The 194,338-nt window shown below is 72.3% G+C and carries 173 protein-coding genes, 7 tRNA genes, 1 pseudogene and 1 riboswitch; of the genes and pseudogenes, 137 read left to right on the forward strand and 44 right to left on the reverse strand.

Annotated features, from left to right (window positions below):
* Positions 1-260: pseudogene (locus tag ACZ6A9_RS22905) on the reverse strand (hypothetical protein); the annotation flags it as partial.
* A gap of 226 nt (positions 261-486) precedes the next feature.
* Between ACZ6A9_RS22905 and ACZ6A9_RS22910 the strand changes: the two are divergent.
* The 5 genes from ACZ6A9_RS22910 to ACZ6A9_RS22930 all read left to right on the forward strand — a co-directional run bounded on the left by ACZ6A9_RS22910 (position 487) and on the right by ACZ6A9_RS22930 (position 6,565).
* Positions 487-1,680 (forward strand): argininosuccinate synthase, encoded by a 1,194-nt coding sequence (locus ACZ6A9_RS22910; RefSeq protein WP_030221794.1) that lies wholly within the window; start codon positions 487-489, stop codon positions 1,678-1,680.
* A gap of 96 nt (positions 1,681-1,776) precedes the next feature.
* Positions 1,777-3,210: an argininosuccinate lyase gene (gene argH / locus ACZ6A9_RS22915; RefSeq protein ID WP_468988183.1), complete on the forward strand. Its 1,434-nt coding sequence runs from the start codon at positions 1,777-1,779 to the stop codon at positions 3,208-3,210.
* Positions 3,211-3,399: 189 nt separating this feature from the next.
* Positions 3,400-4,371 (forward strand): aldo/keto reductase, encoded by a 972-nt coding sequence (locus ACZ6A9_RS22920; protein ID WP_468988186.1) that lies wholly within the window; start codon positions 3,400-3,402, stop codon positions 4,369-4,371.
* Between the two features lie 86 nt (positions 4,372-4,457).
* Positions 4,458-5,027 (forward strand): TetR/AcrR family transcriptional regulator, encoded by a 570-nt coding sequence (locus ACZ6A9_RS22925; RefSeq protein WP_468988188.1) that lies wholly within the window; start codon positions 4,458-4,460, stop codon positions 5,025-5,027.
* The gene (locus ACZ6A9_RS22930) at positions 5,024-6,565 is read left to right on the forward strand and encodes an MFS transporter (RefSeq protein ID WP_468988191.1); all 1,542 of its coding nucleotides are present in this window, start codon (positions 5,024-5,026) and stop codon (positions 6,563-6,565) included. The genes ACZ6A9_RS22925 and ACZ6A9_RS22930 overlap by 4 nt, the downstream gene beginning before the upstream one ends.
* Before the next feature lie 163 nt (positions 6,566-6,728).
* Here the strand turns inward: ACZ6A9_RS22930 and ACZ6A9_RS22935 are convergent, their stop codons facing one another.
* Positions 6,729-7,349: a lysophospholipid acyltransferase family protein gene (locus ACZ6A9_RS22935; protein WP_468988194.1), complete on the reverse strand. Its 621-nt coding sequence runs from the start codon at positions 7,347-7,349 to the stop codon at positions 6,729-6,731.
* Between the two features lie 465 nt (positions 7,350-7,814).
* On the opposite strand from ACZ6A9_RS22935, the gene ACZ6A9_RS22940 reads away from it, so the two are divergent.
* The 3 genes from ACZ6A9_RS22940 (at position 7,815) to ACZ6A9_RS22950 (ending at position 10,126) form a co-directional block, all read left to right on the forward strand.
* A complete protein-coding gene (locus ACZ6A9_RS22940) occupies positions 7,815-8,984 on the forward strand; it encodes a glycerophosphodiester phosphodiesterase (protein WP_468988197.1) in 1,170 nt (389 codons plus the stop codon).
* Between the two features lie 74 nt (positions 8,985-9,058).
* The gene (locus tag ACZ6A9_RS22945) at positions 9,059-9,571 is read left to right on the forward strand and encodes a sigma-70 family RNA polymerase sigma factor (RefSeq protein WP_468988199.1); all 513 of its coding nucleotides are present in this window, start codon (positions 9,059-9,061) and stop codon (positions 9,569-9,571) included.
* 57 nt (positions 9,572-9,628) lie between these two features.
* Complete coding sequence (locus tag ACZ6A9_RS22950; RefSeq protein WP_468988202.1) at positions 9,629-10,126, forward strand: GNAT family N-acetyltransferase; 498 nt, start codon at positions 9,629-9,631, stop codon at positions 10,124-10,126.
* On the opposite strand, the gene ACZ6A9_RS22955 is transcribed toward ACZ6A9_RS22950, so the two are convergent.
* Both ACZ6A9_RS22955 and ACZ6A9_RS22960 read right to left on the reverse strand, forming a co-directional pair.
* Positions 10,127-10,567 (reverse strand): hypothetical protein, encoded by a 441-nt coding sequence (locus tag ACZ6A9_RS22955; RefSeq protein ID WP_468988205.1) that lies wholly within the window; start codon positions 10,565-10,567, stop codon positions 10,127-10,129.
* 1 nt (position 10,568) lies between these two features.
* The gene (locus ACZ6A9_RS22960; protein ID WP_468988207.1) at positions 10,569-10,928 is read right to left on the reverse strand and encodes a hypothetical protein; all 360 of its coding nucleotides are present in this window, start codon (positions 10,926-10,928) and stop codon (positions 10,569-10,571) included.
* A gap of 144 nt (positions 10,929-11,072) precedes the next feature.
* Here ACZ6A9_RS22960 and ACZ6A9_RS22965 point away from each other — a divergent pair, with 144 nt between their 5' ends.
* The 9 genes from ACZ6A9_RS22965 to ACZ6A9_RS23005 all read left to right on the forward strand — a co-directional run bounded on the left by ACZ6A9_RS22965 (position 11,073) and on the right by ACZ6A9_RS23005 (position 23,189).
* Positions 11,073-11,723, forward strand: a complete 651-nt coding sequence (locus ACZ6A9_RS22965) for an HAD family hydrolase (protein WP_468988210.1) — start codon at positions 11,073-11,075, stop codon at positions 11,721-11,723.
* A 397-nt stretch (positions 11,724-12,120) separates the two neighbouring features.
* Positions 12,121-13,158 carry a methionine ABC transporter ATP-binding protein gene (locus ACZ6A9_RS22970; protein WP_468988212.1) on the forward strand — a complete coding sequence of 346 codons (1,038 nt, stop codon included), beginning with the start codon at positions 12,121-12,123 and terminating at the stop codon, positions 13,156-13,158.
* A complete protein-coding gene (locus ACZ6A9_RS22975; protein WP_468988215.1) occupies positions 13,155-13,892 on the forward strand; it encodes a methionine ABC transporter permease in 738 nt (245 codons plus the stop codon). Before ACZ6A9_RS22970 ends, ACZ6A9_RS22975 begins: the two co-directional genes overlap by 4 nt.
* A gap of 67 nt (positions 13,893-13,959) precedes the next feature.
* A complete protein-coding gene (locus ACZ6A9_RS22980) occupies positions 13,960-14,787 on the forward strand; it encodes a MetQ/NlpA family ABC transporter substrate-binding protein (protein ID WP_468988217.1) in 828 nt (275 codons plus the stop codon).
* A 132-nt stretch (positions 14,788-14,919) separates the two neighbouring features.
* A complete protein-coding gene (locus ACZ6A9_RS22985; RefSeq protein WP_468988220.1) occupies positions 14,920-15,558 on the forward strand; it encodes a GNAT family N-acetyltransferase in 639 nt (212 codons plus the stop codon).
* Between the two features lie 127 nt (positions 15,559-15,685).
* A complete protein-coding gene (gene cbiE, locus ACZ6A9_RS22990; RefSeq protein ID WP_468988222.1) occupies positions 15,686-16,897 on the forward strand; it encodes a precorrin-6y C5,15-methyltransferase (decarboxylating) subunit CbiE in 1,212 nt (403 codons plus the stop codon).
* Positions 16,898-17,267: 370 nt separating this feature from the next.
* Positions 17,268-20,945: a nicotinate-nucleotide--dimethylbenzimidazole phosphoribosyltransferase gene (cobT, locus tag ACZ6A9_RS22995; RefSeq protein WP_468988225.1), complete on the forward strand. Its 3,678-nt coding sequence runs from the start codon at positions 17,268-17,270 to the stop codon at positions 20,943-20,945.
* Between the two features lie 194 nt (positions 20,946-21,139).
* Entirely contained in the window at positions 21,140-22,372 is a 1,233-nt protein-coding gene (gene cobA, locus ACZ6A9_RS23000; RefSeq protein WP_468988228.1) for a uroporphyrinogen-III C-methyltransferase, read from the forward strand.
* Position 22,373: 1 nt separating this feature from the next.
* A complete protein-coding gene (locus ACZ6A9_RS23005; RefSeq protein WP_468988230.1) occupies positions 22,374-23,189 on the forward strand; it encodes a TrmH family RNA methyltransferase in 816 nt (271 codons plus the stop codon).
* 103 nt (positions 23,190-23,292) lie between these two features.
* Here ACZ6A9_RS23005 and ACZ6A9_RS23010 read toward each other — a convergent pair whose 3' ends face one another.
* Positions 23,293-24,573 carry a serine/threonine-protein kinase gene (locus ACZ6A9_RS23010; protein ID WP_468988233.1) on the reverse strand — a complete coding sequence of 427 codons (1,281 nt, stop codon included), beginning with the start codon at positions 24,571-24,573 and terminating at the stop codon, positions 23,293-23,295.
* Positions 24,574-24,767: 194 nt separating this feature from the next.
* On the opposite strand from ACZ6A9_RS23010, the gene ACZ6A9_RS23015 reads away from it, so the two are divergent.
* The 4 genes from ACZ6A9_RS23015 to ACZ6A9_RS23030 all read left to right on the forward strand — a co-directional run bounded on the left by ACZ6A9_RS23015 (position 24,768) and on the right by ACZ6A9_RS23030 (position 27,196).
* Positions 24,768-25,043 carry a hypothetical protein gene (locus tag ACZ6A9_RS23015; RefSeq protein WP_468988238.1) on the forward strand — a complete coding sequence of 92 codons (276 nt, stop codon included), beginning with the start codon at positions 24,768-24,770 and terminating at the stop codon, positions 25,041-25,043.
* Between the two features lie 197 nt (positions 25,044-25,240).
* Positions 25,241-25,420, forward strand: coding sequence for a hypothetical protein (locus ACZ6A9_RS23020; RefSeq protein WP_190100127.1), 180 nt, complete (start codon positions 25,241-25,243; stop codon positions 25,418-25,420).
* A 403-nt stretch (positions 25,421-25,823) separates the two neighbouring features.
* Positions 25,824-26,795 carry a phosphotransferase family protein gene (locus ACZ6A9_RS23025; RefSeq protein WP_468988242.1) on the forward strand — a complete coding sequence of 324 codons (972 nt, stop codon included), beginning with the start codon at positions 25,824-25,826 and terminating at the stop codon, positions 26,793-26,795.
* A gap of 101 nt (positions 26,796-26,896) precedes the next feature.
* Positions 26,897-27,196, forward strand: coding sequence for a TFIIB-type zinc ribbon-containing protein (locus tag ACZ6A9_RS23030; protein ID WP_468988248.1), 300 nt, complete (start codon positions 26,897-26,899; stop codon positions 27,194-27,196).
* A gap of 48 nt (positions 27,197-27,244) precedes the next feature.
* On the opposite strand, the gene ACZ6A9_RS23035 is transcribed toward ACZ6A9_RS23030, so the two are convergent.
* The 5 genes from ACZ6A9_RS23035 to ACZ6A9_RS23055 form a co-directional block, all read right to left on the reverse strand.
* Positions 27,245-27,316: transfer RNA gene (locus tag ACZ6A9_RS23035), tRNA-Val, on the reverse strand.
* A 43-nt stretch (positions 27,317-27,359) separates the two neighbouring features.
* A tRNA-Val gene (locus tag ACZ6A9_RS23040) sits at positions 27,360-27,431 on the reverse strand.
* Between the two features lie 20 nt (positions 27,432-27,451).
* Positions 27,452-27,523: transfer RNA gene (locus ACZ6A9_RS23045), tRNA-Val, on the reverse strand.
* A 1-nt stretch (position 27,524) separates the two neighbouring features.
* Positions 27,525-27,598 (reverse strand) — tRNA-Cys (locus ACZ6A9_RS23050).
* Between the two features lie 37 nt (positions 27,599-27,635).
* A tRNA-Gly gene (locus tag ACZ6A9_RS23055) sits at positions 27,636-27,708 on the reverse strand.
* A 177-nt stretch (positions 27,709-27,885) separates the two neighbouring features.
* Between ACZ6A9_RS23055 and ACZ6A9_RS23060 the strand changes: the two genes are divergently transcribed.
* The 3 genes from ACZ6A9_RS23060 (at position 27,886) to ACZ6A9_RS23070 (ending at position 30,691) form a co-directional block, all read left to right on the forward strand.
* Positions 27,886-28,938 carry a chorismate-binding protein gene (locus tag ACZ6A9_RS23060; RefSeq protein ID WP_468988251.1) on the forward strand — a complete coding sequence of 351 codons (1,053 nt, stop codon included), beginning with the start codon at positions 27,886-27,888 and terminating at the stop codon, positions 28,936-28,938.
* Positions 28,935-29,756: an aminotransferase class IV gene (locus ACZ6A9_RS23065; RefSeq protein ID WP_468988253.1), complete on the forward strand. Its 822-nt coding sequence runs from the start codon at positions 28,935-28,937 to the stop codon at positions 29,754-29,756. The genes ACZ6A9_RS23060 and ACZ6A9_RS23065 overlap by 4 nt, the downstream gene beginning before the upstream one ends.
* A 110-nt stretch (positions 29,757-29,866) precedes the next feature.
* Positions 29,867-30,691, forward strand: coding sequence for a GNAT family N-acetyltransferase (locus ACZ6A9_RS23070; RefSeq protein ID WP_468988256.1), 825 nt, complete (start codon positions 29,867-29,869; stop codon positions 30,689-30,691).
* Positions 30,692-30,713: 22 nt separating this feature from the next.
* Here the strand turns inward: ACZ6A9_RS23070 and ACZ6A9_RS23075 are convergent, their stop codons facing one another.
* Positions 30,714-31,232: a DsbA family protein gene (locus ACZ6A9_RS23075; protein WP_468988259.1), complete on the reverse strand. Its 519-nt coding sequence runs from the start codon at positions 31,230-31,232 to the stop codon at positions 30,714-30,716.
* Positions 31,233-31,427: 195 nt separating this feature from the next.
* Between ACZ6A9_RS23075 and ACZ6A9_RS23080 the strand changes: the two genes are divergently transcribed.
* The gene (locus tag ACZ6A9_RS23080) at positions 31,428-31,874 is read left to right on the forward strand and encodes a hypothetical protein (RefSeq protein WP_468988261.1); all 447 of its coding nucleotides are present in this window, start codon (positions 31,428-31,430) and stop codon (positions 31,872-31,874) included.
* Positions 31,875-32,004: 130 nt separating this feature from the next.
* Positions 32,005-32,178: a hypothetical protein gene (locus ACZ6A9_RS23085; RefSeq protein ID WP_156698612.1), complete on the forward strand. Its 174-nt coding sequence runs from the start codon at positions 32,005-32,007 to the stop codon at positions 32,176-32,178.
* A 68-nt stretch (positions 32,179-32,246) separates the two neighbouring features.
* Here the strand turns inward: ACZ6A9_RS23085 and ACZ6A9_RS23090 are convergent, their stop codons facing one another.
* The gene (locus ACZ6A9_RS23090) at positions 32,247-32,807 is read right to left on the reverse strand and encodes a CGNR zinc finger domain-containing protein (RefSeq protein WP_468988263.1); all 561 of its coding nucleotides are present in this window, start codon (positions 32,805-32,807) and stop codon (positions 32,247-32,249) included.
* 312 nt (positions 32,808-33,119) lie between these two features.
* A complete protein-coding gene (locus tag ACZ6A9_RS23095; protein ID WP_004002642.1) occupies positions 33,120-33,533 on the reverse strand; it encodes an SsgA family sporulation/cell division regulator in 414 nt (137 codons plus the stop codon).
* 191 nt (positions 33,534-33,724) lie between these two features.
* Between ACZ6A9_RS23095 and ACZ6A9_RS23100 the strand changes: the two genes are divergently transcribed.
* The 9 genes from ACZ6A9_RS23100 (at position 33,725) to ACZ6A9_RS23140 (ending at position 41,880) form a co-directional block, all read left to right on the forward strand.
* Positions 33,725-34,183, forward strand: coding sequence for a TIGR02611 family protein (locus ACZ6A9_RS23100; protein ID WP_228967758.1), 459 nt, complete (start codon positions 33,725-33,727; stop codon positions 34,181-34,183).
* 79 nt (positions 34,184-34,262) lie between these two features.
* A tRNA-Val gene (locus ACZ6A9_RS23105) sits at positions 34,263-34,334 on the forward strand.
* Between the two features lie 369 nt (positions 34,335-34,703).
* Positions 34,704-35,993, forward strand: coding sequence for an ABC transporter substrate-binding protein (locus ACZ6A9_RS23110; RefSeq protein WP_468988266.1), 1,290 nt, complete (start codon positions 34,704-34,706; stop codon positions 35,991-35,993).
* 14 nt (positions 35,994-36,007) lie between these two features.
* Positions 36,008-36,964, forward strand: coding sequence for a carbohydrate ABC transporter permease (locus ACZ6A9_RS23115; RefSeq protein WP_468988268.1), 957 nt, complete (start codon positions 36,008-36,010; stop codon positions 36,962-36,964).
* Complete coding sequence (locus ACZ6A9_RS23120) at positions 36,961-37,836, forward strand: carbohydrate ABC transporter permease (RefSeq protein WP_468988272.1); 876 nt, start codon at positions 36,961-36,963, stop codon at positions 37,834-37,836. Before ACZ6A9_RS23115 ends, ACZ6A9_RS23120 begins: the two co-directional genes overlap by 4 nt.
* A 10-nt stretch (positions 37,837-37,846) precedes the next feature.
* Positions 37,847-38,446, forward strand: a complete 600-nt coding sequence (locus tag ACZ6A9_RS23125) for a hypothetical protein (protein WP_468988275.1) — start codon at positions 37,847-37,849, stop codon at positions 38,444-38,446.
* 98 nt (positions 38,447-38,544) lie between these two features.
* Complete coding sequence (locus tag ACZ6A9_RS23130) at positions 38,545-41,283, forward strand: exo-rhamnogalacturonan lyase family protein (RefSeq protein WP_468988278.1); 2,739 nt, start codon at positions 38,545-38,547, stop codon at positions 41,281-41,283.
* Positions 41,284-41,319: 36 nt separating this feature from the next.
* Positions 41,320-41,769, forward strand: coding sequence for an SRPBCC family protein (locus ACZ6A9_RS23135; protein ID WP_468988280.1), 450 nt, complete (start codon positions 41,320-41,322; stop codon positions 41,767-41,769).
* Between the two features lie 39 nt (positions 41,770-41,808).
* A tRNA-Val gene (locus ACZ6A9_RS23140) sits at positions 41,809-41,880 on the forward strand.
* A 59-nt stretch (positions 41,881-41,939) separates the two neighbouring features.
* On the opposite strand, the gene ACZ6A9_RS23145 is transcribed toward ACZ6A9_RS23140, so the two are convergent.
* Positions 41,940-42,665: an exonuclease domain-containing protein gene (locus tag ACZ6A9_RS23145; RefSeq protein ID WP_468988283.1), complete on the reverse strand. Its 726-nt coding sequence runs from the start codon at positions 42,663-42,665 to the stop codon at positions 41,940-41,942.
* Positions 42,666-42,833: 168 nt separating this feature from the next.
* Between ACZ6A9_RS23145 and ACZ6A9_RS23150 the strand changes: the two genes are divergently transcribed.
* From ACZ6A9_RS23150 to ACZ6A9_RS23165, 4 genes are all read left to right on the forward strand, one after another.
* Positions 42,834-43,400: a DUF4365 domain-containing protein gene (locus tag ACZ6A9_RS23150; protein ID WP_468988286.1), complete on the forward strand. Its 567-nt coding sequence runs from the start codon at positions 42,834-42,836 to the stop codon at positions 43,398-43,400.
* Complete coding sequence (locus ACZ6A9_RS23155; RefSeq protein WP_468988289.1) at positions 43,397-44,623, forward strand: hypothetical protein; 1,227 nt, start codon at positions 43,397-43,399, stop codon at positions 44,621-44,623. The genes ACZ6A9_RS23150 and ACZ6A9_RS23155 overlap by 4 nt, the downstream gene beginning before the upstream one ends.
* 93 nt (positions 44,624-44,716) lie before the next feature.
* The gene (thrS, locus tag ACZ6A9_RS23160; protein WP_468988292.1) at positions 44,717-46,693 is read left to right on the forward strand and encodes a threonine--tRNA ligase; all 1,977 of its coding nucleotides are present in this window, start codon (positions 44,717-44,719) and stop codon (positions 46,691-46,693) included.
* A gap of 82 nt (positions 46,694-46,775) precedes the next feature.
* A complete protein-coding gene (locus tag ACZ6A9_RS23165) occupies positions 46,776-47,324 on the forward strand; it encodes an HIT family protein (protein ID WP_468988294.1) in 549 nt (182 codons plus the stop codon).
* Positions 47,325-47,441: 117 nt separating this feature from the next.
* Here ACZ6A9_RS23165 and ACZ6A9_RS23170 read toward each other — a convergent pair whose 3' ends face one another.
* Both ACZ6A9_RS23170 and ACZ6A9_RS23175 read right to left on the reverse strand, forming a co-directional pair.
* Positions 47,442-49,097, reverse strand: a complete 1,656-nt coding sequence (locus ACZ6A9_RS23170) for a hypothetical protein (RefSeq protein WP_468988296.1) — start codon at positions 49,095-49,097, stop codon at positions 47,442-47,444.
* 219 nt (positions 49,098-49,316) lie between these two features.
* Positions 49,317-51,515, reverse strand: coding sequence for an elongation factor G-like protein EF-G2 (locus ACZ6A9_RS23175; RefSeq protein WP_468988299.1), 2,199 nt, complete (start codon positions 51,513-51,515; stop codon positions 49,317-49,319).
* 291 nt (positions 51,516-51,806) lie between these two features.
* On the opposite strand from ACZ6A9_RS23175, the gene pgsA reads away from it, so the two are divergent.
* The 15 genes from pgsA to relA all read left to right on the forward strand — a co-directional run bounded on the left by pgsA (position 51,807) and on the right by relA (position 67,145).
* The gene (pgsA, locus tag ACZ6A9_RS23180; RefSeq protein ID WP_468988301.1) at positions 51,807-52,493 is read left to right on the forward strand and encodes a phosphatidylinositol phosphate synthase; all 687 of its coding nucleotides are present in this window, start codon (positions 51,807-51,809) and stop codon (positions 52,491-52,493) included.
* Positions 52,490-53,434: a phosphatidylinositol mannoside acyltransferase gene (locus ACZ6A9_RS23185; RefSeq protein WP_468988303.1), complete on the forward strand. Its 945-nt coding sequence runs from the start codon at positions 52,490-52,492 to the stop codon at positions 53,432-53,434. Before pgsA ends, ACZ6A9_RS23185 begins: the two co-directional genes overlap by 4 nt.
* Positions 53,431-54,594, forward strand: coding sequence for a glycosyltransferase family 4 protein (locus ACZ6A9_RS23190; protein ID WP_468988306.1), 1,164 nt, complete (start codon positions 53,431-53,433; stop codon positions 54,592-54,594). The genes ACZ6A9_RS23185 and ACZ6A9_RS23190 overlap by 4 nt, the downstream gene beginning before the upstream one ends.
* A gap of 159 nt (positions 54,595-54,753) precedes the next feature.
* Positions 54,754-55,296, forward strand: a complete 543-nt coding sequence (locus ACZ6A9_RS23195; protein WP_468988308.1) for a LemA family protein — start codon at positions 54,754-54,756, stop codon at positions 55,294-55,296.
* Between the two features lie 138 nt (positions 55,297-55,434).
* The gene (gene pdxS, locus ACZ6A9_RS23200; protein WP_468988310.1) at positions 55,435-56,346 is read left to right on the forward strand and encodes a pyridoxal 5'-phosphate synthase lyase subunit PdxS; all 912 of its coding nucleotides are present in this window, start codon (positions 55,435-55,437) and stop codon (positions 56,344-56,346) included.
* A gap of 7 nt (positions 56,347-56,353) precedes the next feature.
* On the forward strand, positions 56,354-56,962 hold the full coding sequence (pdxT, locus tag ACZ6A9_RS23205) for a pyridoxal 5'-phosphate synthase glutaminase subunit PdxT (RefSeq protein WP_468988313.1): 609 nt from the start codon (positions 56,354-56,356) through the stop codon (positions 56,960-56,962).
* Positions 56,963-57,010: 48 nt separating this feature from the next.
* Positions 57,011-57,763 carry a YebC/PmpR family DNA-binding transcriptional regulator gene (locus ACZ6A9_RS23210; RefSeq protein ID WP_468988316.1) on the forward strand — a complete coding sequence of 251 codons (753 nt, stop codon included), beginning with the start codon at positions 57,011-57,013 and terminating at the stop codon, positions 57,761-57,763.
* A gap of 107 nt (positions 57,764-57,870) precedes the next feature.
* Positions 57,871-58,455 (forward strand): crossover junction endodeoxyribonuclease RuvC, encoded by a 585-nt coding sequence (ruvC, locus tag ACZ6A9_RS23215; protein WP_468988667.1) that lies wholly within the window; start codon positions 57,871-57,873, stop codon positions 58,453-58,455.
* Complete coding sequence (gene ruvA, locus ACZ6A9_RS23220) at positions 58,452-59,057, forward strand: Holliday junction branch migration protein RuvA (RefSeq protein ID WP_468988319.1); 606 nt, start codon at positions 58,452-58,454, stop codon at positions 59,055-59,057. Before ruvC ends, ruvA begins: the two co-directional genes overlap by 4 nt.
* 25 nt (positions 59,058-59,082) lie before the next feature.
* Complete coding sequence (gene ruvB, locus ACZ6A9_RS23225) at positions 59,083-60,156, forward strand: Holliday junction branch migration DNA helicase RuvB (RefSeq protein WP_468988322.1); 1,074 nt, start codon at positions 59,083-59,085, stop codon at positions 60,154-60,156.
* A gap of 165 nt (positions 60,157-60,321) precedes the next feature.
* The gene (gene yajC / locus ACZ6A9_RS23230; protein WP_468988325.1) at positions 60,322-60,816 is read left to right on the forward strand and encodes a preprotein translocase subunit YajC; all 495 of its coding nucleotides are present in this window, start codon (positions 60,322-60,324) and stop codon (positions 60,814-60,816) included.
* 132 nt (positions 60,817-60,948) lie between these two features.
* Positions 60,949-62,724, forward strand: coding sequence for a protein translocase subunit SecD (gene secD, locus ACZ6A9_RS23235; protein ID WP_468988328.1), 1,776 nt, complete (start codon positions 60,949-60,951; stop codon positions 62,722-62,724).
* A 3-nt stretch (positions 62,725-62,727) separates the two neighbouring features.
* Complete coding sequence (secF, locus tag ACZ6A9_RS23240) at positions 62,728-63,843, forward strand: protein translocase subunit SecF (RefSeq protein WP_468988330.1); 1,116 nt, start codon at positions 62,728-62,730, stop codon at positions 63,841-63,843.
* Complete coding sequence (locus ACZ6A9_RS23245; protein ID WP_468988333.1) at positions 63,840-64,388, forward strand: adenine phosphoribosyltransferase; 549 nt, start codon at positions 63,840-63,842, stop codon at positions 64,386-64,388. The genes secF and ACZ6A9_RS23245 overlap by 4 nt, the downstream gene beginning before the upstream one ends.
* Positions 64,389-64,619: 231 nt before the next feature.
* Entirely contained in the window at positions 64,620-67,145 is a 2,526-nt protein-coding gene (gene relA, locus ACZ6A9_RS23250) for a GTP pyrophosphokinase (RefSeq protein ID WP_468988337.1), read from the forward strand.
* A 72-nt stretch (positions 67,146-67,217) separates the two neighbouring features.
* On the opposite strand, the gene ACZ6A9_RS23255 is transcribed toward relA, so the two are convergent.
* The gene (locus tag ACZ6A9_RS23255; protein WP_468988340.1) at positions 67,218-68,447 is read right to left on the reverse strand and encodes a DUF349 domain-containing protein; all 1,230 of its coding nucleotides are present in this window, start codon (positions 68,445-68,447) and stop codon (positions 67,218-67,220) included.
* 138 nt (positions 68,448-68,585) lie between these two features.
* Positions 68,586-69,407 (reverse strand): peptidylprolyl isomerase, encoded by an 822-nt coding sequence (locus ACZ6A9_RS23260; protein ID WP_468988344.1) that lies wholly within the window; start codon positions 69,405-69,407, stop codon positions 68,586-68,588.
* A 184-nt stretch (positions 69,408-69,591) separates the two neighbouring features.
* On the opposite strand from ACZ6A9_RS23260, the gene ACZ6A9_RS23265 reads away from it, so the two are divergent.
* From ACZ6A9_RS23265 to nusB, 19 genes are all read left to right on the forward strand, one after another.
* On the forward strand, positions 69,592-70,299 hold the full coding sequence (locus ACZ6A9_RS23265) for an MBL fold metallo-hydrolase (protein WP_468988347.1): 708 nt from the start codon (positions 69,592-69,594) through the stop codon (positions 70,297-70,299).
* Positions 70,300-70,311: 12 nt separating this feature from the next.
* Positions 70,312-71,574, forward strand: a complete 1,263-nt coding sequence (gene hisS, locus ACZ6A9_RS23270; RefSeq protein ID WP_468988352.1) for a histidine--tRNA ligase — start codon at positions 70,312-70,314, stop codon at positions 71,572-71,574.
* A gap of 281 nt (positions 71,575-71,855) precedes the next feature.
* Positions 71,856-72,524, forward strand: a complete 669-nt coding sequence (locus tag ACZ6A9_RS23275) for a vitamin K epoxide reductase family protein (RefSeq protein WP_468988355.1) — start codon at positions 71,856-71,858, stop codon at positions 72,522-72,524.
* A 42-nt stretch (positions 72,525-72,566) separates the two neighbouring features.
* On the forward strand, positions 72,567-73,922 hold the full coding sequence (locus tag ACZ6A9_RS23280) for a replication-associated recombination protein A (RefSeq protein ID WP_468988358.1): 1,356 nt from the start codon (positions 72,567-72,569) through the stop codon (positions 73,920-73,922).
* 298 nt (positions 73,923-74,220) lie between these two features.
* Positions 74,221-74,835, forward strand: a complete 615-nt coding sequence (rpsD, locus tag ACZ6A9_RS23285) for a 30S ribosomal protein S4 (RefSeq protein WP_189560244.1) — start codon at positions 74,221-74,223, stop codon at positions 74,833-74,835.
* A gap of 221 nt (positions 74,836-75,056) precedes the next feature.
* Positions 75,057-75,509, forward strand: a complete 453-nt coding sequence (locus ACZ6A9_RS23290) for a DUF948 domain-containing protein (RefSeq protein ID WP_468988361.1) — start codon at positions 75,057-75,059, stop codon at positions 75,507-75,509.
* 7 nt (positions 75,510-75,516) lie between these two features.
* On the forward strand, positions 75,517-75,888 hold the full coding sequence (locus ACZ6A9_RS23295; RefSeq protein WP_468988364.1) for a hypothetical protein: 372 nt from the start codon (positions 75,517-75,519) through the stop codon (positions 75,886-75,888).
* A complete protein-coding gene (gene alaS, locus ACZ6A9_RS23300; protein ID WP_468988367.1) occupies positions 75,888-78,557 on the forward strand; it encodes an alanine--tRNA ligase in 2,670 nt (889 codons plus the stop codon). Before ACZ6A9_RS23295 ends, alaS begins: the two co-directional genes overlap by 1 nt.
* Before the next feature lie 35 nt (positions 78,558-78,592).
* Entirely contained in the window at positions 78,593-79,057 is a 465-nt protein-coding gene (ruvX, locus tag ACZ6A9_RS23305) for a Holliday junction resolvase RuvX (protein WP_468988670.1), read from the forward strand.
* Positions 79,058-79,185: 128 nt separating this feature from the next.
* Positions 79,186-80,853, forward strand: coding sequence for an endolytic transglycosylase MltG (gene mltG, locus ACZ6A9_RS23310; protein WP_468988370.1), 1,668 nt, complete (start codon positions 79,186-79,188; stop codon positions 80,851-80,853).
* Positions 80,850-81,674 carry a shikimate dehydrogenase gene (locus ACZ6A9_RS23315; RefSeq protein WP_468988374.1) on the forward strand — a complete coding sequence of 275 codons (825 nt, stop codon included), beginning with the start codon at positions 80,850-80,852 and terminating at the stop codon, positions 81,672-81,674. The genes mltG and ACZ6A9_RS23315 overlap by 4 nt, the downstream gene beginning before the upstream one ends.
* A 53-nt stretch (positions 81,675-81,727) precedes the next feature.
* Complete coding sequence (locus ACZ6A9_RS23320) at positions 81,728-82,135, forward strand: hypothetical protein (protein WP_468988382.1); 408 nt, start codon at positions 81,728-81,730, stop codon at positions 82,133-82,135.
* A gap of 181 nt (positions 82,136-82,316) precedes the next feature.
* A complete protein-coding gene (aroC, locus tag ACZ6A9_RS23325) occupies positions 82,317-83,501 on the forward strand; it encodes a chorismate synthase (RefSeq protein ID WP_468988386.1) in 1,185 nt (394 codons plus the stop codon).
* The gene (locus ACZ6A9_RS23330) at positions 83,498-84,010 is read left to right on the forward strand and encodes a shikimate kinase (RefSeq protein WP_468988389.1); all 513 of its coding nucleotides are present in this window, start codon (positions 83,498-83,500) and stop codon (positions 84,008-84,010) included. Before aroC ends, ACZ6A9_RS23330 begins: the two co-directional genes overlap by 4 nt.
* Positions 84,007-85,101, forward strand: a complete 1,095-nt coding sequence (gene aroB, locus ACZ6A9_RS23335) for a 3-dehydroquinate synthase (RefSeq protein ID WP_468988393.1) — start codon at positions 84,007-84,009, stop codon at positions 85,099-85,101. The genes ACZ6A9_RS23330 and aroB overlap by 4 nt, the downstream gene beginning before the upstream one ends.
* 128 nt (positions 85,102-85,229) lie before the next feature.
* Complete coding sequence (locus ACZ6A9_RS23340) at positions 85,230-86,066, forward strand: Pro-rich N-terminal domain-containing protein (RefSeq protein ID WP_468988396.1); 837 nt, start codon at positions 85,230-85,232, stop codon at positions 86,064-86,066.
* 361 nt (positions 86,067-86,427) lie between these two features.
* Positions 86,428-87,534, forward strand: coding sequence for an aminopeptidase P family protein (locus ACZ6A9_RS23345; protein ID WP_468988400.1), 1,107 nt, complete (start codon positions 86,428-86,430; stop codon positions 87,532-87,534).
* A gap of 71 nt (positions 87,535-87,605) precedes the next feature.
* Positions 87,606-88,172 carry an elongation factor P gene (gene efp / locus ACZ6A9_RS23350; RefSeq protein WP_189560233.1) on the forward strand — a complete coding sequence of 189 codons (567 nt, stop codon included), beginning with the start codon at positions 87,606-87,608 and terminating at the stop codon, positions 88,170-88,172.
* Between the two features lie 2 nt (positions 88,173-88,174).
* Positions 88,175-88,603 (forward strand): transcription antitermination factor NusB, encoded by a 429-nt coding sequence (nusB, locus tag ACZ6A9_RS23355; protein WP_468988405.1) that lies wholly within the window; start codon positions 88,175-88,177, stop codon positions 88,601-88,603.
* Between the two features lie 138 nt (positions 88,604-88,741).
* Here the strand turns inward: nusB and bldD are convergent, their stop codons facing one another.
* Positions 88,742-89,242 carry a transcriptional regulator BldD gene (gene bldD, locus ACZ6A9_RS23360; protein WP_190100073.1) on the reverse strand — a complete coding sequence of 167 codons (501 nt, stop codon included), beginning with the start codon at positions 89,240-89,242 and terminating at the stop codon, positions 88,742-88,744.
* 264 nt (positions 89,243-89,506) lie between these two features.
* On the opposite strand from bldD, the gene pyrR reads away from it, so the two are divergent.
* The 14 genes from pyrR to ACZ6A9_RS23430 all read left to right on the forward strand — a co-directional run bounded on the left by pyrR (position 89,507) and on the right by ACZ6A9_RS23430 (position 106,295).
* The gene (gene pyrR, locus ACZ6A9_RS23365; RefSeq protein WP_468988409.1) at positions 89,507-90,100 is read left to right on the forward strand and encodes a bifunctional pyr operon transcriptional regulator/uracil phosphoribosyltransferase PyrR; all 594 of its coding nucleotides are present in this window, start codon (positions 89,507-89,509) and stop codon (positions 90,098-90,100) included.
* A 102-nt stretch (positions 90,101-90,202) separates the two neighbouring features.
* On the forward strand, positions 90,203-91,183 hold the full coding sequence (locus tag ACZ6A9_RS23370) for an aspartate carbamoyltransferase catalytic subunit (protein WP_468988412.1): 981 nt from the start codon (positions 90,203-90,205) through the stop codon (positions 91,181-91,183).
* 5 nt (positions 91,184-91,188) lie between these two features.
* Positions 91,189-92,475: a dihydroorotase gene (locus tag ACZ6A9_RS23375; RefSeq protein ID WP_468988415.1), complete on the forward strand. Its 1,287-nt coding sequence runs from the start codon at positions 91,189-91,191 to the stop codon at positions 92,473-92,475.
* Positions 92,472-93,032, forward strand: a complete 561-nt coding sequence (locus ACZ6A9_RS23380) for a PH-like domain-containing protein (protein ID WP_468988417.1) — start codon at positions 92,472-92,474, stop codon at positions 93,030-93,032. The genes ACZ6A9_RS23375 and ACZ6A9_RS23380 overlap by 4 nt, the downstream gene beginning before the upstream one ends.
* Positions 93,029-94,186, forward strand: a complete 1,158-nt coding sequence (gene carA, locus ACZ6A9_RS23385) for a glutamine-hydrolyzing carbamoyl-phosphate synthase small subunit (protein WP_468988421.1) — start codon at positions 93,029-93,031, stop codon at positions 94,184-94,186. Before ACZ6A9_RS23380 ends, carA begins: the two co-directional genes overlap by 4 nt.
* Positions 94,179-97,487: a carbamoyl-phosphate synthase large subunit gene (gene carB, locus ACZ6A9_RS23390; protein ID WP_468988423.1), complete on the forward strand. Its 3,309-nt coding sequence runs from the start codon at positions 94,179-94,181 to the stop codon at positions 97,485-97,487. Before carA ends, carB begins: the two co-directional genes overlap by 8 nt.
* A gap of 51 nt (positions 97,488-97,538) precedes the next feature.
* On the forward strand, positions 97,539-98,645 hold the full coding sequence (locus tag ACZ6A9_RS23395) for a quinone-dependent dihydroorotate dehydrogenase (protein WP_468988425.1): 1,107 nt from the start codon (positions 97,539-97,541) through the stop codon (positions 98,643-98,645).
* On the forward strand, positions 98,642-99,487 hold the full coding sequence (gene pyrF / locus ACZ6A9_RS23400) for an orotidine-5'-phosphate decarboxylase (protein ID WP_468988428.1): 846 nt from the start codon (positions 98,642-98,644) through the stop codon (positions 99,485-99,487). Before ACZ6A9_RS23395 ends, pyrF begins: the two co-directional genes overlap by 4 nt.
* A gap of 256 nt (positions 99,488-99,743) precedes the next feature.
* Complete coding sequence (locus tag ACZ6A9_RS23405; protein ID WP_003977346.1) at positions 99,744-100,067, forward strand: integration host factor; 324 nt, start codon at positions 99,744-99,746, stop codon at positions 100,065-100,067.
* A gap of 60 nt (positions 100,068-100,127) precedes the next feature.
* Positions 100,128-100,721 (forward strand): guanylate kinase, encoded by a 594-nt coding sequence (gene gmk, locus ACZ6A9_RS23410; protein WP_468988431.1) that lies wholly within the window; start codon positions 100,128-100,130, stop codon positions 100,719-100,721.
* A 62-nt stretch (positions 100,722-100,783) separates the two neighbouring features.
* Positions 100,784-101,056 (forward strand): DNA-directed RNA polymerase subunit omega, encoded by a 273-nt coding sequence (rpoZ, locus tag ACZ6A9_RS23415; RefSeq protein WP_004933985.1) that lies wholly within the window; start codon positions 100,784-100,786, stop codon positions 101,054-101,056.
* A 122-nt stretch (positions 101,057-101,178) separates the two neighbouring features.
* Complete coding sequence (gene coaBC, locus ACZ6A9_RS23420) at positions 101,179-102,381, forward strand: bifunctional phosphopantothenoylcysteine decarboxylase/phosphopantothenate--cysteine ligase CoaBC (protein WP_468988434.1); 1,203 nt, start codon at positions 101,179-101,181, stop codon at positions 102,379-102,381.
* A 238-nt stretch (positions 102,382-102,619) separates the two neighbouring features.
* Positions 102,620-103,828 carry a methionine adenosyltransferase gene (gene metK / locus ACZ6A9_RS23425; protein ID WP_228970010.1) on the forward strand — a complete coding sequence of 403 codons (1,209 nt, stop codon included), beginning with the start codon at positions 102,620-102,622 and terminating at the stop codon, positions 103,826-103,828.
* A gap of 319 nt (positions 103,829-104,147) precedes the next feature.
* Positions 104,148-106,295: a primosomal protein N' gene (locus tag ACZ6A9_RS23430; RefSeq protein WP_468988437.1), complete on the forward strand. Its 2,148-nt coding sequence runs from the start codon at positions 104,148-104,150 to the stop codon at positions 106,293-106,295.
* Positions 106,296-106,374: 79 nt separating this feature from the next.
* Here ACZ6A9_RS23430 and ACZ6A9_RS23435 read toward each other — a convergent pair whose 3' ends face one another.
* Positions 106,375-106,938, reverse strand: coding sequence for a hypothetical protein (locus ACZ6A9_RS23435; protein ID WP_468988438.1), 564 nt, complete (start codon positions 106,936-106,938; stop codon positions 106,375-106,377).
* Between the two features lie 325 nt (positions 106,939-107,263).
* On the opposite strand from ACZ6A9_RS23435, the gene fmt reads away from it, so the two are divergent.
* From fmt to ACZ6A9_RS23505, 14 genes are all read left to right on the forward strand, one after another.
* Positions 107,264-108,196 carry a methionyl-tRNA formyltransferase gene (gene fmt / locus ACZ6A9_RS23440; protein WP_468988440.1) on the forward strand — a complete coding sequence of 311 codons (933 nt, stop codon included), beginning with the start codon at positions 107,264-107,266 and terminating at the stop codon, positions 108,194-108,196.
* 67 nt (positions 108,197-108,263) lie between these two features.
* A complete protein-coding gene (locus ACZ6A9_RS23445; protein WP_468988443.1) occupies positions 108,264-109,682 on the forward strand; it encodes an RsmB/NOP family class I SAM-dependent RNA methyltransferase in 1,419 nt (472 codons plus the stop codon).
* A 283-nt stretch (positions 109,683-109,965) separates the two neighbouring features.
* A complete protein-coding gene (gene rpe, locus ACZ6A9_RS23450) occupies positions 109,966-110,652 on the forward strand; it encodes a ribulose-phosphate 3-epimerase (RefSeq protein WP_468988446.1) in 687 nt (228 codons plus the stop codon).
* A 78-nt stretch (positions 110,653-110,730) separates the two neighbouring features.
* On the forward strand, positions 110,731-111,774 hold the full coding sequence (locus ACZ6A9_RS23455; RefSeq protein ID WP_468988448.1) for a sugar-binding transcriptional regulator: 1,044 nt from the start codon (positions 110,731-110,733) through the stop codon (positions 111,772-111,774).
* Positions 111,775-111,814: 40 nt separating this feature from the next.
* Positions 111,815-112,201 carry a guanyl-specific ribonuclease gene (locus tag ACZ6A9_RS23460; protein ID WP_468988450.1) on the forward strand — a complete coding sequence of 129 codons (387 nt, stop codon included), beginning with the start codon at positions 111,815-111,817 and terminating at the stop codon, positions 112,199-112,201.
* Positions 112,198-112,551, forward strand: coding sequence for a barstar family protein (locus ACZ6A9_RS23465; RefSeq protein WP_468988453.1), 354 nt, complete (start codon positions 112,198-112,200; stop codon positions 112,549-112,551). The genes ACZ6A9_RS23460 and ACZ6A9_RS23465 overlap by 4 nt, the downstream gene beginning before the upstream one ends.
* 107 nt (positions 112,552-112,658) lie before the next feature.
* Positions 112,659-114,101 carry a GuaB1 family IMP dehydrogenase-related protein gene (locus tag ACZ6A9_RS23470; RefSeq protein WP_468988455.1) on the forward strand — a complete coding sequence of 481 codons (1,443 nt, stop codon included), beginning with the start codon at positions 112,659-112,661 and terminating at the stop codon, positions 114,099-114,101.
* A 251-nt stretch (positions 114,102-114,352) separates the two neighbouring features.
* The gene (locus ACZ6A9_RS23475) at positions 114,353-115,834 is read left to right on the forward strand and encodes an amino acid permease (protein WP_468988458.1); all 1,482 of its coding nucleotides are present in this window, start codon (positions 114,353-114,355) and stop codon (positions 115,832-115,834) included.
* 10 nt (positions 115,835-115,844) lie between these two features.
* Complete coding sequence (locus ACZ6A9_RS23480; RefSeq protein WP_468988460.1) at positions 115,845-116,297, forward strand: Lrp/AsnC family transcriptional regulator; 453 nt, start codon at positions 115,845-115,847, stop codon at positions 116,295-116,297.
* Positions 116,298-116,446: 149 nt separating this feature from the next.
* On the forward strand, positions 116,447-117,085 hold the full coding sequence (locus ACZ6A9_RS23485) for a hypothetical protein (RefSeq protein WP_468988461.1): 639 nt from the start codon (positions 116,447-116,449) through the stop codon (positions 117,083-117,085).
* 113 nt (positions 117,086-117,198) lie between these two features.
* Positions 117,199-119,265: a bifunctional polysaccharide deacetylase/glycosyltransferase family 2 protein gene (locus tag ACZ6A9_RS23490; RefSeq protein WP_468988464.1), complete on the forward strand. Its 2,067-nt coding sequence runs from the start codon at positions 117,199-117,201 to the stop codon at positions 119,263-119,265.
* 165 nt (positions 119,266-119,430) lie between these two features.
* Positions 119,431-120,633 (forward strand): MFS transporter, encoded by a 1,203-nt coding sequence (locus ACZ6A9_RS23495; RefSeq protein ID WP_468988466.1) that lies wholly within the window; start codon positions 119,431-119,433, stop codon positions 120,631-120,633.
* Between the two features lie 534 nt (positions 120,634-121,167).
* Positions 121,168-121,956, forward strand: coding sequence for a carbon-nitrogen hydrolase family protein (locus ACZ6A9_RS23500; RefSeq protein WP_468988468.1), 789 nt, complete (start codon positions 121,168-121,170; stop codon positions 121,954-121,956).
* Positions 121,957-122,006: 50 nt separating this feature from the next.
* The gene (locus ACZ6A9_RS23505) at positions 122,007-123,719 is read left to right on the forward strand and encodes a flavin monoamine oxidase family protein (RefSeq protein ID WP_468988471.1); all 1,713 of its coding nucleotides are present in this window, start codon (positions 122,007-122,009) and stop codon (positions 123,717-123,719) included.
* Here the strand turns inward: ACZ6A9_RS23505 and ACZ6A9_RS23510 are convergent.
* Complete coding sequence (locus ACZ6A9_RS23510; RefSeq protein ID WP_468988473.1) at positions 123,680-124,429, reverse strand: DUF5995 family protein; 750 nt, start codon at positions 124,427-124,429, stop codon at positions 123,680-123,682. The genes ACZ6A9_RS23505 and ACZ6A9_RS23510 overlap by 40 nt on opposite strands.
* 172 nt (positions 124,430-124,601) lie before the next feature.
* Here ACZ6A9_RS23510 and ACZ6A9_RS23515 point away from each other — a divergent pair, with 172 nt between their 5' ends.
* Positions 124,602-125,723, forward strand: coding sequence for a glycoside hydrolase family 6 protein (locus ACZ6A9_RS23515; protein ID WP_468988672.1), 1,122 nt, complete (start codon positions 124,602-124,604; stop codon positions 125,721-125,723).
* Here ACZ6A9_RS23515 and ACZ6A9_RS23520 read toward each other — a convergent pair.
* Positions 125,705-127,108 carry a uracil-xanthine permease family protein gene (locus ACZ6A9_RS23520; RefSeq protein ID WP_468988476.1) on the reverse strand — a complete coding sequence of 468 codons (1,404 nt, stop codon included), beginning with the start codon at positions 127,106-127,108 and terminating at the stop codon, positions 125,705-125,707. The genes ACZ6A9_RS23515 and ACZ6A9_RS23520 overlap by 19 nt on opposite strands.
* Positions 127,109-127,284: 176 nt before the next feature.
* Between ACZ6A9_RS23520 and ACZ6A9_RS23525 the strand changes: the two genes are divergently transcribed.
* On the forward strand, positions 127,285-127,743 hold the full coding sequence (locus ACZ6A9_RS23525; protein WP_468988479.1) for an acyl-CoA thioesterase: 459 nt from the start codon (positions 127,285-127,287) through the stop codon (positions 127,741-127,743).
* On the opposite strand, the gene ACZ6A9_RS23530 is transcribed toward ACZ6A9_RS23525, so the two are convergent.
* The gene (locus ACZ6A9_RS23530) at positions 127,703-128,908 is read right to left on the reverse strand and encodes an MFS transporter (protein WP_468988481.1); all 1,206 of its coding nucleotides are present in this window, start codon (positions 128,906-128,908) and stop codon (positions 127,703-127,705) included. The two genes, ACZ6A9_RS23525 and ACZ6A9_RS23530, sit on opposite strands and share 41 nt — an antisense overlap.
* 190 nt (positions 128,909-129,098) lie before the next feature.
* Here ACZ6A9_RS23530 and ACZ6A9_RS23535 point away from each other — a divergent pair, with 190 nt between their 5' ends.
* The gene (locus tag ACZ6A9_RS23535) at positions 129,099-130,280 is read left to right on the forward strand and encodes an ROK family transcriptional regulator (protein WP_468988484.1); all 1,182 of its coding nucleotides are present in this window, start codon (positions 129,099-129,101) and stop codon (positions 130,278-130,280) included.
* 188 nt (positions 130,281-130,468) lie between these two features.
* Here ACZ6A9_RS23535 and ACZ6A9_RS23540 read toward each other — a convergent pair whose 3' ends face one another.
* Together ACZ6A9_RS23540 and ACZ6A9_RS23545 are read right to left on the reverse strand one after the other, a co-directional pair.
* Positions 130,469-131,227: an SDR family oxidoreductase gene (locus ACZ6A9_RS23540; RefSeq protein WP_468988486.1), complete on the reverse strand. Its 759-nt coding sequence runs from the start codon at positions 131,225-131,227 to the stop codon at positions 130,469-130,471.
* Positions 131,228-131,435: 208 nt separating this feature from the next.
* The gene (locus tag ACZ6A9_RS23545) at positions 131,436-133,769 is read right to left on the reverse strand and encodes a chitinase C-terminal domain-containing protein (protein WP_468988489.1); all 2,334 of its coding nucleotides are present in this window, start codon (positions 133,767-133,769) and stop codon (positions 131,436-131,438) included.
* A gap of 223 nt (positions 133,770-133,992) precedes the next feature.
* A riboswitch (FMN riboswitch) is annotated at positions 133,993-134,123 on the forward strand.
* 141 nt (positions 134,124-134,264) lie between these two features.
* On the opposite strand from ACZ6A9_RS23545, the gene ACZ6A9_RS23550 reads away from it, so the two are divergent.
* The 9 genes from ACZ6A9_RS23550 to ACZ6A9_RS23590 all read left to right on the forward strand — a co-directional run bounded on the left by ACZ6A9_RS23550 (position 134,265) and on the right by ACZ6A9_RS23590 (position 141,786).
* The gene (locus ACZ6A9_RS23550) at positions 134,265-134,879 is read left to right on the forward strand and encodes a riboflavin synthase (RefSeq protein WP_468988491.1); all 615 of its coding nucleotides are present in this window, start codon (positions 134,265-134,267) and stop codon (positions 134,877-134,879) included.
* Positions 134,876-135,517 carry a nicotinamide mononucleotide transporter family protein gene (locus ACZ6A9_RS23555; protein WP_468988494.1) on the forward strand — a complete coding sequence of 214 codons (642 nt, stop codon included), beginning with the start codon at positions 134,876-134,878 and terminating at the stop codon, positions 135,515-135,517. Before ACZ6A9_RS23550 ends, ACZ6A9_RS23555 begins: the two co-directional genes overlap by 4 nt.
* Positions 135,514-136,884, forward strand: a complete 1,371-nt coding sequence (locus tag ACZ6A9_RS23560; protein WP_468988497.1) for a bifunctional 3,4-dihydroxy-2-butanone-4-phosphate synthase/GTP cyclohydrolase II — start codon at positions 135,514-135,516, stop codon at positions 136,882-136,884. The genes ACZ6A9_RS23555 and ACZ6A9_RS23560 overlap by 4 nt, the downstream gene beginning before the upstream one ends.
* A 17-nt stretch (positions 136,885-136,901) precedes the next feature.
* Complete coding sequence (ribH, locus tag ACZ6A9_RS23565) at positions 136,902-137,387, forward strand: 6,7-dimethyl-8-ribityllumazine synthase (protein WP_468988500.1); 486 nt, start codon at positions 136,902-136,904, stop codon at positions 137,385-137,387.
* Between the two features lie 34 nt (positions 137,388-137,421).
* Positions 137,422-137,694, forward strand: a complete 273-nt coding sequence (locus ACZ6A9_RS23570) for a phosphoribosyl-ATP diphosphatase (RefSeq protein ID WP_004990764.1) — start codon at positions 137,422-137,424, stop codon at positions 137,692-137,694.
* Between the two features lie 47 nt (positions 137,695-137,741).
* A complete protein-coding gene (gene hisG / locus ACZ6A9_RS23575; RefSeq protein ID WP_468988503.1) occupies positions 137,742-138,605 on the forward strand; it encodes an ATP phosphoribosyltransferase in 864 nt (287 codons plus the stop codon).
* A gap of 19 nt (positions 138,606-138,624) precedes the next feature.
* Positions 138,625-139,086: a PH domain-containing protein gene (locus ACZ6A9_RS23580; protein ID WP_468988505.1), complete on the forward strand. Its 462-nt coding sequence runs from the start codon at positions 138,625-138,627 to the stop codon at positions 139,084-139,086.
* A gap of 295 nt (positions 139,087-139,381) precedes the next feature.
* Positions 139,382-140,713, forward strand: a complete 1,332-nt coding sequence (locus tag ACZ6A9_RS23585; RefSeq protein WP_468988508.1) for a hemolysin family protein — start codon at positions 139,382-139,384, stop codon at positions 140,711-140,713.
* The gene (locus ACZ6A9_RS23590) at positions 140,710-141,786 is read left to right on the forward strand and encodes a hemolysin family protein (protein ID WP_468988511.1); all 1,077 of its coding nucleotides are present in this window, start codon (positions 140,710-140,712) and stop codon (positions 141,784-141,786) included. Before ACZ6A9_RS23585 ends, ACZ6A9_RS23590 begins: the two co-directional genes overlap by 4 nt.
* Before the next feature lie 105 nt (positions 141,787-141,891).
* Here the strand turns inward: ACZ6A9_RS23590 and ACZ6A9_RS23595 are convergent, their stop codons facing one another.
* Together ACZ6A9_RS23595 and ACZ6A9_RS23600 are read right to left on the reverse strand one after the other, a co-directional pair.
* Positions 141,892-143,751, reverse strand: a complete 1,860-nt coding sequence (locus tag ACZ6A9_RS23595; protein ID WP_468988513.1) for an AAA family ATPase — start codon at positions 143,749-143,751, stop codon at positions 141,892-141,894.
* A gap of 440 nt (positions 143,752-144,191) precedes the next feature.
* The gene (locus ACZ6A9_RS23600) at positions 144,192-144,800 is read right to left on the reverse strand and encodes a uridine kinase family protein (protein WP_468988676.1); all 609 of its coding nucleotides are present in this window, start codon (positions 144,798-144,800) and stop codon (positions 144,192-144,194) included.
* Between the two features lie 237 nt (positions 144,801-145,037).
* On the opposite strand from ACZ6A9_RS23600, the gene ACZ6A9_RS23605 reads away from it, so the two are divergent.
* From ACZ6A9_RS23605 to ACZ6A9_RS23620, 4 genes are all read left to right on the forward strand, one after another.
* Positions 145,038-146,411 carry a peptidase C39 family protein gene (locus ACZ6A9_RS23605; RefSeq protein WP_468988516.1) on the forward strand — a complete coding sequence of 458 codons (1,374 nt, stop codon included), beginning with the start codon at positions 145,038-145,040 and terminating at the stop codon, positions 146,409-146,411.
* A 141-nt stretch (positions 146,412-146,552) separates the two neighbouring features.
* Entirely contained in the window at positions 146,553-146,693 is a 141-nt protein-coding gene (locus tag ACZ6A9_RS23610) for an SCO1431 family membrane protein (protein WP_468988519.1), read from the forward strand.
* 77 nt (positions 146,694-146,770) lie between these two features.
* Positions 146,771-147,427 (forward strand): TetR/AcrR family transcriptional regulator, encoded by a 657-nt coding sequence (locus ACZ6A9_RS23615; RefSeq protein WP_468988522.1) that lies wholly within the window; start codon positions 146,771-146,773, stop codon positions 147,425-147,427.
* Positions 147,428-147,861: 434 nt separating this feature from the next.
* On the forward strand, positions 147,862-149,034 hold the full coding sequence (locus tag ACZ6A9_RS23620; RefSeq protein ID WP_468988525.1) for an acyl-CoA dehydrogenase family protein: 1,173 nt from the start codon (positions 147,862-147,864) through the stop codon (positions 149,032-149,034).
* Between the two features lie 160 nt (positions 149,035-149,194).
* Here ACZ6A9_RS23620 and ACZ6A9_RS23625 read toward each other — a convergent pair whose 3' ends face one another.
* Positions 149,195-149,629 (reverse strand): hypothetical protein, encoded by a 435-nt coding sequence (locus ACZ6A9_RS23625; protein ID WP_468988528.1) that lies wholly within the window; start codon positions 149,627-149,629, stop codon positions 149,195-149,197.
* 214 nt (positions 149,630-149,843) lie between these two features.
* Here ACZ6A9_RS23625 and ACZ6A9_RS23630 point away from each other — a divergent pair, with 214 nt between their 5' ends.
* The 4 genes from ACZ6A9_RS23630 to fxsA all read left to right on the forward strand — a co-directional run bounded on the left by ACZ6A9_RS23630 (position 149,844) and on the right by fxsA (position 154,097).
* Positions 149,844-150,284 carry an Lrp/AsnC family transcriptional regulator gene (locus ACZ6A9_RS23630; RefSeq protein ID WP_037936543.1) on the forward strand — a complete coding sequence of 147 codons (441 nt, stop codon included), beginning with the start codon at positions 149,844-149,846 and terminating at the stop codon, positions 150,282-150,284.
* A gap of 177 nt (positions 150,285-150,461) precedes the next feature.
* A complete protein-coding gene (locus ACZ6A9_RS23635) occupies positions 150,462-152,066 on the forward strand; it encodes an amidohydrolase (protein WP_468988530.1) in 1,605 nt (534 codons plus the stop codon).
* 548 nt (positions 152,067-152,614) lie between these two features.
* Complete coding sequence (locus ACZ6A9_RS23640; protein WP_468988532.1) at positions 152,615-153,442, forward strand: polyprenol monophosphomannose synthase; 828 nt, start codon at positions 152,615-152,617, stop codon at positions 153,440-153,442.
* A 70-nt stretch (positions 153,443-153,512) separates the two neighbouring features.
* The gene (gene fxsA, locus ACZ6A9_RS23645; RefSeq protein ID WP_468988535.1) at positions 153,513-154,097 is read left to right on the forward strand and encodes an FxsA family membrane protein; all 585 of its coding nucleotides are present in this window, start codon (positions 153,513-153,515) and stop codon (positions 154,095-154,097) included.
* A gap of 114 nt (positions 154,098-154,211) precedes the next feature.
* Here the strand turns inward: fxsA and ACZ6A9_RS23650 are convergent, their stop codons facing one another.
* From ACZ6A9_RS23650 to yczE, 4 genes are all read right to left on the reverse strand, one after another.
* Positions 154,212-154,586: an RNA polymerase-binding protein RbpA gene (locus ACZ6A9_RS23650; protein ID WP_003977404.1), complete on the reverse strand. Its 375-nt coding sequence runs from the start codon at positions 154,584-154,586 to the stop codon at positions 154,212-154,214.
* Positions 154,587-154,863: 277 nt separating this feature from the next.
* A complete protein-coding gene (locus tag ACZ6A9_RS23655) occupies positions 154,864-156,219 on the reverse strand; it encodes an MFS transporter (RefSeq protein WP_468988539.1) in 1,356 nt (451 codons plus the stop codon).
* A gap of 48 nt (positions 156,220-156,267) precedes the next feature.
* Positions 156,268-157,035: a glycerophosphodiester phosphodiesterase gene (locus tag ACZ6A9_RS23660; RefSeq protein ID WP_468988543.1), complete on the reverse strand. Its 768-nt coding sequence runs from the start codon at positions 157,033-157,035 to the stop codon at positions 156,268-156,270.
* Positions 157,032-157,697: a membrane protein YczE gene (gene yczE, locus ACZ6A9_RS23665; RefSeq protein ID WP_468988546.1), complete on the reverse strand. Its 666-nt coding sequence runs from the start codon at positions 157,695-157,697 to the stop codon at positions 157,032-157,034. The genes ACZ6A9_RS23660 and yczE overlap by 4 nt, the downstream gene beginning before the upstream one ends.
* A 99-nt stretch (positions 157,698-157,796) precedes the next feature.
* On the opposite strand from yczE, the gene ACZ6A9_RS23670 reads away from it, so the two are divergent.
* A complete protein-coding gene (locus ACZ6A9_RS23670) occupies positions 157,797-159,296 on the forward strand; it encodes an SCO1417 family PLP biosynthesis transcription factor (protein WP_468988548.1) in 1,500 nt (499 codons plus the stop codon).
* Positions 159,297-159,375: 79 nt separating this feature from the next.
* Here the strand turns inward: ACZ6A9_RS23670 and ACZ6A9_RS23675 are convergent, their stop codons facing one another.
* Together ACZ6A9_RS23675 and ACZ6A9_RS23680 are read right to left on the reverse strand one after the other, a co-directional pair.
* The gene (locus ACZ6A9_RS23675) at positions 159,376-161,100 is read right to left on the reverse strand and encodes a P-loop NTPase family protein (protein WP_468988552.1); all 1,725 of its coding nucleotides are present in this window, start codon (positions 161,098-161,100) and stop codon (positions 159,376-159,378) included.
* A 51-nt stretch (positions 161,101-161,151) separates the two neighbouring features.
* On the reverse strand, positions 161,152-161,346 hold the full coding sequence (locus ACZ6A9_RS23680; protein ID WP_030832645.1) for a hypothetical protein: 195 nt from the start codon (positions 161,344-161,346) through the stop codon (positions 161,152-161,154).
* A 263-nt stretch (positions 161,347-161,609) separates the two neighbouring features.
* Here ACZ6A9_RS23680 and ACZ6A9_RS23685 point away from each other — a divergent pair, with 263 nt between their 5' ends.
* Both ACZ6A9_RS23685 and ACZ6A9_RS23690 read left to right on the forward strand, forming a co-directional pair.
* Entirely contained in the window at positions 161,610-162,002 is a 393-nt protein-coding gene (locus ACZ6A9_RS23685) for an ankyrin repeat domain-containing protein (RefSeq protein WP_468988556.1), read from the forward strand.
* 300 nt (positions 162,003-162,302) lie between these two features.
* Positions 162,303-163,721 (forward strand): serine/threonine-protein kinase, encoded by a 1,419-nt coding sequence (locus tag ACZ6A9_RS23690; protein WP_468988559.1) that lies wholly within the window; start codon positions 162,303-162,305, stop codon positions 163,719-163,721.
* Positions 163,722-164,145: 424 nt separating this feature from the next.
* Here ACZ6A9_RS23690 and ACZ6A9_RS23695 read toward each other — a convergent pair whose 3' ends face one another.
* Genes ACZ6A9_RS23695 through ACZ6A9_RS23710 form a run of 4 tightly spaced genes read right to left on the reverse strand, consistent with a single transcriptional unit; the run spans position 164,146 to position 166,665 of the window.
* On the reverse strand, positions 164,146-165,015 hold the full coding sequence (locus ACZ6A9_RS23695; RefSeq protein ID WP_468988564.1) for a 5-oxoprolinase subunit C family protein: 870 nt from the start codon (positions 165,013-165,015) through the stop codon (positions 164,146-164,148).
* Positions 165,012-165,641, reverse strand: coding sequence for a 5-oxoprolinase subunit B family protein (locus ACZ6A9_RS23700; RefSeq protein ID WP_468988567.1), 630 nt, complete (start codon positions 165,639-165,641; stop codon positions 165,012-165,014). Before ACZ6A9_RS23700 ends, ACZ6A9_RS23695 begins: the two co-directional genes overlap by 4 nt.
* Positions 165,638-166,396 (reverse strand): LamB/YcsF family protein, encoded by a 759-nt coding sequence (locus ACZ6A9_RS23705; RefSeq protein WP_468988569.1) that lies wholly within the window; start codon positions 166,394-166,396, stop codon positions 165,638-165,640. The genes ACZ6A9_RS23700 and ACZ6A9_RS23705 overlap by 4 nt, the downstream gene beginning before the upstream one ends.
* Positions 166,397-166,434: 38 nt before the next feature.
* Positions 166,435-166,665, reverse strand: a complete 231-nt coding sequence (locus ACZ6A9_RS23710; RefSeq protein WP_468988574.1) for a hypothetical protein — start codon at positions 166,663-166,665, stop codon at positions 166,435-166,437.
* Positions 166,666-166,873: 208 nt separating this feature from the next.
* Between ACZ6A9_RS23710 and ACZ6A9_RS23715 the strand changes: the two genes are divergently transcribed.
* The 4 genes from ACZ6A9_RS23715 to ACZ6A9_RS23730 all read left to right on the forward strand — a co-directional run bounded on the left by ACZ6A9_RS23715 (position 166,874) and on the right by ACZ6A9_RS23730 (position 174,806).
* Entirely contained in the window at positions 166,874-167,578 is a 705-nt protein-coding gene (locus ACZ6A9_RS23715; RefSeq protein ID WP_468988577.1) for a GntR family transcriptional regulator, read from the forward strand.
* A gap of 104 nt (positions 167,579-167,682) precedes the next feature.
* The gene (locus ACZ6A9_RS23720) at positions 167,683-169,209 is read left to right on the forward strand and encodes a hypothetical protein (protein ID WP_468988580.1); all 1,527 of its coding nucleotides are present in this window, start codon (positions 167,683-167,685) and stop codon (positions 169,207-169,209) included.
* 49 nt (positions 169,210-169,258) lie between these two features.
* Positions 169,259-170,140 carry a hypothetical protein gene (locus ACZ6A9_RS23725; RefSeq protein WP_468988582.1) on the forward strand — a complete coding sequence of 294 codons (882 nt, stop codon included), beginning with the start codon at positions 169,259-169,261 and terminating at the stop codon, positions 170,138-170,140.
* Positions 170,141-170,174: 34 nt separating this feature from the next.
* A complete protein-coding gene (locus ACZ6A9_RS23730) occupies positions 170,175-174,806 on the forward strand; it encodes a hypothetical protein (protein ID WP_468988585.1) in 4,632 nt (1,543 codons plus the stop codon).
* 24 nt (positions 174,807-174,830) lie between these two features.
* On the opposite strand, the gene ACZ6A9_RS23735 is transcribed toward ACZ6A9_RS23730, so the two are convergent.
* Positions 174,831-175,628, reverse strand: a complete 798-nt coding sequence (locus ACZ6A9_RS23735) for an IclR family transcriptional regulator (protein WP_468988589.1) — start codon at positions 175,626-175,628, stop codon at positions 174,831-174,833.
* Positions 175,629-175,745: 117 nt separating this feature from the next.
* A complete protein-coding gene (locus ACZ6A9_RS23740; protein ID WP_468988592.1) occupies positions 175,746-176,345 on the reverse strand; it encodes a hypothetical protein in 600 nt (199 codons plus the stop codon).
* Positions 176,346-176,763: 418 nt separating this feature from the next.
* On the opposite strand from ACZ6A9_RS23740, the gene ACZ6A9_RS23745 reads away from it, so the two are divergent.
* From ACZ6A9_RS23745 to ACZ6A9_RS23775, 7 genes are all read left to right on the forward strand, one after another.
* Complete coding sequence (locus tag ACZ6A9_RS23745; protein ID WP_468988595.1) at positions 176,764-179,730, forward strand: nitrate- and nitrite sensing domain-containing protein; 2,967 nt, start codon at positions 176,764-176,766, stop codon at positions 179,728-179,730.
* Positions 179,727-180,161: a roadblock/LC7 domain-containing protein gene (locus tag ACZ6A9_RS23750; protein WP_468988598.1), complete on the forward strand. Its 435-nt coding sequence runs from the start codon at positions 179,727-179,729 to the stop codon at positions 180,159-180,161. The genes ACZ6A9_RS23745 and ACZ6A9_RS23750 overlap by 4 nt, the downstream gene beginning before the upstream one ends.
* Before the next feature lie 9 nt (positions 180,162-180,170).
* On the forward strand, positions 180,171-180,566 hold the full coding sequence (locus ACZ6A9_RS23755) for a DUF742 domain-containing protein (protein ID WP_468988601.1): 396 nt from the start codon (positions 180,171-180,173) through the stop codon (positions 180,564-180,566).
* A gap of 24 nt (positions 180,567-180,590) precedes the next feature.
* Entirely contained in the window at positions 180,591-184,259 is a 3,669-nt protein-coding gene (locus ACZ6A9_RS23760) for a hydantoinase B/oxoprolinase family protein (protein WP_468988604.1), read from the forward strand.
* Positions 184,240-184,842 (forward strand): GTP-binding protein, encoded by a 603-nt coding sequence (locus ACZ6A9_RS23765; RefSeq protein ID WP_468988609.1) that lies wholly within the window; start codon positions 184,240-184,242, stop codon positions 184,840-184,842. Before ACZ6A9_RS23760 ends, ACZ6A9_RS23765 begins: the two co-directional genes overlap by 20 nt.
* 162 nt (positions 184,843-185,004) lie before the next feature.
* Entirely contained in the window at positions 185,005-185,814 is an 810-nt protein-coding gene (locus ACZ6A9_RS23770; RefSeq protein WP_468988613.1) for a M15 family metallopeptidase, read from the forward strand.
* Positions 185,815-185,861: 47 nt separating this feature from the next.
* Entirely contained in the window at positions 185,862-186,398 is a 537-nt protein-coding gene (locus ACZ6A9_RS23775; RefSeq protein ID WP_468988616.1) for an NUDIX domain-containing protein, read from the forward strand.
* On the opposite strand, the gene ACZ6A9_RS23780 is transcribed toward ACZ6A9_RS23775, so the two are convergent.
* Positions 186,389-188,470, reverse strand: a complete 2,082-nt coding sequence (locus tag ACZ6A9_RS23780; RefSeq protein WP_468988619.1) for a glycoside hydrolase family 31 protein — start codon at positions 188,468-188,470, stop codon at positions 186,389-186,391. The genes ACZ6A9_RS23775 and ACZ6A9_RS23780 overlap by 10 nt on opposite strands.
* Before the next feature lie 211 nt (positions 188,471-188,681).
* Between ACZ6A9_RS23780 and ACZ6A9_RS23785 the strand changes: the two genes are divergently transcribed.
* Positions 188,682-190,649: an acetoacetate--CoA ligase gene (locus tag ACZ6A9_RS23785; RefSeq protein ID WP_468988622.1), complete on the forward strand. Its 1,968-nt coding sequence runs from the start codon at positions 188,682-188,684 to the stop codon at positions 190,647-190,649.
* A 108-nt stretch (positions 190,650-190,757) separates the two neighbouring features.
* A complete protein-coding gene (locus ACZ6A9_RS23790; RefSeq protein WP_468988625.1) occupies positions 190,758-191,651 on the forward strand; it encodes a hypothetical protein in 894 nt (297 codons plus the stop codon).
* A 66-nt stretch (positions 191,652-191,717) separates the two neighbouring features.
* Here ACZ6A9_RS23790 and ptsP read toward each other — a convergent pair whose 3' ends face one another.
* The 3 genes from ptsP to ACZ6A9_RS23805 all read right to left on the reverse strand — a co-directional run.
* Positions 191,718-193,388 carry a phosphoenolpyruvate--protein phosphotransferase gene (ptsP, locus tag ACZ6A9_RS23795; RefSeq protein WP_468988627.1) on the reverse strand — a complete coding sequence of 557 codons (1,671 nt, stop codon included), beginning with the start codon at positions 193,386-193,388 and terminating at the stop codon, positions 191,718-191,720.
* Positions 193,389-193,464: 76 nt separating this feature from the next.
* A complete protein-coding gene (locus ACZ6A9_RS23800; protein WP_468988630.1) occupies positions 193,465-193,914 on the reverse strand; it encodes a PTS sugar transporter subunit IIA in 450 nt (149 codons plus the stop codon).
* 223 nt (positions 193,915-194,137) lie between these two features.
* The coding region (locus ACZ6A9_RS23805) for a hypothetical protein (RefSeq protein WP_468988633.1) at positions 194,138-194,338 on the reverse strand (201 nt) is incomplete at its 5' end.

Consider the following 194,338-nt stretch of genomic DNA (forward strand, 5'->3'; position numbering starts at 1 on the left):
ATCTGCTGGTCGAGGTCGCCGAGGGTGCGGTCGACCTCGGCCTGCGCGGAGGCCGGGACCGCCGGGAGCCGCGGGGCGACGTCGGGGCAGGAGATCGTGCCCGGTCCCGCCAGTGTCCGGGCGTCCGCGCCGGCGCCGTCCCCGGACGACTCGCCGGCGAGGGCCGTGCCGGCGATCACCGCGCCGGTCAGCGCGACGGCGGCGGCACCGCCGATGAAGGCGACGCGGCGCTTGTTGTACTTCGGAAGAGCCCTGGACATGCGGATGCCTCACTCGGGGTCGGTGGTGTCTCGGGTGGTGCGGGGTGGAGCGACGCGGCGCCTGCGTCCGGGGAGGGATACGGGTAAGCGGTTTCGAGCGTTCAGACGCAGTCCGGATCGGGCCACCGCATGGCCGAAACACCGGCCCTCAGGACGACGGATTGACGAATCATGCGGACTCCTGCATACTCATGCATGTCAGCGAATGCACTGTAAGGAGAATCCCGTGACCGAGCGCGTCGTACTCGCCTATTCGGGCGGTCTGGACACCTCCGTCGCCATCGGCTGGATCGCCGAGGAGACGGGCGCCGAGGTCATCGCCGTTGCGGTCGACGTCGGCCAGGGCGGCGAGGACCTGGACGTCATCCGCAAGCGCGCGCTCGCCTGCGGTGCCGTCGAGGCCGAGGTCGCCGACGCCAAGGACGAATTCGCCGACGAGTACTGCCTCCCGGCGATCAAGGCCAACGCCCTCTACATGGACCGCTACCCGCTGGTCTCGGCGCTGTCCCGGCCGACGATCGTCAAGCACCTCGTCGCCGCCGCGCAGAAGCACGGCGCCACCACCGTCGCCCACGGCTGCACCGGCAAGGGCAACGACCAGGTCCGCTTCGAGGCCGGCATCGTCGCCCTCGCCCCCGACCTGAAGTGCATCGCCCCGGTTCGCGACTACGCCATGACCCGTGACAAGGCCATCGCCTTCTGCGAGGCCAAGGGCCTGCCGATCGCCACCACCAAGAAGTCCCCGTACTCCATCGACCAGAACGTCTTCGGACGCGCCGTCGAGACCGGCTTCCTCGAGGACATCTGGAACGCGCCGATCGAGGACGTCTACGAGTACACGCAGAACCCGGCCGTGGCGCGCGAGCCCGACGAGGTCGTCATCACCTTCAAGGAGGGTGTGCCGGTCGCCATCGACGGCAAGCCCGTCACCGTGCTCCAGGCGATCCAGCAGCTCAACGAGCGCGCCGGCGCCCAGGGCATCGGCCGGATCGACATGGTCGAGGACCGCCTCGTCGGCATCAAGTCCCGCGAGGTCTACGAGGCGCCCGGCGCGATCGCGCTGATCACCGCCCACCAGGAGCTGGAGAACGTCACCGTCGAGCGCGAGCTCGCCCGCTACAAGCGGCAGGTCGAGCAGCGCTGGGGCGAGCTGGTCTACGACGGCCAGTGGTTCTCCCCGCTCAAGCGCGCCCTGGACGGCTTCATCACCGAGGCCAACCAGCACGTCAACGGCGACATCCGGATGACCCTGCACGGCGGCCGCGCCGTCGTCACCGGCCGGCGCTCGGAGTCGTCGCTGTACGACTTCAACCTGGCCACCTACGACACGGGTGACACCTTCGACCAGGCGGCGGCGAAGGGCTTCATCGACATCTACAGCCTGTCGGCGAAGATCGCCGCCAAGCGCGACCTCGCCTGACCGGCCGACGGCCTCGCACGCACTAGCCTGACAGCCGCCTCCTCACGCGACCGTGGGGAGGCGGCGGCACATCCGGAACCCTCGAGGAGCACGCAAGTGAGCAGCAACAGCGGTGACGTACGGCTCTGGGGCGGCCGTTTCGCCGACGGTCCCGCCGAGGCCCTGGCGAAGCTGTCCGCGTCCGTCCACTTCGACTGGCGGCTCGCGCCCTACGACATCGCCGGCTCCCGGGCCCACGCCCGGGTGCTGCACACGGCGGGGCTGCTCACCGAGGACGAGCTGACCCGGATGATCGCCGGACTCGACGCGCTCGAGGCGGACGTCGCCGACGGCTCCTTCACCGGCACCATCGCCGACGAGGACGTCCACACCGCCCTGGAGCGCGGCCTGCTGGAGCGCCTCGGCCCCGACCTCGGCGGCAAGCTGCGCGCCGGACGGTCCCGAAACGACCAGGTCGCCACCCTCTTCCGGATGTACCTGCGCGACCACGCCCGGATCATCGGCGGTCTGATCGCCGACCTCCAGGACGCGCTGACCGGGCTCGCCGAAGCCCACCCGGACGTGGCGATGCCCGGCCGCACCCACCTCCAGCACGCCCAGCCGGTGCTCTTCGCCCACCACGTCCTCGCCCACGTCCAGTCCCTCTCCCGGGACGCCGAGCGGCTGCGCCAGTGGGACGAGCGCACCGCCGTCTCCCCGTACGGCTCCGGCGCCCTCGCGGGCTCCTCCCTCGGCCTGGACCCCGAAGCGGTCGCCAGGGACCTCGGGTTCGAGCACGGCAGCGCCGCCAACTCCATCGACGGCACGGCCTCCCGTGACTTCGTCGCGGAGTTCGCCTTCATCACCGCGATGATCGGGGTGAACGTCTCCCGGATCGCCGAGGAGGTCATCATCTGGAACACGAAGGAGTTCTCCTTCGTGACCCTGCACGACGCCTTCTCCACCGGCTCGTCGATCATGCCGCAGAAGAAGAACCCGGACATCGCCGAGCTGGCGCGCGGCAAGTCGGGCCGTCTCATCGGCAACCTGACCGGCCTGATGGCCACCCTCAAGGCGCTCCCGCTCGCGTACAACCGCGACCTCCAGGAGGACAAGGAGCCGGTCTTCGACTCCATCGACCAGCTGGAGATCCTGCTGCCCGCCTTCACCGGCATGATGGCCACCCTCACCGTGCACCGCGAGCGCATGGAGGAACTGGCTCCGGCCGGGTTCTCCCTGGCCACCGACATCGCAGAGTGGCTGGTCAAGCAGGGCGTGCCGTTCCGCGTGGCCCACGAGGTGGCCGGCGAGTGCGTCAAGGTCGCCGAGTCCGAGGGCAAGGAGCTGGACGAGCTGACCGACGAGCAGTTCGCCAAGATCTCCGCCCACCTCACTCCCGAGGTGCGGACCGTCCTCAACGTCCCGGGCGCCCTCGCCTCCCGCAACGGCCGCGGCGGCACCGCCCCGAGTGCCGTCGCCGTCCAGCTCGCGGACGTCAAGACCGACCTCGCAGCCCAGCACGCCTGGGCCGACGCCAAGCACCAGAACTGACCGCACACCCCTGAGGGCAGCTCCCCCAGGGGCGCGGACAACCGCGCGACCGGCCACGACGGCGCCGCACTCGCCGCGGCACGGCACGGCACGACCCGAGTTCCCGGGGCGCCCCAGTTGGCCGAGTGCAGCGGCACCGCAGGCTACGTTGGTCGGAACGCCGAACCGGACCGACCGACGGAGCCCGCGATGCCCTTCGCCCGACTGGCGACAGCGACCACCCCCACCTGCCACATCGGCCTCGGCCTCGCCGCAGTCGGCCGCCCCGGCTACATCAACCTCGGCCGGGACGACGACCTCGGGGACGACCGCGGCGTGGAGGCCCTGCGCACCCGCACCCACGAACTCCTCGACGCCGCCTACGCCCAGGGCGTGCGCTACTTCGACGCCGCCCGCTCCTACGGCCGCTCCGAGGAGTTCCTCGCCGGCTGGCTGAACGACCGCCCGGAAGCCGACGACGTCGTCATCGGCAGCAAGTGGGGCTACACCTACACCGCCGGCTGGTCCACCGACGCCGAACGGCACGAGGTCAAGGACCACTCCCTCGCCGCCTTCGAGCGTCAGCGCGCCGAGTCCGAGGAACTGCTCGGCGGCCGGCTCGACCTCTACCAGATCCACTCGGTGACACCCCAGAGCCCGGCCCTCACCGACAAGGAACTGCACGCCCGGCTGGCGGACGCGGCGGCCCAGGGGGTCACCGTCGGCTTCTCCACCAGCGGCCCCGCCCAGGCGGACGCGATCCGCGCCGCCCTCGCCGTCACCGTCGACGGCGAGCCCCTCTTCCGCACCGTGCAGTCCACCTACAACGCCCTGGAGACCTCGGCCGGGCCCGCGCTCGCGGAGGCGCACGAGGCGGGCCTCACCGTGATCGTCAAGGAGGGCATGGCCAACGGCCGGCTGGCCGCGCCGAACGCCCCCGAGGCGCTGCGGGCCGTCGCCGAGGAGACCGGCCTGGGCTGCGACGCCGTCGCCCTCGCGGTCGTCCTGCGTCAGCCGTGGGCCGGTGTCGTCCTCTCCGGCGCGGCGACCACCGGCCAACTCGCCTCCAATCTGCACGCCCCCGCCGTCGACCTCACCGACGACCACATGGACCGCCTCGCCGCCCTGGTCGAGCAGCCGGGCGCCTACTGGGAGCGGCGCGGGCAGCTGCCCTGGCACTGATCCACCACACCGTCGACATCCACCAGTGATGAGACGCATACGCCTTGGATGAGACGTCGCTGTCTCATCTGCGGTACTGTCGTCTCATGGCTGTCGACCGTGACCAGGTACTGCGCAGTGCCGCCACCCTGCTGACCCGCAGATCCACCGCGACCATGGACGACGTCGCGAAGGCCGCCGGGATCAGCCGCGCCACCCTGCACCGGCAGTTCGCCGGGCGCGACGCGCTGGTCCGGGCGCTGGAGGCGCTCTGCATCGCCGAGTGCGAGGCCGCTCTGGAGGCGGCCCGGCCCGACGAAGGGCCCGCCACCGACGCCGTACGGCGGCTGATCGCCGAGATCGAGCCCAACGCCCCGCTGATCGCCTTCCTCTACAGCGAGAACCAGCTCTTCGAGGGCGAGGAACAGAACGAGGGCTGGGCCAGGATCGACGAACGCGTCGCCGCCCTCTTCACCCGCGGGCAGGAGGGCGGGGAGTTCCGCATCGACCTCACCCCGGCCTGGCTCACCGAGGCGCTCTACGGGCTGCTCGCCTCGGCCGCCTGGGCGGTGGCCGAGGGCCGCGTCGCCCCCAAGGACTTCACCCACATGATTGCCGAGCTGCTGCTCGGCGGCGTGCTGCGCCAGGACGCTCCGGCGCCGAGGAAGCAATCATGACCAGCGCCCTACGTCCGGAGGCGGCGACCGAGGAGACCGAGCGCCCGGGCCGGTGGCTCGCCCTGTCCGTGCTGGTGCTCGCCGTGCTGCTGGTGGCCGTCGACGCGACCGTCCTCGGCCTGGCCACCCCCTACATCAGCGAGGACCTCGCCCCCACCGGCAGTCAGCTGCTGTGGATCGGTGACGTCTACTCGTTCGTCATCGCGGGTCTGCTCGTCTCGATGGGCAGCCTCGGCGACCGTATCGGCCGCAAGCGGATCCTGCTCTACGGCGCCACCGCGTTCGGCGTGATATCCGTGCTCAACGCCTACGCCCACACGCCCGAGACGATGATCCTCGCCCGGGCCCTGCTCGGCGTCGCCGGCGCCACCCTGATGCCGGCCACCCTCGCCCTGATCCGCAACCTCTTCCACGACCCCCGCGAACGCAGCCTCGCCATCGGCATCTGGGGCGCGACCGCCTCCGCGGGCACGGCCGTCGGGCCGGTCCTCGGCGGTTTCCTGCTCGAACACTTCTGGTGGGGCTCGGTCTTCCTGATCAACCTGCCCGTGATGGCCGTGCTCGTGGCCGTCGGCATCAAGCTGCTCCCCGAGTCGCGCACCGCGCACCCCGGCCCGTGGGACATGACCAGCGTGGTCCTGTCGCTCGTCGGCATGATCGGTGTCGTCTACGCGGTGAAGGAGACCGCCAGCCACGGCTTCACCTGGCCCGCGTCGGCCGCCGGACTGCTGGGCGCGGCCACCCTGTACGGCTTCGTCCGCAGGCAACTCACCCTGCCCGCACCGCTGCTGGACATGCGGCTGTTCCGGCACCGCGGCTTCAGCGGGGCCGTACTGGCCGACCTGCTGGCGATCTTCGGCCTGGCCGGGCTGGTGTTCTTCCTGTCGCAGTACCTGCAACTGGTCCAGGACCGACGCCCGTTCGAGGCCGGCCTCGCCGAACTCCCCGCCGCGATCGGGGCGGTCGCGGCCGGACTGGTCGCCGGCCGGGCCGCACGACGCTTCTCGGTGCGCTCCGTCGTCGCCGGGGGCCTTGCCGCCATCGGTCTGTCCCTGGCCGCCCTCACGGTGATCGGCCAGTCCACCGGATACCCGCTGCTCGGGGCGGCCCTGCTGGTCGTGGGGCTGGGAGCCGGCTTCTCCTTCACGGTGACCGCCGACGTGATCCTCTCCAGCGTGCCCAAGGAACAGGCGGGCGCCGCCTCCGCCGTCTCCGAGACGGCCTACGAACTCGGCGCGGCCCTCGGCATCGCCGTACTCGGCTCCGTCGTGACCGGCGTCTACCGCGACTTCACGGCCCCGGCCGGCACCCCGCCCGAGGCCCACGAGTCCCTGGGCGGCGCGGCGGAACTCGCCTCCCACCTGCCCCCCTCCCTCGCCGACCCCCTGCTGGACGCGGCCCGCCAGTCCTTCGTCGACGGCCTCACCCTGGCAGCGGGTACCGGAGCGACGGTCCTCCTGGCGGCGTCAGTGGCCGCATGGTTCATGCTGCGCGACCAACACCTCGCCACGAGCACAGATCTCGAATCCAGGCCCTGAACCCGCCCCGGAAGGGGCGCGGGGCACTGCGCGCCCCACCACGACGGCCCCGCACCCGAAAGACGACCCGACCCGCCCCGGAAGGGGCGCGGGGAACTGCGCGACCAGCCACGACGCTCGCGCACCCGAAGGGTGACCCCATCCGCCCCCGCCCAGCGCAGCGCTACGCGGCTTTCGCCTTGCTCGCGTACATGTCCACGTACTCCTGCCCCGACAGCCGCATCACCTCGGTCATGACCGAGTCGGTGACCGCGCGCAGCACATAGCGGTCCCGGTCCATGCCCTCGTAGCGGGAGAACTCCATCGCCTCACCGAAGCGGACCGTGACCTTGCCCGGGCGGGGCAGACCCGCCCCGCCCGGCTGGAGCTTGTCCGTGCCGATCATCGCGAAGGGCACCACCGGCGCGCCGGTCATCAGGGTGAGCCGGGCGATACCGGTACGGCCCCGGTACAGCCGGCCGTCGGGGGAGCGGGTGCCCTCCGGGTAGATGCCGAAGACGTTGCCCTCCTCCAGCACCCGGCGCCCGGTCATCAGCGCCGCGACCCCGCCCCGGCCGCCGTCGCGGTCGACCGGGATCATGCCGACGCCCGTGAAGAACCACGCCATCAGCCGGCCCTTGAACCCCTTGCCGGTCACGTACTCGTCCTTGCCGATGAAGAAGACCTGACGGTCGCAGACGATCGGCAGCACGATCGAGTCGATGAAGGTCAGATGGTTGCCCGCCAGGATCACCGGACCGTCGCCCGGGATGTTCTCCGCGCCCTCCACCTGTGGGCGGAACATCAGGCGCATGATCGGACCGAGCACTGCCTTGATGAGCGCGAAGCGGGACAACGGGCCCTCCGGTGGGAAGCGGACGTGGGTGAATGCCGTATGAGTCTGTGCAGGTGAGGACATTACTCGCGGCCCAGGGGGTTGCGCACATCGGGCCCATGTGTGTTCACCCGGGTCTTACTCACTCTTGACCCGGGTTCACCTGCGGTGGCCCGCCGTGGCCGACGCGAAACACGGCCGTCACGCTGTGACGGACGCCGCCCGGACCCGCACACGGCCGCGAGTGCCCCGGGTCGCCGGGCCCAAACGGACGAGCCGTCACATCCCCGCCGGAATACGACAGGTGTACGTCATCCGTATGAGGGCGTACGACACTCAACCTCACCCGTGTGTTCGGCCCGGGGTCTCCCGTCCGTCATCGACGCGCACCTACGATCGGCCCGCAGCGGACGAGCCGACACCAGGAGGACGCGCATGGCAACGCGGGAGTCGAACGAACAGGCGGGCGGAACCGGACGGCGGGCCCTCCTCGGCGCGGCGGTGCTCGGAGCCTCGGGATCGCTCCTGGCGACGGGTGGGACCGCGAGAGCCGCCGACGCCCGGCGTGGCGGCGGCCGGGGGCTGAAGGGCCTGCCCGTGCCGACGGTCATCGGCCACCGCGGCGCCAGCGGCTACCGGCCCGAGCACACTCTCGGTGCCTACCAGCTGGCCCTCGACATGGGCGCGGACGTCGTCGAGGCCGGCGACCTCGTCCCCACCAGGGACGGACACATCGTCTGCCGGCACGAACCGGAGATCGGCGGCACCACGGACGTCGCCGACCACCCCGAGTTCGCCGGCCGCCGTACCACCAAGACACTGGACGGCGTCCCCGTCACCGGCTGGTTCACCGAGGACTTCACGCTCGCCGAGCTGAAGCGGCTGCGCGCCGTCGAACGCATCCCCGCCAACCGCCCGCACAACACCCTCTACGACGGCCGCTGGGAGATCCCGACCTTCGAGGAGGTGCTGCGCTGGCAGGACGAGCAGACCCGCAAGCGCGGCAAGCAGGTCTGGATCTACCCCGAGACCAAGCACCCCACCTACTTCCGGGGGCTCGGCCTGGGGCTGGAGGAGCGCGTCGCGAAGATCCTGCGCCGGCACGGCAAGCACCGCAGGAACTCGCCCGTCATCCTGCAGTCGTTCGAGCCGACCGGCGTCCAGCGGCTCAGCAGGCTCGTGGACAACCCGCTCGTGGTCCTGCTGTCCGGTGCGAACAGCAGGCCCTGGGACTTCGTCGAGTCCGGCGACCCGCGCACCGTCGCCGACCTGATCACTCCCGAGGGCCTCGGGGAGATCGCCTCCTACGCCCAGGGCATCGGCCCCACCCTCGACCTGGTGATCCCGCGCGACGCGAACGGGGGGCTCACCCGGCCGACGACCCTGGTCCGCGACGCCCACCGGGCCGGACTGATCCTCCACCCCTACACCCTCCGCAACGAGAACCCCTTCCTGCCCGCGGACTTCCGCAGGGGCACCGACCCCGACGCCTACGGCGACGTGTTCGGCGCCTACCGCGCCTACTTCGCCACCGGGATCGACGGCGTCTTCACCGACCACCCCGACACCGGGCTGCTGGCGCGCGAGGACTTCGTCAACAACTGACCCGTACCGCCCGGAAAGGGTGATGTCGTGCCGCTCCGGGCAACCGTGTCCGGGGCGGCCGAGTCGTTGCCCGTATGACACACGAGCCGGTCGCGCCGCACGAGCTGGTCCTCTTCCTCCGCCCGCTGCTCAGCGCGGAGGCGTCCGCCGAGGCGTTCGGGTGCGGTGTCGAGGCGGGCGACCTGGAACAGGCGGTCTGGCTGCGCCTGATGGAACGCCTCGGCTCCGGCGGCCCGCCGCCCGACCCGCCGCTCTGGCTGCGCCGGGCCGTCCGCGCGGAGGCCCGCCGCACCCGCCGCACCGCCCGCAGGGAAACGGCGCTGACCGGCGAGGTCGCCGACGCGGGCCACCACGATCCCGAACGTCTCGCGCTGGCGGCCGCCCACCGCCGGGTCCTGCGGGACGCGGTGCGCAGGCTGCCCGGCCGCTGCCCCGGTCTGCTGGAGGCCCTGTTGTCCGCGCACGACCCGACCTACCGGGAAGTCTCAGGGGAGTTGGGTATCTCACAGGGCAGCCTCGGCCCGGAACGTTCCAGATGCCTGGGATGTCTGCGGCGTTTGCTCGCGCCGGAGGTTGCGGCGCGCTGAGGACGGGGATAGGAGTGGGGGACAACAGGTGATCAGGTGAGCGGGAGGCGTGCGCACATGGGCATGAGCGTGACCATCTCTGCGGCGGCCGAGCAGGACGCGGAGCAGATCTTCAGGTTGCAGTACCTGTGCTTCCAGAGCGAAGCGGCCCTCTACGGCAACTACCGCATCGACCCCCTGGTCCAGACCCTCGACTCGGTGCGCGAGGAGGTCGCGGCCGACTGCGTCGTTGTCGCCCGCCTCGGCGACGAGATCGTCGGCTCGGTGCACGGCAGGATCACCGACGACGGCGCCGCCGCGATCGGCAAGCTCTGCGTCCACCCCCGCCTCCAGGGGCACGGCATCGGCGCCCGTCTGCTGAGGGCGGCGGAGTCCGCACTCGCCGGCCAGCGCGGCGCCCGGACGTTCCGGCTGCACGCCGGACACCGCAGCGAGAGCAACCTGCGGCTGTACAGCAAGGTCGGCTACCAGCGGGTCGGAACGTCCGAGGGCAGGGACGGCGTACCGATGATCGTGCTGGAGAAGGACGCGGCAGCGTTCGCCACCACCGCCTGATCAGGCCCCGGCCCGCCGGGGCCGCGCGGTGCGCAGCCAGTACACGGCGGTCAGGGGCAGCAGCACCGGAATGAACAGGTAGCCCATCCCGTAGTCCGACCACACGGTCGCATCCGGGAAGGCGGACGGCTCCACCAGTGTCCAGGTGCCGACGGTCAGTACGCCCACCAGCTCGGCGGCGCAGCACACCAGCGCCGCCCTGCGGGCCGTCTCCCCGCCCCGCACCAGGGTGTACGTGATGAAGCCGTAGACGATCCCGGCCAGCGCCGACAGGGTGTAGGCGAGGGGCGCCCGGTCGAACTCGGTGGCGATCTGGTAGGCCGAACGCGACACGGCGCCGACGACCATCACCCCGTACAGCCAGACCAGCAGCAGCCCGGGCCCGCCGATCAGCCGCGTCCGGTGCGGCTCCTGCCGCGTCCTCTCCCGCGTCGCGGTCATGTCAGCCCCTCCAGATGTCAAAGAGCCGCACCTCGAGCACGGCCAGCACGACACCGCTCGCGGCGACCGTCAGCGACCCCCAGCGGGATCGCTCGCCCAGCGACAGGAAGCCGGCCGCGGGGACGCACGCGAACGAACCGAGCAGGTACGCCACGAAGATCGTCGTGCCCTGCCCCGGCTGCCGGCCCCGGGCCAGCAGCACGATCCCGACGACGAGCTGCACCAGGGCCAGCAGCGTGACCACGGCCATCCCGATGAAGTGCCAGTCCTTCGTCGGCTGATCACGGTAGGCGGCCCACCCGCACCAGGCGGCGAGCAGCAGGGCGGCGGCAGCGGTCGCCACCGTCAGGACGTCAAGCATGGCAGCGACTTTATTACGCCCGGGGACCCCGGCCGCGCCCGGCCCCGGGAGCGCCCCGGCGGGCGCCGTCCGCGCCCGGCCCGGACCTCCGCCCGGTACGGACCTCCGCCCGGTACGGTCCGCCGGGCCCGTAAGGTCGATGGCATGACCATCCATGCACAGGCCCTGCTGTTCGACAACGACGGAACCCTGGTTTCCTCCCTGCAGTCCGTGCAGCGCTGCTGGACCCGGTGGGCCGGGGAGTACGGCATCACCGCCGAGCAGTTCGCACGGGTCGAGCTGCACGGCAGGCCGGCCGCCGAGATAGCCGCCGACCTGCTGCCCGCCCACGTCGTCCCGGAGGCCGTCGCGCAAATCGAGGACCTGGAGGTGGAGGACGTGCCCAACGGCGGCGTGCACCTGCTCCCCGGCACGCGGGACCTCCTGGGCGCGCTGCCCGCCGAGCGCTGGGCCGTGGTCACCTCCGCCACCCGGCGCCTGGCCGAGGCCCGGCTCGACGCCGTCGGCATCCTGCCCAAGACCCTGATCGCCGCCGACGACATCACCCGCGGCAAGCCCGACCCCGAGCCCTACCTCCTCGCCGCCCGCACCCTCGGCGTCGACCCCTCGCGCTGCGTCGTCTTCGAGGACGCCCCGGCCGGGCTCCAGGCGGGGCGCGCCGCCGGCATGACCACCGTGGCCTTGGCCACAACCCACCAGGCCCACGAGCTGACCGCCGACCTCGTCGTCGAGGACCTCTCGGCCCTGTCCGCGCTGGTCACCGACGGGGGAGTGGAGATCGCCGTACGTCCCTGACGTGCGCGTACGACTGTCCACGGATGTCCACTATACGGACAGCCGTGTCCGGTAAGGAGCGAACCTCTGCTTTACTGGCCGCATGACCACGACGAGCGACCGCATCCCTGCGACCGAGGCGACCACCACGCCCGGTGCTCGTTGTATGTGTCCGTGCCGAATGCGCGCCTTCTAGAGGGCCCCCGCACCACCTGAGCCTCGCGCCCCGAAGCGAGAGCCGGCCCATGTCCGCGACCGTGCCCCGCACCCGCGGCTGAGCCACGCCCCCGCGCGTACGTCTCCCCGGCGGCCCGCTCCGCCGTGCCCCGTGACGTGCCGCCCCGGCTGCTTTCGACCCTGATTGCCTCGTGCCCGGTGCTCCCGAGCCGCCGCGCACTCGACAGTGACGGATACCCACGTGATCACCACCTCAGGCCTGACCAAGGTCTACCGCTCACGCGGTCGCGAGGTCACCGCCCTGGACGGCGTCGACCTGCACGTCCGCGAAGGCGAGGTCTACGGCGTCATCGGCCAGTCCGGCGCCGGCAAGTCCTCCCTCATCCGCTGCGTCAACCTCCTGGAGCGCCCCACCGCCGGCACCGTGACGGTGGCCGGCCAGGACCTCACCGCCCTCGCCGGGCGCGGCCCGCGCGCCGGCCGGGAACTGCGCCAGGCGCGCAGCCGGATCGGCATGGTCTTCCAGCACTTCAACCTGCTGTCCTCACGCACCGTGCAGGACAACGTCGAACTGCCCCTGGAGATCCTCGGGAAGTCGGGGAAGGAACGTTCCCGCAAGGCGCTGGAACTGCTCGACCTGGTCGGGCTCGCCGACAAGGCGAAGGCCTACCCGGCCCAGCTCTCCGGCGGCCAGAAGCAGCGTGTCGGCATCGCCCGCGCCCTCGCCGGCGACCCCAAGGTGCTGCTCTCCGACGAGGCCACCAGCGCCCTCGACCCGGAGACCACCCGCTCGATCCTCCAGCTCCTGCGCGACCTCAACCGCCGGCTCGGCCTCACCGTCCTGCTCATCACGCACGAGATGGACGTCGTGAAGCAGATCTGCGACTCGGCCGCCCTCATGGACCGGGGCCGCATCGTCGAGTCCGGCACGGTCGGCGACCTCCTCGCGACCCCCGGCTCCGAGCTGGCCTCCGCCCTCTTCCCGGTCGGCGGCGAGGCGTCCGGCGACGAGCGCACCGTCCTCGACGTCACCTTCCACGGCGACAGTGCGACCCAGCCGGTCATCTCCCAGCTCTCGCGCACCTACAACATCGACATATCGATCCTCGGCGCCGCGATCGACACCGTCGGCGGCCTCCAGGTCGGCCGGATGCGCATCGAACTGCCGGGCCGCTACGAGGACAACGTCGTACCGATCGGCTTCCTGCGCGAACAGGGCCTCCAGATCGACGTGCTGAACCGGGAAGAGCCCGCGCTGGTGAAGGAGGCGGCCAAGTGACCTGGTCCCAGATGCAGCCCCTGCTCGAACAGGCGTGTACCGAGACGCTGATCATGGTCGGCTGGTCCACCCTGATCGCCGTCGCCGGCGGTCTCCCACTCGGCATCCTGCTCGTCCTCACCGACCGGCACGGACTTCTGCAGAACACCGTGGTGAACAAGGTCATCGGGCAGATCGTCAACATCGGCCGCTCGATGCCGTTCATCATCCTCATGGTCGCCCTGACCAGCTTCACCCGCTGGGTCACCGGCACGTCCATCGGCAGCGAGGCGGCGATCGTGCCGCTCGCCATCAGCGGCATCCCGTTCTTCGCCCGCCTCGTGGAGACGGCCGTCCGCGAAGTGGACCACGGTCTCGTCGAGGCCGTGCAGGCCATGGGCGGCAACACCTGGACGATCGTCCGCAAGGTCCTCGTCCCCGAGGCGCTGCCCTCGCTGATCGCCAGCACCACCACCACGGTCATCGCCCTCATCGGATACTCCGCCATGGCCGGCGCCGTGGGCGGCGGCGGCCTCGGCGACTTCGCCGTCCGCTACGGCTACCAGCGCTTCGACAGCGAACTGATGTGGATCACCGTCGCGATCCTCGCCGTGGTCATCTCCGTCATCCAGTTCGCCGGCGACTTCGCCGCCCGTGCCCTGCACCGCCGGGGCGCCCGCTCCGGCCCGGCCCCGGGGCTGCGCCTCCTCAAGGCCAGGGAACCGGCCGCGGGCGACGTCGGCAAGGTCGCCTGACACCCCCTTCCCAGACTCCCCGTACTCCCCGCTACGGGGTCGCACCACCCAAGGAAAGGCACTTTTCGTGCGTAACACCGCCAAGATCGCCACCGCTGTCCTCGCCACCGGAGCCCTCACCCTCGGCCTCACCGCCTGCGGCGCCGACGAGGACGCCGCCTCCGACACCTCCGGCCCGCTGATCGTCGCCGCGAGCCCCGTGCCGCACGCCGAGATCCTGACCTTCGTCAAGGACAACCTCGCCGAGAAGGCCGGCCTCGACCTCGAGGTCAAGGAGTTCACCGACTACGTCACCCCGAACACCGCGACGGAGGACGGCTCGGTCGGTGCCAACTTCTTCCAGACCCAGCCCTACCTCGACGACTTCAACAAGAAGAACGGCACGCACATCGTGTCCGTCGTCGACGTGCACCTGGAGCCGCTCGGCCTCTACTCCAACAAGGTCGACAAGGCCGACGCGCTGAAGAACGGCGCGACCATCGCCATCCCCAACGACACCGTCAACGAGGGCCGCGCCCTGCAGCTGCTCGCCGCGAACGGTCTGATCACCCTCAAGGACGGCGTCGGCACCGCGGCGACCCCCGCGGACATCACCAAGAACCCCAAGGACCTCACGTTCAAGGAGCTGGAGGCGGCCCAGACGCCCCGCTCCCTCGAGGACGTGGACGCGGCGGTCGTCAACGGCAACTACGCCATCGAGGCCGACCTGAAGCCCGCCGAGGACGCCCTGGTCCTGGAAGCCGCCAAGGACAACCCGAACAACAACCTCCTCGCCGTCAAGGAGGGCCAGGAGGACGACCCGCGCGTGAAGAAGCTCGCCGAGCTCCTCACCTCCCCCGAGGTGAAGAAGTTCATCGAGGACAAGTACGCCGGTTCCGTGCTCGCGTCCTTCTGATCCGGCACACCCGCCACCCACGGGGGCCACTGCGCTGCGCGGAGTGGCCCCCGTGGTGCGCTCCGGTGCTTTCATGCTGCATGCTGGGCAGCTCAGCAGCACCCGACGGTCTCTCAGATTACGGAGCGGCGCATGACGAGCACCTTCCCCGACATCTCCATCAGCACGGAGCGGTTGGTGCTGCGTCCCCTCGACACGGACGACGTCCCCGCCCTCGCCGCGATGATGAACGACGAACAGGTCACCGCCTGGACCGACGCCCCCCATCCCTTCACCGAGGACAGCGCCCGCACCTGGATCACCGAGGAGGCCCCCGCCCTGCGCGCCTCCGGCCACGGACTCGACCTCGCCGTCACCGAGTTCCTCACCCAGCGCCTGGTCGGCGTCATCCGGCTCGGCGGGACCGACTGGCAGGTGCGGTCCACCGAGCTGTCCTACATCGTCGCCCCCTGGGCGCGCGGCGAGGGCTACGCCTCCGAAGCGGCCCTCGCCACCGCTCAGTGGCTCTTCGGTGACCAGAAACTCCAGCGCGTCGAGCTGCGCACCGCAGCCGACAACACCGCGGCCCAGCAGGTCGCGCAGAAGATCGGCTGCATCAGCGAGGGCGTGCTGCGCGGCGCCTGCATAGCCCGGGCCCGCACCGAGGACGGCGGGTGGAGCCAGGTGCGCACCGACTACATCGTCTGGAGTCTGCTGCCCGAGGACATCGAGGGCGCGGACGGACAACTGGCCGACAGCAGCGGCTTCTCCAGCTACCCGGACTGGAACTGACCCCCGCCCGCGTCCCCCCGCGAGCGGCACCCCCGCAGCGGTTCACGGCCGCACCGGGTAACCTCAGCAGACCGCCCCGAGGGCGGAACAGCCGACGACCTGCGCAGACCCCAGGAGACTGACGACGATGGCCGACCGGGTCACGGTGATCGGCTGGGACGGCTCGCCGCTGACCGCAGCGGCCCGCGCCGCGCTGGGCGCCGCCACCCTGGTGGCCGGAGCCGCCCACCACCTGGCACTCCCCGAGGTGCCCCCGGGTGCCGAACGCATGCGGCTCGGATCCGTCGACCTCGCCGCCCGGCGCATCGCCGCCCACCGCGGGACGGCCGTCGTCCTCGCCGACGGCGACCCCGGCTTCTTCGGCGTCGTACGGACCCTGCGCGCACCGGAGTTCGGCCTGGAGGTCGAAGTGGTGCCCGCCGTGTCCCCGGTCGCCGCCGCCTTCGCCCGTGCCGGAATGCCCTGGGACGACGCCCACGTGGTGGTCGCACACCCGCGCACCCTGCGCCGCGCGGTGAACGTGTGCCGGGCCCACACCAAGGTCGCGGTGCTCACCTCACCCGATGCCGGCCCCGCAGAACTGGGGCTGCTCATGGAGGGAGTGCACCGCACCTTCGTCATCTGCGAGGAACTGGGCACCTCGGGCGAACGGGTCAGCGTGGTCACCTCCGACAAGGCCGCCGACCACACCTGGCGCGACCCCAACGTGGTCATCGTCATCGGCGGACGGTCCGCCGCCGGCGACTTCGGCGGCTGGATCGCCGGACGCGACCCCTCGGCCGGCCCGCGCGGCTGGACGCTGCCCGCAGCGGAGTACGGCCGCGAACCGGGCGAGGGCGAGGGGGAACCCCTGCGTACCGCCCAACTGGCCCGCCTCGGACCGCGCCTCGGCGACCTCGTCTGGGACATCGGCTGCGGCAGCGGCGCCTTCGCCACCGACGCCGCCCGGGCCGGCGCCGCCGTCATCGCCGTCGACAGCGACCCGGACGCCTGCGCCCGCACCGACTCCACCGCCCGCCGGCTGGGGGTCCAGATCCAGATCGTCCACGGCACCGCGCCCCACGTACTGGAGGACCTGCCCGAGCCGGACGTCGTCCGGGTCGGGGGCGGGGGAGCGGCCGTGGTCTCCGCGGTGGCCGACCGCCGCCCGCAGCGGATCGTCGCGCACGCCGCGACCCGGGACGCGGCCGAACTCATCGGGCGGAGCCTGACGGAACACGGCTACCAGGTCGAGTGTGCGCTGCTGCAGTCCCTCCAACTCGACACCCGGGCCTGGACGGAGAAGGAGCGGAGCGTCGCGTTCCTGCTCAGCGGGGTGCTGCCCGCTCGCGGCAACTGATCCGATTGCCGTCCCCGTGATCGGATTGTCCTACCGCGCGGGGTAGGCTGGCCGATCGTTGTACCGCACCCGGACGTCCGGCGCTTCGTCGTTCAATGTCCGGAGAACGCGCCCGTTTTGGGGTGAGTCGTGGTACGGCAGGTAACCGGAGGGCGCGCAACGTGGCGCAGTCCACAGCGGAACCGTCGCCGATCAAGCTGACGCGACGGCCGTGCGGCCGCGACAATGCCAGTGAATGGCTTTGTCGCCTTTTTCGGGCAGGCCGTTCGTGCCGCTGAGGACGCACGCTCGTTCTTCAGTGTGGGGCGGTCGGTGCGCCGTTCCGGGTGAGCTGGTCGTAGGAGCACTAACCGATGGGCGAGGGGTACGCATGACCGACACCGGCCAGGTCCCGGGCGAGGGACTGCCGGAGAACGCAGGCATGGTGGAGCAGCCGGGCGTCCCCGCGCCCGACGCGTACACCTACCTCTCCGACAGTCCCGCCGAGGACGAAGACCTGCTGCTGCCCGGCGCCCAGGGCGCCTGGGGCAACGAGATCGCTCCGCCCGCGCCCGAACCGGTCGTCGAGACCGTGCACGAGCCCGGACCGCACGAGACGGCGGGCCGAGACAGCGGCGCGGTCGACCTCAGCGGCGTCCGGCTCCCCGACGCGGGCCGGCCGGGTACCGCGCCGTCCGTGCCGCGCCGTCCGCTGCACCTCGGCCCGCCCATCCCCGACGTCTCCGCGAGCCCGGTCCGCTCCCTCGCCGACCGCGGTCCCGCCGACGTCCCGGCCCGCCACCCCGGCCCGCCGACGCTCGGCCCCGAGTACCTCGACATCCCGCGCGCGCGGGAGGCGACGGCACCGCAGGCCGCCGCGCCCTGGGGCGCGCAGCCCGTGGTGGGCGCGGGGGCGCCGGCCGCGGAAACGGTTGTCCCGCAGCCGGAGCCGGCGGCCACGGCCGGCCCGGCCGAGGCACTCCACACCCGCGTCGCCACGGAGGCGGTCGCGGGACAGGATACGGAGGGCGCGGGCCTCCCCGTCGGCGCCGAGGCCGTGCAGGAGTACGTGCCGGTGGCCTCCGGGGCGCCGGCGGTTCCCGATGTCGCTGCGGTTCCCGACGTTGCCGCGGTTCCCGACGTGCCGACGGCTCCCGAGGTCCCGTCGGCTCCCGAGGTCCCGGGTACCGGGGACCCCGTGCAGGCCGTCGCCCCGGAACAGGGGCGCCCGGCCGAGCTGTCGGAGCCGGACCCGGTGAGCGTGCCGCCCTCGGCGGCCGCCGCTCCCGGTCACGCACAGACTCACGAGGTGCCGCAGCCCACCGAGGCCCCGGCCACGGACGCCCCGGCGCCGGAACCCGCGGCGGACACGGCGGACGCGGCGGAGCACCTCCGGGCGCCCCGGGCCGCGGAGCTCCCGGACGCGGTCGTCCTCCCGGCGCAGGCCGCCGGTGCCCTGACGGAGACCGCCCCGGCCGCCGAGGAGCCGACGGCCGTCGCGGTACCGTACGCCGAGACGCACGGGTCCGCCCCGGAGACTCACCCCGTGCAGGCGCAGGGCAGCGAGACGGCAGGGCCCGAGGCGTCCGGTACCGCGGTGGCGTCGGAGCCCGCCCCGGTGGCCGAGGAGCCGCACCCCGTCCCGGCAACGGACGCCGTCGGACCGGACCCGGCCCACGCCCTCCGGGCGCCGCAGACCGTCCAGGAACCGGCCGCCGAGGCCGTCGCAGCGCAGTACGACCAGGTCGCGGAGGCGCCGGCCCCCCAGGACGTACCGTCTGCGGAGACCCTCGCAGCGGTGCCCGGCGTCGAAAACCCCGCGCCCGTCGAGACGCCCGCCGTCGCACCGGACCCTGCCCCGTCCGTCGACGCCGTACCGGTCGCGGATCCCGGTACCCGGCAGCCGGCCGGGACGGACGGCGTCCCGGCCACTCCGGAGCCCGTCGGAGCCGCGCCCGAGGAGACGCCCGCCGAGACGCCCGTATCGCCCCGGTCCCCGGCCGCCGAGGTCTCGGAAGCGCCCCACGCTCCCGACGGGACGGTCGACGCCCCCACCGCACCGGCTGCGGCGGACCCGGTCCAGGGCCCCCGGCAGACGCCCGTGGCCCCCACCCTCCCCGAACCCGGGCCGGAGCAGCCCCAGGGCGGGTCCGGCCCCGTGGACGACGCCGTTCCCGCCCCGGCACCGCCGCAGGGCGTCACCGTCCCGGCCGCGGGACACGACGCGGCCGGTGCCGACGCCGTACCCTCCGCCCCCGACGCCGAAGTCGCCCAGGACCCGGACGACCTGGACACCCAGGGCGCCGGCGTGCAGCCCGAAGCGGCACAGACCGCCGGTCCGGCCGCCCCCGGCTACGACGACGCCGAGCGCGAGGCCGTGCTGAAGGTCATGCGCGAGCGGCGGGACATCCGCAACGGCTTCCGCAGCGACCCCATTCCGCACGAGGTGCTGCTGCGCGTCCTGGAGGCCGCCCACACCGCGCCCTCCGTCGGCCACTCGCAGCCCTGGGACTTCGTCGTCATCCGCTCCGAGGAGACCCGGCGCAGCATGCACGAACTGGCCATGCGCCAGCGCGACGCCTACGCCAAGTCCCTCCCCAAGGGCCGGGCCAAGCAGTTCAAGGCACTGAAGATCGAGGCCATCCTCGACACCCCGGTCAACATCGTCGTCACCGCCGACCCCACCCGAGGCGGCCGGCACACCCTGGGCCGCCACACCCAGCCGCAGATGGCGCCGTACTCGTCCGCGCTCGCCGTGGAGAACCTCTGGCTCGCCGCCCGCGCCGAGGGCCTCGGCGTCGGCTGGGTCAGCTTCTTCGACGAGCGCGAGATGGTCCGCGCGCTGGGGCTCCCCGAACACCTGGAGGTCGTGGCCTACCTGTGCGTCGGGTACGTCGACGAGTTCCCGGACGAGCCCGAGCTGGCACAGGCCGGCTGGTCCAAGCGCCGCCCCCTGTCCTGGGTCGTGCACGAGGAGACGTACGGGCGTCGCGCCCTGCCCGGAGAGGACCCCCACGACCTGCTTGCCGAGACCGTCGCGCAGATCCGCCCGCTGGACGCCAAGGCGCTCGGTGAGGCGTGGGAGCGCCAGAAGCGCATGACCAAGCCCGCCGGCGCCCTCGGCATGCTGGAGATCATCTCCGCCCAGCTGTCCGGCCTGTCCCGGCAGTGCCCGCCGCCCATCCCGGAGCCCGCGGCCGTCGCGATCTTCGCCGGTGACCACGGTGTGCACGCCCAGGGGGTCACCCCCTGGCCGCAGGAGGTCACCGCCCAGATGGTGGCCAACTTCCTCGGCGGGGGAGCGGTGTGCAACGCCTTCGCCACCCAGGTCGGTGCCGAGGTCTGCATCGTCGACGTGGGAGTCCTGGCCGACCTCCCGGCCACCCCCGGTCTGCTGCCGCGCAAGATCCGCGCCGGTACGTCCGACATGACCACCGGGCCCGCGATGACCCGCGAGGAGGCCAAGCAGGCCATCGAGGTCGGTATCGAGACCGCCCGCGACCTGGTGGCGGCCGGCAACAAGGCCCTGCTCACCGGTGAGATGGGCATCGCGAACACCACCGCGTCCGCCGCCCTCATCTCGGTCTTCACCGGCGTCGACCCGTCCGAGGTCACCGGCCGCGGCACCGGCATCAACGACGAGACCCTGGTCCGCAAGACCGACGTCGTGCGCCGCGCCCTCGAACTGCACCAGCCGGACCCGGCCGACCCGCTCGGTGTCCTGGCCGCCGTCGGCGGTTTCGAACACGCCGCCATGGTCGGTCTGCTCCTCGGCGGGGCGTCGCTGCGCACGCCGGTGATCCTGGACGGCGTCAGCGCCGGCGCCGCCGCCCTGGTGGCCCGGGCCATCGCTCCCGAGGTCCTGGCCGCCTGCATCGCCGGACACCGCAGCGCCGAGCCCGGTCACGTGGCCGCGCTCAACACACTGGGCCTGCGTCCCCTGGTCGACCTCGACCTCCGCCTCGGCGAGGGCACGGGCGCACTCCTGGCGCTCCCCCTGGTCCAGAGCACGGCCCGAGCCATGCACGAGGTGGCGACGTTCGATTCGGCCGGGGTGACCGAGAAGTAGGGCGAGAGCTTCCCGGGACCGCGGCACCGGGCGCCGTCGCGACCGGCCGGTGGTCGTGCCCACCCGGCACGACCACCGGCAGACGGCGCCCGGCGTACCCTGCCCACCCACCGGACACCAGACCCACCAGCGCCCGGGCCCCTTTAAAATCCGCACGTCAGGGCCACCGCACGCCGTAAGAGGAGCCGTCCCTCATGGCCGAACACCCCGCCTACCCCGTAGGCCTGCGCCTCACCGGCCGCCGGATCGTCGTCCTCGGCGGCGGCCAGGTCGCCCAGCGCCGCCTCCCCGCCCTGATCGCCGCCGGCGCAGACATCCACCTCGTGTCCCCGGAGGCCACCCCTTCCGTGGAGGCCATGGCGGACGCCGGCGAGATCACCTGGCACCGGCGGCCCTACGCCGAGGGCGACCTCGCGGCCGCCTGGTACGCCCTGATCGCCACCAGCGACACCGGGGCGAACACCCGGGCCTCCGCGGAGGCGGAAGCGCACCGCGTGTGGTGCGTCCGCGCGGACGACGCCGACGCGGCGACGGCGTGGACCCCGGCCACGGGCACCAGCGAGGGCGTCACGGTGGCCGTCCTCACGACGGAGGCACGCGACCGCGACCCCCGCCACACCGCCGCCGTCCGCGACGCCGTGGTCGAGGGCCTGCGCGACGGCACCCTCGTCGCGCCGCACCACCGCACCCGCACCCCCGGCGTCGCCCTCGTCGGCGGCGGCCCCGGCGACCCCGACCTGATCACCGTGCGCGGCCGTCGCCTGCTCGCCGAGGCCGACGTCGTCATCGCCGACCGGCTCGGCCCGCGCGACCTGCTCGCCGAACTCCCGCCGCACGTCGAGGTGATCGACGCGGCGAAGATCCCCTACGGCCGTTTCATGGCCCAGGAGGCCATCAACAACGCGCTGATCGAACACGCCAAGCAGGGCAAGTCGGTGGTCCGGCTCAAGGGCGGCGACCCCTACGTCTTCGGCCGGGGCATGGAAGAACTCCAGGCGCTCGCGGAGGCGGGCATCGCCTGCACCGTCGTGCCCGGCATCTCCAGCTCCATCTCCGTGCCCGGCGCAGCCGGCATTCCCGTCACCCACCGCGGTGTGGCGCACGAGTTCACCGTGGTCAGCGGCCATGTCGCGCCCGACGACGCACGCTCCCTCGTCGACTGGCCGTCGCTCGCCCGGCTGACCGGCACCCTCGTGGTCCTCATGGGCGTCGACAAGATCGGCCGGATCGCCGAGACCCTGGTCGCGCACGGCAGGTCCCCGGACACCCCCGTCGCCCTCGTCCAGGAGGGCACCACCGCCGCCCAGCGCCGCGTCGACGCCACCCTCGCCACCGTCGCCGAGACCGTCGTCGCGCAGCAGGTGAAGCCGCCGGCCGTCATCGTCATCGGCGACGTCGTCGGCGTGGGCCCGCACGAGGCGGCCTGACATGGCCGAACTCGTCACCGTCACCGATCCCGGCGACCCCCGGCTGCACGACTACACCGGCCTGACCGACGTCGAACTGCGCCGGCGGCGCGAACCCGCGGAGGGCCTGTTCATCGCCGAGGGCGAGAAGGTCATCCGGCGCGCCGGGGAAGCCGGCTACGCGATGCGGTCCATGCTGCTGTCGGCGAAGTGGGTCGACGTCATGCGGGACGTCATCGACCGGTTCGACGCCCCGGTGTACGTGGTGGACCCCGCGCTCGCCGAGGAGGTCACCGGCTACCACGTGCACCGCGGCGCGCTCGCCTCCATGCAGCGCCGGCCCCTGCCCGCGACGGCCGACGTGCTGCGCACCGCCCGGCGGGTCGTCGTCCTGGAGTCCGTCAACGACCACACCAACATCGGCGCGATCTTCCGGTCGGCCGCCGCCCTCGGCATGGACGCCGTCCTGCTCTCGCCGGACTGCGCCGACCCCCTGTACCGGCGCAGCGTGAAGGTGTCGATGGGGGCGGTCTTCTCCGTGCCGTACGCGCGGGTGGACACCTGGCCCCGCGGGCTGGAGACGGTGCGGGAGGCAGGGTTCCGGCTGCTCGCGCTCACTCCCGGCGAGAAGGCCAGGCCCCTGGACGACGTGGCCGCGCACCGGAGGGAACGGGTGGCGCTGATGCTCGGCGCGGAGGGCAGCGGCCTGTCCTCCCGGGCCCTCGCGGCCGCCGACGAGTGGGTCCGCATCCCGATGTCCCACGGCGTCAACTCCCTCAACGTGGGAGCCGCGGCCGCGGTCGCCTTCTACGCGGTGACCGCGGGGCGCCCGCAGTAGCCGGCTTCGAGACGCCCGCGGCGGCGCCCCACGTCGCCCGGGCTGCAGGCGGCCACGGCGCGTCCGCGCGAGCCGCCCGGGCGTTTCCGCCACGGCCGCCGTCTCACCCCGGACCCTGGCAGCCCTGCACCAGCGCGATGCCCAGCGCGACGGCCAGCGTCACCACGACGAACACGAACAGCCGCTGCCTGAGCAGCCGCGGATTGGCCGGCCGCAGGCCGGTCCCGGTCGTCCGGGGCCCCGGACGGCGCGCACCGGTACCGGACCGCGTGGTGTTCCGGGACGCGGGCGCGGGGCGCGATCCGCTCCGGGACGGCGCGCCCCCGCGCGGGTTGCTGTCCCGCGCGGACCCGCTCCGCGCGGCAGGCACGCCTCGGCTGCCCCGTACCGGGGAGGACCCGCTGTTCGCGGGCGCGGACCCGCGCCCGCGCGGCGGCGGGGTCCCCTGTCCGCCCTGTCTGCGCCGTGCCCGCTCCGGGTAGGTGTCCGCGAGGCGTCCCCCGGACCGGTCCGGCTCGGGGGTGCGCGGCGCGGGCGGACGGACGTCCGCCAGGCCCTGGGACTCCCGCGCGGCGATCTCCTTGAGCCGCAGCGACAGTTGGAGCGTGCTGGGCCGCTCGTCGGGGTTCTTCGCCAGGCAGGCGCGGACGAGCGGGGCCAGCGCGTCGGGGACGCCGTGCAGCTGGGCCTCCTCGTGCACCACGCGGTACAGCATCACCTCCGAACTGCCGTGCCCGAAGGGGGAGTCGCCCATCGACGCGTAGGCGAGGGTGGCGCCCAGCGAGAACACGTCCGTCGCCGGTGTGACGGCCGCCCCGCGCACCTGCTCCGGAGCGAGGAAGCCGGGCGAGCCGACCGCCGTGCCGACGTGGGTGAGCGTCGAGGCGCCCGTGGCCCAGGCGATGCCGAAGTCGATGATCCGCGGCCCCTTCGGGGACAGCAGGATGTTGGACGGCTTGAGGTCCCGGTGCACCACACCGGCCTCGTGCACGGCTACCAGGCCCTCCGAGAGGGCCGCGCCGACCGCCGCGACGTCGGCGGCCTGCAGCGGCCCCTCACCGGCGACCTTGTCGTGCAGCGAGGGGCCGGGCACGTACTGCGTGGCGAACCACGGCCGGTCCGCGTCCAGGTCGGCGGCCACCAGCCGGGCCGTGCAGCCGCCCCGGATGCGCCGGGCCGCCGACACCTCCCGCGCGAACCGCGAACGGAACTCCTGGTCCTCCGCCAGATCCGGCCGGATGACCTTCAGCGCGACCCGCTGCCCCTTCTTGTCGGAGCCCAGGTAGACCACGCCCATCCCACCCGCGCCGAGCCGTCGGTGGAGCCTGAAAGAGCCGACGACGCGCGGGTCCTCGCGCCTCAGGCGCATCATCGCCATGTTCATCCCCGCTGCCCGGTCCTGTGACGTGCCACAGCTTACGTTTCCCCGGCGGCCGGTGCGCAGAGGCCGCGCCCTCTCGAACCGATGGATTGTCAGTGCCGGGTGGGAGAATCGAAAGGTGGTCAGGGAGTGTGCGAACAGGCGGGTTCGCGCGCTGGGTGATCCCAACCACCTGACGGTGAAGGGGGATTGATCGCATGAAGGGTGACCGGGTGGAGATCGTCGTGGACGCCGGGGACACGACGCGCACGTACGAGGTGGTGGCGAGCAGGGCGGGACGCAGGGTGGAGACCGCGGTGCGCCGGGGGGTGGTCGAAGTGAGCGAAATCACCCGTACCGGGGCGGTCGTGCGTACGGCCCGGTTCATGGCGAACCGCGTGCTCGCACTGGTGGAACAACCGGTGCCGCGGGAGGACGGATCGGAGAAACGGGGTCAGAGCGGGCGGCCCTTCGGGGATGACCCTGAGACCTAGGACCTCGTCTCCACCCAGGGGAGTACGGGGCAGGTCGCGGCTCATCCTCCGGGAGGCCCGGCAATCGGTACGAGGGCATGACGTCCCCGAGGTCCCGGGCCCCTAGATTTGAGGTCAAGCGGCGGGTGCGGTACTCGTCCCCCGAGGTCAGACGCCCGCCGCTGCCAGAATCAACAGAAACGGCCAGGAGAGGGACCATGGCGTACACGGCACCGCGGACCGTCGTCCGCACGCGGGAACACGGCGAGGGCCGTCGTCACCCGCTGGTGGCGACGCTGATGGCCCTCCCCCTGGCGGTCCTGCTCCTCCTCGTCTTCGACGGGTGGGAGACGGTGGCCACACAGGCGTCGTCCGTGGGAGAGATGCTGGGGCGCTGAACGGCGACCCCAGGCCCGGAAGAGCGGTCCGGGCGGGGACATCCACCCATGAAACCCCGTGGGGACGGGGGTGCGGCGGACGGCAAAAATGCCGGCGCAGCTGGGGAGCTGCGCCGGCATTGCCCTGTCCCCACACCTTCTGAGCCCGCTGCGAGCACTCACCCCACCGAAGCACCACGACCGGCCACGACACCCGCCCCCGTCCACCCGCTTCCCGCCCTCCGCGGGCAGTCGTGCCGCTGGGGCGGCACGGGTGGGCGCGACGGCACCCCGCCCGCGCCGGGCTGCGCGAACACCCCCCGGCCCGCACCCACCCACCGGCACCTCACAAGCGCCGGGATGTGCAACCCCCACCAGGGAACCGCGCATTACCCCGGACCGCGACACCCCGTACCCTCACCGAGTGCCCCCGGACCTCCTCCCCGCGCTGACCGCACACGTCACGGCAACAGCCCACGCCCGCGACAACGACAGCAACAGCGACAGCAACGGTGTCAGCGACACAAAGCACCCCTGCCCCTGCCCCGCAGGAACCCTCACCGCCCGCGCCGACGACACCACCGTCGTCCACCACGCCGGCACCGTCGCCAAGGCCCACGCCCCCGGCACCGACCCCAGCCACCTCACCCCCCGCCTCACCGCCGCCGTCCACCTTCCCGGCATCCTCCTCCCCCCACTCGCCCCGACGCCCGTCGAACTGTGCGGACGGCTCGTCACCCACTGGCCGTACGGCACCCCCGTGGACCCGGACGATCCCGACGCCGCCCCCTGGGAGGCCGCAGCCACCCTCCTCGCCCTCCTCCACCGCACCCCGCCGCCCGCCCCCGTACCGCCCATGCGCGGCCCAGCGAAGGCCGCCCACGCCGTCGCCGCCCTCCGGGCCACCGCACCCGGCCACCCCGCCACCGCTCCGGTGCTGCACGCCTGGGCCACCCTCCCCGCCTGGGCCCGCGACGAGGCTTCGATGCCCGACTCGGCCACCCTCTGCCACGGCGACTTCCACCTCGGCCAGCTCATACGCCACCCGGGCCCCGGAGCCTCCTGGCTGCTGATCGACGTCGACGACCTCGGCACGGGCGTCCCGGCGTGGGACCTGGCCCGTCCTGCGGCCTGGTACGCCTGCGGACTGCTCGCCCCCGACGAGTGGCAGCGCTTCCTCACCGCCTACCGCGCGGCCCGCGGACCGGCCGTACCGCCGGACGGTGACCCCTGGACCGCGCTGGACGTCCCGGCGCGTGCCCTCACCGTGCAGACCGCCGCCCGCGCCGTGGCCAAGGCGGTCACGGCGGACCGGCCGCTCGACGAGGTGGAGCGGGCGCTGGTCGACGCCTGTGCCCGCATGGGCGCCGTCCGGCCCCCGTCCCCACCGGGTTGAGGGGAAGTTCCGCGACGTAGGGTGCAACCGACCCCCGCCCGGACGGAGTCTGTCCTGGCGATACGCGAAGAGGGAACGACCGGCGAGGAGTTGAACCGATCATGCAGTGTCCGAAGTGCCGTGCCCCGATGCACACCTACAACCGCAACGGTGTCCAGATCGAGCAGTGCACCGGGTGCCGAGGAATCTTCCTCGACTACGGCGAGCTGGAGTCGCTGACCCGGCTGGAGTCCCAGTGGGCCCAGCCCGCGCCTCCCGCCCCGCCGGCGGCCCCGGCCGCGCCTGCCGCGCCGCAGGCCTACCCCGCGGCCCCGCAGCCGCCCGCGTGGGGCGCGCCGCACGCCGGCCACTACGGCCACCGCCGGCACAAGAGCTTCGGCCACATGCTCTTCTCCAGCTGACGCACGCCGAAGCCCCCGGTCGTGTGACCGGGGGCTTCGGATGGTGTGTGGACGATACTGGGATTGAACCAGTGACCTCTTCCGTGTCAGGGAAGCGCTCTCCCGCTGAGCTAATCGTCCTCGGGGCCACGATCACTCCGCGGAGCGGATCATGGGCACTGCGTGCGCGATACTGGGATTGAACCAGTGACCTCTTCCGTGTCAGGGAAGCGCTCTCCCGCTGAGCTAATCGCGCGGGGGGATCCGGAGATCCAGTGGACGATACTGGGATTGAACCAGTGACCTCTTCCGTGTCAGGGAAGCGCTCTCCCGCTGAGCTAATCGTCCTTGGAGGTGGAGACGGGATTTGAACCCGTGTAGACGGCTTTGCAGGCCGTTGCCTCGCCTCTCGGCCACTCCACCAGGAGTGTAGGGGACCGGGATGACCCCTCTTCCTGCGAGCGGACGACGAGGTTCGAACTCGCGACCTCAACCTTGGCAAGGTTGCGCTCTACCAACTGAGCTACGTCCGCCTGTCGTTTCGGTCGGCTTGCGCTTCCCGGCGACGAAGTGAACTCTAGCGGATTCCGGGGCCAGCACAAAAACCCGTTTGTGCAGCGTGCTGCGCTGCGCCCGCTCGCGGACGTGCCCGGCGGCCCCCGACCGGCACGTCCACGGCACCGGAACCGGGCCCGCCATAGACTCGACACGTGCTCGACCTCCCACCTCTCGCCCGCTTCGGTGACCTCGTCGCCACCGGACTCGCCGACGTCACCGACGACCCCGCCGCCCTGGAGTCCACCGGCTTCTGGGCCGTCGCCGCCGACTTCGAGGGCCGTCTGACCTGCGCCCGTTTCCGTGAGGTCCGCGAGCAGCCGGTTCCCGCGCCGGTGCCGGGTGCCTGGCGGGGACCGGCCGCCGGTGACTGGACGTCCTCCCTCGACCGCGCCGGGTACACGGCGGCCGTCCGCCGCATCCGTGAGCACATAGCGGCCGGCGAGGTCTACCAGGCCAACCTCTGCCGCGTCCTGTCCGCGCCCGCGCCGTCCGACGCGGACGTGGACGCCCTCACCGCCCTGCTGGCCCGCGGTAACCCCGCGCCCTACGCCGGAACGTTTCGGCTGCCGGGGCACGGCGTGGAGATCGCCACCGCGTCGCCCGAGCTCTTCCTGCGCAGGGAGGACCGGACCGTGGAGTCCGGACCGATCAAGGGCACCGGGAGGACCGAGGCCGACCTGCTGGAGAAGGACTACGCCGAGAACGTCATGATCGTCGACCTGGTCCGCAACGACATCGGACAGGTCTGCGACCCCGGCACCGTGACGGTCCCCGACCTGTGCGCCGTCGAGAAGCACCCGGGCCTGGTCCACCTGGTCTCCACGGTGCGCGGCGAACTGCGCGCCGGTGCCGGCTGGCCGGAACTCCTGCCGGCCGCGTTCCCGCCCGGCTCCGTCACCGGCGCGCCCAAGTCGAGCGCCCTGCGGATCATCGAAGCGCTGGAGACCACGCCCCGCGGCCCCTACTGCGGCGGCATCGGCTGGGTGGACGCCGACCGCGGCACCGGCGTGCTGGCGGTGGGCATCCGCACCTTCTGGATCGACCGGGGGACGACCGGCGGTGCCGTGCTGCGTTTCGGCACCGGCGCCGGGATCACCTGGGGCTCCGACCCCGAGGGGGAGTGGCGGGAGACCGAGCTGAAGGCCTCCCGGCTGCTCACGGTAGCGTCGGGAACGTACGAGGTGAGTGAAGGGACCTGGACGTGAAGATCTGGCTCGACGGCGGGCTGCAGGACACGGAGTCCGCCCGCGTCTCCGTCTTCGACCACGGACTGACCGTGGGCGACGGCATCTTCGAGACCGTGAAGGCCGTGGACGGACGCCCGTTCGCGCTCACCCGGCATCTCGACCGGCTGACGCGGTCGGCCCGCGGACTCGGGCTGCCCGACCCCGACCTGGACGAGGTCCGCCGCGCCTGCGTGGCCGTCCTCGAGGCCAACCCCATGCCGCTCGGGCGACTGCGGCTCACCTACACCGGCGGCCACGGCCCGCTCGGTTCCGACCGCGGCGACCGCGGCCCGACCCTCGTCGTCGCCCTCGGCGAGACCACCCGCCGCCCCGACTCCACCGCGGTCATCACCGTCCCCTGGACCCGCAACGAGCGCGGCGCGCTCACCGGCCTGAAGACCACCTCGTACGCCGAGAACGTCGTCGCGCTCGCCCGCGCCCACGAACGGGGCGCCTCGGAGGCCCTGTTCGGCAACACCGTCGGGCAACTCTGCGAGGGCACCGGGTCGAACGTCTTCGTCGTGCTCGACGGCGAGCTGCACACCCCGCCGATCGCCTCCGGCTGCCTCGCCGGCATCACCCGGGCCCTCGCCGTCGAATGGACCGGCGCAAAGGAGACCGACCTGCCCCTGGACGTGCTGGAGCGCGCTGAGGAGATCTTCCTCACCTCCACCCTGCGCGACGTCCAGGCCGTGCACCGCGTCGACGACCGCGAACTGCCCGGTGCCCCCGGCCCGGTGACCGCCAAGGCGATGCGGATCTTCGACGAGCGCTCCGGGGCCGACCTCGACCCGTGACGGTCCGGACACGCGTCCGATCCGGGTGCGCACGAAAAGGAGGGGCGGGCCCGCAGGGCCTCCCCGGCCGAGGGTGGTGGCGGGAGACGGGCGGGGGTAGAACACCCGTGATGACCACCACCCTGCGGCCGGCCGAGCCGCTCCAGCAGAACACCGACGGCACGCGTTCGCGCCGCTACCAGGTGTGCGTGAACAGCCGTCCCGTCGGCGCCGTCCACCTCGGCACGCATCCCGTGTTCGGTGACGCCGTGGCCCGGATCATGAGCCTGGCCATCGAGGAACCGGACCGCCGGCGCGGCCGGGGCACCGTGGCCGCGCTGGCGGCGGAGGAAGTGGCCCGCGGCTGGGGCTGCCGGCGCATCGAGGCGACGGTCCCCGCCGGGTCCGCCACCGCCCTCGGGCTCGCGACGGCCCTCGGTTACGTCGTACGCAACCGGAACATGGAGAAGGGCCTCGGCGACACTCCGCCCGGCCTGCCGGAGGGCAGCGTCGCCCGGCCCATGACCGAGGCCGAATTCGGACCCTGGACGGCCAGGGGCCAGGAGGAGTACGCGCGGAACTGGACCGAGCGCGGGGTGCCCGAGGCCGAGGCGCGGGCCAAGGCGGCGAACGACAACGCCGCCCTCCTGCCCCGGGGCCGCACCACCGAGGGCATGCTCTTCAGCGTCCTGGAGCACCGGGGCACCCCCGTGGGCACCCTGTGGCTGGCGGTGAACGGGGAGCAGGCCTACGTCTTCGACGTCCGGACGGACGCCGCGCACCGCGGCCGGGGTCACGGACGCGCCCTCATGCTGCTCGCCGAGGCCCAGGCGGCCGCGGCCGGCCGGCGGGTCCTCGCACTCAACGTGTTCGCTGGCAACACACCGGCCGAGCGGCTCTACGACTCGCTCGGCTACGGCACGACCCGGTACTTCATGTACAAGACGCTGGTGTAGCGGCCGGGCCCGGCTGGTTCCGCTACCCGGCCAGCAGGCGGTCCGCGATCTCCTCGACGCGCTCGCGCAGCCCCTCCTGGCTCTTGCCTCCGTCGAGGCGCTCACCGCCGATGACATACGTCGGGGTGCCGGTCACCCCGATCGCCTTGCCCTCGGCCTGGTCGGCGTCGACGATCAGGATGTGGCGTCCGTCGATCAGCGCGGTGTCGAACTCCTCGGCGTCCAGACCGAGTTCCCCGGCGGCCTCGACGAGGAACGCCTCACCGCGGCGGTCCAGCTCCTCGACCCGCTCCAGCACGGCCTCGACGTACGCCCACCCCTTGCCCTGCTCCACAGCCTCCTCGGCGGCCTGGGCGGCGGCGAAGGAGTGCTTGTGCTTCTCCAGCGGGAAGTGCCGCAGGCGCACCTCCAGCCGGTCGCCGTAGCGGGCCCGCAGGGCACGGACGTCGTCGAGGGCGCTTCGGCAGTCCGGGCACTGCAGCTCGCACCAGACGTCGAGGACGGGGGTGGCGGAGGCAGGGACGGGGGAGGAGTCACTCATGGGCGACAGTCTTCCAGCCCGGCCGCGGACCTCCCAAGCCGGACCGTCCCGCCCCGGCCGGCATCGGGACCTGGGGAGGAGCCGACCCGGAGATGTCCCTGATGTCGGGCCGGAACATGGCCCCGCGGGGCCCGGCAGGTGCACGATGGAGGGGAACAGAGCACCACTGCGACCGCACGCCGCCTGGAGGACCGGATGATTGCCGAGACCGTCTGCTCCGCCGTCTCCGCGGCAGGCCTGGGGATCGCGGTGGTGACGGCCTACCGCAAGCGCTTCCTCGCCGCGGCCCGCATCGCCGCCTACTCGCTCGTGCCCGTCGCCCTGGTGATGACGGGCGTCGTCCAATGGCTGGCCGACACCGCCTTCAGCCCGACGGCCTGGGCGGGCTTCGGGCTGCTGGGACTGTCCTGGGTGCTGTTCGCGACCACCCGCACCGTGGAGCGCCGCCGTGGCGGCACCCGCAAGGAACGCAAGGCCGCCCGGGCCGCCGGGGCCTCGGACGCGGTCGCTCCCGGCGCATCGGCACCCGCGCTGGGGCAGAAATCCCGCCCGGCGGCCCAGCAGACGAAACAGGCGCCGGCGTCGCGGAGCGAGGACGACTTCAGCGACATCGAGGCCATCCTCAAGAAGCACGGCATCTGACGTCCGCGGACCGGCGGAACGTCACAGGGCGTCCCGGAACGCCCGGAAGTGATCACATACGGAATCGAAGATCGCGTATTCCGCGAGCCCACACGCTTCCCGTGAGTGTTGATCGCGTCGAGGGCTTCCGATGCGTCATCATCGCGGCGAGATGCTGGACACGACACAGAGCGATGCCGCGCCGCAGCAGGACGAGCCGCGTGGATGCCTCTTCGCCCTTTCCCAGCCACCGCTGATGATCTTCCTTGCGGTGATCGGGTGTCTGCTGCTCACGGCTGCCCTGCACGACCTGCTGTGGCTGTGAGCCGTACCCGCGGTACCCGACGTCACCCGTCGGGACCGCGTCGGCACGGCATCGACCCCGGGGCCGCCTCAGCGTGCCGCCTCCTTGCGGCGGGCCCGGTACGCGGCGACGTGGAGGCGGTTGCCGCAGGTGCGGCTGTCGCAGTAGCGGCGTGAGCGGTTGCGGGAGAGGTCGACGAAGGCGTGCCGGCAGTCCGGGGCCTCGCAGCGCCTCAGCCGTTCCTGCTCCCCGGCTACCACGAAGAACGCCAGCGCCATCCCGCAGTCGGCGGCGAGGTGGTCGGCCACGGAGGCGCCCGGCGCGAAGTAGTGCACGTGCCAGTCGTAGCCGTCGTGGTCGGTGAGCCGGGGGGTGGTGCCCGCGGCCGCGATCAGCTCGTTGATCATTCCGGCCGCGCTGCGGGCGTCGGGCGCCGCGAAGACCGCCGCGAACCGGGAGCGGAGCCTGCGCACCGCGGCCAGATCGGCCTCGCCGAGCACCCCGACCTCGCTGACCTCGTGTTCCCGGACGAAGACCTCGAGGGCCGCGACGTCCGGCAGCCCTTCCGCGGTCGCGTCGTCCTCCGGGGCGGAGTTCACCAGATCCACCACGGTGCCGAGCGCACACCGGGTGTCGTGGGTGATCAGCACGATTCGCTCCCTGGCCTGGGGACGGGCGGGCGCCCGCCGATGCTGGCCGATGGTAGTGGCTCCGGCGTGCCCCGTGCGTCCCCGCTCCGCACACGGCTTCGCATCAGCGCCACGATCCCCGCGGACGCTCCCGCCCGCACCGGGTCCCGTCCTCCACGCTGTGGAGCGTGCACGGCACAACGGCGCCGAGCCGCGGAGGACCGCGGCGTCGGCGCCGTTGAGTGTGAGCCGCGTGCGGCTTCCCGCAGGCGGCTGTCCGGGCCCGAGCCGTCACCCCGAGTCGACGGCGCCGGGCGGCCTGGTGAGCCTCGCCTAGCTTTCCGCCAGGATGTGCGAGAGCTCCTGGTCGAGGTCGAAGTGCCGGTGTTCCGTGCCGGGGGGCACGGCGGCGTCTGTGCGCTTCAGGAAGGACTCCAGGGCCCGTGCCGGGGCCTCGAGCAGGGCTTCCCCCTCCGGCGAGCTCAGGGCGATGCACACGACGCCCTGACCGTGACTGCGCGACGGCCAGACGCGGACGTCGCCGGTACCCGTGGGGCGGTGAAGTCCCTCGGCGAGGAGGTCGCGGGCGAACACCCACTCGACGGTTTCCTCGGCTCCGGTGTGGAAGGTGGCGTGCACGGCGTAGGGGTCGGCCGTGTCGTACCGCAGGCCTGCGGGGACAGGCAGGGAGGACTCGCTCGACACAACGAGGCGCAGGTGCAGCTCGCAGCTGACCGTGGTGTTCATAAGCGCCAGGGCCTTTCGCTCAGTGTGCGCTCGGGGATTCGCACGTCGGCGAAATCGACATGCCACCTACGGTGCCGTTGTAAACCCCTCTGAGTGTTTTGCGTGCGTTTACGTAGCTCTTCCGGCCGAGAGATCGTTCGCGCCGTGCACCCATTCCGGTGATGTGTTTCGCTCGGGTAGTGTTTGGCCGTATGAACACGGGGAGTAGCAGTTCCGTCGAGGCCACGGCGGCGGCTCACGGGGTGACGGTGGACGAGAGCGAGAGCCGGGACGAGCGGGCGCTCGGATCCAGGGCGCCGGAATTCGTCAAGGCGCGCCGCGCGCTGCACCTCAGCTGGCAGGTCGGCGTCTTCGTCGTCGGCCTCGCGGTCGTGGCGGCCGGTGCCGCGATGCTCGTGCTGCCCGGCCCGGGATGGGTCGTGATCTTCGGGGGCATGGCGATCTGGGCGACCGAGTTCGCGTGGGCCCAGCTGGTGCTGCGCTGGACCAAGCGCAAGGTCACCGAGGCGGCCCAGCGCGCCCTCGACCCCAAGGTGCGGCGCCGCAACATCATCCTGACCTCGGTCGGGCTGGTGGTCGCCGCCGCGGTGACCGGCTTCTACCTGTGGAAGTTCGGCCTCGTGATGCCCTGGAAGATCGAGAACCAGTGACCCCCGGCGAGGGCCGGGCCGGCCGGTCCCCGCTGGTCACGGGCACCCCCTGACATGGGGTAATGTTCTTCCTGCGTCCGGGCGATTAGCTCAGTGGGAGAGCGCTTCGTTCACACCGAAGAGGTCACTGGTTCGAACCCAGTATCGCCCACCGGATCATGGCACGGCCCGGCTCACTCATCGTGAGCCGGGCCGTCCTGTTTCCCGGGGCCCGTGTGTCCGTCCCGGTCCCGCCCGGCCGTTCCGCTTCCGGTCGCCTTCATCCAACCGTGACCTCGCCGTATGCCGGCCCCGGCCGGATCCCCGGCGTTCGACCCGTCGGCCGCAGGGCGCCCACCTGGGCATCTCCCGCCCCGCCGAGCCGTTCGTGCGGGGCCGTCACCCCCCTTCGCGGAACCGGAGGGCCCATGAATTCCTGTCCGAATCATTGACGTGTCCGTAGGCCCTCCGTACCTTGTGCCAGCAAGCGCTTACTTGAAACGATTCATGAGGCGGACGCGAACGTCGCGGGGAGGCTCATATGCAGCAGGGCAGGAATGTGGAGAGGCGGACCGTCCTCAAAGCGGCGGGCGCCTCGCTGGCCGTCGCGGGACTCGGCGCGACGGCGACCGCCTGCGGCGGCGGCAGCGGATCGGGCGACGGGACGGTGACGATCCGTTATGCGTGGTGGGGCGGGGAGCCGCGCACCATCGCCATCAAGAAGACGATCGCGCTCTTCGAGAAGAAGTTCCCGAAGATCAAGGTCAAGCCGGAATTCACCGACTACGAAGCGTTCTGGGAGAAGTTCCAGACCCAGGCCTCCGGAGGGAATCCGCCGGACGTATTCCAGAATGCCGTCGGATTCCTGCGCAAGTACGACAAGCGCGGTGTTCTGCTGGACCTCAAGACGCAGGCGGACGCCGGGAGTCTGAGCCTGGAGAACTTCCGCAACGGTGTCCTGGCGAACGGTCAGGTCGACGGCAAGCAGATCGCCGTCCCCGTGGGCGCCAACACGATGGCGCTCGTCATCGACCTCAAGGCCTTCGAGAAGGCCGGGGTGGAGGCGAGGTTCGGCTGGACCTGGGACGAGTACTTCGACGCGCTGCAGACGATCCAGGACAAGCTCAAGATCGCCGGCGACACGGGCTACTTCAGCATCATGTACCTGTACGACCTCTACCTCCGCCAGAACGGCAAGGCCTTTTTCACGGACACCGATCTCGGGTTCACCGAGAGCGATCTGACCGAGTGGTGGGAGGACGGCTACAAGAGGGTGAAGTCCGGACTCGTCGCCGACCCGAAAAAGGTCGAGCAGGCCAAGCCCAAGTCCGCGCTGTCGGCGGGCCTCGCGGCGTCCGAGTTCACCTGGGACAACTTCTCCATCCGCTACGAGGGGGAGGGCGAGTCGGACTACGGCCTCGCACCGATCCCCACCACGGACGGCAAGAACACCGGCCAGTACCTCGGATCCCTGATGCTGAGCGGTTTCTCCGGCACCAAGCACCCCAAGGAGGTCGCCCAGTTCATCGACTTCATGGTCCACGACCCCGAGGTCGGCGAGATCATGGGCTACGACCGCGGCCTCCTCGCCACCACCGAACAGTACGAGGCGTTCAAGCCCACCGACCCCAACAACAAGGGTGTCGCGGCCTATGAGGAAGAGGTCGCCGCGGCCGGCGTCCTCGGCAAGATCACCCCGCACCCGTCGGGCGCCGACGTCATCGAGGCCGCGTTCCTGCGCATCGGCGGCGAGGTCGCCCAGGGCAAGACCAAGCCGGCCGACGCCGCCAAGGCACTGTTCAGCGAGGCCAAGGCCGCGTTCGCCGGCTGAGGGGACGTACCACCATGACGCTCGTCAAGGAAGCGCCCGCGCGCCCGGCCGGGAAGCGGCCCGCCGCTCCCGCGGCCGGGCGGCGCGGCCGGCGCCGCGAGAATCTCGCCGGCTACCTCTTCATGTCGCCGTGGATCGCGGGGTTCCTGCTGCTCACGGCGGGGCCGATGATCGCGTCGCTGTACTACGCGTTCACCAGCTACAACCTGTTCACGCCGCCCCGGTGGATCGGGCTGGACAACTTCACGACGATGTTCCAGGACCCGCGCTGGCAGAAGTCGGTGGAGGTCACCCTCGAGTACGTCGTCGTCGCGACCCCCCTGAAACTGCTGCTCGCACTCGGCGTCGCGCTGCTCCTCGCGCAGAAACGGCGCGGACAGGGCCTGTACCGGGCCGCGTTCTACATGCCCTCGCTCATCGGCGCCAGCGTCTCCGTCGGCTTCGTGTGGCGGGCGCTGTTCTCCGACGACGCGGTCGTGGACCGCACCCAGAAGGTCTTCGGCTTCGACGTCGGCGGCTGGATCGGCAATCCGGACTACGTCATCTACTCCCTGGTGGCCCTGAGCATCTGGCAGTTCGGGGCCCCCATGGTCATCTTCCTGGCCGGCCTCAAGCAGGTCCCGCGGGAGCTGTACGAGGCCGCCGAGGTGGACGGGGCCGGTCCGCTGCGCCGGTTCTGGAACGTCACGCTGCCGATGATCTCCCCGGTGCTGTTCTTCAACGTGCTGCTGGAGTCCATCCACGCGTTCCAGGTGTTCGGCTCCGCCTACGTCGTCTCCGACACCCGGTGCGGACCGGCCGACGCCACGCTCGTCTACACCTGTTACCTCTACCAGAAGGGCTTCAAGGAGGCCCAGATGGGCTTCGCCTCCGCGATGGCCTGGACCCTGGTGATCGCGGTCGCGCTCGTCACGGCGGTCCTGTTCTGGTCGCAGAAGAAGTGGGTGCACTACGAGGAGGCCGCCAAGTGACCAGTGCCACCAGCTCCGCCCTGCCCGCCACGGGCGAGCGGCGGCGCCCCGGGTCGATCGCCTGGCACGTGGGCGCACTCGCCGTCCTCGCGGTCGTCCTCTACCCCGTGATCTGGGTGGTCGGCGCCTCGTTCAAACCGAGCAAGGACATCATCGCCAGCCTCGACCTGCTGCCGGCCAAGCCGGTCTGGGAGAACTTCTCCGGCCTCGCCGACGGCATCTCCGGCATCTCCATCAGCAGCTTCTTCTGGAACTCGCTGATGTACGCGGTCCTCGCCGTCGCCGGTGTCGTCCTGTCCAGCTCGCTCACCGCCTACGCCTTCGCCAAGATCCGGTTCGCCGGGCGGAACCTGCTCTTCACGCTGATGATCGGCACGCTGCTGCTGCCGTACCACGTCCTGCTCATCCCGCAGTACGTGCTCTTCCGCAACCTCGAGCTCACCGACACCCTGGTGCCGCTCGTCGCGGGCAGGTTCCTGGCCACGGAGGCCTTCTTCGTCTTCCTGATGGTGCAGTTCATGCGCGGCCTGCCCAGGGAACTGGACGAGGCGGCCAAGCTGGACGGCTGCGGGCACCTGCGCACCTACTGGTCGATCGTGCTGCCCCTGAGCCGGCCCGCGATCATCACCAGCGCGATCTTCACCTTCATCAACGCCTGGAACGACTTCATGGGGCCGCTGATCTACCTCAACACCCCCGAGAAGTACACCGTGTCGCTCGGACTGATGATGTTCCGCGACCAGGAGGGCATCTCCAACTACGGCAGCATGATCGCGATGTCGCTGGTGGCGCTGGTGCCGGTCATCGCCTTCTTCATGGCCTTCCAGCGCTACCTCATCGACGGTATGGCGACCTCCGGACTGAAGGGCTGAGGCGGTCGTCATGGCGCAAGCACGCGTGAAGGCGCGCACCTCGCGCAGGGCGTCCGTGTTCGGCGAACGCTTCGCGGTCTTCGCCGAATGCCTGCTGACCGGGGTGTGGATCGCCGTGGCCTGCCTCGGTGTCGTCACCTACCCCGCGGCCTTGGCCGCCGGTGCCCGGCACCTGCGGCGCCGTACCACCCACCAGGGCGGCGGCCTGCGGGAGTTCGCCCGGGACTTCCGTACGGCCCTGCGCGGCGGCTGGATCGTCGGGTTCGCCGGGTGGGCCGTGGCCGGTGCGGTGTGGGTGGACGTCCTCGCCGTCCGGGCCGGACTTCCCGGTGGGCCGTTCGCCGGCGCCGTCGGTGTCCTCGCGCTGCTCGGGGCCGCCGTGGCCCTGCTGCGGGCGGCCGCCGTCTGGGCGCCCGGCACTCCCTGGCGGGCGTCGCTCGCGGACGCCGGGCGGCGCACCGTGCTCGATCCCGCCGGGTCCTTCCTGGTCGTGTGCGGTCTGGCGGTCGTGGTCCTGTCCGCGGGATTCGTCCCGCCGCTGGCGGTCCCCGTCCTCGGAGCCGTCGCGGCTGCGGCTGTCGCCGTGGAGGAGCGGTACCGGCACCGCTGACGGACGGTGCCCCGCTCCGGAGGCCGGCGCTTCGGCGCCGCGCTACGTCTGTCATGCCCTTGACATCACCTTGCACCCCGCAACGGAAAGGAAAGGCCATGTCCCCCATCCCCCGCAGATCCCTGCTGAAGGCGGCCGCCGTCGCCGGAGCCGCCGCCCAGTTCAGCTGGGCCCTGGGAGCGCAGAACGCCGCAGCCGCGCCCCGCGCGGACACCACCGACGCCGACCCGGTCACCCTCGACTGGCTGGAGGACGGCGGCCTCGGCGCGGCCCCCGGCTCCACCGTCGGCGTGCCCTGGCCCAAGGGCGCCCACCAGGAGGGCCAGACCTTCGCGCTGACCGACGCCGACGGAAGGTCCGTCCCCGTCCAGTCCTGGCCGATCGCCTACTGGCCCGACGGCTCCCTCAAGTGGACCGCGCACGCCGTCGGTTCCGGATCCGGGAAGCTCACCCTGACCGCGGGGGCGCCCGCCGCGCCCCCCGAGAAGAAGGTCACCGTCGACGAACGCGGCGGCACCGTCGACGTCTCGACCGGCGTCATCACCGTCCGCATCGGCACGTCCGGCGCCACCCTCGTCAAGTCGGTCCGCCGCGGCTCCACCGAGATCGCCCGCGACGGCCGCCTCGTCCTCCTGCGCCAGCCCGAGTACGAGGACGGCGACCGGACCACCGTCAGGACCGAACGCTTCGACGGCACCGTCTCCGACGTCACCGTCGAGCAGGAAGGACCCGTCCGCGCGGTCGTCCGCATCGACGGAAAGCACCGCAAGGGCCGCCGCGACCTGCTGCCCTTCTCCATCCGCCTCTACTTCTACGCGGGCGCCGACTCCTTCCGCATGGTCCACACGATCACCTACGACGGGAAGCAGGAACCGGGCAGGGCGAGCGGCGACTTCGTCCGCGGACTCGGCGTCCGCTTCACCGTGCCCCTGCGCGACGAGTCCTACGACCGTCACATCCGCATCGGCGGCGAAGGCACCGGCCTGCTGCGCGAGGCCGTCAAGGGCATCACCGGACTGCGCCGCGACCCGGGCGCCGCCGTCCAGGCGGCCCAGTTCGCCGGCGAGAAACTCCCCGACCCCGCCACCTGGGACCAGCGGGTCACCACCCGCCTCCAGTACATCCCCGAGTGGGGCGACTACACCCTCTCCCAGCTCTCCGCCGACGGCTTCACCCTGCGCAAGCGCACCAAGAAGGGGCACGGCTGGATCGGCGCCGGCGGCGGCCGGCGCGCCTCCGGGTTCGGCTACGTCGGAGGAGCGAGCGGCGGACTCTCCTTCGGCCTGCGCGACTTCTGGGAGAAGTACCCCGCCCAGCTCGACATCCGCGACGCCCAGACCGACGCGGCCGAGGTCACCCTCTGGCTCTGGTCACCCGAGGCGCAGCCCATGGACCTGCGCTTCTACCACGACGGCATGGGCCAGGACACCTTCCCCGAACAGCTCGAAGGCCTCAACATCACCTACGAGGACTACGAACCCGGATTCGGCACCCCCTACGGCATCGCCCGTACCTCCGAACTCCTCTTCTGGGCCAACGACTCCACCCCGGCCGCCGAGACACTCGCCGAACAGGTCAAGGCCGTCCGCGTCCTCCCGCAACTCGCCGCCCCGCCGGAGCAGCTCATCCGCGCCGGCGTCTTCGGCAAGGGCCTGTACGCCGAACCCGACCGCTCCACACCGGCCAAGGCCAGGATCGAGGACCACCTCGACTTCCTCTTCACGTACTACAAGGACCAGGTGGAGCAGCGCCGCTGGTACGGCTTCTGGGACTACGGCGACATCATGCACACCTACGACACCGCCCGGCACCAGTGGCGCTACGACGTCGGCGGCTACGCCTGGGACAACTCCGAACTCTCACCCGACCTGTGGCTCTGGTACGCCTACCTGCGCTCCGGCCGCGCCGACATCTTCCGCTTCGCCGAGGCCATGACCCGCCACACCGGTGAGGTCGACGTCTACCACCTCGGCCAGTGGGCCGGCCTCGGCACCCGGCACGGCGTCCAGCACTACGCCGACAGCGCCAAACAGCAGCGCATCGCCAACACCACCTACCGGCGCTACTACTACTTCCTCACCGCCGACGAACGCGTCGGCGACCTCATGCACGCCTGCGTCGACTCCGACGAGACCTTCCTCGCCCTCGACCCCCTCCGCAAGATCCGCACTGAGCCCTACACGCCCGACCCGGGCGCCCTGTCGATCGGCTTCGGCACCGACTGGAGCGGACTGGTATCCGCCTGGCTCACCGAGTGGGAACGCAAGGGCCCCAAGTGGGAGAAGGCCAAGGCCCGCGTACTCTCCACCATGGAGACCATCGCCGCCCAGCCCAACGGCTTCGTCCAGGGCAGCGGCCTGTACGACCTCGACACCGGCAGGTTCGCCGTCGCCGGCACCCCCAGGGTCGAGGTCTCCCACCTCTCGGCCGTCTTCGGCCTGAACGAACTGTGCGCCGAACTCATCGACCTCGTCGACATGCCCGACTTCCACGAGGCGTACTACGACTACTGCCGCTACTTCAACGCGAGCAGGGCCGAACAGGCCGCCCGCTACGGCGCCCACTTCGGCAACCTCATCCTCTTCCAGGGCCACTCCCGCCTCGACGCCTACGCCGCCGTACGGACCGGCGACGAGAAGCTCGCTCAGCGGGCCTGGCAGAAGTTCTACGACTCCGACGGCTACAGGGAATCGGCTCCCTGGAAGACCGAGAAGGTGAGCGGGCCGACCACCCTGGTCGCGGGCAGCGAGGCCACCTGGGTCTCCACCAACGACACCGCCCTCTACGGCCTCGCCGCCATCGAGAACCTGGCACTGCTCGGGGACCGGATGCCGTAACCGCACATCCCGGGCGCGGGCGGGCACACTCCGTACATGGACTGGAACCATTACCGCTTCCGCAGTCTGTGGACCCTGTCCGCGCCCGCCGCGACGGTGTACGGCGCACTGGAACGGATCGAGGACTACCCCCTGTGGTGGCCCCAGGTGCGCGAGGTCACCCGTCTCGACGACACCAGCGGCATCGTCACCATCCGCTCCCTCCTGCCGTACGACCTGACCTCCACGGTGCGCGAGGGCCGGCGCGACCGGGAGACCGGCGTGCTGGAGGCGGGCCTGTCCGGCGACATCGACGGCTGGGCCCGCTGGACCGTGACCAGCCTGGGAGACCACGGCTGTCTCACCCACTACGAGCAGGAGGTCGACGTCCGCAAGCCACTGCTGCGCCTGCTCGCCGTACCCGCCCGGCCCGTCTTCCGCCTCAACCACGCGGCGATGATGCGGGCCGGCCGGCGCGGACTGGCCGCACACCTGCAAGCGGTTTGAAGGAAGCCCGCCCGGACCTGTATGGTTCAGTGCGTTCCCGGGCGATTAGCTCAGTGGGAGAGCGCTTCGTTCACACCGAAGAGGTCACTGGTTCGAACCCAGTATCGCCCACCGGGAGAAGCCGGTCCGTCCTCGACGGACCGGCTTCTTGCTGCCTCGCGGCACGTCCCTCACGCCGCAGCCGGCAGGCCCGGGCGCAGCGGCCAGGCCGGGTCGACGACCTCCTCCGTGCCGGTGCGCGCGAACCACGACTGCAGGCCCCGCGCCTGTGCCGCGTGCCACAGCGCCTGCAAGGTGTGCAGCTCACCGGGGGACAGCCGCTCCAGACGGGGCGCGAAACGACGCCCCACCGCCCGGGCGACCTCCAGGGCGGCCACCGCGTCCGCCGCCGCCTCGTGCGCCCCCTCCAGCGGCACCTCGTAGTACGCGCACAGGTCGCTCAAGGTGCGGCGCCCCTTGCGGTAGCGGTCCAGATGCTTGTCGAGCACCCACGGATCCAGCACCAGCAGCGGCGTCCGCTCGAACCACCGGCTCAGCGACGACGCCCGGTGCCGGCGCAACTCCCGGTCCAGCAGCGTCAGATCGAACGGCGCGTTCATCACCACCACCGGCCGGCCCACCCGCGCCTGCTCCGCCAGCGCCTGCGCCACCTCGTACATCACCGGTGCCGGCCAGCGGCCGTTGCGCTGGAGGTGCTCGTCGGTCAGCCCGTGCACCCGCGTCGCCCCGGCCGGCACCGGCACCCCCGGATTCACCAGCCAGCGCGTCACCCGGGGCCGGCTGCCCGGCGCGTCCTGGACGACGAGAGCGGCCGACACGATCCGGTCGGTCTCGACGTCCACACCCGTCGTCTCCGTGTCGAAAGCAGCCAACGGCCCTTCGTACCAGCTCGCCATACCCAACAACCCCTCGTCCACCATTGGCAGTTGACGCGAAGTCCACTGCCCGAAGCGGTGATACCCGGGCTGTTTGCGCCGTACGCCCGAAGGAGACAACAGGAGTGCGGGTCTTTGCAGTTCAGTGACCCGCACGGGGAAAAACACTGCTCTGGAAGGCTGTTGGCCATGGCCGTTGCGCAGCCCGAACGGGGCGGGCTGCTGCCCGAGCGCACGCCGGCCTCCCGCGGCACCCTCGCCACCACCGCCTGCATGGAAACCCTGCAGGTCGGCTATCTGCACGCCGTCGCCGCCGCCGCGGGCTGTTCGCTCTCCCAGCCCTTCCCGGACAACGGCATCGACTGGCACGTCAGCCACAGCGCCGCCGGACACACCGTCGACGACGAGGTCACCATCAAGGTGCAGCTGAAGGCGACCTACCAGATCACCCCCGACCCGCCCGGCCGCTTCTTCTCCTTCACGCTCGACAACGCCCACCTCGCCAAACTCGCCCGCACCCCGGTCGCCGTGCACAAGATCCTCGTCGTGATGATCGTGCCCCGCTCCCAGGACGACTGGCTGAGCGCCGGCCGCGACCGCCTCGACCTGCGGCACTGCTGCTACTGGACCAACCTCGCGGGACACCCGGTCACCGGCCGGCACCGCACCACCGTGCGGATCTCCACCTCACGCATCTTCGACGACCGGGCGCTGTGCGAGATCATGACGCGGGTCGGGACCGGAGGGACACCGTGACGCACCTCCCGACCGGGGAACCCCCGCGGCCCGCCCGCCCCCACCCCGCCTTCGACGGCCGCCCGCCCGAGCCCGCCGACACCGACCCCGCCGTGCTGACCGCCCTGCTCCACCGGCACGGCTGGCAGCGCCGCGGCGGCGTCCCCGGCCGCTACGGACGGTGGACCCCGCCCGGACCGGGCACCGGCACCAGTCTCCTGGTACCGGTGAGCCGCGCCTTCCCCGACAGCGAGGACCTGCTCGGCGAGGCACTGCAGGCCCTCTCACGCAGCGGCACCCCCCGCGCCCGCGAGATCCTGCTGGCCCTGGCCGTGCCGAGTGACGAGATCCACTGGTCGCGCGACACACCGGCCGGACCCGGCGGCGCCACGGCCTGGACGGCGGAGGAACAACTGCGTTCCGCCGCACGCCGGATCCTGCTCGCCGCAGCCCTCGCCACCCGCGCCCGCACCGGATACCACGGCGTCCGGCACCGGCGCACGGCCGCCGCCGCGCTGGACACCGTCCTGGTCGGGCCCGCGCGGGACGGACGCCGGCTCACCGCCTTCGCCCCCGTCACCACCGGCCGCTCCCTCGCCGTGTGCCTCCACCACGCCCTGCACGCCGTCCGCGAGGCCATCGACCACCGCCGCGCCACCGGCGGCATGGACGCCTTCGACACCGCCGTCGCGGCGGGCGCCAGCCAGGAACTCACCGAGGCCCTCGTCGCCCTGGTCCGCGGCACCGAGGGCGCCCGCGTCGGCATCGCCTGGGCGCCGGCGGCCGGAGTGCCCGGCGGCTGCGCGGCCGCCGCGGAACCCGTCGAGTTCTCACCCGGCGACCTGCCCGTCCTGCGCGAGGCCGGCCCGCGCTACCAGCGGGCGGAGCCGTCCGTCACCGTGCGGATCACCGGCACGGTCGTACGGATGCACCGGTCCGGACCCCGCGGCGACGGCGTGATCCGGCTGCGCGTGCTCGCCGGAGCCGAGATCGGTCAGGTCCGCGCCGTGCTCGGCGAGGAGGACTACCGCATCGCCGGACACGCCCACCTCGTCGGACTGCCGGTCCGCGTCCGGGGACGGCTGGAGAGCCGGGGCGGTTTCCGCCGGCTCACCGGCGCCCGCGACCTGGCGCCCGTGCAGGTCGCGGGCGCCGAACGGGACCGCCTGCTCAAGGCGCTCCAGGCGAACGCCGAGACCGCGGCCTCCTTCGGCGAGGCATGCGGCCCCGACGACGGGCGATGATTTCGCGGAGCACCCTCCCGGGTCGGTACGATCGCACCCATGCGTGCGCTCCGGTATGGCGCCGCGACCACAGCCTTCAGTCAGGAGAGACCGGTGTCAGACGTCCGTGTGATCATCCAACGCGATTCCGAGCGGGAAGAACGCGTGGTGACGACGGGCACCACGGCCGCCGAGCTCTTCGCCGGCGAGCGTACGGTCGTCGCCGCCCGCGTGGCCGGCGAGCTCAAGGACCTCGCCCACGAGGTCAGGGACGGCGAGACCGTCGAGGCGGTCGAGATCTCCTCCGAGGACGGTCTCGACATCCTGCGCCACTCCACCGCGCACGTCATGGCCCAGGCCGTGCAGGAGCTGTTCCCCGAGGCCAAGCTGGGCATCGGCCCGCCGGTGCGGGACGGTTTCTACTACGACTTCGACGTGGACAAGCCCTTCCACCCCGATGACCTCAAGGCCATCGAGAAGAAGATGCAGGAGATCCAGAAGCGCGGCCAGCGCTTCTCCCGCCGTGTCGTCACCGACGACGAGGCCCGCGAGGAGCTCGCCGGAGAGCCGTACAAGCTGGAGCTGATCGGCCTCAAGGGCTCCGCCTCGCACGACGACGGCGCGGACGTCGAGGTCGGCGCCGGCGAGCTGACGATCTACGACAACCTGGACGCCAAGACCGGCGAGCTGTGCTGGAAGGACCTCTGCCGCGGTCCCCACCTGCCCACCACCCGGTACATCCCCGCGTTCAAGCTGATGCGCAACGCGGCCGCCTACTGGCGCGGCAGCGAGAAGAACCCCATGCTCCAGCGCATCTACGGCACCGCCTGGCCGTCCAAGGACGAGTTGAAGGCGCACCTGGAGTTCCTCGCCGAGGCCGAGAAGCGCGACCACCGCAAGCTGGGCAGCGAGCTCGACCTGTTCTCCATCCCGGAGCAGATCGGTTCCGGCCTCGCCGTCTTCCACCCCAAGGGCGGCATCATCCGCCGCGTCATGGAGGACTACTCGCGCCGCCGCCACGAGGAGGAGGGCTACGAGTTCGTCTACACCCCGCACGCGACGAAGGGGAAGCTCTTCGAGACCTCGGGCCACCTGGACTGGTACGCCGACGGCATGTACCCGCCCATGCAGCTCGACGAGGGCGTGGACTACTACCTCAAGCCCATGAACTGCCCGATGCACAACCTGATCTTCGACGCGCGAGGCCGGTCCTACCGTGAACTGCCGCTGCGCCTCTTCGAGTTCGGGACCGTCTACCGGTACGAGAAGTCGGGCGTCGTGCACGGCCTGACCCGCGCCCGCGGCTTCACCCAGGACGACGCGCACATCTACTGCACCCGCGAGCAGATGTCGGAGGAGCTCGACAAGACGCTCACCTTCGTCCTGAACCTGCTGCGCGACTACGGTCTGACCGACTTCTACCTGGAGCTGTCCACCAAGGACCCGGAGAAGTTCGTCGGCTCCGACGAGGCGTGGGAAGAGGCCACCGCGACGCTGCGCCAGGTCGCGGAGAAGCAGGGCCTGCCCCTGGTCCCGGACCCGGGCGGCGCCGCCTTCTACGGCCCGAAGATCTCTGTCCAGGCCAAGGACGCCATCGGCCGTACCTGGCAGATGTCGACCATCCAGCTCGACTTCAACCTGCCGGAGCGCTTCGACCTGGAGTACACGGCAGCGGACGGTTCCAAGACCCGCCCGGTCATGATCCACCGCGCGCTGTTCGGCTCGATCGAGCGGTTCTTCGCGGTGCTGCTCGAGCACTACGCGGGCGCGTTCCCGGCCTGGCTGGCGCCGGTGCAGGCGATCGGCATCCCGATCGGCGACGCGCACGTCGAGTACCTGGAGAAGTTCGCGGACGCGGCCCGCAAGCAGGGGCTCCGCGTCGACGTCGACTCCTCCTCCGACCGCATGCAGAAGAAGATCCGCAACGCCCAGAAGCAGAAGGTGCCCTTCATGGTCATCGCGGGCGACGAGGACATGACCAACGGTGCGGTGTCCTTCCGCTACCGCGACGGCTCGCAGGAGAACGGCATCCCCGTCGACGAGGCCATCGCCAAGATCGCGAAGGTCGTCGAGGAGCGGGCGCAGGTCTGACCGCGGAACCGACCCCGAGGCCCCCGGGAGCGATCCCGGGGGCCTTTTCCGCGGTTCCCCGGTGACGCCATATGCTGCACACATGACGAGTGAGCCGGAGCAGCAGTGGGGAGTGGGCACGCAGGACGCGTTCCAGCGTCTGTGGACGCCCCACCGGATGGCCTACATCCAGGGCGAGAACAAGCCGACCGGCCCGGGCGCCGACGACGGCTGCCCCTTCTGCTCGATCCCGGCCAAGTCCGACGAGGACGGTCTGGTCCTCCGGCGCGGTGAGCTGGTGTACGCGGTGCTCAATCTCTACCCGTACACGGGCGGCCACCTGATGACGGTGCCCTACCGGCACGTCGCCGACTACACGGAGCTCACGGCCGAGGAGACCGCGGAGCTCGCCGGACTCACCAAGCAGGCGATGACCGCGCTGCGGACGGCGTCCGGCGCGCACGGGTTCAACATCGGCATGAACCAGGGCACGGTCGCCGGGGCGGGCATCGCCGCCCACCTGCACCAGCACGTCGTCCCGCGCTGGGGCGGCGACACCAACTTCATGCCCGTGGTCGGTCACACGAAGGTGCTGCCGCAGCTCCTCGGGGACACGAGGAAGATGCTCGCGGAGGCCTGGCCGAAGGGCTGATGCGGGCATCGACCAGCCCGGCCGGTGGTCGAGGACGAGGCCGTCCAGGCCGGGGGGGTCCGGGAGCGCAGCCCCCGGACCCCACCACGACCCCTGAACCGCCCCACCGCCGAAGGCCTACGCGTCGTACACGTCCGCCTTCTTCGGCGAAGGGTCCTGCACCGCCGTGCTGAGGAAGGACGACCGCGCGCCGAACTTCTCCGTGTCCACGCCGTTCTCCGCCAGCACCTTGATCGCCGCGGAGTGCACCGCCCGCAGCACCGGCGTCGCCGCGCGCAGCGCGTCGTCCGCCATGAAGCGGTGCCGCCAGGGCTTGTCCGCCCACGCGTGCCGCAGGCCGAACGGCTCCGGCAGACTGAGCTTGCCGCCCAGCCAGTACAGCAGCGGCGGATACCAGGTCAGCGGTGCCCGGGCGGCCAGGCGCACCACCTCGTCCGCGTCGACCAGCGGGAGCTTCACCTTCCGGGTCTCCCAGAACCTGATCGACTTCTGGACCTCCTTCTCCTTGGCCGCGGGCGCGCTGGTGAACAGGGAGTGCACCGGGCCCAGCGCGTGACCGGTCACCTCGATGCGCAGCGTCTCGTGGAGCACGGTCACGGTGATCAGCATGGTGAGCACCAGCTGGCCGTCCCACAGCGTCCACTGCACACCCAGGTAGTGCCGGTCACCGGCGCCGAACTGCTGCTTGTTGCAGATGTCCTGTATCGCGTGCGACTTGATCTGGTACGCCTCGACGTCCGTGCCCTCCGGGCGGGACACCGCCGTGGCGTTCTCCCCGATCGGCGTGACGATCCAGTGCCGTACCGACGGCTTGGGGAAGCCCCCGGTGTGCAGCGGGCCGCGCTCCAGCATCCGCAGCCGGTCGTGGATCGCCCTGACGACGTCCCAGCTGCGGAACGGGTTGATCTCCCGGCCGGCGTCGGCCGGCACCAGCTCCTCCGCGAGCTGCCAGCTGCCCCAGCGCGTGCCCATGCCGAGTATGCCCTTGGGGCCGGCGTAGAACACGGAGTTGGACTGCTGCTCGGCGCTGAGCCGGGCCAGCGACTGGCGCAGCTGCTCGGCCGCCGTCTCACCGGGGCTGGAGGGGACCGCCTCGGGCACCTTGGCGCCGACGCTGCTCCCGGAGAGCAGGCTGCTCCACCGATCGCGCAGGTCCCTCGCCGTGCGCTCGCAGATCCGCTTGGCCCAGAACCAGCCCACCACCGGGGCGACCACCGAGGCGCGCGCGTACCAGCCCCAGAACCCGTCGAACGGCATGCGCAGCAGGAACAGCACGGCGAGGCCGGCCACCGCGACCAGCAGGACGGTGGCGAGCGCGCCCGCCCGCTTGTCCTCGCGCCGCGCCATCGTCGTACGGATCTGGAAGACCAGCAGCCAGACGATCAGACCGGGCAGAAAGAGCAGCCCGCACAGGACCATCACGGCGCTCAGCCAGTTGTCCCGCTCGCGGCGGATGCGGTGCGCCGCCAGCGCGTGTTCGACCACGACCTGCGGCTGGGTGCCGAAGGACTGGATGAGTGGTGCGCGGCCGGATCCCAGCATGCGGTCGATGACCGCCCGGGAGAACGCCTCGCCCAGATTGGGCCGGAACAGCTTGACGCGGGGCTTGCCGACCTCCGACTTGTGCCACTCGTTGTTGGCCTTGAGTATCTCGTCGGCCTCGTTGTCCCGGTAGGCCGCCGAGGCCAGCGCGAACGTCGGCGTCTGTCCTTCGTCGCCGGTGCGCGGCACCTGCGGACCGAAGAAATCCGCGTAGCCGCTCTCCACGGTCATTCCCGCCCCCGATCGCCGCGACTGTCGTCTTGCGGCCTTCCCGACTTCCTTGCTCCGCACACCTGTTGATCAGGTCTTCAGCGTATCCGCAGCCGCGGACATCCGTGGGCGGACCGCGGGAACGGTCCACCGGTACGGAGTGAAGCATTCCCGGGCCGTCGCCGCACAGGCGGCGTGCGCGGGCGCCCGCCGGGTCGTCCGGCGAGCGCCCGGAGCGCGTCACGAGGCTTGGCGCGCCTCCTCCGTGACCCGTTCCGCGACCTGCGGCGGCATGGGTTCGTGCCGCGCGTACCGGCGGCTGAAGCGGGCGGTGCCGTGGGCGAGGGAGCGCAGGTCGACGGCGTAGCGGCCGATCTCGATCTCCGGGACCTCGGCCCTGATGAGGGTGCGCCCGCCGGCGGACTGCTCGGTGCCCAGCACCCGGCCGCGCCGGCCCGAGAGGTCGCTCATGACGGGGCCGACGTACTCGTCTCCGACCAGGACGCTCACCTCGGCCACCGGTTCCAGCAGGTGGATCCTGGCGTCGGAGGCGGCCTCGCGCAGCGCCAGCGCGCCCGCCGTCTGGAACGCGGCGTCGGAGGAGTCCACCGAGTGCGCCTTGCCGTCCAGCAGGGTCACCCGCACGTCGATGAGCGGATGTCCCGCGGCGACTCCCTTGACGGCCTGTGCCCGGACGCCCTTCTCGACCGAGGGGATGAACTGCCGGGGGACCGCGCCGCCGACCACCTTGTCCACGAACTCGATGCCCGAGCCGTTCGGCAGCGGCTCCACCTCGATCTCGCAGATGGCGAACTGTCCGTGCCCGCCCGACTGCTTGACGTGCCGGCCGCGCCCGGCGGCCCTGCCGCCGAAGGTCTCCCTGAGCGGCACCCGGTGCGGCACGACGTCGACCTGGACGCCGTAGCGGCTGCGCAGCCGCTCCAGGGCCACGTCGGCGTGCGCCTCACCCAGGCACCACAGCACCACCTGGTGGGTGTCCTGGTTCTGCTCCAGCCGCATCGTCGGGTCCTCTGCGACCAGCCGGGCCAGCCCCTGGGACAGTTTGTCCTCGTCCGGTTTGCTGTGCGCCTCGATGGCGAGCGGCAGCAGCGGATCGGGCATCTCCCAGGGCGCCATGAGCAGCGGGTCGTCCTTGGCGGACAGGGTGTCGCCGGTCTCCGCGCGGCTCAGTTTCGCCACGCACGCGAGGTCGCCGGCGATGACGTGCGACACGGGCCGCTGCTGCTTGCCGAAGGGGGTGGACAGAGTGCCGATCCGCTCGTCGACGTCATGGTCCTCGTGGCCCCGGTCGCCCAGCCCGTGCCCGGAGACGTGGACGGTCTGGTCGGCGCGGAGCGTGCCGGAGAAGACGCGGACCAGGGAGATCCGGCCGACGTAGGGGTCGGAGGACGTCTTCACGACCTCGGCGACCAGGGGAGCGTCCGGATCGCAGGGCTTCAGCTCGCGCGGCCTGCCGTCGACCGTGGTCACCTTCGGCGTGCCGTGCTCCAGCGGGGTCGGGAAGCCGCCGGTGATCAACTCCAGCAGCTCGACCGTGCCGAGTCCCTGGCGGGCGCCCTCGGCGGCGGGGGCGGCGGCCAGAACCGGGAAGAACACCCCTCGCGCCACGGCCCGTTCCAGGTCCTCGATCAGCGTCCTGACGTCGACCTGTTCACCGCCGAGGTAGCGGTCCATGAGGGTCTCGTCCTCGCTCTCGGCGATGATCCCCTCGATGAGCCGGCCGCGGGACTCCTCGATGAGGGGCACCTGCTCCTCGCCGGGCTCGGACTCCTTGCGCTCGCCGCCCGAGTAGTCGAACAGCTTCCGGGTGAGCAGGCCGATCAGACCGTGCACGGGCGCGTGCCCGTCGGGCCCCTCCGGCCCGCGCAGCGGCAGGTACAGCGGCAGCACGGCGTCGGGGTCGTCCCCGCCGAAGGCCTCCGCGCAGATGCGGGTCATCTCCTCGAAGTCCGCCCGGGCGGCCTCCAGGTGCGTGACGACGATGGCGCGCGGCATGCCGACCGCCGCGCACTCGTCCCACACCATGCGGGTCGAGCCGTCCACGCCGTCCGAGGCCGAGACGACGAAGAGGGCCGCGTCCGCCGCCCGCAGACCGGCCCTGAGGTCCCCGACGAAGTCGGCGTATCCGGGGGTGTCCAGCAGGTTGACCTTGATGCCGTCCCATTCGACCGGCACCAGGGAGAGCTGTACCGAGCGCTGCTGGCGGTGCTCGATGTCGTCGTAGTCGGAGACCGCGGTGCCGTCCTCCACGCGGCCCGCCCGGTTCACCGCCCCCGCGGTCAGCGCGAGGGCCTCCACCAGTGTCGTCTTGCCCGATCCGGAGTGGCCGACCAGCACCACATTCCGCACGGACGTGGGGTGGTCGGCCGCCCGTGCCCTGCCGGCGGCCCCGGGGTGTGCATGCGCCTTGTCGCCCATGATCCTGCCTCCCGTGCACGGTGAGGTCACTGTGGGCGCGGACCCGCGGAATCCGCGTGCGGTGCGGCTCCGGCGACGCCCGCGGTCATTCGAGCTTTCCACTCCCGCCACGGTGCGTCCATACGAAAGACACGATCCCGGCGTCCCCGCCCGCGGTCCACGGGGGTCCCGGTGCACGGGGTGTCGTCCCCGCCGCGGGGGTACGCCCGTCGCCCGCGCGTGCGCCTGGCTACGATTGGGCCCGCCGGTGGCCAGCGGGGCCGCACGGCCACACCGACCGTCGGGAAGGCCATGCTGAACAAGTACGCGCGTGCATTCTTCACGCGTGTCCTCACACCGTTCGCCGCGTTTCTCATCCGGCGGGGGGTCAGCCCGGACACGGTCACGCTCATCGGCACCGCCGGTGTGGTCGCGGGCGCGCTGGTCTTCTACCCCATGGGCGAGTTCTTCTGGGGCACGATCGTCATCACGCTGTTCGTGTTCTCCGACCTCGTCGACGGCAACATGGCCCGCCAGCTCGGCCGGTCCAGCCGCTGGGGCGCCTTTCTGGACTCCACCCTCGACCGGGTCGCGGACGGGGCCGTCTTCGGCGGTTTCGCCCTGTGGTACGCGGGAGACGGCGACAACAACGTCCTGTGCGCGGTGTCGATCTTCTGTCTGGCCAGCGGCCAGGTCGTGTCGTACACCAAGGCGCGCGGTGAGTCGATCGGACTGCCGGTCGCGGTCAACGGCCTGGTCGAGCGGGCCGAGCGGCTGGTGATCTCGCTGGTCGCGGCCGGCCTCGCCGGGCTGCACGCCTTCGGAGTCCCCGGCATCCAGTACCTGCTGCCCGTCGCCCTGTGGATCGTCGCCGTGGGCAGCCTGGTCACGCTGATCCAGCGGGTCGTCACCGTGCGCCGGGAGTCCGCCGAGGCGGAGGCGGCCGAGGCGCAGGAAGCAGAGGCGCAGCAGGCCCGGGGGAGCGAGGCCGCGAAGTGAGCGCCCAGGAGCGGCTCACCGACGCCCTGTACGGCGCCGGCTGGGGCACCGTCAAGAAACTTCCCGAGCCGGTCGCCGTGCGCCTGGGCAGGACCATCGCCGACGTCGCGTGGAAGCAGCGCGGCGAGGGCGTGCTGCGGCTGGAGAGCAACTACGCGCGCATCGTGCCGGACGCGGGACCGGAGCGGCTCGCGGAGCTGTCCCGCGCGGGCATGCGGTCGTACCTGCGCTACTGGATGGAGTCGTTCCGGCTGCCCGCCTGGAGTGCCGAACGGATCGCGGCCGGCGTCGAGGTCGAGGACCTCCACCACCTGACCGACGGCATGGCGGCGGGCAAGGGCGTCGTCCTCGCGCTGCCCCACCTCGCCAACTGGGACCTCGCCGGCGCCTGGGTCACCACGAAGCTCGGCATACCGTTCACCACCGTCGCCGAGCGGCTGAAGCCCGAGACGCTGTACGACCGGTTCGTCGCCTACCGCCAGGGCCTCGGCATGGAGGTGCTCCCGCACAGCGGCGGCTCCGCCTTCGGCACCCTGGCCCGGCGGCTGCGCGACGGCGGACTGGTCTGCCTGGTCGCCGACCGCGACCTGTCCTCCTCCGGCGTCGAGGTCGGCTTCTTCGGCGAGCGTGCCCGCATGCCGGCCGGGCCCGCCCTGCTGGCCCAGCACACCGGGGCCCGGCTGCTGCCGGCCACGCTCTGGTACGACGACTCACCGGTGATGCGGGGGCGGGTCCACCCCCCGGTCGGGGTGCCGGCGTCGGGTACGCGCGCCGAGAAGACGTCCGTCATGACACAGGCGCTGGCCGACGCCTTCGCCACGGGGATCGCCGACCATCCGGAGGACTGGCACATGCTCCAGCGCTTGTGGCTGAAGGACCTCGACCCCGCGCGGGGCCCCGCGACGGCCCCGGCGAAGGACCAGGAGGGGACCTCGTCGTGAGGATCGGCATCGTCTGCCCGTACTCCTGGGACGTGCCGGGTGGCGTCCAGTTCCACATCCGCGATCTGGCGGAGTACTTCATCCGCCTCGGTCATGAGGTGTCCGTCCTCGCCCCGGCCGACGACGACACCCCCCTGCCCCCGTACGTCGTCTCGGCGGGCCGCGCGGTTCCCGTGCCGTACAACGGCTCGGTGGCCCGGCTCAACTTCGGTTTCCTGTCGGCCGCACGGGTGCGGCGCTGGCTGCACGAGGGCGCCTTCGACGTCGTCCACATCCACGAGCCGACCTCGCCCTCGCTCGGTCTGCTGACCTGCTGGGCGGCCGAGGGGCCGATCGTCGCCACCTTCCACACGTCCAACCCGCGCTCCCGTGCGATGATCGCCGCGTACTCGATCCTGCAGGCCGCCCTGGAGAAGATCAGCGCGCGGATCGCGGTGAGCGAGTACGCCCGCCGCACCCTCGTCGAGCACCTGGGCGGCGACGCCGTGGTCATTCCCAACGGCGTCGACGTCGACTTCTTCGCCAAGGCCGAGCCCAGACCGGAGTGGCAGGGGGACACCATCGGCTTCATCGGCCGCATCGACGAGCCCCGCAAGGGCCTGCCGGTGCTGATGAGGGCCCTGCCGAAGATCCTCGCCGCCCGCCCGGGGACACGGCTGCTGGTCGCGGGCCGGGGCGACGAGGAGGAGGCGGTCGAGTCGCTGCCCGAGGAGCTTCGCCCGCGTGTGGAGTTCCTCGGCATGATCAGCGACGAGGACAAGGCCCGCCTCCTGCGCAGCGTCGACGTGTACGTGGCACCCAACACCGGCGGGGAGAGCTTCGGCATCGTCCTGGTCGAGGCGATGTCCGCGGGCGCGCCGGTGCTCGCCTCCGACCTCGACGCGTTCGCCCAGGTCCTCGACCGGGGAGCGGCGGGCGAGCTGTTCGCCAACGAGGACGCGGACGCGCTCGCCGAGGCCGCGCTGCGGCTCCTCGACGACCCCGGGCGCCGTGCTGAGCTGAGCGGGCGCGGCAGCGCCCACGTCCGCCGCTTCGACTGGTCGACGGTCGGCGCGGACATCCTGTCGGTCTACGAGACGGTGACGGCCGGCGCGGCCGCGGTCGCGGCGGACGACCGCGCGACGGGACTCAGGGCCCGGCTGGGCCTGGCCAGGGACTGAGCGAGGGCTCGCGCGGCCTGCCCGGAGGGTTGAGCGGGTGACGGCCCCGTGCCCGCGGCCCAGGGGATCCGGGCACGGGGCCGCAGCCCTCCGGGCCGAGGGGGACGGGGCGTGCCCCAGGGGCGGCGGCCGGCACCGGCGGTACTAGCCTTGCCGCCCGTGACCGCAACCCTCATCTGGATCCTTGTCGCCCTCGTCGCCATCGGCCTCTACCTGAGCTGGACGGCGGGCAGGCTGGACCGGCTGCACGCCCGTATCGACGCGGCCCGCGCCGCCCTCGACGCCCAGCTGCTGCGCCGCGCCTCCGTGGCCGGGGAGCTGGCCACCTCCGGAGTGCTCGACCCGGCCGCCTCGATCGTGCTGTACGAGGCCGCGCACGCCGCGCGGCAGGCGGTGGAGGAGCAGCGCGAGGTCGCCGAGAGCGAGCTGACCCAGGCGCTGCGCGCGGTGTTCGCGGACGCGCAGCAGGTGGACGCGGTCAGGGAGGTGCCCGGAGGGGAGGAGGCGGCCCTGGAGCTCGCCGAGGCGGTCCGCAGGGTGCCGATGGCCCGCCGCTTCCACAACGACGCCGTGCGCGCCGCCCGCGCCCTGCGCCGGCACCGCAAGGTGCGCTGGTTCCGGCTGGCCGGGCACGCGCCCTTCCCGATGGCCTTCGAGATGGACGACGAGCCCCCGGCCGCCCTGATCGAGCGGGCCGCATAACGGCCGAGTCCGCCCCGCGCCGGAGACCGCTTCACCCGAAAACGATCCACCGGCTTCCCATTGGCCCTTGCTGTGGCCTGCTCCGTTCACGTTTCCTCAGTGCTGCAGAAACCCCCTTCCCCCTCAGCGAGGTCATTCGTGTCCAGCACGCTCTCCGAAAACCAGGGTCCCGAGACCGGCACCGCCCGTGTGAAGCGAGGCATGGCCGAGCAGCTCAAGGGCGGCGTGATCATGGACGTCGTCACTCCGGAGCAGGCGAAGATCGCCGAGGACGCCGGAGCCGTCGCCGTCATGGCCCTGGAGCGGGTCCCGGCCGACATCCGCAAGGACGGCGGCGTGGCCCGCATGTCCGACCCGGACATGATCGAGGGCATCATCGACGCGGTGTCCATCCCCGTCATGGCCAAGTCCCGCATCGGCCACTTCGTCGAGGCCCAGGTGCTCCAGTCCCTCGGCGTGGACTACATCGACGAGTCCGAGGTCCTCACCCCGGCCGACGAGGTCAACCACTCCGACAAGTGGGCGTTCACCACCCCCTTCGTCTGCGGTGCCACCAACCTGGGCGAGGCCCTGCGCCGCATCGCCGAGGGCGCCGCGATGATCCGCTCCAAGGGCGAGGCCGGCACCGGCAACGTCGTCGAGGCCGTACGCCACCTGCGCCAGATCAAGAACGAGATCGCCCGCCTGCGCGGCTACGACAACAACGAGCTGTACGCCGCCGCCAAGGAACTGCGCGCCCCCTACGAGCTGGTCAAGGAGGTCGCCGAGCTGGGCAAGCTGCCCGTCGTGCTGTTCTCCGCCGGTGGTGTGGGCACCCCGGCCGACGCCGCGCTGATGCGCCAGCTCGGCGCCGAGGGCGTCTTCGTCGGCTCCGGCATCTTCAAGTCCGGTGACCCGGCCAAGCGTGCCGCCGCCATCGTCAAGGCGACCACCTTCTACGACGACCCGAAGATCATCGCGGACGCGTCCCGCAACCTCGGCGAGGCCATGGTCGGCATCAACTGCGACACCCTCCCCGAGACCGAGCGCTACGCCAACCGCGGCTGGTAGTCCCCTGATGAGCGACGCCCTTGTCATCGGCGTCCTGGCGCTCCAGGGCGACGTACGGGAGCACCTCACCGCCCTGGCCGCGGCCGACGCCGTGGCCAGGCCGGTCAGGCGCCCCGAGGAACTCGCCGAGGTCGACGGCCTGGTCATTCCCGGCGGCGAGTCGACCACGATCTCCAAGCTGGCCGTCCTGTTCGGCCTGATGGAACCCCTCCGCGCGCGCGTGCGCGACCGCATGCCGGTGTACGGCACCTGCGCGGGAATGATCATGCTCGCGGACAAGATCCTCGACCCCCGCTCGGGTCAGGAGACCGTCGGCGGCATCGACATGATCGTGCGCCGCAACGCCTTCGGACGGCAGAACGAGTCCTTCGAGGCCGCGGTCGACGTCAAGGGCGTCACCGGCGACCCCGTGGAGGGCGTCTTCATCCGCGCCCCCTGGGTGGAGTCCGTCGGCGCGGGGGCCGAGGTGCTCGCCGAACACGCCGGACACATCGTCGCGGTCCGCCAGGGCAACGCGCTGGCCACCTCGTTCCACCCGGAACTGACCGGGGACCACCGGGTGCACGCCCTCTTCGCCGACATGACGAGGGCGAAGCGGGCGGCCGAGTCCTTGTAGGATTCCTGCGTTCGTTGCAGAGATGGGTTACGCGAAGGAGACAGGCAGATGTCCGGCCACTCTAAATGGGCCACGACGAAGCACAAGAAGGCCGTGATCGATGCCAAGCGCGGCAAGCTCTTCGCGAAGCTGATCAAGAACATCGAGGTCGCCGCGCGCATGGGCGGCGTCGACCTGGACGGCAACCCCACACTCTACGACGCCGTCCAGAAGGCCAAGAAGCAGTCGGTGCCGAACAAGAACATCGACTCCGCCATCAAGCGCGGTGGCGGTCTCGAGGCCGGTGGCGCGGACTACGAGACGATCATGTACGAGGGCTACGGGCCCAACGGTGTCGCGGTGCTCATCGAGTGCCTCACCGACAACCGCAACCGCGCCGCCTCGGACGTGCGCGTCGCGATGACCCGCAACGGCGGCTCCATGGCCGACCCGGGCTCCGTGTCGTACCTGTTCCACCGCAAGGGCGTGGTGATCGTCCCCAAGGGCGAACTGACCGAGGACGACGTCCTCACCGCCGTCCTGGACGCCGGCGCCGAGGAGGTCAACGACCTCGGTGAGTCCTTCGAGGTGCTCAGCGAGGCCACCGACCTCGTCGCCGTGCGCACCGCCCTGCAGGACGCGGGGATCGACTACGACTCCGCCGAGGCCAACTTCGTCCCGACCATGCAGGTCGAGCTGGACGAGGAGGGCGCCAGGAAGATCTTCAAGCTCATCGACGCCCTGGAGGACAGCGACGACGTGCAGAACGTCTTCGCCAACTTCGACGTGAGCGACGAGATCATGGAGAAGGTCGACGCGTAACGCGTCCACTGCTCAGCGGGCCGGCGGGACACTTCCGCCGGCCCGTCGCTCTGTCAGTGGCACCCGATAGCCTGCACAAACAGGTGATCGAGGGAGAGGGCCGGCGCGTGCGCGTACTGGGGGTGGACCCGGGACTGACCCGGTGCGGTGTGGGCGTCGTCGAGGGCGTGGCGGGCAGACCGCTCACCATGCTCGGCGTGGGCGTCGTCCGCACTCCGGCGGACGCCGACCTCGGCCACCGCCTCGTCGCCGTCGAACAGGGCCTCGAACAGTGGCTGGACGAGCACCGGCCCGAGTTCGTCGCCGTGGAGCGCGTCTTCAGTCAGCACAACGTGCGCACCGTGATGGGCACCGCCCAGGCCAGCGCCGTGGCGATCCTGTGCGCCTCCCGCCGCGGCATCCCCGTCGCCCTGCACACGCCCAGCGAGGTCAAGGCCGCCGTCACCGGCTCGGGCCGCGCCGACAAGGCCCAGGTCGGCGCCATGGTCACCCGGCTGCTCCGGCTCGACGCCCCGCCGAAACCGGCCGACGCCGCCGACGCCCTCGCGCTCGCCATCTGCCACATCTGGCGCGCGCCCGCCCAGAACCGGCTCCAGCAGGCCGCCGCCCGGCATGCCGCCGGGACCGCCCGCCCGCCGGGGACGGCCCGCACCCCCCGCTCCCCGCACGCATCGAAAGGCCGTACGACATGATCGCCTTCGTCAGCGGCACGGTCGCCGCCCTCGCCCCCGACACCGCGGTGGTCGAGGTCGGCGGCGTGGGCATGGCCGTGCAGTGCACGCCCGACACGCTGTCCACGCTCCGCGTGGGCAAGCCCGCGAAGCTCGCCACCTCGCTCGTCGTGCGCGAGGACTCCCTGACCCTGTACGGCTTCGCGGACGAGGACGCACGCCAGGTCTTCGAGCTGCTCCAGACCGCCAGCGGCGTCGGCCCCCGGCTGGCCCAGGCGATGCTCGCCGTGCACGCCCCCGACGCCCTGCGCAGAGCCGTCTCCACCGGCGACGAGAAGGCGCTCACCGCCGTCCCCGGCATCGGCAAGAAGGGCGCCCAGAAGCTGCTCCTGGAACTCAAGGACCGCCTCGGCGCGCCGGTCGGCGCCCCCGCCGTCGGCGCGCAGGTCACCGCCGGCTGGCGCGACCAGCTCCACGCCGCCCTGATCGGCCTCGGTTACGCGACCCGCGAGGCCGACGAGGCCGTCTCCGCCGTCGCACCCCAGGCGGAGGCCGCCGGGGGGACCCCGCAGGTCGGGCAGCTGCTCAAGGCCGCCCTGCAGACGCTCAACCGCGCCCGATAGCCCGTACCGAGAGCCGAGGCAACACATGAACTGGGACGACACCACCGACACCGACGCCACCGGCGAGCGGCTGGTGGGCCCTGTCGCCGACCGCGAGGACCAGGCCGTCGAGGCCGCCCTGCGCCCCAAGGACCTCGGCGAGTTCATCGGCCAGGAGAAGGTCCGTGAGCAGCTCGACCTCGTCCTGCGTGCCGCCCGCGCACGCGGCGCCACCGCCGACCACGTGCTGCTCTCCGGTGCCCCCGGACTCGGCAAGACCACCCTCTCGATGATCATCGCCGCCGAGATGGAAGCCCCCATCCGCATCACCTCGGGCCCCGCCATCCAGCACGCCGGCGACCTCGCGGCGATCCTCTCCTCCCTCCAGGAGGGCGAGGTCCTCTTCCTCGACGAGATCCACCGGATGTCCCGGCCCGCCGAGGAGATGCTCTACATGGCGATGGAGGACTTCCGCGTCGACGTCATCGTCGGCAAGGGTCCCGGCGCCACCGCCATCCCCCTCGAACTGCCCCCCTTCACCCTGGTCGGCGCCACCACCCGGGCCGGCCTGCTGCCGCCCCCGCTGCGCGACCGCTTCGGCTTCACCGCCCACATGGAGTTCTACGAGCCCGCCGAGCTGGAGCGGGTCGTCCACCGCTCGGCGAGCCTGCTCGACGTGGAGATCGACGCCCACGGCGCCGCGGAGATCGCCGGCCGCTCCCGGGGCACGCCCCGGATCGCCAACCGGCTGCTGCGCCGTGTCCGGGACTACGCGCAGGTCAAGGCCGACGGCCTGATCACCCAGGACATCGCCGCGGCGGCCCTCGCCGTCTACGAGGTCGACGCCCGCGGCCTGGACCGGCTGGACCGGGCGGTGCTCGAGGCGCTGCTCAAGCTGTTCGGCGGCGGTCCGGTCGGCCTGTCCACGCTCGCTGTCGCGGTGGGGGAGGAGCGTGAGACGGTGGAAGAGGTGGCGGAGCCTTTCCTGGTGAGGGAGGGACTGCTCGCCCGCACCCCCCGCGGACGGGTCGCCACCCCGGCGGCATGGGCGCACCTCGGCCTCGCGCCGCCCCGCTCGCAGGCCCCGGGAAACGGACAAGGGGACCTGTTCGGGACGTGACGGCGAGCGCGTTGGCCCAGGCAGGAACCCGGGTGCCATGCTGAGCGTTGTTCCGTTGACGCGGACTGGCTTAGACTCCGCCGATGCCACCGTTGCCGGCGGCATCACATACCCCCAACCATCAGGCCGTTCACCAGCGCGGTCGTGTGAAGGAAGTTCCGACCCGTGAGTCTCCTGACCCTCCTCCCGTTCATTGTGCTCATCGGGGCCATGTTCCTGATGACCCGGTCGGCCAAGAAGAAGCAGCAGCAGGCCATCGACATGCGGAACCAGATGCAGCCCGGTTCCGGCGTCCGCACCATCGGGGGCATGTACGCCACGGTCAAGGAGGTCAGCGAGGACACGGTCCTCCTCGACGCCGGCCCGGGTGTGGAACTGCTGTTCGCGAAGAACTCGATCGGTGCCGTCCTGACCGACGAGGAGTACAACCGCATCGTCCACGGCATCGAGCACGACCTGCAGTCCGACGTCGTCCCCGACGACGCCTCCTCCCTCACCGAGACCGACGACTCCTCCGACGCTGCCGCCGCCTCCGACGACACGCCTGTCGACCTCGGCAAGAAGGACGCGGCCGACGAGCCGGCCGACGCCGACACCGCCGACGAGGCCAAGGCGGAAGCGCAGCCGAAGAAGTCCGACGGCGACTCCGACGCGAAGTAGTCATGTCCCGGGGTGCGCGGGTGCTGCCCGTGCGCGCCGGGACATGCCCAGCTCGCACGGAATCCCGACACCACGTCATGGCCGCCCGCACCCCGACCCGGAGCGAGGCGGTCCGAGAGGGAGTACGAGAAGGTGGCAGCACTCAAAAAGGGAAAGAACGCGAGCGCCACGAGTAAGCCGTGGCGCTCGCTGGCTCTGATCCTTATCGCCATCGTGGCGCTCACCGGGGGGATGTTCGCCTCCGGGCACACCACTCCGCGTCTCGGCATCGACCTGGCCGGTGGCACGAGCATCACCCTGGCAGCGGTCCCCGAGGCGGGCCAGGAGTCCGCGGTCAACAAGACCAACATGGACACCGCGGTCTCCATCATGGAGCGGCGTGTCAACGGTCTCGGTGTCTCCGAGGCCGAGGTCCAGACGCAGGGCACCCGCAACATCATCGTCAACATTCCCAAGGGCACGAACTCCAAGCAGGCCCGGGAACAGGTCGGCACCACCGCCAAGCTCTACTTCCGCCCCGTCGTCGCCACCGAGCTCGCCGGCGGCGGCGCCGCCCCGACGCCCAGCGCCACCGGCGACGCCGCGGAGCAGGACTCCGGCGAGGACAAGGCCACCGAGAAGGCGACCGACGGCTCGTCCCCGTCCGCCACCGGCAGCCCGTCGGCGAGCGCCACCACCCAGGGCCGCGCGGTCACCGACGCCCTGAAGGCCGACGAGACCCCCTCCGCGTCCCCGAGCGGCAAGGCCGGCGACAGCGCCGAGCCCGCCCCGTCCGCGCCCGGCGGCGCCTCCGGCGCCGACAGCAAGCTCCAGGCCCAGTACGCCGCGCTCGACTGCACCAAGGAGAGCGTCCGCGCCAAGGCCGGTGCCGGCGCCAAGGCCGCCGACTCCACCGTCGCCTGCGGCCAGAACTCCCAGGGCCAGTGGCAGAAGTACATCCTCGGCCCCGCCGCGGTCGACGGCACGGACGTCGACGAGGCCGACGCCGTCCTCAACACCCAGACCGGTGCCGGCTGGACCGTCACCATGAAGTTCAGCGACGGCGGCGCCAAGAAGTTCGCCGACATCACCGGGCAGCTCGCCCAGCAGCAGTCCCCGCAGAACCAGTTCGCCATCGTCCTGGACAACGAGGTCGTCTCCGACCCGTACGTGAGCCAGGCGCTGACCGGCGGCAACGCCGAGATCTCCGGCAACTTCAACCAGCAGTCGGCGCAGGAACTGGCCAACATGCTGTCCTACGGCGCCCTGCCCCTGACCTTCCGCGAGGACAGCGTCACCACCGTCACCGCCGCCCTCGGCGGTGAGCAGCTCGAGGCCGGCCTGATCGCCGGTGCGATCGGCCTCGCCCTGGTCGTGCTCTACCTGCTGGTCTACTACCGGGGCCTGTCCTTCATCGCCATCGCCTCCCTGCTGATCTCCGCGGCCCTCACCTACGTGATCATGTCGCTGCTCGGCCCGACCATCGGCTTCGCGCTGAACCTGCCGGCCGTGTGCGGTGCCATCGTCGCGATCGGCATCACGGCGGACTCGTTCATCGTGTTCTTCGAACGGGTCCGGGACGAGATCCGCGAGGGCCGCACGCTGCGCCCGTCCGTGGAGCGGGCCTGGCCGCGAGCCCGGCGCACCATCCTGGTCTCCGACTTCGTGTCGTTCCTCGCCGCCGCCGTGCTGTTCGTCGTCACCGTCGGCAAGGTCCAGGGCTTCGCCTTCACGCTCGGCCTGACCACGGTGCTCGACGTCGTGGTGGTGTTCTTCTTCACCAAGCCGCTGCTGACGCTGATGGCCCGCCGGAAGTTCTTCTCGAGCGGTCACAAGTGGTCCGGACTCGACCCGAAGGCGCTGGGTGCCAAACCACCGCTGCGCCGCACCCGCCGTCCCTCCGCCCCCGCCCTGACGAAGGAGGCGTGAGAGATGTCGAAACTCGGCACGCTGGGAGCCCGGCTCCACCACGGTGAGGTCGGCTACGACTTCGTCAAGAACCGCAAGATCTGGTACGGCGTCTCCATCCTGATCACCATCCTGGCCATCGCCGGCCTGGGGGTGCGCGGCCTGCACATGGGCATCGAGTTCCAGGGCGGAGCGGTCTTCACCACCCCGAAGAACATGAGTGTCTCCGTCGCCACGGCCGAGGAGTACGCGGAGGAGGCCTCCGGCCACGACGCCATCGTGCAGAAGCTCGGTGACGGCAGCCTGCGCATCCAGGTCGCGGGCATCGACACCAGCACCTCGGACAAGATCAAGGACACGCTCGCCGAGGACCTCGAGGTCAACGCCGAGCAGATCAACGCCGAACTGGTCGGGCCCAGCTGGGGCGAACAGATCGCCAACAAGGCGTGGCAGGGCCTCGCCATCTTCATGATCCTCGTGGTGATCTATCTGGCGATCGCCTTCGAGTGGCGCATGGCGGTCGCCGCGTTCGTCGCGCTGATCCACGACATCACGATCACCGTCGGCATCTACGCCCTCGTCGGCTTCGAGGTCACACCCGGCACGGTGATCGGTCTGCTGACCATCCTCGGCTACTCGCTGTACGACACGGTCGTCGTCTTCGACAGCCTCAAGGAACAGACCAAGGACATCACCAAGCAGACCCGCTGGACCTACAGCGAGATCGCCAACCGCTCCATCAACAGCACCCTGGTCCGCTCCATCAACACCACGGTGGTCGCGCTGCTGCCGGTGGCGGGCCTGCTGTTCATCGGCGGCGGTGTCCTCGGTGCCGGCATGCTCAACGACATCTCCCTGTCGCTGTTCGTCGGCCTCGCGGCCGGTGCGTACTCCTCGATCTTCATCGCGACGCCGCTCGTCGCCGACCTCAAGGAGCTCGAGCCGGGAATGAAGTCCCTCAGGAAGAGGGTCATGGCCAAGCGCGCCCAGGGCGCGGACCCGGCTGACCCGCAGATGGCCACGGTCGTCGCCGGGGACCACGGGGACGAAGCCGAGGACGCCACGCCGTCGGTCGTGGGACCGCGCGAGTCCGCCGCCCGCAACCGCGGCCGGGGCCGTCCTTCGGGGAGGCGCCGATGACCGAGATCACCGATGTCCCGGCTCTGCTGCTCAGCCGGATCCGGGACGTGGCGGACTACCCGGAGCCGGGCGTGATGTTCAAGGACATCACCCCGCTCCTGGCGGACCCCGAGGCGTTCTCCGCCCTCAGCGACGTCCTCGCGGGCATCGCCCGGAGCACCGGCGCCACCAAGATCGTCGGCCTGGAGGCCCGGGGCTTCATCCTCGGCGCCCCGGTGGCCGTCCGCGCGGGCCTGGGCTTCATCCCCGTGCGCAAGGCGGGCAAGCTCCCCGGAGCCACCCTCAGCCAGGCGTACGACCTGGAGTACGGATCCGCCGAGATCGAGATCCACGCCGAGGACCTGACCCGTGACGACCGCGTCCTGGTGATCGACGACGTCCTCGCCACCGGCGGTACCGCCGAGGCCTCGGTCCAGCTCGTCCGCAGGGCGGGCGCCGAGGTCGCGGGTCTCGCGGTCCTGATGGAGCTGACGTTCCTCGGCGGACGGCAGCGTCTCGAGGCCGCACTGGGCGGAGCCCCCCTGGAAGCACTCATCGCGGTGTGAGCCTCCGCACGAGAAGGGCGCCCCGGAACCCGTTCCGGGGCGCTTTCGCGTCACCTGACCCGGGCCGGTGCGCGGCACGCGGCGGACCCGGAGGAATCCGGTGTCCGTCCCGTGCGTTTCCCGGGTAGACGGTCCTCACACCGCTCCGAAGGCGATCCCGGAGCAGGGGATCGCTACCATGGGGTCTCCGGAGCCTGACCGGGTGACCCGGATCGCGCACGAGGAGTCCTCTTGCCAGACGAGGCCCAGCACCTGACCGCCGCCAAGCCCGAGTCCGCCTCGGCGGCCGCGGCGAAGCCCGCGCCGAGCGCGCCCCACGCGAAGAACGACGCGCGTGGGCCGGTCCAGCACGCCCAGTCCGCGCCCGTGGACAAGCCCGAGCAGACGCGCCCCAAGTCCCCGCCCGAGCGCTCCGCCGCGGTGGCCCGCCCCAACAGCGGCCAGCCCGCCCGCTCCGGATCCTCCAACCGCGTACGGGCCCGCCTCGCCCGGCTCGGCGTCCAGCGCGCCAACCCCTACAACCCGGTGCTGGAGCCGCTGCTGCGCATCGTCCGCAGCAACGACCCCAAGATCGAGAACGCGACGCTGCGCCAGATCGAGCGCGCCTACCAGGTCGCCGAGCGCTGGCACCGCGGCCAGAAGCGCAAGAGCGGCGACCCGTACATCACGCACCCGCTCGCGGTCACCACGATCCTCGCCGAGCTCGGCATGGACCCGGCCACGCTCATGGCCGGCCTGCTGCACGACACCGTGGAGGACACCGAGTACGGCCTGGAGGACCTCCGCCGCGACTTCGGTGACGTGGTCACCCTCCTCGTCGACGGCGTCACCAAGCTCGACAAGGTCAAGTTCGGCGAGGCCGCCCAGGCCGAGACCGTGCGCAAGATGGTCGTCGCCATGGCCAAGGACCCCCGCGTCCTGGTCATCAAGCTCGCCGACCGCCTGCACAACATGCGCACCATGCGCTACCTCAAGCGCGAGAAGCAGGAGAAGAAGGCGCGCGAGACCCTGGAGATCTACGCGCCGCTCGCCCACCGGCTGGGCATGAACACCATCAAGTGGGAGCTGGAGGACCTCGCCTTCGCGATCCTTTACCCCAAGATGTACGACGAGATCGTGCGCCTGGTCGCGGAGCGGGCGCCGAAGCGCGACGAGTACCTGGCCATCGTCACCGACGAGGTCCAGCAGGACCTGCGCGCGGCCCGCATCAAGGCGACCGTCACCGGCCGCCCCAAGCACTACTACAGCGTCTACCAGAAGATGATCGTCCGCGGCCGTGACTTCGCGGAGATCTACGACCTGGTGGGCATCCGCGTCCTCGTGGACACCGTCCGCGACTGCTACGCGGCCCTCGGCACCGTGCACGCGCGATGGAACCCGGTCCCCGGCCGGTTCAAGGACTACATCGCGATGCCCAAGTTCAACATGTACCAGTCGCTGCACACGACGGTCATCGGCCCCGGCGGCAAGCCCGTCGAGCTGCAGATCCGCACCTTCGACATGCACCGCCGCGCCGAGTACGGCATCGCCGCGCACTGGAAGTACAAGCAGGAGGCCGTCGCCGGTGCCTCCAAGGTCCGCACCGACGTGCCGAAGGGCTCCGGCAAGGACAAGGACGCCATCAACGACATGGCGTGGCTGCGGCAGCTCCTGGACTGGCAGAAGGAGACCGAGGACCCGGGCGAGTTCCTGGAGTCCCTGCGCTTCGACCTCTCCCGCAACGAGGTGTTCGTCTTCACCCCGAAGGGCGACGTCATAGCGCTGCCCGCCGGTGCCACCCCCGTGGACTTCGCCTACGCGGTCCACACCGAGGTCGGCCACCGCACCATAGGGGCACGGGTCAACGGCCGTCTCGTACCGCTGGAGTCCACCCTCGACAACGGCGACCTGGTGGAGGTCTTCACCTCCAAGGCGGCCGGCGCCGGCCCCTCCCGCGACTGGCTCGGCTTCGTCAAGTCCCCCCGTGCCCGCAACAAGATCCGCGCCTGGTTCTCCAAGGAGCGCCGCGACGAGGCCATCGAGCACGGCAAGGACTCCATCGTCCGCGCCATGCGCAAGCAGAACCTGCCCATCCAGCGCATCCTCACCGGGGACTCCCTGGTCACCCTCGCGCACGAGATGCGCTACTCGGACATCTCCGCCCTGTACGCGGCGATCGGCGAGGGCCACGTCTCCGCACAGAACATCGTGCAGAAGCTCGTCCAGGCCCTCGGCGGCGAGGAGGCGGCCACCGAGGAGATCGACGAGAGCGTCCCGCCGGCCCGCGGCCGCAGCCGCAAGCGCCGCGCCGGCTCCGACCCCGGCGTCATCGTCAAGGGCGTCGAGGACGTCTGGGTCAAGCTCGCCCGCTGCTGCACCCCGGTCCCCGGGGACCCCATCATCGGCTTCGTCACCCGCGGCAGCGGCGTCTCCGTGCACCGCAGCGACTGCGTCAACGTCGACTCGCTGTCCCGCGAGCCCGAGCGGATCCTCGAGGTCGAGTGGGCGCCCACCCAGTCCTCGGTGTTCCTGGTGGCCATCCAGGTCGAGGCCCTGGACCGCTCCCGGCTGCTGTCGGACGTGACCCGCGTCCTGTCCGACCAGCACGTCAACATCCTCTCCGCGGCCGTGCAGACCTCCCGTGACCGGGTCGCCACCTCCCGCTTCACCTTCGAGATGGGCGACCCCAAGCACCTCGGCCACGTCCTGAAGGCCGTACGCGGAGTGGAGGGCGTCTACGACGTCTACCGCGTCACCTCGGCCCGCAACCGCACGTAGGGGACACACGAGAAGGAGAGGGCTGCCGTACCTCGAAGTACGGCAGCCCCCTCCGTCGCGCGGGCGCGGGTCTCAGCCGCCGAACTCCTCAAGACCCTTCAGCGCCTGGTCCAGCAGGGCCTGGCGGCCCTCCAGCTCACGCTCGAGCTTCTCCGCCTTGGCGGTGTTGCCCTGCGCACGCGCCTGCTCGATCTGGCCCTTCAGCTTGTCCACGGCCGCCTGGAGCTGGCCGGTCAGACCCGCCGCACGCGCGCGTGCCTCCGGGTTCGTCCGGCGCCACTCGGCCTCCTCGGCCTCCTGCAGGGCCCGCTCCACGGTCTGCATCCGGCCCTCGACCTTCGGGCGGGCGTCCCGCGGCACGTGACCGATGGCCTCCCAGCGCTCGTTGATCGCACGGAACGCGGCCCGCGAGGCTTTCAGGTCGGTGATCGGCAGAAGCTTCTCCGCCTCCCCGGCCAGCTCCTCCTTGAGCTTGAGGTTCTCGGTCTGCTCCGCGTCCCGCTCGGCGAAGACCGAGCTGCGGGCGGCGAAGAAGACGTCCTGGGCGCCGCGGAAGCGGTTCCACAGGTCGTCCTCGTGCTCCCGCTGGGCACGGCCCGCGGCCTTCCACTCCGTCATCAGCTCGCGGTAGCGGGCGGCCGTCGGACCCCAGTCCGTCGAGTTCGACAGCGACTCGGCCTCGGCGACCAGCCGTTCCTTGGTCTTGCGGGCCTCCTCACGCTGCGCGTCCAGCTGCGCGAAGTGCTGCTTGCGCCGCTTGGAGAACGCCGACCGCGCGTGCGAGAACCGGTGCCACAGCTCGTCGTCGGACTTGCGGTCCAGCCGCGGCAGGCCCTTCCAGGTGTCCACCAGTGACCGCAGCCGCTCACCGGCCGCCCGCCACTGGTCGGACTGCGCCAGCTCCTCGGCCTCGGTGACCAGCGCCTCCTTCGCGTGGCGCGCCTCGTCGGACTGCCGGGCCCGCTGCGCCTTGCGCTCCTCACGACGCGCTTCCACCAGCTCCACGAGCTTGTCCAGCCGGGCCCTGAGGGCGTCCAGGTCACCGACCGCGTGATGGGCGTCGACCTGCTCGCGCAGGTGGCCGATCGCGGTCTGCGCGTCCTTGGACGACAGGTCGGTGGTCTTCACTCGCTTCTCGAGGAGGCCGATCTCGACAACCAGTCCCTCGTACTTGCGCTCGAAGTAGGCCAGCGCCTCCTCGGGGGAGCCTGCCTGCCAGGAACCGACGACCTGCTCACCGTCGGCCGTACGCACGTACACGGTCCCCGTCTCGTCGACGCGGCCCCACGGGTCGCTGCTCACAGCGCCTCCTCCACATGATGCCGTCGAAGGGGCCTACGCGCTCCCCCGGGCATCGTCCACAGTTTCGTCACGGCCAACATAGGCGACCGACGGGATGCCTGTCCGCATCCCGCGCGACCGAAATTACGCAGTTGGGGCTCAGGATTCGGTGACGGTCGCCTTGTCGATCACGACCGTCGCGTTGGGCGCCCCGTCACCGGCTCCGGTGTTCTCCCCGGCGCCCGCGATCTTCTTCAGCACCGCCATGCCACCCTCCGACACGGTGCCGAACGGTGTGTAGTTGGGCGGCAGCTGACTGTCCTGGTAGACCAGGAAGAACTGGCTGCCACCACTGTCCTTCTGCCCGGTGTTGGCCATCGCGACCGTGCCCGCCGGGTAGGTGTTGTCCTTCAGGCTCGCGTCCTTCAGGTTCTCGTCCGGGATCGTGTACCCGGGACCGCCGGTGCCGGTGCCCGTCGGGTCACCGCACTGCAGCACGTAGATGCCGTTGGTGGTGAGCCGGTGGCACCTGGTGTGGTCGAGGTAGCCCTTGTCCGCGAGGAAGGCGAAGGAGTTGACGGTGTGCGGCGCCGCCGACGCCTTCAGCGCCACGTCTATCGCCCCGCAGGTCGTGTCAAGCCTCATGGTGTACTTCGCCGACTTGTCGATGGACATCGCCGGCTCCTTCTTCCAGGTCTGTTTCCCGGCCTCGCCCTCCGCCGGCTTCTCGCACGGGTCCGGTGCCTTGCCCGTCGGCGCGGCGCTCGGCGTGACCTCGGAGTTCGCGCTGGTCTTGTCGTCGTCCTGCTCCAGCGCACCGGTCGCGTACAGCGCGCCGCTGCCCACGAGGACCACACCGAGCACGGCCGCGATCACCGAGTTGCGCGTCCGCGACTTGCGGCGCGCCTCCGTACGCCGCTGCTGCTGCCGCAAGAACTTCTCCCGGGCGAGCTGACGCCGCCGCTGTTCCTGGCTGACCACCGGGTTCTCTCCTCATGCGTCTCGTGTGCCGGCCGGTACGCGTGCGTGCGTGCGGTGAGCCGACCGCCTGCGTGTGCCCCGTACCGTATATGGGTTCGCTGGGGGATCGGCAGCGCCGGTAGGCTCTGACCACGGGCTGAGTCCCGTCGCAAGCCTCCCGTACCGACACAAACGAAGGACGATCGTGCTCATTGCCGGGTTCCCCGCCGGGGCCTGGGGGACGAACTGTTATCTCGTCGCCCCCGCCGCCGGTGAGGAGTGCGTGATCATCGACCCCGGCCACCAGGCCGCCGACGGCGTCGCGGAGGCGGTCCGCAAGCACCGGCTCAAGCCCGTCGCCGTCGTCCTCACCCACGGCCACATCGACCACGTCGCCTCCGTCGTCCCCGTGTGCGGGGCGCACGACGTCCCGGCCTGGATCCACCCCGAGGACCGCTACATGATGAGCGACCCCGAGAAGGGGATCGGCCGCGCCATCGGCATGCCGCTGATGGGCGAGCTGACCGTGGGGGAGCCGGACGACGTCAAGGAGCTCACCGACGGCGCGCGGCTGGAGCTGGCGGGCCTGGAGTTCTCCGTCGCGCACGCGCCGGGCCATACCAAGGGGTCGGTGACCTTCGCACTGCCCGAGGCGGCGGACATCCCGCCGGTCATGTTCTCGGGCGACCTGCTGTTCGCCGGCTCCATCGGACGCACCGACCTGCCCGGCGGTGACATGGCCGAGATGCTCGACTCGCTGGCCCGCGTGTGCCTGCCGCTCGACGACTCGACCGTGGTGCTGTCCGGCCACGGCCCCCAGACGACCATCGGCCAGGAGCGCGCCACCAACCCGTATCTGCGGCAGGTGGCCTCCGGCCAGGGAGCCGAGCCCGCTCCCCGACGAGGAATGTGACGAGAGACTTCCGTGAGCACCTTCAAGGCCCCCAAGGGCACCTACGACCTGATCCCGCCGGACAGCGCCACGTACCTCGCCGTCCGCGAGGCCATCGCGGCCCCGCTGCGGGGCTCGGGCTACGGCTACATCGAGACCCCCGGCTTCGAGAACGTCGAACTCTTCGCACGCGGTGTCGGTGAGTCCACCGACATCGTCACCAAGGAGATGTACGCCTTCGAGACCAAGGGCGGCGACCGGCTCGCCCTGCGCCCCGAGGGCACCGCCTCCGTGCTGCGCGCCGCCCTGGAGGCCAACCTGCACAAGGCGGGCAACCTCCCGGTCAAGCTCTGGTACTCGGGCTCCTACTACCGCTACGAGCGCCCCCAGAAGGGCCGTTACCGCCACTTCTCCCAGGTCGGCGCCGAGGCGATCGGCGCGGAGGACCCGGCCCTGGACGCCGAGCTGATCATCCTCGCCGACCAGGCGTACCGCTCGCTGGGCCTGAGGAACTTCCGCATCCTGCTCAACAGCCTCGGCGACCAGGAGTGCCGCCCGGTGTACCGGGCCGCGCTGCAGGACTTCCTGCGCGGCCTCGACCTCGACGAGGACACCCTGCGCCGTGCGGAGATCAACCCGCTGCGCGTCCTGGACGACAAGCGCGAGTCGGTGCAGAAGCAGCTCACCGGAGCGCCGCTCCTGCGCGACTACCTCTGCGACGGCTGCAAGGCGTACCACGAGGAGGTGCGCGAGCTGATCACGGCGGCGGGTGTCGTCTTCGAGGACGACGCCAAGCTGGTGCGCGGCCTGGACTACTACACGCGGACCACCTTCGAGTTCGTCCACGACGGCCTGGGCTCGCAGTCCGCGGTCGGCGGCGGCGGACGGTACGACGGCCTGTCCGAGATGATCGGCGGCCCCGCGCTGCCGTCCGTCGGCTGGGCCCTCGGCGTCGACCGCACGGTGCTGGCCCTTGAGGCGGAGGGCGTCCAGCTCGAACTTCCCGCGACCACCAGCGTGTTCGCCGTGCCGCTCGGCGAGGAGGCCCGCCGGGTGCTGTTCGCGAAGGTCACCGAACTGCGCAAGAACGGCGTGGCCGCGGACTTCGCCTACGGCGGCAAGGGTCTCAAGGCCGCGATGAAGGCCGCCAACCGCTCGGGCGCCCGCTACGCCCTGGTTCTCGGAGAACGCGACCTCGCCGAGGGCGTGGTGCAGCTCAAGGACATGGAGTCGGGCGAGCAGACGGCGGTCGGCGTGAACGAGATCGTGGCCGAACTGGAGTCGCGGCTCGGCTGACCGTGCGCGACGGGCGCCGGGTGCCCTCCGGGGCACCCGGCGCCCGTCGCGTGTGGTCACGCGGCACCGGCGCCCGTCGCGTCGGCCGCGTGGCACCCCGGCGGGTGATCCGGCGGGGAGCACCTGTACGACCCCCCGACGCGCGTCGGCCGAAACGCAACACTCCCGGGCGAAAGCCGGTATGCCCTTATGCACGCTCGACGGCGCGTCCACAGCCCCGTACGGCACAATGGCCCCCAGCCCGAAGCAGGTCCACACTCTCTAGTGACGGAATCGGCGTGATGAGCAAGACGACAGTCAGGGACGTCGACATGGAGCCCGAACCCTCCGCCTCGCCGGAGCGCCCCGCCTCCGCGCCCCGCACGGAAGGCGCGAGCCGGGCCCTGGCCCTGCTCCTGGTGATCACCGGCGCCGCCGGCGTGCTCGCCGCGTGGGTGATCACTCTCGACAAGTTCAAGCTGCTCGAGGCCAAGGTCAGGGGCGAGACGTTCGTCCCCGGGTGCAGCCTCAACCCCGTGGTCTCCTGCGGCAGCGTCATGGAGAGCGACCAGGCCTCCGTCTTCGGCTTCCCCAACCCGATGCTCGGCCTCGTCACCTACGGCATCGTGGTCTGCGTCGGCGTGAGCCTGCTGGCCCGGGCCCGCTTCCCGCGCTGGTACTGGCTCACCCTCAACGCGGGCATGCTCTTCGGCGTCGCCTTCTGCGCCTGGCTGATGTTCCAGTCGCTGTACCGGATCAACGCCCTGTGCCTGTGGTGCTGCCTGGCCTGGGTCGCCACGATCATCATGTTCTGGTACGTGACGTCGTTCAACGTCCGCCAGGGCTTCCTGCCCGCACCGGGCTGGCTGAAGGGCTTCTTCGGCGAGTTCACCTGGGTCCTGCCGGTCCTGCACATCGGCATCATCGGCATGCTGATCCTGACCCGCTGGTGGGAGTTCTGGACGAGCTGACCGCCCGCCCGGGCTGTCGGTGCGGTGCCTTAGGGTTTCAGCGTGGAGCCCGACCTGTTCACCGCCGCAGCAGAAGAACGCCAGGAGAAGGACCCGACCGGCAGCCCGCTGGCGGTCCGGATGCGCCCGCGCACCCTCGACGAGGTGGTGGGCCAGCAGCACCTGCTGAAGCCGGGCTCCCCCCTGCGCAGACTGGTCGGTGAAGGCGCCTCGGGCCCCGCGGGTCCCTCCTCGGTGATCCTCTGGGGCCCTCCCGGCACCGGCAAGACGACCCTGGCCTACGTCGTCTCCAAGGCCACCAACAAGCGCTTCGTGGAGCTGTCGGCGATCACCGCGGGCGTCAAGGAGGTCCGCGCGGTCATCGACGGCGCCCGCCGCGCCTCCGGCGGATACGGCCAGGAGACCGTCCTCTTCCTCGACGAGATCCACCGTTTCAGCAAGGCGCAGCAGGACTCCCTGCTCCCGGCCGTGGAGAACCGCTGGGTCACCCTGATCGCCGCCACCACCGAGAACCCCTACTTCTCGGTCATCTCGCCGCTGCTCTCCCGCTCCCTGCTGCTCACCCTCGAACCGCTCACCGACGCCGACATCCGGGACCTGCTCCAGCGGGCCCTCACCGACGAGCGGGGCCTCAAGAGCGCCCTCGCCCTCCCCGACGACACCGCGGACCACCTCCAGCGGATCGCGGGGGGTGACGCCCGGCGCGCGCTCACCGCCCTGGAGGCCGCAGCCGGCGCCGCCCTCGACAAGGGCGAGGCGGAGATCACCCTGGCCACCCTGGAGGAGACGGTCGACCGGGCGGCGGTGAAGTACGACCGGGACGGCGACCAGCACTACGACGTCGCCAGCGCCCTGATCAAATCCATCCGCGGCTCCGACGTGGATGCCGCCCTGCACTACCTGGCCCGCATGATCGAGGCCGGCGAGGACCCCCGCTTCATCGCCCGCCGGCTGATGATCTCCGCCAGCGAGGACATCGGCCTCGCCGACCCCACCGCCCTGCCCGTCGCGGTCGCCGCCGCCCAGGCCGTCGCCATGATCGGCTTCCCCGAGGCCGCGCTCACCCTCAGCCACGCCACCATCGCCCTCGCTCTCGCCCCCAAGTCCAACGCGGCGACCACCGCCATCGGCGCCGCCCTGGACGACGTGCGCAAGGGCCTTGCCGGGCCCGTGCCGTCGCACCTGCGGGACAGCCACTACAAGGGCGCGACGAAGCTGGGGCACGGAAAGGGCTACACCTTCCCGCACGACCTGCCCGAGGGGATCGCCGCCCAGCAGTACGCGCCGGACGCGCTGAAGGACCGGGAGTACTACGAGCCCACCCGGCACGGCGCGGAGGCCCGTTACGCGGACGCGGTGGAGTGGACCAGGAAGCACCTCGGTCGGAAGCGGCCCTGACCACCCTGTAGAATCGTGCGCAGTGCTGAGTCCCGTGTCCGGCTCCGGTCGGCGCCTCAGGCGGGACACCCAGCCGGATCTTCGATCCAGGAGCGTCGCGCACCGTCGTAGGTGTCGCGGGCAGCCCACCACCACCCGCACGTCAGGGGACCGGTCGGTGGGCCGTTCGTGTGCTGCACGTATGTGCCCAGACCAGGGGAGCGGCTGCCCACCAGGTCCCCCGGACCCGATGGGAATCCCCGGCTGCGGATGCGACCTCCCGTAACCCTGAGGCAGCCGAAGAGGAAAAGGAAAAGAAGTGGCGAACCAGTCCCGCCCCAAGGTCAAGAAGTCGCGTGCCCTCGGCATCGCGCTGACCCCGAAGGCCGTCAAGTACTTCGAGGCCCGCCCCTACCCGCCGGGTGAGCACGGCCGTGGCCGCAAGCAGAACTCGGACTACAAGGTCCGTCTGCTGGAGAAGCAGCGTCTGCGCGCGCAGTACGACCTCTCCGAGCGCCAGCTGGTCCGCGCCTACGAGCGCGCCTCCAAGACCTCGATGAAGACCGGCGAGGCCCTCGTCATCGAGCTCGAGCGCCGTCTCGACGCGCTGGTCCTGCGTTCGGGCATCGCCCGCACGATCTACCAGGCCCGCCAGATGGTCACGCACGGCCACATCCAGGTCAACGGCAAGAAGGTCGACAAGCCCTCCTTCCGTGTCCGCCCGGACGACGTCGTGCAGGTCCGTGAGCGCAGCAAGGAGAAGACCCTCTTCACGATCGCCCGTGAGGGTGGCTTCGCCCCCGACGGTGAGATCCCGCGCTACCTCCAGGTGAACCTCAAGGCCCTGGCGTTCCGCCTGGACCGTGAGCCGAACCGCAAGGAGATCCCGGTGATCTGCGACGAGCAGCTCGTCGTCGAGTACTACGCCCGCTGATCCCAGCAGGCACGCGGTATCCCGAGCCCGCCGTCTCCCCGCCCTCGTGGGCGGCAGGAGGCGGCGGGCTCGTCTTGGCCCGGGCCGGTCCGCGCCCGGCAGGCCCTCCGTGCGGCGACCCGGCCGGTGGCGCACCGTAATCCGGTACGGAGGGGCGTCATGGGCGCGATAGGCTCGGGTACACGAATTTCTCGATGTTCAGGCGCGTGACAAGGGAGCGGGTGCACACAGTGTCCGGTGGCGAGGTGGCCGGAATCCTGGTGGCCGTGTTCTGGGCGATCCTGGTCTCCTTCCTCGCCGTCGCGCTGGCGAGGCTGGCCCAGACGCTCCGGGCGACCACCAGGCTCGTGGCGGAGGTGACCGACCAGGCGGTCCCGCTGCTGGCGGACGCCTCCACGGCGGTGCGGTCCGCGCAGACCCAGATCGAGCGGGTCGACGCGATCGCCTCCGACGTCCAGGAGGTCACGTCCAACGCCTCCGCGCTGTCGACCACCGTGGCCTCCACCTTCGGCGGCCCGCTGGTCAAGGTCGCCGCCTTCGGCTACGGCGTACGCCGGGCCGTCAGCGGCCGCAAGGACGACGCCCCGGCCAGGGAGCCGAGGCGTTCCGTGATCGTGGGCCGCACCGTCCCGGGCGCGCGGCGTGACAAGCGGACCCGGGGAAAGAGGGACTGACCCAGCGATGTTCCGCCGAACGTTCTGGTTCACCAGCGGCGTCGCCGCCGGAGTGTGGGCCACCACCAAGGTCAACCGCAAGATCAAGCAGCTGACGCCCGAGCACCTCGCCGTCACCGCGGCGAACAAGGCGATCGAGGCAGGCGGCCGGCTCAGGGACCGCGCGGTCGACTTCGCGCACGAGGTCCGCGACAACATGGCCCGGCGCGAGGCCGAACTGAGCGACGCGCTCGGGCTCGACGCCCCCGTCGACCGCGAACTCCCCCCGCCCCGGGGCTACGCCGTCATCGAGAACCGCAACAGCCCCAAGTACGTCGAGGGCCCCGCGCACCAGTCGACGTACCCGACGTACCCGTACAACCGGAATGAGGACCACTGATGGAGTCGGCCGAGATCCGCCGCCGCTGGCTGAGCTTCTTCGAGGAGCGCGGGCACACCGTCGTCCCTTCGGCGTCGCTCATCGCGGACGACCCGACTCTGCTGCTCGTCCCGGCCGGCATGGTGCCCTTCAAGCCGTACTTCCTGGGCGAGGTCAAGCCGCCCTTCGAGCGCGCCACCAGCGTGCAGAAGTGCGTGCGCACGCCCGACATCGAAGAGGTCGGCAAGACCACCCGGCACGGCACCTTCTTCCAGATGTGCGGCAACTTCTCCTTCGGCGACTACTTCAAGGAAGGCGCCATCAAGCTCGCCTGGGAGCTGCTCACCGGCGCCCAGGACAAGGGCGGTTACGGCCTCGACCCCGAGCGCCTGTGGATCACCGTCTACCAGGACGACGACGAGGCCGAGCAGATCTGGCGCGACGTCGTCGGTGTGCCCGCCAAGCGCATCCAGCGCCTCGGCAAGAAGGACAACTTCTGGGACATGGGCGTCCCCGGCCCCTGCGGCCCCTGCTCCGAGATCAACTACGACCGCGGCCCCGAGTTCGGCGTCGAGGGCGGCCCCGCCGTCAACGACGAGCGGTACGTGGAGATCTGGAACCTCGTCTTCATGCAGTACGAGCGCGGCGAGGGTCCCGGCAAGGACTACCCGATCCTCGGCGACCTGCCGAGCAAGAACATCGACACCGGCCTCGGCCTCGAGCGGCTCGCCATGATTCTGCAGGGCGTGCAGAACATGTACGAGATCGACACCTCCATGGCCGTGATCGACAAGGCGACCGAGCTGACCGGCGTCCGCTACGGGGACGCCCAGGGCTCGGACGTCTCCCTGCGCGTGGTGACCGACCACATGCGCACCTCCGTGATGCTCATCGGTGACGGCGTCACCCCGGGCAACGAGGGCCGCGGCTACGTGCTGCGCCGCATCATGCGCCGCGCCATCCGCAACATGCGTCTGCTCGGCGCCACCGGCCCGGTGGTCAGGGACCTGATCGACGTCGTCATCCGCATGATGGGGCAGCAGTACCCGGAGCTGGTCACCGACCGCGAGCGGATCGAGAAGGTCGCCGTCGCCGAGGAGAACGCCTTCCTGAAGACGCTGAAGGCCGGCACCAACATCCTCGACACGGCCATCACCGACACCAAGTCCGCCGGCTCCACCGTGCTGCCCGGCGACAAGGCCTTCCTGCTCCACGACACGTGGGGCTTCCCGATCGACCTCACCCTGGAGATGGCCGCCGAGCAGGGGCTCTCCGTGGACGAGGACGGCTTCCGCCGCCTGATGAAGGAGCAGCGGGAGAAGGCCAAGGCCGACGCCCGGTCCAAGAAGACCGGCCACGCCGACCTCGGCGCCTACCGTGAGATCGCCGACCGCGCCGGGGCCACCGACTTCATCGGCTACACCGACACCGAGGGCGAGTCCACGGTCGTCGGCATCCTCGTCGACGGCGTCTCCTCGCCCGCCGCCACCGAGGGCGACGAGGTCGAGATCGTCCTCGACCGCACCCCCTTCTACGCCGAGGGCGGCGGCCAGATCGGCGACACCGGCCGGATCAGGGCCGACTCCGGCGCCGTCATCGAGATCCGCGACTGCCAGAAGCCGGTCCCCGGCGTCTACGTCCACAAGGGCGTCGTGCAGGTAGGCGAGATCACCGTCGGCGCCAAGGCCCACGCCTCGATCGACGACCGCCGGCGCAAGTCGATCGCCCGCGCCCACTCGGCCACCCACCTCACCCACCAGGCGCTGCGCGACGCCCTCGGCCCGACGGCCGCCCAGGCCGGCTCCGAGAACCAGCCCGGCCGCTTCCGCTTCGACTTCGGCTCCCCGTCCGCCGTACCGCAGACGGTCATGCTCGACGTCGAGCAGAAGATCAACGAGGTGCTCGCCCGCGACCTCGACGTGCGCGCCGACGTCATGGGCATCGACGAGGCCAAGAAGCAGGGCGCCATCGCCGAGTTCGGCGAGAAGTACGGCGAGCGCGTCCGCGTCGTCACCATCGGCGACTTCTCCAAGGAGCTGTGCGGCGGCACCCACGTGCACAACACCGCCCAGCTCGGACTGGTGAAGCTGCTCGGCGAGTCGTCCATCGGCTCCGGGGTGCGCCGCATCGAGGCCCTGGTCGGCGTGGACGCCTACACCTTCCTCGCCCGTGAGCACACGGTCGTCAACCAGCTCACCGAACTGCTCAAGGGCCGCTCCGAGGAGCTGCCGGAGAAGGTCTCCGCCATGCTCGGCAAGCTGAAGGACGCCGAGAAGGAGATCGAGAAGTTCCGCGCCGAGAAGGTCCTCCAGGCCGCCGCCGGCCTCGCCGAGTCCGCCAAGGACATCAAGGGCGTCGCGCTGGTCACCGGTCAGGTCCCGGACGGCACCGCCGCCGACGACCTGCGCAAGCTGGTCCTCGACGTGCGCGGCCGCATCCGGGGAGGCCGGGCCGCCGTCGTCGCCCTCTTCGCGGTCAGCAACGGCAAGCCCCTCACCGTCATCGCCACCAACGAGGCCGCCCGCGAGCGCGGTCTCAAGGCCGGTGACCTGGTCCGCGCCGCCGCCAAGACCCTCGGCGGCGGTGGCGGCGGCAAGCCGGACGTCGCCCAGGGCGGCGGCCAGAACCCGGCCGCCGTCGGCGAGGCCGTCGACGCCGTCGAGCGCCTCGTGGCGGACACCGCCAAGTGAACGGCCCCGCTCAGGAGCAGACGGACGGCCCGGCGATGCGCCGCGGCCGCCGTCTCGCGGTCGACGTCGGGGACGCCCGCATCGGGGTCGCCTCCTGCGACCCCGACGGCATCCTCGCCACCCCCGTCGAGACCGTCCCCGGCCGGGACGTCCCGGCCGCGCACCGCAGACTGAGGCAGCTCGTCGAGGAGTACGAGCCCATCGAGGTCGTCGTCGGCCTGCCCCGCTCCCTCAAGGGGGGCGAGGGCCCCGCCGCCGCGAAGGTCCGCGGCTTCGTCCTCGAACTGGCCCGCCTGATCGCGCCCGTTCCGGTGCGCCTCGTCGACGAACGCATGACGACGGTGACGGCCAGTCAGGGGCTGCGTGCCTCCGGCGTGAAGTCCAAGAAGGGCCGCTCCGTCATCGACCAGGCGGCCGCGGTGATCATCCTCCAGCAGGCACTGGAATCCGAACGGGTGTCAGGCAGACCACCCGGCGAGGGCGTCGAAGTGGTCATCTGATCGCGATACGGTAACGTTCCGCGCGATGCGGGCGGTGTTCGAACAGCCCGGCGCACAGAGAGGGACGGGACGGAAGCCGTGGTCTTCAGGTGGCCGGGCGACCGCCGCCTCGCGGCTCTAGGGGATCGATGACTGAGTATGGCCGGGGCCAAGGCTCCGAACCGTGGAGTCCGGACGACCCGTTGTACGGGGACGGCGGATGGGGAGGACAGCAGGCCCAGCAGGGTCAGCCGTCCCCTTACGGCGGCCAGCCGCAGCAGTATCCGCAGCAGCCGCAGACGCAGCAGTACGGCGACTGGGGCACCGGCGAGCAGCACGGCTACGGGCAGCGGCACGACCAGCAGGGCTACGGGCAGCAGCCGCAGTACCCCCAGTACGACCAGCAGTACGCCTCTCAGCAGCAGCCGCAGTACGACCAGAACGGCTGGCCCGCCGGCGCGCATCACCGGCAGGACCCCTACGCCGCCGACCCGGCGAACCCGTACGGGCAGCAGCCCGGGACCTACGGCGGGGACCAGAGCGACGACTACGGCACCCCCGACGCCTATCCGCCGCCCGAACCGCCCAACCGCCGCCGCACCGACCCCGAGCCGGACAGCGACTGGGACCCGGGTCCCGACCAGGGCGAGCACGCCTTCTTCGCAGGCGACGACGACCGCGACGACGAGCCGGCCGGCCGGCGCGGAAGCGGTGAGCGCCGCGGCGGCAAGGAGAGGAAACGACGCAGCGGTCTGGCCTGCCTCGTCGTGGTCGCGGTCTTCGGCGGCGGCCTGGCCGGTGTCGGCTACTTCGGCTACCAGTTCTACCAGGATCGTTTCGGCAGCCCCGAGGACTACGCGGGCGGCGGCAACGGCCAGGAGGTGACCGTCACGATCCCCAAGGGCTCGGGCGGCTACGCCATCGGCCAGGAACTGAAGAAGAACGGCGTCGTCAAGAGCGTCGACGCGTTCGTCGCGGCCCAGGCGTCCAACCCGCAGGGCAACACCATCCAGGACGGCGTGTACACGCTGCAGAAGGAGATGTCGGCCGCCAGCGCGGTGGAGCTGATGCTCAGCCCGAAGAGCCGCAACAACCTGATCATCGCCGAGGGCAAGCGCAACGCCGACATCTACAAGCTCATCGACGCGCGTCTCGGGGTGTCGCCGGGCACCACGGCCAAGGTGGCCAAGGAGGACTGGGAGAAGCTCGGCCTGCCCGAGTGGGCCCAGAACCACAAGGACGTCAACGACCCGCTGGAAGGATTCCTCTTCCCCTCCAGTTACGGTGTCTCCAAGGGACAGAAGCCCGAGGACGTCCTCAAGCGCATGGTGGCGCAGGCCGCCGAGGTGTACGACAAGCTGGGGGTCGAGGAGGAGGCCGCGAAGCTCGGGCTCGAGAACCCGTGGCAGCTTCTCACCGTCGCCAGCCTCGTCCAGGCCGAGGGCACCAGCCACAGCGACTTCCGCAAGATGGCCGAGGTCATCTACAACCGCCTCGAACCCGGCAACACCGAGACCAACGGCATGCTGGAGTTCGACTCCACGTACAACTACATCAAGAACCAGAGCAAGATCGACCTGACCCTCGCGGAACTCAGGAACTACGACAACCTGTACAACACGTACTTCTACAAGGGTCTGCCGCCCGGACCGATCAGCAATCCGGGCGAGGACGCGGTCAAGGGCGCGCTCGACCCGACGGACGACGGCTGGTTCTACTTCATCTCGCTCGACGGGAAGACCAGCAAGTTCACCAGGACCAACGCCGAACACGCGGAACTGGTCAAGGAGTTCAACAAATCCAGGCAGAGCGGATGACCCCGCGCCGCGCCGCCGTCCTCGGCTCCCCGATCGCCCACTCCCTCTCCCCGGTGCTGCACCGGGCCGCGTACGCGGAACTGGGGCTCGAGGGATGGACGTACGAGCGTTTCGAGGTGGACGAGGAGGCACTGCCCCGGTTCTTCGAGACGCTGGGCCCGCAGTGGGCCGGCCTGTCCCTGACCATGCCGCTGAAGCGGGCGGTCGTCCCGCTGCTCGACCGGATCAGCGCAACGGCCGCCTCGGTCGACGCGGTCAACACCGTCGTCCTCCACGAGGACGGCCGCAGGACCGGTGACAACACCGACATCCCCGGCATCGTCGCCGCCCTGCGCGAGCACGGCATCGACACGGTCGGGACCGCCGCCGTCCTCGGCGCCGGAGCCACCGCCTCCTCCGCGCTCGCCGCCCTCGCGCGGATCTGCACGGGTGAGGTGACCGTCCACGTCCGCAGCGAGGCCCGGGCGGCCGAGATGCGCCAGTGGGCCGAGCGGCTCGGCGTCCCGGTGCGCATCGCCGACTGGGAGGACGCCGAACAGGCCCTCCACGCGCCGCTGGTCGTCAGCACCACCCCGGCCGGTGTCACGGACGTGCTCGCCCGGGCCGTCCCGGAACGTCCGGGGGCCCTCTTCGACGTGCTCTACGACCCGTGGCCGACCGCCCTCGCCGCTCGCTGGTCCGCCTCCGGAGGTGCCGTGATCAGTGGGCTCGACCTGCTGGTGCACCAGGCGGTGCTGCAGGTGGAACAGATGACGGGGCGCTCGCCGGCCCCGCTGGACGCCATGCGAAAAGCGGGAGAACGGGCCCTCGCCGCCCGCTAAGATCCACTCCCGTGTTCCGCAGGGGGCGGGGCACGGGAGGGGGAGCGCGTTCCATGACCACAGGCATGCCGCTGGCATCGTGGAAATCCCAGATATTCGAAGCCGTGCTGGGCTTCCTGCCCGAATGGGCGCAGACCACGGGCCTGGCCCTGATCCTGCTCGCCGTCGTGGTGTCCTGGATCGTCAAGATCAGGAACAGGGCGGCGCGCCGCCGGGCGGCCGCCTCCGCACCGCCGGCCGCCACGGTGAACCGGAACGACCAGGGCCGCGGCGCCGACCACCTCGGCCCCTACGCACCGCAGCGGCAGCAGGGCAGCGGCGCCGACCATCTGGGCCCCTACGCCCCCCGGCCGGCGCAGCCCGCGTCCGGGCCGACGACACCGCCCACCCGGCAGCCGAGCGGTGCCGACTTCCTCGGCGCCTACGCGCCCCGGCGGGGACAGGGAGAGGGCACCGCCTGATCCCCCCGCCGCCCGGAGCGCGATCACGCCCGTCCGCCTGATGGACCGGCGGCCGGGTCCCCCGCCCGGACGTGGGAGGATCGGTGGTGGCGGACCGGGGCCGCGCACCCCGTCACGCCACAGCGGTACGCGAACGGTCGCGTACACACGGCATAGGGGCGCGAAGCACGGAGGAGCACCGTTGAGCAGGTTGCGCTGGCTGACCGCGGGGGAGTCCCACGGTCCCGCACTCGTCGCGACGCTGGAGGGTCTTCCCGCCGGCGTGCCGATCACCACGGACATGGTGGCGGACCACCTCGCGAGGCGGCGGCTGGGCTACGGTCGCGGTGCCCGGATGAAGTTCGAGCGTGACGAGGTCACCTTCCTCGGCGGCGTACGGCACGGCAAGACCCTCGGCTCCCCGGTCGCGGTCATGGTGGGCAACACCGAATGGCCGAAGTGGGAGCAGGTCATGGCGGCCGACCCGGTCGACCCCGAGATCCTGGCCGGCCTGGCGCGCAACGCCCCGCTGACCCGCCCCCGCCCCGGCCACGCCGATCTGGCCGGGATGCAGAAGTACGACTTCGACGAGGCCCGCCCGATCCTGGAGCGCGCCTCCGCCCGTGAGACCGCCGCCCGCGTGGCGCTGGGCGCGGTGGCCCGCTCGTACCTCAAGGAGACGGCCGGCATCGACATCGTCAGCCACGTCGTCGAACTGGCGTCGGCGAAGGCACCGTACGGCGTGTACCCGACGCCGGCGGACGTGGAGCGGCTGGACGCCGACCCGGTGCGCTGCCTGGACGCCGACGCCTCGGAGGCGATGGTCGCGGAGATCGACCAGGCCCACAAGGACGGCGACACCCTCGGCGGGGTCGTCGAGGTGCTGGCCTACGGCGTTCCCGTCGGTCTCGGCTCCCACGTCCACTGGGACCGCCGTCTCGACGCCCGCCTGGCCGCCGCCCTCATGGGCATCCAGGCCATCAAGGGCGTGGAGGTCGGCGACGGGTTCGACCTCGCCCGGGTACCCGGCTCGAAGGCGCACGACGAGATCCTCACCACCCCTGACGGCATCAGGCGCGCCTCCGGCCGCTCCGGCGGCACCGAGGGCGGACTGACCACCGGCGAACTGCTGCGCGTGCGCGCGGCGATGAAGCCGATCGCGACCGTGCCGCGCGCGCTGAGGACCGTCGACGTCGCCACCGGCGAGGAGGCGGCCGCCCATCACCAGCGCTCCGACGTCTGCGCCGTGCCGGCCGCCGGTATCGTCGCCGAGGCCATGGTCGCCCTGGTCCTCGCGGACGCCGTCGCGGAGAAGTTCGGCGGCGACAGCGTCACCGAGACCCGCCGCAACGTGACGTCGTACCTCGACAACCTGGCCATCCGATGAGTCCGCGGATCGTGCTCGTCGGCCCGATGGGCGTGGGCAAGTCCACCGTCGGCCGGCTGCTGGCCGAGCGCCTCGGCGTCGGCTACCGGGACACCGACGACGACATCGTCGCCGCCGAGAACCGGACCATCGCCGACATCTTCGTCGACGACGGCGAAGCGGCCTTCCGGGCCGTCGAGAAGCGCGCCGTGCGCTCGGCGCTCACCGAGCACGAGGGCGTCCTGGCCCTGGGCGGCGGCGCGGTCCTGGACGAGGACACCCGCACGCTGCTCGCCGCGCGGCGGGTCGTCTACCTCTCGATGGACGTCGAGGAGGCGGTCCGGCGCACCGGCCTGGGCGCCGCCCGGCCCCTGCTCGCGGTCAACCCGCGCAAGCAGTGGCGCGAGCTGATGGAGGCCCGAAGGCACCTCTACGAGGAGGTCGCCACGGCTGTCGTGCCCACGGACGGCCGTAGCCCCGAAGAGGTCGCCGAAGCCGCCCTGAACGCACTGGAGCTGAAGGAAGCATGAGCAACGAGGCAGTGACCCGGATCCACATCGCGGGCTCGGCGGGCACCGACCCCTACGAGGTGCTGGTGGGCCGTCAGCTCCTCGGTGAGCTCGGCGGGCTGGTCGGCGACCGGGCCAGGCGGGTCGCGGTCGTGCACCCCGAGGCGCTCGCCGAGACCGGCGACGCGCTCCGCGCGGACCTCGCGGACCAGGGCTACGAAGCGATCGCCATCCAGGTGCCGAACGCGGAGGAGGCCAAGACCGCCGAGGTCGCCGCCTACTGCTGGAAGGCGCTCGGCCAGTCCGGCTTCACCCGCACCGACGTCATCGTGGGGGTCGGCGGCGGCGCCACCACCGACCTGGCCGGGTTCGTCGCGGCGACCTGGCTGCGCGGAGTCCGCTGGATCGCCGTCCCGACCACGGTCCTGGCCATGGTCGACGCGGCCGTCGGCGGCAAGACCGGCATCAACACCGCGGAGGGCAAGAACCTCGTCGGGTCCTTCCACCCGCCCGCCGGCGTCCTGTGCGACCTGGCCGCACTGGACTCCCTCCCGGTCAACGACTACGTGTCCGGACTCGCCGAGGTGATCAAGGCGGGCTTCATCGCCGACCCGGGGATCCTCGACCTGATCGAGTCCGACCCCGAGGCCGCCCGCACCCCGGCGGGCCCGCACACCGCGGAACTCATCGAACGCTCGATCCGGGTCAAGGCCGACGTGGTCTCCTCCGACCTGAAGGAATCCGGGCTGCGCGAGATCCTGAACTACGGCCACACGCTCGGCCACGCCGTCGAGAAGAACGAGCGCTACCAGTGGCGCCACGGGGCGGCCGTGTCCGTCGGCATGCACTTCGCCGCCGAACTGGGCCGCCTCGCGGGCCGCCTCGACGACGCCACCGCCGACCGCCACCGCACGATCCTGAAGTCGGTGGGCCTGCCGCTGCACTACCGCTACGACCAGTGGCCCAAGCTGCTGGAGAACATGAAGGTCGACAAGAAGTCCCGCGGCGACATGCTGCGTTTCATCGTCCTCGACGGGCTCGCCCGGCCCACGGTGCTCGAAGCCCCCGACCCGGCCGTCCTGCTCGCCGCGTACGGCGAGGTGGGTCAGTAACCCGGGCACTCATCACCGCCCCCGGCCGTTCACACCACGACGGCAGGGGGCGGTACCGTTCGGTAGCACGCGGGGCACCACCCCCGCTGTCAGCGCCCCATTGCCTGTACGAGACGGAGTGGCACCGGATGCAGCACGCAGTGGGTTCTCCGCTGCCGCCGCCCCACCAGCCGGGGCACGGACCGGCCGTCGGCTGGTCACCGGCCGCACACCACCCGGGCCAGCACCCGGGACCCGCCCCCGTGCCCCCTCCGGCACCGGGCTATCCCGTGCCCGTGCCCCCCGCGGGCCCGCAGCACGCCTCGATGCCCCCGCCGCCGGACACCACCGGCCATGTGGCACTGCCACCCGGCGGCCCGGTCGCCATGCCCAGCCCCCCGCAGGCCCCCGCGGCGGCGGACCCGGCCGCTACGAGCATCGCGGTGCTGCTCATAGGGCCGGCGGGCGCCGGCAAGACGAGCGTGGCCAAGCACTGGGCGGACCACCGCAGGGTCCCGACCGCCCACATCAGTCTCGACGACGTACGCGAGTGGGTCCGCTCGGGTTTCGCCGACCCGCAGTCCGGGTGGAACGACAACTCCGAGGCGCAGTACCGCCTGGCCCGCCGCACCTGCGGCTTCGCCGCGCGCAACTTCCTGGCCAACGGCATCTCCTGCATCCTCGACGACGCGGTCTTCCCCGACCGTCCGGTCGTCGGCCTCGGCGGCTGGAAGCGCCACGTGGGCCCCGGCCTGCTGCCCGTCGTCCTCCTGCCCGGCCTGGACATCGTCCTGGAGCGCAACGCGGAGCGCACCGGCAATCGCCGCCTCAGCGACGAGGAGGTGGCCCGTATCCACGGCCGCATGGCCGGCTGGTACGGCTCGGGCCTGCCGATCATCGACAACTCTCAGCTGGACATACCGGAAACGGCCCGCGTCCTGGACGACGTCCTGGCCCGCGCGATAGCCAGCCCACCCCAGTGGTGACCAGGCGCCCCACGTTTCCCCGCCATGACCAGCCCGCCCGGCGCGCACCTGTCCGGATCTGAGCGGTCGCGCCCGCGGCGACCACTGGTGACGCGGCAGGACGCTCCCGCGGGCGCCGATGCACGGGAGGGGGTGTGGTGGTGCGGCGGCGGAGGCCGCCGCTCACCCGGTCCCCACACGGTTCACCGTGCCGGTGGCGGCAGGCCCGACCGCGGCGACCCCACCGCCCCACCACACCCCCGACCCACGACCCCCGGACCCACGACGCACCGTCGCGCAGCCCACAGCCCGCAGCCCGCCCGGCCCCCCACTCGGCCCCGCTCGACCGGCGACATCCGGCCACCGCTCCTACGCTCGAAGAATGTCTGAGGTCTACGCGGTGCGCCGGGCGCGTCTACGGGAATGCTGCAACGCGGTCGGCAGCACGGCGGCGCTGGTGTCCCGCCCCGCCAACGTGCGCTACCTCGCCGGCGCCGCCCTCGAAGGCGCCGTCCTGCTCCTGGGCGGCACCGAAGACGTCCTCCTCTGCGCGGCCCCCTTCGACGACCGCTCCCCGCAGGGCCGCCCCGACGCATCACTGCGCCTGCATGTGACGGACGGCGTCGGCGCCGACCCCGCCGTCGCCGCCGCCGGTCTCGCCCTCGCCCAGGGCGTCGACTCCCTCGCCGTCGAGGAGCACCACCTCACCGTGACCCGGCACCGCGAGATCCACTCCGCGGCCCCGGGACTCCGCCTCACCGGCATCGCCGGAGCCGTGGAACAGCTCCGCGTCGTCAAGGACGAGGAGGAGATCTCCTGCCTCCGCATCGGCGCGGAGATCGCAGACCAGGCCCTGGGCGAACTCCTGGAGTCCATCCTCGTCGGCCGCACCGAACGCCACCTCGCCCTCGAACTCGAACGCCGCCTCGTCGACCACGGCGCCGACGGCCCCGCCTTCCCCACCTCGGTGGCCACCGGCCCGAACGCCGGCCGCCCCGGCCACCGCCCCACCGACCGCCGCGTCGAGGAGGGCGACTTCCTCTCCGTCTGCCTCGGCGCCACCTACCGCGGCTACCGCTGCGAGATCGGCCGTACGTTCGTCATCGGCACGGCCCCGGCGGACTGGCAGATCGAGCTGTACGACCTCGTCTTCTCGGCCCAGCGCGCCGGCCGGGAGTCCCTCGTACCGGGCGCCGCCTGCCGTGACGTGGACCGCGCGGCGCGCCATGTCCTGGACTCCGCCGGGTACGCCGAGGCGCTCCCCGGGCGCACCGGTCACGGCGTAGGACTGGAAATCGACGAGGACCCTCAATTGACCCCTGCGGCCATGGGTAAACTGGACGCTTGCGTGCCGGTGACCGTCGAACCGGGGGTCCACCTCCCCGGCCGGGGCGGAGTCCGGATCGATGACACGCTCGTCGTACGCCCCGAGGCGGACGGCGGACCCGAGCTACTCACCATCACGACCAAGGAGCTGCTCGCGCTCTAGCCCCCGTGCTGTGCGCCTGCCCCCGCCCCGGCCGTCGTCCACGTCAGTCCAGTCCAGGAGATTCCGCAACCGTGGCTTCCACGAACGACCTCAAGAACGGCATGGTGCTCAAGCTCGAAGGCGGCCAGCTCTGGTCCGTCGTCGAGTTCCAGCACGTCAAGCCCGGCAAAGGCCCGGCCTTCGTGCGCACCAAGCTGAAGAACGTGCTGTCCGGCAAGACCGTCGACAAGACCTTCAACGCCGGCGTCAAGGTCGAAACGGCCACCGTCGACAAGCGTGACATGCAGTTCTCGTACATGGACGGCGACTACTTCGTCTTCATGGACATGCAGACCTACGACCAGCTGCACATCGACCGCAAGACGGTCGCCGACGCCGCGAACTTCCTCATCGAGGGCTTCGAGGCCACCGTCGCGCAGCACGAGGGCGAGGTGCTCTTCGTCGAGCTGCCCGCCGCGGTCGAGCTGACCATCCAGGAGACCGAGCCGGGCGTGCAGGGCGACCGCTCCACCGGCGGCACCAAGCCGGCGATCCTGGAGACCGGCCACCAGATCCAGGTCCCCCTCTTCATCACCACCGGTGAGAAGATCAAGGTCGACACCCGCACCAGCGACTACCTCGGCCGGGTGAACAGCTAACCGTGGCTGCCCGCAACACGGCCCGCAAGCGCGCCTTTCAGATCCTCTTCGAGGGCGACCAGCGCGGCACCGAGGTCCTGACGGTCCTCGCCGACTGGATCCGGCACGCCCGGTCCGACACCCGGCAGCCGCCGGTGAGCGAGTACACGATGCAGCTCGTCGAGGGCTACGCGGAACACGCGCAGCGCATCGACGAGCTGATCTCCCAGTACTCGGTCGGCTGGACCCTGGACCGGATGCCGGTCGTCGACCGCAACATCCTGCGCCTGGGCGCCTACGAGCTGATCTGGGTCGACGAGACCCCGGACGCGGTCGTCCTGGACGAGATGGTGCAGCTGGCGAAGGAGTTCTCCACGGACGAGTCGCCCTCCTTCGTGAACGGCCTGCTGGGCCGGCTGAAGGAACTCAAGCCGTCCCTGCGCCGGGAGTAGCCCCGCCGGGGGCGGGGCGGGCCGCGCGCCCCACTTCGACGGCCCGCGCCGAGACCGCCACGCCCGCGAAAACCGCCGGGGGCCGGAACCATGTGGTTCCGGCCCCCGGCGGCACGTTTCTGCGTGACCCGCGCAGCCCTACTCCTCGTGCGAGGCCACCGCGCGGCGCGCGTCCGCGTCCAGCACGCCCCAGCTGATCAGCTGCTCGGTCAGGACCGAGGGCGACTGGTCGTAGATGACGGCGAGGGTGCGCAGGTCGTCCTGGCGGATGGAGAGCACCTTGCCGTTGTAGTCGCCGCGCTGCGACTGGATCGTCGCCGCGTAGCGCTGCAGCGGGCCCGCCTTCTCGGCCGGCACCGTGGCCAGCCGCTCCAGGTCCAGGACCAGCTTCGGCGGCGGCTCGGCGGCGCCGCCCGGGGTCGTGCCCGGCAGCAGCTCCTGCACCGGGACGCCGTAGAAGTCCGCCAGCTCCGCGAGGCGCTGCACGGTCACGGCCCGGTCGCCGCGCTCGTACGAACCGACCACGACCGCCTTCCAGCGGCCCTGGGACTTCTCCTCGACACCGTGGAGGGAAAGGCCCTGCTGGGTGCGGATCGCCCGGAGTTTGGCCCCGAGCTGTTTGGCGTATTCGCTGGACATATAGCTCCCCGGCACTGTGTCGACGCGGCTCTGGCTGGTTTCCATGCCGCGCGGCTGGTAACTCACTGTGAGGTTACGCAGCGTTACTCTCGTGCGTCAAGCCGAATGGTCCACACCGACTCTTCCGTGGTAGCGAAGATGGGCTGCTCCATTCGAGTGATCAGGGGTGTCGCTGCGGGCTGATCCCGACCTGATAGATTGAGCGACGCAATCCGACGTCCTTTAATGTCCGTCCCGTGAGGCGGAGAAGGAGGTCCGTGTCACATGGACAAGCAGCACACGCAGTACACGCAAGGCTCCCAGGACGCGCAGCCCGACGCGCGGCCCGTCCTCGAAGGCCCCGACATCGCCCGGGTCCTGACCCGCATCGCCCACGAGATCGTCGAACGCGCCAAGGGCGCCGACGACGTGGTGCTCCTCGGCATTCCGACCAGAGGCGTCTTCCTCGCCCAGCGGCTCGCCGCCAAGCTCGAGGAGATCACCGAGCGCAAGGTCCCGGTCGGCTCGCTCGACATCACCATGTACCGCGACGACCTGCGCATGCACCCGCCGCGTGCGCTGGCCCGCACCGAGATCCCCGGTGACGGCATCGACGGCCGCCTCGTCGTCCTCGTCGACGACGTGCTCTTCTCCGGCCGCACCATCCGCGCCGCCCTCGACGCGCTGAACGACATCGGGCGGCCCCGCGCGGTGCAGCTCGCCGTCCTCGTCGACCGCGGCCACCGCGAACTGCCCATCCGTGCCGACTACGTCGGCAAGAACCTCCCCACGTCGCTGCGGGAGACGGTCAAGGTCCTGCTCGCCGAGGAGGACGGTCGCGACACCGTGCTGCTCGGCGCCAAGCAGACCGCCCAGTAGCACTTCGGGCGCACGCCGACGGCGTGTGCCGGCTCGGCACGCCCACGCGCGTACCCGTCTGCCCGATTTCGCCTCATTGAACTGCCTTACGGAGCCTGACAGATGCAGCGTCATCTCATCTCGGCCGCCGACCTCACCCGCGACGACGCCGTCCTGATCCTCGACACCGCCGAGGAGATGGCCCGGGTCGCCGACCGGCCGATCAAGAAACTGCCGACCCTGCGCGGCCGCACGGTCGTGAACCTCTTCTTCGAGGACTCCACCCGCACCCGGATCTCCTTCGAGGCCGCGGAGAAGCGGCTGTCCGCGGACGTCATCAACTTCACCGCCAAGGGCTCCAGCGTCTCCAAGGGCGAATCCCTGAAGGACACCGCCCAGACCCTGGAGGCCATGGGCGTGGACGCCGTGGTCATCCGGCACGGCGCCTCGGGAGCCCCCTACCGGCTGGCCACCTCCGGCTGGATCGACGCACACGTCATCAACGCCGGCGACGGCACCCACCAGCACCCCACCCAGGCCCTGCTCGACGCCTTCACCATGCGGCGCCGGCTCGTCGGCCGGGACGCGGGGATCGGCCAGGACCTCTCCGGCCGGCGCATCACCATCGTCGGCGACATCCTGCACAGCCGGGTCGCCCGCTCCAACGTCGACCTGCTGCACACCCTCGGCGCCGAGGTCACCCTCGTCGCCCCGCCGACCCTGCTGCCGGTCGGCATCGACACCTGGCCGTGCGAGGTGTCGTACGACCTCGACTCCACGCTCACGAAGTCCGACGCGGTGATGATGCTGCGCGTGCAGCGCGAGCGGATGAACGCCGCGTTCTTCCCCACCGAGCGGGAGTACTCGCGCCGCTACGGCCTCGACGGCGAGCGCATGGCGCGGATGCCGCGGCACGCCATCGTGATGCACCCGGGGCCGATGGTCCGCGGCATGGAGATCACCGCCGAGGTCGCGGACTCCGACCGCTGCACCGTGATCGAGCAGGTCACCAACGGGGTCTCCATCCGCATGGCCGTCCTCTACCTGCTGCTGGGCGGCAACGAGCCCGCCGTGTCCCACGCCCGTACCACCGAGGAGAAGTAGAGACGATGAGCAAGATCCTGATCCGTGGTGCGAAGGTGCTCGGCGGCAAGCCGCAGGACGTCCTGGTCGACGGTGAGACGATCGCCCGGGTCGGCACCGGGCTGACGGCCGAGGGCGCCGAGGTCGTCGAGGCCGCCGGCAAGGTCCTCCTGCCGGGCCTGGTCGACCTGCACACCCACCTGCGCGAACCCGGCCGCGAGGACTCCGAGACGGTGCTCACCGGCACCCGGGCCGCGGCCGGCGGCGGCTACACCAGCGTCTTCGCCATGGCCAACACCTTCCCGGTCGCCGACACCGCGGGCGTCGTCGAGCAGGTCTGGCGGCTCGGCCAGGAGTCCGGCTACTGCGACGTGCAGCCCATCGGCGCCGTCACCGTCGGCCTCGAGGGGAAGAAGCTCGCCGAACTGGGCGCCATGCACGAGTCCGCGGCCGGCGTCACCGTCTTCTCCGACGACGGCAAGTGCGTCCACGACGCCGTGATCATGCGCCGCGCCCTGGAGTACGTGAAGGCCTTCGGCGGGGTCGTCGCCCAGCACGCCCAGGAGCCGCGGCTCACCGAGGGCGCCGAGATGAACGAGGGCGTCGTCTCCGCCGAGCTCGGCCTCGGCGGCTGGCCCGCCGTCGCCGAGGAATCGATCATCGCGCGGGACGTGCTGCTCGCCGAGCACGTCGGCTCCCGCGTCCACATTTGCCACCTGTCCACGGCGGGCAGCGTCGAGATCGTCCGCTGGGCCAAGTCCCGCGGCATCGACGTCACCGCGGAGGTCACCCCGCACCACCTCCTCCTCACCGACGAGCTGGTCCGCACCTACAACCCGGTCTACAAGGTCAACCCGCCGCTGCGCACCGAACGCGACGTGCTGGCGCTGCGCGAGGCACTCGCCGACGGGACGATCGACATCGTCGCCACCGACCACGCCCCGCACCCGCACGAGGACAAGGACTGCGAGTGGGCCGCGGCCGCCATGGGCATGGTCGGCCTGGAGACCGCCCTGTCGGTGGTCCAGGAGACGATGGTGGACACGGGCCTGCTGGACTGGGCGGGCGTCGCCGACCGCATGTCCTTCACGCCCGCGCGCATCGGGCGGGCCGAGGGCCACGGCCGTCCCGTCTCGGCAGGTGAGCCCGCCAACCTCACCCTCGTCGACACGGCATACCGTGGGTCCGTGGACCCCGCGGGCTTCGCCTCGCGCAGCCGCAACACACCCTACGAGGGCCGCGAGCTGCCGGGCCGTGTCACCCACACCTGGCTCCGGGGCAAGGCCACGCTCGTCGACGGGAAGCTCACGTGACACCTCTCATCCTGCTGGCCGCCGAGAAGGAATCGGCGGAAGTGACCGACTGGGCCGCCCGGATCGGCTGGGTCGTCGGACTCGCCCTGTTCGTGGCGCTCGTCTACTGGCTGATGCGCGAGGGCTGGCGGTGGCGGGGCACCCTCCAGGGCGACCTGCCGGAGCTGCACAGCGCGCCGGACGACCCGGGCCCGGCGAAACTGAGCATGAGCGGCCGCTACCACGGCTCCACCACCGCCGGTCAGTGGCTCGACCGCATCGTGGCGCACGGTCTGGGCACCCGCAGCCGTGCCGAGCTGACGCTCACCGACGCGGGAGTGGACGTCGTACGACCGGGAGCGGACGACTTCTTCGTCCCGGCGGACGCGCTGCGCGGGGCCCGGCTCGACAAGGGCATCGCCGGCAAGGTCCTCACCGAGGGCGGTCTGCTGGTCGTCACCTGGGCGCACGGCGAGCGGCTGATCGACTCCGGCTTCCGCTCCGACCACGCCGCCGAGCACAACGCATGGGTCGAGGCCCTCAATCACCTGATCAACAAGACGGAAGGCGCACGATGACAACCTCCACCAGGGGAACCGCCAAGGTTCCCGCCGTACTCGTCCTGGAGGACGGCCGGATCTTCCGCGGCCGCGCCTACGGGGCAGTGGGGGAGACCTTCGGCGAAGCGGTGTTCTCCACCGGCATGACCGGCTACCAGGAGACCCTCACCGACCCGTCCTACCACCGCCAGGTGGTCGTGATGACCGCCCCGCACGTGGGCAACACGGGCGTCAACGACGAGGACATGGAGTCCAGGAAGATCTGGGTCTCCGGCTACGTCGTGCGCGACCCCGCACGCGTGCCGTCCAACTGGCGCTCGACGCGCTCGCTGGACCAGGAGCTCGCCGCCCAGGGCGTCGTCGGCATCTGCGGCATCGACACCCGCGCACTCACCCGCCACCTGCGCGAGCGCGGCGCCATGCGGGTGGGCATCTTCAGCGGCGACACGGTGCGCGACGACGCGACCCTGCTCGCCCGCGTCAAGGAAGCACCCGAGATGGAGGGCGCCGACCTCTCCGCCGAGGTCGCCACCACCGAGCCGTACGTCGTCCCGGCCATCGGCGAGAAGAAGTTCACCGTCGCCGCCATCGACCTCGGTATCAAGGGCATGACCCCGCAGCGCATGGCCGAGCGCGGCATCGAGGTGCACGTCCTGCCGGCCACGGCGACCGTGGACGACGTCTACGCCGTCAACCCCGACGGCGTGTTCTTCTCCAACGGCCCCGGCGACCCCGCCACCGCCGACCACCCGGTCTCCGTCATGCGGGCGGTCCTGGAGCGCGGCACCCCGCTCTTCGGCATCTGCTTCGGCAACCAGATCCTCGGCCGCGCCCTCGGCTTCGGCACCTACAAGCTGAAGTACGGCCACCGCGGCATCAACCAGCCGGTGCAGGACCGCACGACCGGCAAGGTCGAGGTCACCGCGCACAACCACGGATTCGCCGTCGACGCCCCGCTCGACAAGGTCTCCGACACCCCCTACGGCCGCGCCGAGGTCTCCCACGTCTGCCTCAACGACAACGTGGTGGAGGGCCTCCAGCTGCTCGACAGGCCGGCCTTCAGCGTCCAGTACCACCCCGAAGCGGCAGCGGGCCCGCACGACGCCGCCTACCTGTTCGACCGCTTCACCTCTTTGATGAGCACCGTCCCGATGGAGGGCCAGCGTGCCTAAGCGCACCGATATCCAGTCCGTCCTGGTCATCGGCTCGGGCCCGATCGTCATCGGCCAGGCCGCAGAGTTCGACTACTCCGGCACCCAGGCGTGCCGCGTCCTCAAGGCCGAGGGCCTGCGCGTCGTCCTGGTGAACTCCAACCCGGCGACGATCATGACCGACCCGGAGATCGCCGACGCCACCTACGTCGAGCCGATCACCCCCGAGTTCGTCGAGAAGATCATCGCCAAGGAGCGGCCGGACGCCCTGCTGCCCACCCTGGGCGGCCAGACGGCCCTGAACACCGCCATCTCCCTGCACGAGAACGGCGTCCTCGACAAGTACGGCGTCGAGCTGATCGGCGCCAACGTCGAGGCGATCCACAAGGGCGAGGACCGCGACCGGTTCAAGGAGGTCGTCGAGGCCGTCCGCGGCAAGATCGGGCACGGCGAGTCCGCCCGCTCGGTCATCTGCCACACCATGGACGAGGTGCTCGCCGGCGTCGACGAGCTCGGCGGCTACCCGGTCGTCGTCCGCCCCTCCTTCACCATGGGCGGTGCCGGCTCCGGCTTCGCCCACGACGAGGAGGAGCTGCGCCGCATCGCCGGTCAGGGCCTCACCCTCTCGCCGACCACCGAGGTGCTCCTGGAGGAGTCCATCCTCGGCTGGAAGGAGTACGAGCTGGAGCTGATGCGCGACAAGCACGACAACGTCGTGGTCGTCTGCTCCATCGAGAACTTCGACCCCATGGGCGTGCACACCGGTGACTCCATCACCGTCGCCCCGGCGATGACGCTCACCGACCGCGAGTACCAGACCCTGCGGGACATCGGCATCGCCGTCATCCGCGAGGTCGGCGTCGACACCGGCGGCTGCAACATCCAGTTCGCGGTGAACCCCGAGGACGGCCGGGTCATCGTCATCGAGATGAACCCGCGTGTCTCGCGCTCCTCGGCGCTCGCCTCCAAGGCGACCGGCTTCCCGATCGCCAAGATCGCCGCCAAGCTGGCCGTCGGCTACACCCTCGACGAGATCCCGAACGACATCACCCGCGAGACCCCGGCCTCCTTCGAGCCGACGCTCGACTACGTCGTCGTGAAGGCACCCCGGTTCGCCTTCGAGAAGTTCCCCTCCGCCGACTCCACCCTCACCACCACCATGAAGTCGGTCGGCGAGGCCATGGCCATCGGCCGCAACTTCACCGAGGCGTTCCAGAAGGCGCTGCGCTCGCTGGAGAAGAAGGGCAGCCAGTTCACCTTCGTCGGCGAGCCCGGCGACAAGGCGGAGCTGCTGCACGAGGCGGTCCGCCCGACCGACGGCCGCATCAACGCCGTCATGGGCGCGATCCGCGCGGGCGCCACCCCCGAGGAGGTCTTCGACGCCACGAAGATCGACCCCTGGTTCGTCGACCAGCTCTTCCTCCTCAAGGAGACCGCCGACGAGCTGGCCGCAGCGCCCGAGCTGACCCGCGACCTGCTCGCCGAGGCCAAGCGGCACGGCTTCTCCGACCAGCAGATCGGCGAGATCCGCGGCCTGCGCGAGGACGTCGTCCGCGAGGTCCGGCACGCGCTGGGCATCCGGCCGGTCTACAAGACCGTCGACACCTGCGCCGCCGAGTTCGCCGCGAGGACGCCGTACTTCTACTCCTCCTACGACGAGGAGAGCGAGGTCGCCCCGCGCGAGAAGCCCGCGGTGATCATCCTGGGCTCCGGCCCGAACCGCATCGGCCAGGGCATCGAGTTCGACTACTCCTGCGTCCACGCCTCCTTCGCGCTCAGCGACGCGGGCTACGAGACCGTGATGGTCAACTGCAACCCCGAGACCGTCTCCACCGACTACGACACCTCCGACCGGCTCTACTTCGAGCCGCTCACCCTGGAGGACGTCCTGGAGATCGTCCACGCCGAGCGGCAGGCCGGACCGGTCGCGGGCGTCGTCGTCCAACTCGGCGGCCAGACCCCGCTCGGCCTGGCGCAGGCGCTCAAGGACAACGGCGTGCCGATCGTCGGCACCTCCCCGGAGGCCATCCACGCCGCCGAGGACCGCGGCGCCTTCGGCCAGGTCCTCAAGGAAGCCGGCCTGCCCGCCCCCAAGCACGGCACCGCCACCACCTTCGCCGAGGCCAAGGCCATCGCCGACGAGATCGGCTACCCGGTCCTCGTCCGCCCGTCCTACGTGCTCGGCGGCCGCGGCATGGAGATCGTCTACGACGAGGCCCGGCTGGAGTCGTACATCACCGAGTCGACCGAGATCAGCCCCTCCCGGCCGGTGCTCGTCGACCGCTTCCTCGACGACGCCATAGAGATCGACGTCGACGCCCTCTACGACGGCGAGGAGCTCTACCTCGGCGGTGTCATGGAGCACATCGAGGAGGCCGGCATCCACTCCGGCGACTCGGCGTGCGCCCTGCCGCCGATCACGCTCGGCGGCTACGACATCAAGCGGCTGCGCGCCTCCACCGAGGGCATCGCCCGCGGAGTAGGGGTGCGCGGCCTGATCAACATCCAGTTCGCGCTGTCCGGCGACATCCTCTACGTCCTGGAGGCCAACCCGCGCGCCTCGCGCACCGTGCCCTTCACCTCCAAGGCGACCGCGGTGCCGCTGGCGAAGGCCGCCGCACGGATCTCGCTGGGCGCCACCATCGCCGAACTGCGCGCCGAGGGCCTGCTCCCGGCGACCGGGGACGGCGGCACCCTCCCGCTGGACGCGCCGATCTCCGTCAAGGAGGCCGTGCTGCCCTGGTCCCGCTTCCGGGACATCCACGGACGCGGCGTCGACACCGTGCTCGGCCCGGAGATGCGCTCCACCGGCGAGGTCATGGGCATCGACTCCCTCTTCGGCACGGCCTACGCCAAGTCGCAGTCCGGCGCCTACGGGCCCCTGCCCACCAAGGGGCGCGCCTTCATCTCGGTCGCCAACCGCGACAAGCGCTCGATGATCTTCCCCGCGCGGGAGCTGGTGGCGCACGGCTTCGAACTGCTCGCCACCTCCGGCACCGCCGAGGTCCTCCAGCGCAACGGCATCAACGCCACCGTGGTGCGCAAGCACTCCGAGGGCACCGGCCCGGACGGTGAGCGGACCATCGTCCAGCTCATCCACGACGGCGAGGTCGACCTCATCGTCAACACCCCGTACGGCACCGGCGGCCGCCTCGACGGCTACGACATCCGCACGGCCGCCGTGGCCCGCTCCGTCCCGTGCCTGACCACGGTCCAGGCGCTCGCCGCCGCCGTCCAGGGCATCGACGCGCTCAACCGCGGGGACGTGGGCGTCCGCTCGCTCCAGGAACACGCGGAACATCTGACCGCGGCCCGCGACTAGCAGCCCTCAGGGGGACACCGGAAACGGTGTCCCCCTCTTCATGGAGACACCATGTACCACATCCTCTTCACCGTGCTCTTCCGGCGGATGGACCCGGAAAAGGCCCATCACCTGGCCTTCCGCTGGATCCGTCTCGTCGCGCGGATCCCCGTCCTGCGCACCTTCGCCGCCGCCGTGCTCGCCCCGCGCCACGAGGAGCTGCGCACCGAGGCCCTCGGGCTGCGCCTGCACAGTCCCTTCGGCCTCGCCGCCGGCTTCGACAAGAACGCGGTGGGCATCGACGGCCTGGCGATGCTCGGCTTCGACCACGTCGAGATCGGCACCGTGACGGGGGAACCGCAGCCCGGCAACCCCAGGAAGCGGCTGTTCCGCCTGGTCGCCGACCGGGCCCTGATCAACCGCATGGGCTTCAACAACGACGGCTCACTCGCCGTGGCGGCGCGCCTCGCCTCCCGCACGCCCGTCTTCCGGACGGTCGTCGGCGTCAACATCGGCAAGACCAAGGCCGTCCCCGAGGACGAGGCCGTCGCCGACTACGTGAAGTCCGCCGAGCGGCTCGCCCCGTACGCCGACTACCTCGTCGTCAACGTCTCCTCCCCGAACACGCCGGGGCTGCGCGACCTCCAGGCCGTGGACCACCTGCGCCCGCTGCTCACGGCCGTCCGCGAGGCCGCCGACCGCGGCGTCCCGGCCCGCCGGGTGCCGCTCCTGGTGAAGATCGCCCCCGATCTCGCCGACGAGGACATCGACGCGGTCGCCGACCTCGCAGTGGAGCTCGGCCTGGACGGCATCATCGCCACCAACACCACCATCGCCCGGGCGGGACTCGGCCTGACGTCCGACCCCGCGGCCGTGAACGAGACCGGCGGCCTGTCCGGCGCGCCCCTGAAGGCCCGCTCCCTGGAGGTGCTGCGCCGTCTCTACGCCCGCGTGGGCGACCGGATCACCCTGGTCGGCGTCGGCGGCATCGAGAACGCCGAGGACGCCTGGCAGCGCATCCTGGCCGGCGCCACGCTGGTCCAGGGCTACAGCGCGTTCGTCTACGAAGGCCCCCTCTGGGGCCGCGCCATGCACAAGGGGCTCGCCGCGCGGCTGCGCACCAGCCCCTACGCCACGCTCGCCGACGCGGTGGGCGCCGACGTGAGGACACCGGCATGACAGGTCTGGAACCCTTCGGCGCGCGTCTGCGCCGCGCGATGGACGAGCGGGGCCCGCTGTGCGTGGGCATCGACCCGCACGCCTCCCTGCTCGCCGAGTGGGGCCTGAACGACGATGTGCCGGGCCTGGAGTCGTTCAGCCGCACCGTCGTCGAGGCGGTCGCCGGACGGGTCGCCGTCCTCAAGCCGCAGATCGCCTTCTTCGAGCGCTTCGGCTCACGCGGCGTCGCCGTCCTGGAGAGGACGGTGCGGGAGGCGCGGGCGGCCGGGGCGCTGGTCGTCATGGACGCCAAGCGCGGTGACATCGGCTCCACCATGGCCGCCTACGCCGCGTCCTTCCTCCACAAGGACGCGCCCCTGTTCTCCGACGCGCTCACCGTCTCGCCGTACCTCGGCTACGGCTCCCTGAGCCCGGCCGTCGCCCTGGCCCGCGAGAGTGGCACCGGACTGTTCGTGCTGGCGCTGACGTCCAACCCGGAGGGCGGCGAGGTACAGCACGCGGTCCGCGCCGACGGGCGCACCATCGGCGCGACCATGCTCGGACACCTGGCCCTGGAGAACGCCGGCGAGGAGCCGCTGGGTTCCTTCGGCGCGGTGGTCGGCGCGACGCTCGGCGACCTGTCCTCCTACGACCTGGACATGAACGGTCCGATTCTCGCCCCCGGCATCGGCGCGCAGGGCGCCACGGCGGCCGACCTGCCGACGGTGTTCGGGAGCGCGGTGCGCAACGTGGTGCCGAACGTCAGCCGGGGAGTGTTGCGCCACGGTCCCGACGTGGTCGCTCTGCGTGACGCCGCCGAGCGGTTCGCGGACGAGATCCGGGCCGCGGTGACGACGGCCTGAGAGCGGCCGACGAGGGAATCCGAGGTCGTCGCGCTGTGAAAACACCCTCACAACAGCAACCATTTGTCTCGAATGTCCGGCCTGGCGGAGGCTGACCAGGACTTTTCCGCAGTTCTCGCTGACTCAGGCGGACTTGGCCGCTAGTCTCCGACGGAGAGTGAACGGGCGACGATGTCGTCCGTCACTCCCAGGTGTGGGGCGACCAGGTTCCTCACCGGTCCGTATCCGACAGTTCGACATCCGAGGTGACGTAGGCGTGGCTCTTCCGCCCCTTACCCCTGAACAGCGCGCAGCCGCGCTCGAAAAGGCCGCCGCGGCTCGCCGGGAGCGGGCCGAGGTCAAGAATCGACTCAAGCACTCCGGCGCCTCCCTGCACGAGGTCATCAAGCAGGGCCAGGAGAACGACGTCATCGGCAAGATGAAGGTCTCCGCCCTGCTCGAGTCCCTGCCGGGCGTGGGCAAGGTCCGCGCCAAGCAGATCATGGAGCGTCTGGGCATCTCCGAGAGCCGCCGCGTGCGGGGTCTCGGGTCCAACCAGATCGCCTCCCTGGAGCGCGAGTTCGGCAGCACCGGCTCCTGAGTACCGGACCGTCCGGGACCGGCGTCCCGGGCACTGCGGGATTGCTGGAATAATCGCCGCATGGCTGCAACACCCCGGGGGACGTCCCCCGTACCCCCGGACGTACGTCCGCGGCTGACCGTGCTCTCCGGCCCCTCAGGGGTCGGCAAGAGCACGGTCGTCGCTCATATGCGCAAGGAACACCCCGAGGTCTGGCTCTCCGTCTCGGCGACGACCCGCAAGCCCCGCCCCGGTGAGCAGCACGGCGTCCACTATTTCTTCGTCACCGACGACGAGATGGACAAGCTGATCGCCAACGGCGAGCTGCTCGAATGGGCCGAGTTCGCGGGCAACCGCTACGGCACGCCCCGCGCGGCCGTGCTGGAGCACCTCGAGGCGGGCGTGCCCGTGCTGCTGGAGATCGACCTCCAGGGTGCGCGGCAGGTCCGCGAGTCCATGGCCGAGGCGCAGCTGGTGTTCCTGGCCCCTCCCTCCTGGGAGGAGCTCGTGCGCAGGCTCACGGGCCGCGGCACGGAGTCGGCCGAGGTCATCGAGCGCCGGCTCACGGCCGCGAAGACCGAACTGGCCGCCGAGCCGGAGTTCGACACCACCCTGGTCAACACCTCCGTCCAGGACGTCGCCCGCGAGCTGCTAGCCTTGATGAACGTCGTGTGATCGTGAGCAATCGTTCACCGGTCAGGTCGACTGAATCTTTCCCATCCATCGGAAGGTAGAGCGTGTCCTCTTCCATCTCCGCGCCCGAGGGCATCATCAACCCGCCGATCGACGAGCTCCTCGAGGCCACGGACTCGAAGTACAGCCTCGTGATCTACGCGGCCAAGCGGGCCCGCCAGATCAACGCGTACTACTCGCAGCTCGGCGAGGGCCTGCTGGAGTACGTCGGTCCGCTCGTCGACACCCACGTCCACGAGAAGCCGCTCTCGATCGCCCTGCGCGAGATCAACGCGGGACTGCTGACCTCCGAGGCCGTCGAAGGCCCCGGCCAGTAATCGGTCGGTCAGTCGTATCAGCGGTTTCCAGCTGACTTTTCCACAGGCCCGGCAGCACGTCTGCCGGGCCTGTGGTGTCTGATGGTGCCGGTCGCACATGTACCGAGGTCCGGGGAGAGACGGTGGACAAGCCCAAGGTCGTTCTGGGGGTCAGCGGCGGCATCGCCGCGTACAAGGCCTGTGAGCTGCTCAGGCGGCTGACGGAGTCGGGACACGACGTACGGGTCGTGCCCACCGCCTCCGCGTTGCACTTCGTCGGCGCCGCCACTTGGTCCGCGCTCTCCGGCCACCCGGTCTCCACCGAGGTCTGGGACGACGTGCACGAGGTGCCGCACGTCCGCATCGGACAGCACGCCGACCTGGTGGTCGTCGCCCCGGCCACGGCCGACATGCTCGCCAAGGCCGCCCACGGCCTGGCCGACGACCTGCTCACCAACACCCTGCTCACCGCCCGCTGCCCGGTGGTCTTCGCACCCGCCATGCACACCGAGATGTGGGAGCACCCGGCCACCCAGGACAACGTGGCGACCCTGCGCGCCCGGGGCGCCGTCGTCATCGAACCGGCCGTCGGCCGTCTCACCGGCGCCGACACCGGCAAGGGACGGCTCCCCGACCCCGGGGAGATCTTCGAGGTGTGCCGCCGGGTCCTGGCCCGCGGCGTCACCGAGCCCGACCTCGCCGGCCGGCACGTCGTGATCAGCGCCGGAGGCACCCGCGAACCCCTCGACCCCGTCCGTTTCCTCGGCAACCGCTCCTCCGGCAAGCAGGGCTACGCCCTCGCCCGCACCGCCGCCGCCCGGGGCGCCCGCGTCACGCTGATCGCGGCCAACACCGCCCTGCCCGACCCGGCCGGCGTCGACGTCGTCGCCGTCGGGACCGCCGTGGAGCTACGAGAGGCCGTCCTGCGCGCCGCCCCCGACGCGGACGCGGTCGTCATGGCGGCGGCCGTCGCCGACTTCCGTCCGGCGGCCTACGCCGGCGGAAAAATCAAGAAGAAGGACGGCCAGGATCCCGAGCCCGTCACCCTGGTGCGGAATCCGGACATCCTCGCGGAGATCTCCGGCGACCGGGTGAGGTCCGGACAGGTGATCGTCGGCTTCGCCGCCGAGACCGACGACGTGCTCGCCAACGGGCGCGCCAAGCTGAAGCGCAAGGGCTGCGATCTGCTGGTGGTGAACGAGGTGGGGGAGCGAAAGACCTTCGGCCTGGACGAGAGCGAAGCCGTGGTCCTGGGGGCCGACGGAACCGAGACGCCCGTCGCGCACGGCCCCAAGGAAAACCTGGCCGAAACCATCTGGGACCTGGTGGTCGAACGCCTCGGATGAGTGATTGATTTCGCCTCCGACCCACCGAAACCTCCCACAACGGGGCGTGGCCCCCTCTGGCGAACCTCGCCCCGCCCGGGGAGAATGCCCGTGCCGCAGGTCACAGCGCTCTCGCGAGACGAGACAGGGGGACCCGCGGCGAAGCGCGACCGATAAACTGTTCCACCGACGGCGTCGGGTGCAGCCCCCGCCGTTCGCCAACGATCAGCCAGCAGCCGCTGCAACCCCAGGGAGCGTTGTGTCCCGTCGTCTGTTCACCTCGGAGTCCGTGACCGAGGGTCACCCCGACAAGATCGCTGACCAGATCAGCGACACCATCCTCGACGCGCTCCTCCGCGAGGACCCGGCCTCCCGGGTCGCCGTCGAAACCCTGATCACCACCGGCCTGGTGCACGTGGCCGGCGAGGTCACCACCAAGACGTACGCGGACATCGCGACGCTGGTGCGCAACAAGATCCTGGAGATCGGCTACGACTCCTCGAAGAAGGGCTTCGACGGCGCCTCCTGCGGCGTCTCCGTGTCGATCGGCGCGCAGTCCCCGGACATCGCCCAGGGCGTCGACGCCGCCTACGAGGCCCGCGTCGAGGGCGACGACGACGAGCTGGACCGGCAGGGCGCCGGCGACCAGGGCCTGATGTTCGGCTACGCGACGGACGAGACGCCGACGCTGATGCCGCTGCCGGTCTTCCTCGCCCACCGCCTGTCCAAGCGCCTGTCCGACGTGCGCAAGAACGGGACCATCCCCTACCTGCGCCCCGACGGCAAGACCCAGGTCACCATCGAGTACGACGGCGACAAGGCGGTCCGCCTGGACACCGTGGTCGTCTCCTCCCAGCACGCCTCGGACATCGACCTGGAGTCGCTGCTCGCCCCCGACATCCGCGAGTTCGTCGTGGAGCCGGAGCTGAAGGCGCTCCTCGACGAGGGCATCAAGCTCGAGACCGAGAAGTACCGGCTGCTGGTGAACCCCACCGGCCGGTTCGAGATCGGCGGTCCGATGGGTGACGCCGGACTGACCGGCCGCAAGATCATCATCGACACCTACGGCGGCATGGCCCGCCACGGCGGCGGCGCCTTCTCGGGCAAGGACCCGTCCAAGGTGGACCGCTCGGCGGCGTACGCGATGCGCTGGGTCGCCAAGAACGTGGTGGCGGCCGGACTGGCCGCGCGCTGCGAGGTGCAGGTCGCGTACGCGATCGGCAAGGCGGAGCCGGTCGGCCTGTTCGTGGAGACCTTCGGAACCGCCAAGGTCGAGACGGAGAAGATCGAGCGGGCCATCGACGAGGTCTTCGACCTCCGCCCGGCCGCGATCATCCGCGACCTGGACCTGCTGCGCCCGATCTACGCCCAGACCGCCGCCTACGGCCACTTCGGCCGTGAGCTGCCCGACTTCACCTGGGAGCGTACCGACCGCGTGGACGCCCTGCGCACGGCGGCGGGGCTGTAGGTCCGGCCCGCATGTCTCTCCGAGGCCCGGCGCCCCTCTTCCGGGGGTGCCGGGCCTCGGCGTGTCCGGCACCGCTGCGAAAAGGCCGCGCGCGCCGCACCGGCTGCGCCCTACGCTCGCGGTGCTGCGCCGCGGCCCGGTGCGAAGGGCACGGATCCTTCCGGGGGACGACCCTCGCAGGTTCGAGTCCTGCCGCCGGCCCTCCGGGGCCGGTGTGGCCGAGTGGACCGAGGCAGAAGCGCCTCCGGGCGGTCCTCCGTACCCGCGGCCGATCTCGGGCCGGGCGCCGCTGTCCGACCCGTTTGGTAAGAATGCAGGCGTGAGCAGCGAGAACGGACGGCAGGACGGCGGCGCCCAGGGCGCGCCGCCCGAGCAGCTCGCGCTCATCCGGGAGAGCGTGCGCCGGACCAAGGTCCCCCGGGCCAAACCGCGCACCTGGCGAGGCGCCGCGCTGGCGAAGGAGCTGCCCGTCGCCCGTGTCCTCGTCGACAAGGGCGTGCTCCACCTCGACCGCTACTTCGACTACGCCGTGCCCGAGGAACTGGACGCCGACGCGCAGCCGGGCGTGAGGGTGCGGGTGCGGTTCGGCGCCGGGCGGCACCGGGTGCGCGAGGGCCGGCGCGAGGGCGGGGGACTGATCGACGGGTTCCTCGTCGAGCGGCTGGCCGAATCCGACTACTCGGGCCCCCTGGCCGCCCTGGCCCAGGTCGTCTCGCCCGAGCGGGTGCTCGACGAGGAGCTGCTGGGCCTCGCCCGCGCGGTCGCCGACCGGTACGCGGGCAGCCTCGCCGACGTCCTCCAGCTCGCCGTGCCGCCGCGCAACGCCCGCGCCGAGCGACGTCCGCCGGCCGCCCCGCCGCCCCCGCCCCAGGCGCCCTCACCCGGCTCCTGGGAGCGTTACGAGCAAGGGCCCGCCTTCCTGGAGTCGCTGGCCTCCGGAGGCGCCCCACGCGCCGTGTGGAACGCGCTGCCCGGCCCTGGGTGGAGCGAGGAGCTGGCCCGGGCCGTCGCGGCGACCCTGGCCTCCGGGCGGGGTGCGCTGGCCGTCCTCCCGGACGGCCGGGCCGTGGCCCGCGCCGACGCCGCGCTCACCGCACTGCTGGGGGAGGGGCATCACGCGGTCCTCACCGCCGACGCGGGTCCGGAGAAGCGCTACGCGCAATGGCTCGCGGTGCGGCGGGGATCCGTACGGGCCGTCATCGGGACGCGGGCCGCGATGTTCGCTCCGGTGCGGGACCTCGGACTGCTCGCGGTCTGGGACGACGGCGACGACAGCCACAGCGAGCAGCACGCCCCGCAGCCGCACACCCGCGAGGTGCTGCTGCTGCGGGCCGCACAGGACCGGTGCGGCTTCCTGCTGGGCGGCTGGAGCTGCACCGTGGAGGCCGCCCAGCTCGTGGACACAGGCTGGGCGCGTCCGCTGGTCGCCACGAGGGAGCGGGTACGGGCCGCCGCGCCGCTGGTGCGGACCGTCGGCGACCAGGATCTGGCGCGGGACGAGGCCGCCCGCGCGGCGCGGCTGCCGACGCTCGCCTGGCAGACCGTCAGGGAGGGACTGAGGCACGGGCCGGTGCTGGTCCAGGTCCCACGGCGCGGGTACGTGCCGCGGATGGCGTGCGCGAACTGCCGGGCGCCGGCGCGCTGCCGGCACTGCTCCGGGCCGCTGGAGGCCCGGGGGTCCGGCGATCTGCGGTGCGGTTGGTGCGGCCGCGGGGAGAGCGGCTGGCACTGCCCGGAGTGCGGCGGCTTCCGGCTGCGGGCGCAGGTGGTGGGGGCGCGGCGGACCGCGGAGGAGCTGGGCCGGGCCTTTCCCGCGGTGCCGGTGCGGACCTCGGGACGCGAGCACGTCCTGGACACGGTGCCGGGGGCGCCCGCGCTGGTGGTGAGCACGCCGGGCGCGGAACCGGTGGCGGAGGGCGGCTACGCGGCGGCGCTGCTGCTGGACGGGTGGGCGATGCTGGGCCGGCCCGACCTGCGCTCCGACGAGGACGCGTTGCGCCGCTGGATCGGCGCGGCGGCGCTGGTCCGCCCGCAGCCGGCGGGCGGCACGGTGGTGGTGGTCGCGGAGCCGACGCTGCGGCCGGTGCAGGCGCTGGTGCGGTGGGACCCGGTCGGGCACGCGGTGCGGGAACTGGCCGAACGCGGCGAGCTGGGCTTCCCGCCGGTGTCGCGGATGGCGGCGGTGTCGGGGCCGGGTGAGGCGCTGGCGGCGTTTCTCCGCGCGGTGGACCTGCCGGCGCGGGCGGAGATCCTGGGCCCGGTGCCACTGCCGGTCACCCCGGCCGGCCGGCCGCGGCGCCCCGGCGCACCGCCGCCGGGGGAGCAGTGGGACCGGGCGCTGGTCCGGGTGCCGCCCGGACACGGCGCCGAACTGGCGGCGGCGCTGAAGGCCGCGCAGGCGGCGCGCATGGCCCGGGGCGGGAACGAGCCGGTGTGGGTGCGCATCGACCCGCTCGACATCGGCTGAGCCGGGCGTGTCCGCCGAGCTCGTGGCGGACGTGGGGACGCCCTCCCGGAGGCGGTGGGTCCGGAAGGGCGGGGGCGGTTCAGCCGTTGCGCGGGGCGGGGAAGACGGTGGGCCGGGGGTCCTCGCGCAGGGAGGAGCTGCCGGCGGTGGGCTGGGTCGGCATGGCGCGGGCCGCGGGAACCGTCGGGACGGAGGAGACGCCGGCGCCCACATTGACCGTCCGGGTGCCCGGCGACTCCGGAGTCCGCTCGGCCTCGGCGGTGGCCGTGGCGGGGGCGGCGGGTGTCCGCTCGGCCGCCCGGCGGGCGCCGTAGCGGCGGTGCACCGCCTGCTTGGTGACGCCGAGCGCCGAGCCCACCGCGTCCCACGAGAAGCCGAGTGAGCGGTCGAAGTCCACGGCCGCCGTGACCAGGGTCTCGACACTGTCCCGAAGCTCCTGGGCGAGACGGACCGTCGGAGCGGGGGCACGTCCGTAGACGACGAAGCCCGTGGAGGGGCCGGAGCGGCGCGGGCGGTAGACGTTGCCCAGCTGGGCGGTGAGCGTGCGCAGTGCGTCCACCTGGCGCCGGACCCGCTCGATGTCCCGCACCAGCAAGTGCAGGCTGGCCCGAGCCTGGGCGTCGTGGGTTGCGTGGTCGGCCATGAACAAGCCTCTCGAACCGGCGTTGAAAGGAATGAGCCCGCTGCGGGGCCCGTGGTCAACTCTTCCTTGACCAACGCGTGGGCGCCCCGCTGGTCACGGGGCGGGGGCGCGGCGGCATATGCGTACGCCCCCGCGGGGGCGTGTCCCGGCCGAGGGGCAGCGGACACTCTCCCGCCCGCGCACCTGCCCGTCTCAGCGGACCGGGAGGGGGAGTTCCTCCCGGGCGTCCGCCTTCGGCGGCTGTCCCCGGACGGCGTCGCCGGTGCCGGGTCATAGACTGGTGCGCTGCCCCAGTCACCCCCGCCCGAGAGGCTCCCAGCACCCCATGAAGCTCGTCTTCGCCGGTACCCCCGAGGTCGCCGTTCCCGCACTGGACGCTCTTCTCGCCTCCGGGCGGCACGAGGTGGCAGCCGTCGTCACCCGGCCCGACGCGCCCGCCGGGCGTGGACGCAGACTGGTCGCCTCGCCCGTCGCCGACCGCGCCGAGGAGGCCGGGATCGAGGTGCTGAAGCCGGCCAGGCCCCGGGACCCGGACTTCCTCGAACGGCTGAAGGAGATCGCGCCGGACTGCTGCCCCGTCGTCGCCTACGGCGCCCTCCTGCCCAGGGCCGCCCTCGACATCCCCGCCCGGGGCTGGGTCAACCTGCACTTCTCGCTGCTCCCCGCCTGGCGCGGCGCCGCACCCGTGCAGCACGCCATCATGGCCGGCGACGAGATCACCGGAGCCGCGACCTTCCTCATCGAGGAGGGCCTCGACTCCGGGCCCGTCTACGGCACCGTCACCGAGGAGATCCGCCCCACCGACACCAGCGGCGACCTGCTCACCCGGCTCGCCTTCGCCGGCGCCGGACTGCTCGCCGCGACCATGGACGGCATCGAGGACGGCGCCCTCCAGGCCGTACCGCAGCCCGCCGAGGGCATCAGCCTCGCCCCCAAGGTCACCGTGGAGGACGCCCGCCTCGACTGGAACACCCCGGCGCTGCGCGTCGACCGGGTGGTGCGCGGCTGCACCCCCGCACCCGGCGCCTGGACCACCTTCCGGGGCGAACGCCTCAAGATCGTCCAGGCGGCCCCCGTACCGGACGTGACCGGGCTCGCTCCCGGGCAGCTCTCCGCCGGGAAGAACAACGTGTACGTGGGGACCGCCTCGTACGCCGTGGAACTGCTGTGGGTGCAGGCCCAGGGCAAGAAGCCGATGCGGGCGGCGGACTGGGCGCGCGGGGTGCGGATCGGAGCCGGGGAGAGCGTCGGCGCCTGACGCCCGCGGAACCGCCAGGACGTAGGCTGGAGCGCGCACTTCACCCCACATCCGGAGCACCTTTTTCGTGAGCGATCAGCCCCGTCGGCCCCGCAAGCCCGCCAAGCCCTACCGCCGGCCCCAGAAGGACCCCGTCCGCGTTCTCGCCTTCGAGGCCCTGCGGGCCGTGGACGAGCGGGACGCCTACGCCAACCTCGTCCTGCCCCCGCTGCTGCGCAAGGCGCGCGAGGACGGCGACTTCGACGCGCGGGACGCGGCCCTCGCCACCGAGCTGGTGTACGGCACCCTGCGCCGCCAGGGCACGTACGACGCGGTCATCGCGGCCTGCGTCGACCGGCCGCTGCGCGAGGTGGACCCGCCGGTGCTGGACGTGCTGAGCCTCGGCGCGCACCAGCTGCTGGGGACGCGGATCCCCACGCACGCCGCCGTGTCCGCGTCCGTCGAACTGGCCCGGGTGGTGCTCGGCGACGGGCGCGCCAAGTTCGTCAACGCCGTCCTGCGCAAGATCGCGCAGGACGACCTCGACGGCTGGCTGGAGCGGGTCGCCCCGCCCTACGACCAGGACCCCGAGGACCACCTCGCCGTCGTGCACTCGCACCCCCGCTGGGTCGTCTCCGCGCTGTGGGACTCCCTCGGCGGCGGGCGGGACGGCATCGAGGACCTGCTGCGGGCCGACAACGAGCGTCCGGAGGTCACCCTGGTCGCCCGTCCCGGCCGGGCGACCACCGCCGAACTGCTCGACGAGGAGGCCGCCGTCCCCGGCCGCTGGTCGCCCCACGCGGTGCGGCTGGCCGAGGGCGGGGAGCCGGGCGCCATCGCGGCGGTCGCCGAGGGCCGGGCCGGTGTGCAGGACGAGGGAAGCCAGCTCGTGGCGCTCGCCCTGGCCAACGCTCCCGTCGAGGGCCGTGACCGGATGTGGCTCGACGGATGCGCCGGTCCGGGCGGCAAGGCGGCGCTGCTCGGGGCGCTCGCCGCCGAGCGCGGGGCCGTACTGCTCGCCTCGGAGAAGCAGCCGCACCGGGCGGGTCTGGTGGCCAGGGCCCTCGCCGGGAACCCGGGCCCGTACCAGGTGGTCGCCGCCGACGGGACGCGTCCCCCGTGGCGGCCCGGCAGCTTCGACCGGGTGCTGGTCGACGTGCCGTGCACCGGGCTGGGCGCCCTGCGCCGCCGCCCCGAGGCGCGCTGGCGGCGCCGCCCGGAGGACCTGGAGGGCTTCGCGCCGCTCCAGCGCGGGCTGCTGCGCACCGCCCTGGAGTCCGTGCGGGTCGGCGGTGTCGTCGGCTACGCCACCTGCTCGCCGCACCTCGCCGAGACCCGGGCGGTGGTCGCCGACCTCCTCAAGCAGTTCCCGGACGCCGACCTGATCGACGCCCGCCCGCTGCTGCCCGGGGTCCCGGACCTCGGCGACGGCCCCGACGTGCAGCTGTGGCCCCATGTGCACGGCACCGACGCGATGTACCTGGCCCTGATCCGCCGGACGGGCTGATCCATCGCGCCCTGAGCCCGGGGGCGCTCCCGGCCGGCGCACCGGCCACCCGTGGACGCGGGCCGAGGCCGCTGCCCGCCGTCCGGGTCGGGCCGGAGAGCGCGCCGTGCGCCGCGGCGCGTGACGGAGCACCCCGGGCTCGTCCCGGGTCCCGTGGGCGCGGTGCGGGTCAGGACGCCTCCCCGTCCTCGGCGAGCGCCGGTGTCCCGGCCGGACCGCGGGGCCCGGTGCGCGAATCCGCACCGCTGCACGCAACCCCCGGGGGGCATGGCAGTCTTGGGGCATGGCCCCGCAGATCAACCCCAGCATCCTGTCCGCCGACTTCGCCCGCCTCGCGGACGAGGCGAAGGCGGTCGAGGGAGCCGACTGGCTCCACGTCGACGTCATGGACAACCACTTCGTCCCCAACCTCACGCTCGGCGTGCCGGTCGTGGAGTCGCTGGCCCGGGCGACGGACACGCCGCTGGACTGCCATCTGATGATCGAGGCCCCCGACCGCTGGGCCCCGCAGTACGTGGAGGCCGGGGCCGGATCGGTCACCTTCCACGTCGAGGCCGCCGCCGCGCCCGTGCGGCTCGCGCGCGAGATCCGGGCCAAGGGAGCCCGCGCGTCCATGGCGCTCAAGCCCGCCACTCCCATCGAGCCGTACGAGGACCTGCTCCCCGAGCTCGACATGCTGCTGATCATGACGGTTGAGCCCGGCTTCGGCGGGCAGGCGTTCCTCGACATCATGCTGCCGAAGATCCGCCGCACCCGTGAGCTGATCAGCAGGCACGGCCTGGAGCTCTGGCTCCAGGTCGACGGCGGGGTCTCGGCCTCCACGATCGAGCGGTGCGCCGACGCCGGCGCCGACGTCTTCGTCGCGGGTTCCGCCGTGTACGGGGCGTCGGATCCGGCCGAGGCGGTACGTGCACTGCGCAACCAGGCGGAGACCGCGACGGCCAAGGCGGCGTGGGCATGCGACCACTGAGCGTCAGATACATGAACGGCGCCCAGCAGGGCTGATCGACCGCGCCGGATCTGCAAGGATGAACGGCGAATCCAGAGTGTGAACAGCAGTGAGGAGATCGCCGTGTCGGGTATGTCGGCGGGCCGGTCAGCCATGCGGATGGGACCCGCTGAGCTGGTGCAGGCGGCGGCCATGGCCCGCCGCTTCTACCTCGAGGGCAAATCCAAGATCCAGATCGCCGAGGAGTTCGGCGTCAGCCGCTTCAAGGTGGCCCGGGTCCTGGAGACCGCCCTCGAACGGGATCTCGTACGGATCGAGATCCGTGTGCCGGCCGAGCTGGACGCCGAGCGCTCCGACGCGCTCCGCGCCCGCTACGGCCTCAGGCACGCCGTCGTGGTCGAGTCCCCGGCCGAGGCCGCGGAGACACCCGACCCCGAGAACCTGGGAGAGGTGGCCGCCGACCTGCTCGGCGAGCTGGTCAACGAAGGGGATGTGCTGGGGCTGGCCTGGGGCCGGTCCACCATCCACATGGCGGCGGCCCTGGACCGGCTGCCGCCCTGCACGGTCGTGCAGCTCACGGGCGTGTACGACGCCGGGACCGCCGAGCGCGGCTCGGTGGAGGCCGTCCGCCGCGCCGCGCAGGTGTCGGGCGGCGACGCCCACCCCATCTACGCGCCGATGCTGCTGCCCGACGAGGCCACCGCGCAGGCGCTGCGCCACCAGACCGGCATCGCGCGGGCCTTCGAGTACTTCGACAAGGTCACCGTCGCCTGTGTCTCCATCGGCTCCTGGGAGCCGGGCATCTCGACGGTGCACGACATGCTCAGCGACGAGGAGCGGGCCCACTACGCCTCCCTCGGTGTCGCCGCGGAGATGTCCGCGCACCTCTTCGACGCCGACGGCCGCCGGGTCGGCCGGGACCTGGGGGAGCGCTGCATCACGGTCAAGACGGACCAGCTGCGCCGTGTTCCGGAGGTCGTCGCGATCGCGGGCGGGCAGCGCAAGGGCCCCGCGATCGACGCCGTACTGCGCTCCGGGCTGGTCACCAGCCTGGTGACGGACACGTCGGCCGCGGACTACCTGATGACCGCGGGACCGACCCCGCGGTCCGCCCTCAACCGCGCGGACCCGGATGGCCCCTGAGGGCGGGTGACGCGGAAGCGGGCCTGGCAGCATCGACCGCATGGTGCTGAGACGGGCCCTGCTCCCGCGTCTCCTGGCCTGCCTGCTCGTCCTGCTGGCCGGCTGCTCGTCCGCCGGTGACGACGGCGGGGCGCCCGCCTGGGCCGACGGCATGGCCACCGTGCGGGAGGCCGACCTGCCCGCCGAGGCGCAGCGCACCCTGGACCTCGTCGACGAGGGCGGGCCCTTCCCGTACGCACAGGACGGCTCCGTCTTCGGCAACTTCGAAGGGCTGCTGCCGCAGCAGAAGCGCGGCCACTACCGCGAGTACACCGTGAGGACCCCCGGATCCGACGATCGCGGGGCCCGCCGCATCGTCACCGGCCGGGACGGCGAGACGTACTACACCGACGACCACTACGCATCGTTCACGGCGGTCCTGAGATGACACCCGAACTCGGCGGCCGGCTCGTGGTCGCGCTCGGCCTCGACGGCGTCACCGACAAGGCGGGCCTGATGGACCGCTGCGCCCGCGCCCTGAACCTGCCCGACTGGTTCGGCCGCAACTGGGACGCCCTGGTGGACTGCCTCGCCGACCACACCGTGTGGCCCGAGGGCGCGGTGGAGCGGGGGCTGCTGATCGTCGTGCACGACTGGCGGACGTACGCGGCGGCACGCCCCGGCGAGTGGGCGACCGCCCAGGACGTGTTCGCCGAGGCGGCGGACCGCACCGCCTCCCTCACCGTGGCACTCGCCCTTGGAGGTTCCTCCGAGCAGCGCTCTGACCAGCATGGATGATCCGACCGGGGAGGGCGCCGGGATCGGCATGGGACAATGAAGTACGTGCTCTTCCCCCTGGCTGACCTGTCCGGGGGCCACCTCTGATCGACTGGGATGTGCAGCACGTGCGTTTCCTGAACGACATCCAGCCCGCGTACGACCTGACGTACGACGACGTCTTCATGGTGCCGAGCCGCTCCGCGGTCGGCTCGCGGCAGGACGTGGACCTCAGCTCCCCGGACGGCACGGGCACCACCATCCCGCTCGTCGTCGCCAACATGACCGCCATCGCCGGACGCCGCATGGCCGAGACCGTGGCCCGGCGCGGCGGACTCGTGGTCATACCGCAGGACATTCCGATCGAGGTCGTCGCCGAGGTCGTCTCCTGGGTGAAGGGCCGCCACCTGGTCCTCGACACCCCCATCGTGCTGGCCCCGCACCAGACCGTCGCCGACGCGCTCGCCCTGCTGCCCAAGCGCGCGCACAACGCGGGCGTCGTCGTCGACGATGGGCACCGGCCGGTCGGCGTGGTCACCGACACCGACCTGTCCGGCGTGGACCGCTTCACCCAGCTCGAAGAGGTCATGTCGAAGGACCTCCTCCTCATCGACGCGGACATGGACCCGCGCGAGGCCTTCAACACCCTCGACGGCGCCAACCGCCGCTACGCGCCCGCCGTGGACGAGGACGGCCGCCTGGCCGGCATCCTCACCCGCAAGGGCGCCCTGCGCGCCACCCTCTACACCCCGGCCACCGACGCCCGCGGCCGGCTCCGCATCGCCGCCGCCGTCGGCATCAACGGCGACGTGGCGGGCAAGGCCGAGCAGCTGCTCCGGGCGGGTGTGGACACGCTCGTCATCGACACGGCGCACGGCCACCAGGAGTCGATGATCAGCGCCGTCAAGCTGGTGCGCGACCTCGACCCGCGGGTGCCCGTCGTCGCGGGCAACATCGTCTCCGCCGAGGGCGTCCGCGACCTGATCGAGGCGGGCGCCGACATCGTCAAGGTCGGTGTGGGCCCCGGCGCCATGTGCACCACCCGCATGATGACCGGTGTCGGCCGGCCCCAGTTCTCCGCCGTCCTGGAGTGCGCCGCCGAGGCGAGGAAGTACGGCAAGCACGTGTGGGCCGACGGCGGTGTCCGTCACCCGCGGGACGTGGCCATGGCGCTCGCGGCCGGCGCGTCCAACGTGATGGTCGGCTCCTGGTTCGCCGGGACCTTCGAGTCCCCGGGCGACCTCCAGCACGACGCGGACGGCCGCCCCTACAAGGAGTCCTTCGGCATGGCCTCCGCGCGTGCCGTGCGCAACCGCACCTCCGAGGAGTCCGCCTACGACCGGGCCCGCAAGGCGCTGTTCGAGGAGGGCATCTCCACCTCCCGCATGTTCCTCGACCCGGCCTCCCCCGGAGTGGAGGACCTGATCGACTCGATCATCGCGGGCGTCCGCTCCTCCTGCACCTACGCGGGTGCCGGGTCGCTGGAGGAGTTCGCCGAGAAGGCCGTCGTCGGGATCCAGAGCGCCGCCGGCTACGCCGAGGGCAAGCCCCTGCACGCCAGCTGGAACTGACGGCGCGCCCCGGGACGGGGCGGGTGTGCGACGGCCCACAGGGCCCGTGCAACGAACACCCGCCTCACCCCGGGGAACGCAATGATCGTGCGGCGGTGCGCAAGGTTGCTGCATTTCAGGAGCAACGAAGAACCTCGTAGGGTTACGCGCTGTACGTGGTGCGGCGTGGACCCCGCCCGACGGGTTCCGGCTGTCGCGGGACACCGTCGGTCCCTGCCGCGGAACAACGGCAGCGACGAAGGAGTCAGCGCGTGCTCGACCAAGGCGCACCCCCGCACAACGGCAGTCCCGCCGCCCCGCAGTCCCTCGGGGCCGGTGCGCGCCTCATGCGCCGCAAGCCCGTGGAACGCCTGGTCGCCGAGGGTGGCCAGGGCGAGGGCGGCTCACTGCGCCGCTCCCTCGGGCTGTGGCAGCTGACCATGATCAGCATCGGTGCCACCCTCGGCACCGGCATCTTCGTCGTCCTCGGCGAGGCCGTTCCCAAGGCGGGACCCGCCGTCACGCTGTCCTTCGTCATCGCCGGCCTGACGGCCCTCTTCTCGGCCCTCTCCTACGCCGAACTGGCCGGCACCATCCCGGTCTCCGGGTCCTCCTACTCGTATGCGTACGCAACGATGGGCGAACTGATCGCCTGGGTCTGCGGCTGGTGCCTGATGCTGGAGTACGGCGTCTCGGTCGCCGCCGTCGCCGTCGGCTGGGGCGAGTACCTCAACGAACTCCTCGACGGCACCATCGGCGTCACGATCCCGGCCGCGCTGTCCGCCCCGCCCGGTGACGGCGGGATCTTCAACCTGCCCGCGCTGATCGTGGTCCTGCTCGCCATGGCGTTCCTGATGGGCGGCGCCCGCGAGTCCGCCCGCGCCAACACCGTCATGGTGATCGTGAAGGTCGGCGCCCTGGTGCTGTTCTGCGCCATCGGCGTCCAGGGCTTCCGCTCCGGCAACTACGAGGACTTCATGCCGCTCGGCATGGCGGGCGTCAGCGCCGCCGGGGCGACGCTGTTCTTCTCGTACATCGGCTTCGACGCCGCCTCCACCGCCGGTGAGGAGGCCAAGAACGCCCAGCGCGACCTGCCCCGCGCGATCCTGCTGTCCCTCGCCATCATCACCGCGCTGTACGTCCTGGTCGCCGCGGTCGCCGTGGGCGCCAAGCCCTGGCGGCAGTTCACCGACTCCGAGGCGTCGCTCGCCCAGATCATGAGCGACGTCACCGGACAGACCTTCTGGGGCACCCTGCTGGCGTTCTGCGCCGTCATCGCCATCGCCAGCGTCGTCCTGACCGTGCTCTACGGCCAGACCCGCATCCTGTTCGCCATGTCCCGGGACGGGCTGGTGCCCAAGGTGTTCGGCAGGGTCAGCCCGAAGACCGGCACACCCCGCGCCAACACCCTGATCGTCTCCCTCTTCTGCGGCGTGCTGGCCGCCGCGATCCCGCTCGGCCAGCTCGCCGACGCCACCAGCATCGGCACCCTGTTCGCCTTCGCGCTGGTCAACGTGGCCGTCGTGGTGCTGCGCCGGACCCGCCCGGACATGCCGCGCACCTTCCGGGTGCCGCTGTCGCCGGTGCTGCCCGCCGTCGGCTTCGCGTTCTGCCTGTGGATGATGGGCAGCCTGTCCACCGTCACCTGGGTGGTCTTCGGTGTCTGGATGGCCGTCGGGCTCGTGTTCTACTTCCTGTACGGCTACCGCCGTTCCCGGCTCGCCGCCGCACCGGCCCCCTCAGAAGCGAAGTGAACCACCCGCAGTGCTGAACGATCTCGACGAACGCATCGTGCACGCCCTCGCCGAGGACGCCCGCCGCTCCTACGCGGACATCGGCCAGATGATCGGCCTCTCCGCACCCGCCGTGAAACGCCGGGTGGACCGGCTGCGCGCCACCGGGGCCATCACCGGATTCACCGTACGGGTGGACCCCGCCGCCCTCGGCTGGGAGACGGAGGGGTTCGTCGAGATCTACTGCCGCAGCAACACCTCGCCGGAGACCATCCAGCGGGGCCTGGAGCGCTACCAGGAGGTCGTGTCCGCGTCCACCGTCACCGGCGACGCCGACGCGGTCGCCCAGGTCTTCGCCTCCGACATGCGGCACTTCGAGAGGGTCCTGGAGCGCATCGCGGGCGAGCCGTTCGTCGAGCGGACCAAGTCCGTGCTGGTGCTGTCCCCGCTGCTGCGGCGCTTCTCGTCGGGATCGCCCACGTAGGCGGACCCGTTCGGGCGTACGCTGGCTGCATGCGGAGTCAGGATGATTCCGGACAAACGGGGATCGGTTCGCCGGTCGATCCGAACCTCCCCGTGTTCGTCGACTCCACCGGCAGGCGCGCACGGGTCCTCCGGCGTACCGGATACGCCGTGGCCGCAACGGCCGCCGCGTACCTGGCCGTGCTGGGACTGAGTCTCCTCGGGGCCACCCCCTTCGCCCCGGACGCCCTGCTCCCGCCCCTGCCCGGGGAGTCCACGGCTCCGTCCGCGCCGGGACGGCAGGGGAAGGACGACGAACCCCGGACGCCCAGCGGCGTGCTCGACCCGGACCGCGGCGGAGCCGGCGACGCCGGAACGGCGGTCGGCCCGGGCTCCCTGCTGATCCCCCTGCTCACCACGTCCGACGGCCTGTTCCCCGCCCCCACGACGCCCCCGGTTCCCGGCGACCCGGTTCCCGGCGACCCGGTGCCCGCCGAGCCGGAACTCCCCGCGCCGGCTGATCCGCCGTCGCCGCAGGAGCCGGACGACCCCTCCGCCCCGGACGACCCCTCCGCTCCCGACGCCCCCGCCCCCGAGGACCCGTCCGCACCCGGAACCGGGGGCGACCCCGTCCCACCGCCGCCCCCGGACGACCCGTCCGCCCCCCAACCCCCGCCGGGAACGCCGCCCCAGCCCACCCCGACCGCCGAGCCACCGCAGGCGCCCTCCGGTCCACCGGACGCCCCGGACGCCCCGGACACCACGGGCGGCTCCCCGCCCGGTGACGCACCCGCGGCCGGGCTCCCGTGACGCGCCGCCGCCCCGCCCGTCCGGTCCGCCCCCCACCGCCGCCCCCCGGTCCGCGGCCGAACCGGGCGTCCCCCCGGCGCCGGAACCGCTTCCGCGTCGTCGTCCCCCTCGTCGTGCTGGCCTTCGTCGTCTCGGTGCTGCTGGCCGAGGGCTGCACGACCCGGACCTTCTCCGGGGACCAGGAGGGGCGCACCGGACAGCCGGCCACCGGAGTGCCCCGGGAGGTCACCGGCGGCGGTCCCCTCGTCGACACCACCCGCGACGGCCTGAGCACCCACCGGGCACCCGACCGGACGGTGGTCCTCACCTTCGACGACGGGCCGGACCCGGTGTGGACGCCCCGCATCCAGGCCGTCCTCGACCGCCACGGCACGCCCGGCACCTTCTTCGTCACCGGTCAGCAGACCGTGCGCCACCCCGGGATCCTGCGCGACGTCATCCGCTCCGGACACGAGATCGGCGTGCACACCTTCTCCCACCCCGACCTCTCCCGCCGGTCCGCGAGCGACATCGACCGGGAGCTGGCGCTGACCCAGCTCGCCCTCGCCGGAGCCGCGGGCGTCAACAGTTCGCTCCTGCGGATGCCCTACTCCTCGACGACCGCCGCCCTGGACCGGGCGGACTGGTCCGTCGCCCGGCGCCTGGGCGACAAGGGCTACGTCCTGGCCTTCATCGACCAGGACACCAGGGACTGGCAGCGCCCGGGCGCCCGCGCCATCGCCGACGCGGCCACACCGAGCACGCCGGGCCGCGGAACGGTCGTCCTCCTGCACGACGCCGGAGGGGACCGGTCCCAGACCGTCGCGGCCCTCGACATCCTGATCCCCCGGCTCCAGGCCCAGGGCTACCGCTTCACCACCCTCGCCGACGTCCTCGGCACCGACAGCCTCACCAGCCCCGTCGACACCGCGGAGCGGTGGCAGGGGCGGGTGTTCGTGGCCGCCGTGACCGTGTCGGGGACGACGATGTCCGTCATCGGCGTGCTGCTGCTGGTCGTCGGCTCCCTCGTCCTCGGCCGCTGCGCGCTGCTGCTGGTCCTCGCCCGCAGGCACGCCCGCCGGAGCCCGCGTCCCCACCCGGGCCCGCCCGTCACCCGGCCCGTCAGCGTCGTCGTGCCCGCGCACAACGAGAGTCTGTGCGTCGCCAAGACGCTCCGCTCCCTCGCGGCCGGCGACCACCCCGTCGAGATCATCGTCGTGGACGACGGCTCCGACGACGACACCGCCGACATCGCGGAGTCGCTCGGCCTCCCGGCGGTCACCGTCGTGCGGCAGCCGAACGGTGGCAAGGCCTCCGCCCTCGACACCGGCGTCCGGCGGGCCTCCCACGACCTCGTCGTGATGCTCGACGCGGACACGGTCTTCGCCCCCTCGACCGTCCACCGCCTCGTCCAGCCGTTCGCCGACCCCGCCGTCGGCGCCACCGCCGGCAACGCCAAGGTGGGCAACCGCCACGGCCTGCTGGGCCGTTGGCAGCACATCGAGTACGTGATGGGTTTCAACCTGGACCGCCGCATGTACGACCTGCTGCGCTGTATGCCGACCATCCCCGGCGCCGTCGGGGCCTTCCGCGTCACGGCCCTGCGGGAGGCCGGGATGATGAGCGGCGACACCCTCGCCGAGGACACCGACATCACCATGGCCCTGCACCGGGCCGGGTGGGAGATCCGTTACGTGGAGGACGCGCTCGCCTGGACCGAGGTGCCGGCCTCGCTCAGGCAGCTGTGGCGCCAGCGCTACCGCTGGAGCTACGGCACCCTGCAGGCCGCGTGGAAGCACCGGCACGCGCTGGTCGAACGCGGCCACGCGGGACACTTCGGCCGCCTGGGGCTGCCCCTGCTGGCCGTCTTCCAGATCCTCACCCCGCTCCTCGCCCCGCTGATCGACCTGCTGACCGTCTACGGTCTCGTCTTCGGGAACCCGCTCCTCACGATGCTGGCGTGGACCGGCGTCCTCGCCGTGCAGACCCTCTGCGCGGCCTACGCCTTCCACCTCGACGGCGAGAGCCCGCGCCCGCTGTGGGCGCTCCCGCTGCAGCAGATCGTCTACCGCCAGCTCATGTACCTGGTGCTCGTGCAGGCCTGCCTCACCGCGGCCAACGGGTACCGGCTGCCCTGGCAACGCCTCAAGCGCAGCGGCGACGTCATGCTGCCGCCCCGGCTCCCCGCCCGGGAGCGGTGAGCGGCGGCGAGCCCGGGAAACGCCGTGCGGGGCGCGTCACGGCCGCACTAGCATGGGCGTCATGACCTGGCGACATTGATCCACCAGCCGTGCCTCCCGAGGGCCGCCTCGGACGCCGTACGTCCTCCACGTCCGGTGTCCGAACCACCCCTTCGGGAAGGCCTCATGACTCCCACGCCCACGCGTGCCCCCGACGTCCGCGTGCGACGGCTGACGACCACGCTGTACGGCTACTCGTTCCTCGAAGAGTTCATCCTGCTCTACCCGGTGTACGCGCTGCTGTTCAGCGACACCGGCCTGTCGGTCTGGCAGCTCTCCTCCCTGTTCGCCCTCTGGTCCGTCACCGCCGTGGCGCTGGAGGTCCCCTCCGGCGTCTGGGCCGACGCCGTCTCCCGCCGGCTGCTGCTGTGGCTCGGCCCGCTGCTGACCGCCGCCGGCTTCGCCCTGTGGGTGCTGCTGCCGTCCTACGGTGCCTTCGCGGCCGGCTTCGTGTTGTGGGGCATCGGCGGGGCGCTCGGCTCCGGCGCGCTGGAAGCACTCGTCTACGACGAACTGGAGCGGCTCGACGCGGCCGACCGCTACGCCCGGATCATGGGCCGGGCCCGCGCGGCCGGGCTGGTCGCCGTGATGGCGGCGATGGGACTCGCCGGCCCGGTGTTCACCTGGGGCGGCCACACCGCCGTCGGCGCCGCCAGCGTGCTGGTCTGCCTGCTGACGGCGGCCGTGGCCCTGCGGTTCCCCGAACACCGCACCCGGGTGGCCGGGCACGACACGTGGACGGGGACCCTGCGGGCCGGTCTCGCCGAGATCCGCGCCGACCGCTCCGTGCGCGGCGCGCTGCTGCTGGTCCCGGCCGTCAGCGCCGTGTGGGGCGCGCTGGACGAGTACACACCGCTGCTGGTGCGGGAGACCGGCGTCGCCGACGGCACGGTGCCCTGCCTGCTCCTACTGATCTGGGCCGGCGCCACCGCCGGGAGCCTGCTGGCGGGGGAGGGCGAACGCCTGGGGACACGAGGACTCGCCGTCCTGCTGGCCGGCGCCGGAGTCGCCCTGGCCGCCGGTGCGGTCGACGGCAGTCCCCGGGGGCTGATCCTCGTCGCCCTGGCGGTCGGCGGATTGCAGGCGGCGAACGTGCTGGCCGACGCCCGACTCCAGCGGCGCATCCAGGACTCCGGCCGGGCCACCCTGACCTCCGTAGCGGGGCTGGGCACGGAACTGGCGACGATCGCGGCCTTCGGCGGCTACGCCCTGATCGCCTCCGGCCACGCCCACGGCACCGCCTTCGCGGTGTTCGCGGTGCCGTACCTCGTGACGGCGGCGGTCCTGCTCGCCAGGAGGGGAGCGGTGGCGGCCGAGCCACGGTCGTGACGCCTGGGGCAGGGGGCCCGCCCGCTGACCGCGCGATGAGGTCACCCGGGCGGGCGGGGGCGAGGACGAGCCGACCGGCGGGTCCGTGCCCCTGCCCCGTAGCGCGGTAGGCGCACCCCCGCCCACCGCCGGCCCGGCCTACGCGCCACAAGCCCCCGCCGTTCCCGCGTCCCGCCGTTCCCGCGGGCAATCGTGCCCGCGGGCAGTCGTGCCGCTGGGGCGGCACGGGTGGGCGCGACGGCACCCCGTGGGCGCCGGGCTGCGCACACCCCCCCGTCCGCACCCACGCGGCGACACCCCGCCGACGCCGGGTCGCGCCGTCCACGGCGACCACTCACGCCCGCGCACCCCGCCGACGCAGGTCCCGGGTGAGCCCTCCGGCTCAAGCGCCGTGCAACGAATCGCCGCCACCCCCGCCCCCGACGCAACGAACCGCTCACCGGCGCGCAACGGCTCCTCCTTGTCCGCCCGAGCCGCCCGACCGTACCTTCTATCTGGCCCCCTGAAACCCCCGCGTACCGGTGAGGAACACGCATGCGCACCGCCCTGCTCCAGAGCTCCGGCCGGCCCGGATCCGTCGCCGAGAACCTGAAGGTCCTCGACGAGGCGGCCGGCCGTGCCGCCGCCGCGGGCGCCGCGCTCCTCGTCACCTCGGAGCTGTTCCTGACCGGGTACGCGATCGGCGACGACATCGGCCGGCTCGCCGAGCCCGCCGACGGTGACGCGGCCGACGCGATCGCGGACACCGCCGGCCGGCACGGCCTCGCCGTCGCCTACGGCTACCCCGAACGCGACGGCGACACCGTGTACAACTCCGTCCAGCTGGTCGCCGCCGACGGCACCCGTCTCGCGAACTACCGCAAGACCCACCTCTTCGGCTGCTTCGAGCGGGACCACTTCACCCCGGCGGAACAGACCGTCGTCCAGGCCGAGCTCGGCGGTCTCACCGTCGGCCTGATGATCTGCTACGACGTGGAGTTCCCGGAGAACGTGCGCGCCCACGCGCTGGCCGGCACCGACCTCCTCCTGGTGCCCACCGCGCAGATGCACCCGTTCCAGTTCGTCGCGGAGTCCCTCGTGCCGGTGCGGGCGTTCGAGAACCAGATGTACATCGCGTACGTCAACCGGGTCGGCCTGGAAGGTGACCTGGAGTTCGTGGGCCTGTCCACGCTCGCCGCCCCCGACGGAGTCGTCCGGGCCCGGGCCGGCCGCGCCGAGGAGCTCGTCCTCGGCGACGCCGACCCCGTCCTCCTCGCCGCGTCCCGCGAGAACAACCCGTATCTGCGGGACCGCCGCCCGGGCCTCTACGGGTCCCTCGTCTGAACTTCCCCCCGCCGCGCCCCCGTTCCACCCCCGCTAGGAGTCCGTACCCCATGACGTCCACGGTGCCCAACGCCGTCGAGCACGCCGACGAGCAGCAGCCGCCGATCACCATGTTCGGCCCGGACTTCCCCTACGCGTACGACGACTACCTCGCCCACCCGGCGGGGCTCGGGCAGATACCGGCGACCGAGCACGGCACCGAGGTCGCGGTCATCGGCGGCGGCCTGTCCGGCATCGTCGCCGCCTACGAGCTGATGAAGATGGGCCTCAAGCCCGTCGTGTACGAGGCCGACCGGATCGGCGGACGGCTGCGCACCGTGGGCTTCGACGGCTGCGATCCGTCCCTGACCGCCGAGATGGGCGCGATGCGCTTCCCGCCGTCCTCCACGGCGCTCCAGCACTACATCGACCTGGTGGGCCTGACGACCCGCCCCTTCCCCAACCCCCTCGCCGAGGCGACGCCTTCGACCGTCGTCGACCTCAAGGGCGAGTCGCACTACGCCGAGACCCTCGACGACCTGCCCCAGGTCTACCGCGATGTCGCCGACGCCTGGGGCAAGTGCCTCGAGGAGGGCGCCGACTTCTCCGACATGAACCGCGCCCTGCGCGAGCGGGACGTCCCGCGCATCCGTGAGATATGGGCGAGGCTCGTCGAGAAGCTCGACAACCAGACCTTCTACGGCTTCCTCTGCGACTCCGAGGCCTTCAAGTCCTTCCGGCACCGTGAGATCTTCGGCCAGGTCGGCTTCGGCACCGGCGGCTGGGACACCGACTTCCCCAACTCCATCCTGGAGATCCTGCGAGTCGTCTACACCGAGGCCGACGACCACCACCGCGGCATCGTCGGCGGCTCCCAGCAGCTGCCGCTGCGGCTGTGGGAGCGGGAGCCGGAGAAGATCGTCCACTGGCCGTACGGCACCTCGCTGCGGTCCCTGCACGTGGACGGCGAGCCGCGCCCGGCCGTCACCCGGCTCCACCGCACCGCCGGCAACCGCATCACGGTGACGGACGCCGACGGAGACATCCGCACCTACGAGGCGGCGGTCTTCACCGCCCAGTCGTGGATGCTGCTGTCGAAGATCGCCTGCGACGACTCGCTGTTCCCGATCGACCACTGGACCGCGATCGAGCGCACCCACTACATGGAGAGCTCCAAGCTCTTCGTGCCTGTGGACCGGCCGTTCTGGCTGGACAAGGCCGTCGACGACAGGGGGAACCCGACGGGCCGGGACGTCATGTCGATGACGCTCACCGACCGCATGACCCGCGGCACCTACCTCCTGGACGACGGGCCCGACCGGCCCGCGGTCATCTGCCTGTCCTACACCTGGTGCGACGACAGCCTGAAGTGGCTGCCGCTGTCCGCGAACGAGCGGATGGAGGTCATGCTGAAGTCGCTCGGCGAGATCTACCCCACGGTCGACATCCGGAAGCACATCATCGGCAACCCGGTGACCGTCTCCTGGGAGAACGAGCCCTACTTCATGGGCGCGTTCAAGGCCAACCTGCCCGGCCACTACCGCTACCAGCGGCGTCTGTTCACGCACTTCATGCAGGAGGAGCTGCCGGCGGACAAGCGGGGCATCTTCCTCGCCGGTGACGACATCTCCTGGACGGCGGGCTGGGCCGAGGGCGCGGTCCAGACCGCGCTGAACGCGGTCTGGGGCGTCATGCACCACTTCGGCGGCGAGACCGACCCCACCAACCCGGGCCCCGGAGACGTCTACGACGAGATCGCACCCGTCGAACTCCCCGAGGACTGATCCCACGCCGCCCCCGCCGGAACGCAGTCGGGCAGCGGGGTGAGGAGCATGCGTCCGGCGAAGCCCACCGCCGTGTCCAGCCGCTCGGTGAACTCCCCGGCGAGATCCGGCAGCCGGCGCAGCGCCCACAGGGTGCGGGCCGCCGTCCAGGCGGCGTCCCGGGCCCGTTCCAGGTTCCACGCGCCGAGCAGGTGCGTCAGCGGATCGGCGATCCGCAGCAGGTCGGGGCCCGGCGTCAGCTCCTCGCGGACGCGTTCCTCCAGCGAGACGAGCAACTCGCCCACCCGGTCGAACTCGTCCTCGATGTCGACGGGTTCGCAGTCGAGCGTACGGCAGGTGTCCACCACGGCCAGCGCGAGATCGTGACCGACGTGCGCGTTGAGGCCCGCGAGGGCGAACTGCGGCGGACGTACTCCCGGGTGGTGGCGGGACGCGAACAGCGGGCGCCAGCAGGCCGGTGGTCGGCGCTCCCCGGACACCGCGTCGACCGCGGCCAGATAGCGCTCCGCGAACGGAACGTCCAGCGCGGACGTGGCACGGGTGTCCGGGAGCGGACCGGCGCCGGTGCGCCGGTCCGCGGCCTCGGTCACGGCCAGGTAGACACGGTGGAACACCGCGACCCCGTCCCGTGCGTGCAGGGCCGCGTCGAGGGCGCGCATACGGGAGACGACCCCGTCCACGGGGGTGAGGACTTGTTCGCATTGCGCCATGAGCGCAGAGTGGCACCTTTAGTGTGGTGCCAGTGGCGGCGGGCCCGACGCTTCCCCGGAACGGGGGAACGCACCCGCCGCGGGGGAGGGGAGCAGCACTGTGTCAGGCTCGCGTGCCCAGCGCCTGTCCGCGCGCAGAACCGAGCGCCGGCGTGCCGCCCGGCGCGGCACGATGGCCGCGGCGGCCTCCGTCGTGGTGGCGGTCGGCACCGCCACCGGGATGATCTCGGCGGTCGGTGACGGACATGGCGCGGACGAGGCCCGGCCCGAGGTGTCCTCCTCCCCGCCCCCGGAACCGCCGCCCGCGGTGCCGCCGTCGCTCTCCCCGTCGCTGTCGGCGTCCCCGTCGCCCACCGCCGGTCCCACGAAGAAGGCCGGCCCGAAGCCGTCCGCGTCCCCGACCCCGCAGAAGCGGCGGACGGCCCCCGTGTCCACCCGTCTCTACCGGCACCCCGAGAGCCGGGTCCTGGACTGGGTGCGGGCCAACCCCGACGACCCGCGCCGCACGGTCATCGAGTCCCGGATAGCCGACCAGCCCGCGGCCGTGTGGTTCGCCGACTACTCCCCGGACTCGATCACCTCCCGGGTCCGCGCGGTGGCGTCCGGCGGGGCCGCGCAGGGCCGGACGCCGGTCCTGGTGCCGTACACGATCCCCGACCGCGACTGCGGCGGGCACTCCCAGGGCGGCGCCCCCGACCTGGGTGCCTACGACGCCTGGATCGACCGCTTCGCCGCCGGGCTCGGCAGCGGCGAGGTCATCGTGATACTCGAACCCGACTCGGTCGCCCAGGCCGAGTGCCTCCCGGCCGGGCAGCGCGCCGACCGCTTCGCCTCGCTGGCCCGCGCCGGACGGGTGCTCAAGGAGGCCAACCCCCGGGCCCGCGTCTACTTCGACGCCGGGCACTCCGGCTGGAACGCGCCCGCCCGGCAGGCCGGCTGGCTGCGGCAGGCGGGGGCCGCCTCGGCCGCCTCCTCGGACGGCATCTTCAGCAACGTCTCCAACTTCCACAGCACGGCGGCCGAGATCTCCTACGACCGTGCCGTGCTCGACGCCCTCGGTGGCCCGTCGAGCCTCGGCGCCGTCATCGACACCAGCCGCAACGGCAACGGCGCCCCGGCGGACGGCGCATGGTGCGACCCGGCCGGCCGCACACTGGGCCGCGCCCCGACGCTCGCCACCGGGGAGGACCGGATCCACGGCTACCTGTGGGTGAAGCTCCCCGGCGAGTCCGACGGCTGCAAGGGGGCGCCGGGCACCTTCACCCCGTCGTACGCCTACGACTTGGCGCGCTGATCACCCTCGGTGCCCTCGGTGTCGTAGGAGGACGTGCCCTCGTCGAGCAGTGGCTCCTGCGTCTTGAGGTGGGCCGGCGCGAAGGCGCGCAGCGCGTGGTATCCGGTGATGACCACGAGCGTGCCGAGCGCGATACCGCTCAGCGAGAATGTGTCGGTGACCTCCATGGAGACGTTGCCGACGCCGATGATGATGCCCGCCGCGGCCGGTACGAGGTTCAGCGGATTGCGCAGGTCCACCTTGGCGTTGATCCAGATCTGGGCGCCGAGCAGGCCGATCATGCCGTACAGGATGACGGTGATCCCGCCGAGCACCCCGCCCGGGATGGCCGCCACCACGGCACCGAACTTCGGGCAGAGACCGAACAGCAGGGCGAAACCGGCGGCGGCCCAGTACGCGGCGGTGGAGTACACGCGGGTCGCGGCCATCACGCCGATGTTCTCGGAGTAGGTGGTGTTGGGCGGGCCGCCGACGGCCGTGGACAGCATGGAGCCGACACCGTCGGCGGAGATGGCCGTGCCGAGCTTGTCGTCGAGGTTGTCGCCGGTCATCTCGCCGACGGCCTTCACGTGCCCGGCGTTCTCCGCGATCAGGGCGATGACCACCGGCAGGGCGACCAGGATCGCCGACATCTCGAAGGACGGTCCGTGCAGGGTCGGCAGGCCGATCCAGTCCGCCCGGCCCACCCCGGACAGGTCCAGGCGCCAGTGGTCGGTGACCTGGCCGCCGGCGTCCGCCGCGTGGATCTTGCCGAAGATCCGGTCGAGGGCCCACGACAGGACGTATCCGAAGACCAGGCCGAGGAAGATCGCGATCCGGGACCAGAAACCGCGCAGGCAGACCACGGCCAGACCGGTGAACAGCATCACGAACAGGGCGGTCCACTGGTCCTGCGGCCAGTAGGTGGCGGCGGTCACCGGCGCCAGGTTGAAGCCGATCAGCATCACCACCGCGCCGGTCACGATCGGCGGCATCGCCGCGTGGATGATCCGCGCGCCGAAGCGGCGTACCGCGAGACCCACCAGGAACAGCGCGGCGCCGACCACGAACACCGCGCCCGTGACGGTGGCGCTGGAGCCGCCGTCGGCCCGGATGACCGCGGCGACCCCCACGAAGGAGAGCGAGCAGCCCAGGTAGCTGGGCACCCGGCCGCGCGTCGCCAGCAGGAAGACGATCGTCGCGACGCCCGACATCATGATGGCCAGGTTCGGGTCGAGACCCATGAGCACCGGGGCGACGAAGGAGGCACCGAACATCGCCACCACGTGCTGGGCGCCCAGGCCCGCGGTGCGGGGCCAGGAGAGCCGTTCGTCGGGGCGGACCACCGCGCCGGGCGCCGGGGTGCGTCCGTCGCCGTGCAGTGTCCAGCGGACGCCGAGTTTCATGGGGTGTCGCTTTCGTCGTCAGGCCAGCGTGTCCGGACCATTGTGCGGGCTGGTCAGGAGTGCTTCGTACAGGTGGCCGGGCCTCTCCGGCCTGCTGAGCGTCTGCTTAGGATGAGGGGGCGCCGTCGTTCGATGGAGAGCGGCGCTCATCCCGTACGCCCCCAGGAGTCCCACCCGTGACCGCCGAAGCAATACTGGCCCCCGCCCTCTCCCACGGCCGGCTGATCCCCGTCACCGTCCACTTCGACGACCTCGACGCGCTGGGGCTGCTGCACAACGCCCGCTATCCGCTGCTGGTCGAGCGGGCCTGGACCGAGCTGTGGCACGGCAACGGCGTCCGCTTCGAGGGCGACTGGACCGCGGCCGGCGACGCCTGCAACGCGGTCAGGGAACTGCGTGTCACCTACGACGCCCCCGTGACCCGGCCGGGCACCTACGGCGTCCACCTCTGGCTGGACCGGCTCGGCACCACCGGACTCACCTACGGCTTCCGCTTCTGCTCGGCCGACGGGGCGGTCACCTACGCCCGGGGCACCCGGGTGCTGGTGCGGCTGGACGCCACGACGCTGCGCCCGGCGCCCTGGAGCGAGGCGTTCAGGGACGCGGCTCGGGAACTGCTGCGTCCGGACGCGTGACCTTCCTGCGGTCTCCCGCGCGCAGCACGCCCGCGAACCCCGCGATGCCGCACGAGAGCACCGTCACCAGGACGAACGACACCAACAGGCTGGTCGCCTGGGCCAGCAGGCCGATGGCGCTGGGGGCGACGAGCCCCGAGGTGTAGGTGATGGTCGCGACGCCCGCGATGGCGAGGCTCGGGTTGGCCCCGTTGCGGCCGGCGGCGGCGAAGCACAGCGGGACCACGACCGCGATGCCGAGCCCCATCAGCGCGAAGCCGGCCATCGCCGCCGCGGGGTGCTCGGAGAGGACGATCAGCAGCCCGCCGAGCACGGCGACGACACCGCTCGTGCGGACCGTGCGCACGGCGCCGAACCGGTCGACCACACGGTCACCGGCGATCCGGGCGATCGCCATGGTGAGCGTGAAGCCGGTGGTGCAGGCCGCCGCGAGACCCGCCGACGTCTCCAACTGGTCGCGCAGATAGACCGCCGACCAGTCCAGGCTCGCGCCCTCCGCGAACACCGCGCAGAAACCGATCGCGCCGATCAGCAGCGCGGAACGGGGCGGCAGCGCGAACCGCGGCGGCGGTTCCTCGTCCTCGGTGGGCTGCAGATCGAGCACCCAGGCACAGACGGCGACACCCACCACCGTCAGCACGGCCGCCGCGAGGGCGTGGTGCAGCCGGGCGTCCGTGCCGAGGTGGGCGGCGAGCGTGCCGGCCGCCGAACCGATCAGGGCGCCGGCGCTCCACATGCCGTGCAGCCCGGACATGATCGACTTGTTGAGGCGGTTCTCCACCTCCACGCCCAGCGCGTTCATCGCCACGTCCGACATGCCCGCCGTGGCGCCGTAGACGAACAGGGCGAGACAGAGGGTGAGCAGGTTCGGGGCGACCGACGGCAGGACCAGTGCGAGCGTCCACAGGGCGATCAGTCCGCGCAGTGCGTTGCGGGCTCCGAAGCGGTGGCTGATGCTCCCCGCCAGGGGCATGGCGAGGGACGCGCCGAGTGCGGGGAAGGCGAGCGCCAGGCCCAGCTGCCCGGCGCTCACGCCGGCGTGGTCCTGGATCCAGGGCACGCGGGTGGCGAACGAGCCGGTGACCGCGCCGTGCACGGCGAACACGGCCCCTACGGCGTAGCGTGCCCGCCTCACCTCGTGTGGTGCGTACACCCCTGTACTCATCGCGCCTGTACTCATCGCGCCTGTACTCATCGCGCCGCCCCTCCCGGTGGTCCGTTGCCTCGAGCGCCGCCGTAAACTATCAGGAACCCTGCCTGAGGGATAAGGGGTTTTGAATCCGCTCCTCTCTCCGCTCAGCCCGCGCCACCGGTCCCCCACGCCGACCGGTCCCGCCATCTGGAAGGATCCCGGCATGGCCGCATCCCCGAGCACCGCCAGAGCCATCAACGACCGGCTCGCCCTGCGTCTGCTCCAGCAGCAGGGCCCGCTGACGGCGGGGCAGCTGAAGCAGCTGACCGGACTGTCCCGGCCCACCGTCGCCGACCTCGTCGAGCGTCTCGGCGCGGCCGGCCTCATCGCGGTGGCCGGTGAGGCGAAGGAGCAGCGCCGCGGCCCCAACGCCAAGCTGTACGGCATCGTCGCGGGCCTGGCGCACCTGGCCGCGCTGGACGTGCGCACCGAGAGCGTCGCCGTCGTCGTGTCCGACCTCGTCGGCGAGGCCCTGGCCGAGGCCGCACTGCCCATCACCGGCGACACGGGCACCGGGCCGGCGGTGGACCGGGCGGTCGAACTGGTCGAGCGGACGGTGAAGGACGCGGGCGCCGACCGGCTGCACACCGTCGGGATCGGGGCCCCCGGGCTGATCGACCCCGCCAGCGGCGAACTGCGCGACTCCACCGGCCTGCCCGCATGGCACCGCCGCCTGGTCGCCGCGCTCCAGGAGCGGCTGCCCGAGACGCGCGTCAGCGTGGAGAACGAGACCAACCTCGCCGCGCTCGCCGAGCAGCGTCACGGCGCGGCCCGCGACCGGGACACCTTCGTCCTGCTCTGGCTGGGCCACGGCACCGGCGCGGCCGTGATCCTCGACGGCACCTTGCGCAGGGGCGCCTCCGGCGGTACGGGCGAGATCGGCTTCCTTCCGGTTCCGGGCACCCGCGGCCTGCCCTCGGCCACCGACTGCGAGGGAGGCTTCCACTCCCTGGTCGGGTCGGCTGCGGTCGCGGCGCTCGCGGAGGAGTACGGCATCGAGGCGGAGCGGAAAGCCGCCCCCGGAGCGGCGGCGGCTGCGGTACGGACCGCCGCCACCGTCCCCGCCGGAGCACCCTTCCTCGACGCTCTGGCCGACCGGATCGCGGTGGGAGTCGCGTCGGTGGTCGCGCTGCTGGACCCGGGGTGTGTGGTCCTGGGCGGGGAGGTCGGGCAGGCGGGTGGCGAGCCGCTGGCGTCACGGGTACAGGAGCGGCTGGCCGCGATGTCCCCGCTCTTCGCCGAGGTGCGCCCCAGCACCCTCGGCGGCGGAGCGGTACTGCGCGGGGCCCTGCTGACCGCCCGCGACCGGGCCCAGGACGACCTCTTCGGCGCCCCCGGCCACTGACCGTCCACACGGGGCCTCATGGCGCGGCCGTGCCGCCCGCGCTACGCGCGCTCCAGGCGCCGGCGCCTTCGGAGCCCGTGTCCCGGACGACGCTGCCGGTCCCCGCCCGGCGCGCACTCCTCCCGACGGAGAGCGGGCCGGGCGGCGGGGTATGCCCGCGCACCGGTGTTCGTGCAGGGGGACGTCCCTCACCGGTGTGAAGGGCCGGCGCCGAACCGGTGGGTGAGGAACTCGTCGAAGGTCCTCTTGCCGACCGCGTGGTCCGGAGCGAGGTGGCCGCCGTCGCGGAAGGCCCGGTAGGCCGCACCGCGCAGCGGGACCTTCACCACCGCGCGACGGCGGCCCGACGCCCGCAGATAAGCGCGGGCGAGGGAGTCGAACGTCCGGACCTCGGGTCCACCCATGTCCTCCACACGCCCCGCCGGTGCGCCCTGGGCCAGACCGGCCAGACGCTCCGCGACCTCCGTGACGTCGACCGGCTGGTCCTTCACCCGGGCCGGCAGCAGCACGAGAGGAACCTTCGCCAGGCCCTGGAGCACGGTGAGGACCAGGTCGTGGAACTGGGTGGCGCGCAGCACGGTCCAGCCGGTCCCCGAGTCCTCGACCAGTCGCTCCACCGCCAGCTTGGACCGGTAGTAGCCGTACGGCACGCGGTCGACACCGACGATCGAGATGTAGACGAGGTGCCCGACGCCCGCCCGCCCTGCCGCGGAGATCAGGTTCCGTGCGGCCTTCTCGTCGCCACCGCGCGGTGACGTCGCGCAGTGCACGACCGTGTCCACGCCCGTGACGGCCTCATCCAGCACCCTTCCGCCCTCACGCAGGTCGACCGCGTACGGTCGTGCCTTCCGGCTGAGCACGCGCACCTCGTGCCCGGCCGCCCGCAGCCGCTCGCAGACAGGCCGGCCGAGGGTTCCGGTACCGCCCGTCACCAGGATCGTGGTCATGCTGTTCAGCCCCTTCGGACACCGGCGCTCCCCGACGGAGCACCCTTCGCAGCCGGGACGGATCGGCCACCGCCGGATGTGACATCGCCCGTGCCGCCCGACGCCGTCCAGCTTCGCCGGGTCCCACGCCGCACGCATCCGCGCGTGGTGAGGCCCGGCGGTGGGCAAGGGCCGTCGTCACCACCGCCGGGCCGGTCCTGTACGGAGGTCAGCAGGGTCCCTGATCCCGCCACACTCCCCATTCGCTGGTGGTTCCGGGCTCCTCGCCCTTCGTCCACCACTGCGCCTTCCACAGGCGCGCCTCGTGGGAGACCACGCTGCTCCCGCCGTACGCGGTCGCCGGGTCCCAGGCCGGCTGCGTGCAGTCGCCGCCCTCACCGGGCGGTGTCGTCGGCGGGTCGGTCGGGGTGGTCCCGCCGCCCGGCTGCACGACCGTGGTCCCGCGCGCCAGGTCCCCGGCCAGGGCGTATGTCTTTCCGCCGAACGTCACCGTCCAGTTCGACGGCGTCGACACCGGCAGGTAGTAGACCAGGTCCAGCTCCACCGACGCGCCCGGCGCCAGCGACTGCCAGGCCGGCAGTTTCAGCGACACCCGGTGGTGGTCGCCGTCGAGTCCGCCCACGTTGTCGCCCGTGTGGCCGGGGCTGATCACCGTGGTGCCCCAGCCGGACTGGTCCTTGGCGTTGGCGGGTGCCGAGGTGCCGTAGTCGAAGCGGAACTCGGTGCCGCCGGGCAGGGCCGAGGAGGTGTGGTTGGTGATCCTCAGCTTGGGGCTGATCGGGTAGTTGGAGTCCCCTAGCGGGAACTGCCCGAAGTCGACGCCGATGTCCAGCGCCTCGGACGGCAGCTGCGTCGTCGCCCGCGTCGCGCCGTACGGAGCGGCGGCCTTGAACTTCTCGTACATCGCCGTGGTCAGCGTGGAGCCGGGCTCGTACTGCCCCGAGGCCGCGTTCCAGTCGTAGTCGCCGGCCAGCTCCCACACCATCGTGCCGCCGATGCCGCGGTCCACGACGTAGTCCGCCTTGGCCTTCACGGACTGCTCGTCCTCGGTGGACAGGAACACCTTCTTCTCGGCGTTCCACAGCCAGGGCGCCACCAGCGTGGAGTCGTACTTGCGGGCGTAGGTACCGGTCAGCCGCGTGCCGGCCGGGAAACCGTAGTCGGTGACGTAGTCCCCGACGACGCCCTTCTCCAGGTTCTTGGCGTGCCACATCGGGTTGGAACCGGCAGGTGACTCCTTGCCGCCGGTGTCCAGGTCGTGCCACAGGTTGTCGATGCCGGTCGCGCCGTCACCGCACTTGGTCAGCCCGGAGCCCGCCGGGCAGTCCGTCGAGGGCGCCTTGCCCCACAGCCCGTCCGTGCCGCCGGTGACGTTCTTGAACCCGCGTGTGTAGTACGGCAGTCCGATGTTGATCCGGCCGGCCGGCATCGAGCCGCGGAAGTAGTGGTAGGCCCAGTCGGTGTTGAGGTACCCGATGCCCCCGTACTGGGAGGTCGTGTAGACGCCGGCGGCGGCCAGTTCGGCGTCCTTGCCGTCGTCGAAGAGCGAGGCGTTCGGGCCGACGTACTCGTTCCAGGCGCCGTGCAGGTCGTACGACATGATGTTGACGTAGTCCAGGTACTTCTGGACCTGGAAGGTCTCCATGCCGCGCAGCAGGTAGCCGGACGAGGGGGCCGCCACCGTCAGCAGGTAGTGCTTTCCGTCGGCCGCGCCCGCGCGGTCGAGCTTCTCGCGCAGCGTCTTCATCAGCGCCGCGTACCCCTTGACCAGACCGGCGCGGCGGCCGTTGGCGAATGACCAGTCGAGCGGGTTGCCCGCGTCCTTCATCGTCGTCGGGTACTCGTAGTCGATGTCGACACCGTTGAAGCCGTAGGTCCGGATGAAGTCGACCGCCGAGTCGGCGAACGTGTCGATGCCGGCCTGGTTGACCGAGCCGTCGGCGTGGGTGGCCATGGAGTAGAAGCCGCCGGAGTCCACGCGCTTCCCGCTGTCGTCGAAGTAGCCGCCCGTCTCGGCCCAACCGCCCACGGAGATCAGCGTCTTGACGTCCGGGTGCTGCTTCTTGAACTTGGTCAGCTGGTTGAAGTGCCCCTTGTAGGGCAGAGCCGGGTCCATCTCCGCACCGGGGACGCCCGGCCAGGTCATCCCGGTCGCCGGGTTGGCGGCGCCGTCCGCGCCGACGGAGAGCTTGTTGCCCTTGTCGACGTGCGCGAACGCGTAGTTGATGTGGGTGATCCGGTCCCAGGGGATGTCGGACGCCAGGTAGGCGGGCTTGCCGTCCTTGCCGTGGCGCCAGCCGGTGAAGTAGCCGATCACCCGGCGCTGGTGGTCGGAGCCCATCCTCTCCCGCCCGGCCGAGTCGTACACCGAGCAGTAGGGGACGTCGACGCCCGGCGTCGAGTAGAGGCCGTCAGGACGGCACGACTCCTGGCCGGCGGCGTGCGAGACGGTGGCGGGCAGGGAGGTGAGCAGCAGACCCGTGACGGCGGCGGCGGAAGCGAGCAGCGCGCCTCTCGCTCCGGGGCGTGAGGGGGACGGCACAGTGGGTTCCTCTCCACGGAAGTTGGCTCGGACCCTAAGAGGACTAGACCACAGCGTCAATAGGTATGGACCAATCTCGCGCGCTTCCAAGGTGGCGCGGCCGGCCGGGAGTTGCCCGCCGCGCGACGCTCGGCAGCCTTGACGTCACCGCCTGTGACCCACCCCACATTCCTCGCCCGCATGGACGGCGCCCGGTCGTGGCACACTGGCCCTGTACCAGTAGCAGCGCACTCCGGGGTCGGTGAAAGTCCGAACCGGCGGTTACAGTCCGCGACCCGGTCGCTTCCAGCGGCCGGTTGACCAGGTGAAATTCCTGGACCGACGGTTAAAGTCCGGATGGGAGGCAGTGCGCGGCGGGCGGGCACATGCGCGCCGCCGTACCGGTTCGCCGTCGAGGCGAGCTCTGTCCGGCGTCGCTCCCGGTATCTTCGCCCGTGCTCTGTCGTCATCGACAGCCCCGGAGTCCGTGCCCGAAGAGGCAGGAGGACCCGGGAAGTGTTCACCGGAATCGTCGAAGAGCTGGGCGAGGTCACCGCCGTCGAGACGCTCGACGACGCCTGTCGCTTCCGCCTGCGTGGCCCCGTCGTCACCGAAGGCGCCCAGCACGGCGACTCCATCGCCGTCAACGGCGTCTGTCTCACGGTGGTCGAGCACCGGGGCGACGAGTTCACCGCGGACGTGATGGCCGAGACCCTGAAGCGCTCCAGCCTCGGCGCCCTCGCCGTCGGCTCCCGCGTCAACCTCGAACGGCCCACGGCCGTGGGCTCCCGCCTGGGCGGCCACATCGTGCAGGGGCACGTCGACGGCACCGGGGAGATCCTCGGGCGCGAGCCGTCGGAGCACTGGGAACTCGTGAAGATCTCGCTCCCGGCGGGCCTCTCCCGCTACGTCGTGGAGAAGGGCTCCATCACCGTCGACGGCATCAGCCTCACCGTCGTCGACGCCGCCGACGACCACTTCACCGTCAGCCTCATCCCCACCACGCTCGCCCTGACCACGCTCGGCACCAAGCAGCCCGGCGACCCGGTCAACCTCGAGGTGGACATCATCGCCAAGTACGTCGAGCGGATGCTCGGCGACCGCGCCACCAGTGAGGGGGCGACCCGGTGAACTGGCTCAACTCCGAGGCTTTCACCCTCTTCGACCAGCACATCAAGTGGTCGGACATGATCGGCAACGTGATCGGTCTGATCGCCCTCGCCCTCGGCTGGCGCCGCTCCATATGGACCTGGCCCGCCCAGTTCGTCTCCGGGCTCATCCTCTTCGCCGCCTTCGCCACCGCCCACCTCTCCGGCAGCGCGGGCAAGCAGATCGTCGTCATGCTGGTCGCCTCCTGGGGCTTTTGGCAGTGGAACCGCGGCCGGCAGCAGGCGCAGGACGGGTCCATCGCCGTCCGCTTCGCGACCTGGCGCGAACGCGGCGCACTGCTGGCCGGGGCGGTGCTCGGCACCCTCGCCGTCGGCGGGCTGTTCACCCTCTACCCGTCCCTGTCCTGGGACCCCTGGCCGGACGCCTACATCTTCGTCGGCACGATCGTCGCCATGTACGCCCAGGCCCGCGGCATGGTCGAGTTCTGGTTCGCCTGGCTGCTGGTCGACCTGGTCGGCGTCCCCCTGAACTTCGCCAACGGCTTCGCCTTCTCCGGCTTCGTCTACGTCATCTACGGCGCACTGGTCCTGTGGGGCCTGCGTGACTGGTGGCTGCGCTCCCGCGACGCGCGGCCCGCCCTGGAAGGAGCGCCGGCATGAGCGCCCACCCGTCTCCCACCGCCACCCCGAACGAGGCTCCCCCGGAGCGGAGGACCTGGGGGGACCCGCACCGCGCCTCCCCTCCGATCACACCGGGCCTTCTCGACACCGACGACCTCGACCTCCGGCTCGACCCCGTCGCCCAGGCCGTCGCCGACATCGCGGCGGGCCGGCCCGTCGTGGTCGTCGACGACGAGGACCGCGAGAACGAGGGCGACCTCGTGATCGCCGCCGAGATGGCGACCGAGGAGATCGTCGCCTTCATGATGAGCGAGTGCCGCGGCCTGATCTGCGTCCCCATGGAGGGCGACGAACTGGACCGGCTGCGCCTCCCCCAGATGGTCGACGACAACACCGAGTCGATGAAGACCGCGTTCACCGTCTCCGTCGACGCCTCCGCCGCCCACGGCGTGACCACCGGAATCTCCGCCGCCGACCGCGCCACCACGCTCCGGCTGCTGGCGGGCGGCACCGCCGAACCCGCCGACCTCGTCCGCCCCGGCCACGTCTTCCCGCTGCGCGCCCGCCCCGGCGGTGTGCTCGTGCGCAACGGCCACACCGAGGCCGCCGTCGACCTCGCACGCCTCGCCGGACTGCGCCCCGCCGGAGCCATCGTCGAGATCGCCGGCGAGGACGGCCGCATGCTGCGGCTGCCCGAACTCGTCCCGTTCGCCCGCAAGCACGGCCTGACGATCATCTCCATCGAGGACCTGATCGCCTACCGCCGCTCCGCCGAACCCACCGTCCGCCGCGAGGCCGAGGTCCTGCTGCCCACCTCCCACGGCGCCTTCACCGCGTACGGCTACCGCTCCACCGTCGACGGCGTCGAACACGTCGCCCTCGTCCACGGCGAGATCGGCGACGGCCGGGACGTCCTGGTCCGCGTCCACTCCGAGTGCCTCACCGGCGACGTCTTCGGCTCCCGCCGCTGCGACTGCGGCCCCCAGCTCGACGCCTCCCTCGACCGCATCCAGGCCGAGGGCCGCGGCGTCGTCGTCTACCTGCGCGGACACGAGGGCCGCGGCATCGGCCTGATGTCCAAGCTGCGCGCCTACGAACTCCAGGAACGCGGCCGGGACACCCTCGACGCCAACCTCGAGCTCGGCCTGCCCGCCGACGCCCGCGACTACGGCGCCGGCGCGCAGATCCTCGCCGACCTCGGGGTGCGCGACGTCCGCCTGATGACCAACAACCCCGACAAGTCAGACGCGCTCGCCCGCCACGGCATCGAGGTCCTCCGGCGCGAGCCGATGCCCGTCACCGCGAGCGAGCACAACCTCCGCTACCTGCGCACCAAGCGGGACCGGATGGGCCACGACCTGCCCTGGCTGGACACACCGACCGTGCCCGCCTGCGGCAACCAGTAAGAGAACCGAGGAGAGACGTGAGCGGCAAGGGTGCACCGGAGCTGTCCGTACGCGATGTGGGAGACCTGCGGGTCGCCGTCATCGCGGCACAGTGGCACGAGAAGGTGATGGACGGACTGGTCGACGGCGCCCTGCGCGCCCTGCACGACCTCGGCATCGACGAGCCGACCCTGCTCCGGGTCCCCGGCAGCTGGGAACTCCCCGTCGTCGCCAAGGTCCTGGCCGGCCGCGGCTACGACGCCGTGGTCGCCCTCGGCGTCGTGATCCGGGGCGGCACGCCCCACTTCGACTACGTGTGCCAGGGCGTCACCCAGGGCCTCACCCAGGTCTCGGTCGACACCGGCGTGCCCGTCGGCTTCGGCGTGCTCACCTGCGACACCGAGGAGCAGGCCCTGGAGCGCGCCGGACTGGACGGCTCCAGCGAGGACAAGGGCCACGAGGCGGTCACCGCGGCCGTGGCGACCGCGGCCTGCCTGCGCTCGGTATCCGAACCCTGGCGGTGAGCAGTCCCCCTCAGCGCGTAGGGTAAGGACCACCATGTCCAAGAAGACGTTCGAGGAGCTCTTCACCGAGCTCCAGCACAAGGCAGCCCACGGCGACCCCGCCACCTCCCGCACCGCCGAGCTGGTCGACAAGGGCGTCCATGCCATCGGCAAGAAGGTCGTCGAGGAGGCCGCCGAGGTATGGATGGCCGCCGAGTACGAGGGCAAGGAAGCGGCAGCCGAGGAGATCTCCCAGCTGCTCTACCACGTCCAGGTGATGATGGTCGCCCGCGGCATCTCCCTCGACGACGTCTACGCCCACCTGTAAACCCCGCGCCCCGCGACCCACCCCTCCACACGAAGGAAGCCGACCTCATGCTGCGCATCGCCGTCCCCAACAAGGGTTCCCTGTCAGGCCCCGCGGGGGAGATGCTGCATGAGGCCGGCTACCAGCAGCGCCGCGAGTCCAAGGAACTGCGGATCGTCGACCCGACGAACGAGGTCGAGTTCTTCTACCTCCGCCCGCGCGACATCGCGATCTACGTCTCCTCCGGCAAGCTCGACATCGGCATCACCGGCCGTGACCTGCTCGTCGACTCCGGCGCCGACGCCGAGGAGATCCTCCCGCTCGGCTTCGCCCGCTCCACCTTCCGCTTCGCCGCCAAGCCCGGCACCGCGACCGGCATGGCCGACCTCACCGGCCGCACGGTCGCCACCTCCTACGAGGGGATCGTCGCGGGGCACCTCGCCGACCACGGCGTCGACGCCTCCGTCGTCCACCTCGACGGAGCCGTCGAGACCGCCATCGAACTGGGCGTCGCCGAGGTCATCGCCGACGTCGTCGAGACCGGCACCTCACTGCGCAACGCGGGCCTGGAGGTCTTCGGCGAGCCGATCATGAGGTCCGAGGCCGTCGTCATCCGCCGCACCGGCGCCTCCGCCGACGCCGACGAGTCCGTCGAGACCAAGGTGCAGCAGTTCCTGCGCCGCCTCCAGGGCGTCCTCGTCGCCCGGACGTACGTGATGATGGACTACGACTGCCGCGTCGAGCAGCTGGAGAAGGCCGTCGCGCTCACCCCGGGCCTGGAGTCGCCCACCGTCTCCCCGCTGCACAACGAGGGCTGGGTCGCCGTCCGCGCGATGGTCCCCGCCAAGGAGGCGCAGCGGATCATGGACGACCTCTACGACATCGGCGCCCGCGCCATCCTCACCACGGCCATCCACGCCTGCCGCCTCTGACCGGCCCCGGAGCACCCCCATGTCGGAATCCACACCGGGCCCCCTGCCCGTCACCTTCCGCCCCGCCCGCACCCGGGCGGTGCTGCTCACGGCCGGTACCGCGCTGTTCGTGGTCGTCTCCCTCGTCGGACTGCTGCTGAAGCAACTCGGCCCGGGGGAGCGGATCAGCTTCGTCTTCACGGCCGCGCTGCTGGCCGGCGTGCTGTTCCTGCTGGCCCGGCCGAAGGTGGTCGCGGACGAGGACGGTGTCACCGTCGTCAACATCGTGAGCCGGCGTCGCCTGGAGTGGGCGCAGATCCTTCGGGTGAACCTCCGCCCGGGTGATCCCTGGGTCTTCCTCGACCTCAGCGACGGCACCAGCATGCCCGTACTCGGCATCCAGCCGGGCATCGCCAAGGCGCGCGCCGTCGCCGACGCACGCGCGCTGCGGGCCCTCGCCGAGGCCCGCTCCACTGCCCGGCCCAAAACGGTACGCGACTGACCCCGGCCGCCACCGCGCACCGCTCGCCGCGCCCCGTAAGGGTGACGGATCGGGGAAGCGGCGGGGACGTCCGCCTGCCGCGGTCGCCCATGTCTTGATTAATCTGGTGGGCGAAGGCGCGACGACCGCGCCTTCGCCCCTGCCGCCCCGCCCGGTGGCCCAGGGGCTCCTGCTGACCCGAGGAGTGACCCTCTCCGGCGATGGACGGATCGTCCTGTAGTACCTGCGCCGCCCCCTGCCGACAGAGCGCGGACCCGTGTCACCGGGTTCGCGCGCATGCGGAGGCGGCGGCATCATGACCACCCCCCTGCTGCTCCTGGCAGCGGCCTTCCTGCTGATCCTGGCCAACGGATTCTTCGTCGCCGCCGAGTTCGGTCTCGTCACCGTCGAGCGGCCGGACGCCGAACGGGCCGCCGCGGCCGGTGACCGGCGCGCCCGCCGGGTCGTCGAGTCGCTGAGGGAGCTGTCCTTCCAGCTCTCCGGCACCCAGCTCGGCATCACCCTCACCTCCCTCGTCGTCGGCATGCTGGCCCAGCCGGCGCTCGCCGCGCTGCTGCACGGACCCTTCACCGGCATCGGCATACCCGGGGGCGCGGTCCCCGGAGTCGCCGTCGTCGTCGGCATGCTGCTGGCCTCGGCCGTGCAGATGGTGATCGGTGAACTCGTGCCCAAGAACTGGGCGGTGTCCCGCCCGCTGCAGGTCGCCCGCTTCGTGGCCGGCCCCCAGCACGCGTTCGCCCGCCTGTTCCGCCCCGTCATCGCCGGGCTGAACGCCGTCGCCAACCATCTGGTGCGCGCCCTGGGCTTCGAGCCCGCCGAGGAGCTGGCCTCCGCCCGCACCCCCGGCGAACTCGTCTCCCTGGCCCGCCACTCCGCGCGGGCCGGCGCCCTGGAACAGGACACCGCTGACCTCTTCGTCCGCACCCTGTCCCTGGGCGAGCTGACCGCACAGCACGTCATGACCCCGCGCGTGAGGGTCAGCGCCCTGCACGCGTCGGCGACCGCCGAGGACGTGGTCAACCTGACCCGGGCCACCGGCCTGTCCCGCTTCCCCGTGTACCGGGACCGCATCGACGAGATCGTCGGCATGGTCCACCTCAAGGACGCCCTCGCGGTGCCCGCGCCGGAGCGGCTGCGCACCCCGGTCGGCCGCATCGCCCGCCCGGCCCTGCTGATCCCCGAGACCCTTCCCGTACGGCCGCTGCTCACCCGGCTGCGCAGCGAACAGCCGATCGCGGTCGTCGTCGACGAGTACGGCGGCACGGCCGGGGTCGTCACGCTGGAGGACATCGTCGAGGAGATCGTCGGCGAGGTGCGCGACGAGCACGACGGACAGGACCTCCCCGAAATCGCCGCCGTCCCGCCGGAGGACGGGAACCCGGCCTGGGACGTCGACGGCGCCGTCCGCGTCGACATGCTGCGGCGCATCGGCCTGGACGTGCCCGAGGGCCCCTACGAGACGGTGGCAGGGCTCGTCGCCGGCCTGCTCGGCCGCATCCCGGCCGTCGGCGACCGCGCCGACCTGCCCGGCTGGCGGCTGTCGGTGCGCACGGTGGGCCACTACCGCGCCGAACGCGTACGCCTGGTCAGAACGGCTCCGCTGCCCCTGGTGGAGGTGGCCGGATGAGCGTGCTGCACCTTCTCCTCGCCGCGCTGCTCGTGGTCGCCAACGGCTTCTTCGTCGGCGCCGAGTTCGCCCTGGTCTCGGTCCGCCGCAGCCAGATCGAACCGCTCGGCACCGCCCGCGCCCGCCAGGTCCTCCACGGCCTGGAGCACCTGCCGCAGATGATGGCGGCGGCCCAGTTCGGCATCACCGTCTGCTCGCTGACCCTGGGAGCGGTCGCCGAACCGACGGTCGCCCACCTGCTGGAGCCCGCCTTCGCCTGGATGCACGTGCCCCACGGCCTGATCCACCCGCTCGGCTACGCCATCGCACTCGCCGTCGTGGTCTTCTTCCACCTCGTCATCGGCGAGATGGTCCCGAAGAACCTGGCGATGGCGGCCCCGGAGACGGCCGCGCTGTGGCTGAGCCCCGGGCTGGTCTGGTTCGCCCGGCTGTGCCGCCCCGTCACCGTCGCGCTCGGAGCCTGCGCCCGGGCCGTGCTGCGGCTGTTCCGCGTCGAGCCGAAGGACGAGGTCGAGGCCGTCTTCACCAGCGAGCAGCTCAACCGGCTGGTGGAGGACGCCGGGCAGGCGGGCCTCCTCGACCCCGAGGAGGCCGAGCACCTGGAGGACGCCCTGGAACTGGGCTCCCGCCCCGTGACGGACGTCCTGATCGAGGGCGGGTCACTGGTCACGGTCACCCCCGCGGTCACCCCGGCGCAGATCGTGGAGCTCACCGCCCGCACCGGGTACTCCCGCTTCCCGGTGTCCGGGGACGCCGGCGCCTTCCTGGGCTACCTCCACGTCAAGGACGTGCTCGACCTGGAGGACTCCGACCGTCCCGTCCCGCGGCAGCTCTGGCGCCGGATGACGACCCTGCGCCCCGAACTCCCCCTGGACGACGCCCTGACGGTGATGCGCCGTGCCGCGACCCACCTCGCCCAGGTCTCCGACCCCACCGGCCGGGTCCTGGGTCTGGTGGCCTTGGAGGACGTCCTGGAACTCCTGGTCGGCGAGGTGAGGGACCCGGCCCACCGCGAAGTGGCGCTCACGCCCCAGAGGGCCGGCGGCACCCCGGAGGAGGCACTGGCGACATAGCCGCCGGGCGGCCTCCCCACCGCGCCGCGGGGCGAGCACGCCCCGCGCTGTCGGCACCACCGGGACGCCACGGCCCCGGTGGGGTCTCATGGCCCAAGGAGGGCCTCACAGTCCCGGTGGGGCCGACGGCCCCCGCCCGGACAGCACCTCCCCGTAGGCCTGCATGAGATCGGGCAGCCGCAAGGTCGCCAGGTCCTCGCGGGTCAACGCCCCCGGATACACCGACAGCCGCAGATCCCGGTACGCACAGCTCTTCTCGTACAGCGTCCGCAGGAAGCGCCCGTTCCCCAGCTCGTCGATCCACCCCTGGTCCACCACGTGCCCGGCGATCGACCGCAGCTCCTCCAGGGCCTCCTCGTCCCAGCCGTCCCCGTTCTCCCCGGCCAGCACCTCCCCGATGGCGGTGAGTTCCAGCGGCCGGTACGAGGGGAAGTCCACCCGTGTGGTGAACCGCGACGACAACCCGGGATTCGCCGCCAGCAGCCGGTCCATGCCCTCCGGATACCCGGCGAGGATCACCACCAGGTGGTCCCGGTTGTCCTCCGCCCGCTTCAGCAGCACCTGCAGAGCCTCGTCCCCGTACGCATCGCCCTTGCCGTAACCGGAGTTGGACAGTGAGTACGCCTCGTCCACGAACAGCACACCGCCGAGCGCGGAGTCGATCAGGTCGTTGGCCTTCACGGCCGTCTGGCCCAGGTACTCGCCCACCAGGTCCGCCCGCTGGGCCTCCACGAGGTGGTCACCGCCGAGCAGTCCGAGTGCGTAGAACACCCGGCCCAGGATCCGGGCCACCGTCGTCTTCCCCGTGCCGGACGGCCCGGAGAAGACGAAGTGCCGTTTCGGCGGCTGCACCGGCAACCCCTGCCCGGACCGCAGCCGCGCCATGTTCAGCTGCGCCGACAAGGCTTTGACCTGCCGCTTCACCGGCTCCAGCCCCACCATGCGCTCCAGCTCGGCGAGTGCCTCCTCCAGCAGCGCCGGATCGGTGGGGCCCGTCGGCAGCGGCGAGCCGGATCCGCCCGCCCGCACCCGCACCCCCGTGCCGGAGACCGACGGCAGCGGGGCCGGCGGCGGTTCGGGCTCGGAGAGCCGGAGATCACGCCCCTCGCTGCCGAAGAGCGGGTCGAGCGTGTCGGGGCCGTCGATCATGTCCCCGGCGCCCGCGAGGGTGATCGCGGCGAGACCGGCGGTGTCGTCGTACCCGTCGCCCTCGGCGATCGCGGCGAGCCGGGCGGAGGTGTCCATGAAGGCAGGATCGACCCGGTGCACCGCCCGGTACAGGGGGAGCGCGGCGGCGCTGCGGCCCGTTCCCTCGTGTGCGCGGGCCAGCCAGTAGCGCAGCTCCTTGCGCTGGGGCTGTTCGCTGCGGCACCGCATCAGCGCCGCCGACAGCAGCGGTTCGGCCTGCCCGTACATCTCCAGCCGCACCCGGGCCATGCCGCCGAACAGCCCGGCCTCGATGCCCAGCACCGGGTCCTCGACGAGGGAGTCCGTGTGCCGCACCAACTGCTCCCAGTCCTTGACCAGGTAGGAGCGGCAGGCGTGCAGGAAGCGGACGTGCGGATCGGTGTCCACCGGAGGCAGTCCGGCCAGTGCCCGGTCCAGTTCGGGGACATGGCGGCCGTCCAGCCAGTGGGAGGCGTGCGCCAGCAGCAGGTCGCGGGGGCTCTCCAGTACCGGTTGCACCCACCAGCCCAGCCAGTACCAGGAGTTGAGGGTGCGCCGGTGCCGGGCGCGCTGTTCGCCGAAGCGCTCGCGGTGCCGGTGCATCCGGAGCAGCGCGGCCGTCGTGTCGATGCGCAGCGCGTGCAGTCCGAGCCAGCCGTCGGCCATCCCGGGGTCGATCCGCACCGCGGTGCGGAACTCCTCCTCCGCCTGCGGATACGCGCCCATGGTGTAGGCGTCCACGCCTCGCAGCCAGGCGAGGTCGGCCGGGGCCTGCGGGCCCTGCGTGCCGAAGTCCATCACGTCCCCCACAAACCGTGCCCCCGTCGGTGTGCCGGCCGGTCGTCGTCCGTCGGCTCCCTGTGGTCGAACCGCAGTGCCACGGATTGGAGTTGCAAGGTGCGCCAAGCGTCGTCCACAGGTCGCACCGAGGGCATGGTACCTGCGGCGGCGTCACGTCCGTAGGGTGCCGTGCGCGTGGTGGAGCGGCGCGGAGGGGGGAGAGCCCCCGGCTTCTGGTGACCCAGGGTGATCGGCATATGCCGCTGAGCGGTCGGAAACCGCGCGAAGGCAGAACGAAGCCCCCGATCACGGGGGAACAACCGGGGGCTTCGTGTCCGCGGGCGGCTCCGAAGGGCCGCACATTGAGAACGTAAGACCTGTACGGGCCCCCGGTCAAGCGGAGTTGGGCGACTCTGGCAACTTGTCCAGGGCCGCCCTTCACGGGATCACCACATCGCCTACGGATCGTCACCGTGGGTGATCGGAGGGGGTGTCGCAACCGTCCCGGCAGGCCCGGGAACGATCTCGTACCCCTCCTCGCACTGCCGCACCAGAAGGTCGGCGAAGGGGCGTGTGGGGTCACCCGCGAAGTGCTCGTGCTCCGCGCGCACCCAGCCGTCCCAGAATTCCCGCTGCTCCTTCCCGTCCCGTGCCCGGCCCCGCGCCCACGACTCCTCACGGGGCAGGTCCATCCACAACAGCAGCGCCAGATACGGGCGCAGTGCCCGCCGCCCCGCGCCCACGCCCTCCACGAGGATCACGGGGGCCGGCGGCAGCGGTCGGGGCGGTCCGAAGCGGCGGGTGCGCCAGTCGTAGGGGGAGCAGTGCGCGCTCTCACCGCGGCCGAGCGGCCGGATCACCTGACGCAGCAGCCGCCCGGTCCAGTCGAACGGCTCCTCGTGGCTGGCGACGTCGTCGAGCCTGAGCACCGGGGCGCCGTCCAGTGCCGCCGACAGCCGCCCGGCGAACGTGGACTTGCCCGAGCCCGCGTGCCCGTCGACACCGACGAGACGGACCGGGCCGCAGGAGGGGCCGAGCCGGCGGATGCGGGAGGCGAGATCGTGGATGGCTGGATTCCCGGGACTGGGCGAAGGGCTGACGGCAGCACTCTAGGCCCTGCCGCCGACGTCCCGTCATTGGTCGAGTCCCATGTTGGTCGGGCACGGTACGGCCGGGGTGCTGGCAGGATCCGTGCGGCTGCGTTCATAGTTGGCCCACACACGCTCCGTCCGGCGGACGTCGACCGTCCGGCCGGCCGCGCGCTGGTCCTGTCCCCGACTCCGACACCTGGGGGTCCTCCACCCATGAGCAGAGCCGAACTGCCCTCCCGCAGAGCCCTCCTCGCCGCGGCGGTCGTCGCCACCGTCGCCGGGAGCGCGGGCCCGGCGTCCGCCGGCACCCTGACCACCGGCGCCACCGGCACGGCGGACGCCCGGCGGGCCGCCGCCCGTACGGTCGACAACCGGGCCTGGACCTCGTACACCGACTGGCGCGGCGGTACCGCCGAGGGGACGCGCGCCGTCTCCGGTGCCCGGCCCGGCCTGGTGATCGCGAGGGCCGCCGGCACCACGGACTACACCGACCCGCACACCGGCCGCGCGTCCGCCTGGGAGTACGCGCGGTGGACCTCGCCCGTCCACCGGCTCGACGTGCCGGCCACCGAGGTCATCCCCTCCTGGAACGCGCACACCCCCGAGGGCACCTGGCTGCAGGTCGAGCTGAGGGGCAGCTACTCCGACGGCACGGACACCCCCTGGTACGTGATGGGCCGCTGGGCGGCCGGGGACCAGGACATCCGGCGCACCTCGGTGGACGACCAGGGCGACGGCAGGAGCAGCGTCTGGACGGACACCTTCGCCATCGACGACGCGGCCTCGGGCCTGCGCCTCGTCTCCTACCGGCTGCGCCTCACCCTCCACCGCCGCCCCGGCACCCGCCTCACCCCCACCGTGTGGCGGGCCGGCGCGATGGGCTCCGACGTCCCCGACCGGTTCACCGTCCCCGCCTCGACGCCCCGCTTCGCCGGTGAACTGGCCGTCCCGCGCTACTCGCAGGAGATCCACAAGGGCCAGTACCCCGAGTACGACAACGGCGGCGAGGCCTGGTGCAGCCCGACCTCCTCGCAGATGATCATCGAGTACTGGGGCGGCCGGCTCACCGAGGAGCAGCTGGCCTGGGTCGACCCCTCCTACGCCGACCCCCAGGTCTGCCACGCCGCCCGGTACACCTACGACCACCAGTACGAGGGCTGCGGCAACTGGCCGTTCAACGCCGCCTACGCGGCCACCTTCGACGGCCTGCAGGGCGTGGTCACCCGGCTGCGTTCCCTCACCGACCTGGAGCAGCTGATCGCCGCGGGCATCCCGGCCATCACCTCCCAGTCGTTCCTGGAGGAGGAACTGACCGGGGCGGGGTACGGCACCGCCGGGCACCTGATGACCGTGATCGGCTTCACCGCCGACGGTGATGTGATCGCCAACGACCCCGCCTCCGACGACAACGAGGCCGTGCGCCGCATCTACCGGCGGCGCGAGTGGGAGAACATCTGGCTGCGGACCAAGCGGTACAACGCCTCCGGCAAGGTGGCCTCCGGCACCGGAGGGGTCTGCTACCTGTACTTCCCGGCCCGTCCGACCCCGCGGCAGCGCAAGGCGCTCGCGGCGGTGGGAGTGCGCTGACCGTCCGGCGAGCGGCCCCCGGGGCGTCCCCGGGGGCCGCTCGCCATGTGACCGACCTCTCTGCCGTGACGGCCGTTCGCGGTGGCACAGTGGACGCAGCCCCAGGGGGAGTCCACGCACCACCGAGACCAGCGAGTAGCCATGACCGCGAACGCAGCCACCGTCACCCGCGCCCGCACCGGGGGCCCGCGGGAGGACGGACCGAAGATTTTCGAGCACGTCATGGGGTGGACCCTCGTCGTGGTCCTCGCGATGCTGGTGACCCAGCTGGGACTGCTGTAGCCCCGGGCCGCCCGGCCCGGCGGCCGACCTGCCATACTGCGGGATCGTCCCGCCACCCGCAGGAGACCTGGGTCGAATTGAACATCAGCAAGCAGCCCGCCGCGCGCCCCGCAGCGCGCGGTACCCAGCGCTCTTCGACCCGCCGGGCCGAACTCATCGCCATCGGGCGAAGCCTGTTCGCCGACACCTCCTACGACGCCCTCTCGATGGACGACATCGCACGCCAGGCGCAGGTCGCCAAGGGACTGATCTACTACTACTTCCACTCCAAGCGGGGCTACTACCTGGCGATCATCGAGGACTCGGTGGCAGGCCTGGTCACCTACGCGGCGAGCGGAGCCGAACTGCCGCCCGTGGAGCGGGTGCAGCGCACCATCGACAGCTATCTGCGGTACGCCGAGCACAACCAGGCCGCGTACCGCGCGATCGTCAGCGGCGGTGTCGGCTTCGACGCCGAGGTGCACGCCGTCCGCGACGGGGTGCGGGAGGCGATCGTCGCGACCATCGCCGAGGGCGCCTACGGCCGTACCGACGTCGCCCCGGTGGCGCGGATGGGGCTGCTGGCCTGGGTGTGCAGCGTCGAGGGTGCGGCGCTCGCCTGGATCGACCGCGGTGAGCTGCCCCGCGAGACGATGTGCGAGCTGCTGGTGAAGACGCTGGGCGGAGCCATGCGCGCCATCGAGGAGCTGGATCCGGCCTACCCCGCGCCCGCGCCCGCCCGCCGCGACGCCTGAGCCGGGCCCGGCCCGTCGGCGGGGGCGGAGGTCCCCGGCCGTCCCCGCCGCGCCGGAGCCGTGACACCGGGTCGCCTTGATCAGCTCCCGTCCGGCTCGTCCCCGTCCGCCTCCCGGCTCGTACGTGCCGGGCGCGGGGCCGGTCGCCGTGCCACCGGGCACCCGCGGCGGCACGACCGAGGAGCACCGGACCGGACGGCCAATGGTGCGGACCAGGAACGGGCCGAAGAGGTGTGGCGCGGTTATCCTGAAGTAAGCGGTCGTTAACTGGTGACTCGCTTCCGCCGATCGGGCATACTCACAGCGCACAGCCGCTGGTCAGCAGCTTCCGAGACCCGGGAGCGCGAGCATCGGCCAGGCCGAACGACCCCCGGCGGAGCCGCCCCCACCCAAGGCGCACGCCGTTGTGCCCGAACAGGGAGGAGAGCGTCGCCATGCCCGACCACGCCCCGCAGCCGGTGGACCGGCACTTGCCCACGGACGAGGCCAGGGATCTCATCTCGCTCGTCCGCGACATCGCCCAGCGCGAGATCGCCCCCCGGGCGGCCGAGGAGGAGGACGCCGGCCGCTTCCCGCGCGAGCTCTTCACCCTCCTCTCCGAGTCCGGCCTGCTCGGCCTGCCCTACGACTCCGAGTACGGCGGCGGCGAGCAGCCCTACGAGGTCTACCTCCAGGTTCTCGAAGAGCTCGCCATGGCCCGCCTCACCGTCGGCCTCGGCGTCAGCGTGCACACCCTGGCCTCCTACGCGCTCGCCGCGTTCGGATCCAAGGAGCAGAGGACCGAACACCTGCCCGCGATGCTCGGCGGCGGTCTGCTCGGTGCCTACTGCCTCTCCGAGCCCTCGTCCGGCTCGGACGCGGCCTCGCTGCGCACCAGGGCGGTACGCGACGGGGACGACTGGGTGATCACCGGCACCAAGGCGTGGATCACGCACGGCGGTGTCGCCGACTTCTGCACGGTCATGGCCCGCACCGGCGAGGAGGGCCCGCGCGGGATCACCGCGTTCCTCGTGCCCGGTGACGCCGAGGGTCTGAGCGCCGCCGTGCCGGAGAAGAAGATGGGCATGAAGGGCTCGCCCACCGCCCAGCTCCACTTCGACGGCGTCCGGGTCCCCGACACGCGGCGCGTCGGGGAGGAGGGACAGGGCTTCGCCATAGCCCTGTCGGCGCTGGACGGCGGCCGGCTCGGCATCGCCGCCTGCGCCATCGGCCTCGCCCAGGCGGCGCTCGACGAGGCACTCGGCTACGCGGCCGGACGGCGGCAGTTCGGCAGGCCGATCGCCGACTTCCAGGGACTGCGCTTCATGATCGCCGACATGGCCACACAGATCGAGGCCGGACGCGCGCTGTACCTGGCGGCGGCCCGGCTGCGCGACGCCGGGCGGCCGTACGCCAAGCAGGCGGCCATGGCGAAGCTGCACTGCACCGACACCGCGATGCGGGTCACCACCGACGCCGTGCAGATCCTCGGTGGTTACGGCTACACCGCGGACTTCCCCGCCGAGCGGTACATGCGCGAGGCCAAGGTCCTGCAGATCGTCGAAGGCACCAACCAGATCCAGCGCATGGTCATCGCCCGCCACCTCGCGGGGCCGGAGACACGCTGAAGGAGCCTGGCCGAAGGCCGGTGAGAGCGGGGACGCGGCGGGGATCCGCCGGCCGGGAGGGCGGGGCGGACACGACCGCCACCCCGGGCGCCGACGCGCGAGCACGGCGCTGACGGCGGGGCGAGGAGGGCGGACGGGCCACCCTCGCCCCGGAGGGTGCTCAGGCGGCGTGGCGCCGCATCGAGGGGACCCTGATGGGCCGCGAGCCCGGGCCGCCGACGTGCGAGAAGGGCTGGGTGCGCCAGTCGAGCCCCTGAGGGAGCGTCAACAGCAGCGCGGTGTCCTGCTCCTGCGGCTCGACGGACTCGTCCGCGGGCCGGGCCTCGGAGGCCGGACGGCCGGTGCCGGCACACACCGTGAGCCCGAACGGGTTCCACGGCGAGGCGCACAGCGCGTGCTCCGGCAGGACGTCCTCGTCCGCCAGCAGTGCGATCGGCTGCGCGCAGTCCGGGCAGATCACCCGGTACATCTCGAAGGTGTCGTACGCGTCGGGTTCGTCGTCCAGGGTGTCGGACTCGAAGTGTTCCGGCTCGGGCATGGCGACCGGCTGCTGCCGCTTGGACGTGGTACGACCAAGGCGCTTAAGACTCTGCATGGGTTCTCCCCCTCGGGCTGGGCCGTGAAGGCGCTGCGGCCTCGACCACAGCAAGCACTTCCCGCCGCCCCTCGGGCGTAATCACGGGAACATCACGGAGACGGCCCAAAGGCTGTGGCGTTCGTCACATGCCGCTCGCAGGTGCCCCGTGCGGCACCTGCGCCGCCCCCGTTCAGCTATCCGGGACGATCAAGCGCACTGTAGGTTCTGCGCCATGGAGGAGCTGGACCGACAGATCGTGCAGCTGCTCGTCAAGGACGGGCGGATGAGCTACACAGACCTGGGCAAGGCCACGGGCCTGTCCACGTCGGCCGTGCACCAGCGGGTGCGCCGGCTGGAACAGCGCGGCGTCATCCGCGGCTATGCCGCGGTGGTCGACCCGGAGGCCGTGGGACTGCCCATCACGGCCTTCATCTCGGTCAAACCCTTCGACCCCAGCGCCCCCGACGACATCGCGGACCGCCTGGCGGACGTTCCCGAGATCGAGGCCTGCCACAGTGTCGCGGGCGACGAGAACTACATCCTCAAGGTGCGCGTGTCCACACCGCACGAACTGGAGGAACTCCTCGCCCGCGTACGCTCCCTGGCCGGCGTCTCGACCCGCACGACGGTCGTCCTGTCCACCCCGTACGAGGCCCGACCGCCCCGCGTCTGACACGAGCGGCGGCCGGTCGGGACCGGAACGGCCGGCTTCGTGTCGGACGTGGGCCGTGCGGCCCGCCGCCCGTGCGGCGGCCGGCGCGGAGCCGCGGCCCGGTGCGCCCCGGAGGACGGTCGCCGCGAACCGGACCTGCGTGCCGCTCACCCGGCCCGACACGCGAGACTGTGGGGCATGAGTGAACGTACCGTCCCGTCGCACACCGTCCTGCTCCGCCGCGGAGAGGTGCACAGCCCCGCCGACCCCTTCGCGACCGCGATGGTCGTCGAGCGCGGCCAGGTCGCCTGGGTCGGCTCCGAAGGCGCCGCCGACGCCTTCGCGGACGGGGTCGACGAGGTGGTGGACCTCGACGGCGCACTGGTCACCCCCGCGTTCACCGACGCCCACGTCCACACCACGGCCACCGGGCTCGCCCTCACCGGGCTCGACCTGTCCACCGCCCCCTCGCTCGAGGCCGCGCTGGCCCGTGTACGGGAGTTCGCCGCCGCCCGCCCGCACGACCGGGTCCTGCTCGGCCACGGCTGGGACGCCGCCCGCTGGCCCGGTGGCCGGGCCCCGGCCCGCGCCGAACTCGACGAGGCCACCGGCGGCCGGCCCCTCTACCTCAGCCGGATCGACGTCCACTCCGCGGTCGTCACCACCGCGCTGCTCGACCTCGTCCAGGGCGAGACCGCGCGCGAGGACCGCCCGCTCACCGGGGACGCCCACCACGCGGTGCGCGCCGCCGCCCTGGCCGCCGTCACGCCGGCCCAGCGCACCGGGGCCCAGCGGGCCGCCCTCGCCCACGCCGCCTCGCTCGGTATCGGCACGGTCCACGAGTGCGGCGGCCCGGAGATCTCCTCCGAGGACGACTTCACCGGTCTGCTGCGGCTCGCCGCCGGGGAGAGCGGCCCGCGCGTGGTCGGCTACTGGGCCGAACAGGACGTCACCAAGGTCCGGGAGCTGGGCGCGGCCGGCGCCGCGGGCGACCTGTTCGCCGACGGCGCCCTCGGCTCGCACACCGCCTGCCTGCACCAGCCGTACGCCGACGCGGGCCACACCGGCACCGCCCACCTGGACGCGGCCGCCGTGGCCGCCCACGTCGTCGCCTGCACCGAGGCCGGTCTCCAGGCGGGCTTCCATGCCATCGGCGACGCCGCGGTGAGCACCGTCGTCGACGGCGTGCGCGCCGCCGCCGAGAAGCTGGGCCTCGCCCGGATCCGCGCCGCCCGGCACCGCGTCGAGCACGCCGAGATGCTCACCCCCGACACCGTCGCCGCCTTCGCCGAACTCGGCCTGACCGCCTCCGTGCAGCCCGCCTTCGACGCCCTGTGGGGCGGCGAGGACGGCATGTACGCCCGGCGTCTGGGCCGGGAGCGGGCCCGCTCCCTGAACCCGTTCGCGGCGCTGCTGCGCGCCGGCGTGCCGCTGGCCTTCGGCTCCGACAGCCCGGTCACCCCCCTCGACCCCTGGGGCACCGTCCGGGCCGCGGCCTTCCACCGCACCCCGGAGCACCGCGTCTCCGTCCGCGCCGCCTTCACCGCCCACACGCGCGGCGGCTGGCGGGCCGTCGGACGCGACGACGCGGGCGTCCTGGTGCCCGGTGCGCCCGCCGACTACGCCGTCTGGCGTACCGGGGAACTCGTCGTCCAGGCGCCGGACGACCGCGTGGCGCGCTGGTCCACCGACCCCCGCTCCGGCACCCCCGGCCTGCCCGACCTCACTCCGGGCCGTGACCTGCCCGTCTGCCTGCGCACGGTGGTCGGCGGCCGCACCGTCTTCGTACGGCCGGGCGAGTGATCTACGACTCGGGCGCGGTGGTGATCATGCGCCGCGCCCCCGTCTCGCGACCTGCGCATCCTCGCCGCTGACCAGGCATTTGGTCCGCAATGCGCAGGTCAAACGCCTGTTGACAGGCGGCGGCAGGGGGCCGGTAGGTTCGGCCGGGTCCACCACCGGACGCCCGCCCGGAGAACGTCCGGCCACTCGTGTCAGCGCCGCTGGGTCAGGGACGGTGTGCCGCACCGGGGCACCGTCACTGGGAGCCAGGCTCAGCGTCGGCGCAGTACCGAGGGACAGTTCCAGCCGGTCGGGGAGGTGTGACCCCGGGTGGGGCCCGGGCGCTCAGTAGACAACGGCTTCAGGTCGATCCGCAGCCGGCGGATCCCAGGCCGGCCCGAAGGGCGCCGGGCCCCCATCCGCCGCCGTGCCCGCCCCACAGCACGGCCCAGAAACGGATCGCTACCCGATCTTCGGAGAACGACACCACCATATGAACGTCCTGTCACGTCGGCGCAGGACCCGACCACTATGGTGGGACCCTGCGCACAGGACATGAAGGGGCAGCAGTGAACGACGGCGACGGGACCCCCGAGGCGGGATCCCAGGGGCGGAACTTCGGCCCGCTCGGCACGGTTCTGGTGATCATTCCGACCTACAACGAGGCGGAGAACATCAAGGCCGTCGTCGGCCGGGTGCGCAAGTCGGTCCCCGAGGCGCACGTGCTCGTGGCCGACGACAACAGCCCCGACGGCACCGGCACGCTCGCCGACGAACTGGCCGCCGCGGACGACCACGTCCAGGTGCTGCACCGCAAGGGCAAGGAAGGCCTGGGCGCGGCCTATCTCGCGGGCTTCCGCTGGGGCATGGAGCACGGCTACGACGTCCTGGTCGAGATGGACGCCGACGGCTCCCACCAGCCCGAGGAACTGCCCCGCCTGCTGACCGCCCTCAAGGGCGCCGACCTCGTGCTCGGTTCGCGCTGGGTGCCGGGCGGCCGGGTGGTGAACTGGCCGAAGTCCCGTGAGTTCATCTCGCGCGGGGGCAGCCTCTACTCGCGCGTGGCGCTCGACCTGCCGCTGCGTGACATCACCGGCGGGTTCCGCGCCTTCCGCGCCGAGACCCTGAGGGGCCTGGGCCTCGAGGACGTGGCCTCCCAGGGGTACTGCTTCCAGGTCGACCTGGCGCGCCGCGCGGTCAAGACCGGCTACCACGTCGTCGAGGTGCCCATCACCTTCGTCGAGCGGGAACTAGGCGATTCCAAGATGAGCCGCGACATCCTCGTCGAGGCGCTGTGGCGGGTCACCGCGTGGGGCGTGGGGGAGCGCGTCGGAAAGGTCCTCGGACGCGGCGACGACAAACAGCCCGAACCGCGCGTCAAGCAGCCCGAAACGTAGGCCTGCGCGCCGCCGGCAGTGCCTCACCCCGCTTATGCCGCCCTGAGCCGGGCCCAGGCACACTGGGGGTATGACGACTGGCGCTCAGACCCCGCATCCCGTCCGGCCCCGGCGTTCCCGGGTGCGCGGCTTCCTGCCGCTGGCCGTCGCCGCGTGGCTCGTCCTGGAGATCTGGCTGCTGACCGTGGTGGCCGGGGCGTCGAACGGCCTGGTGGTCTTCCTGATCCTGGTGGGCGGTGTCGTCCTCGGCTCGGTCGTCATCAAGCGGGCCGGCCGGCGGGCCTTCAAGAACCTCACCGAGACGCTGCAGCAGCAGCAGAACGGCACGGCGACGCCCGGGCCCCGGCCCAACAGCGAGGGCAACGGCCTGATGATGCTGGGCGGCCTGCTGCTGATCATCCCCGGCCTCGTCTCGGACGCGCTGGGGCTGCTCCTGCTGGTGCCGCCGGTCCAGAAGGCGGTCAGCCGCTCCGCCGAGCGCACCTTCGAGCGCAAGCTCCGTGAGGCGGCGCACGGCTCGCTGGGCGGCACCTTCCAGCAAGCTCGCATCCACCGGCCCGACGGCAAGGTCGTCCAGGGCGAGGTCATCCGCGACGAGCCCCGGAGCACTTCCGGCGACACCCCGCAGAACCCGCCCCCGCCGCTGACGCGGTAGGGCGAACACGCCGCCCACCGGCGGCAGCGGACGCGGACAGGACCGTGGGCGCCGTACGAGTACGGCGCCCACGGTCCTGTCCGCTGTGTGTGTTGTCGCCCGGTACCGCCGGGATCAAGCCGACTTTCGGCTGTCCCGGGGGTGCACCGCGATGTTCATCGCACCGGAGCGCAGAACGGCGAGACGTTCCTCGAGGACCTCTTCGAGCTCCTCTCGGGTCCGCCGCTCCATCAACATGTCCCAATGCGTACGCGCGGGCTTGGCCTTCTTCTCCTCCGGGCCGTCGCCGTCCACCAGGAGTGCCTGGGCACCGCAGACCTTGCACTCCCACTCCGGCGGGATCTCCGCCTCGACCGAGAAGGGCATCTCGAAGCGGTGCCCCTTCTCGCATGCGTACTCCACGGCCTGGCGCGGAGCCAGGTCGATGCCGCGGTCCGTCTCGTAGCTGGTCACCACGAGGCGCGTGCCGCGAAGAGCTCGCTCACTCATGAATCGTGCCTCCCGGGCTTGTCGCCCACAGGACAGGTGTCGCTGTCGTCGTCATCCGGTCAACGTCCGGTCGGCGGTAAAGATTCCCGTTCCGGGTCACGTCCCGGGTCTGCGTCGCCGTCGTAGCCGCAGCCTTGTCAACCATTGCAGTACCCACCGACGCCCGGTTTGTCACATCTACTGGCAGATGTGACACAGCGTTTCGGCATCTTTGACGCGCAGTAACGGTACGCCTGGCAGGCCAAACGCGTACACTACCGCCCTTTCGCGCCGAGTGCTAAATCCGTTCGGGAACGGGATTGCCCGCGTCGGCTATCGCCCGCCGCACCGGCACCCGCGCGAGCAGGACGAAACCGAGGACGAAGAAGCCCACCAGGGAGATGATCGCGTCCCGGTAGCTGCCCGTCAGCTGGTAGGTGAGTCCGAACAACAGCGGCCCGAGCCAGCTCATCCCGCGGTCGCTGATCTCGTACGCCGAGAAGTACTCCGCCTCCTTGCCCGGCGGCACCAGGTGGGAGAAGAGCGAGCGGGACAGCGCCTGGCTGCCGCCGAGCACCAGCCCGATCCCGGCCGCCAGCACGAAGAACCAGGCCGGTGCCCCGGCAGGCAGGAAGTACCCGGCGGCCAGGGTCACGGTCCAGGCGACCAGCGAGCCGAGAATCGTGCGCTTCGCCCCGTACCGCCGCGCCAGCCGGCCGAGCGCCAGCGCGCCCGCCACCGCCAGCACCTGCACCAGCAGTACGGCCACGATGAGCGTCGACTGTCCGAGCCCCAGTTCCTTCGAGCCGTACACCGAGGCCTGGGAGATCACCGTCTGGATGCCGTCGTTGTAGACCAGGTAGGCCAGCAGGAAGGCGAGCGTCAGCGGATGCCGGCGCATGTCGCGGATGGTCGCCGCGAGCTGCCGGAACCCCGGCAGGGCGCCCTTCCCCGTCTCCGGCACGGGAGCGCGGCGGTCACGCAGCCGGCGCAGCGGAATCAGTGCGAAGGCACCCCACCAGAGGCCGGCCGACGCCAGACAGATGCGCACCGCCGTGCCCTCGGAGACACCGAAGCTCTCGTGACCGCTGTAGAGGACGAGGTTCAGGACCAGGACCAGGGCCCCGGCCGCGTAGCCGAACGCCCAGCCGCGCGAGGAGACCGCGTCGCGCTCCTCCGGCGGTGCGATCTGCGGCAGATACGCGTTGTAGAGCATCATCGCCACGGACTGCGCCGCGTTCGCGACCACCAGCAGCAGGCCGCCGAGCAGATAGCGGTCGCCGTCCAGGAAGAACATGCCCGCCGTCGCGGCGGCCCCGGTGTACGCGGCGGCCGCGAGCAGCGGCTTCTTGCGCCCGGTGCGGTCCGCGGCGGCGCCCACCAGCGGCATCACCAGCACGGCCACGATCACCGACAGGGAGATCGCGTAGGCGAAGAAGGACCCCGCGCGTACCGGTACGCCCAGCGGGTGCACGAACCCGTCCGCGTCGGCCGCCGCCTCGGCGATCGACGTCAGATAGGGGCCGAGGAACACGGTGACCACGCTCGTGGAGTACACGGAGCAGGCCCAGTCGTAGAAGTACCAGCCGCGCTGCTGGCGCCTGAGGCAGGCGGCCTCGTCGCCCGCCGCCGACCGCACGGTGTCGGTGTCCACCCGTGCCCTCGCTTCCCCGTGAACGCGCGGAGGCGACGGCGCGGGGTCTCAGACCCAGATGCCGCGGTCCTCCATGACCTTGCGCAGTGTGTCGATGTGATCGGTCATGATGCCATCGACTCCCAGGTCCAGGAGCCGGTGCATCCGCTCCGGCTCGTTGACGGTCCACACGTGCACCTGCAGCCCGCGCGCGTGGGCGGTCCGCACGAAGCGGCGGTCGACCACCCGGACGCCCGACTGTTCCTCCGGCACCTGGGCGGCGACGGCCGACCGGCGCACCGCGGCCGGCAGTCCCCACGACCGCAGCCGCAGCCCCAGCACACCCCGGGTCCCGTACGTCGTGGCCAGCCGCGGGCCCGCGAGCCGCTGCGCGCGGACCACCCGGGCCTCGGAGAAGGAGCCGAGGCAGATCCGGTCCCAGGAGTCGGTGCGCTCGATCAGGTCCAGCAGCGGCAGCAGGGCCGGTCCGGCCTTCACGTCGATGTTCCACCGCACCCCGGGGAAGGTCTCCAGCAGCTCCTCGAACAGCGGGACGGGCTCCCTGCCGGCGACGCGCGCCCGCTCCACCTCGCGCCACGGCAGGTCGGCGATCCGGCCCTCGCCGTCCGTCACCCTGTCCAGGGTGGCGTCGTGGAAGGCGACGAGCCGTCCGTCGCGCGTGACGTGCACGTCGGTCTCGATGTACCGGTAGCCGGCTTCGACGGCGCACCGGAACTGCCGGACGGTGTTCTCCAGTCCGTCCGCCGCCCCGCCCCGGTGGGCGAAGGCGATCGGGGCGGGATGGTCGAGGTAGGGGTGGCGTATCCGCGGGGTCACGGACGCAGTATCGCTCCTCGCGGTTGACCGGCGGTGACGACCGTGCCGCCGCCGGGTGCCGGGGAGACGGCGAAGACCCGCAGGAACAGCTGGGCCAGCGGCCCGATCGTCACCGCGTACAGCAGCGTTCCCACGCCCACCGTGCCTCCGAGCACGAAGCCCGTGGCCACCACCGCGGCCTCGATGGCCGTACGGACCAGACGGACCGACACCCCCGTGCGCCGGTGCAGCCCCGTCATCAGCCCGTCGCGCGGTCCGGGGCCGAAGCGCGCCGCGATATACAGCCCGGTCGCGGCCCCGTTCAGCACGATCCCCGCGGCCATCAGCGGCAGGCGTACGGCCGTGGCGTGCGCGTCCGGCACCACGGCGAGCGTCGCGTCCATCGCCGCGCCGATCACCAGCACGTTGGAGACGGTGCCCAGCCCCGGGCGCTGCCGCAACGGGATCCACAGCAGCAGCACCGCCGCACCCACCACGGTCAGCACCACGCCCATGGACAGCCCCGTACGCTCGGACAGGCCCTGGTGCAGCACGTTCCACGGCTCCAGGCCGAGCCCCGACCGCACCAGCAGCGCCGAACTCGCCCCGTACAGCGCGAGCCCGGCATAGAGCTGGAACAGCCGGCGCGTGAGATGCCCCTGCCCGGACGAGTTCCTGGCCAAGACGTGCCCCCTGTGGTGGAAGTGGACCGACGCATGACACCCTGTGGCTGGACTGGTCATGTCATCCATGGCCAATTCGCGGAAGGTGGACTGATTATCGTGGCGCAGTGGACCTCGGCGGTGGGCGTGGCACAACTGGCCCGCCAGCTCAACTCCCAGCAGGACCGCCCGGCCGGCCCCGGCACCAGGCGTCCACCCGCCTACCGCGCGCTCGCCGACGGCATCCGCCTGCTGGTACTCGAAGGGCGCGTCCCCGTCGCCGCCCGGCTGCCCGCCGAACGGGAACTGGCGCTCGCCCTGTCCGTCAGCCGCACCACCGTCGCCGCCGCCTACGAGGCACTGCGCGCCGAGGGCTTCCTGGAGTCACGGCGCGGCGCGGGGAGCTGGACCGCCGTCCCGGCCGGCAACCCGGTCCCCGCGCGGGGGCTGGAACCACTGCCGCCCGAGGCCCTCGGCTCGATGATCGACCTCGGCTGCGCCGCGCTCCCCGCCCCCGAACCGTGGCTCACCCGGGCCGTCCAGGGTGCCCTTGAGGAGCTTCCGCCGTACGCGCACACCCACGGCGACTATCCCGCCGGGCTGCCGGCCCTGCGGTCGATGATCGCGGACCGCTACACCGAGCGGGGCATCCCGACCATGCCCGAGCAGGTCATGGTGACGACGGGCGCCATGGGGGCGATCGACGCCATCTGCCACCTCTTCGGGGGACGCGGCGAGCGCATCGCCGTCGAGTCCCCGTCCTACGCCAACATCCTCCAGCTGATGCGTGAGGCGGGCGCCCGGCTCGTCCCCGTCGCCATGGCCGAGGGGCTGACCGGATGGGACATGGACCGCTGGCGCCAGGTCCTGCGGGAGGCCGCACCCCGGATCGCGTACGTCGTCGCCGACTTCCACAACCCGACCGGCGCGCTCGCCGACGAGGACCAGCGGCGCCGGCTGGTGGACGCGGCACGCTCCGCGGGGACGGTGCTGATCGCCGACGAGACGATGAGCGAGCTCTGGCTCGACGCGGACGTGGAGATGCCGCGCGCGGTGTGCGCGTTCGACCCCGCGGGGTCCACGGTCATCACGGTCGGTTCGGCGAGCAAGGCGTTCTGGGCCGGGATGCGCATCGGCTGGGTCCGCGCGGCCCCGGATGTGATCCGCAGCCTCGTCGCGGCCCGCGCGTACGCCGACATGGGTACGCCCGTCCTCGAGCAGCTGGCCGTGAACTGGCTGTTCGGGGCGGGCGGCTGGGCGCAGGCGGTGGAGGTGAGGCGCGCCCAGGCCCGGCAGAACCGGGACGAGCTGGTGAGCGCGGTGCGGCGGGAGCTGCCCGACTGGGAGTTCGAGGTGCCCCGGGGCGGGCTCACCCTGTGGGTCCGCACCGGCGGCCTCTCCGGCTCCCGGCTGGCCGAGGCGGGGGAGCGGGCCGGCGTACGGGTGCCGTCCGGGCCGCGCTTCGGGGTGGACGGCGCGTTCGAGGGCTACGTTCGGCTGCCGTTCACCGTGGGCGGCGCCGTGGCCGACGAAGCCGCGGCGCGCCTGGCGGCGGCTGCCCGCATCGTGGAGTCCGGGGGTACGAGCGGCACGGACGTCCCGCGCTCCTTCGTGGCGTAGCCGGGCATCGCGCCGGGCTCGTCGCGGGGTGTGGTGCCGCAGGGCGGCGCTGACCACGGCGCCCACCACCGGTGGTCCGTCAGGAGGACGGCTCCGCGACCGCCGTCTGCCCCGGCGCCGGCTCGGCACCGGCGGACCCGGTCGCCGGCGGTTCCTCCGCCTCGGCGGCCACCGCCCCTACTGGCACCTTCTCCATGGCCACCTTCTCCGGCCGCGCGGACTCGGTCAGCATGACGGCCGCATCCGCCCGTTCCGTCTCCAGCATCTCCGGCTCCTCGCCCGCCGGGGTCGTCCGCGGGGGCAGCAGGTCCAGGACGGCCTGCCGGTGGAGGTCACTGGTCGCGTCGTCGTACGGGTCCGGTGTCGCCGGGACCTGGAGGCGGTGCACCGGCCCCGAGCCCAGGCGGGCGAAGCCGCGCCCCGGCGGGACCTGGTCGACGGGCGTGGTGTGCGGGGGTGCCCCCAGCACGGTCTGAACCTGCTGCGCCGTCGCGGGACCGAGGACGACCCGCGCGCGCGTGTGCTGCCGTACCGGGTCGGCGAGGCTGTCCAGGGCGTCGAGCTGCTCGGCGACGACCACGGTGACGTTCGCCGGGCGGCCGTGCCGCAGGGGGACCTGAAGCAGGGTCTGGGGGTCCGTGCGGCCGTCCGCTGTGGCCAGGTCGGTGAACGCGCTCGGCCGGTCCAGCAGCAGCCACAGGGGACGCCTGGTGTCCTCCGGCGGTGGATCGCCCGCCTGGTGGGCCCGGTTGGCGGCGATCAGCCGGCGCTCCGTCTCGTGCGCGGCCCACTCCAGGCTGGTCAGGGCGCCCGTCAGCCCGCACTCGACGGCGAGCACACCGTCCCGGCCGGTCAGACAGGCGTAGTCGCCCGTCCCGCCGCCGTCGACGATCACCACGTCACCGTGGTGGAGCGCCTGCAGGGCGATGGAGCGCAGCAGGGTCGAGGTGCCGCTGCCCGGCTGGCCGACGGCGAGCAGATGGGGCTCGGTGGAGCGGATGCCGGTGCGCCACACGACGGGGGGCACGTCGCGCTGCTCCTCGCCGTGCGCGCCGTGGGTGAGCGGCAGCGTCCGCTGCACCCGGATGGGGTCGGTGAAGCCCAGGACCGTCTCGCCGGGCGCCGTGACGAAGGGCTGCGCGGCGATGTCCGTGGGCAGCGGAGCGAGGACGCGGACCGTGAGCTGGTTGCCCTCCTCGTCCCAGACGAAGTGGTACTCGCGGCCGCGGCCCGATTTGGCGCCGATCAGATGCTCGATCCGCGCCCGGGACTCAGGCTCGCCGTCGGTGAAGTAGGCGGGGTAGCCGATGACGAGGTGCGTGACGCGGCCCGTGCCGTCGAACTCGTACTCGGAGAAGGTCTTCTCCCAGTCGCCGCCGTGGAGGTAGAGCGGTTCGGGGTCCTCGGCGGTGGAGAAGTAGGGCACCAGGGCTTCGTAGAGGGACTTCAGGCGCTGGATCTGCGACGCGTCGGGTCCTTCCGGTGCGGCGGGGACGCGGTCCCGGCCGTGCCAGGCCGCCGCCGCCATCAGGGTGATGACGGCGAGCAGCGGACCGTACGGCGCCAGTGCCACGACCAGCACGACCGACGCCACCAGGAAGAGCAGCGCGCCGCGTCTGTCCTTGGGTGTGTCGGCCCACCTGCGCCGCCCGGCCGAGGCCAGCCGGCGCAGACCACGCGTGATGGTGATCAGCGGGTGGAGGACATCCGTGGCGCCGTCGGCCGCCGTCCTGGCCAGCTCCCGGCTCCGGGCGAGCTGCGCGCTGCCGTTGCTGAGGATGCGGGGGAGGGGGCGCCTGGCCACTGCTGTCTCCAGAGGGTGGTGCGTACGGGACGGGTGCGTGGTGGGGGCGGGTCAGAACTTGAACCCGCCCAGGAGGCCGGCCAGGCTCTCGCCGCCCGCCTTGATGCTCGGAGCGATGGCCGTGCTGGCCAGGTAGAAGCCGAACAGCATCGCCACCAGGGCGTGCGACGCCTTCAGCCCGTCCTTGCGGAAGAAGATGAAGACGACAACGCCGAGCAGCACCACGCACGAAATCGAGATGATCATGTGAGTTCTCCTGGTTCGCGGGGACAGTCACCATGAGTACTTCCAGGATCACAGAATGTATCTATACGATAAAAGGTGCAACTGGGTGGATTTTCCGCGAAAACCCTCGGACGGGCCTGCCGTGATCTTTACCTCGGGCGGATCCCGTCATGTGCCGTGCGAGCCAGTACGCTGGCGATTCACCCGTACGGCTCTGCACCGCTCGCAGACGTCCGTTCGTTCCCCCGATGCGTGAAGCACGAGCAGTGAGAGGCGGTCCGGCGATGACTGATGCCCCCGACCCCGAGGTCGTGGAGCTGGCGACCAAGATCTTCGACCTGGCCCGGCGCGGCCGGACCGAGGAGCTCGTGGCCTACGTCGACGCGGGAGTCCCGGCCAACCTCACCAACGACCGGGGGGACGCGCTCGTGATGCTCGCCGCCTACCACGGCCACGCCGGCACGGTGCGCGCACTGCTGGAGCGAGGCGCCGACGCCGACCGCGTCAACGACCGGGGTCAGACCCCCCTCGCGGGGGCGGTCTTCAAGGGTGAGGCCGAGGTGATCGAGGCCCTGCTGAAGGGCGGTGCCGACCCCTCCGCCGGCACCCCCTCGGCCGTCGACACGGCCCGGATGTTCCACCGTACGGAACTGCTCGAGCTGTTCGGCGAGCGCTGAGCCGCCCGCTCCGACCAGCGAAAACACGGAAAACGGGGGAGGCGGTGAGGGACCGCCGAAATTTCGGTCGCGGTAGATGTGACCGCCGGGTCATCATGACGACGTGATTCACGGACGCGATGGCTGGGCAGGTGTTGCCGCACCGCGCGGGCCGTGATGCGGCCCGCCTGGGCCACCGACGAGAGGCAGAGAGAGATGGTCTACAGCAAGCAGGAAACGGCGGGCGCACCGACGTGTTGTCACGCGGCCAGGTAAGGCACGTCCCCGGTTGCGTCGACGCTTGATGTGAGGCTGTTTCCCATGTTCGATCCGGTCATAGCGCCCAGCGGAACGCTGCTCGGCCTGCTCCAGCGGGGCCGCGGCGACGGCACGCTGCACGCGCTCACCGCCCCGCGACCCGAAGCGCTCGCGGCGCTGAACCACTGTGTGCTGCGCGACCCGCGCCACGACTGGCAGGTGGAGAACCGCTCCCTCTACTACGCCCGCCTCTACCTCGATCTGCACGGCGGACTCGACGCGATCGAGGCCCACCTCTTCGACCCGGAGGACGTCCTCGACACCGAGGAGTCACGCACCGGGCTGGCGCTGGCCGTCCTCGGACACCTCGCCTCCTACGGCAGGCGGGACGCCCTGGAACTGCTGCGCAGATACGCCGCCCACGGCACCAACTGGGCCTGGGCCCTGGACGAACTGGCCCTCAGGGACGACGACGCGGGCCTGCGCGCCCTCGCCGCCCCGGTCCTCGCGCGGTTCACCACCGACGCCGAGGGCGAGGCGGACCTGGCCGCCACCGTCCGCGACGCCTTCGAACCACGGCCGTGGCGGCTGTGGGCCGACGATCCGCGCCCGTCCGTCGCCACCCGCGTGCGCGCGGCCCAGGAGGCCGGCAGCTTCGACCGCTGGCAGCGGCAGATGCGCCCCACCGGGCCGCGCCCCGGCTGGAGCGTGCGAGCGGTGTTCGAATGGGCTCAGCAGGGCATGGAGCGCGGCGCCGCGCTCCACGTCCCGGCCGCCCGGTGCCTCTCCGCCGTGGCCGGCCCCGAGGACCGGACGGAGATCGTCCGGGCCGCCGAGGACGGCACCGACGGAGCCCGCTGTACCGCCCTGCGGTACCTCGCCGACGGCAACGACGCCGACGCCCTGACGCTGATCGAGCGCGCCGTGGCCACCGGCTCCGCGCCCGTCGTGGAGGCCGCCCTCGACGCCTTCGAACGCATGCGCTCCCTCGCCGCCGTCGACCGGGCGCGCGGCTGGGCCCGCCGGCCCGACCCGCTCGGCGCCGCGGCCGGCCGGGTGCTCGCCTGCCGGGGCGGCCTCCAGGACCGCGACCTGGTCCTCGCGGCCCTGCGCGAGGCCGTACGGGGCGAGGGCCCCGACGCTCCCACCCTGTGGACCCTCGTGGACGGGGCCGGGCGCCTCGGCATCGGCTGTGCCGCCCCGGTCCTGCGGCACGTCTACCGCGAGACCGCCTCCTCCCACCTGCGCGGCAGGGCCGCCCGCGCCCTGGCCGCGACCGATCCCTCCTTCGGCACCGGCTTCGCCGTCGAGTGTCTGTGGGACTGCGAGGAAACCACGCGCGAGGTCGCCGCCCGGCACGCCGAGACCGGCGACACGCGGGTCGTGGACCGCCTGCGCAGGCTCGCCGCCGACCCGGCCGAGGAGGCCGAGGTCCAGACCGCCGTACGCAGCCGGATCGGCCCCGAGGAGACGGCCGTGTGACCCGCCGGCGCAGGAAGGGCGGGAACGGCCGAACCCGTGGGAGGCCGGGCGCGGCAAGATCCACCCCGACGTGGCCGAGCCCCGCGAGAAGGCCGACACCGGTATGCGTGTCGTCCGCGGCGCCCAGTCCTTTCCCCTCGATGTGCACGGCGTGGCCCCCTGCGTGCCCCGTCCGCCCGGCGCCTCGCCGGCCGCGGCCACGCCCCCCCGTAGCCCCAGCAGGCTGCGCCCCCGAGGACGGAACCCCGGTGCCCCGTCGTCCGCTGCGCGGAGCCTGACCGGCGGATCACGCCGACGGACACCGACGGTCCTGTGCGGCACGGCGAGCGGCGTCCGCCGCGTACAGCCGCTCGGCGGAACGGCGAGGGCCTGCCCCGGCCCGGCTCCTCCTCGTCGCACCGCGGACTCCGTCAGGCCCGGGCCCTCAGCGGCGGCGTACGGCGACGAAGCGGAGCGGAGTGCCGGGCGCGGCCTGGGCGGCGGCCGGGAGGTCGGCGCGGTGGACGACCGCGATCACCGGGTAGCCCCCGGTCGTCGGATGGTCGGCCAGGAAGACCACCGGTGTGCCGGCCGGCGGCACCTGGACCGCGCCGAGCACCACGCCCTCGCTGGGAAGTTCCCCGCGTTGCGCCCGGTCCAGGGCCGGCCCGGAGGTGCGCAGTCCGATGCGGTTGCTCGCCGGCGACACGTGGTACGTCCGCGACGTGAAGAGCCGTACCGACTCCGGGGTGAACCAGTCGTCGCGCGGGCCCGTGGTGACGCGCAGCACGAGTGCGGCCGGGGGCGCGGGCTGCGGCGCGACGTCCACGCCCACGTGGCCGGCCCGCGGCGGTCCGAGGGGAAGTACGGCACCGTCCGTGAGGGGGGCCGGGCCGAGGCCCGAGAGCAGGTCCGTCGAGCGGCTGCCGAGCACCGGTTCGACGGCGATCCCACCGGAGACCGCCACATAGCAGCGCACCCCGCGGACCGCCGCCCCGACGTCCAGCACGGAACCGGCCGGCACGCGCACCGGCGCCCCCCACGCGGCCGGACGGCCGTCCACCCGCACCGGGCAGGGAGCCCCGGTGACCGCCACCGTGACCGTCGAACGGGGGCGCACGGCACAGCCGTCAACGGTCGTCTCCAGCACCGCGGCGTCCGGCGCGTTGCCCGCCAGCCGGTTCGCGAGGGCCGCGGCGGGCCCGTCCAGCGCCCCGGAGCGGGGCACGCCGATGTGGGCGTGACCCGGGCGGCCCCGGTCCTGCACCGTGGTCAGGGCCCCCGCCCGTACGACGGCGAGCGCACGGTCCGTCATGCCGCGTGCCCCGTCGCCGGCACCGGAACGAACCGCACGCGCGTGCCGGGGGAGAGCACCGCCGCCGGCACCCGCGCGGGGTCCCACAGCACGAGGTCGGTGGTGCCGATCAGTCGCCAGCCACCTGGCGAGGAACGCGGGTACACACCGGTGTAGGGGCCCGCCAGCGCCACCGAACCGGCGGGGACGGCCGTGCGCGGGGCAGGCCGGCGGGGCACGTCGTAGCGCGACGGCAGACCCGTGAGGTACCCGAAACCGGGCGCGAATCCGCAGAAGGCGACACGGAACTCGGCCGTCGCGTGCACACGGGCCACCTCCCGGACGGGAACACCCCAGTGCGCGGCGACCTCGGCCAGATCCGGTCCGTCGTAACGCACCGGGATCTCGACCGTCTCCGCCGCACGCGCGGGCACCGGCGGCAGCCGCAGGGCGGCCAGTTCGGCCGCCAGCCGGCCGGGCTCGGGCACGCCGTCGAGCAGCACCGTACGGGCCGCGGGCACGATCTCACCGGCCGGCAGCGAGCCCTGCGCACGGCGACGCAGCAGTTCCGCGTGAAGTGCCTGCGCCTCGTCGCCGGAGTGGACCTCGAGGAGCAGGGCGTCCGCACCGACGGACAGCACCCTCATGCGAACGCCTCCACCCGGACGCCGGCCGCCTCCAGCGCCGTACGCACCCGCCGTGCCAGGTCCACCGCGCCGGGCGTGTCGCCGTGCAGGCACAGGGAACGCGCCCGTACCTCGATGCGCCGCCCGGACCGCGCGGCGACCTCCGCGCGGCGGGCCAGCTCCACCGAGCGCGTCACGACCGACTCCGGGTCGGTGATGACGGCGCCCTCCTCACGGCGCGGCACCAGCGCGCCTTCGTCGGTGTACGCACGGTCCGCGAACGCCTCCGTCACCACCGGCAGACCCGCCTTCCCGGCCAGTTCCAGCAGACGGGAACCGGGCAGGCCGAGCACCGGCAGGCCGGCATCGGCCAGGACCACCCCGTCGACCACCGCGCGGGCCTGTTCCTCGTCGCGCACGACCCGGTTGTAGAGCGCCCCGTGCGGCTTGACGTAGGCCACGCGGGACCCCGCCGCGCGGGCGAACACCTCCAGGGCGCCGATCTGGTAGGCCACCTCGGCCGCCAGCTCGGCCGGCGGCACGTCCATCGCGCGCCTTCCGAACCCCGCGAGGTCCCGGTAGGAGACCTGGGCGCCGATCCGCACCCCGCGCTCGGCAGCGAGCTCGCACACCCGGCGCATGGTGGCCGCGTCCCCGGCATGGAAACCGCAGGCCACGTTGGCGCTCGTGACGACGGACAGCAGCCGCTCGTCGTCGGTCAGCCGCCAGCGGCCGAAGCCCTCGCCGAGGTCGGCGTTCAGATCGATCGGGGTCATGGGTTCTTCGCTGCTCCTGTTCGTGCTCGTGCGGTCCCTCATGCCACGCGGAACCGCTCGTCCCGGACGTCGCCGAGGAACGTCCGCTCCGGTGCGTGCGGGATGGCGGAGATCCACGGATCGCCGACATCCGGTCCGGCCGAGGTCGCCGATGCCCGGCCCGGACGGGTCCCCGCGGCGCACCGGACCACCGTGCCCGCCGCCGGCCGGCTGCTCTCCCGGCTCGTCACCGACAGCCGCCCCGCCGGGCGGAACTGCCGGCTCGTCACGAGGAGACACCCGCCCGACGTGCGTCGGCTGCGTGGGTTCGCGCTGATGGGCACCTCGCGGAGAAGGGCACGGAGAGTGCGGGACAGAGGGAGGACGAGAGGTGCGGGGTGAGGTGAGCCGTGTCGTGCGCAGTAAGGTAGAGGATCGTTGAACGATCCTTCAATACCCTTGTTGTCCGTCCCCTCCGCGTGCGGTTGAATCCCGGGCATGACGGAGCAGCTGAGCGGACTGGCCGGCGACCGCGCCCTGTTGGGCCGTACCAGCACCGCCGAACGGGTCGCCGACATCCTCAGGAGCCGGATCGCCGAGGGGTACTTCCCGCCGGGGACGCGGCTCTCGGAGGACGGCATCGGCGGCGCCCTCGGCGTCTCGCGCAACACGCTGCGCGAGGCGTTTCGCCTGCTCACCCACGAACGGCTGCTCGTCCACGAGCTCAACCGGGGCGTGTTCGTGCGGGTGCTGACCGTCGAGGACGTCGAGGACATCTACCGCACCCGCCGGCTCGTCGAGTGCGCGGTCGTGCGCGGCCTCGGTGACCCGCCCTACGCGCTCGACGGGCTCGCCGGGGAGGTGGAACGCGGGCGCCGGGCGGCGCGCGAAGGCGACTGGAAAGGTGTGGGTACGGCCAACATCCACTTCCACCGGGAACTGGTGGCGCTCGCCGCCGGCCGGCGCACGGACGAGCTGATGCGCGGCGTCTTCGCCGAACTCCGCCTCGCCTTCCACGTGGTGGACGAGCCCCGGAAGCTGCACGAGCCGTACATCGCGCGCAACGCCGCGATCCTGGAAGCACTCCGGGCCGGCGACCGGGAACAGGCCGAGCACCTGCTCGCGGCCTACCTCGACGTCTCGCTGGAGCAGATGGTGGAGGTGTACCGGCGCCGGGTGGGGGAGACCGGGCAGGGCGGCTGAACCGGCTCGCGGCCGGGCGCCGGACGGCGGTGTGACAACCGTGACGCCGGGGTCCATCTGCCTCGTTTGGGTTGTTGTCAGACCGAGGACCTAGTCTGTGCACCGTGACTTCGCCTGCACCGACGGACAGCGTTCCGCCCCAGCTCAGCGCGGGGCCGCGGCCCGCGCCGGGCCCGGCCGCCGACGAGGGTCTGGCGCGGCGGCTGCGCGCGCTCGCCTGCACCGCGCCGCTGCACGACCTCGACGCGCGCAAGGCCAACCTGGCCGGCGAGTACTCGGTCTACGGCATGGCGGAGATCGCCCTGGCGGGCATCGACCTCGTCACCCTGAACATGGACTTCGACACGGGCGCCGACCACGACCAGATAGTGGCCCGGCTCATCCCGCGCATCGCCGCCCAGGCCCCGCGCCGCCCCGCCGCCGAGCACGAGAGGGTGGCCCGCTGGGTCCTGGAGAACCTGATCAACGTCGGCAGCGTCGACCGCGGCTTCCGCGCGGTGTACGGCGTGTTCGGGGCGGACGGCACCTATGTGCGCCGCGACTACGACTTCAAGCTCATCGAAGAGGTCCCCGGCCCCGGCGGCACCGTGTACCTGCGCACCACGGACGAGGCCGTCAACGTCCTGGTCGGAGCCCTGGACACCGATGTCACCAGCGCGCAGATCGCCGCCGAGGTCAAGCTGGAGGTGCTGATCAGCCGGGGCCGGCTCGCCGACGCCCAGCTCGCCGCCGAACAGGCCCGCTACCGGACCGTGCAGTACTCCGAGACCCTGCGCCGGGCCCTGGACGCCACCCGGCGCAACGTCCGCGCGGTGGACTGGCTCAGCACCGTGCCCGACATGATCGCCGAGGCCCTCGACCACGTCGCGGACCGCTACCGCCACGAGAACGCGATCCTCACCAACATCCGCAAGGCCCGCGACGAGTCCGAGGACCCCGAGCACAAGCGCCGCGCGGCCGAACTGGTGGACATCGTCAAGGACTGCATCCGGCGCCACACCCAGCTCCAGTCCCGGCTGCTGGAGGCCGGCCCGCTGTTCCGCGCCGAACAGGACCGGCAGGCCTTCGCCGCTCCCGCCGCGGCCGCCGGCACCGACCTGTACGGCCAGCTCCTGGCGCCCCTGCTGCCCCTGCCCGTGGAGCGGGCGTCCCGGGTCACCGACGCGTTCTTCGCCCACGGCACCGGACTGCGCACCCCCGTGTCCGTCCGCGTCACCGACCTCGTCGACATCCTGCTGACCCCGCCGGTGGAGCGGGAACACCTCGGCGCCGAAATGCCGGAACCGGACCTGATCGCCACCCCCGACGACAGCCGCTTCAGCGAGGAACAGCTGGCGGCCGCCACCGAACTGCTGGACCTGCCGGCCGACGCGCCACGCCGGCTGTCCGGCCTGCTCGCCGAAGCCCGGCGCCAGGACCCCGAACTGCCCTACCTCGTCGCCCTCCTGGCCGTCCACGCCGCCAGCCCGCCGTTCGGCACCGCCTACCGCCAGGGCGAACGGAAACTGCTCTTCGCCGTGGACGACGGCACCGAACTCGACGACCCCGAGTTCGGCGGCGCCGACCTCGTCGTCGGCACGGCGCTGCTCGACGCGGCGGGCATGGCCGCGGACCGGACGGAGGCCGCATGACCGGGGCGGCAGCGCGTACCGAGGCAATCCAGAGCAAGGAGTCCCGACCGTGACCGAGCACGTCGAGTGGAGTGAGCCGGAGGCCGTGGCCCCACCGGCGAGCACCGCCGTCACGCCCGCCGACGCCGCCGACGCGGCCCGGCTCGTCGCCTTCGGCCTCCAGCCCAAGCTCCAGCCCGCCCGCGACCAGGAGTACGCGGACCTGCTGCGCCGCTACCGCGAGGACCCGCCCTTCGCGCGGCTCGCCGACGCCGTCGCCACCGGCCTGGGTTTGATCGTCCTGGAGGTGTCCCCGCGCGCCGGTATGGCCGTCACCGCCGCCGAGGACTCCGTCTTCGCCGTCCGCATGGGCGACTACGCGCGCCGCACCTCCGCCGACGGCGGCGACCGCTTCCTGCACGGCCTCGCCCACCTCGCCGTCGCCGCCATGGCCTTCCCCCGCCCCGAGGACCTCGCCGACGACGCGTACATCGGCCGCGTCACGGTCAACGGCGTCGACGCCTTCGTCCGCCAGGCCTGCCACCGCCTCGAGGAGCGGGCCGCGCGGCAGGGCGAGAACACCGACCCGGCCAGCGACGCCCCCGGCCTCGAGGCCGCCTGGCGGATCTGGGCCAGACGCAGCGCCACCGGCGCCACCAAGGACGCGCGCCGGCTCGCGGGCTCCACCACCGGCATCGTCGCCAAGGCCGTCACCTTCCTCACCGACTCCGGTTTCCTCCAGCGCACCGGCGACGACAACGGCGGCACCTACCGCACCACCGCCCGCTACCAGCTCCAGGTCCGCGAGATGGCGGGCGGCGCGGCCATGGCCGAACTGCTGGAGCTGGGCGTCGTCCCCGTCACCGACGGCACGCCCACCCTGCTGCCGCCCGAGGACACCGACGACCTGGAACTGGCCGCCGACGCCGGCCTGCCGTTCCACTCCGCCTGACCCCCCACCTCACGAAGCCTCACGAGAGTCCGCCATGTACGAGCTGTCCCGGGTCCGCCTCTACTCCATCGGACCTGCCGGTGCGCGCTACGCCGACACCGTTCTCGACCTGCGCGGTGTCGGCGGGGTGGTGCCGGACCCCGCGCCCACGCAGGCGGAGTTCTTCGAGGAGGAACCCGTCGGCCCGCCGCGCCGGCCCGCCCCCGCCGGGGTGCTCTTCCTGGAGAACGGCGGCGGTAAGTCGGTCCTGCTCAAACTGATCTTCTCCGTGATGCTCCCCGGCCACCGCAACACCCTCGGCGGCGCCAGTTCCGGCGTGCTGCGCAAGTTCCTGCTCGCCGACGACTGCGGCCACGTGGCGCTGGAGTGGCAGCACGTGCAGACCGGCGAGTGCGTCGTCGTCGGCAAGGTCAGCGAGTGGCGAGGCCGCCAGGTGTCGGGCGACCCGCGGAAGTTCGCCGAGGCCTGGTACTCGCTGCGCCCCGGCCCCGGACTCGGCCTGGACAACCTCCCCGTCGCCGAGTCCACCGCCGTCCGGCCGTCCGCCGAGGGCCAGTCGGGCGCCCGCGGACGGCGCCGCACCATGAAGGGCTTCCGCGACGCCCTGACCGAGGCCGGCAAGACCTACCCGCACCTGGAGGTCCACTGGGAGGAGATCCATGAGCGCTGGACCGAGCACCTCGGCGAACTCGGACTCGACCCCGAACTCTTCCGCTACCAGCGGGAGATGAACGCCGACGAGGGCGAAGCCGCCGGCCTCTTCGCGGTCAAGAAGGACTCCGACTTCACCGACCTGCTGCTGCGCGCCGTCACCGACACCCGCGACACCGACGGACTGGCCGACCTGGTCAGCGGCTTCGGCAACAAGCTGGGCCGCCGCGCCGAACTCATCGCCGAACGCGACTTCACCGCCGGGTCCGTCGACCTGCTCGGCCGGATCGTCGAAGCCGCCGGAACCCGCGCCCGCGCACGGGAGATCCACACCGCGGCCGAGCGCCGCACCCGCGCCCTGGCCCGCCGGCTCTCCGCACGCGGCGCCCGGGAACGCGTCCGCGCCGCCGACCTGGCCCAGCGCGTCACCGCGGCCGCGCACGCCGTCACCCACGCCGAGTCGGCACGCGGGCACAGCGCGCTGATCTCCGCCGAACTCGCCTACCGGCACGCCTCCCTGGCACTCGCCGCGGCCGAGAAGTCAGCCGCCGCCCAGAAGCGCGAACTCGCCGACGCCCGCACCCTGTACGCGGCCTGGCAGGCCGCCGAGGCCGTACTGCGCCACCGCGCCGCGTCCGACCGCGTGGCCAGGGTGTCCGCCGCGATCCGGGAAGCGGAACGGGACGCGGCACCGGCGCTCGCGGCCCGCGCCAAGGCAGCCGTCGACCTGGTCCGCGCCCTGCACGCCGCCGCACAGGACGCCGAGAACCTCGCCAACGAGCAGGAGGAGCGGTCCGCCGCGCTCCAGGAAGTCAGCGACGGCGCCTACCGCGACTCCACCGCCGCCGCCACCGAGGCACAGCGGGCCCGCAGCGAGATCGGGCACCTGCGGCAGCGGCTCACCGAGGTCGAACAGGAGACCGCCGAGGCGGTACGGGCCGGCTGGCTCGACGACAGCGCTCCCGACGCCGACCCCGCCCGGGCCGCCCTCGCCGCCAGCGACGCGGAGAAGGCGGCCGTCGCCGCCTGGGACGCCGCCCGGGAGACCTCCGGCAGGGCCACCGAGCACGCACGGGAGGCGGCCGCCGCCGAGAGCCGCGCGGAACTCACCGCGGCCCGCGCGGCCGACGCGGCCACGGCAGCCGAACGCGCCCACGAGGGCGAGCGCCGCACGGCCGAAGCGCTGGCCGCCGAGCAGCGGCTGACGGAACTGCTGAGCCTGCCCGCGGCCTCCGGCAGACGGCGGGCCGGTGTACCGGGGCCGCGCACGCAGGACCCCGCCCCGGGTACCACCGACGAGGGTGCCCTGACCGCCGAGGAACTCGACCGCTTCGCCGACGAACTGCGCGAACTGCTCGACGACGCCGTTTCCTCCGCCGAACGGCAGCTGTTCGACCTGCGCACCGCAGCCGCGGACGACGCCCGGATCCTCGGCGCTCTCGGTGACGGCGGCCTGCTCCCGCCCGGCCCGGACGTACTGGCCGCCGTCGAGTTCCTCGGCGAGCACGGCATCCCCGCCCTGCCGGGATGGCGCTACCTCGCCCAGGCCGTCGACCCGGCCGACCACGCCCGTGTCCTGGCAGCCCGGCCCGAACTGGTCGACGGTGTCATCATCACCGACCCCGGCTCCCACGCCCGCGCCCGCGAGGCGCTGAGCGACGCCGCCCTGCTGCCCCGGTCCACCGTCGCCGTCGGTACGGCCGCGGCGCTGCTCGCCCCCACGCCGGCACCCGGCACGGACACCGGCGACGTGTTCCTCGTACCACCGAACCCGGCCATGCACGACGAGCACGCCGCCGACGAGGAGCGGCAGACGCTGCGCGCCCGGGCCACCGAGCGCGACGAGGAGATCCGCTCCCTGGCCGCCCGCCTCGGCAAGGACCGGGAACTGGCCGCCCGGCTGACCTCCTGGCGCTCCGGCTGCCCCGCCGGACGGCTCACCGAGCTGGCCGGGGCGGCGCACGAGGCGCGGGCCTTCGCCGAGGAGGCCGAGGCCGAACTGGCCGAGGCACGCACCGTGCGCGCGGAGGCCGAGGAGACCGCCGCGGAGGCCGCCCGGGTCCGCGACGAGCGCCAGGAGGCGGCACAGAGGGCCCGGCGCGCCGCCGACGCCCTCGCCGGACTCGCCTTCCGGCTGCGTGAACGGGCCGGCTGGCAGGTCAAGCTGCGCGAACTGGCCGACGACGCGACCGAGGCGGAGGCACGCGCCCAGACCTGCCTGGACCGGGCACGCGCCGCCGACGAGGACCGGCGCGGCGCCCAGCGTGCCGCCGACGACGCCCGGCGCACCGCCCGGGCCCTGCGCGCCGAGCGCTCCGAGATCGCGGGCGCCCCCGACGACGTGCCCGAGGACGGTACGCAGGCCCCGCAGGCGTCGCTGCCCGCCCTGCGCGAGGCGTACCGCGCCGCCTCGCAGGTCTACGAGAAAGTCGGCGTCGGCGCCGACCTGCGCGCCGAACAGGCCCGCGCGGAGAGCGACGAGAGCGCCGCCCGCGCCGAGCTGGACCGGCTCAGCAACAAGGTCCGCACCCGCGCGGAGCTGCTGCTGCAGTCGCCCGACGGCTCCGACGGCCCCAGCCGGCAGGCGGCCGCCGCCCGCGCCGAAGAACTGGTACAGCTCCTGGAGACCCGGATGTCCGGCGCGAGCGAGCAGCTCGGCCGACTGCGGGGCGAGGCCGAGCGACTCGCGCCCGAGGACGGCGAGGCGCACATCGGGCTCCCCGGTGAACTGGTCCCCGGCGACGCCGACCACGCACAGGCGCTGCTGCGCACCGCGACCACCGAACTGGCCGCCCACAGTGAGGCCTTGCGTCAGGCACGGGAGGCGCACACCGAACTCCTCGACGCCCACCGGGCCGCCGAGGACGCGGCCGGTGGCTTCGACGAGATCGCCGCCATGCTCCGCGACCTGCTGCGCGAACACGCTCCCGACGACGAGCGGGAACAGCCGGAGCCCTACCCGGGCAGCCCGGACGAGGCCCGGCAGTCCGCCGCCGAGGCCCGCCGCTCCCTGCGGGGCTGCGCCGCCGACCTGTCCGCCGCCGAGTCCGCCGTGCGCGAGGCGAGCGACGTCCTCGTCCGGCACGCCAACTCCACGCGTTACGAGCAGGTCCGCACCCCCGCTCGCCAGCAGATCCGCGAACTGCCCGCCGCCACGCTGCCCGAGCACGCCCAGAAGTGGGCCGACGCCTTCGCACCCCGCCTCCGGGTCCTCACCGACGAGCTCGAGCAGCTGGAGCGCAACCGCGACTCGATCGTGGACCGGCTCAGGGGGCTGGTCGAGTCAGCCCTCGCCACCCTCCGCTCCGCCCAGCGGCTGTCCCGGCTGCCGGAGGGCCTCGGTGAGTGGTCCGGCCAGGAGTTCCTGCGCATCCGCTTCGAGGAGCCCGACCAGGCCACCCTCACCGAGCGCCTCGGCGAGGTCATCGACGAGGCGACCCGGGCGGCCGTGCGGAAGAACTCCGACCTGCGCCGCGACGGCATGTCCCTGCTGCTGCGCGGGGTCGCCGCCGCCCTCCGGCCGAAGGGCATCGCCGTCGAGATCCTCAAACCCGACGCGGTACTGCGCGCCGAGCGGGTGCCCGTCGGGCAGATGGGCGACGTGTTCTCCGGTGGCCAGCTGCTGACCGCCGCGATCGCCCTGTACTGCACGATGGCCGCCCTGCGCTCCAACGACCGGGGCCGGGACAGGCACCGGCACGCCGGCACGCTGTTCCTGGACAACCCCATCGGCCGCGCCAACGCCACCTATCTGCTGGAACTCCAGCGCGCGGTCGCCGACGCGCTCGGCGTCCAGCTCCTGTACACCACCGGCCTGTTCGACACGACGGCGCTCGCCGAGTTCCCCCTCGTCATCCGGCTGCGCAACGACGCCGACCTGCGGGCCGGCCTGAAGTACATCAGCGTGGAGGAACACCTGCGGCCGGGGCTCCCCCAGCAGGACCCGGACGGGGAGGCACACAGCGAGATCACCGCGACCCGCATGTTCAAGCGGCCCGCCCCCGCGAACGGCTGACCGGCGCATCCGAGGGCGGCGCGCTCAGAACCCGTAGCCCATGCGCCGGGACAGTTCGGCCGCGGCCGCCGCCGTCCGGCTGCCCGACCGGGGCAGCCGCTCCGCGGTCAGCCGGTACACGGGGCCCGAGACACTGATCGCCGCGATCACGGACCCGTCGTGCGAGCGGACCGGCGCCGCGACGGCGGCGAGCCCGAGCTCCAGCTCCTCCAGCGTCACGGCGTACCCCTGCGCGAGGACCTCGTCCAGCTCGGCGCGCAGCACGGGCGGATCGGTGACCGTGTGCTCCGTGAACCGGGGCAGCGGGCGGGCGAGGCGGTCTTCGCGCAGAGCGGGCGGCATATGGGCCAGGAACACCTTGCCGCTGGAGGTGGCGTGCAGCGGGGTGCGCCTGCCGAGCCAGTTCTGCGCCGTGACCGCCGCCGTGCCGCGGGCCTGCATGATGTTCACGGCCGCGTCCTCGTCCAGGACCGCCATGTTGACGGTCTCGCCCAGCTCGTCCGCGAGCTCCCGGCACACGGGGACGCCCTCCTGGGAGATGTCGAGCCGCAGGGCGGCCGCCCCCGCCAGACGCAGCACACCCGCCCCCAGGTGGTAGGCGCCATGTCCCTTGGTCCGGGCCACCAGACCCCGGTTCTCCAGCGCACCGAGCAGCCGGAAGGCCGTCGACTTGTGCACCTCCAGCTCAGCGGCGATCTCCGTGACGCCCGCCTCGCCGCGCCGGCCGAGGATCTCCAGCACGCTCACCGCACGGTCCACGGACTGCACGGCGCTCGCGGCGCCTGCGCCGTTCCTTTCGGGCTCGTTCCCCGCGCGGGTCATGGTCGGGCTCTCACCATCTTGTCGGGAGCGGTCGCGCAGGACGCTCGAACACGTCGTACGAGACTTCAGGGTATCGGGGCCCCCGCACGCGGCGGCGGCCACGACACCGACACCGGGTCAGGAGTGGGACAGCTGCCCGGCTCCGCCGCGCCGGCGTATGCGCGCCCGGGCACGCTCGGCGGACCGCTCCTGACGGCGGGCGCGCCGCCGCTCGCGCCGCAGGGCGCGCGCCGTGCTGCTGGGCACGGACACCACACCGTGGCGCTGGTTCCAGACCTGGCGGGTCACCCACACGTCCAGCGCCGCCCAGGTCGCCAGGATCGTACTGACGACACTGCTGATGACCATGGGGAAGGCCAGCCAGGACCCGGCCAGCGTGCACAGGAAGGCCACCATGGCCTGAATCATCGTCACCGAGATGACGATCACCGCCCGCACCGCGGCCGTCCGCACCGGATCGGGCAGCCGGCGCCGACGCGCCGGCTCCTCGACCCACAGCGGCCGGTGACGCTCTGGTGCGCGGGCGCCGCCGGACTCGCCCGTACCCATCGCGGCCTCCCGCGCCGCTCCGTCCGGGGCCGCCCGCGCGGCCGACGTGGCGCCCGGCCGGCGCTCGGCCGTGAGGGGGCCGTGACCGGGCACTCCGGTACCCGGCCGCGACTCCTTCCGTGTCGCCGCGTCGCTCTCGGGCGCCCCGCGCCGCTCCGCCGTGCCCATCAACGTGTCACTCCCCACCGCCAGCAGACCGCTCGCCGTTGTCCGAAGACCCGACACATCAGTGGCTGCCCGGCTTGCGCTGTCTTACGCCGCCCGGGTACGGGACGCGGCTCCTGTGGCCGATTCCGCCCCCATTTCCCACAGAGAAGGACGAACGGCACGCCGCGAAGATTCCCGAACGGGAAAGAATTCGGCCAACGCCGCCCGTCCGCCCGGGAGGTCTGCGCACGGCGCACGCCCCGCCCCGCGGGAGGCAATCTCCCGCAATGAACGGACAACTCGCCATCTCCCGCCACCAGTACGGAACTCAAGCTTCCGGACACGTCTTCGAGTTGGCCCCGCCGCGGTAGTAGGCTCGCGCCGTTTGTAGACGCACATGCGTACCCCCGGACGTCCGGGGGCCGAGCTGGGGGAGGCCATGCGCTTTCGCGGGAAGTCCATCCGCCGGAAGATCGTGGCGCTGCTTCTCGTGCCGCTGGTGTCCCTGACGACGATCTGGGCCTTCACCACGGTGCTCACGGGCCGCGAGGCAAGCCACCTGTTCGACGTGTCGTCGGTGATGGAGGAGGTCGGCTATCCCGTCGAGGACACCGTGCGGGTCCTCCAGCAGGAACGCCGCCAGACCCTCGTCTATCTCGCCGACCCCCGCGCCTCCGAAGGACTCGCCGCACTGCGGCGCAGCCGCGCCGCCACCGACAAGGCCGTCGCCGCCGTCCGCAGCAGCGCGGACGACACCCGGGTGCGCGAGGCCATGCACGGCGACTCCAGTGCACTGAACGACGTCCTCGCATCGTTCGACGGCATCGAGTCCCTCCGCCGCAGCGTCGAGGACGGCACCGTCGACCGAGCCCAGGCCCTCGACCTCTACAACCGTCTGGTCGATCCCTGCTACGTGCTGCTCACCAGTCTGCACGCGGTCGACGACGTCGAACTCGACAAGCAGTACCGCGCCCTCGTCAGCCTCGCGCGCGCCCGCGAACTGCTCTCCCGCGAGGACGCCCTCCTCGGCTCCGCGCTGATCGTCGGCACGCTCTCCCGCGCCGAAGTGCGCGACATCTCCGACCTCATCGCCCAGCGCACACTGCTGTACGACGCCGGCCTGCCACAGCTGCCCCCGGCCGAACGCGACCGTTACGAGACGTTCTGGAAGAACGCCGCGTCCGCCCCGCTGCGCGTGGGCGAGGAGGCCGCCGTCTCCTCCGGCACCGGGCCGCCCCGCGGGATCACCGCGAAGAGCTGGGACACCGCAGCCGGTCATGTGCTCGCCGAGCTCGGCACCCTCAACGACGAGGCCACCGACCGCTACCAGGATCGCGTCCGCCCCGTCGCCATGGGCGTCATCGCACAGGCCGTCATCGTCGGCGTCCTCGGACTGATCGCCCTCCTGACCTCCCTGTTCCTCTCCGTACGCGTCGGCCGCGGCCTCATCCGCGACCTGCGGAAGCTGCGCCTGGAGGCGCACGAGGCGTCCGGCGTGCGGCTGCCCAGCGTGATGCGCCGCCTCTCGGCCGGCGAACAGGTCGACGTCGAGACCGAGGTTCCGCGCCTGGAGTACGACAAGAACGAGATGGGAGAGGTCGGCCAGGCCCTCAACACCCTCCAGCGCGCCGCCGTGGAGGCCGCCGTCAAACAGGCCGAACTGCGCTCCGGCGTCTCCGAGGTGTTCGTCAACCTCGCCCGCCGCAGCCAGGTCCTGCTGCACAAGCAGCTCACCCTGCTGGACGCCATGGAGCGCAGGACCGAGGACACCGGCGAACTCGCCGACCTCTTCCGTCTGGACCACCTCACCACCCGCATGCGCCGGCACGCCGAGGGCCTGGTGATCCTCTCCGGAGCCGCTCCCTCCCGACAGTGGCGCAAACCCGTCCAGCTCATGGACGTTGTACGCGCCGCCGTCGCCGAGGTCGAGGACTACGAACGCATCGAGGTCCGCCGGCTGCCCAGGGTCGCCGTCACCGGCCCGGCCGTCGCCGACCTCACCCACCTGGTGGCCGAACTGCTGGAGAACGCCACGGTGTTCTCCCCGCCGCACACCGCCGTGCAGGTCGTGGGGGAGCGCGTGGCCAACGGCTTCACCCTGGAGATCCACGACCGCGGGCTCGGCATGGCGGCCGACGCGCTCCTGGACGCCAACCTCCGGCTCGCCGAGACCCCGGAGTTCGAACTCTCCGACACCGACCGGCTCGGACTGTTCGTCGTCAGCCGTCTCGCCCAGCGCCAGAACGTCCGGGTCTCCCTCCAGCCCTCCCCGTACGGGGGGACCACAGCGGTCGTCTTCCTCCCCGACGCGCTGCTGACGGACGACGTCCCGGACACCAACGGTGTCGGCTTCCGCCTCGACCGGCCCCGGCGTGCCGCGGACAAGGAGCCCGAGGACAGCCGCCGCGCCGCGCTCTCCCAGGTCCCCGTCCAACTGCCCCGGCTGCCCGCCTCGGTGCTCGACGGACCGGTCGAACTGGAAGCCCCCGTGGACCTGGACGCCCTCACCGGCTTCCCCGGCGCCCTCGGCGACGAGGACAGCGAGCACGGCGGGCTCTTGCGCCCCCGGCGCTCCCTCACCGAGGACGAGCGGCCCGGCCGCGGCCACGAGTCCCGCCCCCCGGCTCCGGGCGCCGCGCAGGACACCGGCGACCCTGCGAGTGCCCCGGTTCCCCTCACCCGCAGGGCCACCCCCAAGCTGGTCAGCTCCCACGGCCGCCCGGTCCGCGACCAGGGTGCCCGTGGCGAGCGGGGGGACGCGGAGCAGGGGGCCGCCCAGCCGGGCCGCCCCGAACTCGAAGCGGCGCCCTCGCTGCCCTCCCGCCGCCGCGCGGAGAGCGCCGCCGGACGCCGGGAGCCCGGCCGTCCGGATCCGGAGCCCCTCGCCCCGCTGCCCGCCCGCAGGCGCACCGAGCGGCCGGCCCCCGGTCTCGCGCACGAGGAGCACGGGGACCCGGACGCGGAGACACCGCCGCCCCTGCCCGCCCGCCGGCGGACCGCGGAGCGCGCCCGCCCCGCTGCGGGCGACCCCGGGCGGATCGGTACCCCGGCAGCCGAGCCGGCCGCCGGCCCGCCCCGGCGCACCCGCCGCCCGGCGATCACGACGAGCGGGCCCGACGACTCCTCGCCGGCCCCGGACGGGACCGGTACCCCCGCGGAACAGCCCGACGGCGGATCACTGCCCCGCCGGGTACGGCAGGCCAGCCTGGCCCCCCAGCTCAAGCGCGGCACCGAACCGCGGAACGGGGACCGGACCCGGCCCGTCGAACGGGACGCGGACGAAGTACGCGACCGCATGGCCTCGCTCCAGCGCGGATGGCAGCGCGGCCGCGAGGAGAACGCCGCGGGCGACGAAGACGCCGACGGCACAGCACCACGACGAACGACAGAGGGGGACGGTCGATGACCGCACCGAGGGCCACCGGCCACACCGAGACCGACAAGGGGGAGCTGAACTGGCTCCTCGACGACCTGGTCGACCGCGTCGCCAGCATCCGCAAGGCGATCGTGCTCTCCGGCGACGGCCTGCCCACGGGCGCGTCGAAGGACCTGACCCGTGAGGACAGCGAGCACCTGGCCGCCGTCGCCTCCGGATTCCACAGCCTCGCCAAGGGCGTGGGCCGCCACTTCGAGGCCGGGGACGTCCGCCAGACCGTCGTCGAACTCGACGAGGCGTTCCTCTTCGTGACCGCCGCGGGCGACGGGAGCTGCCTCGCCGTCCTCACGGACGCCGACTCCGACGTCGGACAGGTCGCCTACGAGATGACGCTCCTCGTGAAGCGGGTCGGTGTGCATCTGGGCGCCGCACCACGCACCGATCTGCCCTCGGGCGGGTAGTGAGAGGACATGAGCGCTGACGGTCAGGACAGAAGCCACTGGTTCGACGACGAGGCCGGGCCTGTCGTCCGTCCGTACGCCATGACGCGGGGCCGCACCACCAGTGCGGCCCAGCACCGCCTCGACCTGATCGCGGTGGTCGTCACGGAGCCGTACGCGGACGACCCGGAGGACGATCCCACCCTCTCCCCGGAGCATGTGGACATCGTCCGGCTGTGCCGCGACACCTCCTCGACGGTCGCCGAACTCGCCGCCGAACTCGACCTGCCCATCGGAGTGGTCCGGGTCCTCGTCGGGGACCTGGTGGACGGCGAATTCGTCCATGTGAACCGGCCCGTACCCCCGGCGGAACTGCCGGACGAGAGTATTCTGCGCGACGTGATCAACGGCCTCCGGGCGCTGTGACCGGCGCGGAAGCGGAGTACTGACGTGACAGGCTGGCAGTTCTGGGTCGACCGAGGCGGCACCTTCACCGACATCGTCGCGCGGCGCCCCGACGGCCAGCTGCTCACCCACAAGGTGCTGTCCGACAACCCGGCCCCGGACCGTGCTCGTGCCGGCGCGAGCACGGACGCGGCGGTCGCCGGCGTCCGCGCGCTGCTCGGCGGATCGGGTGACCCCGTCGACAGCGTGCGCATGGGCACCACGGTCGCCACCAACGCCCTCCTCGAACGCAAGGGCGAACGAACCCTGCTGGTCGTCACCCGGGGCTTCCGCGACGCCCTGCGCATCGCCTACCAGAACCGCCCCCGCATCTTCGCCCGCCGCATCGACCTGCCCGAGCTGCTGTACGAACGGGTCGTCGAGGTGGACGAGCGCATCGCGGCCGACGGCACCGTCCTGCGCGCCCCCGACCTCCACGCCCTCTCCCCAGCGCTGCGACAGGCCTACGACGACGGGATCCGCGCGGTCGCCGTGGTCTGCATGCACAGCCACCTCCACCCCGCCCACGAACAGCGCATCGGAGAGCTCGCCGCCCGTACCGGCTTCCCGCAGATCTCGCTGTCCAGCGAGGTCAGCCCGCTGATGAAGCTCGTCCCGCGCGGCGACACCGCCGTGGTCGACGCCTACCTCTCGCCCGTACTGCGACGCTACGTCCGCCATGTCGCCGACGAACTCGAAGGCGTACGGCTGATGTTCATGCAGTCCAACGGCGGACTCACCGAGGCCGGGCAGTTCCGAGGCAAGGACGCGATCCTCTCCGGGCCGGCCGGCGGCATCGTCGGCATGGCACGCATGTCGCAGCTCGCCGGCTTCGACCGCGTCATCGGCTTCGACATGGGCGGCACCTCCACCGACGTCTCGCACTTCGCGGGCGAGTACGAGCGGGTCCTCACCACACAGATCGCCGGGGTCCGGCTGCGCGCGCCCATGCTCGACATCCACACCGTCGCCGCCGGCGGCGGCTCCGTCCTGCACTTCGACGGCGCCCGCTACCGGGTCGGGCCGGACTCGGCGGGAGCGGACCCGGGCCCCGCCTGCTACCGGCGCGGCGGCCCGCTCGCCGTCACCGACGCCAACGTCATGCTCGGGCGGATCCAGCCCGCCCACTTCCCCGCCGTGTTCGGGCCGGACGGCGACCGGCCCCTCGACGCCGAGGTCGTCCGCGACCGCTTCACCGCCCTCGCCCGCGAGATCCACGAACGGACCGGTGACGACCGCACCCCCGAGCAGGTCGCCGAGGGCTATCTGCAGATCGCCGTCGCCGACATCGCCGGCGCGGTGAAGCGGATCTCCGTACAGAAGGGCCACGACATCACCCGGTACGCCCTGACCACCTTCGGCGGGGCGGGCGGACAGCACGCGTGCATGGTCGCCGACTCCCTCGGGATCCGCACCGTCCTCGTCCCGCCCATGGCGGGAGTCCTGTCCGCACTCGGCATCGGCCTCGCCGACACCACCGCCATGCGGGAGCGGTCCGTCGAAGCGCCCCTGGAGCACGCCTCGATGCCCGGCGTGCACCAGAGGGCCGACGACCTGGAGAGGGCGGCCCGCGCCGAACTCCGCGCCGAGGACGTCCCCGAGGAGCGCATCGAGGTCACCCGCCGCGCCCAGCTCCGCTACGACGGCACCGACACCACCCTCACCGTCGAGCTGACCGACCCCGTAACGATGCGGCGCGCCTTCGAAGCACGTCATCGCGCCACGTACTCCTTCACGCTCGACCGCCCGATCGTCGTCGAAGCACTCTCCGTCGAAGCCACCGGCATCACGGATCCCCCCGATCTCTCCGCGCTCGCGCCCCGTCACGCCGCTCCGGGACAGCGTGCCGCCGCCCCGCGGACCGTCCGCCTCCACACCGGCGGCGCCTGGCGCGACGTCCTCCTCCACCGCCGGGAGGACCTTCCCCCCGGCGACACGGTCACCGGCCCGGCGATCATCACCGAGTCCGGTGCGACGACCGTCGTCGACGACGGCTGGCGGGCCGCGGTGAGGGACGACGGGCATCTGGTCATGGAACGCGCGGCCGTTACGGAGAGTTCCGACGTCGACACGGAAGCCGACCCGGTCCTGCTGGAGATCTTCAACAACCTCTTCATGTCCATCGCCGAACAGATGGGTGCCCGCCTCGAGTCCACCGTCCAGTCCGTCAACATCAAGGAGCGCCTGGACTTCTCCTGCGCCCTCTTCGACCCCGACGGAAACCTGGTGGCCAACGCCCCGCACATCCCCGTCCACCTGGGGTCGATGGGCACGAGCGTCAAGGAGGTCATCCGGCGGCGCGGCGCGTCCATGCGCCCCGGGGACACCTACGCCGTGAACGACCCGTACCACGGCGGCACCCATCTGCCCGACGTCACCGTGATCACCCCGGTCTTCGGCACCGGACCCACGGACACCACGGAGAGTGACACCGGTGTCCTCTTCTACGTCGCCTCACGCGGCCACCACGCCGAGATCGGCGGTATCGCCCCCGGCTCCATGCCGGCCGACAGCCGCACCATCCACGAAGAGGGCGTCCTCTTCGACAACTGGCTCCTCACCGAGGACGGCCGCCTCCGCGAGGAGGAGACCCTCCGCCTCCTCACCGAGGCCCCCCACCCGTCCCGCAACCCCCGGACCAACCTCGCCGACCTGCGCGCCCAGATCGCCGCCAACCGCAAGGGCGTCGACGAAGTGGGCCGCATGATCGAGCACTTCGGACTCGACGTCGTCCAGGCGTACATGAAGCACGTCCAGGACAACGCCGAAGAGGCGGTGCGCCGCGTCGTCGACGCCCTGGACGACGGCGAGTACGCCTACGAGACCGACTCCGGTGCCGTCATCCGCGTCCACGTCCGCGTGGACCGCGCGCACCGGAGCGCGACCATCGACTTCACCGGCACCTCCGCCCAGTTGCCCACCAACTTCAACGCCCCCCGCTCGGTCGTCAACGCGGCCGTGCTGTACGTCTTCCGCACCCTGGTCGCCGACGACATCCCGCTCAACGACGGCTGTCTGCGCCCGCTGCGGATCGTCGTCCCGCCCGGCACCATGCTCGCGCCCGCACCGCCGGCCGCGGTCGTGGCGGGCAACGTGGAGACCTCCCAGGCCATCACCGGCGCCCTCTACGCCGCCCTCGGCGTCCAGGCGGAGGGCTCCGGCACCATGAACAACGTCACCTTCGGCAACGCCCGCCACCAGTACTACGAGACGGTCGCCTCCGGCTCGGGCGCCGGTGACGGCTTCCGGGGCGCGTCCGTGGTGCAGACCCACATGACCAACTCACGGCTCACCGACCCCGAGATCCTGGAGTGGCGACTGCCCGTCCGTCTCGAGGAGTTCACGGTGCGCCGCGGCAGCGGAGGCGCCGGACGGTGGCGCGGCGGGGACGGAGCCGTGCGCCGCATCCGCTTCCTGGAGCCCATGACCGTCTCCACCCTGTCCCAGCACCGCAGGGTCCCCCCGTACGGCATGGCGGGCGGGGAACCCGGAGCAGTGGGCGCCAACCGGGTCGAGCGAGCGGACGGTACGCTCACCCGGCTCGCCGGAAGCGACTCGACCGACGTCGGCGCCGACGACGTACTCGTCATCGAAACCCCCGGCGGCGGGGGATACGGCCCGCCGCCCGAACCCCATCAAGCAGGAGAAGAGATCGATGATCTTCGGGCGTTCTGAGCGCGGCAAGCCCCCGGTCGAGCCCGTCACGCTCAAGATCCTGGTGGCCGGCGGCTTCGGCGTGGGCAAGACCACGCTCGTCGGCGCGGTCAGCGAGATCAGGCCGCTGCGCACCGAGGAACTCCTCACCGAGGCGGGCCGTCCGGTCGACGACACCAGCGGTGTGGAGGCCAAGAGCACCACGACCGTGGCCATGGACTTCGGCCGAATAACGCTCCGTGAGGACCTGGTGCTGTACCTCTTCGGCACACCCGGCCAGGAGCGGTTCTGGTTCATGTGGGACGAGCTGTCCGAGGGTGCCCTCGGAGCCGTCGTCCTCGCCGACACCCGGCGCCTGGAGGACTGCTTCGCCGCCATCGACTACTTCGAGCGGCGCTCCATCCCGTTCCTCGTCGGCGTCAACTGCTTCGAGGGGGCCGCCCGTTACCCGCAGGACGACGTCCGCCGGGCCCTCGACCTCGACGACCACGTACCGCTGATGATGTGCGACGCGCGGGACCGGGAGTCGGTCAAGGAGGCCCTCATCGGCGTCGTCCAGCACGCCATGGCCCGCTCCTCGCGGCGACGGGCGGTCGCCACCTGAGGAAGACGGCGGACACCCGGCCCGCACCCCGCCGACCGGGGTACGGGCCCCGCGCGCGGCAGACGCGCCAGACGTGTGCCGTCAGCGTCAAGGCCGCCGACGGCAACGGTTGCCGGCCACGTCCTTTCCCTCCACCGCGCCCACCTGATAGATGCAGGGGACATGACACGACTCTCCGCCGTGGTACGAGGTCTGGCCACCGCCCTCGCCGCCCTGCTCGCCGCGACCGCCGCGTCCGCCCCAGCCCGGGCGAAGCCCGAACCCGGGGCGCCCCGGGACTTCGTGGCGCTGCACGACGTGGACCCGACGATCATCCAGGAGATCCGCTACTTCACCCCGCGCAACTTCGTCGGCGAGCCCGTCGACGGCTACCGGCAGCCGCTGTGCATCCTCACCCGTCCCGCAGCCCAGGCGCTCCGCACCGCACAGCGCGAGCTCCTGCGCCAGGGCTACTCGCTCAAGGTGTACGACTGCTACCGGCCCCAACGCGCGGTGAACCACTTCGTGCGCTGGGCCGAGGACCTCGACGACGTCAGGACGAAGGCCGAGTTCTACCCGAACGTCGACAAGAGCCGGCTGTTCGCCGACGGCTACATCGCGGAGAAGTCCGGCCACAGCCGCGGCTCCACGGTGGACCTCACCCTCGTGAAGCTCCCCGCCCGGCCGGCCCGCCCCCACCGCCCCGGACAGCCCCCGGCGCCCTGTTTCGCCCCCAAGGACGAGCGGTCCCCCGACAGTTCCGTGGACATGGGCACCGGCTACGACTGCTTCGACACCCTCAGCCACACCCTCGACCCGCGCATCCGCGGCGAACAGCGCGCCAACCGGCTGCTGCTCAAGAACACCCTGGAGGGCCGCGGATTCGTGAACCTCGCCGAGGAGTGGTGGCACTACACCTTCAAGCCCGAGACCCACCCCGACACCTACTTCGACTTCCCGGTGTCCCGCAGCTCCCTCACCGGCCGCCACTGACCCACCTGCCGGAGACGCCCCCACCCCGATCGGATACAGTCCCGCGCGTGTCCGAAACCCTTGCCCCCGTCCCCAACTCCACGCCGGACTCCCACTGTTCGAGCTGCGGCGCCCCCTACGGGGAGGGCGTCTCCGGCTGGCCCCGCACCTGCCCCGCCTGCGGCACCGTCGCCTACCGCAACCCCCTCCCGGTCGCGGTGGCCCTCCAGCCCGTCTACGACACCCACGGCACCGCCCTGGTCGTCATCACCCGGGCCATCGCCCCCGCACGGGGCGGCACGGCCCTGCCCGGCGGGTTCATCGACCACCGGGAGGACTGGCGCCAGGCCGTCGTCCGGGAACTCCAGGAGGAGACCGGTATCGAGGCGGCGAGCCGCGACGTCCGCCTCGCCGACGCCATGAGCTCACCCGACGGACACCTGCTGCTCTTCGGACTCCTGCCCGAACGGCCCGCCGACGACCTGCCGCCCTCCGCCCCCACCGACGAGACCGAGGGCCGGCACCTGCTCCGCCGCCCCGAGGAACTCGCCTTCCCCCTGCACACCCTGGCCGTGCGCGCCTGGTTCGAGGGCCGCTACATCTGACCCCCGCCGGTTTCCAGCCCGCGGACCCGCACCGGGCGGCCCGGTCCACCCGCACCGTCCGCGCCCTCCCGCTCGACGACGACCCCCGCGCCCGACCACCGGACCGTGTACCGCTCGACCTCCGGCTCCTCCCACCCGTCGCCGGCGTCCGGCACGAACAGCCCGCCCCCGATCCGCCCCCGCGCCGGCGCCCACACCTCGAGTTCCGTCCCCCCGTCGTCCCCCCGCACCGGGAGGACGGCGCCCGCGCGTGCCAGCACCGGGATCCGCCCCAGGGGCGCGTCGACCAGCACGCGCCCCGGACCCTGATACGCCCGGCCCGTCGCCGTGTCGTACCACCGGCCGCGCGGCAGCCGGACGGGCCGCCGGTCCACCCCCGGACCGAGCACCGGTGCCACCAGCAGGCCGTCGCCGAGCAGGAACGCGTCCTCGCAGTCGCGCAGCGCACGCTCCTCCGGTGCCGCCCACCACAACGGCCGCACATAAGGCGCCCCGGTCCGCCGGGACAGATGCGCCAGCGTCATGAAGTACGGCAGCAGCCGCCGGCGTTCCACGAGCGCCGCACGCGCGTGCCGCAGCACCTCCGCACCGAACTCCCACGCCTGCCCGCCCCCCGCACCCGGACCGGCGTACGTGCGGAACAACGGCAGATACGCCGCCAGCTGAAGCCGGCGCAGATACAGCTCGGGCGACCGCACCCCGCCGACGTCCGGACCGGAGTACGGCACCCCGCACAGTCCCAGCCCCAGCACCAGGGCCAGCGATGCCCGCAGCTCCGGCCAGCCCGCTTCCGCCCCGCCCGCCCACGCTCCCGCGTACCGCTGCATACCGGCCCACCCGGAGCCCGACAGGACGAACGGCCGCTCCCCGGGCAGCCCCGTCCGCAGACCTTCGTACGCGGCCCTCGCCCTGCACAACCCGTACACCGGACCACCCGGCGCCGCTCCGACACCGGGAGCGACGACCGACACCAGTCTGATTCCCTCGCGTCGCAGCTCGTCCGCGAGGACCGGCAGCTTCGGGAACCGTTCCCCGTCGACGGTGAACACCTCCCCGGAGTCGGGGTAGCCGGCGCCGAGGTGCACGGCGTCCAGCGGCAGCCCGTGCTCCCGGTGACCCGCCACCACCCTCCGCACCTCCTCCTCACCGCCGCCGCCCCACCGCGCGTGATGATGACCGAGCGCCCACGCGGGCGGCAGCGCCGGCGCACCGGTGAGGGACGCCCAGGCCAGCAGCACCCGCGCGGGAGTACCCACCATCACCCAGCACCGGACCGGGCCGCCGTCCATCCACAGCTCGCTCGTCCCGGCCCTGTCGTGCCCCGAACCGGCCCCCTCCTCGCCCTCCCGCAGCGTCACCGCGCCCTCCCACGGACTGTCGTGGAACACCAGATGGGTGCCCGCGTCGGCCACCACCATCTGCGTCGGCATGGCGACGGACCCCGCATCACCGGCACACTCCGAGGCACGGCCGCGACCGGTGTTCCACAGCCGGTACGTACCGTCCCGCAGCCGGGGACCCGGCACACGCCCCCCGAGACCGAAGAACCGGGCGTCCGCCGGCACCTCCGACCGCTGCATCCACCGCGCGCTGCCACCGCCCACCGGTTCCCACCACCGCGGCGGCAGATCACGCCGCAGCGTCACCCCTCCGGGGGTGAGCACCTCCACCGCGCCGTGCCGGGAGACCACGACCGTCACACGTTCGGCCACCACACGCCAGCCACCGTCCTTGTGCGGCTCCAGCACGGCCCGCGGATCCGGCTCGGGGCAGCGGCCGGCCAGCGCGTACGACGGTTCAGGAGCGGCACCGTCCCAGCCCCAGAAGACGGCCCCGTTCACCGCGACGAAGATCCGCAGCTCCGAACGGCTGAATCCGATCAGACCGCCACCGGGCCCCGGCTCCACCTCCCGCACGGTTCCCGGCACCCGCGCCCGCACCGGCACCCGCGGCGGCAGTCCGCCGGCGTCCGCCCGCCACCTGCGCCACGCCGCCCGCACGGCACGCAGTCCCGGAGCCGCCCCCGCCGAACCGACCGACTCCACCGAACGCACCAGGTCACGACCGTCCATGGTGCTCACCCTGTCATCGATCGCGCCCGTCGAGGGCGTCGTTCAACTCCCGTTCACCCATGATCGGACCACATCGTCACGACTCGGACTATGTGGGGGACACCCTGGTGCGGAAGTCGATCACATGGCATCGTCCCTGTCAGCCGCGTCACGCGCACACCCCAGCCCGTGCGCGCAGGACGCACACGACGCGCACAGTCCGGGAGCCCCCATGTCGACCGAGAACCCCCAGCCGCTCTGGCAGCCGGATCCGGAACGTATCGCCCGAGCACGGATCACCGCGTTCCAGGCATGGGCCGCCGAACACCACGACGCGCCCGCCGAAGGCGGCTACGCGGCACTCCACCGATGGTCCGTCGACGAGCTGGAAACCTTCTGGAAGGCCGTCACGGAGTGGTTCGACGTCCGCTTCTCGACGCCGTACGCGCGCGTCCTGGGCGACCGCTCCATGCCCGGCGCCCAGTGGTTCCCCGGGGCCACCCTGAACTACGCCGAGCACGCCCTGCGCGCCACCGGGTCCCGCGCGGACCAACCCGCCCTGCTGTACGTGGACGAGACCCACGATCCGACCCCCGTCACCTGGGCCGAGCTGCGCCGCCAGGTCGGCTCCCTCGCCGCCGAGCTGCGCACCCTGGGCGTCCGGCCCGGCGACCGCGTCAGCGGCTACCTCCCGAACATCCCGCAGGCGGTCGTCGCCCTCCTCGCCACGGCGGCCGTGGGCGGCGTCTGGACCTCCTGCGCCCCCGACTTCGGCGCCCGCAGCGTCCTCGACCGCTTCCAGCAGGTCGAACCCGTCGTCCTGTTCACCGTCGACGGCTACCGCTACGGAGGCAAGGAACACGACCGCCGCGACGTGGTCGCCGAACTCCGCCGCGAACTGCCGACCGTCCGTGCCGTCGTGCACATCCCCCTGCTCGGCACCGAGGCCCCCGACGGAGCCCACGAGTGGTCCGCCCTCACCTCCGCGGACACCGAACCCGTCTTCGAACAGGTCCCCTTCGACCACCCGCTGTGGGTGCTCTACTCCTCCGGCACCACCGGACTGCCCAAGGCGATCGTCCAGTCCCAGGGCGGCATCCTCGTCGAACACCTCAAGCAACTCGGACTCCACTGCGACCTGGGACCCGAGGACCGCTTCTTCTGGTACACCTCGACCGGCTGGATGATGTGGAACTTCCTCGTCTCCGGCCTCCTGACCGGAACGACGATCGTCCTGTACGACGGCAGTCCCGGCTACCCCGACACCGGCGCCCAGTGGCGCATCGCGGAACGCACCGGAGCGACCCTCTACGGCACCTCCGCCGCGTACGTCATGGCCTGCCGCAAGGCCGGCGTCCACCCCTCGCGGGACTTCGACCTCTCCACGGTCGCGTGCGTGGCGACCACCGGCTCGCCCCTGCCCCCCGACGGCTTCCGCTGGCTGCACGACGAGGTCCGCGACGACCTCTGGATCGCCTCCGTCAGCGGTGGCACGGACGTGTGCTCCTGCTTCGCGGGCGCCGTACCCACCCTGCCCGTCCACGTCGGCGAGCTCCAGGCCCCCGGCCTGGGCACCGACCTGCGGTCCTGGGACCCCAGCGGGGAGCCCCTGACAGACGAGGTCGGCGAACTGGTCGTCACCAACCCGATGCCGTCCATGCCGATCCGCTTCTGGAACGACCCCGACGGCAGCCGCTACCACGACAGCTACTTCGACACCTACCCCGGCGTCTGGCGCCACGGCGACTGGATCACCCTCACCTCGAGGGGATCGGTCGTCATCCACGGCCGCTCCGACTCCACGCTCAACCGCCAGGGAGTCCGCATGGGCTCGGCCGACATCTACGAAGCCGTGGAGCGACTCCCCGAGATCAGGGAATCCCTCGTCATCGGCGTCGAACAGCCCGACGGCGGCTACTGGATGCCCCTCTTCGTCCACCTGGTCCCCGGCGCCACCCTGGACGACGACCTCCTGCACCGCATCAAGCGGACCATCCGCGAGCAGCTCTCACCGCGCCACGTCCCCGACGAGGTCATCGAGGTGCCCGGAGTGCCGCACACCCTCACCGGCAAACGCATCGAGGTCCCCGTCAAGCGCCTCCTCCAGGGCACACCCATGGACAAGGCGGTCAACCCCGGATCCATCGACGACCTCGGCCTCCTCGCCTTCTACGAGGAACTCGCCCGCAAGCGCGCCTGAACCGCCCGGACCGGTCACCCTCCGGGTACGCCGTCGTCTCCTCCCACCCCGTTGTCAGTGCCGCCGGTTACGTTGAGTGAGCATTGATCGACTGTCAGAGGGGGAGACATGACGTACACCGACCACCGCACCCTGCGACGCGTCCTCGGCCGCGAGATCGTCGGCACCATCGGCGTGCTGACCGACGAGCACGACTTCCGTGCCATGCGGCGCTACACCAGCTTCGCCTTCGACGACCACACCACCTACCTCAAACACCTGGAGGCCCTGCTCAGGACACGTGCACGGCAGGGCAGCCACACCACCGTCACGCTCTTCGACCCCGCGGACTACGCCGAGTTCTGCGCGAGCACGGGCCTCGACCCCGACAGCCACACCAGCCGTTCCCGGTTCACGGCCGAGCTCGCCTCCACCGGACCGGCCGTCCCCTACGACGGCCGGCCGCTGACCGACCTCCTGCCCGCTCTCGTCGACGAGGCCGTCCGCCAGGCGACCTGGGAGTACGCGACCACGCTCCTCGCCCGCCTCGGGCCCTGCGCCTCCTGCGGCGAGGACCTGGGCCGCGCCGCCTTCGCCCGCGCCTCGCGACTCCTCGTGCGGATCCTGGACACGGCGCCGCCGGGCGAACGCCACCTCGTGTGCAGTGTCTCCGGGCCGCCCGAAACCCTCGTCGCCGCCCTGCACACCGACGACATCGCCGGCCGCACCGACGCCCACGGGTCCGAGGCCCTCGAGTTCACCACCGTCCTGGCCGTCGGCCTCGCCACCGCCGGTCCCGGCGGACTGGTCATGAGGATCAGCAAGCCGGGCGCCCCCGACCGCGTCCACGGCTGGCGCCTGCGCGCCCACCGTCTGGAGGCCCTCACCGCCGGAGAGGTGTTCGACGCCTACTGCACCGACGCCGACTCAGGGGACCTCATCGCCCCGGAGTCCGACGTCGACTACTGCGAGGCACCGGAACTGGGGGAGGAGGACGGCCCCGGCGCGGTCCACCGCCACTGACCGCGGCAACAGAAGGGGCGCCCCACCTCAGGTGGAGCGCCCTTCGGGCGACGTGTCGCGGTCCGGCTACTCGCCGGACAGCACCGCCTGGGCGGCGTTGCGGGCGTCCTCGGCGCTGTCGGCCGCCCGGGCCGCCGCCGCGGCCCGCTCGCACTGCGCCAGTGTGAACTTCGCCAGCGACGCCCGCACATACGGAATGGACGCCGCACCCATGGAGAGGGAGGTGACACCCAGACCGGTCAGCACGCACGCGAGCAGCGGGTCGGAGGCGGCCTCGCCGCAGACACCGCAGCTCTTGCCCTCGGCCTTGGCCGCCTCGGCGGACAGCGCCACCAGGTCGAGCAGCGCGGGCTGCCAGGGGTCCTGGAGCCGGGAGACGGCACCCACCTGACGGTCCGCCGCGAACGTGTACTGCGCGAGGTCGTTCGTGCCCAGCGACAGGAACTCCACCTCCTGCAGGACCGAGCGCGCCCGCAGCGCCGCCGACGGGATCTCGACCATCGCGCCGAACTTCGCCCGCAGCCCGGCCTCCCGGCACGCGTCCGCGAAGGCCTTGGCGTCGGCACGGTCCGCCACCATCGGGGCCATCACCTCGAGGTGGACGGGCAGCCCCTCCGCGGCTTTGGCCAGCGCCGTCAGCTGGGTGCGCAGGACCGCGGGGTGGTCCAGGAGCGTCCGCAGGCCGCGCACGCCCAGCGCCGGGTTCGGCTCGTCGGCCGGAGTGAGGAAGTCCAGCGGCTTGTCCGCGCCCGCGTCCAGCACGCGCACCACGACCCGGCCCTCGGGGAACGCCTCGAGGACCTGACGGTACGCCGTGACCTGCTTCTCCTCCGTGGGAGCGTTCTTGCTGTCGTCCAGGAACAGGAACTCGGTACGGAACAGACCGACGCCCTCCGCTCCGGCCTCCACGGCCGCCGCGACATCGGCCGGTCCGCCGATGTTGGCCAGCAGCGGCATCGCGTGACCGTCGGCGGTCGCGCCGGGTCCGGTCGACGCCGCGAGCGCCGCCTTGCGCTCGGCCGCTGCGGCTTCGAGCTGCGCCCTCTTCTCGGCGCCGGGGTTGAGGAAGACCTCGCCGGTGCTGCCGTCGACCGCTATCAGCGTCCCTTCGGCGACCTCACCGGCACCCGGCAGCGCGACCACGGCCGGGACGCCGAGGGCGCGGGCCAGGATGGCGCTGTGACTGGTGGGCCCGCCCTCCTCGGTGACGAAACCGAGGACCAGGGTGGGGTCGAGCAGCGCCGTGTCCGCGGGCGCGAGGTCACGGGCCACCAGCACGTACGGCTCGTCGCTGTCCGGCACCCCGGGCATCGGCACCCCGAGCAGCCGCGCGACGATGCGGTTCCGCACGTCGTCGAGGTCGGCCACGCGGCCCGCCAGATACTCCCCGGCGTTCGCCAGCAACTCGCGGTACGAGGCGAAGGCGTCGTACACGGCGCGCTCGGCGGTGCTGCCGACGGCGATCCGGCGTTCCACGTCGGCCAGCAGTTCGGGGTCCTGGGCCATCAGGGCCTGGGCCTCGAGCACCGCTTGGGCCTCGCCCCCGGCGAGGTTTCCGCGGGCCGTCAGATCCGCGGCGACGGCCTCCACGGCCTGGCGGGCGCGGCCCTGTTCGCGCTCCGCGTCCTGCGGGGGGATCTGCTTGGCCGGCGGCTCGAGCACGGCCGTACCCATGTGCCGGACCTCGCCGATCGCCACACCGTGACTGACACCGACGCCTCGCAGCGTTGTCTCCATCTCACCCGTCTCCGCTAGTGCGGCGGGACGATCCGCCGCGTTGGTTGTCCTGGTGGCCGTCGGGGACGGCGCCGGCTCACTTCCAGAGGAAGAGAGTGTCACCGGCTTTCACGTCGCCGCTGTCACGAAGATCGGAGAGAGCGTCCGCCGTGGCCTCCAGTGCCACCACCGGACACACCGGTGACTTGCCCGCGGCCTCGACGGCGGCCGGGTCCCAGCGCACGATGCTCTGACCGCGGGCCACGGTGTCCCCCTTGTTGACGAGCAGCTCGAACCCCTCACCGTTCAGCTGCACCGTGTCGATGCCGAGGTGGGTGAGGACACCGTGTCCACTCTCGTCGACGACGACGAACGCGTGCGGGTGCAGAGAGACGATGACACCATCGACGGGGGACACGGCCTCGGAGGGCTCCCGTACGGGGTCGATCGCCGTACCCGGGCCGACCATGGCCCCGGAGAAGACGGGATCGGGCACGGACGCCAGTCCGATGGCCCGCCCTGCGAGCGGGGACGTCACGGTGGTCATGGGAAGCCTCCCAAGAAGTGGATCTGTACGAGTGCCGTCACTGTCTGTCTCCGGCGCACTGTTCAGCAGCGTATGTCATATGACGTACCGGTTCCGGGGGACAGCTCCGGGTCTGCGGTCTGGACAAGAGGTCTAGACCACCACCCTAATCGATTTGCACGTACTCCGCGACCCCGTGTAGAGTCGTACTCCTGCTTGGGGATGAGCGACGCGGACAGTGTCCTCACTCGGCAGCAATCCAACTGTCAGATCCTATCTCGGGTCGCTTTCTGTATGTCTGCAGAACGGTGGTCAGAGGGTCGGGAAAACGCTGATAGAGTTGGAAACAACGAAGGGAAGCGCCCGGAGGAAAGCCCGAGAGGGTGAGTACAAAGGAAGCGTCCGTTCCTTGAGAACTCAACAGCGTGCCAAAAGTCAACGCCAG

It is taken from the genome of Streptomyces sp. NPDC041124, assembly GCF_055592385.1.

What these genes read in the sequence shown, in the direction of transcription:
- ACZ6A9_RS22920 (WP_468988186.1), top strand. Translation starts at nt 3,400, where the DNA reads ATGCCCTTCGCCCGACTGGCGACAGCGACCACCCCCACCTGCCACATC.
- ACZ6A9_RS22925 (WP_468988188.1), top strand. Translation starts at nt 4,458, where the DNA reads ATGGCTGTCGACCGTGACCAGGTACTGCGCAGTGCCGCCACCCTGCTG.
- ACZ6A9_RS22930 (WP_468988191.1), top strand. Translation starts at nt 5,024, where the DNA reads ATGACCAGCGCCCTACGTCCGGAGGCGGCGACCGAGGAGACCGAGCGC.
- ACZ6A9_RS22935 (WP_468988194.1), bottom strand. Translation starts at nt 7,349, where the DNA reads ATGTTCCGCCCACAGGTGGAGGGCGCGGAGAACATCCCGGGCGACGGT.
- ACZ6A9_RS22940 (WP_468988197.1), top strand. Translation starts at nt 7,815, where the DNA reads ATGGCAACGCGGGAGTCGAACGAACAGGCGGGCGGAACCGGACGGCGG.
- ACZ6A9_RS22945 (WP_468988199.1), top strand. Translation starts at nt 9,059, where the DNA reads ATGACACACGAGCCGGTCGCGCCGCACGAGCTGGTCCTCTTCCTCCGC.
- ACZ6A9_RS22950 (WP_468988202.1), top strand. Translation starts at nt 9,629, where the DNA reads ATGGGCATGAGCGTGACCATCTCTGCGGCGGCCGAGCAGGACGCGGAG.
- ACZ6A9_RS22955 (WP_468988205.1), bottom strand. Translation starts at nt 10,567, where the DNA reads ATGACCGCGACGCGGGAGAGGACGCGGCAGGAGCCGCACCGGACGCGG.
- ACZ6A9_RS22960 (WP_468988207.1), bottom strand. Translation starts at nt 10,928, where the DNA reads ATGCTTGACGTCCTGACGGTGGCGACCGCTGCCGCCGCCCTGCTGCTC.
- ACZ6A9_RS22965 (WP_468988210.1), top strand. Translation starts at nt 11,073, where the DNA reads ATGACCATCCATGCACAGGCCCTGCTGTTCGACAACGACGGAACCCTG.
- ACZ6A9_RS22985 (WP_468988220.1), top strand. Translation starts at nt 14,920, where the DNA reads ATGACGAGCACCTTCCCCGACATCTCCATCAGCACGGAGCGGTTGGTG.
- cbiE (WP_468988222.1), top strand. Translation starts at nt 15,686, where the DNA reads ATGGCCGACCGGGTCACGGTGATCGGCTGGGACGGCTCGCCGCTGACC.
- cobT (WP_468988225.1), top strand. Translation starts at nt 17,268, where the DNA reads ATGACCGACACCGGCCAGGTCCCGGGCGAGGGACTGCCGGAGAACGCA.
- cobA (WP_468988228.1), top strand. Translation starts at nt 21,140, where the DNA reads ATGGCCGAACACCCCGCCTACCCCGTAGGCCTGCGCCTCACCGGCCGC.
- ACZ6A9_RS23005 (WP_468988230.1), top strand. Translation starts at nt 22,374, where the DNA reads ATGGCCGAACTCGTCACCGTCACCGATCCCGGCGACCCCCGGCTGCAC.
- ACZ6A9_RS23010 (WP_468988233.1), bottom strand. Translation starts at nt 24,573, where the DNA reads ATGAACATGGCGATGATGCGCCTGAGGCGCGAGGACCCGCGCGTCGTC.
- ACZ6A9_RS23015 (WP_468988238.1), top strand. Translation starts at nt 24,768, where the DNA reads ATGAAGGGTGACCGGGTGGAGATCGTCGTGGACGCCGGGGACACGACG.
- ACZ6A9_RS23020 (WP_190100127.1), top strand. Translation starts at nt 25,241, where the DNA reads ATGGCGTACACGGCACCGCGGACCGTCGTCCGCACGCGGGAACACGGC.
- ACZ6A9_RS23030 (WP_468988248.1), top strand. Translation starts at nt 26,897, where the DNA reads ATGCAGTGTCCGAAGTGCCGTGCCCCGATGCACACCTACAACCGCAAC.
- ACZ6A9_RS23070 (WP_468988256.1), top strand. Translation starts at nt 29,867, where the DNA reads ATGACCACCACCCTGCGGCCGGCCGAGCCGCTCCAGCAGAACACCGAC.
- ACZ6A9_RS23075 (WP_468988259.1), bottom strand. Translation starts at nt 31,232, where the DNA reads ATGAGTGACTCCTCCCCCGTCCCTGCCTCCGCCACCCCCGTCCTCGAC.
- ACZ6A9_RS23080 (WP_468988261.1), top strand. Translation starts at nt 31,428, where the DNA reads ATGATTGCCGAGACCGTCTGCTCCGCCGTCTCCGCGGCAGGCCTGGGG.
- ACZ6A9_RS23085 (WP_156698612.1), top strand. Translation starts at nt 32,005, where the DNA reads ATGCGTCATCATCGCGGCGAGATGCTGGACACGACACAGAGCGATGCC.
- ACZ6A9_RS23095 (WP_004002642.1), bottom strand. Translation starts at nt 33,533, where the DNA reads ATGAACACCACGGTCAGCTGCGAGCTGCACCTGCGCCTCGTTGTGTCG.
- ACZ6A9_RS23100 (WP_228967758.1), top strand. Translation starts at nt 33,725, where the DNA reads ATGAACACGGGGAGTAGCAGTTCCGTCGAGGCCACGGCGGCGGCTCAC.
- ACZ6A9_RS23110 (WP_468988266.1), top strand. Translation starts at nt 34,704, where the DNA reads ATGCAGCAGGGCAGGAATGTGGAGAGGCGGACCGTCCTCAAAGCGGCG.
- ACZ6A9_RS23115 (WP_468988268.1), top strand. Translation starts at nt 36,008, where the DNA reads ATGACGCTCGTCAAGGAAGCGCCCGCGCGCCCGGCCGGGAAGCGGCCC.
- ACZ6A9_RS23125 (WP_468988275.1), top strand. Translation starts at nt 37,847, where the DNA reads ATGGCGCAAGCACGCGTGAAGGCGCGCACCTCGCGCAGGGCGTCCGTG.
- ACZ6A9_RS23130 (WP_468988278.1), top strand. Translation starts at nt 38,545, where the DNA reads ATGTCCCCCATCCCCCGCAGATCCCTGCTGAAGGCGGCCGCCGTCGCC.
- ACZ6A9_RS23135 (WP_468988280.1), top strand. Translation starts at nt 41,320, where the DNA reads ATGGACTGGAACCATTACCGCTTCCGCAGTCTGTGGACCCTGTCCGCG.
- ACZ6A9_RS23145 (WP_468988283.1), bottom strand. Translation starts at nt 42,665, where the DNA reads ATGGCGAGCTGGTACGAAGGGCCGTTGGCTGCTTTCGACACGGAGACG.
- ACZ6A9_RS23150 (WP_468988286.1), top strand. Translation starts at nt 42,834, where the DNA reads ATGGCCGTTGCGCAGCCCGAACGGGGCGGGCTGCTGCCCGAGCGCACG.
- ACZ6A9_RS23165 (WP_468988294.1), top strand. Translation starts at nt 46,776, where the DNA reads ATGACGAGTGAGCCGGAGCAGCAGTGGGGAGTGGGCACGCAGGACGCG.
- ACZ6A9_RS23170 (WP_468988296.1), bottom strand. Translation starts at nt 49,097, where the DNA reads ATGACCGTGGAGAGCGGCTACGCGGATTTCTTCGGTCCGCAGGTGCCG.
- ACZ6A9_RS23175 (WP_468988299.1), bottom strand. Translation starts at nt 51,515, where the DNA reads ATGGGCGACAAGGCGCATGCACACCCCGGGGCCGCCGGCAGGGCACGG.
- pgsA (WP_468988301.1), top strand. Translation starts at nt 51,807, where the DNA reads ATGCTGAACAAGTACGCGCGTGCATTCTTCACGCGTGTCCTCACACCG.
- pdxT (WP_468988313.1), top strand. Translation starts at nt 56,354, where the DNA reads ATGAGCGACGCCCTTGTCATCGGCGTCCTGGCGCTCCAGGGCGACGTA.
- ACZ6A9_RS23210 (WP_468988316.1), top strand. Translation starts at nt 57,011, where the DNA reads ATGTCCGGCCACTCTAAATGGGCCACGACGAAGCACAAGAAGGCCGTG.
- ruvA (WP_468988319.1), top strand. Translation starts at nt 58,452, where the DNA reads ATGATCGCCTTCGTCAGCGGCACGGTCGCCGCCCTCGCCCCCGACACC.
- ruvB (WP_468988322.1), top strand. Translation starts at nt 59,083, where the DNA reads ATGAACTGGGACGACACCACCGACACCGACGCCACCGGCGAGCGGCTG.
- secF (WP_468988330.1), top strand. Translation starts at nt 62,728, where the DNA reads ATGTCGAAACTCGGCACGCTGGGAGCCCGGCTCCACCACGGTGAGGTC.
- ACZ6A9_RS23245 (WP_468988333.1), top strand. Translation starts at nt 63,840, where the DNA reads ATGACCGAGATCACCGATGTCCCGGCTCTGCTGCTCAGCCGGATCCGG.
- ACZ6A9_RS23275 (WP_468988355.1), top strand. Translation starts at nt 71,856, where the DNA reads ATGAGCAAGACGACAGTCAGGGACGTCGACATGGAGCCCGAACCCTCC.
- ACZ6A9_RS23295 (WP_468988364.1), top strand. Translation starts at nt 75,517, where the DNA reads ATGTTCCGCCGAACGTTCTGGTTCACCAGCGGCGTCGCCGCCGGAGTG.
- alaS (WP_468988367.1), top strand. Translation starts at nt 75,888, where the DNA reads ATGGAGTCGGCCGAGATCCGCCGCCGCTGGCTGAGCTTCTTCGAGGAG.
- ruvX (WP_468988670.1), top strand. Translation starts at nt 78,593, where the DNA reads ATGCGCCGCGGCCGCCGTCTCGCGGTCGACGTCGGGGACGCCCGCATC.
- mltG (WP_468988370.1), top strand. Translation starts at nt 79,186, where the DNA reads ATGACTGAGTATGGCCGGGGCCAAGGCTCCGAACCGTGGAGTCCGGAC.
- ACZ6A9_RS23315 (WP_468988374.1), top strand. Translation starts at nt 80,850, where the DNA reads ATGACCCCGCGCCGCGCCGCCGTCCTCGGCTCCCCGATCGCCCACTCC.
- ACZ6A9_RS23320 (WP_468988382.1), top strand. Translation starts at nt 81,728, where the DNA reads ATGACCACAGGCATGCCGCTGGCATCGTGGAAATCCCAGATATTCGAA.
- ACZ6A9_RS23330 (WP_468988389.1), top strand. Translation starts at nt 83,498, where the DNA reads ATGAGTCCGCGGATCGTGCTCGTCGGCCCGATGGGCGTGGGCAAGTCC.
- aroB (WP_468988393.1), top strand. Translation starts at nt 84,007, where the DNA reads ATGAGCAACGAGGCAGTGACCCGGATCCACATCGCGGGCTCGGCGGGC.
- ACZ6A9_RS23340 (WP_468988396.1), top strand. Translation starts at nt 85,230, where the DNA reads ATGCAGCACGCAGTGGGTTCTCCGCTGCCGCCGCCCCACCAGCCGGGG.
- ACZ6A9_RS23345 (WP_468988400.1), top strand. Translation starts at nt 86,428, where the DNA reads ATGTCTGAGGTCTACGCGGTGCGCCGGGCGCGTCTACGGGAATGCTGC.
- bldD (WP_190100073.1), bottom strand. Translation starts at nt 89,242, where the DNA reads ATGTCCAGCGAATACGCCAAACAGCTCGGGGCCAAACTCCGGGCGATC.
- pyrR (WP_468988409.1), top strand. Translation starts at nt 89,507, where the DNA reads ATGGACAAGCAGCACACGCAGTACACGCAAGGCTCCCAGGACGCGCAG.
- ACZ6A9_RS23370 (WP_468988412.1), top strand. Translation starts at nt 90,203, where the DNA reads ATGCAGCGTCATCTCATCTCGGCCGCCGACCTCACCCGCGACGACGCC.
- ACZ6A9_RS23375 (WP_468988415.1), top strand. Translation starts at nt 91,189, where the DNA reads ATGAGCAAGATCCTGATCCGTGGTGCGAAGGTGCTCGGCGGCAAGCCG.
- carA (WP_468988421.1), top strand. Translation starts at nt 93,029, where the DNA reads ATGACAACCTCCACCAGGGGAACCGCCAAGGTTCCCGCCGTACTCGTC.
- ACZ6A9_RS23395 (WP_468988425.1), top strand. Translation starts at nt 97,539, where the DNA reads ATGTACCACATCCTCTTCACCGTGCTCTTCCGGCGGATGGACCCGGAA.
- pyrF (WP_468988428.1), top strand. Translation starts at nt 98,642, where the DNA reads ATGACAGGTCTGGAACCCTTCGGCGCGCGTCTGCGCCGCGCGATGGAC.
- gmk (WP_468988431.1), top strand. Translation starts at nt 100,128, where the DNA reads ATGGCTGCAACACCCCGGGGGACGTCCCCCGTACCCCCGGACGTACGT.
- ACZ6A9_RS23435 (WP_468988438.1), bottom strand. Translation starts at nt 106,938, where the DNA reads ATGGCCGACCACGCAACCCACGACGCCCAGGCTCGGGCCAGCCTGCAC.
- fmt (WP_468988440.1), top strand. Translation starts at nt 107,264, where the DNA reads ATGAAGCTCGTCTTCGCCGGTACCCCCGAGGTCGCCGTTCCCGCACTG.
- rpe (WP_468988446.1), top strand. Translation starts at nt 109,966, where the DNA reads ATGGCCCCGCAGATCAACCCCAGCATCCTGTCCGCCGACTTCGCCCGC.
- ACZ6A9_RS23460 (WP_468988450.1), top strand. Translation starts at nt 111,815, where the DNA reads ATGGTGCTGAGACGGGCCCTGCTCCCGCGTCTCCTGGCCTGCCTGCTC.
- ACZ6A9_RS23465 (WP_468988453.1), top strand. Translation starts at nt 112,198, where the DNA reads ATGACACCCGAACTCGGCGGCCGGCTCGTGGTCGCGCTCGGCCTCGAC.
- ACZ6A9_RS23495 (WP_468988466.1), top strand. Translation starts at nt 119,431, where the DNA reads ATGACTCCCACGCCCACGCGTGCCCCCGACGTCCGCGTGCGACGGCTG.
- ACZ6A9_RS23500 (WP_468988468.1), top strand. Translation starts at nt 121,168, where the DNA reads ATGCGCACCGCCCTGCTCCAGAGCTCCGGCCGGCCCGGATCCGTCGCC.
- ACZ6A9_RS23505 (WP_468988471.1), top strand. Translation starts at nt 122,007, where the DNA reads ATGACGTCCACGGTGCCCAACGCCGTCGAGCACGCCGACGAGCAGCAG.
- ACZ6A9_RS23510 (WP_468988473.1), bottom strand. Translation starts at nt 124,429, where the DNA reads ATGGCGCAATGCGAACAAGTCCTCACCCCCGTGGACGGGGTCGTCTCC.
- ACZ6A9_RS23515 (WP_468988672.1), top strand. Translation starts at nt 124,602, where the DNA reads ATGGCCGCGGCGGCCTCCGTCGTGGTGGCGGTCGGCACCGCCACCGGG.
- ACZ6A9_RS23520 (WP_468988476.1), bottom strand. Translation starts at nt 127,108, where the DNA reads ATGAAACTCGGCGTCCGCTGGACACTGCACGGCGACGGACGCACCCCG.
- ACZ6A9_RS23530 (WP_468988481.1), bottom strand. Translation starts at nt 128,908, where the DNA reads ATGAGTACAGGGGTGTACGCACCACACGAGGTGAGGCGGGCACGCTAC.
- ACZ6A9_RS23535 (WP_468988484.1), top strand. Translation starts at nt 129,099, where the DNA reads ATGGCCGCATCCCCGAGCACCGCCAGAGCCATCAACGACCGGCTCGCC.
- ACZ6A9_RS23540 (WP_468988486.1), bottom strand. Translation starts at nt 131,227, where the DNA reads ATGACCACGATCCTGGTGACGGGCGGTACCGGAACCCTCGGCCGGCCT.
- ACZ6A9_RS23560 (WP_468988497.1), top strand. Translation starts at nt 135,514, where the DNA reads ATGAGCGCCCACCCGTCTCCCACCGCCACCCCGAACGAGGCTCCCCCG.
- ACZ6A9_RS23570 (WP_004990764.1), top strand. Translation starts at nt 137,422, where the DNA reads ATGTCCAAGAAGACGTTCGAGGAGCTCTTCACCGAGCTCCAGCACAAG.
- hisG (WP_468988503.1), top strand. Translation starts at nt 137,742, where the DNA reads ATGCTGCGCATCGCCGTCCCCAACAAGGGTTCCCTGTCAGGCCCCGCG.
- ACZ6A9_RS23580 (WP_468988505.1), top strand. Translation starts at nt 138,625, where the DNA reads ATGTCGGAATCCACACCGGGCCCCCTGCCCGTCACCTTCCGCCCCGCC.
- ACZ6A9_RS23585 (WP_468988508.1), top strand. Translation starts at nt 139,382, where the DNA reads ATGACCACCCCCCTGCTGCTCCTGGCAGCGGCCTTCCTGCTGATCCTG.
- ACZ6A9_RS23590 (WP_468988511.1), top strand. Translation starts at nt 140,710, where the DNA reads ATGAGCGTGCTGCACCTTCTCCTCGCCGCGCTGCTCGTGGTCGCCAAC.
- ACZ6A9_RS23595 (WP_468988513.1), bottom strand. Translation starts at nt 143,751, where the DNA reads ATGGACTTCGGCACGCAGGGCCCGCAGGCCCCGGCCGACCTCGCCTGG.
- ACZ6A9_RS23605 (WP_468988516.1), top strand. Translation starts at nt 145,038, where the DNA reads ATGAGCAGAGCCGAACTGCCCTCCCGCAGAGCCCTCCTCGCCGCGGCG.
- ACZ6A9_RS23610 (WP_468988519.1), top strand. Translation starts at nt 146,553, where the DNA reads ATGACCGCGAACGCAGCCACCGTCACCCGCGCCCGCACCGGGGGCCCG.
- ACZ6A9_RS23620 (WP_468988525.1), top strand. Translation starts at nt 147,862, where the DNA reads ATGCCCGACCACGCCCCGCAGCCGGTGGACCGGCACTTGCCCACGGAC.
- ACZ6A9_RS23625 (WP_468988528.1), bottom strand. Translation starts at nt 149,629, where the DNA reads ATGCAGAGTCTTAAGCGCCTTGGTCGTACCACGTCCAAGCGGCAGCAG.
- ACZ6A9_RS23630 (WP_037936543.1), top strand. Translation starts at nt 149,844, where the DNA reads ATGGAGGAGCTGGACCGACAGATCGTGCAGCTGCTCGTCAAGGACGGG.
- ACZ6A9_RS23635 (WP_468988530.1), top strand. Translation starts at nt 150,462, where the DNA reads ATGAGTGAACGTACCGTCCCGTCGCACACCGTCCTGCTCCGCCGCGGA.
- fxsA (WP_468988535.1), top strand. Translation starts at nt 153,513, where the DNA reads ATGACGACTGGCGCTCAGACCCCGCATCCCGTCCGGCCCCGGCGTTCC.
- ACZ6A9_RS23650 (WP_003977404.1), bottom strand. Translation starts at nt 154,586, where the DNA reads ATGAGTGAGCGAGCTCTTCGCGGCACGCGCCTCGTGGTGACCAGCTAC.
- ACZ6A9_RS23680 (WP_030832645.1), bottom strand. Translation starts at nt 161,346, where the DNA reads ATGATCATCTCGATTTCGTGCGTGGTGCTGCTCGGCGTTGTCGTCTTC.
- ACZ6A9_RS23685 (WP_468988556.1), top strand. Translation starts at nt 161,610, where the DNA reads ATGACTGATGCCCCCGACCCCGAGGTCGTGGAGCTGGCGACCAAGATC.
- ACZ6A9_RS23690 (WP_468988559.1), top strand. Translation starts at nt 162,303, where the DNA reads ATGTTCGATCCGGTCATAGCGCCCAGCGGAACGCTGCTCGGCCTGCTC.
- ACZ6A9_RS23695 (WP_468988564.1), bottom strand. Translation starts at nt 165,015, where the DNA reads ATGACGGACCGTGCGCTCGCCGTCGTACGGGCGGGGGCCCTGACCACG.
- ACZ6A9_RS23700 (WP_468988567.1), bottom strand. Translation starts at nt 165,641, where the DNA reads ATGAGGGTGCTGTCCGTCGGTGCGGACGCCCTGCTCCTCGAGGTCCAC.
- ACZ6A9_RS23705 (WP_468988569.1), bottom strand. Translation starts at nt 166,396, where the DNA reads ATGACCCCGATCGATCTGAACGCCGACCTCGGCGAGGGCTTCGGCCGC.
- ACZ6A9_RS23715 (WP_468988577.1), top strand. Translation starts at nt 166,874, where the DNA reads ATGACGGAGCAGCTGAGCGGACTGGCCGGCGACCGCGCCCTGTTGGGC.
- ACZ6A9_RS23730 (WP_468988585.1), top strand. Translation starts at nt 170,175, where the DNA reads ATGTACGAGCTGTCCCGGGTCCGCCTCTACTCCATCGGACCTGCCGGT.
- ACZ6A9_RS23735 (WP_468988589.1), bottom strand. Translation starts at nt 175,628, where the DNA reads ATGACCCGCGCGGGGAACGAGCCCGAAAGGAACGGCGCAGGCGCCGCG.
- ACZ6A9_RS23740 (WP_468988592.1), bottom strand. Translation starts at nt 176,345, where the DNA reads ATGGGCACGGCGGAGCGGCGCGGGGCGCCCGAGAGCGACGCGGCGACA.
- ACZ6A9_RS23745 (WP_468988595.1), top strand. Translation starts at nt 176,764, where the DNA reads ATGCGCTTTCGCGGGAAGTCCATCCGCCGGAAGATCGTGGCGCTGCTT.
- ACZ6A9_RS23750 (WP_468988598.1), top strand. Translation starts at nt 179,727, where the DNA reads ATGACCGCACCGAGGGCCACCGGCCACACCGAGACCGACAAGGGGGAG.
- ACZ6A9_RS23755 (WP_468988601.1), top strand. Translation starts at nt 180,171, where the DNA reads ATGAGCGCTGACGGTCAGGACAGAAGCCACTGGTTCGACGACGAGGCC.
- ACZ6A9_RS23765 (WP_468988609.1), top strand. Translation starts at nt 184,240, where the DNA reads ATGATCTTCGGGCGTTCTGAGCGCGGCAAGCCCCCGGTCGAGCCCGTC.
- ACZ6A9_RS23770 (WP_468988613.1), top strand. Translation starts at nt 185,005, where the DNA reads ATGACACGACTCTCCGCCGTGGTACGAGGTCTGGCCACCGCCCTCGCC.
- ACZ6A9_RS23780 (WP_468988619.1), bottom strand. Translation starts at nt 188,470, where the DNA reads ATGGACGGTCGTGACCTGGTGCGTTCGGTGGAGTCGGTCGGTTCGGCG.
- ACZ6A9_RS23785 (WP_468988622.1), top strand. Translation starts at nt 188,682, where the DNA reads ATGTCGACCGAGAACCCCCAGCCGCTCTGGCAGCCGGATCCGGAACGT.
- ACZ6A9_RS23790 (WP_468988625.1), top strand. Translation starts at nt 190,758, where the DNA reads ATGACGTACACCGACCACCGCACCCTGCGACGCGTCCTCGGCCGCGAG.
- ptsP (WP_468988627.1), bottom strand. Translation starts at nt 193,388, where the DNA reads ATGGAGACAACGCTGCGAGGCGTCGGTGTCAGTCACGGTGTGGCGATC.
- ACZ6A9_RS23800 (WP_468988630.1), bottom strand. Translation starts at nt 193,914, where the DNA reads ATGACCACCGTGACGTCCCCGCTCGCAGGGCGGGCCATCGGACTGGCG.